General features: G+C 56.4%; 152 protein-coding genes and 1 other RNA gene. 68 read left to right on the top strand and 85 right to left on the bottom strand.

Annotated elements, in window-relative coordinates; genetic code table 11:
• The 8 genes from OUO13_RS08255 to OUO13_RS08290 all read right to left on the bottom strand — a co-directional run.
• A partial coding sequence (locus tag OUO13_RS08255) for a beta strand repeat-containing protein (RefSeq protein ID WP_283173396.1) occupies positions 1-5,720 on the bottom strand: 5,720 nt, incomplete at its 3' end.
• Positions 5,721-5,732: 12 nt separating this feature from the next.
• Entirely contained in the window at positions 5,733-6,899 is a 1,167-nt protein-coding gene (locus OUO13_RS08260; protein WP_283173397.1) for a TIGR03032 family protein, read from the bottom strand.
• A gap of 1 nt (position 6,900) precedes the next feature.
• Positions 6,901-8,127, bottom strand: a complete 1,227-nt coding sequence (locus OUO13_RS08265) for a S8 family peptidase (protein ID WP_283173398.1) — start codon at positions 8,125-8,127, stop codon at positions 6,901-6,903.
• Between the two features lie 558 nt (positions 8,128-8,685).
• Positions 8,686-9,204 (bottom strand): dihydrofolate reductase, encoded by a 519-nt coding sequence (locus OUO13_RS08270; RefSeq protein ID WP_283173399.1) that lies wholly within the window; start codon positions 9,202-9,204, stop codon positions 8,686-8,688.
• Positions 9,205-9,302: 98 nt separating this feature from the next.
• Positions 9,303-10,985: a putative bifunctional diguanylate cyclase/phosphodiesterase gene (locus tag OUO13_RS08275; protein WP_283173400.1), complete on the bottom strand. Its 1,683-nt coding sequence runs from the start codon at positions 10,983-10,985 to the stop codon at positions 9,303-9,305.
• Between the two features lie 483 nt (positions 10,986-11,468).
• Positions 11,469-12,263 carry a thymidylate synthase gene (gene thyA / locus OUO13_RS08280; protein WP_283173401.1) on the bottom strand — a complete coding sequence of 265 codons (795 nt, stop codon included), beginning with the start codon at positions 12,261-12,263 and terminating at the stop codon, positions 11,469-11,471.
• Positions 12,264-12,296: 33 nt separating this feature from the next.
• Positions 12,297-13,100, bottom strand: coding sequence for a prolipoprotein diacylglyceryl transferase (gene lgt, locus OUO13_RS08285; protein WP_283173402.1), 804 nt, complete (start codon positions 13,098-13,100; stop codon positions 12,297-12,299).
• Positions 13,101-13,195: 95 nt separating this feature from the next.
• The gene (locus OUO13_RS08290; RefSeq protein WP_283173403.1) at positions 13,196-13,984 is read right to left on the bottom strand and encodes a sulfite exporter TauE/SafE family protein; all 789 of its coding nucleotides are present in this window, start codon (positions 13,982-13,984) and stop codon (positions 13,196-13,198) included.
• 154 nt (positions 13,985-14,138) lie between these two features.
• On the opposite strand from OUO13_RS08290, the gene OUO13_RS08295 reads away from it, so the two are divergent.
• From OUO13_RS08295 to mepK, 3 genes are all read left to right on the top strand, one after another.
• Positions 14,139-14,927, top strand: a complete 789-nt coding sequence (locus OUO13_RS08295; protein ID WP_283173404.1) for an NRDE family protein — start codon at positions 14,139-14,141, stop codon at positions 14,925-14,927.
• Between the two features lie 57 nt (positions 14,928-14,984).
• Positions 14,985-16,823 (top strand): L,D-transpeptidase family protein, encoded by a 1,839-nt coding sequence (locus OUO13_RS08300; protein WP_283173405.1) that lies wholly within the window; start codon positions 14,985-14,987, stop codon positions 16,821-16,823.
• A 165-nt stretch (positions 16,824-16,988) separates the two neighbouring features.
• Positions 16,989-17,522 (top strand): peptidoglycan L,D-endopeptidase MepK, encoded by a 534-nt coding sequence (gene mepK / locus OUO13_RS08305; RefSeq protein WP_283173406.1) that lies wholly within the window; start codon positions 16,989-16,991, stop codon positions 17,520-17,522.
• Positions 17,523-17,578: 56 nt separating this feature from the next.
• Here mepK and ptsP read toward each other — a convergent pair whose 3' ends face one another.
• Both ptsP and rppH read right to left on the bottom strand, forming a co-directional pair.
• The gene (gene ptsP, locus OUO13_RS08310) at positions 17,579-19,864 is read right to left on the bottom strand and encodes a phosphoenolpyruvate--protein phosphotransferase (RefSeq protein ID WP_283173407.1); all 2,286 of its coding nucleotides are present in this window, start codon (positions 19,862-19,864) and stop codon (positions 17,579-17,581) included.
• A gap of 6 nt (positions 19,865-19,870) precedes the next feature.
• Entirely contained in the window at positions 19,871-20,365 is a 495-nt protein-coding gene (gene rppH / locus OUO13_RS08315) for an RNA pyrophosphohydrolase (RefSeq protein WP_283173408.1), read from the bottom strand.
• 202 nt (positions 20,366-20,567) lie between these two features.
• Between rppH and OUO13_RS08320 the strand changes: the two genes are divergently transcribed.
• Positions 20,568-21,224, top strand: a complete 657-nt coding sequence (locus tag OUO13_RS08320; RefSeq protein ID WP_283173409.1) for a histidinol-phosphatase — start codon at positions 20,568-20,570, stop codon at positions 21,222-21,224.
• Positions 21,225-21,235: 11 nt separating this feature from the next.
• The gene (locus tag OUO13_RS08325) at positions 21,236-22,567 is read left to right on the top strand and encodes an imelysin family protein (protein ID WP_283173410.1); all 1,332 of its coding nucleotides are present in this window, start codon (positions 21,236-21,238) and stop codon (positions 22,565-22,567) included.
• Here OUO13_RS08325 and OUO13_RS08330 read toward each other — a convergent pair.
• Positions 22,542-23,756, bottom strand: coding sequence for a class I SAM-dependent rRNA methyltransferase (locus tag OUO13_RS08330; protein ID WP_283173411.1), 1,215 nt, complete (start codon positions 23,754-23,756; stop codon positions 22,542-22,544). The two genes, OUO13_RS08325 and OUO13_RS08330, sit on opposite strands and share 26 nt — an antisense overlap.
• 204 nt (positions 23,757-23,960) lie before the next feature.
• On the opposite strand from OUO13_RS08330, the gene OUO13_RS08335 reads away from it, so the two are divergent.
• Positions 23,961-24,839 carry an HDOD domain-containing protein gene (locus tag OUO13_RS08335; RefSeq protein WP_283173412.1) on the top strand — a complete coding sequence of 293 codons (879 nt, stop codon included), beginning with the start codon at positions 23,961-23,963 and terminating at the stop codon, positions 24,837-24,839.
• A gap of 62 nt (positions 24,840-24,901) precedes the next feature.
• Here the strand turns inward: OUO13_RS08335 and OUO13_RS08340 are convergent, their stop codons facing one another.
• The 4 genes from OUO13_RS08340 to OUO13_RS08355 all read right to left on the bottom strand — a co-directional run bounded on the left by OUO13_RS08340 (position 24,902) and on the right by OUO13_RS08355 (position 29,348).
• Complete coding sequence (locus OUO13_RS08340; RefSeq protein ID WP_283173413.1) at positions 24,902-26,131, bottom strand: UbiH/UbiF/VisC/COQ6 family ubiquinone biosynthesis hydroxylase; 1,230 nt, start codon at positions 26,129-26,131, stop codon at positions 24,902-24,904.
• The gene (gene ubiH / locus OUO13_RS08345; RefSeq protein ID WP_283173414.1) at positions 26,131-27,381 is read right to left on the bottom strand and encodes a 2-octaprenyl-6-methoxyphenyl hydroxylase; all 1,251 of its coding nucleotides are present in this window, start codon (positions 27,379-27,381) and stop codon (positions 26,131-26,133) included. The genes OUO13_RS08340 and ubiH overlap by 1 nt, the downstream gene beginning before the upstream one ends.
• A gap of 77 nt (positions 27,382-27,458) precedes the next feature.
• Positions 27,459-28,775, bottom strand: coding sequence for a Xaa-Pro aminopeptidase (gene pepP, locus OUO13_RS08350; RefSeq protein WP_283173544.1), 1,317 nt, complete (start codon positions 28,773-28,775; stop codon positions 27,459-27,461).
• 15 nt (positions 28,776-28,790) lie between these two features.
• On the bottom strand, positions 28,791-29,348 hold the full coding sequence (locus OUO13_RS08355) for a UPF0149 family protein (RefSeq protein ID WP_283173415.1): 558 nt from the start codon (positions 29,346-29,348) through the stop codon (positions 28,791-28,793).
• A 154-nt stretch (positions 29,349-29,502) separates the two neighbouring features.
• Here OUO13_RS08355 and OUO13_RS08360 point away from each other — a divergent pair, with 154 nt between their 5' ends.
• The 4 genes from OUO13_RS08360 (at position 29,503) to OUO13_RS08375 (ending at position 30,943) form a co-directional block, all read left to right on the top strand.
• Positions 29,503-29,727 (top strand): DUF904 domain-containing protein, encoded by a 225-nt coding sequence (locus OUO13_RS08360; RefSeq protein WP_283173416.1) that lies wholly within the window; start codon positions 29,503-29,505, stop codon positions 29,725-29,727.
• The gene (locus OUO13_RS08365; protein ID WP_283173417.1) at positions 29,717-30,031 is read left to right on the top strand and encodes a cell division protein ZapA; all 315 of its coding nucleotides are present in this window, start codon (positions 29,717-29,719) and stop codon (positions 30,029-30,031) included. Before OUO13_RS08360 ends, OUO13_RS08365 begins: the two co-directional genes overlap by 11 nt.
• A gap of 45 nt (positions 30,032-30,076) precedes the next feature.
• Positions 30,077-30,253: non-coding RNA, 6S RNA (ssrS, locus tag OUO13_RS08370), on the top strand.
• 96 nt (positions 30,254-30,349) lie between these two features.
• Positions 30,350-30,943: a 5-formyltetrahydrofolate cyclo-ligase gene (locus OUO13_RS08375; RefSeq protein WP_283173418.1), complete on the top strand. Its 594-nt coding sequence runs from the start codon at positions 30,350-30,352 to the stop codon at positions 30,941-30,943.
• Positions 30,944-30,954: 11 nt separating this feature from the next.
• Here the strand turns inward: OUO13_RS08375 and OUO13_RS08380 are convergent, their stop codons facing one another.
• The 3 genes from OUO13_RS08380 to glnA form a co-directional block, all read right to left on the bottom strand.
• Complete coding sequence (locus tag OUO13_RS08380; RefSeq protein ID WP_283173419.1) at positions 30,955-31,080, bottom strand: hypothetical protein; 126 nt, start codon at positions 31,078-31,080, stop codon at positions 30,955-30,957.
• Positions 31,081-31,439: 359 nt separating this feature from the next.
• Positions 31,440-32,417 carry an alpha/beta hydrolase gene (locus OUO13_RS08385; RefSeq protein WP_283173420.1) on the bottom strand — a complete coding sequence of 326 codons (978 nt, stop codon included), beginning with the start codon at positions 32,415-32,417 and terminating at the stop codon, positions 31,440-31,442.
• A gap of 180 nt (positions 32,418-32,597) precedes the next feature.
• A complete protein-coding gene (gene glnA / locus OUO13_RS08390) occupies positions 32,598-34,004 on the bottom strand; it encodes a glutamate--ammonia ligase (RefSeq protein WP_283173421.1) in 1,407 nt (468 codons plus the stop codon).
• Positions 34,005-34,382: 378 nt separating this feature from the next.
• Between glnA and typA the strand changes: the two genes are divergently transcribed.
• A complete protein-coding gene (typA, locus tag OUO13_RS08395; protein WP_283173422.1) occupies positions 34,383-36,197 on the top strand; it encodes a translational GTPase TypA in 1,815 nt (604 codons plus the stop codon).
• 145 nt (positions 36,198-36,342) lie between these two features.
• Here typA and OUO13_RS08400 read toward each other — a convergent pair whose 3' ends face one another.
• From OUO13_RS08400 to OUO13_RS08415, 4 genes are all read right to left on the bottom strand, one after another.
• On the bottom strand, positions 36,343-37,221 hold the full coding sequence (locus OUO13_RS08400; RefSeq protein ID WP_283173423.1) for a DUF4382 domain-containing protein: 879 nt from the start codon (positions 37,219-37,221) through the stop codon (positions 36,343-36,345).
• 502 nt (positions 37,222-37,723) lie between these two features.
• Positions 37,724-38,017 (bottom strand): PA4642 family protein, encoded by a 294-nt coding sequence (locus tag OUO13_RS08405; protein ID WP_283173424.1) that lies wholly within the window; start codon positions 38,015-38,017, stop codon positions 37,724-37,726.
• A gap of 81 nt (positions 38,018-38,098) precedes the next feature.
• Positions 38,099-38,842: a tRNA (guanosine(46)-N7)-methyltransferase TrmB gene (gene trmB / locus OUO13_RS08410; RefSeq protein ID WP_428982328.1), complete on the bottom strand. Its 744-nt coding sequence runs from the start codon at positions 38,840-38,842 to the stop codon at positions 38,099-38,101.
• Between the two features lie 25 nt (positions 38,843-38,867).
• On the bottom strand, positions 38,868-39,269 hold the full coding sequence (locus OUO13_RS08415) for a DUF423 domain-containing protein (RefSeq protein WP_283173426.1): 402 nt from the start codon (positions 39,267-39,269) through the stop codon (positions 38,868-38,870).
• 131 nt (positions 39,270-39,400) lie between these two features.
• Here OUO13_RS08415 and ubiD point away from each other — a divergent pair, with 131 nt between their 5' ends.
• The 5 genes from ubiD to OUO13_RS08440 all read left to right on the top strand — a co-directional run bounded on the left by ubiD (position 39,401) and on the right by OUO13_RS08440 (position 45,633).
• Entirely contained in the window at positions 39,401-40,888 is a 1,488-nt protein-coding gene (ubiD, locus tag OUO13_RS08420; RefSeq protein ID WP_283173427.1) for a 4-hydroxy-3-polyprenylbenzoate decarboxylase, read from the top strand.
• On the top strand, positions 40,885-41,931 hold the full coding sequence (locus tag OUO13_RS08425; protein WP_283173428.1) for a 2Fe-2S iron-sulfur cluster-binding protein: 1,047 nt from the start codon (positions 40,885-40,887) through the stop codon (positions 41,929-41,931). Before ubiD ends, OUO13_RS08425 begins: the two co-directional genes overlap by 4 nt.
• Before the next feature lie 109 nt (positions 41,932-42,040).
• The gene (locus tag OUO13_RS08430; RefSeq protein ID WP_346429343.1) at positions 42,041-42,877 is read left to right on the top strand and encodes a mechanosensitive ion channel family protein; all 837 of its coding nucleotides are present in this window, start codon (positions 42,041-42,043) and stop codon (positions 42,875-42,877) included.
• An 86-nt stretch (positions 42,878-42,963) separates the two neighbouring features.
• Complete coding sequence (locus OUO13_RS08435) at positions 42,964-44,223, top strand: ABC transporter substrate-binding protein (protein ID WP_283173429.1); 1,260 nt, start codon at positions 42,964-42,966, stop codon at positions 44,221-44,223.
• A 141-nt stretch (positions 44,224-44,364) separates the two neighbouring features.
• Complete coding sequence (locus OUO13_RS08440) at positions 44,365-45,633, top strand: ABC transporter substrate-binding protein (RefSeq protein WP_283173430.1); 1,269 nt, start codon at positions 44,365-44,367, stop codon at positions 45,631-45,633.
• A gap of 128 nt (positions 45,634-45,761) precedes the next feature.
• Here the strand turns inward: OUO13_RS08440 and OUO13_RS08445 are convergent, their stop codons facing one another.
• The 6 genes from OUO13_RS08445 to OUO13_RS08470 all read right to left on the bottom strand — a co-directional run bounded on the left by OUO13_RS08445 (position 45,762) and on the right by OUO13_RS08470 (position 51,834).
• Complete coding sequence (locus OUO13_RS08445) at positions 45,762-46,961, bottom strand: heme biosynthesis HemY N-terminal domain-containing protein (protein WP_283173431.1); 1,200 nt, start codon at positions 46,959-46,961, stop codon at positions 45,762-45,764.
• Positions 46,958-48,091 carry a uroporphyrinogen-III C-methyltransferase gene (locus OUO13_RS08450; RefSeq protein ID WP_283173432.1) on the bottom strand — a complete coding sequence of 378 codons (1,134 nt, stop codon included), beginning with the start codon at positions 48,089-48,091 and terminating at the stop codon, positions 46,958-46,960. The genes OUO13_RS08445 and OUO13_RS08450 overlap by 4 nt, the downstream gene beginning before the upstream one ends.
• A gap of 85 nt (positions 48,092-48,176) precedes the next feature.
• The gene (locus tag OUO13_RS08455) at positions 48,177-48,938 is read right to left on the bottom strand and encodes a uroporphyrinogen-III synthase (protein ID WP_283173433.1); all 762 of its coding nucleotides are present in this window, start codon (positions 48,936-48,938) and stop codon (positions 48,177-48,179) included.
• A 3-nt stretch (positions 48,939-48,941) separates the two neighbouring features.
• Positions 48,942-49,883 (bottom strand): hydroxymethylbilane synthase, encoded by a 942-nt coding sequence (gene hemC / locus OUO13_RS08460; RefSeq protein ID WP_283173434.1) that lies wholly within the window; start codon positions 49,881-49,883, stop codon positions 48,942-48,944.
• 161 nt (positions 49,884-50,044) lie between these two features.
• Positions 50,045-50,788, bottom strand: a complete 744-nt coding sequence (locus OUO13_RS08465) for a LytR/AlgR family response regulator transcription factor (RefSeq protein WP_283173435.1) — start codon at positions 50,786-50,788, stop codon at positions 50,045-50,047.
• Complete coding sequence (locus OUO13_RS08470) at positions 50,785-51,834, bottom strand: sensor histidine kinase (protein ID WP_283173436.1); 1,050 nt, start codon at positions 51,832-51,834, stop codon at positions 50,785-50,787. Before OUO13_RS08470 ends, OUO13_RS08465 begins: the two co-directional genes overlap by 4 nt.
• A gap of 168 nt (positions 51,835-52,002) precedes the next feature.
• Here OUO13_RS08470 and argH point away from each other — a divergent pair, with 168 nt between their 5' ends.
• Positions 52,003-53,403 (top strand): argininosuccinate lyase, encoded by a 1,401-nt coding sequence (gene argH / locus OUO13_RS08475; protein WP_283173437.1) that lies wholly within the window; start codon positions 52,003-52,005, stop codon positions 53,401-53,403.
• Between the two features lie 56 nt (positions 53,404-53,459).
• Here the strand turns inward: argH and OUO13_RS08480 are convergent, their stop codons facing one another.
• On the bottom strand, positions 53,460-53,738 hold the full coding sequence (locus OUO13_RS08480) for a hypothetical protein (protein ID WP_283173438.1): 279 nt from the start codon (positions 53,736-53,738) through the stop codon (positions 53,460-53,462).
• A 185-nt stretch (positions 53,739-53,923) separates the two neighbouring features.
• Between OUO13_RS08480 and OUO13_RS08485 the strand changes: the two genes are divergently transcribed.
• From OUO13_RS08485 to OUO13_RS08495, 3 genes are read left to right on the top strand one after another with little or no spacing between them, the layout of a single operon-like run.
• Positions 53,924-54,877 carry an ABC transporter substrate-binding protein gene (locus tag OUO13_RS08485; RefSeq protein WP_283173439.1) on the top strand — a complete coding sequence of 318 codons (954 nt, stop codon included), beginning with the start codon at positions 53,924-53,926 and terminating at the stop codon, positions 54,875-54,877.
• Positions 54,874-57,279, top strand: a complete 2,406-nt coding sequence (locus tag OUO13_RS08490; RefSeq protein ID WP_283173440.1) for a putative bifunctional diguanylate cyclase/phosphodiesterase — start codon at positions 54,874-54,876, stop codon at positions 57,277-57,279. Before OUO13_RS08485 ends, OUO13_RS08490 begins: the two co-directional genes overlap by 4 nt.
• A 6-nt stretch (positions 57,280-57,285) precedes the next feature.
• Positions 57,286-58,200, top strand: coding sequence for a histone deacetylase family protein (locus OUO13_RS08495; RefSeq protein ID WP_283173441.1), 915 nt, complete (start codon positions 57,286-57,288; stop codon positions 58,198-58,200).
• A 37-nt stretch (positions 58,201-58,237) separates the two neighbouring features.
• Here the strand turns inward: OUO13_RS08495 and OUO13_RS08500 are convergent, their stop codons facing one another.
• The 13 genes from OUO13_RS08500 to rsmG form a co-directional block, all read right to left on the bottom strand.
• Complete coding sequence (locus OUO13_RS08500) at positions 58,238-58,837, bottom strand: outer membrane protein (RefSeq protein ID WP_283173442.1); 600 nt, start codon at positions 58,835-58,837, stop codon at positions 58,238-58,240.
• Positions 58,838-58,928: 91 nt separating this feature from the next.
• Entirely contained in the window at positions 58,929-59,357 is a 429-nt protein-coding gene (locus OUO13_RS08505; RefSeq protein WP_283173443.1) for a F0F1 ATP synthase subunit epsilon, read from the bottom strand.
• A 51-nt stretch (positions 59,358-59,408) separates the two neighbouring features.
• Complete coding sequence (gene atpD, locus OUO13_RS08510) at positions 59,409-60,803, bottom strand: F0F1 ATP synthase subunit beta (protein WP_283173444.1); 1,395 nt, start codon at positions 60,801-60,803, stop codon at positions 59,409-59,411.
• A gap of 40 nt (positions 60,804-60,843) precedes the next feature.
• Positions 60,844-61,704 (bottom strand): F0F1 ATP synthase subunit gamma, encoded by an 861-nt coding sequence (atpG, locus tag OUO13_RS08515; RefSeq protein WP_283173445.1) that lies wholly within the window; start codon positions 61,702-61,704, stop codon positions 60,844-60,846.
• 61 nt (positions 61,705-61,765) lie between these two features.
• Entirely contained in the window at positions 61,766-63,304 is a 1,539-nt protein-coding gene (gene atpA, locus OUO13_RS08520) for a F0F1 ATP synthase subunit alpha (RefSeq protein ID WP_283173446.1), read from the bottom strand.
• A 15-nt stretch (positions 63,305-63,319) separates the two neighbouring features.
• Positions 63,320-63,856, bottom strand: a complete 537-nt coding sequence (locus OUO13_RS08525) for a F0F1 ATP synthase subunit delta (protein WP_283173447.1) — start codon at positions 63,854-63,856, stop codon at positions 63,320-63,322.
• An 11-nt stretch (positions 63,857-63,867) separates the two neighbouring features.
• A complete protein-coding gene (locus OUO13_RS08530; protein WP_283173448.1) occupies positions 63,868-64,338 on the bottom strand; it encodes a F0F1 ATP synthase subunit B in 471 nt (156 codons plus the stop codon).
• Between the two features lie 58 nt (positions 64,339-64,396).
• The gene (gene atpE, locus OUO13_RS08535; RefSeq protein WP_283173449.1) at positions 64,397-64,624 is read right to left on the bottom strand and encodes a F0F1 ATP synthase subunit C; all 228 of its coding nucleotides are present in this window, start codon (positions 64,622-64,624) and stop codon (positions 64,397-64,399) included.
• Positions 64,625-64,675: 51 nt separating this feature from the next.
• A complete protein-coding gene (gene atpB / locus OUO13_RS08540; protein WP_283173450.1) occupies positions 64,676-65,587 on the bottom strand; it encodes a F0F1 ATP synthase subunit A in 912 nt (303 codons plus the stop codon).
• A gap of 25 nt (positions 65,588-65,612) precedes the next feature.
• Complete coding sequence (locus OUO13_RS08545) at positions 65,613-66,017, bottom strand: ATP synthase subunit I (RefSeq protein ID WP_283173451.1); 405 nt, start codon at positions 66,015-66,017, stop codon at positions 65,613-65,615.
• A gap of 230 nt (positions 66,018-66,247) precedes the next feature.
• On the bottom strand, positions 66,248-67,174 hold the full coding sequence (locus OUO13_RS08550; RefSeq protein WP_283173452.1) for a ParB/RepB/Spo0J family partition protein: 927 nt from the start codon (positions 67,172-67,174) through the stop codon (positions 66,248-66,250).
• A complete protein-coding gene (locus OUO13_RS08555; protein WP_283173453.1) occupies positions 67,171-67,971 on the bottom strand; it encodes a ParA family protein in 801 nt (266 codons plus the stop codon). Before OUO13_RS08555 ends, OUO13_RS08550 begins: the two co-directional genes overlap by 4 nt.
• A 46-nt stretch (positions 67,972-68,017) precedes the next feature.
• Entirely contained in the window at positions 68,018-68,671 is a 654-nt protein-coding gene (gene rsmG / locus OUO13_RS08560; protein ID WP_283173454.1) for a 16S rRNA (guanine(527)-N(7))-methyltransferase RsmG, read from the bottom strand.
• Positions 68,672-69,011: 340 nt separating this feature from the next.
• Between rsmG and OUO13_RS08565 the strand changes: the two genes are divergently transcribed.
• Genes OUO13_RS08565 through OUO13_RS08575 form a run of 3 tightly spaced genes read left to right on the top strand, consistent with a single transcriptional unit; the run spans position 69,012 to position 71,373 of the window.
• Entirely contained in the window at positions 69,012-69,371 is a 360-nt protein-coding gene (locus tag OUO13_RS08565; protein WP_283173455.1) for a PepSY domain-containing protein, read from the top strand.
• Positions 69,368-70,033, top strand: coding sequence for a response regulator transcription factor (locus OUO13_RS08570; RefSeq protein WP_283173456.1), 666 nt, complete (start codon positions 69,368-69,370; stop codon positions 70,031-70,033). The genes OUO13_RS08565 and OUO13_RS08570 overlap by 4 nt, the downstream gene beginning before the upstream one ends.
• On the top strand, positions 70,030-71,373 hold the full coding sequence (locus OUO13_RS08575; protein ID WP_283173457.1) for a sensor histidine kinase: 1,344 nt from the start codon (positions 70,030-70,032) through the stop codon (positions 71,371-71,373). Before OUO13_RS08570 ends, OUO13_RS08575 begins: the two co-directional genes overlap by 4 nt.
• 7 nt (positions 71,374-71,380) lie before the next feature.
• Here the strand turns inward: OUO13_RS08575 and OUO13_RS08580 are convergent, their stop codons facing one another.
• Together OUO13_RS08580 and mnmG are read right to left on the bottom strand one after the other, a co-directional pair.
• Positions 71,381-73,234, bottom strand: coding sequence for a lipoprotein N-acyltransferase Lnb domain-containing protein (locus OUO13_RS08580; RefSeq protein WP_283173458.1), 1,854 nt, complete (start codon positions 73,232-73,234; stop codon positions 71,381-71,383).
• Positions 73,235-73,349: 115 nt separating this feature from the next.
• A complete protein-coding gene (gene mnmG, locus OUO13_RS08585) occupies positions 73,350-75,248 on the bottom strand; it encodes a tRNA uridine-5-carboxymethylaminomethyl(34) synthesis enzyme MnmG (RefSeq protein WP_283173459.1) in 1,899 nt (632 codons plus the stop codon).
• A 77-nt stretch (positions 75,249-75,325) separates the two neighbouring features.
• Here mnmG and OUO13_RS08590 point away from each other — a divergent pair, with 77 nt between their 5' ends.
• Positions 75,326-75,769 carry a hypothetical protein gene (locus tag OUO13_RS08590; RefSeq protein WP_283173460.1) on the top strand — a complete coding sequence of 148 codons (444 nt, stop codon included), beginning with the start codon at positions 75,326-75,328 and terminating at the stop codon, positions 75,767-75,769.
• Between the two features lie 26 nt (positions 75,770-75,795).
• Here the strand turns inward: OUO13_RS08590 and OUO13_RS08595 are convergent, their stop codons facing one another.
• Together OUO13_RS08595 and OUO13_RS08600 are read right to left on the bottom strand one after the other, a co-directional pair.
• On the bottom strand, positions 75,796-76,545 hold the full coding sequence (locus OUO13_RS08595) for a hypothetical protein (RefSeq protein WP_283173461.1): 750 nt from the start codon (positions 76,543-76,545) through the stop codon (positions 75,796-75,798).
• Between the two features lie 170 nt (positions 76,546-76,715).
• The gene (locus OUO13_RS08600; RefSeq protein WP_283173462.1) at positions 76,716-77,531 is read right to left on the bottom strand and encodes a hypothetical protein; all 816 of its coding nucleotides are present in this window, start codon (positions 77,529-77,531) and stop codon (positions 76,716-76,718) included.
• 288 nt (positions 77,532-77,819) lie between these two features.
• On the opposite strand from OUO13_RS08600, the gene OUO13_RS08605 reads away from it, so the two are divergent.
• From OUO13_RS08605 to OUO13_RS08615, 3 genes are all read left to right on the top strand, one after another.
• On the top strand, positions 77,820-78,368 hold the full coding sequence (locus OUO13_RS08605) for a TetR/AcrR family transcriptional regulator (protein WP_283173463.1): 549 nt from the start codon (positions 77,820-77,822) through the stop codon (positions 78,366-78,368).
• 89 nt (positions 78,369-78,457) lie between these two features.
• Positions 78,458-79,135 carry a HupE/UreJ family protein gene (locus tag OUO13_RS08610; RefSeq protein WP_283173464.1) on the top strand — a complete coding sequence of 226 codons (678 nt, stop codon included), beginning with the start codon at positions 78,458-78,460 and terminating at the stop codon, positions 79,133-79,135.
• Between the two features lie 7 nt (positions 79,136-79,142).
• A complete protein-coding gene (locus OUO13_RS08615; RefSeq protein ID WP_283173465.1) occupies positions 79,143-79,673 on the top strand; it encodes a hypothetical protein in 531 nt (176 codons plus the stop codon).
• 84 nt (positions 79,674-79,757) lie between these two features.
• On the opposite strand, the gene mnmE is transcribed toward OUO13_RS08615, so the two are convergent.
• The 5 genes from mnmE to rpmH all read right to left on the bottom strand — a co-directional run bounded on the left by mnmE (position 79,758) and on the right by rpmH (position 83,750).
• Positions 79,758-81,152, bottom strand: coding sequence for a tRNA uridine-5-carboxymethylaminomethyl(34) synthesis GTPase MnmE (mnmE, locus tag OUO13_RS08620; RefSeq protein WP_283173466.1), 1,395 nt, complete (start codon positions 81,150-81,152; stop codon positions 79,758-79,760).
• A 125-nt stretch (positions 81,153-81,277) separates the two neighbouring features.
• Complete coding sequence (yidC, locus tag OUO13_RS08625) at positions 81,278-82,921, bottom strand: membrane protein insertase YidC (RefSeq protein ID WP_283173467.1); 1,644 nt, start codon at positions 82,919-82,921, stop codon at positions 81,278-81,280.
• Between the two features lie 2 nt (positions 82,922-82,923).
• On the bottom strand, positions 82,924-83,223 hold the full coding sequence (gene yidD, locus OUO13_RS08630) for a membrane protein insertion efficiency factor YidD (protein WP_283173468.1): 300 nt from the start codon (positions 83,221-83,223) through the stop codon (positions 82,924-82,926).
• Positions 83,183-83,575 (bottom strand): ribonuclease P protein component, encoded by a 393-nt coding sequence (gene rnpA / locus OUO13_RS08635; RefSeq protein ID WP_283173469.1) that lies wholly within the window; start codon positions 83,573-83,575, stop codon positions 83,183-83,185. Before rnpA ends, yidD begins: the two co-directional genes overlap by 41 nt.
• A 40-nt stretch (positions 83,576-83,615) precedes the next feature.
• Positions 83,616-83,750: a 50S ribosomal protein L34 gene (rpmH, locus tag OUO13_RS08640; protein WP_283173470.1), complete on the bottom strand. Its 135-nt coding sequence runs from the start codon at positions 83,748-83,750 to the stop codon at positions 83,616-83,618.
• Between the two features lie 653 nt (positions 83,751-84,403).
• Between rpmH and dnaA the strand changes: the two genes are divergently transcribed.
• The 6 genes from dnaA to OUO13_RS08670 all read left to right on the top strand — a co-directional run bounded on the left by dnaA (position 84,404) and on the right by OUO13_RS08670 (position 93,894).
• Positions 84,404-85,930 (top strand): chromosomal replication initiator protein DnaA, encoded by a 1,527-nt coding sequence (gene dnaA / locus OUO13_RS08645; RefSeq protein ID WP_283173471.1) that lies wholly within the window; start codon positions 84,404-84,406, stop codon positions 85,928-85,930.
• A gap of 16 nt (positions 85,931-85,946) precedes the next feature.
• Positions 85,947-87,047, top strand: a complete 1,101-nt coding sequence (gene dnaN / locus OUO13_RS08650) for a DNA polymerase III subunit beta (RefSeq protein WP_283173472.1) — start codon at positions 85,947-85,949, stop codon at positions 87,045-87,047.
• A 5-nt stretch (positions 87,048-87,052) separates the two neighbouring features.
• On the top strand, positions 87,053-88,144 hold the full coding sequence (gene recF / locus OUO13_RS08655; RefSeq protein WP_283173473.1) for a DNA replication/repair protein RecF: 1,092 nt from the start codon (positions 87,053-87,055) through the stop codon (positions 88,142-88,144).
• A gap of 53 nt (positions 88,145-88,197) precedes the next feature.
• Positions 88,198-90,618 carry a DNA topoisomerase (ATP-hydrolyzing) subunit B gene (gyrB, locus tag OUO13_RS08660; RefSeq protein WP_283173474.1) on the top strand — a complete coding sequence of 807 codons (2,421 nt, stop codon included), beginning with the start codon at positions 88,198-88,200 and terminating at the stop codon, positions 90,616-90,618.
• 321 nt (positions 90,619-90,939) lie between these two features.
• Positions 90,940-92,133: an enoyl-ACP reductase FabV gene (fabV, locus tag OUO13_RS08665; protein WP_283173475.1), complete on the top strand. Its 1,194-nt coding sequence runs from the start codon at positions 90,940-90,942 to the stop codon at positions 92,131-92,133.
• Between the two features lie 36 nt (positions 92,134-92,169).
• Positions 92,170-93,894, top strand: coding sequence for a KAP family P-loop NTPase fold protein (locus OUO13_RS08670; RefSeq protein ID WP_283173476.1), 1,725 nt, complete (start codon positions 92,170-92,172; stop codon positions 93,892-93,894).
• A 110-nt stretch (positions 93,895-94,004) separates the two neighbouring features.
• On the opposite strand, the gene OUO13_RS08675 is transcribed toward OUO13_RS08670, so the two are convergent.
• Positions 94,005-94,502, bottom strand: coding sequence for an MOSC domain-containing protein (locus OUO13_RS08675; protein ID WP_283173477.1), 498 nt, complete (start codon positions 94,500-94,502; stop codon positions 94,005-94,007).
• Between the two features lie 140 nt (positions 94,503-94,642).
• On the opposite strand from OUO13_RS08675, the gene OUO13_RS08680 reads away from it, so the two are divergent.
• A complete protein-coding gene (locus OUO13_RS08680; protein ID WP_283173478.1) occupies positions 94,643-95,962 on the top strand; it encodes a Na+/H+ antiporter family protein in 1,320 nt (439 codons plus the stop codon).
• Positions 95,963-96,324: 362 nt separating this feature from the next.
• Here the strand turns inward: OUO13_RS08680 and OUO13_RS08685 are convergent, their stop codons facing one another.
• The 5 genes from OUO13_RS08685 to norR all read right to left on the bottom strand — a co-directional run bounded on the left by OUO13_RS08685 (position 96,325) and on the right by norR (position 102,719).
• The gene (locus OUO13_RS08685; protein WP_283173479.1) at positions 96,325-97,146 is read right to left on the bottom strand and encodes a lysophospholipid acyltransferase family protein; all 822 of its coding nucleotides are present in this window, start codon (positions 97,144-97,146) and stop codon (positions 96,325-96,327) included.
• 132 nt (positions 97,147-97,278) lie between these two features.
• Positions 97,279-97,839, bottom strand: a complete 561-nt coding sequence (gene gmhB, locus OUO13_RS08690; RefSeq protein ID WP_283173480.1) for a D-glycero-beta-D-manno-heptose 1,7-bisphosphate 7-phosphatase — start codon at positions 97,837-97,839, stop codon at positions 97,279-97,281.
• Between the two features lie 78 nt (positions 97,840-97,917).
• The gene (gene glyS / locus OUO13_RS08695; RefSeq protein WP_283173481.1) at positions 97,918-100,005 is read right to left on the bottom strand and encodes a glycine--tRNA ligase subunit beta; all 2,088 of its coding nucleotides are present in this window, start codon (positions 100,003-100,005) and stop codon (positions 97,918-97,920) included.
• Positions 100,005-100,991 (bottom strand): glycine--tRNA ligase subunit alpha, encoded by a 987-nt coding sequence (gene glyQ, locus OUO13_RS08700; protein WP_283173482.1) that lies wholly within the window; start codon positions 100,989-100,991, stop codon positions 100,005-100,007. The genes glyS and glyQ overlap by 1 nt, the downstream gene beginning before the upstream one ends.
• Positions 100,992-101,141: 150 nt before the next feature.
• Positions 101,142-102,719, bottom strand: coding sequence for a nitric oxide reductase transcriptional regulator NorR (gene norR, locus OUO13_RS08705; RefSeq protein WP_283173483.1), 1,578 nt, complete (start codon positions 102,717-102,719; stop codon positions 101,142-101,144).
• Between the two features lie 260 nt (positions 102,720-102,979).
• On the opposite strand from norR, the gene OUO13_RS08710 reads away from it, so the two are divergent.
• The 3 genes from OUO13_RS08710 (at position 102,980) to hmpA (ending at position 105,606) form a co-directional block, all read left to right on the top strand.
• A complete protein-coding gene (locus tag OUO13_RS08710; RefSeq protein WP_283173484.1) occupies positions 102,980-103,168 on the top strand; it encodes a hypothetical protein in 189 nt (62 codons plus the stop codon).
• Positions 103,165-104,346 (top strand): NnrS family protein, encoded by a 1,182-nt coding sequence (locus tag OUO13_RS08715; RefSeq protein ID WP_283173485.1) that lies wholly within the window; start codon positions 103,165-103,167, stop codon positions 104,344-104,346. The genes OUO13_RS08710 and OUO13_RS08715 overlap by 4 nt, the downstream gene beginning before the upstream one ends.
• Before the next feature lie 81 nt (positions 104,347-104,427).
• Complete coding sequence (hmpA, locus tag OUO13_RS08720) at positions 104,428-105,606, top strand: NO-inducible flavohemoprotein (RefSeq protein ID WP_283173486.1); 1,179 nt, start codon at positions 104,428-104,430, stop codon at positions 105,604-105,606.
• 68 nt (positions 105,607-105,674) lie between these two features.
• Here hmpA and OUO13_RS08725 read toward each other — a convergent pair whose 3' ends face one another.
• Together OUO13_RS08725 and OUO13_RS08730 are read right to left on the bottom strand one after the other, a co-directional pair.
• Entirely contained in the window at positions 105,675-106,313 is a 639-nt protein-coding gene (locus OUO13_RS08725) for a sensor histidine kinase (RefSeq protein WP_283173487.1), read from the bottom strand.
• Complete coding sequence (locus OUO13_RS08730; RefSeq protein ID WP_283173488.1) at positions 106,310-107,935, bottom strand: tetratricopeptide repeat-containing response regulator; 1,626 nt, start codon at positions 107,933-107,935, stop codon at positions 106,310-106,312. The genes OUO13_RS08725 and OUO13_RS08730 overlap by 4 nt, the downstream gene beginning before the upstream one ends.
• Positions 107,936-108,065: 130 nt before the next feature.
• Between OUO13_RS08730 and OUO13_RS08735 the strand changes: the two genes are divergently transcribed.
• Entirely contained in the window at positions 108,066-108,971 is a 906-nt protein-coding gene (locus OUO13_RS08735) for a lysophospholipid acyltransferase family protein (protein ID WP_283173489.1), read from the top strand.
• A gap of 33 nt (positions 108,972-109,004) precedes the next feature.
• On the opposite strand, the gene OUO13_RS08740 is transcribed toward OUO13_RS08735, so the two are convergent.
• The 5 genes from OUO13_RS08740 to def are packed head-to-tail and all read right to left on the bottom strand — an operon-like array spanning position 109,005 to position 114,697.
• Entirely contained in the window at positions 109,005-110,453 is a 1,449-nt protein-coding gene (locus OUO13_RS08740; RefSeq protein ID WP_283173490.1) for a TrkH family potassium uptake protein, read from the bottom strand.
• An 18-nt stretch (positions 110,454-110,471) separates the two neighbouring features.
• Positions 110,472-111,845, bottom strand: a complete 1,374-nt coding sequence (trkA, locus tag OUO13_RS08745) for a Trk system potassium transporter TrkA (RefSeq protein WP_283173491.1) — start codon at positions 111,843-111,845, stop codon at positions 110,472-110,474.
• Positions 111,842-113,215: a 16S rRNA (cytosine(967)-C(5))-methyltransferase RsmB gene (gene rsmB, locus OUO13_RS08750; protein WP_283173492.1), complete on the bottom strand. Its 1,374-nt coding sequence runs from the start codon at positions 113,213-113,215 to the stop codon at positions 111,842-111,844. Before rsmB ends, trkA begins: the two co-directional genes overlap by 4 nt.
• A gap of 8 nt (positions 113,216-113,223) precedes the next feature.
• A complete protein-coding gene (fmt, locus tag OUO13_RS08755; protein WP_283173493.1) occupies positions 113,224-114,174 on the bottom strand; it encodes a methionyl-tRNA formyltransferase in 951 nt (316 codons plus the stop codon).
• Between the two features lies 1 nt (position 114,175).
• A complete protein-coding gene (gene def, locus OUO13_RS08760) occupies positions 114,176-114,697 on the bottom strand; it encodes a peptide deformylase (protein WP_283173494.1) in 522 nt (173 codons plus the stop codon).
• A 179-nt stretch (positions 114,698-114,876) separates the two neighbouring features.
• On the opposite strand from def, the gene OUO13_RS08765 reads away from it, so the two are divergent.
• Both OUO13_RS08765 and dprA read left to right on the top strand, forming a co-directional pair.
• A complete protein-coding gene (locus OUO13_RS08765; RefSeq protein WP_283173495.1) occupies positions 114,877-115,941 on the top strand; it encodes a LysM peptidoglycan-binding domain-containing protein in 1,065 nt (354 codons plus the stop codon).
• A 98-nt stretch (positions 115,942-116,039) separates the two neighbouring features.
• Positions 116,040-117,128: a DNA-processing protein DprA gene (gene dprA, locus OUO13_RS08770; protein ID WP_283173496.1), complete on the top strand. Its 1,089-nt coding sequence runs from the start codon at positions 116,040-116,042 to the stop codon at positions 117,126-117,128.
• 100 nt (positions 117,129-117,228) lie between these two features.
• On the opposite strand, the gene OUO13_RS08775 is transcribed toward dprA, so the two are convergent.
• A complete protein-coding gene (locus tag OUO13_RS08775; protein ID WP_283173497.1) occupies positions 117,229-118,545 on the bottom strand; it encodes an NAD(P)/FAD-dependent oxidoreductase in 1,317 nt (438 codons plus the stop codon).
• Positions 118,546-119,215: 670 nt separating this feature from the next.
• Between OUO13_RS08775 and tsaC the strand changes: the two genes are divergently transcribed.
• Genes tsaC through aroE form a run of 3 tightly spaced genes read left to right on the top strand, consistent with a single transcriptional unit; the run spans position 119,216 to position 121,585 of the window.
• Complete coding sequence (gene tsaC, locus OUO13_RS08780; protein WP_346429344.1) at positions 119,216-119,770, top strand: L-threonylcarbamoyladenylate synthase type 1 TsaC; 555 nt, start codon at positions 119,216-119,218, stop codon at positions 119,768-119,770.
• A gap of 9 nt (positions 119,771-119,779) precedes the next feature.
• Entirely contained in the window at positions 119,780-120,742 is a 963-nt protein-coding gene (gene hemF / locus OUO13_RS08785) for an oxygen-dependent coproporphyrinogen oxidase (RefSeq protein WP_283173498.1), read from the top strand.
• A 21-nt stretch (positions 120,743-120,763) separates the two neighbouring features.
• Complete coding sequence (gene aroE, locus OUO13_RS08790) at positions 120,764-121,585, top strand: shikimate dehydrogenase (protein ID WP_283173499.1); 822 nt, start codon at positions 120,764-120,766, stop codon at positions 121,583-121,585.
• A 420-nt stretch (positions 121,586-122,005) separates the two neighbouring features.
• Here aroE and OUO13_RS08795 read toward each other — a convergent pair whose 3' ends face one another.
• Positions 122,006-123,733: a choice-of-anchor I family protein gene (locus tag OUO13_RS08795; protein ID WP_283173500.1), complete on the bottom strand. Its 1,728-nt coding sequence runs from the start codon at positions 123,731-123,733 to the stop codon at positions 122,006-122,008.
• 356 nt (positions 123,734-124,089) lie between these two features.
• Between OUO13_RS08795 and OUO13_RS08800 the strand changes: the two genes are divergently transcribed.
• Positions 124,090-124,530, top strand: a complete 441-nt coding sequence (locus OUO13_RS08800; protein WP_283173501.1) for a J domain-containing protein — start codon at positions 124,090-124,092, stop codon at positions 124,528-124,530.
• A gap of 88 nt (positions 124,531-124,618) precedes the next feature.
• Here the strand turns inward: OUO13_RS08800 and OUO13_RS08805 are convergent, their stop codons facing one another.
• The 7 genes from OUO13_RS08805 to argE all read right to left on the bottom strand — a co-directional run bounded on the left by OUO13_RS08805 (position 124,619) and on the right by argE (position 130,275).
• On the bottom strand, positions 124,619-125,341 hold the full coding sequence (locus OUO13_RS08805) for a YebC/PmpR family DNA-binding transcriptional regulator (protein WP_283173502.1): 723 nt from the start codon (positions 125,339-125,341) through the stop codon (positions 124,619-124,621).
• A gap of 85 nt (positions 125,342-125,426) precedes the next feature.
• Positions 125,427-126,182, bottom strand: a complete 756-nt coding sequence (locus tag OUO13_RS08810) for a tRNA-uridine aminocarboxypropyltransferase (protein ID WP_283173503.1) — start codon at positions 126,180-126,182, stop codon at positions 125,427-125,429.
• Positions 126,183-126,300: 118 nt separating this feature from the next.
• Positions 126,301-126,597 (bottom strand): type II toxin-antitoxin system RelE family toxin, encoded by a 297-nt coding sequence (locus tag OUO13_RS08815; RefSeq protein ID WP_283173504.1) that lies wholly within the window; start codon positions 126,595-126,597, stop codon positions 126,301-126,303.
• Positions 126,587-126,835 (bottom strand): type II toxin-antitoxin system Phd/YefM family antitoxin, encoded by a 249-nt coding sequence (locus tag OUO13_RS08820; RefSeq protein WP_283173505.1) that lies wholly within the window; start codon positions 126,833-126,835, stop codon positions 126,587-126,589. Before OUO13_RS08820 ends, OUO13_RS08815 begins: the two co-directional genes overlap by 11 nt.
• 110 nt (positions 126,836-126,945) lie before the next feature.
• Positions 126,946-127,734 (bottom strand): spermidine synthase, encoded by a 789-nt coding sequence (locus OUO13_RS08825; RefSeq protein ID WP_283173506.1) that lies wholly within the window; start codon positions 127,732-127,734, stop codon positions 126,946-126,948.
• A 26-nt stretch (positions 127,735-127,760) separates the two neighbouring features.
• Positions 127,761-129,065 (bottom strand): amino-acid N-acetyltransferase, encoded by a 1,305-nt coding sequence (argA, locus tag OUO13_RS08830; RefSeq protein ID WP_283173507.1) that lies wholly within the window; start codon positions 129,063-129,065, stop codon positions 127,761-127,763.
• A 25-nt stretch (positions 129,066-129,090) separates the two neighbouring features.
• A complete protein-coding gene (argE, locus tag OUO13_RS08835) occupies positions 129,091-130,275 on the bottom strand; it encodes an acetylornithine deacetylase (protein WP_283173508.1) in 1,185 nt (394 codons plus the stop codon).
• Between the two features lie 53 nt (positions 130,276-130,328).
• Between argE and OUO13_RS08840 the strand changes: the two genes are divergently transcribed.
• The 4 genes from OUO13_RS08840 to OUO13_RS08855 all read left to right on the top strand — a co-directional run bounded on the left by OUO13_RS08840 (position 130,329) and on the right by OUO13_RS08855 (position 135,917).
• Entirely contained in the window at positions 130,329-131,681 is a 1,353-nt protein-coding gene (locus OUO13_RS08840; protein ID WP_283173509.1) for a CYTH domain-containing protein, read from the top strand.
• A 15-nt stretch (positions 131,682-131,696) separates the two neighbouring features.
• Complete coding sequence (tfpB, locus tag OUO13_RS08845) at positions 131,697-133,466, top strand: type IV pilus assembly ATPase TfpB (RefSeq protein ID WP_283173510.1); 1,770 nt, start codon at positions 131,697-131,699, stop codon at positions 133,464-133,466.
• 187 nt (positions 133,467-133,653) lie between these two features.
• Entirely contained in the window at positions 133,654-134,148 is a 495-nt protein-coding gene (locus OUO13_RS08850) for a 3'-5' exonuclease (RefSeq protein WP_283173511.1), read from the top strand.
• Positions 134,149-134,288: 140 nt separating this feature from the next.
• Positions 134,289-135,917 carry a coiled-coil domain-containing protein gene (locus OUO13_RS08855; RefSeq protein ID WP_283173512.1) on the top strand — a complete coding sequence of 543 codons (1,629 nt, stop codon included), beginning with the start codon at positions 134,289-134,291 and terminating at the stop codon, positions 135,915-135,917.
• A gap of 91 nt (positions 135,918-136,008) precedes the next feature.
• On the opposite strand, the gene lpxL is transcribed toward OUO13_RS08855, so the two are convergent.
• From lpxL to hldE, 3 genes are all read right to left on the bottom strand, one after another.
• Complete coding sequence (gene lpxL / locus OUO13_RS08860) at positions 136,009-136,926, bottom strand: LpxL/LpxP family Kdo(2)-lipid IV(A) lauroyl/palmitoleoyl acyltransferase (RefSeq protein WP_283173513.1); 918 nt, start codon at positions 136,924-136,926, stop codon at positions 136,009-136,011.
• Between the two features lie 64 nt (positions 136,927-136,990).
• Complete coding sequence (gene rfaD / locus OUO13_RS08865; protein WP_283173514.1) at positions 136,991-137,959, bottom strand: ADP-glyceromanno-heptose 6-epimerase; 969 nt, start codon at positions 137,957-137,959, stop codon at positions 136,991-136,993.
• Positions 137,956-139,404, bottom strand: coding sequence for a bifunctional D-glycero-beta-D-manno-heptose-7-phosphate kinase/D-glycero-beta-D-manno-heptose 1-phosphate adenylyltransferase HldE (gene hldE, locus OUO13_RS08870; RefSeq protein ID WP_283173515.1), 1,449 nt, complete (start codon positions 139,402-139,404; stop codon positions 137,956-137,958). The genes rfaD and hldE overlap by 4 nt, the downstream gene beginning before the upstream one ends.
• Positions 139,405-139,500: 96 nt before the next feature.
• On the opposite strand from hldE, the gene waaA reads away from it, so the two are divergent.
• A complete protein-coding gene (gene waaA / locus OUO13_RS08875) occupies positions 139,501-140,772 on the top strand; it encodes a lipid IV(A) 3-deoxy-D-manno-octulosonic acid transferase (RefSeq protein WP_283173516.1) in 1,272 nt (423 codons plus the stop codon).
• Between the two features lie 119 nt (positions 140,773-140,891).
• Here waaA and OUO13_RS08880 read toward each other — a convergent pair whose 3' ends face one another.
• Positions 140,892-142,205 carry a TolC family outer membrane protein gene (locus OUO13_RS08880; RefSeq protein WP_283173517.1) on the bottom strand — a complete coding sequence of 438 codons (1,314 nt, stop codon included), beginning with the start codon at positions 142,203-142,205 and terminating at the stop codon, positions 140,892-140,894.
• Positions 142,206-142,360: 155 nt separating this feature from the next.
• On the opposite strand from OUO13_RS08880, the gene OUO13_RS08885 reads away from it, so the two are divergent.
• The 7 genes from OUO13_RS08885 (at position 142,361) to hepT (ending at position 147,940) form a co-directional block, all read left to right on the top strand.
• Complete coding sequence (locus OUO13_RS08885; protein WP_283173518.1) at positions 142,361-142,984, top strand: NUDIX domain-containing protein; 624 nt, start codon at positions 142,361-142,363, stop codon at positions 142,982-142,984.
• Between the two features lie 109 nt (positions 142,985-143,093).
• The gene (locus OUO13_RS08890; RefSeq protein ID WP_283173547.1) at positions 143,094-143,507 is read left to right on the top strand and encodes a DUF1249 domain-containing protein; all 414 of its coding nucleotides are present in this window, start codon (positions 143,094-143,096) and stop codon (positions 143,505-143,507) included.
• Between the two features lie 46 nt (positions 143,508-143,553).
• Positions 143,554-144,360, top strand: a complete 807-nt coding sequence (gene cpdA, locus OUO13_RS08895; protein ID WP_283173519.1) for a 3',5'-cyclic-AMP phosphodiesterase — start codon at positions 143,554-143,556, stop codon at positions 144,358-144,360.
• 32 nt (positions 144,361-144,392) lie between these two features.
• Positions 144,393-144,986, top strand: a complete 594-nt coding sequence (locus tag OUO13_RS08900; RefSeq protein WP_283173520.1) for a YqiA/YcfP family alpha/beta fold hydrolase — start codon at positions 144,393-144,395, stop codon at positions 144,984-144,986.
• Between the two features lie 81 nt (positions 144,987-145,067).
• Entirely contained in the window at positions 145,068-147,095 is a 2,028-nt protein-coding gene (gene parE / locus OUO13_RS08905; RefSeq protein WP_283173521.1) for a DNA topoisomerase IV subunit B, read from the top strand.
• Between the two features lie 4 nt (positions 147,096-147,099).
• Complete coding sequence (mntA, locus tag OUO13_RS08910; RefSeq protein ID WP_283173522.1) at positions 147,100-147,522, top strand: type VII toxin-antitoxin system MntA family adenylyltransferase antitoxin; 423 nt, start codon at positions 147,100-147,102, stop codon at positions 147,520-147,522.
• Positions 147,512-147,940, top strand: a complete 429-nt coding sequence (gene hepT / locus OUO13_RS08915; protein WP_283173523.1) for a type VII toxin-antitoxin system HepT family RNase toxin — start codon at positions 147,512-147,514, stop codon at positions 147,938-147,940. Before mntA ends, hepT begins: the two co-directional genes overlap by 11 nt.
• Positions 147,941-148,018: 78 nt before the next feature.
• Here hepT and OUO13_RS08920 read toward each other — a convergent pair whose 3' ends face one another.
• Genes OUO13_RS08920 through rsxA form a run of 7 tightly spaced genes read right to left on the bottom strand, consistent with a single transcriptional unit; the run spans position 148,019 to position 153,484 of the window.
• A complete protein-coding gene (locus tag OUO13_RS08920) occupies positions 148,019-148,282 on the bottom strand; it encodes an RnfH family protein (RefSeq protein ID WP_283173524.1) in 264 nt (87 codons plus the stop codon).
• 12 nt (positions 148,283-148,294) lie between these two features.
• Positions 148,295-149,017, bottom strand: a complete 723-nt coding sequence (locus tag OUO13_RS08925; protein WP_283173525.1) for an electron transport complex subunit E — start codon at positions 149,015-149,017, stop codon at positions 148,295-148,297.
• A complete protein-coding gene (locus tag OUO13_RS08930; RefSeq protein WP_283173526.1) occupies positions 149,010-149,666 on the bottom strand; it encodes an RnfABCDGE type electron transport complex subunit G in 657 nt (218 codons plus the stop codon). Before OUO13_RS08930 ends, OUO13_RS08925 begins: the two co-directional genes overlap by 8 nt.
• An 8-nt stretch (positions 149,667-149,674) precedes the next feature.
• The gene (locus OUO13_RS08935; protein ID WP_283173527.1) at positions 149,675-150,799 is read right to left on the bottom strand and encodes an RnfABCDGE type electron transport complex subunit D; all 1,125 of its coding nucleotides are present in this window, start codon (positions 150,797-150,799) and stop codon (positions 149,675-149,677) included.
• Complete coding sequence (rsxC, locus tag OUO13_RS08940) at positions 150,796-152,370, bottom strand: electron transport complex subunit RsxC (protein WP_283173528.1); 1,575 nt, start codon at positions 152,368-152,370, stop codon at positions 150,796-150,798. Before rsxC ends, OUO13_RS08935 begins: the two co-directional genes overlap by 4 nt.
• Position 152,371: 1 nt before the next feature.
• Positions 152,372-152,899, bottom strand: a complete 528-nt coding sequence (locus OUO13_RS08945; protein ID WP_283173529.1) for an RnfABCDGE type electron transport complex subunit B — start codon at positions 152,897-152,899, stop codon at positions 152,372-152,374.
• Positions 152,900-152,911: 12 nt separating this feature from the next.
• Entirely contained in the window at positions 152,912-153,484 is a 573-nt protein-coding gene (gene rsxA, locus OUO13_RS08950; protein ID WP_283173530.1) for an electron transport complex subunit RsxA, read from the bottom strand.
• Positions 153,485-153,847: 363 nt separating this feature from the next.
• Here rsxA and nifL point away from each other — a divergent pair, with 363 nt between their 5' ends.
• The 12 genes from nifL (at position 153,848) to OUO13_RS09010 (ending at position 164,640) form a co-directional block, all read left to right on the top strand.
• Entirely contained in the window at positions 153,848-155,431 is a 1,584-nt protein-coding gene (gene nifL / locus OUO13_RS08955; protein WP_283173531.1) for a nitrogen fixation negative regulator NifL, read from the top strand.
• Positions 155,432-155,443: 12 nt separating this feature from the next.
• The gene (gene nifA / locus OUO13_RS08960) at positions 155,444-157,051 is read left to right on the top strand and encodes a nif-specific transcriptional activator NifA (RefSeq protein ID WP_283173532.1); all 1,608 of its coding nucleotides are present in this window, start codon (positions 155,444-155,446) and stop codon (positions 157,049-157,051) included.
• Positions 157,052-157,380: 329 nt separating this feature from the next.
• Positions 157,381-158,889 (top strand): nitrogenase cofactor biosynthesis protein NifB, encoded by a 1,509-nt coding sequence (gene nifB / locus OUO13_RS08965; protein ID WP_283173533.1) that lies wholly within the window; start codon positions 157,381-157,383, stop codon positions 158,887-158,889.
• 78 nt (positions 158,890-158,967) lie between these two features.
• Positions 158,968-159,246 carry a 4Fe-4S binding protein gene (locus tag OUO13_RS08970; protein WP_283173534.1) on the top strand — a complete coding sequence of 93 codons (279 nt, stop codon included), beginning with the start codon at positions 158,968-158,970 and terminating at the stop codon, positions 159,244-159,246.
• Positions 159,247-159,262: 16 nt separating this feature from the next.
• Positions 159,263-159,733, top strand: coding sequence for a thioredoxin domain-containing protein (locus OUO13_RS08975; RefSeq protein WP_283173535.1), 471 nt, complete (start codon positions 159,263-159,265; stop codon positions 159,731-159,733).
• Positions 159,730-160,392 (top strand): nitrogen fixation protein NifQ, encoded by a 663-nt coding sequence (locus OUO13_RS08980; RefSeq protein WP_283173536.1) that lies wholly within the window; start codon positions 159,730-159,732, stop codon positions 160,390-160,392. Before OUO13_RS08975 ends, OUO13_RS08980 begins: the two co-directional genes overlap by 4 nt.
• A gap of 11 nt (positions 160,393-160,403) precedes the next feature.
• Positions 160,404-161,201, top strand: coding sequence for an ankyrin repeat domain-containing protein (locus tag OUO13_RS08985; RefSeq protein ID WP_283173537.1), 798 nt, complete (start codon positions 160,404-160,406; stop codon positions 161,199-161,201).
• Between the two features lie 10 nt (positions 161,202-161,211).
• Positions 161,212-161,538: a Grx4 family monothiol glutaredoxin gene (gene grxD / locus OUO13_RS08990; RefSeq protein WP_283173538.1), complete on the top strand. Its 327-nt coding sequence runs from the start codon at positions 161,212-161,214 to the stop codon at positions 161,536-161,538.
• A gap of 9 nt (positions 161,539-161,547) precedes the next feature.
• Positions 161,548-161,808 (top strand): BolA family protein, encoded by a 261-nt coding sequence (locus OUO13_RS08995; RefSeq protein ID WP_283173539.1) that lies wholly within the window; start codon positions 161,548-161,550, stop codon positions 161,806-161,808.
• A 30-nt stretch (positions 161,809-161,838) separates the two neighbouring features.
• Positions 161,839-162,567: a dinitrogenase iron-molybdenum cofactor biosynthesis protein gene (locus OUO13_RS09000; protein WP_283173540.1), complete on the top strand. Its 729-nt coding sequence runs from the start codon at positions 161,839-161,841 to the stop codon at positions 162,565-162,567.
• A gap of 281 nt (positions 162,568-162,848) precedes the next feature.
• Positions 162,849-163,304, top strand: coding sequence for a YccF domain-containing protein (locus tag OUO13_RS09005; protein WP_283173541.1), 456 nt, complete (start codon positions 162,849-162,851; stop codon positions 163,302-163,304).
• Positions 163,305-163,512: 208 nt separating this feature from the next.
• Entirely contained in the window at positions 163,513-164,640 is a 1,128-nt protein-coding gene (locus OUO13_RS09010) for a Fic family protein (protein WP_283173542.1), read from the top strand.
• Positions 164,641-164,686: 46 nt separating this feature from the next.
• Here OUO13_RS09010 and OUO13_RS09015 read toward each other — a convergent pair whose 3' ends face one another.
• On the bottom strand, positions 164,687-165,334 hold the full coding sequence (locus OUO13_RS09015) for a deaminase (protein ID WP_283173543.1): 648 nt from the start codon (positions 165,332-165,334) through the stop codon (positions 164,687-164,689).
• Positions 165,335-165,470 lie beyond the last annotated feature (136 nt).

Consider the following 165,470-nt stretch of genomic DNA (forward strand, 5'->3'; position numbering starts at 1 on the left):
ACTGGCGTACCGCCACCAGAACTGCTGATGCTGTAACTGTAGGTCGCACCCACTTCGGCACCGGCCATGGTCAGGCTGATGGAGGAGGCTTCACTGCTGCTGATCAGGCTGTCATCAAAACTGATACTGTGGCCGGAAGCCGCTGTGGTATCCAGAGTGCTGGTGTTGGTAACGGCGGTCGCCGCATTACCAGCACTATCGGTCAGCACCAGCGACACAGTCAGAGTACCGTCGCTCAAGCCGGAGACATCCACACCACTGATCGGCTGACCAGCACTGCTGACAGTACCGGAACCAGTGACTGGTGTACCGCCACCGCTGGAGCTGATGCTGTAGCTGTAACTGGCACCGACCTCGGCAGCTGCCATGGTCAGGCTCACAGACGAGGCTTCGCTGGTATTAATGGCGGAGTCATCGAAGCTGATGCTGTGACCGCTCGGAGCATTGGCATCCAGCGTGGTGGTGTTGGTAACCGCAGTGGCGGCGTTACCAGCGCTGTCGGTCAGCACCAAGGATACGGTCAGAGTACCGTCACTCAAGCCGGAGACATCCACACCACTGAGCTGCTGACCAGCGCTGCTGATGGTGCCGGAACCAGTGACTGGTGTACCGCCGCCAGAACTACTGATGCTGTAGCTGTAAGTCGCACCCACTTCGGCACCCGCCATGGTCAGGCTGATGGAGGAGGCTTCGCTGCTGCTGATGTTACTGTCATCAAAACTGATGCTGTGGCCCGTCGGAACCGAGGTATCCAGAGTACTGCTGCCGGTGACCGCAGTCGCGGCGTTGCCAGCGCTGTCGGTGAGGATAAAGGTGATGGTCAACGTGCCATCACTCAGGCCAGACACATCAATACCGCTGAGCTGCTGACCAGCGCTGCTGATGGTGCCGGAACCAGTGACCGGCGTACCGCCACCGCTGGAGCTGATGCTGTAGCTGTAGGTCGCACCCACTTCAGCACCGACCATGGTCAGGCTGATGGAGGAGGCTTCACTGCTGCTGATCAGGCTGTCATCAAAACTGATGCTGTGGCCGGAAGCCGCTGTGGTATCCAGCGTGCTGGTGTTGGTGACCGCAGTGGCGGCGTTGCCAGCGCTGTCGGTCAGCACCAGGGATACGGTTAATGTGCCATCACTCAAGCCTGACACATCAATACCACTGAGCTGCTGACCAGCGCTGCTGATGGTGCCGGAACCGGTGACTGGTGTACCGCCACCGCTGGAGCTGATGCTGTAGCTGTAACTGGCACCGACCTCGGCAGCCGCCATGGTCAGGCTCACAGACGAGGCTTCGCTGGTATTAATGGCGGAGTCATCGAAGCTGATACTGTGACCACTCGGGGCATTGGCATCCAGCGTGGTGGTGTTGGTAACCGCAGTCGCCGCGTTACCAGCGCTGTCGGTCAGCACCAGGGATACGGTCAGAGTGCCGTCACTCAAGCCAGACACATCCACACCACTGATCGGCTGACCAGCACTGCTGATGGTGCCGGAGCCGGTGACAGGCGTACCGCCGCCGGAACTGCTGATGCTGTAGCTGTAGGTCGCACCCACTTCGGCACCGGCCATAGTCAAGCTGATGGAGGAGGCTTCGCTGCTGCTGATGTTGCTGTCATCAAAACTGATGCTGTGGCTGCCGGGTGCCAGGGTGTCAGCACTGGCGTTGGAGCTGTCGGCTGTGGTGACGGTATTACCAGCGTTGTCGGTTGCAGTGGCGCTGAAATTGAGATTGCTGCCGTTGGCAGCACCGGAAGTCAGAGTCCAGCTGGCGCTCCAGCTGTCACCGGAATTACTGGCGGCGACCGCCGAACCGCCTCCAAAGCTGCTGAAATTGACACTGACGGCACTGATGGTGTCGCTGTTGTTGTCACCACTGGCGCTGTTATTCCAGGTCGCGGTGACGGTATCACCGATGATAAAGACGCCACCCGTGCCACTGGCCCCACTGATCGACAGACGTGCATCACTCATCACCGGAAGCTGATTATCAACGGTGGCGTTACTGCTGTCGGCCGTACTGGTCTGGTTACCAGCATTGTCGGTGGCACGCATCGAAACGTTACGGTTACTGGCATCCAGCGCCCCACTGACGATTGTCCAGGTGGCGGTCCAGATACCGCCACTGTTGCTGGCCGATACCGAACTGCCACCACCAAAGGCCGAGAAATCGACCGTCACGGCACTGATGGTATCGCTGTTGTTGTCACCGCTGGCGCTGTTATTCCAGGTCGCGGTGACGGTATCACCGACAATGTAGGCTCCGCTGCTGCCACTACCGCCGCTGATGCTGATGCCGCCATCCGTCACGGTAGGAGCAATGTTGTCGACACTGGCGTTGCTGGTATCAGCAATAGTGGTGGTGCCGCTACTATTGGTGGCGCTGACAGCAACATTCCGTGCCGTGGCATCAATCGCACCAGCCACCAGCGTGTAGGTTGCGGTCCAGACATCACCACTGTTGCTGGCGGTCACGGCACTGCCGCCGCCGAACTGGCTGAAATCAAAGGTCACGGCGGTAACGCCGGCATTGTTGTCGCCGCTGCCGGTGTTATCCCAGGTCGCGGTCACGGTATCGCCGATAATATAGGTGCCAGCGCTACCACTGGCGCCGGAGATACTGATATGGCTGGCACTGACCACCGGACCGGCGCCGGAGGTCAGGGTGCTGCTGGTCGCGGTGGTCAGGCTGCCGGAGCTGGCCAGCAGGGCCAGACTGTCGGTCGCTCCACCATTGCTGTACTGCAGGCTCAGGCCGCTGAATGTGGCCACCCCGCCTGACGCTGCCAGCGTCACACTGGTGCCGGAACCGTCGAGATCGCCGCTACCGCTGAGACTGCTGACGCTCCCATCCACAACGCTGTCATTGGGGTCGGTGACGGTCAACACCACGTTGGTGCTGTAGCCACTGTCGAGGGTGCCACTGCCGTCCACGGCGCGCACGACCGGGACGGTGGTAAAGCTGGTCGCCACTCCGCTGACCAGCGTGGTTGGCGCTGGCTGGGTGCTGAACTCCAGGCTGGTAGCAACGACGTCAGCCGTGACGGCACTGGCGCTGCCATCGGTCAGGCCACTGGAACTGGCCGTGAGCGTGAAACTTTCCTGGTCTGCAGTGGCGGTGTAGCTCAGGCCACTAAAGGTCGCAACCCCCGCTGTTGCACTCAGGCTGGTAGTGCCGGACAGACTGCCCGCGCTGGCTTCGCTCAGCGCGATGGTGCCGGTGAAGTCGGTGTCGGTGTTGCCAAAAGCATCCTGGGCAGCCACCACCGGTTGGGTAGTGAGTGCCGCACCGGATACCGATCCGGCGGGTTCGGTGCTGAACACCAACCGGGTCGCGCCAATCTGGATAGTGCTGCCGGTACTGTTGGTGACTGCCGAAGTGCTGCCCATGGCAGTACCGGTGCCGGTAGTGACATCGGTGTCACCATCAATACTGAGCACCAGGGTGTGGCCATCAGTAAGGCTGCTGTTATCGTTGAAATAACCATTGATGGTGTAGGTTTCGTTGCCCGCATCGGCAACCGAAATCGACAGCCCGGAGAAGGTAATGGTGTCGCTGGCAGCGTTATAGGTCCCGGTAACGTTGCTGGCATCCGGACCATTGAGGCGCCAGGTGACGGCCGCCCGCTCAGCATCGGTGCTGGTACCGCTGACATGCACCACAATCTGGCTGATGTTCATGGCCTCACCATCGGCACTGCCGCCGTCGGAGAGGGTAAAGTCGAGGACATTCAGGGCTTCACCGACGGTGTCCACCGTGGATGGCAAAGCCACCGGCTCGGTCACGTTTGCGGCGGCGGTGAGATTACCGTCCGAATCATTGGCAACCGCCGGAGTAACGTAACCGGCAATGGTGCCGGAGTGGTAATAAATCGCCCAGGCAACACTGTCTTCCGACACCACCATGATGCGATCGATCAGGCTGCTGATAGCAAAACGGTCATTCATGTATCCCGTCAGACTGAAGTCAAAGCCATCAACAAAGGTGCTGCCATCCCAGGAGTTGATGAAATAGGTACTGCCTTCCCGACAGGCAAAGTAGTAGTTGCCATTGTCGAGCTGCATGTCCTGCACCAGCACACTGCTGTGAGAGGCATGGGTAATTTCGGTGCTGACCCAGCTGCCTGAGGCATTGGTCACATGCCAGGACTGGCCATCGGATTCGTTGCGCCAGGCGTAATGGATCTTGTTGTTGCTGTCCATCACCACCGACGCCATGCGGTAGATCTTGGCGGCCGTTTTACCATCCAGAATCTTGGTTTTGGTGGCAAAGGCGTCTGTAGAAGACGCCATGTAGTAGTTATCCTGAGCGTTGTTCTGCAGGTCTTCGCGGCGGTAGAACACAGTGGCATTACTGCTGCTGTCGGCAACCACGTAGGTATCGTGCAGCTCATCGGTGCCACCACCGGTGGAGGTCACGACATTGGTCATGACCCAGGAACCGGACTTGTTGGTGGCGTAGGCCATCACATAGTTACTGTTGCTGTAATAGGTAAACGAGGTATGCAGCTTGCCAGCACTGTCGATGAACAGATCCACTTCATCAATGGTGTAGCCGGTCTCGGCGATTTTGGTAAAGGTCCAGCTGCTGCCATTGTAGTAACCATAATAGGCATCGTAATCGACTGCCCATTGGCTGGTCCCGGCGCTGAAAACCACGTGGATATGACCAGCACTGTCGATCACATAATCAACCCGATCCGAGTTGCCCCAGCCGGTATTGGTACGACCGGAAATATCGGCAGCCGTGAACGAGGTGTAATTGCTGTAACCGGCACCGTTCCACTTCAGGAACTGCACGCCGCCACTGACGGCCTGGGCGACATAGATATTGCCACTGTCATCCACCCGGGTTTTCGGAAATTTCCAGTAACCGACATCGGAAATCAGGCCAGTTTCATAGGCTGGATTCACCTGGGTCACGCTGTTGCTGACTTCATTGCTGGTATCGCGGGCAGCCAGATACACCATGTAGTAGGTGCCGTCAGTCAACCCGGAAAATGACAGCGTGGTACTGTTGGCAGCCGAACCACTGACGGCCTGCACCGCCGCATTGCCCGCACCGTCAGTACCGGCGATGACCTGGGCTGGTGTCGGTGCCGGTTTGGAGCTTTCCACTACCACCCCGTACACCGTACTGCTTTCACTCATGGTCACCGAGACATCAAACGCCGTGGTGGTCTTGTTGAGAATACCGGTCTGCATTACCACCGGCGCAGTAGTGGCGGTGTGCCAGGTACCATTACCACTGGTAACGCAATTACCCGAGGTGAACCAGTTGGTGGTATTGGTGAAATAAGTTACCCCCCAACTGGCGTGACAGTGATTGTATGGGCTGTCGCTGGCAAAGCGTTTACGGCCGTCCAGTTCGCCGGACAACAACGCCGGTTGCAAGGCCGCCGGATCAGGCTGCCAGCCATTGTTACGCAGAAACTCGAGAATCCCCTGTTCATTCTGGAGAGGTACAGCCGGAGGCATACTGTCGGCACCCGAAAATGCTGCAAAAACCTGACTCGGCTGCGACGGTTCCAGCACCTCATGCTGATCGACATGGATCACCGTCTTGCGCGAACTACGGCGACTGCTGCTGACACTGCGCACACCTGCAGCAGTGATATTGCCAGCGATCATCAGGGGTAATGCCAGCCATACAGCACGACCCAAAGAAGTCTGGCGGCAAGGGGTCAGTTTCAGACCAGCCGGATCGAATACAGGTTTGTTCATGGCGATTCCTCTTCAGACCAGAGGTTGCAGTGACGGATGACTGAAATGGTTGCGCATGCGCGGATGCTCTGGGGTAATCAGCTCGGGAAAGCTGCAGCCCGGCAACACGGCAATGTCGTAAATCTGATCCACGTTGCCGGTAAACCGGATGCGGCCGATCTCACTCATGTCTTCCAGATTGTAAAAACGCAGACCGGATTCGGTGTCTGCGTAGCGTTCCAGCAATGGCATCGACATCGGCACATTGCCCTGACGGACCCGTGACAGTCCGAGAATCAATAAGGGGCCGTAAACGTCGATACCACGGGTAAAACCCGGCACCTCGGCCAGCACCCGGTTGGAGCCGGTCGCCGGGTCATAACAGCAAAGTTGTCCAAGGGCGGAATTGCAGTAGTACACACGCCCCTGATACCAGCGCGGCGAATGCGGCATTTGCAGGTTATCGAGGAGGATTTCGTTGCGCGGCACGTCCATCAGGGTGCCCGCCATCAGCGTTTGCTGACGCCAGCGGGCGGCAGTATCGGCGGTTGAAAAGGTGGTCACAAAACCGGGTTTGCCATCTTTCAGGCACATGCCGTTCAGGTGACAACGATCTTCTGCGGCCAGCCCGGAAATAAAATGCGGCTTCCAGCGGGGCACAAAGCTGTAATCCGGCTGCAGGGTTGCCAGGCAGGAAAAACTCGAATTCACCACCCACAGACCGGCATCTCCCCAGTCCAGATCATGGATATTGATCATGCCGGTAAAGTGGCTTGAGCGGGCAATCAGGCAGGCATCGGCGCGATGATCCAATGGCTGCAAAAGATCGTCATCAACGCCACGCTCATCAGGCACCGGGTCGTCACCAGTGATCTTGACACGGGGGGCGGTAATATCTGCTTCAATCGGTGCCAGCGGCTGTTTGATCTGCGCCAGCAAGCCGTCTTCGCGCTGAAAACGGATCACCTGATTGAAGGTTCCCAGAGTCAGATGGCCATCACGGCTGCTTAATCCCATCGGCCGGGGAAAACGATGAAAGTTGATATCCAGATGGTCGCCATCCGAACGGATCATCATCAGACGCGCAGCCTGGTACGAGGTAAAAACCGGCGCGATATTAAGCCGTTTCAGCAGCAAGGGCAGATTCGAACTGTATTCACAGCGAAAATCCGGCTCGGGCCGGGCAAGCACAGATGACATATCAATGTCCTCCAGAAAACGGCTGACTACCTGCCCCGGGAGCAATGCCTTCCAGGCTCAACAGCTGTTGTTGTAATTGGGAGAGGGAAAGGTCCGGTTGTTGTGCCAGCAGCAAGGCCGTCATCGCGGTCACCAGACCGGCTGCCAGCGAGGTACCGGAAAAATGGCGGAGTCCGGGCAGTGACACCGGCAGCTCACTACCGAGGGTGTAAAAATCAACGCTGCCGCCACGATTGCTGTGGGCCAGCAAATGACCACGGGAATCCGTCGCCCCCACCACCAGAGCATCGGCGAGGGCGGCCTCGCTCTGGCCGGGTTCGATTTCCTGGCCGTCATTACCGGCGGCAAAGACAATGGCAGTACCTTTACCGCCACGTCCGTGCAGGGCCAGATCCCGCACCACGTCGGCCACCGGCTCCAGCAACAGCGACGAGGTCCAGCTGCAATTGATGACATCGGCACCAGCCAGTGCGGCCAGCTGGAACGCCAGCAGGGTATGACTGGTCCAGGTGTCCGGCTGGCGGATGGCAATCAGTCCGGCCTCCGGTACCAGCCCGGCCAGATCACCAGGCTGCAACGCGGGCTGCCGGGCAAACCACAACAGCGCCAGTGCGGTACCGTGGCGGTCACGACCGGAGCGAGGGCTGGCATCGGCCTGCTGGCTGCCAACGTCGTACTGGAACAGCGTATCGGGATGGCCCAACGCCTCTGACCTGAAATCCACACCGTCATCAATCAGGGCAATGCGGATACCCTGGCCGCGGCTGCCCTGCCATAAACGGTCACGCAGTTGCTGCAACTGCTCAATCACGTCGATACGGGAATCTGAAAGAACAGCCTGCTGACTGTGATAACCCCGCCGCTCCAGTTGCAGCAGATCCGGCTGCACCAGTTCAACGCCTGGCTGACGCCGGACGGCATCCATAGCCGCGAACAAATCCGCACCATCGCGTAGTTGCAAAAGCCGATAGTCCAGAGTCGGGCTCTGATACAGAATCCGAGCCGGGCCAGTGATATCAGGAATCGGGATATCCGCCACAAAAGCCTGGTTAACCCGTACCAGCAGACGTGTGGACACACGCACCGGCTGGTTGGCCGCTGCGATCAGGTAATCCTGGTGATAGGGCTGTAACGCCAGAGAGTGAGAGAAATTAGTGAAGACCGGAGCGCTATCTGCCAGCAGTGGCAGCGCCCAGCACAACAACAGCACTCTCCATCCATAAGACACAACACAATTCCTTTCGCCTGAGGCGATAAATCAACCATCAGATATCAGACAAGCAAAGGAATAGTGATCCTGCAAACCGGCAGGTTGATTTATATATATGGCGCGCCACTGGCGGCCGCAGGAATATCTGCTACGGACACTCTGAATAACTCTGCACAGCTCTCGGCTCTGGCTCTGGCTCCTGCTTCGCCCTACCTCCTGCATCCATGCAGTCGTGCACGAGTGCTGCAGCGGGTGTGAGCAAGGCGATGATCACAGTGAAATGACGAACCAACCTGTCCGGGTCCTTTTCAAGATCGGCAACACCGCTCAAACGCGTTGCAGCCCGCCCTTCGGGGCTTTCGGGATGGTGATGACTCGGTGCAGCCGGTTTGATGGCGTAGCGGGCTACATCAAAAAACGGCAACAACGAGTCGACAGCAGTGCGAAGGGAGCTCGCACAGAGCTATGAAGGATTTTTCAGAGAGTTTTTAATACAAAAAAGATCGAGAGCCCTGTTTGGCCAGACTCAAAGCTCCCATCAAAACAGAAGCCGTAGTCACCAGAAGCATTTATATATTAATGCGGTTCAACCACTCGACGATCCAGAATCACAAAGCTGTACGGCACCGGATTATCACCACTGCCAGCGTGATCAACCCGCTGCACTTCTTCCCACTCACTGCGGTCGAATTGCGGGAAAAAAGCGTCACCGTCAAAGTCAGCGTGGACTTCGGTGAGGTACATACGATCCACCAGAGGCAACACCTGACGATAAATATCAGCGCCCCCCATAATAATGGCTTCACCAGCCTCTGCCTGCAGGGCCAGACGTGCCGCCAGTTGAATGGCAGGTTCAAGGCTTTCCACCACCGCGACACCGTCGGACTGATAACCCGACTGACGGCTGATCACAATGTTCGGACGCCCCGGTAACGGTCGGCCAATACTTTCATGGGTCTTGCGGCCCATCACCACCGGTTTGCCCATGGTGACGGCACGGAAATAACGCAGGTCTTCTGGCAGGTGCCAGGGTAACTGGTTGTTGAGGCCGATGCTGTGGTTACGGGCCAGCGCTACTATGAGTGCGAGTTTCATACGACTGCCTTGCCTGCCGGGAAAAACCGGATAATACGGATTCAGGCGCTCCGGCTCCAGCCCTGCACCAATATCGACCACCCAGACCTTGGTTCAGATCAGGCGCAGCGTGATACCAGCAGGGGAATTTCATCTGCACTCACCGGTCGGGCAAAGAAATAGCCCTGATACTGGTCGCAGCCAAAACCGGCCAGTCGCTCCAACATATCGGCGTCCTCTACCCCTTCCGCGACCACCTTGAGACCCAGGTTATGAGCCAGCGCAATAATGGAGTTGGCGATGGCGGCATCGTTATGGTCGGTGACAATGTCCTTGACGAAACTGCGGTCGATTTTCAGGTAATCAATCGGCAAATCCTTGAGGTACGCCAGCGATGAATAACCGGTGCCGAAGTCGTCGATGGCAACACTGATGCCCATCCGTCGCAGTTCGGTCAGCATCGACGCGCCCTGCTCAAGGTTGTACATCAGGGTACTTTCGGTGATTTCGAGGGTCAGATTGGCAGGCGGCAGCCCGGTTTCGGAAATGATGTCGCGAATGCGCTGGCCAAGGTCACGCTGGCGGAACTGACGGGGCGAAAGGTTCACCGAGATCTTGCTGTTCGGGCTGACCTCGCCACTATCCAGCCATTGCCGATACTGACGACAGGCCTGCCGTAATACCCACTCGCCGAAGGGTTCAATCAGCCCGGTATCTTCCAGCACCGGAATAAACACATTGGGCGCCACCATCCCCAGCACCGGATGTTGCCAGCGCAGCAGCACTTCCACCCCCACAAACTGCTGGCCAACCACCGAGACCTGCGGCTGATAGGCCAGCCGTAACTCATCACGCTCCATGGCATGGTGCAGCGCGCTTTCCAGGCCGACGCGAATCTTGTCGAGAGGAGCCACCTGGGCGGTATAAACCTGACAGGCATTCCGGCCGTCCCGTTTGGCCTGATGTAACGCCAGTTCGGTACGGCGCACCATCTGTGCCGGGTCGTAATTGGCCTCGCAAGACAGATCCACCCCAATACTGACGGTCAGGAAGATTTCATTGCCATCCACCCGAAAGGGTAACTTGAGAGCGTTGGTGAGTTTGGTGGCCACCGCCATCACCACGTTAACGGCGCGCACCCCATCGAGAATCACGGCAAAGCTGTTGCCACCCAACCGCGCCACGGTATCGGAACGGCGCAGGTTACCGAGCAAACGCTGGGCACATTCAATCAGGAGTTTGTCACCCAGCGAGTGGCCATACAGATCATTCACCACCCGGAAGCGGTCGACGTCGATAAACAGCAGTCCTACGTTGGTGCCATTACGACGGGCCTGCATCAGGCTTTGTTCGAGACGATCCTGGAACAGGCCACGATTGGCGAGCCCGGTTAACGGATCAAAGTGGGTAAGGCGGCGCAGGGTTTGCTCATACTGCATTCGCGCCACCGCTTCATCACAGTGACGCACCAGCGTGGCGGCATCAGATACCGGACAATAGCCCTGTATCCCCATTGGAATCAGGCGAATATCACGCTCACTCGGGCGCCTGACCACCACCAGTACCGGTGCCGACGGCAAACGTAAACGCAAGGCCGCCAGCGCATTCAGGGTGCGATCATCACAACAATCCACCAGCACGCAGACCACCTCGGCCAGGACGCGCCAGCGTTCCGTAATCTGTTCAGGTGCCAGGATTTCACACCGCAGCTTGATACCTTCCGGTAATACCACAGGTGCCGGATCAGGCAGGGTGCAACACAGAAGAGTTGTGCAGTAACTGGCCGGGAGCGTCGATTCCATAACTCAGCTTCGTCTGGACATGAACACTGAGTATAGACAGTTCAGAAAAAATGCAGCCCCACGACGTAATGCTGATCAATTAAGGACTTTTAAACAGCCTGATCATTGATTTCCAAATGTGCCCAGCGCAGCTGGCTGCCCAATGCCCATCTGGGCGAGCCGGGATTCACCGCAACGGCCGACCCGGCCGGGGTATGGATGCCCCGCCAGGCCAGTTGGCACAGGGATGTGCCATCTGGCCGGGGTCGAAAAGCCGTTGTCGGTGAAAACCGGAAGCACGAGCCCAGTCGGGCTAAGCAGGGGGAGGCCCGCCCGGCCGGGGGACAAGGTCCCCCATGAGGGCATACGGTAGAGCCAATTAACAAGCCGAGCAGATCGTGACCAACCGATGCGGTAACGGCGTTTGAGGCCGACGGGTGCTTAACTGATCGGCACTAGCCCCACGAAGGGGCTGATTCTGACAAGGCACTCACAAAGGGCAAATCAGATCGCCACAGGGGCCTTGATGTGCGGGTGGCTCTGATAACCTTCGATCTCGAAATCTTCAAAGCGATAGTCGAACAGGCTGGCCGGTTTGCGCAGGATTTTCAGGGTTGGCAGCGCCATTGGCTCGCGGCTCAATTGCAGCTCGGTCTGCTCCATATGGTTGGCGTACAGGTGTACGTCACCACCGGTCCAGACAAAATCCCCCACTTCCAGATCACACTGCTGTGCCACCATATGCACCAGCAAGGCATAGCTGGCGATGTTAAACGGCACACCGAGGAAAATATCGGCGCTGCGCTGGTACAGCTGGCACGACAGCTTGCCGTCGGCAACATAGAACTGGAAAAACGCATGGCATGGCGGCAGCGCCATATTGCTGATTTCACCCACGTTCCAGGCGCTGACGATCAGACGACGGGAATCCGGATTATTGCGAATCTGCTCGATGACCTGGGTGATCTGGTCGATATGACGGCCATCAGCGGTTGGCCATGAACGCCACTGGGAGCCATACACCGGCCCCAGATTGCCATTGTCATCGGCCCATTCGTCCCAGATGGTGACTCCGTTTTCCTTCAGATAACGGATGTTGGTATCACCACTGAGGAACCACAGCAGTTCGTGAATAATGGAACGCAGGTGCAGTTTCTTGGTGGTGACCAGCGGGAAACCGGCACTGAGGTCGAAGCGCATCTGGTATCCGAAACAGCTGTACGTGCCAGTGCCGGTACGATCTTCCTTGAAGACGCCGTTATCGCGCACGTGTCGCATCAGGTCCAGATACTGCTTCATAACAACCTCGGTTCAATCAAAACACGCATTTAATCACGCTTGCGCTTTTGGCGCACGACGATAGGCCCACACCAACAGCGCCAGACCTGCCACAATCATCGGGAAACTCAGCTCCTGACCACGGGTCATCCAGCCGAACATTTCCAGACCAATCTGGGCATCCGGTTCACGGAAGAACTCGGCAAAGCTGCGGAATACGCCATAGCCCAGCAGGAACAGGGCACTAACCGCCATACGCGGGCGAGAGCGGCTGGAGAAACTCCAGACCAGTATAAACAGCAGCAGACCTTCCATACCGGCCTGATACAACTGCGACGGGTGACGCGGCAGATCATCCGCACGCGGGAAAATCATCGCCCACGGCACAATCGACGGATCGGCCACCCGGCCCCAGAGTTCACCACCAATAAAGTTACCGAAACGGCCAAACATCAGGCCAATCGGCACCAGCGGCGCCACAAAGTCGGCCACATCAAAATAGTGTTTGCGATGACGCCATGAGAACCAGGCAATCGCCGCCATCACCCCCAGCAAGCCACCGTGGAACGACATGCCGCCTTCCCATACCCGGAACAGCCAGATCGGGTCCTTGAGGAACTGGTTAAAGTTGTAAAACAGCACGTAACCAAAACGGCCACCAATAATGACCCCCATGGCGCCGTAGAACACCAGATCAGACACCTGCTCCTCGGTCCAGCCGGAGTTGGGGCGACGAGCACGAAAACTGGCAAGGGCATACGCCGTACCAAACGCCGCCAGGTACATCAGACCGTACCAGTGAATCTGCAAAGGCCCGAGACTGATCGCAACCGGGTCAATGTGCGGGTAAGTCAACATAAACACATCCTCTCGTTATTCCGGACGGTACAACCGCAGACACCGTCCGGCGGCAGCCCGGATTGTACCGGGATGCCATAACCTGTTGCTGACGATTACAACAACAGGAATTTGATACCCACGGCCGCCAGCAAGGCAGCGAAGGCTTTTTTGAGCATTTTCTGATCAAGTTTGTGAGCCAGACTGGCCCCAACACGGGCAAACGGCACACTCGCAATACCAATACCAATCACCGCAGGCCAGTAGATAAAGCCCGTGCTCCATTCCGGCAGCAGCGGGTTACCCCAACCGGTGATGATGTTACTGATACTGCCGGTAAAGGCGATGGGGAAACCACAGGCTGCCGAAGTCGCCACCGCCCGGCGCATGTCTTCGCCGCGCCAGGTCAGATACGGCACCGTAAACGTACCACCACCAATACCAAACCAGGATGACGCAAAACCGATCACCCCACCGGCAAATACATCCTTGCCGGGTTTTACTGGCAGATCACCACGCGCCGGTTGCAGACCAAAAAACATCTGCACCGCCACCAGCATGGCAAACACACCAATAATCTTCTGCAGCACAGGGCCCGGAATATCCGCCACCACCACACTGCCCGCGGCGGTGCCAAGCACAATACCGGCCGCCATCAGCATCACCAGACGCCAGTCCACCGCACCTTTCTGATGGTGGGTACGAATGGAGCTGACCGAGGTAAATACAATGGTGGTCAGCGAGGTTGCCACCGCCATATGCGTCAACACTTCCGGGCTGACGCCCTGAGCGGCCAACGCAAAAATCACCACCGGAACAATGACCGTGCCGCCGCCAATACCAAATAATCCTGCCAGCGTCCCCGCTGCCGCCCCTACCGCCAGATACAGCAATAATGAGGTCATATCCCCGTCCCGTTTACGAAAAGCGGCCATTATGTACCGGGCATCGATTCTCGACCATTGGCAATGGCCGCAGGCGTGACCGGAACAGAGTATTCCGCCACAGCCAGCAGCACCGGAACCGGGTAAGCTGGCAGTTATCTGTCGGAGAACTCCCATGTGTCTGATTGTGTTCCAGTGGCAACCCCAACAACCGCAATGGCTGACCCTGGCCGCCAACCGCGACGAATTTTTCCAGCGTCCTACGGCCGTGTTACAACCGTGGGACAGTCACCCGCACATGATTGCCGGACGCGATCTCGAAGCCGGTGGCAGCTGGATGGGGATGGCCGCCGGATTACGCTTTGCCGCGGTTACCAATATTCGCCGCGGCCAGCCGGAAACTGCCCCACGCTCGCGAGGTAAACTGGTTGCCGCCTTTCTGCAAGGTCAGGACAGCCCTGCCACCTATATCGGACAACTGCAGCAACGCGCCCATGAATACGGGCGTTTTAACCTGATCTGTGGCGACCGGCAGCAACTCTGGTATCTGCGCAACTTTCCCGATATCCGGGTCGAACAACTGCCTGCCGGGCTATACAGCCTCAGCAACGCTGAGCTCAACAGCCCCTGGCCCAAAGCGGAACTGGCGCGCCAGCAACTACAGACCTGGCTGCAGGAAAACCGGACCAACAAGCTGTCACCCGCCGAGTCTGGCTGGCAACTGGCGCAGCTGCTTGATCACCAGCAACCATGGCCGGATGATCAGCTGCCCGATACCGGAGTGCCGCTGGAATGGGAGCGCTGGTTATCGGCGCAGTTTATCCGGGCGCCGGGTTACGGCACCCGCAGCGGAAGCAGCCTGCTCGGCATCCACCAGCAACTCGGTATCACCGAACTGGCCTTTGACGAACAGGCCGACATTCACAGTCGCCAACAATACTGGCAGCCCTCAACACCCGGATAACACCGTTTATCTGAACTTTGCAGTCACCGGACGTCAGAAAGGGTCCATACTCAGACTATGAATACTGCCAACGTGTTGTTACATGACCGGCGTATTACCGTGCGCCGAGCTCTCTCACCCGGCTTCCGGCTTCCACTGCTGGCCGCTCTGCTGTGGCTGAACAGTGCCAGCAGCCTGGCAGCCAGTGGCATGCCTGCTGCGATTGCAGACGAAGCACCCCTGCCTGTGGTCAGCACACTGGTCGCCAACCCGGAGGTTGCCGAGCAACCGGCGACCAACGCGGTCAGTCAGCTGATCCAGCGCTGGATGACCATCGACCAGACACCTGATCCCGCTAACGAGCTGTACCGCATTTACAGCACCAGCCAGTTCCAGCCGTTATGGCTCGATAACACCACACTGGGTGTTGATGGCCAGCGACTGCTGACGGCTCTCGACGAAACCGCCGCCGATGGTTGGCTAAACTACCCGTTCGAGCTGGAGCGAATTCACACCCTTCAGAAGCAACTGGCAGAACCACCGATGGAGTCCGGAGCTCAGCCCTCAGGTCTGGCCGCAGACGCAACCCAACATGCCGCCGAACTGGAGCTGTACCTCACCCGTGCGGCACTGGCTTACGCCCGTATGGTCGACCAGTACCAGTTATTGCCCGATATTCAGGAAACCGATCAGGGTGAAGCGGTACGCGCTGCCCTGCAGCGCCGTTCACCACCACGCGACAGCCTCGTTGCCCTGCTGGATGCCATTCGTTACGGCCAGCTGAGTGCCTGGCTACAGGAACTGACGCCAGAAACCCCGGCTTATCAGGCCCTGCGCGGCCAGTGGCAACATTACCGGCAGCTTGCCGAACGGGGCGACTGGACACCCATTCCTACCGACTGGAGCGCCGAACCTGGCAGCCAGCATCCGTTATTACCATTGGTACGTCAGCGTCTGCTCGATTACGGCGACCTCAGTGCCGACGACAATGCCAGCAGCGTCGACCCAACCCTGCTGGACGCCACGCTGGAAGCCGCCCTGCACCACTACCAGCAGCGCTACAAACTCAGCAGCACCGGTGGGGTTGGCCCTCGTACCCTGCAATACCTGAACGAGCCACCGGCCTATCTGGCCCGCAAGATTGCCTTCAACATGAAACGCCAGCGTTTTATGCCAGCCGTACCGGACGACCGTTTCATTCTGGTCAACGCCGCCGACTTTCGCCTGCAGCTGTTTGAATACGGCCTCGAAACCCTCAGCATGAAAGTGATTGTGGGCAAACCGGCACGCCGCACCCCGGTGATGACCCAGGCCCTGACCCAGCTCGAACTGGCACCGACCTGGACCGTCCCCGACCGGATCGCCCGTGAATATCTGCTGCCCAAATTCCGCAAGGACCCAACCCAGATCCAGCGCAACCAGTACCAGATCAGTGATCGTTACGACCCCGCTCTGGTGGTTGATCCAGCCACCATCGACTGGAACAGCGTCAAGAGCAAACCTTTCCCGTATCGCATCGTGCAGGCACCGGGCCGTATGAACGCACTCGGACAGGTGAAGTTCCTGTTCCCCAACACCCAGTCGATTTACCTGCACGATACCTCGCAGCCAGAGCTGTTCCGCAAAGACATGCGCGCCCTCAGTTTTGGCTGTATTCGTCTGGAAAAGCCGCTGGCCCTGACCGAACACCTGTTAGCAGGCACCCGTAACTGGGATATGGAGCGGGTGCAGAGCACCATCGCTGATCATCGCAAGACCCGGCTGAATCTGGCGGAACCCGTACCCCTGTACCTGATGTACTGGACTGCCTGGGTAGATGAAAAAGGCCAGCTGCAGCTGCGCGACGATATTTACCGCCGCGACCAGAACGCTGGTATTCGTGTACCTACGGGTTCAGAGCTGCACGCGGCGCTCTGAGCCTGTAAAAAATTTACAGAATTCCCGACGTCCAACCTGACTGTTGTGACGTCAATGTCGGCCAATCTGAACCGGAACGCACTTGTTGCTGTCTTTCTGGGGCATACTCCTGCGAGCGCGGGGGAAACCTTGTAACAAAATGACAGAGAACAGACCGGATTCAGAATGCAACGACGGGATTTTCTGCACCGCGGGGTGCAATGGGGAATGGCGCTGGCACTGGCGGCCAACAGTCCGCTCAGTGTCGCAGCGCGACGGGACACCACACTGACATTGATGAACACCCACACGGGAGAACAGGTAAAAGCCACCATTCTGAGCAACGGTCAGTTACAGGCCAGCGAGTTGGCCGCCCTTAACCGGGTGATGCGCGATCACCGCAACAACCAGCAAATGGCCATTGACCCGGACCTGTACCAACAAATGGCTGCCCTGCAGCAACTGTTTGGCAAATCAGCACCGATGGAAATCATCTCCGGTTATCGCTCACCGGAAAGTAACGCCATACTGCGCGCCACCACCTCAGGGGTTGCCCAGAAAAGTCTGCACATGGAAGGCAAAGCCGTGGATATCCGGATTCCGGGCGTATCAACCCGCCAGCTGCAACAGGCCGCTCTGGCCATGCACAAGGGTGGTGTTGGTTATTATCCGGACAGTGGTTTTGTACACATAGACACCGGCAAGGTGCGTCACTGGTAAACCACTGACGCCCGTGCGGTAAACAACAGGCAGGAATGAATCCGGCTGACGGGGTATCAACCCCGTCCGGATGCCGGGCCGATAATACGGCCGAAACCTTCTTTTTCGAGCGCCAGCTGCACCATCGCAGCAATCACCTGAGCGCTTTCGATTTGCAGTACCTGATCGAGCAGGCGTTTGGCCCACGCCATATTGATACCACGGATGATGGATTTTACTTTCGGCAAGTTGGTGGCGTTCATCGACAACATGTCGTAACCCATGGCCATCAACAGCACACACCCCAGCGGGTTACCCGCCAGCTCACCACACACACTTACCGGTTTGCCCACTTCATGAGCGCCTTCAGCAATCAGCTTGAGTGCGGTTAATACCGCCGGATGGAACGCCTGATAGAGATCAGCTACTCGCGGATTGTTACGGTCAACCGCCAGCAGGTACTGGGTCAGGTCGTTGGAACCAACCGACAGGAAATCCACCCGCAGGCCGAGATCACGAATCTGGAACACCGCAGACGGCACTTCAATCATCACGCCGACTTGTGGCATGTCGATATCAAAACCCTCTTCCAGAACCTCCGCGTGAGCGCGGTAAATCAGGTGCAGGGCTTCATCCACCTCGCTGACACTGCTGATCATCGGCAGCATGATGCGCAGGTTATTAAGCCCTTCACTGGCTTTCATCATGGCGCGAATCTGCACCAGGAAAATTTCCGGGTGATCAAGGGTCACACGGATGCCACGCCAGCCGAGGAACGGGTTGGCTTCGTTGATCGGGAAATAGGTCAGCGCCTTGTCCCCCCCCACGTCGAGGGTACGCATGGTCACCGGTGCCGGCGCAAAGGTTTCCAGCTGCTGACGGTAAATCTTCTGCTGCTCACTTTCGCTCGGGAAACGGTCGCGCATCATAAACGGCACTTCGGTGCGGTACAGGCCCACACCTTCAGCCCCCCGATCGAGACTGCGCAGGGCATCGGTGATCAGACCGGTGTTTACCCACAGCGGAATCCGGTGGCCATCAAGGGTTTCGGCCGGTTCGCTACGCAGCACCTCAAGGTCTTTCTGCAGCGCCCGTTCTTCTTCGTAGATGGCGCGGTAATGTTCACGCAGCTCATCGGTCGGCGTCGACAACAGCTGACCACGATAACCATCCACAATCAGTTCCAGACCGTTCACCTGGGTATATGGCAGGTCCACCACCCCCATCACGGTTGGAATACCCATGGCACGAGCGAGAATCGCCACGTGGGAGTTGGACGAACCTTTTACCGAGACCAGACCACGCAACTTGCTCGGTGGTACTTCACCCAGCATGCCAGGGGTCAGTTCTTCACTCACAAGAATGCAGTCGTCAGGGAAATCATCGGCCGTCAGCGACTTGCCAGACGCACCCTGCAGGTGCGCCAGAATACGAGCGCCCAGATCGAGAATATCGGTGGCACGTTCACGCAGGTACGGGTCTTCCATACGCTGGAAATGCCCGACGTACTCCATCACCACCTGACGCAAGGCACCCTGAGCCCAATGGCCTTCGCCAATACGGGCCTTGACCTCAGCGCCAAGGGCGTTGTCGTCGAGCATATTGAGATACACATCAAACAGCGCCAGTTCCTCCGGACGCAGTTCGCCGCTGAGCTGGGAACCCAGCTTGCGGATTTCGGCGCGGGCAGAATCCAGCGCCTGGTCAAAGAGGACAATTTCAGCATCCGGGTCATCGGTGCCACGATCCATCACCGAACCGAGGTCGGCAGCGGGCAGCATCACAAAACCGGTGCCCAGACCAACACCGGCTGCACCCGGCGCACCGTTAAAACGGGTGCTCTTGCGGGATTCGCGGGCAGTAGCGATTTCCAGAATGTTGCCAGTCGCTTCGGCATGGGCAATTACCCCGGCCAGCTGCGCCGACATGGTCACCAGGAAGGCTTCTTCACCCTCGTCAAACTGGCGGCTGTCACGCTGCTGAACGACCAGAACGCCCATCAGGCGTTTGTTGTGGATGATGGGAACACCCAGGAACGACTGGAACGGGTCTTCGCCGGTTTCCGACAGGAAGTGGAAACGTGGGTGTGAAGGCGCGTTATCAATGTTGAGGGGTTCTGCACGCGAACCCACCAGGCCCACCAGGCCCTGCGACGAACTGAGGCTGACGCGGCCAACCGCTTCCTGGTTCAGACCTTCGGTGGCCATCAGCACATAACGCTTGGCTTCCGGGTCGAACAGGTACACCGAACACACCTCGGTACGCATGGCTTCACGGATGCGGGCAACCACCACCCGGAGGGCATCCCTCAGGTCGGTTGCCGAGCTGACTTCCTGCACAATGCGACGAAGAATGTCGAGCATAAGGCCTCAGATGTTGGATTTGCGTTGCAGACGAGCGATCTTGGGTGCCAGTTCAGTCATGGCGCGACGGTAGACGTCTCTTTTGAAGGCTACCACTTCACCGAGCGGAAACCAGTAACTGACCCAGTTCCAGCCATCAAACTCCGGTTTGGCATTGGCTGACACATTGATGCTGGAGTCTTCGCTCAGCAGTTTCAGCAAATACCATTTCTGTTTCTGGCCCACACAGACCGGATGATTGCCTTGTCTTACCATGCGCCGTGGCAAACGGTAACGCAACCAGCCGCGTGTACAGCCGAGAATCTGGACGTCACCAGCGGTCAGACCAACTTCCTCTCCCAGTTCCCGGTACAGAGCATTTTCAGGCGTTTCGCCATGCTTGATCCCTCCCTGGGGGAACTGCCAGGCATTCTGACCGATGCGACGTGCCCAGAGCACCTGGCCCTGGTCGTTGCAAAGAATGATACCGACATTCGGGCGGTAACCCTGTTCATCTATCACAATGCCATCCGGGAAAATATTACAGAGTCTGAAAAGTTGCCGATTTCCACTCAAAGGTCAAGATGGAAAGTCAAGCCAGTGCTCCGTAACGAGTTCATTTTTATCATTATTGTGCAAAGGGCGAACCCGGAATTATAAGGAAACGACCTGCGATTGGCTTTAGAATACTGTGCATTTATGTAACCGTATTCGGAGAGTTTCCGTGGCTCTGGCAATTTTTGACCTTGATCACACCCTGCTGTCCGGCGACAGCGACCATGCCTGGGGGCAATATCTGGTGGATCAGGGCCTGGTGGACGCAGAAGTCCACAAGTTCCGTAATGATCACTTCTACGAGCAGTACAAGGCCGGCACTCTGGATATCCACGAGTATCTGGCGTTTGCCCTCAAACCTCTGCTGGATTACCCACTGGAGCAGATGCTGGCCGCTCGCGAAGCTTTCCTCAATGACCGCATCCTGCCGCTGATCACCCAAAAGAGCCGCGATCTGATTGCTCGCCACAAGGAACAGGGTGACGACCTGCTGATCATCACCGCCACCAACGGTTTTGTGACCTACCCGATTGCCAGTCTGCTCGGTATCGACCAGATCATTGCCCCGCATCCGGAAGTGATCGACGGCCAGTACACCGGCAAAACCGTCGGCATTCCAAGCTTCCAGCACGGCAAGGTAACCCGTCTGAATGACTGGCTGGCCGAACACGGCAAGTCGCTGGAGGGCGCCTGGTTCTACAGTGACTCCCACAACGATCTGCCTCTGCTGCGTCTGGTTGCCAATCCGGTAGCCGTTGACCCGGATGCCACCCTGCTGGCGGAAGCCAACAGCAAGGGCTGGCCAGTGATCAGCCTGCGCGACTGAAGGAGTCACGGGTGAAGCGTCAGTTTCGACTGCATTTGCAGCAATCTTCCCGGCGTTTGCGTACCCCGCTGTCCGGTATCGCCTTGGCCAGCCTGTTGCTGGTTGGATGTGATCAGGCCAAGGACAACAAACCGCTGGAATCGGTGCCCGCGCCACGCACCCAGAGTCTGTCGACCAGCATCAACGAGCAGCTGTCGCAGTCGGCGTTTGACGCGTTTACCCATGCCGACCAGCTGGCTGACCAGCTGGTTGACGATATCCACCAGTTTCTCGATTCTCCCAATGCCACCACGCTGGAGCAGGTGCGTAACCGCTGGCGTCAGGCTTACACCGCGTTTCTGCAGGCCCGTTTTTACGGCTTTCTGCCAATCAACGATCCACCGGAATGGCAAAAACAGCAGATCGGTAACCGTGTGACCATGGCGCTGCTGGATACCTGGCCAATCGAAGGTGGTTACATCGACTATCTGGCCGATTATCCCTACAGCGGTATCGTGAACGATCTGACCCTGGAACTGACGGCGGATAATCTGATCGCCCAGCACGGTCTGTCGGATGTGTCGTCGGCCAGCCTCGGCTTCCATCCGCTGGAGTTCCTGTTGTGGGGCGAAAACGGCCAGCGCAGTGCATCTGACTACCTGCCAAACGCCAATACTGTGGCCCTGCTGGCGCCAACAACGGCCAAACCGACAGCCGCCAACAGCGATCCGGACGATAGCAACACGAATCAGGAAGAAGGCGAAGGTGGAGGTGACGACACCAGCAGCTGGGATGATCGTCCGGTGATGGTGCAAAACAATACCCGCCGCCGCGATTACCTCAATCTGGTGAGTGCGCAGATTCAGGACAACGTCCATCGTCTGGAGCGTCGTTGGGAACCGGGTAACGGTTATTACGCCACCCTTATTGGCCGCAGCAAACCGGGTCAGGCGCTGTCAGCCGGATTGATAGCCGGTCAACGTCTGTTAAACGACGAGCTGATCAACAAACGTCTGGTGCTGGCCAGCAGTGAATTCAGCCAGACCAGTCGGGACGATCTGAAAGCTCTGGTGGAAGGTCTGGAAAGCTGGATCAACAGCGGCATCCTGCGTGAACTGCCGGGTGATACCAGCAGCCTGCAGCGCGACTGGCAGGAAGGCTTCCGTGATTATTACAGCAGCCTTGAGCAAGCAGGCTCCAGCGCCCATCCGGGTGATGAAGACAGCTTCAGTGATGAGGAAAACCAGAGTGGCCAACAGATCACGCCAATCAAGAGCGCGCGTCATCTGCTGGCCCTGTTGCGACGCACCGCCAGCCAGGCCGGTGTGTCATTGACCGTTAGCGGGTCGGCAACACACGGCTGAACACCGCCTTCAGGTAACGGGTTTCCGGAATCGCCGGAACCACCGGGTGGTCAGCCCCCTGACTGCCGACATGCTGGATCAGCACATCACGGTCGAGTTCACGGCCAATGGTGCGCAGCATGTCGGGCAGACGGTCATCGCCCAGATGCATGGAGCAGGAACCACTCACCAGCAGACCATCGCGGTTCAGCAAACGCATGGCTTGCTGGTTCAGACGGTAATAAGCCTGTTCACCGGCCTTGATGTCCTTGCGACGCGGAATAAACGCCGGTGGATCAACCACCACCACGTCAAAACGCTCGCCGTTTTCGCGCAGCTGACGCAGCACTTCAAAGGCATCCCCTTCCCAGCAGTGCAGACGCTCTTCCACACCATTGAGGGCGGCGTTCTGTTCAACCCAATCCAGCGCCTGTGCCGAAGCATCCACGCAGTGAACTTCCGATGCGCCATGACGAGCCGCCTGCACACCCCAGCCACCCACGTAGCTGAACACATCGAGAACACGTTTGCCTTTGACCAGCCGGTTCAGCACCGCACGGTTTTCACGGTGGTCGTAGAACCAGCCGGTTTTCTGACCGTCGATAACCGGCGCCATAAAGCGGGTATCGTTTTCGATCAGCGGCGCACAGTTGTCTTCCAGAGCCCCTTGTACCACTTCCACGTATTCCGGCAGACCCTCAACCGCACGTAACTTGCCATCGTTCTTGAGGACGATACAACGTGGGCTGGCCACCTTGTTCACCGCATCCACCACCGCCTGACGCAGGTTTTCCATCGCCACGCTGGAAATCTGGATCACCACCACATCACCAAAACGATCAATCACCAGACCCGGCAGACCATCACTGTCGCCGTAGACCCAACGGTAACACCCGTTGCTGTACCAGAGTTCACGGCTGCTCATGGCGACTTTCAGGCGGTGCACCAGCAGGGAAGCATCCAGCTGCTGACTGCTATCGCGGCTGATCAGACGGGCACAGATCAGTTGCTCCGGGCTCACCACGGCGGTGCCCAGTGCCTTGCCGTTGGCAGCCTCCACGACCACCTGGCTACCGGCCTGCATACCACGCAGCGGGGTGGCAGCAATATCAACTTCGTTACTGTAGATCCACAGGTGGCCGCCTTTCAGACGACGCTCGGCCTTGGGATTCAGGCGCAGGGTGGCAACAGGGGATGCGGAACTTGTCATGAAAACCTCGCTACCGGACACCAGGCGGTGATCGGCAAATGGTCGGTGAGCAGAAATGGGCCAGACTGGCCGGGCGGGCATTATACGCATCCCAACCAGCGCCAGCATCTCGCACCGGTCTTTTGTAGCAAATCACGATGGCACCCCAACGACTCACCCAAATCAGCCTAAGCTCACTACAGATTACTCTGCAGGTGGTGCGTCATGTCATCAAAGGACCTAAGTGAAGAACAAATTCAGCGCATTCTTCAAGGAATAAGGATTCCTCCCCAACCCCAGATTCTGGTCGACCTGCAAATGGAGCAAGTGATGCCAGATCCGGATATCAATAGGATCGCCAAACTGATCAAGCAGGATGTTGGCCTCGCCGGCACCATTCTGAAAGTTGTTAACTCACCGTTTTTCGGTTTGCGCAGCCGGATTGCTTCAATCAACCAGGCCGTAAACCTGATGGGCGTTAACAGCGTTATCAACATCATTAATGGCCTATCCATCAAGAGCCAGATGAGCGACGAAACCATCGTCAGCATGAACCGCTTCTGGGACACCACCAACGATATTGCCCAGGTATCAATGCAGATCGCCCGTCAGGTGGGATATCCCAATGCGGATATTGCCTATCTGCTGGGGCTGTTCCACAACTGCGGTATTCCGCTGCTGATGTGTCGATTCGATGGGTATCTGAAAGTGGTGGAACGTTCGTATGCCGATCCCGGCAGCCGGGTGGTGGATGTCGAAAACCGCGAGCTGAACACCAACCACGCGGTGATTGGTTATTACACCGCCAAGTCCTGGAATCTACCCAAGGTGTTGTGTGATGTGATTGCCGAACACCACAGCGCCTGCCGTTATTTCTGCGCCAACAATACCCAGGACAGTGAGATCAAGACATTAATGGCGATCCTCAAGATTGCCGAACACATCTGCGGCAATTTCCGGATTCTGGGCAAACAGGCTGAAGATCTGGAGTGGCAGGCGATTGGTACCGAGGTGTTGACCTATCTGGGGCTGGGCGAATACGACCTCGAACAGATGGAGGCCAACTTTGCCGAAATGGGGATTGGCTACTGCAACTACCGTTAGCTCTGACCCGGCAGGCGGGTCTTGTCCAAACGCCGAGCCGATACGAACAAAAGACGAGGGGCTTACAGCCCCATCGCCTTCATCATGGCGTGTTGCTTGAGAGGCAACAGACGGTCAAACCGGCGCATCCCTTCGTTACGTAACAACCGCACCCACGGCTGTTGCGATTCAAACAAACGCTTGAAGCCCTCCATCGCTGCCATGGTGGCCAGGTTGTCACCTTCACGACGACGCTGATAACGCCCCAGCGCCGCCGCACTACCCGGTGCCAGACCACGCTGAAAGGCACGGGTCAGCTCTTCTGCCAGCACTTCCACATCCTTGAAGCCGAGGTTAACCCCCTGACCAGCCAGTGGGTGAATGGTATGAGCAGCATCACCGGCCAGCACAATGCCATTGCTCCAGTAACAGCGGGCATGACGCTGACGCAGCGGGAACAGGGCACGCCGGGAAATCCCGACCACTTTGCCAAGACGATATTCAAACGCTTTCGACAGCTCTGCCAGAAAGGTCTCGTCATCCAGCGCCATCAGGCTGGCCGCATCGTCATGACCAATCGACCAGACAATTGACGCCAGCTTCGGGTTGGTCGGCATCGGCAGAAACGCCAGCGGTCCGGATGGCAGAAAACGCTGCCAGGCGGTTTGTTGCAGCGACTGTTCACACTCAATGGTGGCCACAATCGCGGAATGACCGTAATCCCACTCGCGGGTTGGCAGGCCAGCCCAGGCACGAATACGGGAGTGGGCACCATCAGCGCCCACCAGCAAACGGGTATGCAGCTCTTCACCGGTTTCCAGCAACACACTGGTCACACCATTGGCATCGGTCGAACCAATCGAACGCACCGCCGAGGTCACCACCTGCAGAGATTCACACGCCTTTAACTGCTGCCACAAGGCCGCCAGTGCCAGCCGGTTCTCAACGATATGACCCAGTGCCGGAACGTGCAGGTCAGCGGCATCAAACTGCACCGCTCCAGTACCTTCCGCATCCCAGACTTTCATACTGCGATACGGCTGCAGACGCGGAATGGCCGACCACGCGTCCAGACGCTCAAACAGACGACGGCTCTGGTCGGTCAGGGCACTGACGCGCAGGTCGAAATCATCCAGCCCGTCCTGTTCACAAGCCAGTGCTGGCTCACGCAGCAGTGCCGGATCCACCAGCGCCAGGCGAATACCGGGATTATCCTTCAGCAATGCCAGCGACAGCGCCTGCCCCACCAGGCCTGCACCCACCACCAGCACATCCAGCAGAGCCGGAACGGCCACTTCAGAAGTCGGGTTCATCAGGAGTCTCCGTAATCAAGACGGGCAGCACGATGGCCAAGGCCCATGGCGTGACGTGCCAGCAACCGACGGGCAACCGGAGCGGCCGACAACGCCAGCAGCCCAGCATCACGGGCAAACGCCACCAGCGTGCCCGGATGGGCAAATACCCGTGGCAACCAGTCACTGGCCAGAATGGTATTACGCTGGTCCTGTTGTTGCTGACGGGCATAAGCCTGCAACATGGTCAGATCACCAGGGTCGCCACGTTGTTGCCAGCATTGCAGCAGGTATTCTGCCAGCACTGCGGTATCACGCAGGGCGAGGTTAAAACCCTGGCCTGCAACCGGATGCAAACTGTGGGCGGCATTACCGAGCAACACCAGCGCACGACGCACCTGTTCCTGACTGCGCACCAGCGCCAGCGGATAGGTAGCGCGCTCACCAATGGCGAGAATATTGCCAACCTTCCAGCCAATAATGGCCTGCAGACGCTCAATCAGAACGCTGTCAGGCTGCGCCATCACCTCGGCAATCGCCTCGGCCGGAATGGTCCAGACCACGGCAAAGCTGCGCTCCTGCAATGGCAGGAACGCCACCGGGCCGGTGTCGTTAAAACGTTCATAGGCCCAATGGCCATGTGGACGGTCAGTCTGCACCTGGGTAACCAGAGCAACACTGTCGTAGTCTTCACGGTCATGGCGAATGCCCAGGCGGGCGGCGATACCGGAACGAGCACCATCGGCCAGCACCAGCAAGCGGGTATCCAGCTGTTCGCCGTTATCGAGCGTCAGGCTGGCACCGTCAGCGGTCATCTGTACATTGGTGACGCTGGTCTGGTCGAGCAGGGTCAGGCCCGGCAGCTCACGAATGTCTTTTAACAGGGCATGGCCCAGCACAGTGTTTTCAACGATATAACCCAGCGCTTCGGCGTTCTGTTCGTGCGCGTGCAGGTGCGTCTGGCCAAAGCGGCCACGATCAGAAACCTGGATATGCTCAATGGCGCAGGCACGACCGGCAACCGCTTGCCAGCAGCCCATCTGTTCCAGCAGCAGGCGTGTTCCCCACGACAAGGCAGTGGCACGACCATCAAAACTCGGGGGGCGTTGTAATACATCGGCATCGGCACGGATCTGCTGGCGATCCAGCAAAACAACCCGCATCCCATCGCGCATGGCAGGCGCCAGCAGATGGGCCAGGCTGGCACCGGTCATACCGGCACCGGCGATCACAAGATCGGCCTGGCGGTGTGTCAGGGAGGTGTCTGTCATCGGATTCCCGAACCCAAACTTCAATCAGAAAACGGACGACAGATTACCGCAAGAATAATCTGTCGCGGTGACCCGCGTCAGTGTGACGCCATCAGAGCTTCAATATCGGCGATTTCTTTTGGCACACCGGACGTCAGAATCTCACAGCCGTCAGCGGTGACCACCACATCGTCCTCGATACGAATACCGATACCACGCCAGCAGGCGTCAACGGTGGTGTCATCCGGAGCGACGTAGAGGCCCGGCTCAACGGTCAGCACCATACCCGGCTCCAGCAGACGCGACTGGCCATCAACGCGGTATTCACCCACATCGTGAACATCCATGCCCAGCCAGTGGCCGGTCTTGTGCATGTAGAAACGACGGAATTCCTGGTTTTCGATGTTCTCGTCGACACCACCACAGAGCAGCCCCAGATCAATCAGACCAGCGACCAGCACCCGCACCGCGGCATCGTGTGGATCAGCCCAGTTATTACCGGCTTTTACCGCCGCGATAGCAGCATGCTGGGCGTTCAGCACCAGCTGGTACAGTTTGGCCTGTGGCTCGCTGAAACGACCGTTGGCCGGGAAGGTACGGGTAATGTCAGAGGCGTAATAATCCAGCTCACATCCAGCGTCGATCAGGATCAGATCACCATCGGCAATCACGGCATCGTTACGGGTATAGTGCAGGATGCAGGCGTTTTCACCAGTACCCACAATCGACGGATAGGCCGGCCAGCGGCTGCCAGCCGCCATAAAGGTACGCATGATTTCAGCTTCGAGCTGATATTCGTACATGCCCGGCTTGACCATCTGCATGGCACGCACGTGGGCATCAGCACTGATTTCACCGGCACGGCGCATCACATCCACTTCGGCTGCCGACTTGAACAGACGCATTTCGTGCAGCAGGTGATCGAGGTTGCTGAACTCACGCGGAGGACGTGAGCCGTTACGCACCTGAGCCTTGATATGATTGATCCAGCTCCACAGCTGACGATCAAAATCCGGGCTCACACCCAGATTGGTGTACACCTTGTCCTTGCCTTCGAGCAGGCCCGGCAGAATGTCGTCAATATCGGCGATCGGGAAAGCATCGTCTACACCCAGCACATCCGGTGCCGCCTCCGGACCCACCCGACGGCCAGTCCAGATTTCCTGCTCCTTGATTTTTTCCTGACAGAACAGCACATATTCACCGTGTTCACGGCCCGGAATCAGCACCAGCACCGCGTGTTCTTCGGCAAAACCGGTCAGGTAATAGAAGTCGCTGTCCTGACGGTACGGGTGCTCCACATCGCGGTTGCGAATAGTGACCGGTGCCGACGGCACAATGGCAATACTGTTAGGTGCCATCTGCGCCATCAGACGCTGACGACGGCGTGGATATTCACGAGCATCCAGTTTCATCACAGGGACTCCTGATCAGTGCAGGGTAGCGGGAGACGGTTGGCTGTCTCGACGATTCATGTGGTAGAACACGGTGAGGGCAGCAACCCGCGCATGTTCAGCCAGATCGAGGTACAGGCTTTCATTATCAGGATCGTTGACGTCATCAACTTCGGCCTGGGAAAACGCGTCCAGGTCACGCAGGACCTCAACCACGTCATCCGGCAGTTTGCCAACAGCACGGCCAGACGCACCAAAACCGTCGAGGAACCCCTTGCTCCATTCGGCCAGACACTCAACCTGTTCGGGAATGTCAGCATCTTCATCGGCAGGCAGCAGCGGCGCAAACGCCATTTCTTCAGCGCTGATGGTGGTCAGAACCCAGCCGTAAAAGGCAACCAGCAGGTCACGCATCGGACCTTCTGCGTCATTTTCCAGTTCCAGGTAGTCACGGGCCTCAATCAGCCAGGTCTCCTTGTCGAGACGAGCACCACTGGCCAGATAACCACTGAGCCAGCCATGCAGCGCGGATGGCGACTGGTAACAACGCGCTTCCAGCCAGGCATCTGCGGTTGAAGCAAAATCTATTTTCATAACAACCCCGAACTTTACCAATGCACTATTCTAACACTGGCCAGCGCTTGCTGGCGCGTTGCATTCACTGCCGACCTGTATTGACGCGGTAACGTTGACCTGCTTGCAAGCCGCCACTTATAGTAGCCGCTCCTTGTTTGCTTCTGGACCTTGGATGGCCAACATGCCGGGCAATACTATCGACAGCCTCCAGCAACGCATTCTGAAGATGCTAACCCTTCACGAAGAGCTGATGCAGGAGAACCGCCGGATGCGGGCCGCAGAGTCAGCCTGGCAGGCCGAACGCATACGGCTTCTCAAACAAAATGAAGAAGCACGTCTGAAGGTCAACGAAATGATACAACGACTGCAAACCCTGGAGCGCAACTGTGGGCAATGATTCTCGCACCCTGTCACTGAACATTATGGAACGTGATTATCGGGTGAACTGTCCCGAAGGTGCCGAGCAGAAACTGCGCGATGCCGCGCGCTTTCTCGATCAGAAAATGTCTGAAATCCGCGATGCCAGTGCCGGTTCCGGCAAGGTGCCTGGTATCGACCGCATTGCTGTGATTGCGGCACTCAACATCAGCCACCAGTTGCTGGAAGTGCAAGCACTGCTGCACGAACAGGATGCCGCCATTGAGCGCCTGACCCTGATGCTCGACGAAACCCTGCAGAAGACCCCTTCGCCAGACCTCTGATTGCAAGGATTGCCAACCGACGGGGGAACTCTGATATACTGGCAACACTCCCTGCTGCATTTGCCAGTCGATAAAGACCTCGAGCCGATGTTATATACCCAGGAGGGTTCCTACGTTGTTGTGCGCATGTCCACTTCCGGAAAGCCTTATACCGCGTATAGCCCGCCACCTTGAACCATTGGGTTCAAGGGCTTTCTCCGATAGCGGTGCAGCGGGGCTCCGCTTCTCTTCCTGCTTCGTTAATCCCGTCCCTGGCTCCAAACCTGACCGGAATCCCCCAGCCGCAGTCCGTTCAGGGACCCTGACAAGGTGTTTTTCATGGACAAAGCCAGTCTGCGTCGCGAAATGCGTCGTCGCCGTCGTGCAGTATCCCGTTCCGAAAGTCGTCAGGCCGGTATCCGGCTTGCCAGCAGCCTGCACAGCAATCCTGCGTTCTGCCGCTCGCCGCGTGTTGCCGTTTACCTGCGCAACGATGGCGAAATTGATACCAGCCATCTGATACAGCGTCTGCGCCAGCGTGGTGTAGAAGTCTTCCTACCGGTATTGCATCCGCTCAAGAAGGGGCATTTGGCGTTTATCCGTTATGACAACAACACACCAATGCGGCGTAACTGTTACGGCATTTCTGAGCCCGATTTCCGTTACGGTCAGAAGGTGCCTGCACGCTTTTTAAGCACGATTTGTCTGCCACTGGTAGCGTTTGATGAATCCGGTAACCGGATTGGCATGGGGGGGGGCTATTACGATCGCACACTGGCGTTCTGTCGCCGTCCTGGTGTCCGGCCACGCCTGATTGGCTGTGCTTATGAATTTCAGAAGTTGCCGGCATTACCGGCTGATGGCTGGGACATTCCCTTGTCCGCGATTGCTACCAACGTACGTTTGCGAACCGTTCGTAACAACCCTGACTGAGCAAATCCAGCTCAGCGAATCGTATGTTCAGAGACCAGCAGGGTCGGCTTCTGGGTGTTGTCTACCGTCATACCGGTTACAGCAGCACCCAGCAAAATAATCATTCCCAGAAACACCAGTAAATCCGGTTTTTTCATCAGCGACTCCCCACGCGTACTCTGAACAAAAGGTTAAATACAAAAACAGGACGGGCTTTACCAACATCCGCGTCAGACCAAGCAATAAATTGGCCAGTATCAATCAGATTTATGACGGCGAGATGACTAGCAATATTGGGCACAACAAAATACTCACGAAATCTTACGAAGCAGCTGACGAGGGTCAATACAGGATTAATTCACGACTGTTTTCTGGTCCATTTTGCTACACAAGGCGCGTGATGGAGCGGAAATCGAGCAAGTTGTGGCGGCAATTGAAGACAGGATTTTCGCATCCAGGTTCCACGTGCACCAGAATATTTCAGAAATATTTACGATGCCCTTACACAAGGCATTGTTCAGGCCGATTTCGGCAGATTGTCATCCAGCCAAACCTGCAGCCATTGCCATAATTGTTCACGTCGATGGGCGGTTTCGTTGACCAGATGATGATGACCTCCACTCAGGTTATGAATCTGAATTTGAGGAAACAAACGCTGATAGACTGGCAGGTTATAACGAAAATCGACCGTCTGGTCGGCATCCCCCTGCACCAGGGTTAACGGAAACGGCAGCGGAGACTGTTGCTCGACCCAGCCCATCCACTGCTTCATGGCCGTCACCCAGGCCACACTCAGATAATGCGACTGCAGCGGATCATCCTCGGCCAAAAAGCGTGAGAACTCGGGGTTGTTTCCCCCACGCGAAAACTGCCGTTTCAAACGGGTCAGCACTGGACTGAGCAGCCGATGCAACAAGCGGCCATGACTCCAGCCAGCAGGCCGTAACAGCGGCGCCAGCAACAGCATCGCCAATGGTGCATCCACACCCGCCTGCAAACGGGCATGTAACAACCAGCTGGCCAGAATCGCCCCCCCCGTACTCTGGCCGATCGCCAGCCAGTGGCCCGGCAGCTGTGTTTGCGCCTGTCGGAACAACTGCGCCGTAATCGCCACATATTCATCAAAACTGCCAATGGTCGCCTGCGCCCCGTCCGACAGCCCATGTCCCGGCAAATCGAAGGTCAGGACGTTCAACCCCAGCTGCAAACAGCGGCGGATCAACGGCCCATACAAACCACTGTGGTCGTAGTAACCATGCACCACCAGCACCGAACCACGCGGGTTCTGCGCCGCCCAGAACTGGGTATACAGACGATAACCACCCAATTCACTCCAGCCAGCCTGATGAGCGCCACAGACAGCTTCCGGCAAACCATAAAACTGCCGATAAGCCGCCAGATCCGCAAAGTCGGAGGCCTTCAGGCTCCAGTCAAACTCGGTGAGGGCAGCACGCAGGGATACCGCACTCCAGCGGCGAGAATTCAAGGTTGGCATCAGCAGTCCTGTTGACGAAAACAACGGCGGTCATGCTGGCACAAGGCAGGAAATCGATAAAGCGGCAGCACGACTTCTGGGCACAGACGAAGCGAGTGGAGACAGGAAGACAAATCCAGCGCAATAAAAAAGGGCTGCCGAAGCAGCCCCTTTGCACGATTACGTATGCGTAACGCCGTATTACACGGAGTAGTACATATCGTATTCAACCGGGTGAGTGGTGTGCTCAACGCGGTAAACTTCTTCCATCTTCAGATCGATGTAAGCTTCGATCATGTCCTTGCTGAATACGCCGCCAGCCAGCAGGTATTCGTGGTCAGCTTTCAGGCTGTCCATCGCTTCACGCAGGGAACCACATACTTGTGGGATCAGAGCGGCTTCTTCTGGCTCCAGATCGTACAGGTCCTTGTCAGCGGCATCGCCAGGGTGGATCTTGTTCTTAACGCCGTCCAGACCAGCCATCAGCAGAGCTGCGAAAGCCAGGTATGGGTTAGCGATTGGATCCGGGAAGCGAGCTTCGATACGCTTGCCTTTTGGAGAAGACACGTAAGGAATACGGATAGAAGCAGAACGGTTACGGGCAGAGTAAGCCAGCATTACCGGGGCTTCGAAACCAGGGATCAGACGCTTGTAAGAGTTGGTACCTGGGTTGGTGAAAGCGTTCAGAGACTTGGCGTGCTTGATGATACCGCCGATGTAGTACAGAGCGGTTTCAGACAGGCCAGCGTAGCCGTCACCAGCGAACTGGTTAACGCCGTCTTTCCAGTAAGACATGTGAACGTGCATACCAGAGCCGTTGTCGCCACAGATTGGCTTAGGCATGAAGGTAGCAGTCTTGCCGTAGGCAGCAGCAACGTTATGAATAACGTATTTCAGCATCTGCACTTCGTCAGCTTTCTTGACCAGAGTGTTGAACTTAACGCCGATTTCGTTCTGGCCAGCGTTAGCAACTTCGTGGTGGTGAACTTCTACGTCCAGACCGATGGCTTCCAGCTGGTTACACATTTCAGCACGGATGTCGTGGTGAGAATCCACTGGTGGTACTGGGAAGTAACCGCCTTTAACGCGTGGACGGTGACCCAGGTTGCCGCCTTCCATCACGGTTTCGGTGTTCCAGGCAGCTTCTGAAGAGTTGATCTTGCAGAAAGAGCCGGACATGTCGGCGCCCCAGCGAACGTCGTCGAACATGAAGAATTCTGGTTCAGGACCGAAGAAAGCGGTATCACCCAGACCAGTAGACTTCAGGTATTCTTCAGCGCGCCGAGCAACGGAACGTGGGTCACGATCGTAACCTTGCATGGTAGCAGGCTCGATAACGTCACAGCGCAGAACCAGAGTCGTGTCTTGAGGGAACGGATCGATGAACGAAGTGGTGTCATCCGGCTTCAGAATCATGTCGGATTCGTTGATGCCTTTCCAGCCAGCGATGGAAGAGCCATCGAACATCTGACCATTTTCGAAGAAGTCTTCGTCTACATAGCGAGCAGGGATAGTAACGTGCTGTTCTTTGCCCTTGAAATCGGTAAAGCGCAGATCAACCCACTTTACATCGTTTTCTTTGATCAAATTCAGAGTGTTCTCTGACATTTTCTTGTCTCCAGATGCTGGTTCATATCCGATAATGGGGTTCTGCCCCGGCTTACCATGCCCGAAATAAGAGCAAATCGCGTGCCAGCATGCAAGCGCCGGAAAGGCGCATGAATACTGGGATGATGCGGGCACACACTTCCACAAACGCACCAATATTGGGCATATAGGAGTCTGAAGCACTAAAATGGTGCCGTTAGCATCCACCAATCGGGGTCGCTTAAAAAGCGTGCCCATTATAGGTTCATCCCACTTCCGGCCGATAGTGACAAGCACAAAAATGGCGCTGGAATATCTTTTTAATTTGACATGCAGCAGCCGGACGAACTCTGTATAATCGCGCGTCGTTTTGTACAAACTTTAACCAAGGCTACTCTTGTGATCGACAATCTACGTAACATCGCCATCATCGCGCACGTTGACCATGGCAAAACCACCCTGGTTGACAAGCTGCTCGAGCAATCCGGCACGCTGGATCGCCGCGACCAGGGCGGCGAACGGGTCATGGACTCCAACGACCAGGAAAAAGAGCGTGGTATTACCATTCTGGCGAAAAACACCGCCATCAAATGGAACGACTACCGCATCAACATCGTGGATACCCCAGGACACGCTGACTTCGGTGGTGAAGTAGAACGCGTTATGTCCATGGTGGACTCCGTGTGTCTGCTGGTAGACGCCGTTGACGGCCCAATGCCACAGACCCGTTTCGTAACCCAGAAAGCGTTCCAGCGCGGTCTGCGTCCGATTGTTGTTATCAACAAGATTGACCGTCCAGGCGCTCGTCCTGACTGGGTAATGGACGAGATCTTCGATCTGTTCGACCGTCTGGGTGCTACTGAAGAACAGCTGGACTTCCCGGTTGTATACGCTTCTGCACTGAACGGTATCGCTGGTCTGGATCCGGACAACATGGCTGACGACATGAGCCCGCTGTTCCAGATGATCATCGACCACGTACAACCACCAGCGGTTGACGTTGATGGTCCATTCCAGATGCAAATCTCCGCTCTGGACTACGACAGCTTCGTAGGTGTTATCGGTGTTGGCCGTATCACCCGTGGCAAACTGAAAGCCGGTACTGACGTTCAGATCATCGATCGTGAAGGCAAGACCCGTAAAGGTCGTGTACTGGAAGTAAAAGGTTTCCACGGTCTGAACCGTGTACCGGTTGAAGAATCCAGCGCTGGCGACATCGTGTGTATCTCCGGTATCGAAGGCCTGAAGATCTCCGACACCCTGTGCGCCATGGGTGCTGTTGAAGCCCTGCCACCACTGTCGGTAGACGAACCAACTGTATCCATGACCTTCCAGGTGAACGACTCTCCGTTCGCTGGCCGCGAAGGCAAGTACGTCACCAGCCGTAACATCAAGGATCGTCTGGAAAAAGAACTGATCCACAACGTGGCACTGCGTGTTGAGCCAGGCGACAGCCCGGAAAAATTCAAGGTGTCTGGTCGTGGTGAGCTGCACCTGTCCGTTCTGATCGAATCCATGCGTCGCGAAGGCTTCGAAATGGCGATCGGCAAGCCTGAAGTGGTTCAGAAAGTCGTTGATGGCGAACTGATGGAACCGTACGAACAGGTTGTTATCGACGTTGAAGAACAGCACCAGGGTTCCATCATGGAAGAGATGGGTAACCGTCGCGCCGAGATGACCAACATGGTTCCGGATGGCAAAGGCCGTGTACGTCTGGAGTTCATGGCTCCGGCTCGTGGTCTGATCGGTTTCCGTGGCCTGTTCCTGACCCTGACCTCCGGTTCCGGCATCCTGACCAACGTATTCGACCACTACGGTCCAATCCAGAGCAGCCTGGGCTCCACTCGCCACAACGGCGTACTGGTTTCCATGGTAGCGGGCAAGATCCTGGGCTACGCCCTGTTCACCCTGCAGGAACGCGGTCGTCTGTTCGTATCTCCAGGTGCTGAAGTATACGAAGGCATGATCGTTGGTCTGCACAGCCGCGATAACGACCTGGTGGTTAACCCTACCAAGGCCAAGCAGCTGACCAACGTACGTGCTTCCGGTACTGACGAAGCCATCGTTCTGACTCCACCAGTGAAACACACTCTGGAACAGGCGCTGGAATTCATCGAAGACGACGAACTGGTTGAAGTAACTCCAACCAGCATCCGTCTGCGCAAGAAACTGTTGACTGAAAACGAGCGTAAGCGCTCCAACAAGAAGTCCTGATTTCTGCCGGGTCACAGGAGTGGTCAACGACCATTCCCATGACCAATAAAAATGCCCGCCGGGAGCAATCCCGGCGGGCATTTTTTATGTCCGGATGATCAGCCTGTCGCAAACAGGCAGCTCCAGTAACCGGCAAACAGCGCCCTTACAGAGCGTCGTCCGCCACGATGTTGGCAACTTCCAGACCATTATCAACCGCACCGTTAACCGTAGCGGTAGTTGCGGCAACCGGTTCAATACCATCATCGGCTTCCGGATCATCGGCATCACACACCAGATACAACTGGTAGTCACCATTCAGCAAGAAGCCCAGTGTATAGGTGTAATCACCGGTCGCTTCGTCCAGCTTCACCAACGCTGAAGTTTCCGGCCCCACATCGCTATCCAGCTCGGCAAAAGCGGTATTGGCACCACTGAAAGCATACACCACCGGCACCTCACAGCTCTCCAGCAGGGAACTGGCCACCGTGCCGGTGATATGGCCAGCGTCATCGCCATCGATCAGGCGCAGGGTCGGGCGCAATTTGTAACCGTTGGCAGACAAGGTCAGCGACTTGGAAACATCAAAGTCGATAATAAAGGTCGGGCTGGAGTTCACCGGCAAGGTGAATGGCGTATTCACTTTCAGACCGGTATTGCTGTTACTCGGAATCGTGATGTCATGTACACCACCATCGTTGGTGGTCAGGCTGCTCTGGTCAGTATCGATATACAGACGCATCCACTCGTATTCACCAGCCGGGACTTCTTCATCCGCAAACAGGTCAGCCGAGTTGGAGCCTTGCAGCTGCAGCAGGTCAAAACGCTTGTTGATGGTATAACTCAGGGTCTGGGAGCCATTTTTTAATTCCAGCTTCTCAACAAACAGTTCCAGTGAGGTGGCATTGGATACCGGTGCGTCAGTCAACTTCATACTCAGGCTGGCATTACCCGAACCGGAGGACGAACTGCCGCCACCACCGCCACAGGCAACGAAGCCCAGACCAGTCGTGACGGCGATGGCTAATGCGGAAATCTTGTTCATGCGGTTACTCCTCTGTTTCGCACAGGATACCTCTGGCCAGTCTCCAGACTTGCAGACGGGGTCAGTCAGAATCCCACATTTGTTGACATTTGCGAGGGCGGGCACAAATACGTAACCACTCAATAAAGAACAACTGATCTGTAATCAGAACTGGTCTCTGAAGCACCCGATAGAAATCACTAACTTACTGATTAGTATCCAGATTTATCACTCAACAAGATGATGGTGAGCACTACGGGAAACGCCCCAACACCGGCAAGCAACGGGCGGGCAAGCGTCAGGAAAGAACCTCAAAAACGCCAGAGAAAAGAGAGATAGAACACCGGAGAAGGGCGAGAGAAAACGCCAGAGAAAGGCGAGAAAAACGCCAGGACTGAGAACGAACACAGTCCGGAATGCACGAGAACAATGTCAGAAAACCATGCCGGGAAAAACACCACCGCAGCCCACAACAGGCAAGCGACAGATACAAAGCCAGCCCGAAGGCTGGCCTTGGCAACAATCAGCAGGCGCCAGCGTCGCGCAGGATTTCCGCGTAGGACTCACGACGAGCGTGGCTGCCAACGGTGCCCATAATGCTCACGCCATCCAGATTAACGGCGTTGAGGTTACGGCCTTCGGCTTTGAACAGCTCCACAAAACGGGCAAAGGTCGGCGCTTCCATATGACGGTAAGCACGGATCACCGCCAGGTAATCCGGATCAGTGCCATCAAAACTCTCAACGCTCAGGAACTCGCGCAGCTGCTGCTCGCTCCACTCACCACCGAATACTTTCTCTTTGTCTTTCTTTAACATGGTTATTTCCTGATCTTGGTCTGACGCCGGGCGCCAGAAGCGGTTAGTCAGGCCACGGCGGCGTTGGCCGCCGGGCAGGAATCAGTCTGCGAGTTTGCGGTACATCATGTCCCACACACCATGACCACGGGTATGGCCACGGTTTTCGAATTTGGTCAGCGGGCGGTGATCCGGACGTGGCACACAGTTGCCGTTGCCAGCAATGTTTTCATAGCCAGGCTGCACATCCATCACTTCCAGCATGTGTTCCATATAGTTTTCCCAGTCAGTGGCCATGTGGAAAATGCCACCCACTTTTAATACACGGCGTACGCTGGCGGCGAATTCCGGCTGCACAATACGGCGCTTGTGGTGTTTTTTCTTCTGCCACGGGTCCGGGAAAAACAGCTGCAGGGTGTCGACGCTGTTGGCCGGCAGCAGCTTCAGCACTTCAATGGCGTCTTCACGGTAGGTGCGCAGGTTGGTGCAACCAGCCTGATCGGCCAGGTTCAGCAACGAACCCACACCTGGCAGGTGCACTTCGATACCGATGAAGTTTTTCTCCGGTGCGGCGGCCGCCATCTGCACCAGTGACTGGCCCATGCCGTAACCGATTTCGACCACCAGTGGCGCTTCGCGGCCAAATACGTCAGCCGGTACAACCGCGCCCTGATTGAGGCTCAGGCCCCACTTTGGCCAGCAGCGTTCCAGTGCCAGATCCTGCCCCTTGGTCAGACGACCGGCGCGAATCACAAAGCTGCGGATCGCCCGCGGATGTGCCACGTCAGCCGGTACACCCTCGCTGCCTGGTTCAACCGCCTGGTTATCGTCTGGCAGTTCCGCCATGTCGTTCAGGTCCTGGGAATGGGTTTTATCGGTCACTCTGAATGCCTGTCTGTGAAGTTGTCTTGAGTCCCGCCACCATCAGCATCGACCAGCCAATCAGCCAGCTGACACCTCCGAGCGGTGTAATCATGCCGAGTATACGCACTCCGGTCAGCGCCATCAGATACAGGGAACCACTGAACAGCAGGGTTCCGACCAGCAACATCAGGGCCGCGCGCGCCAGCCATACCGACGGTTGCTGCAGATGCCAGATACCGACAGCCAGCAAGGCCACACTGTGTACCAGGTGATACAACACGGCGGTTTGCCAGACCTGCATCATGGCAGGCTCCAGCACGGATTTCAGACCGTGGGCGCCAAACGCTCCCAGCGCTACGGCAAAAAATCCGAGCAGGGCTGCGGCCACCAGGGAAATACGTGCGCTCATGGCAATCTCCGGAAAACGGGGCGGGCATTATAAAGGATGCCCGGCAGGGCGTCACAATTCCTCGCACTTCGCCATTGGCCCAGACCTGTCAGAGGTTGTTATGATGAACAGCATTAACCAAGGGGTGGTGAGTGAAATACAACGACCTGCGTGATTTTATCAAGGGCCTGGAACAGCGTGGTGAGCTCAAGCGCATCAGCTACCCGGTTGACCCACATCTGGAAATGACCGAAATCGCTGATCGCGTGTTACGCGCTGGCGGTCCGGCTCTGTTGTTCGAAAACCCGAAAGGCTACTCCATGCCGGTACTGGCCAACCTGTTCGGCACCCCGAAACGGGTGGCGCTGGGCATGGGCGAAGAGTCGGTTGAAGCCTTGCGGGAAGTCGGCCGTTTGCTGGCGTTCCTGAAAGAACCTGAACCGCCAAAAGGCATGAAAGACGCCTGGGAAAAACTGCCGATCTTCAAGAAAGTGCTGACCATGGCACCCAAGGAAGTCCGCAGCGCCGCCTGTCAGGAGGTAGTGCTGGAAGGTGATCAGGTTGATCTCACCCGTATCCCGATCCAGCATTGCTGGCCCGGCGACGTGGCGCCGCTGGTAACCTGGCCACTGGTGATCACCAAGGGTCCACACAAGGATCGCCACAACCTCGGTATTTATCGCCAGCAGCTGATCGGCAAGAACAAACTCATCATGCGCTGGCTCAGCCATCGTGGTGGTGCGCTGGATTTCCGCGAATGGCAGCAAGCCCATCCGGGCAAACCCTTCCCGGTCAGTGTGGCGTTGGGTGCCGACCCGGCCACCATTCTGGGTGCGGTAACACCGGTGCCGGATACCCTCAGCGAATACGCCTTTGCCGGTCTGCTGCGCGACAGCAAGACCGAAGTGGTCAAGAGTATCGGTAACGATCTGCTGGTGCCTGCCAGCGCCGAAATCATTCTTGAAGGGGTGATTCACCCGAATGAAATGGCACCGGAAGGCCCATACGGCGACCACACCGGTTATTACAACGAGGTGGATCACTTCCCGGTGTTTACCGTGGAACGCATCACCCATCGTAAAAACCCGATCTACCACAGCACCTACACCGGCCGTCCACCGGATGAACCGGCTATTCTGGGGGTAGCCCTCAACGAAGTGTTTGTGCCGATCCTGCAGAAGCAGTTTCCGGAAATTGTCGATTTCTACCTGCCACCGGAAGGTTGTTCCTACCGCATGGCGGTGGTGAGTATGAAGAAACAGTACCCAGGCCACGCCAAACGCGTGATGCTGGGCGTGTGGTCGTTCCTGCGTCAGTTCATGTACACCAAGTTTGTGATTGTGGTGGATGACGATGTAAACGCCCGCAGCTGGGAAGACGTAATCTGGGCCATTACCACCCGTATGGACCCGGCGCGGGATACCACCCTGATTGAAAACACTCCGATCGATTACCTCGACTTTGCCTCGCCGGTATCCGGCCTGGGTTCCAAAATGGGGATGGACGCCACCAACAAGTGGCCAGGTGAAACCACTCGCGAATGGGGTACGCCGATTGTCCGTGATCCAAAAGTGGTTGCCCATGTGGATGAAATCTGGAGTCAACTCGGTCTCGATAACCTGCCAGGCCGCTCGTTATGAGCGTCCGGCAGGTAACCGTTACCTTCCTGCCGAACCAGGTACAGGTGCCCTGTCGAACTGACCAGACCCTGATGGAAGCGGTCAAGGAACAGGGCATCCGCATGAAAATCGCCTGCAAGAACGGCATTTGCCTGATTTGTGGCGGAGACTACCGGAACGGTGAGTTTCAATTCAGCAATCCCCAGGGCCAGACAGTACTTGAGCAAAACAATCGGGTATTATGTTGTCTGGCCAAGCCACAAACTGATGCCGAGATTTATATGCCCAGCGTCCAGCACCCGGATTACAAAGAACAGCAAACCCTGACCTTTCAGGTGCAGGGCGTTACGGCCCTGAACGACGAAGTGTATCGGGTCGAACTGCTGGCTCCGGCCGGCAAAACCGCCGACTTCTGGCCCGGCCAGTACCTGATGCTGCATCTGCTGCAGGAAAACGGTGAGCCGAAGCAGGTTCCCTACTCGATCGCCAGCGCGCCGGGCAGCATGACATCGGCCAACAGCCGCGCACTGGAACTGCACATTGCCGCCACCGGTGATACCGCCAATGCCGTGATTGCGCAGTTACAGAAAGACCCGCTGGTGAAAGTCACCCTGCCCGCTGGCGACTGTTTTATCAGCCCGACCTTCCTGCGTCAGCATCCACAACAGCCACTGGTTCTGATTGCCTCCGGCACCGGCTTTGCCCAGATCAAAAGCCTGGCTGAAGCGGTACTGGCACTGGAACCCCAGCGGGAAATTCACCTGTACTGGTCCAACCGCAGCTCTGACGGTTTTTATCTGAAAGACTTGCCGCTGCAATGGGCCCATCAATATTCGAATCTGCATTATCACCCGATTCTGGAACAGCATTCGGAAGGCTGGCATGGCCGTGCTGGCTGGATATATCAGGTCATCCAGCATGACTTTGATGATCTGACGAATGTTCAGGTATTCGCCTGCGGTTCACCGAATATGGTGTATGGCACTCTCGATCAGCTGCAATCTCTCGGGCTGAGTCAGGCCAATATGCATTCGGATGTATTCGCCTACGCACCTCGCAATTGAATAAGCAGGGAACTTTCCGTTCCCTGACAGTTCGTTCTATATAGTGATATAACACTCACCATAATATGAATGACAATCTAATCAATAATGGACAATTCAAGGAGCCCTCGTGAACTGGCCTAATGACTGGAAACTCCCGTTTACCATGGACGAGCTGTGGACGAACTATTTGCTGCCCTGGGGTGGTCATGTTCTGACCGCAATCGCAATTTTCTATATCGGCCGCATCATCGCCGGAGTGGTCATTGGTGGCGCCAGCCGCGTCATGACCCGCACCAATATTGATCCGATCCTGACCAGCTTCCTGCTGACCGTACTGAATGCGGCCTTGCTGGCGCTGGTAACAGTCGCGGCCTTGTCGCAGCTGGGCCTCGATACCACCTCACTGGTTGCCTTGCTGGGTGCCGCTGGCCTTGCCATTGGTCTGGCCCTCAAGGATTCGCTGTCGCATTTTGCAGCGGGCGTAATGCTGATCCTGTTCCGCCCTCTGCGGGTTGGCGACTATGTCGAAGTAGATGGCGTCGCCGGTTCGGTTGATCGCATCACGATCTTCAGCACCCGTCTGAAAACCCCGGATAACCGCGTGGTGACCGTGCCCAACGGCAATGTATTCGGCAATACCATGGTCAACTATTCCGAAGAACCGACCCGTCGTATAGACCTGATTATTGGTATTTCATATGGCAGTGATTTGCTGAAAGCCAAACAGATCCTGATTGATATGGTCGAGAATCATCCGCTGATTCTGCAAGATCCGGCCTGGCGTGTGGCGGTATCCGAACTGGCGGATTCATCTGTCAATTTCGTGGTGCGTCCATGGGTAAAGGCCGAAGATTACTGGACTGTCCGTTTTGAACTGATCGAATCCATCAAACTGAAATTTGACGAGGAAGGTATTGAGATCCCATTCCCGCAAATGACCGTTCATCTGGATAAGGCAGAATAATACCGATATGCGACCAATGGCTGAGCGCATTGGTCGCCAAAACAGCACAAGATGTAACCACAATAATAAAAAGAAGGTTACGTCTTATGCTCAGATCAAGTCTCGTTGCATTGTCCTTCGCGCTGTCAGTCGGCAGCTTTTCACCCCTCGCACTCAGTGCCGACACCATCAAACTCGGCATGACCTATCCATCGTCGGGCCGTTACAAGGAACAGGGTATTGATGAAGCTCGTGGCGCCATGCTGGCAGTCGAGGAAATCAATGCCAGCGGTGGTGTATTAGGAAAACAACTCGAATTACAACTCGAAAACAGTGCTGCAGCCCCGGAAAAGGCCGTTGAGAACGTCCAGAAACTGGCCGCAGATGGCGCTGCCATGCTGTTTGGTGGTGTATCCAGTGCGGAAGCCATCGCGGCTGGCAAGGAAGCCGCCAAACAGAAACTGATCTACTTCGGCACCCTCACCTACGCCAACGAAACCACCGACGAGGAAGGTCATCGCTATATGTTTCGCGAGACCTATAACGCCTGGATGGCCGCCAAGGCACTGGCGTTTTATCTGAACCAGAGCCTGGCCGGTAAAAGAGTGTTCTACATTACCGCTGACTACAGCTGGGGTAATTCTACTGAAGCATCGCTGCGAACCTTCACCAACACCACCGATACCACCCAGCATCAGGTTGTAAAGGTTCCATTCCCGAAACCGAAGAATACCGATCTGGAGAATGCCCTGGTCGCGGCCGAACGTTCTGGTGCCGATGTGCTGATGCTGATCCAGTTTGGTGAAGACATGGCCACCGCCCTCAACATGGCCAACCAGATGGGCCTCAAAAACAAGATGACCATTGTGGTACCGAATCTGACCCTGGGCATGGCCAAATCGGCCGGTGCCAGCGCCATGGAAAACGTAATTGGTGCCGTGCCATGGTGCTGGCAGGTGCCGTACATGTACGGTTATGAAAAAGGCAAACAATTCGTCGAAAAATTCACCAGCCGCTTTGATCAGCATCCATCCAGCGCGGCAGCCTCTGCATACAATATCGTGTATGAATTCCGCGACGCCGCCGAACGGGCAGGCACGACCAGTACCGACAAGCTGATTACGGCACTGGAAGGCCATACCTATACCGGCCTCAAGGACCCACAAACCTGGCGAGATTTTGATCACCAGAGCGTGCAATCGGTTTACGTCGTAAAAGGCAAAAAGCGGGCGGAAGTGCTGGCCGACAAGTACAACGAGGACTTCTTTGAAATCCTCCTGAACATCCCCGGAACAGTGGCCGCCAAAACCCGAGAGGAATGGGCAGCGACCCGCAAGCAGGCGGGCAAACTGGCTCAGCTGCAATAAATTTGAGGCCCCTCTTTTCCCGGCTTTTATCGGATGCCTGCATCCGGTGAAGTCGGCTTTTTGCATTACGACGACCACTGTCCGGCCTGACGTTTATAACGCCCGGGCTTGAGTTCACTGTATCAGGGAGAGAACGTCGTTATGCCTCAATTCAATCCAGCCCCTCGCAAGCGCCACTGGTGGCTTGTTGCAGCCCTCGCCGCCGTCCAGCTGACCGCCATGGCAGAGCCGATCCGGCTGGGTCTTAACTACCCGTCCACCGGTCGCTACAAGGAACAGGGGATTGCCCAGGCCCAGGGTGCCATGCTGGCAGTCGATGAGATCAATGCCAAAGGAGGCGTGCTTGGTCGTCCGCTGGAGCTGGTCACCGCCAATACTGCGTCCGATCCGGTCAAGGCCGTTGCCAACGTCAACAACATGGCTGATCAGGGGGTTGCCATGTTATTCGGGGGGGCCAGCAGTGATGTAGCCATCGCCGCTGGCAAGGAAGCCGCTCGTCATAACCTGATCTACTTTGGCACCCTCACCTATGCCAACGAAACCACCGGCAGCGAAGGACATCGTTACATGTTCCGCGAGCCCTACAGCGCCTGGATGGCCGCCAAGGCGATTGCCAGCTGGATGAACGAACGGCTGGCCAACAAGAAAATCTACTACGTCACCGCCGACTACAGCTGGGGTAACTCCACCGAAGCCTCGCTGCGCCACTTCACCCATACCGAAGACACCAGCAAACACGGCGTCACCAAAACCCCGTTCCCGAAACCACGCCAGACCGATCTGGAACAAGGCATTAACCAAGCCGTCAAAGCCAATGCCGATGTGCTGGTGCTGGTGCAATTTGGTGAAGATCTCGCTACCGCCCTGCATATGGTGCAAAGCCGTGGCCTGAATCAGAAAATGACCATTATTGCGCCGAGCCTGACGCTCGATATCGCCCGCTCAGCCGGTGCAGTCAGTATGGAAGGAGTGATTGGTGCCATTCCGTGGAGCTGGAACGTGCCGTTTGAGTTCAACTACGACAAGGGCAAACAGTTTGTTGAAGCCTACGAAGGTCGTTATGGCAACTACCCGTCCAGCTCAGCGGCATCCGCCTACAGCATCGTTTACCAGTTCAGTTCTGCGGTTGAGCGCGCTGGCGGTACCGACAGCAACAAGCTGATTCAGGCGCTGGAAAACTACAGTTACACCGGCCTCAAAGACACCCAGACCTGGCGCGCGTTTGACCACCAGAACGTCCAGACCGTTTACGTAGTACGCGGGCGTGAACGCAGCAAGGTGATGGCGGATAAACACAAGGAAAACTTCTTCGAGATTCTTAGCAGCCTTCCAGGTGATCAGGCCGCCCCCAGCCTGGAGGAATGGAAAGAGCAGCGTCAGGCCGCTGGCAAACCGCTGACGCTGCAATAAACGCATGATCCGGTCGCGGCCCGGCCAGACGCCAGACGCCAGACGCCAGACGCCAGACGCCAGACGCCAGACGCCAGACGCCAGACGCCAGACGCCAGACAGGGTACAGGGATGTACCCTGTCCTCTGTCAGGGATTTACCCCGCCCTGCAACGCCAGACGATATAGCTCACACGCCTCTTCGTGGCGACCATCTTCCATCAGCAGACCTGCCAGCTCAGACTGCAATTCCGGCATGGATTTCATACGCAAACCGGTTTGCAGATAGTTTCGAGCACGCTCACGTTTACCGGCACGCACTGACAGTCGTGCCAGCACCAGCAGCAACACCGGATCATTCGGGCGTGCCGTCAGTTGTTGTTCCGCAAACAGCAGCTGTTGGCTGACATCCGGCAATTGCAGGCTGCCGTACAGCAGAATCAGATCATCGTGCCAGACGTTCTTGAGACCATGACGCAGTTCGGCTTCCGCCAGTTCATCGTCCTGATGCTGGTGCAGCAAACGGCTGTACTGCAGCAGAATGGCCTGACTGTAACGGCAGTGACGCGGCATGGAGTGATAGAGTTTCTTCAGCGCAGCGGCGGTGTCCTTGCCAAGGCTTGAACGAGCGGCGCGCTCCAGCAATTGCAGATACACCTTTTCTTCCAACTCACGCAAACGATCCTGCGGCACCTTGCCAGCACGGGTCAGAATCGGCAGCATTTCGTGCAGGGCGACCCAGTCTTGCAGGTCCTGATACAAGCGCACCAGCAGCTTCAGCAAGTAGGTATGGCGTGGATAACGATCACGCAGACTGACCAGCACCGCCAGTGCCTGTTCTTTCTGGCCACGGGAAATCAGCAACTGGGCATGGGAAATCCCCACCGCCAGTTCGGCCCCGCGGGTACTCTTGTTGGCCGCTTTTAACAGCTCGTCGGTGGTATCGTGTTTGCCTTGTTCGTAGGCGGCACGGGCAGCTGCCAGATAGTTGATCAGCGGCATATCGGTGGCTTCGGCACTGCGGGTCAGCAGGCGTTCGGCCTTGGCCCACTGGCCCTGGGCCAGACACAGAAGACCACGGGTGGTCTGCTTGCGCGCCATCCCGGTACGACGGGAACGCCGCCACTCGTTAAAGCGCCAGTCAGAACCCAGCATCACCAGACTCAGACGCATCAGCAGATACAACAGGAACACCATGACGCCCAGCAACAGCACAAAAAACCAGACACTGGTTTCGAGGCTGTAATTACGCCAGCTCAACAGCACGTATCCGGAGTCCTGACCGGCCAGCGAGCCAATGCCGAGGCCAAGCAGCAGGGTGATAACAAAGAAGAGTAACCAGCGTTTCATTGTGCTGTCTCCCCGACCACTCCGCGACGCTGCTGATCGAGCAGGTGACGCAGGCTGAGCAGAGAGCCGGAGATATCTGGCAGCGTCGGAGCCACTTGCCAGCCAGCCACTTCCTTGAGGCCATTACGTACCGCCGTGCTGGCGTCGTTTTCACCACTGAGATAATCGTCGAGCCAGTCGTTCACGCGCAGCAGGCTGTGTTCATACAGCTGCTGATCGCCACGCAGGAAGGCCACCTGTGCCTGTTCCAGCATCAGACGCATGCTTTGCTGAAGCTGCCATGCCTGTTCCTGACTCATCGGGGTATCCATCGGCTGGTCGTTGCGACGAATACGGATCACCTGACCAACCCCTTCACGCAGGGCAGTCCAGAGTTGCAGATACCAGGCCGGATTGCTGACACCTGCTTCCGACGGTGGTGCTGGCACCAGTTCAAACTCATGGCGTGGCAGCCACGGCAGATTGTCCACCGCATCCTGCAAGGCCTGCAGACGCAGTACCACACCAGTACGATCAAGGGACGGTACCTGACGCAGAGCCATCAGTTCGTTGGCAATGTGCTGACGCACGGAAGACAAGGCCGGGTTATCCAGCTCCACCAGCACCGTATCGGCCGCGTCGAGCATACCAATTGCGCCTTTGACATCACGCTCCAGCTGCAAACGCTGGCTGGCCAGTCGCAGCAGGTATTCCACTTCCGCCAGCAACCAGTCCTGACGCTCTGCACCCGGCAAACGTTGCAGGGCTTCGGTGTTATGAGCGAGTTGACGCTGTACCGCGCTCATTTCGCCTTCGAGTTTTTCACTGAAACCGAGGGCGCCCTGAGAGCGTTCATTCAGATATTCAAGGCGACGGCCCTGTTCCAGCAGCTGGCCTTCAAGGCTGTTTTGCTGGGTCGTGGCTGTCTGCAAGTCACGAGCAGTCTGCTGCCATTGGGTATACAACCAGCCACTGGCACCTGCCAGCAACAACAGGTTGATACCGGCCAATACCCACGGCAGGGCCGCACGGTTGGCAGGACGATCGGCTTGCGGTTCAGCGGTCTCTTTTTCTTTGCTCGCTGTCGGGGCTGAGGACTCTGCAGCCACCGCAGATTCGTCCTGAACTTCAGGCTTGTCGAGTTCGTTCACGTCCTTTTCCTTCTTCAGGTCGCCATTACAGCGCCAGCGTTAAAGCACCGGCGCTGGTCATGCCGGTGAATCGTTGGTTGGCCGCTCAGCAGGCCATTTCCCGTACACATGCCAGGGTATCGGCATCACCGGCGCTGGCTGGCACCAGCACCACCTCAAAGCCCTGACTGCGTGCCTGTTCTGCCACCCGGGCACTGGGTAACAGCAGCCCGGCGACACGCTGCGGCAGGTCACTGACCTGCTGCTGCACTATATCCAGTGCCTGACCGCTGCTCAGCAACAGCCATGGTTTTGCTCCGTCGACCGGCGCTAATGCCTGTTGCCACTGGGCAAAGCTGTAATCACACGGCTGGCGGTGATACAGCTCGGCATAATCAACCCTCGCGCCGCGTTGCCGCAGTTCTTCCGCGAGGGTTTCACGCCCGCCAACACCGCGCCAGATCAGGATTTTCTGATCCGCGACGGCAGCCAGTTGTGGTAGCGCCAGCAGGCCTTCGCTGTCAAAACGTTCGGGAGGACAGATGCCATCCAGACCGGCATCACGCAGCGGCGCCAGACTCGCCGGGCCGACCGCCAGCCACTGGATTCCCAGTGGTGGTTGCGGCCAGTAGTTATCCATCCACTCCAGGCCGAGCCGACTGGAGTTGGCACTGATGGTGATAACAGAGTGATAATAATCGAGATCGAGGAAACAGCGACGGGCTGAGTGCGCCAGATCTGTGTCTGCATCCGCAATCGGCAGAATGGTCATGAGTGGCATCGGCACCACTTCGTGGCCCAATGCCTGCAGACCGGCGATCAGCCCTTCGGCCTGATCGGCCGGACGGGTAACAATCAGGCGCGCCAAAACTCAGCGCACCTCGTGTCCGTAAACAGCAGCCAGAATTTCACCGGCGCCCTGTTGCAGCAGATGTTCAGCACCTTCAATACCAATGGCTTCGGCATTGGCCACAGAACCACGCAGTTCAGTGCGCAGCATACGGCTGCCATCCACTGAACCTACCAGACCACGCAGCCACAGCTCGTCGCCCTGTTGTTCGGCGTACGCAGCAATTGGCACCTGACAGCCGCCTTGCAAACGACGGTTCAGCGCACGTTCGGCCAGAACACAAGCGGTTGTAGTGGCGTCGGACAGTGGTTTGATCAGCGCCTGTACGGCGTCATCACCACAACGCCATTCGATACCCAGAGCACCCTGGCCACCGGCTGGCAGGGAAACCTCGGATGGAATAAAGGCGGTAATACGATCGTGCATTTCCATCCGCAGCAGACCGGCAGAGGCCAGAATGATGGCATCAAACTCACCGGCATCGAGCTTGGACAGACGGGTCTGAACGTTGCCACGCAGACTGCGGATCTGCAGATCCGGACGCAGTTGCTGCAGCTGGCACTGACGACGCAGGCTGGAAGTTCCTACCACAGCACCTTGTGGCAGCTCATCAATGCTTTTGTACTGGTTGGAAACGAAGGCATCCAGCGGGTTTTCACGCGCGCAGATCACGCCCAGCTCCAGACCTTCCGGAAATTCCATCGGTACGTCTTTCATGGAGTGCACAGCGATATCGGCATCACCGGCCAGCAGCGCCACTTCGAGTTCTTTTACGAACAGGCCCTTGCCACCAATCTTGGCCAGCGGGGTGTCGAGGATCTTGTCGCCCTGGGTGGAAAAGGTCACCAGCTCAACCGTCAGACCAGCATGCATGGCTTGCAGACGGGCCTTGATATGTTCGGCCTGCCAGAGAGCAAGCGGGCTTTTACGAGTGGCAATACGGAGCGTGGTTACGGCTGACATGACATTCCCTACACAGGTCAGGCAGCGGCCTGACGGATGGATTCAGACAAATGTTCAGCCATCATACCAGCGGGGGCGGTATGGGGGTAATGATCCGGATGGCTATATCCGCCATCCAACCGGCGCATTTGCGTCCGGGCCAATGGCCCGGAATGCAGGACTTACAGGCTTTTCATGACCTTGCGGACATCCGCCAGGTGGCGACGGCTGACACTGATGCCATCGTCGAGACCACGCAGGAACACCTTGTGGCCACCACCGTTCTGGGCATCCAGACGCACAATACGCTGACGGGATACCAGCGCACTGCGGTGCACACGCACAAACTGCGGACCAAACTCGTCTTCCAGCTGGCGCAGGGAGTCATCAATCAGGGTTTCACCACGACTGTGGACCACGTTGACGTATTTCTGGTCGGCTACAAAGTAGAACACTTCCTCGACCGGAATCAGCACCAGCCCCTGGTGGGTACGAGCACTGAGATGGGTACGGGCAGCGGCGCCATCGGCGGCGGTCACCACATCCAGATTCTCAAGCTCGGGCAGACGCTGGGAAGCACGCCCCAGAGCCCGCGCCAGATCTTCACGACGTACCGGCTTCAGCAGGTAATCAATGGCGTTTACCCCGAAAGCCTCCAGTGCATGTTCGTCGTAAGCGGTGCAGAAAATCACCAGTGGTGGGTTGGGCAGCTCCTGGATTCTGGCTGCCGTCGCCAGACCATCAAGGCCAGGCATCTGGATATCCAGCAGCACCACATCGGCTTCATGATGCTGGAGCCAATCGAGGGCAGACTGACCGTCCCCCTGCTCTCCTGCCAGGCGAAAATCCTGGTGTTCGTCCAGCATACGTTTCAGACGCTCACGCGCCAGCGGTTCATCATCAACCAGCAACAACCGGTAACTCATGTGCGTTCCCCTCCTGTGGAATCCGGAAGCATGAGCTGGGCCTGATAACGATCAGGCTGCTCGGTTACATCCAGACGCGCTGTCTCACCAAATAATGCTCCCAGGCGAGCGCGAATGTTGACCTGGGCAACTCCATTTCCTTTCCCGCCGGCACCGGCCTGACGGGCATTACTGACTGACAAAATCCAATAGCGACCACGACGCTCCAGACTGACCTGTATATCACCGCCTTGTGGCAATGGCTGGATACCGTGATAAACGGCATTTTCCAGCAAGGGCTGTAACAACAGCGCTGGCACCTGCAAATCCGGCAATTGCTCTGGCAAATGCCAATGCACCTGCATACGATCCCCGAGACGAATCTGTTCAATACCCAGATAACGACGTCCCAGTTCAATCTCAGCGGCCAGACTGGCTGGCTGATGCTCTGCTTTTAATACCACCCGAAACAGCTGGGCGAGATCAAGCAGAATGGTTTCGGCCTTGTCCGGATCAATCGGAATCAGGGCCGCCACCGTATTCAGCGTATTAAAGAAAAAATGTGGACGGATATTGGCTTGTAACGCCGACAGCCGTGACCGCAACTCCGCCTGTGACTGCAAACGCCACTGGCTCTGTACATAAAAATAACGCAACGCCAGGGCTGTAATCAGCGCACTGACCAGCGCATTACGCCCGAGCCAGTACCAGTCGGGAAGAAAAAAACCTCCCGCGGCAAAATAGTCAGCCAAAACTCCAACCACCAGGTTCACCAGCTGCACCAGCAGCATCGCCGCACCAACCGAATGCAGCAGTGGCCATTGAGATAATGGCCGCCGTAACCGGCACAAAAGTGCGACCGATACCAATGCCACCCACTGTACAAACAGGGACACCAGACCAAAGCGCTGCCAGGAAAAATGCGCAAGCCCCGACTCCATAAGAGTCAGCGTGACCACAAGACCCTCGCTCACAATTAACAAATAGACTACCGCGAGCGGGTTACAAAGATCCGGCAGGAAGAATCCTTCCGGGACTCCCGCGTCCTGCGGCTTGCGAACATTCATGCTGCTGCGCTTCCGTAATTGTAACAGTGTGTATCCTAGGTGGTGAATTGCTGATCAGCAAGTGTCTGATTAGCATTCCTGCACAAAGACAGCAGAAGACCATGCCGTTATAATTCGCCACCCGAATTCGGCTCTTTCTGCCAGACTTTTTGATCCCGGAGCAATCTCATGACCGATCAATCCACCAACGCCTCCTGGGGCGGACGTTTTTCCGAACCAACTGACGCCTTTGTTGCGCGTTACACCGCCTCAGTGGATTTCGACCAGCGTATGTACCGTCAGGACATCCAGGGTTCTATCGCCCACGCCCGCATGCTGGCCAAGGTCGGAGTTCTGACCGCACAGGAGCGTGATGACATCATCCGTGGTCTGGAAGAAGTACGTATCGAGATTGAACGGGGTGAGTTCCAGTGGTCCGTTGCACTGGAAGACGTTCACATGAACATCGAATCGGCCCTGACCCGCAAAATCGGCATCACTGGTAAAAAACTGCATACCGGCCGTTCCCGTAACGACCAGGTGGCCACCGATATCCGTCTGTACCTGCGTGACGAGTGTGATGTGATTGCGGCCGAGCTGACCCGTCTGCAACAGGGTCTGGTGGAACTGGCTGAAAAAGAAGCCGACACCATCATGCCGGGGTTCACCCACCTGCAAACCGCCCAGCCAGTGACCTTTGGTCACCACCTGCTGGCCTGGAATGCCATGCTGGAACGTGACTACAGCCGTCTGGTCGACTGCCGCAAGCGTATCAACCAGCTGCCGCTGGGAGCTGCCGCACTGGCCGGTACCACTTACCCGATCGACCGTTTCTACACCGCTGAGCTGCTGGGCTTTGACGCCCCTACCGAAAACAGCCTCGACTCGGTTTCCGATCGTGACTTCGCCATCGAATTTACCAGCGTTGCATCCCTGATCATGATGCACCTGTCACGCTTCTCTGAAGAGCTGGTGCTATGGGCTTCGGCCCAGTTCCGCTTTGTTGACCTCCCTGACCGCTTCTGCACCGGTTCTTCCATCATGCCGCAGAAGAAAAACCCGGACGTTCCGGAACTGGTACGTGGCAAGACTGGCCGTGTCTATGGCCATCTGATGGCACTGCTGACCCTGATGAAGTCCCAGCCACTGGCGTACAACAAGGACAACCAGGAAGACAAGGAACCGCTGTTTGACACCGTCGACACCATCCGTGACAGTCTGCGTGCTTTCGCTGACATGGTGCCACACCTGATGGCTCGCAAGGCCGATATGCGTGAAGCCGCCAAACGTGGTTTCTCCACCGCGACCGACCTTGCCGACTATCTGGTTCGTAAGGGCATTGCTTTCCGTGATGCGCACGAAATCGTTGGCAAATCCGTTGCTTACGGTGTACAGACCAGCAAGGATCTGAGTGAAATGACACTGGCCGAACTGCAACAGTTCTCTGACCAGATCGAAAACGATGTGTTTGAAGTACTGACGCTGGAAGGTTCTGTAGCTGCCCGTAACCACATTGGTGGCACCGCACCAGACCAGGTGCGCGCTGCAGCCGGTCGCGCCCGTGCCGCTCTGGAAGCACGTCCGCAGTAATCGCACGACAATGGCACTAAGGCAGGCGTCAGCCTGCCACAACGGTCGTTGCAAGTTTACTGCGACGACCGCACCTTCTTGCCAAACCAGCTTTGTGGGCTCACCACCTGCACAAAACGAAACACCAGAATCGCGTGCATCAAACCAATCAGACCACCGCTGACCATATCTCCCGACGCCATCATTTCCCATACCAATGCTGGTAACACCAGAATCGGAAACCAGGCAATAAAGCGGTAGAAGAAGTTTTCAAAGCTGGTAATCGCCTTGTTTTCAGGCTTGGCCACCACCACTGCTTCACCGGCACCCGTACTGTTCTTTTTATTCTGTTTCACATGAGCCTCTCTTGTGCGGATTCAGAGTCCGTATGTTCAGATAGCTGAACACAACTGGCTCACCACTACCACCCGCCCTTGGTCGAATCCGTCAGACAGCTTCAGACATCCCCCATCTGAATCAGTGTTGGATTTGCCGGGCAATGTTAGAATCCAAATGTCGAAAGAAACCCGGAGCAGTCAGTGTGTTACTGCGTTTATTGTTAATTTTCAACGTAGTAAGCCTGCTGTCCGGATGCCTCTCCGAGCCTCCCACGCTGCTGCGAATCGGCACCAATATCTGGCCAGGTTACGAACCTTTTTATCTGGCCCGTGAATACCAGTGGTTTCAAAGTGAGCAGATTCGTCTGGTCGAGTTTGGCAGTGCCGTCGATGTAATGGACGCCCTGCGTCAGGGCCGTCTCGAAGGGGGTGGCCTCACCCTTGATGAAGCCCTGATGTTAACGGCCGAAGGTATCGACCTTACTGTAGTGCTGGTCTGCGACCAGTCCGAAGGTGCTGATGTGGTCATGGCCAAACCCGAGATCCAGCAGCTGAAAGACCTGCAGGGCAAACGCATTGCCGCTGAAACCAGCGCTGTAGGGGCACTGATGCTGGAATCCACCCTGCAAGCGGCGGGTATGACCATGGACGACATCCAGTTGGTCAGTCTTGAACCACGCGAACAGCTACAAGCGTTTGAACACAACCAGCTGGATGCGGCAGTTACCTTTGAACCCTACAAAAGCCGGCTGGCGCGTATGGGTGCCCACGTCCTGTTCTCCAGCAAGGAACTGCCAGGCCAGATTCTCGATGTTCTGGTAGTGCGTACCGATGCACTGGAACGTCATCAGCAAGCCCTGCGATACCTGATCGGCGCCTACTTCCAGGCTCGTGAGGAAATCTTGCAAGCGAACAATAATGTCCTCGATATCCTCAACCGTCGTCTGCACCTCACCAGACCGGAGCTGCTCAATGCCTATGACGGGCTGATATTGCCCACTCTGGAAGAAAACCGTTCCTGGCTTGATACCCCTCCAGGTCGCTTGCATGGCCGCGCCGTTGCCCTCGCCGACCTGATGTACCGCCAGGGGCTGGCATCCAGCCCTGATGCCAATATTCGAACCACAGCCGAGCTGTTACCGGTGCCGCGTTCATGACCCGCCACTACCGTGTCCGCACCGCACTGCTGTTATGGACAGCGCTGGCATTGGGCATCACCAGCCTGCTGATGGGCTATTTCCTGTATCAGGCCAGCACCAGCGAATTCCGCCACAGCTGGGAAGCACGCGTGCACAACGAAATGACCCAGCTGTCCCGCCAGTTGCAGTACAACCTCGCATCCGGCGAGTGGCGGCTGGCCGACAAAAACATCGCGTTTATCGCCACCACCCCCTACATCCTCAGTGCCGAGCTGCAGCTGGATGGCACTATTCGCCTTTCGACCCGTCGTGAGCGTATTGGCAGCAAGGCAACCGAGTTGCCACCCACGCCGGATGCCAGCGAGTTTGATGGTCGCCAGCCAATCCTGGTGCCTCAGGTGGTGACCTTCACCATCGAAGGTCAACGCCACAGCCACGACGCCTGGCTGGTTGTTGAATACAACATCCAGAACGAACGCAAGGCCATGCTGGTCAACGTGTCGTTGCGCTTTGCCATGATTCTGCTGTTGATGCTGTTGTTTGCAGTTGGTCTCAGCCAGCTCATTCGCCAGCAGGTGCTGGCACCGCTGAACCAGCTGCAGGGATTTGCTCGGCGCTGGCGGCGCGACGGTGCAGGTCAGCGGGTCAGCCTGGATGGCAGTCAGGAATTCTGTGAGCTGGCCGCCACCTTTTCGGAGCTGAGCCAACACTTGCTCAAGACCTCAGAACAGATTCGCCAGCAGCACGCCGTTGACACCGCCTTTGCCCGCGCTTTTCCCGACAGTGCGGTACTGATCGACGAATCCGGCCGTATCGGTGCTTCAATTGGTAAACCGCAGACCCTGCTGTGGTTGAGTGGCAACTCCTATCCCGGACAGCTGCCACTCTGGAGCTGGATTAGTGATCCTTTACAACAGGAACAACTCAAACAGAACTGGCAACAGGCACTGAATACCGATGGCGTGGTGCAATCCGAATTGAACCAGAGTGGTTATGTACTCGATTCGCGTATGAGCCGCATCACCTCGGTTGATGGTAAACGGCACTCCAGTGGCCAGGTGTTATGGTTGTTACGCGACATCACCGAATTGCGCCGCCAGCAGCAGGAACTGGAATATCAGGCCCGTTACGACAGCCTCACCGGACTCGCCAACCGCAGCACCGCAATGGCGGCTATCCATACATTACTGGAGCAGTCCGAACGCGATCAGCTCGGCGCCATCCTGTTTATCGACCTGGATCACTTCAAAGCGATTAACGACTCGTTGGGGCATGCCGTTGGCGATACCCTGCTGGTTGAAGCATCCAACCGCCTGAGCCAGCTCAGTCGCGAATGTCACTGGCTGCCGGCCCGTCTGGGCGGTGACGAATTTGTGCTGGTTTCGCTGCAAGTGTTCCAGCAAGCCGAGGCGGCCCAAGCGGCCGTCCAATGCATGGCCGAACGCCTGCTGCAAGAGATGATCGATCCGTTTGTAACGGGCGTTCATCGGTTTTATCTGTCCGCCAGCATTGGCGCCTCGATTTACAACAGCTATGACAACAGTGCGGCCGACATCCTGCGCGAAGCTGATACCGCCATGTACTTCGCCAAAACCGCAGGACGTAACACCTGGCGCCTGTACGATGCCTCCATGCAGGAGGAAACCCACGCCCGCTTGCGAATTCTCAACGACCTGCATGATGCCCTGTTAAACCAGCAATTCAGCCTCATGTTCCAGCCGCAGATTGATCCCGATGGTGCCATTGGCGGTCTGGAGGTGCTGTGTCGCTGGAACCGTGAAGGTGAGTTGATCAGCCCAGAGCGTTTTATCCCGGCAGCCGAAGAGCTCAACCTGATTGCCCCGCTGGGGGAATGGGTGTTACGTAATGCCTGTCGCCAGTTACAACACTGGCAGCAACAGGGATTGCTGCCCGCCAGCTTCCGTCGTATGGCCGTTAACGTCAGCCCGAACCAGTTACATGATCCCGGCTTTGCCCGACATGTCCTTACCATTCTGGAAGAAAACAGGATTCGGCCAGATCAGCTGGAAGTGGAAATTACCGAAAGTGTTTTTATGGACAAACGCGCCGGGGTCATCCATCAGTTGCAAGAACTGATCGAACAGGGGGTCAGCATTGCTCTGGATGACTTTGGCACTGGCTATTCATCATTGGGTTATCTACGCGACCTGCCGATCCGCAAACTCAAGATTGACCGCGCCTTTGTTGCTGCCATTCAGAGCCCGCCACAACACCAGCCATCCGGCATCATCGACAGTATTATCCAGCTGGGCCACAATCTGTCGCTGACACTGGTGGCCGAGGGAGTGGAAACCGCCGAACAACATGCCTATCTGCAAGCACGTCAGTGCGATCTATATCAGGGCTATCTGTTCAGCCATCCACTGACCGCCACCGAATTCGAGCACTATCTGCGGTAAGCCGCCATGACTTTGCCTCTGGTATACCATCCGAACTATTCCTGCCCGTTCCCCGAGCAGCACCGCTTCGTGATGTCAAAATTCGTACGCCTGTTCGGTATTGCCGAACGTAACGGCTGGATTGGTAATAACCTGTTTCAGCCCCAACCGGCCAGCCCGGAAACCCTGGCAATTGCCCACGATCCGGTCTATCTGCACGAACTGATTCATAATCAGGTAGAAGCGCGAGCATGGCGTCGACTGGGCTTACCCTGGAGTCAGGGCCTGGTCGATCGAACCCTCACATCCCCTAACGGCACCCTGCTGACTGCCCGTCTGGCCCTGCAATACGGCATGGCCAGCCACCTCGCCGGCGGTACTCATCATGCACACCGCGATTTTGCATCAGGTTTCTGCCTGCTGAATGATCTGGCCTTTACTGCCCTCAGCCTGCTGGCCAGTGGTGAAGTAAAAAAGGTACTGATATTTGATCTCGACGTGCATCAGGGTGACGGCACCGCTGCCATTCTTGAGCACGAGCCACGTGCCTTTACCTGCTCCATCCACTGCGAAAAAAACTTTCCGTTTCGTAAAAGCCGCAGTGATCTGGATGTTGGTCTTGATCCGGGCATGACCGATCAGGCCTATCTGGATGTCGTCGAAACCACACTGGTGCAATTGCTCGACGAGCAACAACCGGATCTGGTGCTGTATGACGCCGGAGTGGATGTCTGGAGTGGAGATGTGCTGGGGTTGCTGGAAATCAGCCTGTTTGGCATCCAGCAGCGGGATGAACTGGTATTAACGGAATGTCTGAAGCGCCATATTCCGGTACTGACCGTGATTGGTGGCGGTTACGATGCCGATCATCAACGGCTGGCCGAGCGCCATGCCAGCATCGTCAACACCGCCTGGGATCTGTTCCCACGTTATCTGGGATAACCGGCAGCAAGCACCCGCTTGCTGCCGTATTGCTGCATCAGAAGTAATAACGCAAACCAGCACCAATAATGGAAACGCTGGTATTCAGATCCAGATCGTAATAACCGAGGTTGGAGTTGTAACGCTGGATGGTTTCCCAGGCAATCGCGCGGTACTTCCAGGTAGCGTCCAGCATCAGATGGTCTGCCACTTCAAATTGCAGGCCTGCCAGCAGGTTCAGGGAAATACCACTCAGGTCGCTGCCGTCGTCATCCTGTACGCTGTCATTGTTATAAAGACCCAGACCAGCCCCCAGGAACGGGGTGAATTGGCCGCGCTTGATCAGCCAATGGGCATCCAGATCAAAGCCGTTGTAGTTTTCACTGCTGTAATGGTCGTAATCCGCCTTGATCACCGAACGGGTCAGCTCCACACGAGCATTATGACGGAACTGGTAACCAACCTTCAGACCAAAAGAACTGGCGGTCAAACCCTCATCGTCATAAGCGCGACGACCATCGTACCAGGCCGTGGCTTCTGCTTCTTTGTTACCCGCTCCCAGCAAGCCGAGATCCCCCCCCACATACCAGTCACCGGCATGACTGAACGGTGCCGCAATCACCAGAGCCAGCGGCAACAGCGCATTTTTGATGAACATACTGGAATTTCCTTGCATAGATTTACATTCCCCCAGGCAAAAAAAAACCTGTCCATAGGACAGGTTTTTTCGGCGATCTGCTGCAACAAACTTAGTGTTTGCCCAGTTTCTCACGAATTTGCTGAATGGTACGCAGTTGGGCTGCGGCTTCAGCCAGCTGAGACAGAGCGCGAGAGTAATCAAAGTCTGCACCTTGATTCAGAATCGCCTGTTCAGCGTGTTTCTTGGCTTCCAGAGCTGCTGCTTCATCCAGATCGTTTGCACGAACTGCAGTGTCAGCCAGCACAGTAACCGCATTGGGCTGTACTTCCAGATAGCCGCCAGAGACGTAAATGATCTCTTCAGAACCGCCTTGTTTAACAATGCGGACTGGACCTGGCTTCAGCGGGGTCAGCAGTGCAGCATGGCCAGGTTCAACACCCAGGTCACCGATTGCACCAGACGCTACAACGCGCTCAACCAGACCGGAGAAGAGATTTTCTTCGGCACTGACGATATCGCAATGGACGGTAATCGCCATAATCTATCCCTCAGTTGAGGAGGCACGGGTTATTACCCGTGCCAGCCCGAATTACATGTTTTTGGCTTTTTCGACGGCTTCGTCGATAGTACCAACCATGTAGAACGCCTGTTCTGGCAGATCGTCGTAGTCACCGCCCAGAATGCCCTTGAAGCCACGGATGGTTTCTTTCAGGGACACGTACTTGCCTGGAGCGCCAGTGAACACTTCGGCTACGTGGAACGGCTGGGACAGGAAACGTTCGATCTTACGAGCACGAGCAACCAGCTGCTTGTCTTCGTCTGACAGTTCGTCCATACCCAGAATCGCGATGATGTCTTTCAGCTCTTTGTAGCGCTGCAGAACACCCTGAACGCCACGAGCGATGTCGTAGTGTTCGTTACCGATTACCAGTGGATCCAGCTGACGAGAGGTGGAATCCAGTGGGTCGATCGCTGGGTAAATACCTTTGGCCGCGATGTCACGGGACAGTACTACAGTAGAGTCCAAGTGCGCGAAGGTGGTAGCTGGAGACGGGTCAGTCAAGTCGTCCGCAGGTACGTAAACGGCCTGGATAGAAGTAATGGAGCCAGTCTTGGTGGAGGTAATACGCTCCTGCAGAACACCCATTTCTTCAGCCAGAGTCGGCTGGTAACCTACTGCAGAAGGCATACGGCCCAGCAGTGCGGATACTTCAGTTCCCGCCAGGGTGTAACGGTAGATGTTGTCAACGAACAACAGTACGTCACGACCTTCGTCACGGAACTTCTCGGCCATGGTCAGACCGGTCAGAGCTACACGCAGACGGTTGCCTGGTGGCTCGTTCATCTGGCCGTAAACCATCGCTACTTTGGACTGAGCCTTGTCGTCCAGACGAACAACGCCGGATTCAGCCATTTCGTAGTAGAAGTCGTTACCTTCACGGGTACGCTCACCAACACCAGCGAATACAGACAAACCGGAGTGTGCCTTCGCGATGTTGTTGATCAGTTCCATCATGTTTACGGTTTTACCTACACCGGCACCACCGAACAGACCTACTTTACCACCCTTGGCGAACGGGCATACCAGGTCGATAACCTTGATACCGGTTTCCAGCAGGGCAGTGGAACTTGCTTGTTCGTCGAAAGTTGGCGCAGGACGGTGAATGGCATAACGCTCTTTCTCACCGATTGGGCCACATTCGTCGATTGGACGACCCAGTACGTCCATGATACGACCCAGAGTTTCAGTACCAACTGGTACAGAAATAGGGGCGCCAGAGTTAGTCACATTCAGGCCGCGTTTCAGACCTTCAGTGGAGCCCATCGCAATGGTACGTACCACGCCGTCGCCCAGCTGCTGCTGAACTTCGAGGGTTGTAGCAGTACCATCTACGCTCAGGGCGTCGTAGACCTTAGGCACCACGTCGCGTGGGAATTCCACGTCGATAACGGCGCCGATGATCTGTACGATACGTCCGCTCATATTCGGTTCCTCTTAACTTAAAAACCTTTCGTTACCCGGCTTATACAGCCGCGGCACCGCTAACGATTTCGGAAATTTCCTGGGTGATCGCAGCCTGACGAGCCTTGTTGTACAACAAATTCAGCTCTTTGATCATGGTGCCGGCGTTATCGGTGGCGTTTTTCATTGCCAGCATACGCGCGGCCTGCTCACAGGCGTTGTTTTCGACCACACCCTGATATACCTGAGACTCTACGTAACGAACGAGCAGACCTTCGAGGATTTCCTTCGCATCCGGCTCGTAAATGTAGTCCCAGTGACCTTTCAGAGAATCGTCCTGTTCTGCCTTCAGCGGCAACAATTGTTCCGCAACAGGCTGTTGGGTCATGGTGTTCACAAAGCGGTTGTGCATGATGTACAGACGGTCGATTTTTCCGGAATCGAACGCATCCAGCATCACTTTCACCGATCCGATCAGGCTGGCCAGTTCTGGCGCATCACCCAGGTGGGTTTTGGATGCAACCAGGTTGCCGCCGAAAGAGCTGAAGAACAGGCGCGCTTTGGCACCCACAGCACAGAAGTCAACTTCCACGCCTTTTTCTTTCCACTCTTTGGCTTGCAGTGCAACACGTTTGAACAGGTTGTTGTTCAAACCGCCACACAGGCCACGGTCGGAAGACACCACGATGTAGCCAACACGCTTGACGTCGCGGTCTTGCAGATAACGATGGCGATATTCAGATGTCGCATTAGCCAGATGGCCGATCACAGCGCGGATTTTATCCGCGTAAGGACGGCTGTGCTCCATGCGCAGCTGAGCGCGACGCATCTTACTTACAGCAACTTTTTCCATTGCTGAAGTAATTTTCTGCGTGCTTTTCACACTCGCAATCTGCTCTTTAATCTCTTTTCCGACTGCCATAATGAAGCTGCCTTAACGTTGAGTGAATCCACGCCGGTACCCGTGGGCACCGGCACCGGACTTACCAGGTCTGGGAGGCCTTGAACTTCTCAATGCACTCTTTCAGACCGGCTTCGATCTCGCCATTGTAGTCACCCTTGACGTTGATCTTGGCCATCAGCTCAGAGTACTGGCTGTTGGCGAAGCTCAGCAGAGCGGCTTCAAATGGACGGATCTTGCTCACTTCAACGCCTTTCAGGTAGCCTTCGTTAGCAGCGAAGATCACCAGACCCATTTCAGCGGTAGACATCGGAGCGTACTGACCTTGCTTCATCAGCTCGGTTACTGCACGGCCGTGTTCCAGCTGGTTACGGGTAGCTTCATCCAGGTCAGAAGCAAACTGGGCGAACGCTGCCAGTTCACGGTACTGAGCCAGAGCCAGACGGATACCACCGCCCAGTTTCTTGATGATCTTGGTCTGCGCTGCACCACCTACACGGGATACAGAGATACCGGCGTTCATCGCTGGACGTACGCCAGAGTTGAACAGACTGGTTTCCAGGAAGATCTGACCGTCAGTAATGGAAATTACGTTGGTCGGAACGAACGCAGAAACGTCACCACCCTGGGTTTCGATGATTGGCAGAGCGGTCAGAGAACCGGTCTTGCCTTCTACACCGCTTACAGACTTCACGTAGTCAGCGTTTACGCGGCAAGCGCGTTCCAGCAGACGTGAGTGCAGGTAGAATACGTCACCTGGGTAAGCTTCACGGCCTGGTGGACGCTTCAGCAGCAGGGAGATCTGACGGTAAGCCCAAGCTTGCTTGGTCAGGTCGTCATAAATGATCAGGGCGTCTTCACCGTTATCCAGGAAGTATTCACCCATGGCACAACCGGAGTACGGAGCCAGGAACTGCATCGCAGCTGGGTCGGCAGCGCCGGCAGCAACGATGATGGTGTGTTCCATTGCACCGTGTTCTTCCAGCTTGCGCACTACGTTAGCGATAGAAGATTGCTTCTGACCGATAGCAACGTAGATACACTTGATGCCAGAACCTTTCTGGTTGATGATCGCGTCAACAGCCAGAGCAGTTTTACCAGTCTGACGGTCACCGATGATCAGCTCACGCTGACCACGACCAACTGGAACCATGGAGTCAACGGCCTTGTAACCGGTTGGCAGAGGCTGGTCTACAGACTTACGAGCAATTACGCCAGGAGCTACGCGCTCAACAGGTGCAAAAGTGTTGGTCTCGATTGGGCCTTTGCCGTCGATCGGGTTACCCAGAGCGTCAACTACACGACCCAGCAGAGCCTTGCCAGTTGGAACTTCCAGAATGCGGCTGGTGCACTTGGCGGTTTGACCTTCGGCCAGACCCTTGTAGTCACCCAGAATTACCGCACCAACGGAGTCACGTTCCAGGTTCATCGCCAGACCGTAAACGCCGCCTTCAAATTCAATCATTTCACCGTACATGGCATCAGCCAGACCGTGAATACGAACGATACCATCGGATACGGATACGATGGTGCCCTCGTTCTGGGCTTGTGAAGTCACATCAAGATTTTCGATGCGTTTTTTGATGACTTCACTGATCTCGGATGGATTCAGTTGCTGCATGCATCGTCCCTCAAATTAGGATTTCATCGCTTCGGCTAACTTGGACAGCTTGCCAGTGATAGAGCCATCAATTACCAGGTCACCAGCACGGATGATTGCGCCGCCGATGAGAGACTCATCAACTTCGCTGGTCATGCGTACTTCGCAGTTCAGTTTGGCTTGGAGAGCTTTTGCCAGTTTCGCAGTCTGATCCTCGCTCAGTGCAAACGCGGACGTTACAACAACGTCAACGGTGTTTTGCATCTGGGCTTTGAGGTCTTCATACAGAGCTGCAATTTCAGGCAACAGCGGCAGGCGCTTGTTCTCAGCCAGAATGCTTACCAGGTTTTTGGCTGCTTCGTTCAGCTTGTCGCCACATACGTCAATCAGGGCACGTGCTTGCTGGGCGCTGCTCAGGGAAGGGTGCACCAGCACCTTTGCCATGCTGGCATCAGCCGAAACGGCTGCCAGAGTGGCCAGGCTGGATGACCATGCATCCAGACTGTTCTGTTCCTGAGCATCAGCAAACACTGCCTTTGCGTATGGCCGAGCGAGAGTAGTTAATTCAGCCATGGCAACCCCGCTTAAAGCTCGTCAGCAAGTTTATTCAGAAGTTCAGCGTGTGCTGCTGCGTCCACTGACTTGCCGAGGATTTTCGCTGCACCGGTAACGGCCAGCTCAGAAACCTGCTTGCGCAGGGCTTCTTTAGCGCGGTTAACCTCTTGCTCAATCTCGGATTGAGCAGCGGCTTTCAGGCGTTCACCTTCAGCGCGAGCGGTTTCTTTCGCTTCGTCGATGATTTGGTTAGCACGCTTGTTAGCCTGTTCGATGATTTCGGCAGCTTTTTCCTTGCTTTCACGCAGTTGGGAAGCGGCTTTTTCTTTAGCCAGTTCCAGGTCGCGTTCGGCACGGTTGGCTGCGTCCAGACCATCGGCAATCTTCTTTTCACGCTCGTGCATGGCACCCAGCAGGTGGGGCCATACGAATTTCATGCAGAACCACACGAAAATCGCGAAAGTGATGATTTGGCCGATAAGAGTCGCGTTAATGTTCACGCCAGGGCCCTCGTGTTCGTTGGTAAAGGAAGTTCGTTAAAAAAGGAACTAACCCTTATTAGGCAGCGAACATCAGGTACAGACCCAGACCAACACCGATCATTGGAACGGCGTCGAGCAGACCAGCGATCAGGAACATTTTACCCTGCAGCATTGGGCCCAGCTCTGGTTGACGAGCAGTACCTTCCAGCAGACGACCACCCAGCAGACCGAAGCCAACAGCAGTACCCAGAGCACCCAGACCGATCATCAGAGCAGCAGCCAGGAATACCAGACCTTGTTCCATAGTATTTCTCCAAATAGTAGTTAAGTGAGTTAGTGAGTTAATGGTTAAAAATTAATGATCTTCGTGAGCCATGCTCAGATACACGATGGTCAACATCATGAAAATGAAGGCTTGCAGAGTGATCACCAGAATGTGGAAGACAGCCCATGCCCATTGCAGAACGCCACCCAGCAGACCCAGTACGGCGCCAGCGGAGAACATCAGGGCAATCAGGATGAAGATCATTTCGCCGGCGTACATGTTACCGAACAGTCGCAGAGCCAGAGAGATTGGCTTGGCGATCAGGGCAACAGACTCGAGGAACAGGTTGATCGGTACAAAAATCGCCTGCAGAACAGGGTTTTTGACCTTGAACGGCTGCAGACACAGCTCACCAGCGAAACCACCGATACCTTTTACCTTGATGGAGTAGAAAATCATCATGGCGAATACGGTCAGGGACATGCCCAGAGTGATGTTTACGTCGGTGGATGGTACGACTTTCATGTAGTGAACGCCGAACAGACCGAAGATTGAAGGCAGTACGTCTACCGGGATCAAGTCCATGAAGTTCATCATGAAAACCCAGCAGAAAATAGTCAGGGACAGCGGAGCAACCAGTGGGTTACGGCCGTGGAATGCTTCTTTAACGGTGTTGTCGATGAACTCAACGATCATCTCAACGAAGTTTTGCATACCGGTAGGAACGCCAGTGGTGGCGCGCTTGGCAGCAGAACGGAAGATCCACATGATCAGCAGACCCAGACCGATAGACCAGCCCAGAGAGTCAACGTGAACAGCTGAGAAGCCCATATCGGCGGCTTCTGCCTTGCTGTGTGCCATTGTCCAGGTGTCAGTAGTGAGTTCTTTTTCTACCACCGCGCCATCATGGCCAACTTCGTGACGAACATAACCGGCAGGCAGTTTGCCGAAGGTAAGGTTGGTCAGGTGGTGCGAGATATACTCTTGGGAGTTTCCAGCCATCGTTTACTCTCAATCCGTAGGTGTTTTATAAATTAACGACTTTTGCTGACGCCACGTGGCTCAGCTGCACTGTTATAAATCCGGCAAACAATGCAAGTACATTCAGGGGCTCCACGCGCTGGAAGATGGCTATGAAACACAGCGCTGTGAGCACAAATTTCCAGGATTCACCCTGGTAGAAGGACTGGACCACAAGATGTGCGGAACGGGCGCCTGAGTAGCGGAATGCACGCCAAATGAAGTAGGCATTGGGTACAGCGCACGTAAGGCCTCCCAGAAATGCCGATTTGGCGGCTACATCGCTGTGTAACCAGGCGACCAGTGCAGAAATCAGTGTCAGTGCCAGCTGCATGATGACAATTCGATAAGCTGGAGGGCGCGGAACAGTAGACAACCCGACCTCGATATATTCGATTTCTGCTTTGGCCAATCCAAAAGCGCCGTGATTATATGGGCAAGGTATCAGGTGTTCAACTCATAACGGTTCCAATTCGTCATAAATTGGTCGTAGTGCTTTCGGGGAACGCAAGTCGCTTGACAGGGATCAGTTTTTTGCGATTTTGGCGACTAATCGGCTGAGAAACCGCATGAAGTCAGAAGATTCGTCGGCCTGCACCATTTTGGACACAGGCCTTCGGGAGTAGAAAGGTTAATTCCGGCTTATTGAATGTGGCCCAGAATGCCGTCCAGTTCGTCCAGGCTGGAATAATTGATGACGAGTTTTCCTTTACCACCACTGCCGTGCTGGATTGCAACTTTCGCTCCCAGACGATCACCCAACACCCGCTCAAGACGCTGGATATCCGGATCAACCGGTGTTTTTACCGGCTTGGTTTCATCCTGTTTCTGCTCGTGTTGACGCACCAGTGCTTCGGTCTGGCGTACGGTCATGCCTTTGGCGACAACCTGTACCGCAGCGTCACTCTGGGCCTGACCGTCGAGGCCGAGCAGGGCGCGGGCATGGCCCATTTCGATATCGCCGTTCTCGAGCAGGCGTTTGACATCGCCATTAAGATTCATCAGACGCAGCAGGTTGGCCACGGTTGTCCGGTTTTTGCCAACCGCAGCGGCAACTTCCTGCTGGGTCAGTTCAAACTCGGTCTGCAGTCGGTGCAGGGCAATCGCCTCTTCCATCGGATTAAGGTCTTCGCGCTGGATGTTCTCGATCAGCGCCATGGCAATTGCGGCTTCGTCAGCGACGTTACGGATCAATACCGGAATCGGATCAAGACCCGCCAGACGTGATGCGCGCCAGCGGCGTTCACCAGCGATGATTTCGTAACGATCTTCTGAACCCGCCAGCAAACGCACCACAATCGGCTGCATCAGTCCCTGGACACGAATCGACTCAGCCAGTTCCTCCAGCGCTTCCGGCTGAATATCACGACGCGGCTGATATTGGCCTGGCTGAATGTGATCCAGCGGCAAACGGGTCAGATCACGCTCAGCCGCCGGTGTCGCACCCAGCGCTGCAGGCTCGTCACTGCGTTCGCTGTCGAATTCTTCACCTTCGGCCATGGCAGCCTGGGAAGCTGCCAGCAGGGCATCAAGTCCGCGGCCCAGTCCGCGTTTACGTTTCGTGTTCAAACCTGTTCTCTCACTTTGTCTGCACCACGACGGCTGCGATGGCGACGATTCATTTCACCGGCCAGAGCCAGATACGCCAGCGCACCACGGGAAGTGCGGTCATATACCAGTGCCGGAACGCCGTGACTTGGCGCTTCAGCAAGGCGAATATTGCGTGGAATGACGGTGTCGTAGAGCTTGTCACCAAAGTGTTCGGTGAGCTGGGCTGAGACGTCATTGGTCAGGCCGGCGCGCGGGTCATACATGGTGCGCAGCAGGCCTTCGATTTGCAGATCCGGATTATAGGCTTCACGGATCGATTCGACGGTTTCCATCAGGGCACTCAGGCCTTCCAGCGCAAAGTATTCACATTGCATCGGGATGAACACCGCTTCCGATGCCACCATGGCATTGACGGTGAGCATGCTCAGTGATGGTGGGCAGTCGATCAGAATATAGTCATACCGGTCGGATACTTCCGCCAGCGCACGCTTGAGGCGCAACTCGCGGCCAATCACATTGATCAGCTCAACTTCGGCAGCGGTCAGGTCGGCATTGGCAGGCAGCAGGTCATAACCCGCTTCCGGACATTTGACGATGGCTTCTTCAGTACTGCACTTGCGAGTCAGCACCTCGTAAAGGGATTTTTCGAGGTGGTACTTGTCGACACCACTGCCGGTGGTGGCGTTGCCTTGCGGATCAAGGTCCAGCAGCAACACCTTGCGGCGGGTAGCAGCCAGCGATGCGGCCAGGTTTACTGCGGTGGTGGTTTTGCCCACCCCGCCTTTCTGATTGGTGATCGCCAGTATCATCGTCATGACGGTTACTCGAATCGGATTACGGAAAAAACAGGGTATCGGCTCATCATGAGCCAATCACCAGTCGCAGCAGGTGGCGTTGCCCCTCAACACCCGGAACTTCCAGTTCCAGACTGCTTTGCAGCTGGATATCCGCTGGCAGGGCATCCAGCTCATCCTGCGGAAACTGGCCTTTCATGGCGAGAAAACAACCACCATCTGCCAGCAGGTGACGGCACCACTGCACCATGTCCTGCAACGAGGCAAAAGCACGGCTGGTGATCATGTCAAACGGCTGGGGAGGCTCATATGCCTCAACCCGGCCATTCACAATGGTCACGTTGTCCAGCTTCAGGGCTGTTTTGGCCTGAAACAGGAAACGGGTTTTCTTGCCATTACTGTCGAGCAGGGTGAACTTCCGCTCAGGGTGCATGATCGCCAGTACCACCCCCGGCAGTCCCGGGCCTGTGCCCACATCAATGATGTGCTGGGCAGTGCCGAGATGTTGGCTGATCGCCAGACTGTCGAGCAGGTGCAGGTTGACCATCTCGTCGGTATTACGGATGGCGGTCAGATTATAGGCACGGTTCCACTTGGCCAGCAGGCCCAGATACAGCATCAGATTACGCAGCTGTTCGCTGGTCAGGGTCAGGCCAAGGCGTTCGGCGCCCTGTTGCAATTTGCCCGTCAGGCGGGCATCTCCGGCAACGGCTTCCGGCATGTCGCTTCAGACCTCATATGAGTCGGATTCAATAGGGCGGCGGATACTAGCACATTTCCAACCAACCACAGGCAGGCTGTCCGTATTCTTGCCCTCTGGCAAGCCGCTTTCAACCTTTGATGCGGCAAAAAGCCGGTTGTTCGGCGCCTCTGTGCGCTGAATCCGGGGTTTAAGGCAGAATTAAGACAGTCCCGACCATACTGGTTGCCACATCCCGTCACAGAATTCGCAAGACCCTGCCATACTGGCCGGGCCTGAACCGGAATGGCCACCACTCATGGGGATTCTGACCAGAGCCTGTCCGGGTGGTCCCGGCATTCCGTACTGAGGAGGTATTCGTATGAACATCCGTCGGTTATTGGCAGTCGTGCTCACTGCCCTGATGACCATTTCCAGCGTGTCGGTGCAGGCATCAGAAACTCCCGATCCACGTCAGATCAAACGCTGGGTCGACGATGGCACCATCCTGCCGCTCGACGAAGTCCTGCGCCGCCAGAAACTGCCGGGGCGAGTACTGGACGTGGATCTTGAATATGAAGATGACGTGCTGGTGTACGAAGTCAAATGGCTGGATGACAGCGGCCATCGTCACAAACTGTTTCTGGATGCCCGCACCGGCCAGCGCATCGACTGGCGTCACCGCGAGCATGATCACGAACATAAACGCGACAACAACGGCGAGAGGCGCCCACAACCATGAAATTGCTGCTGGTAGAAGACAATCTGTTACTGGCAGATCAGCTCAAACCCTTGTTGACCAAAGCCGGTTATGCGGTTGAACACGCTGATAATGGCATTGATGCCCAATTTATGGGTGAACAGGAAAATTTTGACCTGATCGTGCTGGATCTGGGTCTGCCCGGTCGTAATGGTCTGGAGGTGCTGCGCAACTGGCGCCAGCAAGGGCGTCGGATGCCGGTACTGATCCTGACCGCCCGTGACGCCTGGCATGAACGGGTGGATGGCCTCAAGGCCGGTGCTGACGACTATCTCGGCAAACCCTTCCACAGCGAGGAATTGCTGGCGCGCCTGCAAGCCATCAGCCGGCGCAGCGCTGGTCAGGCCAATAACCAGTTGCAATGGCAGGGCGTCACCCTTGATATCGACAGCCAGACAGCCACCACCAGCAATGGCGACAGCATCAGTCTGACTGCCATTGAATACCGCCTGCTGCATTGCCTGATGCAGGAACCGGCACGTATTCACTCCAAAACCAGCCTCAGCGAGCGTATGTACGAAGAAGACCAGCTGCGCGACAGCAACGTCATCGAGGTATACATCAATCGCCTGCGCCAGTACTTCGGCAAGGACTTTATTGAAACCCGTCGTGGCCAGGGTTATCGGCTGCGGCCTGCGCCATGAGTTCAATCCAGCGCCAACTGCGCCAACAACTGTTGTTAACGCTGATTCTGGTACTCGGCGGTACGCTGGTATTGCTCGATTACGGCGTCCGCCAGCTGACCGAACACTACATCATGACCCGTCTGGAGCATGACACCGACAGCCTGCTGACCGCTCTGGAAATTGAAAACGGCAAACCGGTATTACCAATCGAACGCCAGGCCTCTATTTACCAGCGCGCCTACTCTGGCCATTACTTCATGATTCTCAGTGATGCCGGCAACCTGTTCAGCCGCTCCCTATGGGATCTGGATATTCAGGCCCCACCATTGCCACCCGGCCTGGATTTGCATGGCCAGATGCCGGGCCCCGATAACCAGAGCTGGTTATGGCACGCCCTCGGGGTCGAACTGGACGATGACAACGGCAACAACATCAAACTGACGATCTGGGTTGCCGAAGACATCAGCCCGCTACGCGGTGAAATGCGCACCTTCCGGATGGCTGCGCTGGGATTACTGGTGTTGGCGTTACTGGTGCTGTTATACGGCCAGCGCAGGGCACTGATCACAGCCTTTACACGCCTCGATCCGTTACAACAACAGCTGCGCGCCATGCGTTATGGCGAACTCAACCTGGATATTGAACAGGTTCCGGATGAAGTACGGCCTCTGGTCGAAGAAATCCGCCATTTGCTGGGCCTGCTGGAGCAACGGGTCAGTCGCTCCCGCAATGCCCTTGGCAATCTGGCTCATGACATGAAACGGCCTCTGCAACAGCTCAACCTGCTGGCACCGGAGTTACCGGACCAGACCGGCAAACAGTTTCAGCATGCCATTAATGAACTGCAACGAATGGTTGAACGAGAATTGCGGCGAGCGCGTATTGTCGGGGTTTCGTCACCGGGCCGTCAGACCCGCCTGAGTGAGGAATTACCACCCCTGCTGGACGTATTGAGCCGGATTTATCCGCAACACTCGCTCAAGGCCGATTACCCGGCGGACAGCAGTTTGCCGCAAGACCGCGACGATATGCTGGAGTTACTGGGCAACCTGCTCGATAACGCCTGTAAATACGGTCACCAGCAGGTGCAGCTGAGCGTCAGCCGGGAGCAAGCCGACAGCTGGACGATCCGGGTTGAAGATGATGGCCCCGGCATTCCAGCAGAGCAGACCCAACATCTGTTACAACGAGGAACCCGTCTCGATGAATCCGGCAGCGGCTCCGGCCTTGGCCTCGCCATCTGCCAGGATATCGTCAACAGCTATGGCGGCCGCCTGCAGTTATATCCAGCCAGCCGTGGCCAGGGATTGATGGTCGAGGTCTGGCTACCCGACCAGCCCACCGTCAGCCACTCATAACAGGGCCTTAGTAATACCAGCGCCATTGCAGCTGCACATCGGTGCGCTGCAACTCGGCCGAACGCCACTGATCAGCCTCCAGCAGCAGCGCATGTTGCGGGCTGAAGGTCAGGGTCTGGCTGAAACCGGTCTGTTGCAGCAGCTCCTGCTGCAAACGCCAGCGCGGCTTCCAGAACAGGCGGGTCTTGAGTCCTTCAGCCCAGTAAAAGTAAGTACCTACTTCGGGTGCAACCCAGCCATAACGCTCTGCCGGGCGCAAATCCGTGCCCACGCCAAGCAGACCATAAGCCGTCCAGGAGTCGTTCAGAGCCAGCCCCAGACCACCCGCTGTTTGCAGCTGGAAAGCGCTGTGGGTGTCGAGTTTTTCATCCACCACCGGTTCAATCCCCAGCGCCAGACGGCCCGACCAGCCTCCGGTCAGGGACTCATACGGCGTCATGCCAGCGGCGGAGAAAATCTGCAAACGATGCAGGCGCACTTCACCGGTGTCACTGACCTTGAGAGTCGGTGCCATCACTTGCAGCTCATATTCGGTGAAGTTGTGGCGGTAATCGTCGGTCAGCTGATGGCCGGCCGGAACCCAGTTCAGCAGCATCCAGGAACGCTGATCTTCCTGACGGACACCAAAACTCATCTGGGCATCCAGCGGATTCAGCATCGGGCGGCGATAAGCAGCATCGGCTTCCGGGTCGGCCAAGTCAGCGCGCTCCGGCAAACGCTGCAGGCCTTGCTGCCATTCCACTTCCGAGATCAGGCCGGTTTCATAACGCCAGTCCTGATAATGCAGCGCCAGCTGCTGTATCTTGCGCTGTTGCTCATCGTCGGCCAGCGTTACAGGTTCCGTCGGCACCGGTGTTTCCGGATCAAGCAGTGCCAGTGCCGCCTCACGACCATCCGAACCCAGCTCATACGAGAGTCGACGGGTCTGCCAGCGGGATGCCAGATCAATCCGAGTACCACTGACAATGCCGCGCTGCTCAACAATCCGGGCTACATCCAGCGGGCTGACCCAACCCACATCCTGATTGATATCCGGGTAGGCCAGCGCCAGCAGGTCCAGCGCCATGGTGGCGCAATTGAGGGTATCGAACTGGTAAAGGATGTCGAACTGCTTCAGTTCCCAGACATGCGCCTGCAGCAGCTGACGCTGGTCGGCGTCCATACGAATATCGTAACGCCATACCGGACGCTGGTATTCCAGCAGGTAGTAGCGATAGTGAGCACTCAGTGACTGCACAATAAAGAAACCATCCTTGCCAGCAATGATGGTCTGATAGAACAGTGACACCGGGTTATAGGTATCAATTTCAGTGAAGAAGGTAACGGCGTAAGCGGCCGGGTTGCCGTCGCCATTGGTGCCCGACAGCGCCAGCATGCCGTGCCCCATCATACTGGTGGTTTCCGTCAGGTATTCGGTGGCGTACACCACACTGACGGTATCGGCCGGAATCTTGCGGGTAAAGGCCTCAAAATCGGCACACGCAGGGCGTGCCGGTACCCGCACACCGGCTTGCTGCAGGAACAGATGACGGGCCGGAAAGCGGCAGATGTTGTTGGCATCCCGTTCAAACAGGGTTCGGGTCAGTGCCATTTCCCGCTCCGGTGAATAATCCGGTAACGACAGCAGGAATTGCGGATTTTCGATCTGCAAACGCCCTTGCTGGATATGCAACAACGCCAGCCAGCGCGCCCGCACATCGGCATCGGCCAACAGCTCCTGCGCCTCCGCCTGATAGGCATCCGCCAATGGCGGCATAACCGCCGGTTCATCGGCACGCACTTGCAATACCAGCAGCCAGCCCATAACAACCAGCACCAGGCCAGCACTCCAGCGTTGTGCCCGGTTACCCTGTGAACGCATAAAACTCCACCACATCAGAACTGTTTTCTTCGAGCGCATCAGAAATGCATAAAAAAGGAAGCCCGCAGGCTTCCTGTTATTCGATGTCCACGGCGAACCGTGATCAGTCACTGGCTCAGCTGGTTACCCGTGCCGCCATTTTGTGTTTTTTCAGGTGAATCAGAATCTGGCTGATCGCCGCCGGGGTAATACCGGAAATACGCGATGCCACACCCAACGTTTCCGGCTTGAGGGTACGCAGTTTCTGTTTCACCTCGTTGGACAGACCACCCAGCGCGTCGTAGTCGAGATCTTCCGGCAGCGGCGTATTTTCATAACGACGCAGCTGTTCGATTTCTTCCAGCTGACGAGCAATGTAACCGTCGTATTTGGCCTGGATTTCAACCTGCTCCGCGACCTGTTCGTCCACAACCGCTTCGCCCTTCAAACCAGCCACCTGCTGGTAATTCAGACCCGGACGCTTGAGCAGGTCCATCAGGCTGTATTCACGTACCGGAGCGGTTTCACCCAGCGCTTCCACAATAGCGGCCTCGGCAGAACCCGGCTGGATCCAGGTGCTCTTCAGACGCTGCGCTTCTGCCTCAATGGCTTCACGCTTGGCGGAGAACGCCGCCCAACGCTCGTCATCAACAATACCCAGCTGACGACCGATTTCGGTCAGACGCAGGTCGGCGTTGTCCTCACGCAGAACAAGACGGTATTCCGCACGGCTGGTGAACATCCGGTACGGCTCCTTGGTGCCCATGGTGATCAGGTCGTCGACCAGCACACCGATGTAGGACTGGTCACGACGCGGAGTCCAGATGTCCTTGTCCTGAGCACGCAGGGCGGCGTTCAGACCGGCCAGCAGCCCCTGGGCACCGGCTTCTTCATAACCGGTAGTGCCGTTGATCTGGCCTGCAAAGAACAGGTTGTTGATCACCCGGGTTTCGAGGCTGTGTTTCAGCTGCTGCGGGTTGAAGTAGTCGTATTCGATGGCGTAACCCGGACGGGTGATGTGCGCCTTTTCAAAACCGGCAATCGACTGGATGTACTGCAGCTGCACATCAAACGGCAGACTGGTGGAAATCCCGTTCGGATACAGCTCGTTGCTGGTCAGGCCTTCCGGTTCCACAAACACCTGGTGGCTGGTCTTGTCGGCAAAACGGGTCACCTTGTCTTCGATCGACGGGCAATAACGCGGGCCAATACCTTCAATCACACCGGCAAACATCGGTGAACGGTGCAGGTTGGCGCGAATAATATCGTGGGTACGTTCGCTGGTATGGGTCATGTAGCAGCTTACCTGCTGCGGATGTTCACTCACGGAGCCCAGGAATGACATCACCGGCAGCGGGGTATCACCCGGCTGCTCCTGCATCACCGAAAAATCCACACTGCGACGGTCGATACGCGCCGGAGTACCGGTTTTCAGACGGCCCACATCAAACGGCATTTCACGCAGACGCTGGGACAGACGAATGGACGGTGGATCACCGGCACGACCACCGCTGTGGTTTTCCATACCAATGTGAATCAGGCCATTCAGGAAAGTACCAGCGGTCAGCACCACACAGGTGGCATGAATACGCATGTTGGTGTTGGTCACCACACCACACACAGTACTGCCCACACCATCACCCTGCATGATCAGGTCATCACAGGCGGCCTGGAAAATATCGAGGTTGGGCTGATTTTCAACGATGTTGCGAATCGCCGCCCGGTACAACTGACGGTCAGCCTGAGCGCGGGTTGCACGCACCGCCGGGCCTTTGCGGCTGTTGAGGACACGGAACTGGATACCGGCGCGGTCAGTGGCACGCGCCATGGCTCCGCCCAGAGCATCAATCTCCTTCACCAGATGGCTTTTACCAATACCACCAATGGCCGGATTACAGGACATCACGCCGACGGTGTCAGTGTTATGCGTCAGCAGCAGGGTCTTGCAACCGGTACGGGCCGCTGCCAGCGCAGCTTCGGTTCCGGCATGACCACCACCTACCACAATCACGTCATAACGAACGGGATAATCCACAGCTCACCTCAAGGCTTACCAAACAGAAAAGGGCGCGAAGTATATCAGCAGTTATCGGGCGGGTGCAGTGCCTCTGGGTGTTTTTTGTACAGGCATTTTATCAACAGAGGTTTTCAACAGCAGAATGCCTGTGGAAAATGTTTTCCACACGCACCACAAAACTCAAAAAAATCCTTTATCTTCATAAAGATAAATCACAAAAAAGACTGTTGAAAAGTTTTTATGAAAACTTTTTCCACAATCATGAGCGCAAGGTTTTCCGAGGTCACCGACAAAAACAATACACAGATATCAGAGGTTTTCGACAGTCTTATCCACAACAGGGATATGAATTTGACGAGCTATTACCGCGCTTGAGTAACAAACGTTCAGTCAGAAGGGGGTTCAAAAGTCGTGTGCAGAATCAAAACAGGCAGGAGAACGGCAATTCGCAGGAAGCCGTTAACGATCACAGGCAGCAAGCCGCCGCGATGTCAGCAAAAGGAATAATGGGGGTAAAACAAGGACGAAGGCAGAAGTAACACCCCGCTTGCGGGGTGTTGGGGAATTAACGACTGAAATTCATAATCAGCATGCTGGTGCCATTCAACAAATACATTTCCAGAGTACCGGCCTGGTTCATGGCAGCAAACCCACTGACCGTGGCACTGATATCAAAACCGCTGCAATTGCTGCGTTCGTAGAGGTTGGCTTTCATCAGCGGATAAGCGCTGTTGAGCAAAAACAGCTCACCCTTGAAGGTACAGCCGGAAGGGCCAGAACCCACAAAACTGTTTTTGCCATCCAGTTGGCTGACATACAAACTGTAATTGCCCGCTTTCCAGGTACCAACCAGATTCCACAGATTGGATTCATTATCCCAGCTGCCATCAGCATTCAAGACCAGGCTGCCAGCCGTGCTGGTACCCAGACGATAGTCGCCAGCGATGGTGCCGGTAGTCGCCGTTTGCTCCACCAGCAAACCATTCACTTCGTAATGTCCGGAAACACTACCACCCGAGGCGTAGTGTTTTGCCGTGGCATTGGCCCAGGTAATCGGATAACTGTCGAACACCATCCCGACCGAGCGTTCGGAACTGATATAGGACACAGTGCCGACATAACCGCGACTGCCGTCAGTACCGTAGAGCTTGCCCTCGTACACCAGGAAACGGAGTTTACCGTTCTGGTCGAACTGGCCATCCCAGAAACCATTCAGTGCGATAGCACGATCATAAGAAGATTCAATAGGTGCGTTATTGTCAACGGCGACGCAGGAGGCCAGCACGGTTGAAAAAAGAATGGGCAAGGCGCGCATGACTTGTCCTTCTGTGTGAACCACAGGGATTACAGCTCGTTATTATCAGTTATCGTTTGTGACTTTATATGTCAATTAATGACGTTTCGCGTCACAAAAGTATGCCGAGGAGGCTTGTTACAAATTTCTATGAAAAAGTCAACAGCATGTCCGTCAGATTTCTGGTTTTGTCACGAACCGGAAGAAGATACGGGAGAGAACAACAAAAACAGCTGTTCGGAGTCCTTGCGCAGATAGAACTCAAGTTCACCATTGTTATTCAGAGTGGCAAAGCCGGAGACGTCGGTTTTATTAAAAACATCACAGTTTTTGCGCTCGGAAAGGGTAACGGCATACAAATTCTGGCTGCCATTGATCACGCTGAGCGTGCCGTTAAAAGCACACCCACCGGTGGTCGCCGCAATGCCTTTTAACGAACCACTGCTGCCATTGGTCGTGACATACAACTCGTAATCCCCTGTACTCCACTGACCCGCCACCTTGCTCAGACTGGCGCTGGTTGACCAACTGCCATCATCGGACAAGGTAAAACTGCCTGTCGCCGTTGTGCTGCTGTAATCACCCACCAGCGTGTCGTTACTGCTGGTGACCGTAAACAATAGACCGTCCAGATCGTAGGTTACCGCTGTACCGCTGGCGTAATACCAGCCATTGGCCTCGTCACTGGAGCTGATGCTGCGTGCCGCCAGGCTTAACACCGCCCGGCTTTCGGAATTGTTGTACTCGATGGTGCCGTAGTACCCATAAGTTTCATCCTTGCCGAATACATTGCCCTGCCAGATCAGCAGTCGCAGAGTGGAAGCCTGGTCAAACTGGCCATCCCACAGGCCATTCAGCATCAGGGTCGTCGTGGTAACCGGGTCACCCTGATCATTGCTGACGGAGTTGTCGGTCGCAGGATCCGATGACACCGAAATACAGGCTGTCAGCAGCAATGACAGCAACCCAGACAACAGTAACGGCACACAGACGGACATCCGGTTCATAAATACAGGCCTCCAATGAACACTCGCTCAGTCACGGGCCGCTGCAACCGCATGGAAATACACGCAACCACCCTGTTTTAACCCTAGCAGGCAGACAAAAAGCTGCCGAACCCTGCTGATGAGTGGCGCAAATGGCTGAATTGCCCATCGCTATCGAACGTTAGTGTGGTTTTTTGGGCCCGAATGGTGGTTTTCTGACCTGTAACATTCTTTTTTGAACTAACAGCCGATAGTGTTTCGGTTAATTTCAGATCAACTTTGACAACAACCAGGTTAGGGAGAGACATGATGAGTGAGACGAGAGATCAGCTGAAACAGATTGCCGCGACGCAAATCCGTCAGAAGAACCTGGCGGCTGCCAGTTTCCGTGAGATGGGCAAGGCCGCGGGCATCAAATCCAGCTCCGTGCATTACCATTTCAAAAGCCGCGACGCCCTGCTGCTGGAAGTTCTGCAGGATTATATCGTCCAGTTCAGCGCTGAACTGGATAGCCGTACGGAAGATATCAGCAGTCCACGTCAGCGGATGTTATGCCTGTTCGATCTGTGTTCTGAAGAAGTCATCGAAGGCCAGCAATCGCTGTTACTGGCCTACATCGCTGGTCGCCATGAACTGACAGACGCCAGCCGCGAAGCCTTGTCCGGTTTCCTCGAATACCTCTACCAGTGGCTGCTGGAAAGTCTGACATCTGCCCGCTTCCTGCCAGTGCCACGGGAATCGCTGGCGCGCGTCATTGTGGCCGCCATTGAGGGGGCCGCACTGGCCGACTGTGGCCGTGGTGGTAATGATCACCTCACAACCGTACGTGAATGGATCACTTCCCTGACTCGCCTCTAAGCCAGGTGTAGTAACCAGCCGCCACCAATAGCCTATTGGTCATTCACAACCGGGCCAGCACACTCAGGGTTTTACTCTGGTGATAGTGCATGGCCCGGCTTGTTCTTGTTCTGCTGCTTGGCAGCCTGAGCCCCTTGTTATGGGCACATGGCGTCGATGACAACACCCGCACGTTCCTGCAACAGCTCGATGGCAGCCGTATCGGAGCACTGTTTTATATCGGTGCCAAACATATGGTCACCGGTTACGACCACCTGCTGTTCCTCGCCGGTGTGGTGTTTTTCCTGCGCCGTCGCAGCGACATTCTGGTGTACGTCAGCCTGTTCACGCTCGGCCACAGCCTGACCCTGCTGGGCGGAGTCTTGGGTGGCATCCGCGTAAACGCCTGGCTGATCGACGCCATTATCGGCCTGTCGGTCGCCTGGAAAGCCTTTGATAACCTCGGTGGCTTTCGCCATCTGCTGGGTTTTCAGCCAGACAACCGCCCGATCACCCTGATTTTCGGGCTGTTCCACGGCCTTGGTCTGGCCACCAAACTGCAGGAATTCGAACTGCCCGCCAACGGTCTGCTGAGCAATCTGGTGGCGTTCAACATTGGCGTCGAAGCAGGACAGTGTCTGGCCCTGTTGCTGATTTTGCTGGCCCTGAACTGGTTGCGCCTGCTGCGTCTGCCGGGTCTGGTGGTAACGTTTAACGCGCTGCTGATGCTGGCCGGTTTTGTACTCACCGGTTATCAGCTCTGTGGTTTCTGGCTTAGCCAGTCGTGAGGTTTTTATGAATCATTCAGCCCATTCACCGCTGTCGGCGGCAGCCCTCTGGCGTACCACCCTGATCACCCTGCTGCTGGCAGCCTTGGTGGTTGTGTGTCTGGTGTTACCCGCCGAATTTGGTCGTGATCCAAGTGGTATTGGTGCCCGTCTTGGTCTGCTCGACCTGTCTGCTGAACCAGCCGCCAGCGCACAGGAAAACGTCGCTGCCAACGATCAGCAACGCCATTTCAGCATTACCCTCGGGCCCGGTATGGGGCAGGAATTCAAGGTGGTGATGCCGGCCAATGCCTTGATGGAATTTGAGTGGCATACCGATGGTGCACCGATCTATTTTGACCAGCATGGCGACCCTCTGGGGGATAGCAGCGGTTATTTCATGAGTTACAGCGAAAGCAGCGCCAGCAGTGTCAAAGGCCGCCTGTTGACGGTATTTGCAGGCAACCATGGCTGGTACTGGGAAAATCGCAGCGGCAATCCCGTCACCATCAGCCTCAGCATTGGTGGCGATTTTCCGCTGATGGAAGCCAAACACTGATTTCATCACCCAGCGGTACCGCATAAAAAAACGGGCACTGCTGAACAACAGTGCCCGTTTTGTTATGGCCAGCCGATTCTGTGGTTATTTGCCAATACAGAAACTGCCGAAGATCTTGCCGAGCAGATCATCAGCGCTGAATTCGCCGGTGATCTCACCCAAAGCCTTCTGGGCGGCACGCAGATCCTCCGCCAGCAATTCCCCTGCAGCCATTCCGTGAAGCTGCTCCAAACCGCTCTCAAGCGCTTTGCGGGCCTGTTGCAGGGCCTCCAGATGACGACGACGCGCCAGGAAACCCCCTTCACCACCGGCATCAAAGCCCATGACGGCTTTCAGGTGTTCGCGCAGGGGTTCGATACCAATCTGCTCACGGGCCGACAGACGCAGCACCGGAAAACGGCCTTCGCGATCCAGCCCCGGTACTTCCGCCGACAGGTCAATCTTGTTTCGAATCACGGTAATACGGCCGCTTTCAATGAGCTGATCAGTAAGTGAGTGCTCACCTCGCTCATCGTACAAACGATGCAACAAGGCCTCCGGATCGGTTTCATCACTGCTGGAGTCAATCATCAGCAGGATACGGTCAGCCTTGCTGATTTCATCCCAGGCACGCTGGATACCAATCCGTTCAACCGCGTCCGGAGCGTCACGCAGACCGGCGGTGTCGATGATGTGTAACGGCATACCGTCGATATGGATGTGTTCACGCAGCACGTCACGGGTAGTACCGGCAATGTCGGTCACAATCGCGCGTTCGTGGCCAGCGAGGGCATTCAACAACGATGACTTGCCAGCATTCGGACGACCCGCAATCACCACACTCATGCCTTCCCGCAGTAGGCTACCCTGATTGGCTTCGCGCTGTACGCCCTGCAAACGCTCAAACACCGCCTGCAGCATACCCGCGACCTTGCCATCCGACAGGAAGTCGATTTCTTCTTCGGGGAAATCAATGGCGGCTTCCACGTACATACGCAGCTCAATCAGGCTGCTGACCAGATCGTGGATGCGATTGGAAAACTCGCCCTGCAGGGAGCGCAGGGCACAACGTGCCGCCTGTTCCGACGCACAATCAATCAGGTCAGCAATGGCTTCGGCCTGAGCGAGGTCCATCTTGTCGTTGAGAAACGCCCGCTCGGAAAACTCGCCGGGCCGTGCCAGCCGACAACCGCGGGCGGTCAGGCTGCGCAGCAGCAAGTCGAGTACCACCGGGCCACCATGGCCCTGCAGTTCCAGAACGTCTTCTCCCGTAAAGGAGTTGGGGCCTGGGAAATACAGGGCAATGCCCTGATCCAGCACTTCGCCTTCAAGGCCATAGAACGGCCCATAGTACGCATAACGAGGCGCAGGCAGACGACCCAGCACCTGCTCGCCCAAAGTGGCTGCCAGCGGCCCGGAAACGCGCACAATGCCAACCCCGCCACGGCCAGGGGCGGTCGCAATGGCAACGATGGTATCGGTATGAACACTGGACGACATGACAACAACTCCTCGAAACACAAACAGGGCTCTGGTGACGGGCTTCAGTGTACCCGCAAGCCACGCATAACAAACGCACATAACAAAAAAGGCGCCGAAGCGCCTTTAGTGGATCAAAAGCGGGATCAGGCCCCTTTTTCGATCTGTTTGGTGATCACGTACTGCTGGGCAATGGACAGGATGTTGTTACACACCCAGTACAGTACCAGACCAGCCGGGAACCACAGGAAGAACACGGTGAACATGATTGGCATCAGCTGCATCACACGTGCTTGCATCGGATCTGGTGGAGCCGGGTTCAGCTTCATCTGGATAAACATGGAAGCACCCATGATCAGCGGCAGAATGAAATAAGGGTCCATGACCGACATGTCCTTGATCCACAGCGCAAATGGCGCCTGACGCAGTTCCACGGATTCCATCAGTACCCAGTACAGGGAGATGAATACCGGCATCTGGATCAGCATTGGCAGACAGCCACCGAGCGGATTGATCTTCTCGCGCTTGTACAGCGCCATCATTTCCTGGCCCAGTTTCTCACGGTTATCAGCATACTTTTCCTTCAGTTCCTGCATCTTCGGACCAACCTTGCGCATGTTGGCCATAGAGCGGTAGCTCATTGCAGACGGGTAGAAGAACAGCAGCTTCACACAGACAGTCAGCAGGATGATTGCAACACCCCAGTTGCCAACCAGACCATGGAAGAAAATCAGACCAGCAAACAGCGGCTGGGCAATCCACCACAACCAGCCGTAATCCACGGTCAGATCCAGGTGTTCAGCCACTTCGGCCAGACGATCCTGGGATTTTGGGCCCATATACAGGCTGGCACCGGTCTCAGCAGTAGCACCAGCAGCGACGGTCATTGGCTGATCGTAGAAACCGAAGATGTAGTTACCATTCACAAAACGGCCGTTGAACGTGTGGCTGGCGCTCTGGTCAGGTACCCAGGCGCTGACGAAGTAGTGTTGCAGCATGGCTGCCCAACCACCTTCGTGCTGGTTCTTGTACGGCTGTTCTTCCAGATCCTTGAAGGTCACCTTTTCGTAACGGTTTTCCTTGCTGGTAGTCGCCGCCCCCAGGTAAGCGTTCATACCCATGGAGCTGGACTTGGATGGATCTGCAGAACCGTCACGCTTCAGCTGGGCAAAGAACACACCCTGCCAGTCTTCAGACGAGGTGTTGTGGATACGGTAAGTCACGTCCACCAGGTAATCACCACGACGGAAAGTGAACACTTTTTCGACCAGACCTTTGGCAGTCTCAGCTTTCAGAACCACTGACAGAGAGTCAGCACCGTCTTTCAGCTCGTAGGAAGTGGCATCAACAACAAAACGGGCAGCGCCGTTGTTATCAACACCGTCACGACCAATCAGACCACTCTGGGCCACATAGGTACGACGCTCGTTCTGCTCCAGCAGCACAAACGGAGTGTCTTTCTGATCCACTGCAACCGGGTAAGCCGGCAGCAGGGCCTGAACAATTTCACCGCCCCGTGGATCGATGGTGATATCCAGCACGTCAGTGCGCACACGTACAGGTTCAGTAGAACCAGTAACCGCAGCAACGACAGGCTGACCATCAAGGGTAGGGTGTTCAGAGTTGGCGGATGCCACGCTGGCAACCGGCGCTTCGCTCTCGGTATTGAGAACAACATCCATCGGAGCAGTACTGCCAGGCTTCTGACCGTAGTCATCGTTCCAGGCAAGAATCATCAAATAACTGCTGATGGCAAGACCAATAAAAATAACCGTACGGCGGATATCCATCTTCAGGGTTTCCGTTGACAACAGTTGGAAGAATGGTGATCAGCGAGGTCGGGAACCATATCGACTCCGTGCTGACCCCAGGGATGGCAGCGAGACAGGCGCTTCAGTGTGAGCCAGCCTCCGGTCCAGGCGCCGTAGCGCTGGATGGCTTCGAGCCCATAGGCAGAGCAGGAAGGATAAAAACGGCAACGATTCGGCAGCATCGGGCTGATGGCATACCGATACACCCGGATTAACAACAAAAACAAACGAGCCAGAAGACTAGCGCCGCTTTTTTCGCTGGCTGTTATCGGGTTTGGCATGGCTGGGGCGCCTCAATCTGAACCAAAGGGCGTCAATCATCTCACGCAGCTGCTGGTTATCCAGTTCAGTACAGCCAGAGCGGGCGAGGATGACAAAGTCCTGTGCTTCGAGCTTTGCCTGATTCAGGCGGAACGATTCACGGACAATACGTTTGATGCGATTGCGGTCAACAGCGTGACGAACCTGTTTTTTCGCAATCACGAAGCCCAGTCGTGCCTGAGCCTGTTGATTGGCGCTTGCCAGGATCAACAGGCACGGCGTGCTCCCGCGCCATTCGGTGTTATCAAATACCCGCTTGAATTCAGCCGGTCGGAGCAGTCGCGCGTTACGGCTGAAATCGAATGCAGACATTTGAAACTGGAAACTGGTTACAGGAGCCTGGTAGTTACGCTCAGGCGCACAGACGAGCACGGCCCTTGGCGCGACGACGAGCCAGAACCTGACGACCGTTCTTGGTAGCCATGCGTGCACGGAAGCCGTGGGTACGCTTGCGCTTCAGTACGCTTGGTTGAAATGTACGTTTCATATGACTTTCACCCGGGTTGATGTTTAGGGTCGGTTTTTAAAGGGCGGCAATTGTAGGTTAAAGCAGGTGCCAAGGCAATGATTATTCCATGAACACTTTTGCTGACCGTAAATCCCCTTCGAGGCGCAACAAGTTACGGATTTTTCAGCACTTTTTCCAGTGCAATCGCTTACGGTCAGCAAATCTTTCCAAACGTTCGCGCAATTTTTTGACCGATCAGATTTTAGCCCGCCTTGGCAAAACTGCTCAAAATCCGACCTGTCCGACCCCAAATCGGTCAGCAAAATTAGTCTGTGAATGGAAATCTGGTCTGAAGGTAAGGGGAAGGGGTTTGATGTTATGGTTTTTACTGTTGGCAATTTCTGTGGATAACAATTATTTCTCTTTCTGAAACAATGGTTTGCGCGATGAATAACCGCATAGAAAAGACGTTGGTGAGCTGGGATTTAGCTGACCGGAAGAGGTGCATAAGATAGCCGGTTATACAGTCCGGCGAAAGTCGTCGATTTGTGCTGTGGAGCATCCTCAGGGTTATCGTCGGGTTATCCACAGAAAGTATCACACGCCGATTTGCTGACCGGAAGAATATCCTGTGGATAAGTTGAGCGGCTTTGATTAGAATGCTCGTCCCGTTTTTTTCCTAGCCGTTTGAGGTGTCAGTGACCGCCCTGTGGGAAGAGTGTCTGCGTAGCCTGGAGCACGAGTTGCCAACGCAGCAATACAACACCTGGATTCGTCCATTGATTGCGTCATCGCGTAATCAGCAGCTGATTCTGAGCGCCCCGAACCGCTTTGTGCGCGACTGGGTTAAAGACAAGTATCTGCAGCGCATACAGGAAATCCTCTCCGACCTGAATGGTGGGCGGATTACGCATGTCGATCTGGTCGTGGGGGAGTCACAACCCATGTTCCGGCCGCCTGAGCCTTCCCGTGTGGTCACTCCACCACCAACGGCACCGGTCAGTGCGCCGAGTTTTGCGGCGACCCGTGCCCGTGCCGAAGACAATCTGCCCGAAGATGATGATTTTGGTGCACCAGTGCCGTCACAACCGGCCAGCTCCATTATTATTCCGGCCAGTGCTGCTGCTCCGGCGGTTGCTGCTGCCGCTGCGAAAAACAGTAACCGTCGTGAAGTGCAGGTAGAAGGTGGCGTCAAACACCGCAGCTTCCTGAACCCGGCGTTTACGTTCAAAACCTTCGTGGAAGGTAAGTCGAACCAGCTGGCCCATGCGGCAGCACGTCAGGTGGCGGAAAACGCCGGTGGTTCCTACAACCCCCTCTTTATATATGGCGGCGTAGGTCTGGGTAAGACGCACCTGATGCACGCGGTGGGTAACTACCTGCAAAGCAAGAATCCGAATGCCAAGGTGCTGTATGTGCATTCCGAGCGTTTTGTGCAGGACATGGTAAAAGCCCTGCAGCTCAACGCCATCAACGAATTCAAACGTTTCTACCGTGGCCTGGACGCGTTGTTAATCGACGATATCCAGTTCTTTGCGGGCAAGGAACGTTCCCAGGAAGAGTTCTTCCACACCTTCAACGCCCTGTTGGAAGGTGGTCAGCAGATGATTCTGACCTGTGACCGTTATCCGAAAGAGATCCACGGTCTGGAAGAGCGTCTGAAATCCCGCTTCGGTTGGGGTCTGACGGTGGGTGTAGAACCTCCGGAACTGGAAACCCGGGTTGCGATCCTGATGAAAAAGGCCGAGCAGAGTAATATTCATCTGCCGGACGACGCTGCATTCTTTGTGGCGCAACGGATTCGCTCCAACGTGCGTGAACTGGAAGGCGCCCTCAAGCGGGTTATTGCCAGCGCCCAGTTCACCGGCAGTGAAATCACCCTGCCGTTTATCAAGGAATCCCTGAAAGACCTGCTGGCTCTGCAAGAGCGGCAGGTCAGTATTGATAACATCCAGCGCATTGTTGCCGACTATTACAAAATCAAGATCTCTGATTTATCATCTAAGCGCCGTACCAGATCGGTAGCCAGACCGCGCCAGGTCGCGATGGCTCTGAGCAAGGAGCTTACCAATCACAGTCTTCCAGAGATTGGTGAGGCTTTCGGAGGGCGCGACCATACCACCGTGTTGCACGCGTGTCGTAAAGTCAAAGAGCTGCAACAAACAAGCGCAGATGTTGCGGAAGATTACAAAAATCTGCTGCGTTCACTGACAACCTGAACCTGAGTGGAGAACCATGAAATTCGTCATCTCAAGGGAAGCCCTGCTTCGCCCCCTGCAACTGGTTGCCGGGGTCGTGGAAAAGCGGCAAACCCTGCCTGTACTCTCGAATGTGCTGCTGCAAGTACGCGGTCAGCAACTGTCTCTGACTGGTACAGACCTCGAGGTTGAACTGATTGGCCGCGTTACCCTGGACGAGGTTGGGATTGAAGGTGAAATAACGGTTCCCGGCAAAAAGCTGATGGACATCTGCCGCTCCCTGCCAGATGGTGCCCAGCTGGAAATCGCCCTGGAAGACCAGCGTGTTAACGTACGCTCCGGTCGTTCCCGTTTCACCCTGTCGACCCTGCCAGCCACAGAATTCCCGAATGTTGATTCCGTGGGTGAAGAAAAAACCTTCGCCATGAGTCAGCAGGTACTGCGTCGCGCCATCGATCGCACCAGCTTCGCCATGGCCCAGCAGGACGTACGTTATTACCTGAACGGTATGCTGTTTGAAGTCGGGCAGGACAGCCTGCGCACGGTTGCTACCGACGGTCACCGTCTGGCGACCTGCCGTGTTGATATCAGCGGTCCGGATGAAGCCCGTCAGATCATTCTACCACGCAAGGGCGTGCTGGAACTGGCCAAGCTGCTGACGGACGCTGACGTCAGTGTGACCCTGGCGTTCAGCGCCAATCACCTGCGTGCCCATACTGAAAACTTCAGCTTCACTTCCAAACTGGTGGACGGCAAGTTCCCGGATTACACCCGTGTGATTCCGAAGAACGGCACCAACGTGCTGATTGCCAACCGTCAGGAGCTGCGTCAGGTTTTTGCGCGTACCGCGATTCTGTCCAACGAAAAATACCGTGGTGTACGTCTGTTGCTGAGCACCGACATACTGCAGGTATTTGCCAATAACCCGGAACAGGAAGAAGCCGAAGAATCCGTAGGAGTGCACTATAATGGTGCATCCCTGGAGATGGGCTTTAACGTGTCCTACCTGCAAGATGTGATGTCCGTGATTGCCACGGAAAACGTCAAGATGACCCTGTCTGATGCCAACAGCAGTGCGCTGCTGGAAGAACCAGAGGGTGGGGATTCCGTCTACGTTGTTATGCCGATGCGTTTGTAATATCTATGCCCATTCGGCAACTCGATATTCAGGGGGTAAGGAATCTTGCCCCGCTGGATATTACTCCATCACCTCTGGTGAACTTCATTTATGGCGACAACGGCAGTGGTAAAACCAGTGTCCTCGAAGCCATACACCTGTTAGCAGCCGGTAAATCCTTTCGCAGCACCCAGGTGCGGCAGGTGCTCAGTCATGAGCGTGACCGCTGTGAAATCCGCCTGCGTTTTCAACGCGACGATGAGACTCCCGAACGCGAGTTATATCACCTGCGTCTGAAAAACGGCGACCACCTGTTCCGGCTGGATGAATCCCTGCTGAGTGCACAATCGCAGGTGGCAGCCCTGTTGCCGGTACAGGTCATTGAACCCAATACCTTTCGTTTGTTGTCGGGCACACCGGAAGACCGCCGCCAGTTTCTCGACTGGGGTGTGTTCCACGTGGAACCTGCCTTTATTGAAGAGTGGCGGATGTTTCGCCAGACCCTCAAACAACGCAACAGCGCATTAAAACAGGATCAGGGTGATTGGCTGGATGTGTGGAACAGCGGTTTTATTGAATCTGCCGCCCGCATCGACCAGTTCCGCAAAGCTTACCTGACCCTTCTGGTCGCGGAGTTCCGCAAGACGTTGGCCAGTCTGGATGACAGCCTCGACGTTAACCTGAATTATTACCCTGGCTGGGACCGTGAATCGGACCTCGCCAGTGTGCTGGAGCGGCAAAAAGACCGCGATATCCAGCTCGGTTTTACCCAGTCCGGCCCGCACCGGGCTGAGCTGCGTATTACCGTCAACCGCGTACCCGCCGCCGAGGTATTGTCACGCGGACAACAGAAAACCGTGGTTTCGGCGCTGAAGCTGGCACAGGGAATTGTGTTCAAGCAACAGACCGGCACTGCGCCGATATATCTGGTGGATGATCTGGCATCAGAACTCGATGCCAGGCACCGTCTGGCTTTATGCCAGGTGCTGGAAGATTTAAAATGTCAGGTCTTCATCACCAGTATTGAAAAGAACCAATTGATGGATGGCTGGGCCCCCGCCGATTTCAAAGTGTTTCACGTGGAACACGGCCAGCTTCAGGAAGAAACACTTGCCTGAACCCCACCACCAGAACCCTTTGGGTTGCCCTATTCGAACAAGAGGAACACCGAATGAGTGAGCAGGTTTACGATTCATCCAGCATCAAGGTGCTGAAGGGCCTGGACGCAGTCCGCAAACGGCCCGGAATGTACATCGGTGACACGGATGACGGCACTGGTCTGCACCACATGGTGTTCGAAGTCGTAGATAACTCCATCGACGAAGCACTCGCCGGTCACTGTGACCGCGTGGACGTTGTGATTCACAACGACAACTCCGTCAGCGTGTCCGATAACGGCCGTGGTATTCCAACCGACCTGCACCCGGAAGAAGGTGTATCCGCCGCTGAAGTGATTCTCACCGTATTACACGCCGGTGGTAAATTCGACGATAACAGCTACAAGGTATCCGGTGGTCTGCACGGGGTAGGTGTGTCGGTTGTTAACGCCCTGTCTGAAAAACTGAAGCTGGTGATCCGTCGTGCCGGCAAGCTGTTTGAGCAGGAATACACCCACGGTGTACCGGATTACCCGCTGCGCGAAGTGGGCGTGAGTGATTACACCGGTACCACCGTGACCTTCCTGCCGTCCAAGCTGACCTTTACCAACAAGACCGAATTCAGCTATGACTACCTGGCCAAGCGCCTACGCGAACTGTCGTTCCTGAACTCTGGCGTGCGCATTCATCTGAAAGACGAACGTACCGACAAGGAAGACCTGTTCGAATTCGAAGGTGGTCTAGCCTCATTTGTGCGTTATCTGAACGATGGCAAAACCGCGATCAACGACGTCTTCCACTTCAACGCCCAGCGTGAAGACGGTATTGGTGTTGAGGTTGCCCTGCAGTGGAACGACAGCTTCCAGGAAAACATTTTCTGCTACACCAACAACATTCCGCAGCGTGACGGTGGTACTCACCTGGCCGGCTTCCGTGCCGCTCTGACCCGTACCCTGAACACCTATATCGAAAAAGAAGGTCTGGCCAAAAAAGCCAAAATCGCCACCACCGGTGACGACGCCCGTGAAGGCCTGACCGCCATTATTTCGGTAAAAGTGCCAGACCCGAAATTCAGCTCCCAGACCAAAGACAAGCTGGTTTCCAGTGAAGTCAAAACGGCGGTTGAGCAGGAGATGGCGCGTCTGTTCAGCGACTATCTGCTGGAAAAACCACAACAGGCCAAAGACCTGGTGGGCAAGATGATCGACGCCGCGCGTGCCCGTGAAGCCGCTCGTCGTGCGCGTGAAATGACCCGCCGTAAAGGTGCTCTCGACATCGCTGGCCTGCCTGGCAAGCTGGCTGACTGTCAGGAAAAAGACCCGGCGCTGTCCGAAGTGTACCTGGTGGAGGGTGACTCCGCCGGTGGTTCGGCCAAGCAGGGCCGTGACCGTCGTACCCAGGCGATCCTGCCGCTGAAGGGTAAAATCCTGAACGTGGAAAAGGCACGCTTCGACAAGATGCTGTCTTCTGCGGAAGTGGGCACCCTGATCACCGCGCTGGGCTGTGGTATTGGTCGTGAAGAGTTCAACCCGGACAAACTGCGTTACCACCGCATCATCATCATGACCGACGCCGACGTCGACGGTGCGCACATCCGTACGCTGCTGTTGACCTTCTTCTTCCGTCAGATGCCAGAAATCATCGAACGTGGTCACGTCTACATTGCCCAGCCGCCGCTCTACAAGATCAAGCGTGGCAAGCAGGAGCAGTACATCAAGGATGAAGACGCGATGGAGCAGTACCTGACCCACATCGCGCTGGAAAAAGCCGCCCTGCACCCGTCTGTGGACGCTCCGTCCATTTCTGACGAGGCGTTTGCCAAACTGGTAGCGGATTACCGTTCAGCCCAGGAAACCATCCAGCGTCTGGTGACGCTGGCACCACAAGCGGTTCTGCACCAGATGCTGACCCTGCCACGCCTCAACGCTGCCGACCTCAAGGACGAAGCGCTGGTGAAAGGCTGGGCAGCCCAGATGCTGGCCAAGCTGCCGGACGCTGGTCGCAGTGGCAACCATTTCCACGTGGAACACATCCACGACAAGGAACGCGAAGGTGAATACAACGTGCTGGTGAACGTGATCACCCACGGTATTCCGAAGCAGTACGTGCTCGACCACGACTTCTTCACCGGTTCCGGTTACCGCAAGCTGGCCAACATGAGTGAAGTGCTGACCTCCACCCTGGAAGACAGCGCCTACATTCAGCGTGGTGAGCGTCAGTTCCCGATTACCGACTTCTGGGATGCCATCCAGTGGCTGCTGGCCGAAGCCCGTAAAGGCTTCAACATCCAGCGCTATAAAGGTCTGGGCGAGATGAACCCGGAGCAGCTGTGGGAAACCACCATGGACCCGACAACCCGTCGTATGCTGCGTGTGACCATCGAAGACGCCATTGGCGCCGACAAGATGTTCACAACCCTGATGGGTGACGAAGTAGAGCCGCGTCGTGCTTTTATTGAAGCCAACGCACTCAACGTAGCCAACCTCGATTTCTGATAAAACCCAGTAATCATGCGGGCCCCGGCGAACATAAGTTCTCCGGGGCTTTTTTATTGCGTCACGTTTGTGACCGGTCACGACGGGTTATGCATAGCCCTGCGCACAAGATTATCCACGAAGTTATCCACAGGCTGGGTGAAGTTCCGCTGTGGAAACAGCCGCCGCCTGATGTTGATCATTGTCGACCTGCAGGCAAGGCTGTTATCCGCTCGTCAGGTGGTATAATCCCAGCCTGTTTTTGCCGGGGTTCTATCCGCACAGTCTTGATTGCAAGGCTCTGGCCGCTTTATCCGCAATCACCATCAACAGGAATGATTCATGATTATCAAACCCAAAGTCCGCGGTTTTATGTGTGTGACCACCCATCCGGTCGGTTGCGAAGCCAACGTAAAAGAGCAGATTGATTTCATCAAGGCTCAGGCTCCAATCTCCGCCATGCCAAAACGCGTTCTGGTGATTGGCGCTTCCACCGGTTATGGTCTGGCTGCCCGTATCGCTGCGGCGTTTGGTGGTGGTGCTGCCACTCTGGGTCTGTTCTTCGAAAAAGAAGGCTCCGAGAAGAAACCGGGTACCGCTGGCTGGTACAACTCGGCAGCGTTCCACAAGTTCGCTGAAGCCGAAGGCCTGTACGCCAAGAGCATTAACGGTGACGCGTTCACCGACGAGATCAAACAGAAAACCATCGACACCATCAAAGCTGACCTCGGTCAGGTTGACCTGGTGATCTACAGCCTGGCGGCTCCACGTCGTACCCACCCGAAAACCGGCGTGGTACACAGCTCTACCCTGAAGCCAATCGGTAAAGATGTAACCCTGCTGGGTATCAACACCGACAAGGAAGAAATCCAGGAATTCACCCTGCCAGCCGCTTCTGAAGAAGACATCGCCAACACCGTAGCGGTGATGGGTGGTGAAGACTGGCAGATGTGGATCGACGCGTTGGACGAAGCCGGTGTGCTGGCCGATGGCGCCAAGACCTCTGCGTTCACCTACCTGGGTGAAAAAGTGACCCGCGACATTTACTGGGGCGGCACCATCGGTCAGGCCAAACAGGACCTCGACAAGAAGGTGATTGGCATCCGTGAAAAGCTGGCAGCCAAAGGCGGTGACGCTCGTGTTGCTGTTCTGAAAGCGGTGGTAACCCAGGCTTCTTCTGCGATTCCAATCATGCCGCTGTACCTGGCACTGCTGTTCAAAACCATGAAGGCCGCCGGTACTCACGAAGGCTGTATTGAACAGCTCTATCGCCTGTACGCCGAGTGTCTGTATAGCGATAGCCCACGTCTGGACGAAGAAGGCCGTGCTCGTGTTGACGAGCTGGAACTGCAACCGGAAATCCAGAAAGCCGTGGAAGATGCGTGGGACAAGATCTCCACCGAAACCATCGCCACCGAAACCGACTTCGTCGGTTACAAGGCTGACTTCCTGCGTCTGTTCGGTTTTGGTATCGACGGTGTGGATTACGAAGCTGACGTAAACCCGGTAGTGGATATCAAAGACCTGGTGGTCTGATCTGTGGTGACAGGGTTAGCCGTGTGACTGTTCCACGTGGAACGCCTGCGGCGACCCCCAAAAACAAAAAAGCCAGCGCGAAGCGCTGGCTTTTTTGTTTTTGATCTCTCTGAAAGAATGGCAGTGGTCATTGGCTGGTACCGATTCAACCGGGCAGGGGAGCTGTTTCACGTGGAACATTCCTCGAATCAATACGAGCAACACTGCATCAGTACCGCCCAAACGCCGCTTTGTATGAGCGACAGAACTCAAGGGAGTGACGATCAAATGACGGACAACACACCCGCCTACGAATGGGCCAGCTGGAGCGAGCCAGGCGAACTCCATAACGAACCACTCAGCCCCGACCGCCTTGGACGGGCCGCGTATGCCGAGTTCCTGACCCATTACCTCAACCATGTTGGTCAGCGAGACGGCGGTTACGTGATCAACCTCAATGCTGAATGGGGAGCGGGCAAAACCTGGTTTCTCAAACGCTGGTGCGCCACCCTCAAACCCCATCATCCGGTAGCCTATATCGACGCCTGGAAAAACGACTTCTCAGATGATCCGCTGCTAACCGTAGTCAGTGGAGTGCTGGAAGCGTTAAAGCAGAATCCGCATGTGCGCTGGATCGAACGCGAACAGAAGCTGTTCAGCAAACTTGGGCAGTTCGCAAAACGGGGTGTGGATGTCACTGACGTCGTTTTAAAAGCAAATGGCATTAATGGGCTGGGAGAAGCCTTCGGCGTGCTGTTGTCCTCCCACCAGAAGAAGTCGGAAGGAATCGATGCACTGCGCAGCGAGATCAGGAACTGGCTCAGGGATGTGACGGAAAGCCCTCACAGCCATAACATCCAAAACCCCATGTACGTTTTTATCGACGAGCTGGACCGTTGCCGTCCAACCTATGCCATCGAGCTGCTGGAAACGGTGAAGCATCTGTTCGAGATCGAAGGCATCGTTTTTGTGATTGCCACCAATACCGACCAGCTCCAGCACTCCATCCGCGCGGTGTATGGCGAAGGGTTTGATGCCAACCGATATCTGTACCGGTTTTTTAACAGAAGTGCTGCCTTGCCCATACCTGATTCCCTTACGGCATTCATCAGCACTTCAGATATTGGGCAACGGCTCATAGACAGGCTGGCAGTAACTGGAGATGGGGATGTCGTGATTGCGCCAGACAACCTCATTGAAGTGCTTGGAAGTCTCGCTGATGGTTTTGGCTTTGATCTGCGTACCTGCAATCAATGGCTGGAGCAGTTGTTTGCTGTATATAGCAATGATGAAGCCTGTAGAAAATTCTTCTGGCTTGTTACCGCGATAATGCTTGGTCTGCGGTTAGGCAATCCGGAAATATATGCAAAGTATGTTAAATCACTTTGGTATGCCGAAGATGGATCTATTCCGTCTAACCAACCTGCCCACCATCCAATTTTACGAGGGAAGACAAAAGCCTGCCTGCAGCTGAATCTGAAGAGTGAGCACTTGAAGAGAAAGCCTTACAACCTACCGGAACGAGCTACGGGTTATGTTCCTCCAGGTTTGCCGCTAGAGGTAAAGATTACGGATAAGGTCTGTGATGAGTGGATATGGAATATTGTTGATGTATTCCAGTCCAACCGAGGAAATGAAACTCACTTGGTCACCTTTTGGGATGATGGTGATAAAGGCTATTCCCACGGCTATTTCATCGCAGGCAATTATTTCGTTGTTAAACACAAGGCTACCCGTGAGGGTTATGTCGCGTTGGTGGAACAAGCCGGGCTGCTGCTGTAAATGTACCTCCTGTGATGTATTACGCCTTCGGCTAATACATCCTACATTTCAGTCCCCGACACCCGACACCCGACGCCCGACCCGACGCCCAAACGTTCCACGTGAAACATTCAGCCAATCACTGGCACGACCGCATCGCCCACGTTCAGCTCCCCACCTTCGAGAATCTTCGCACACAGGCCACCGTGACCCAGCATGGCGGCGGTGCCACCGTTGCCGAGCATTTCATCCATCCGGCTGCACGGATGACAAAGGGCGGTGGCTTCCAGCAGGACGTCACCAATCCGGAATTGCTGATGGCGCAGGGCCAGCAGGTTGATGCCACTGACCACCAGATTGCGGCGCAACAGGCCGGGATCGATGCTGGTCAGGCCGAGCAGGCTGGCGACCACCTGGATGTGTTCGGCATTAATCAGCGTGACCTGGCGGGCGGATAACGGGCTGCCAGCGCAGCGATGATCACCTTCCAGCCCGAGGCCGGGCAGGGCGATGGCGCGCTCAACCACCAGCAGGTTTTCGCGGCGTGCCGGGCGCACGCCAATCCAGTCCAGGCGGCCGGGTTTGATGGATGGCAAATAGCGGGAAAACAGTTGCTGGCGAGCGGTCATGGTTAGCCTCTTGTGATGTCAAGGGGGATGATTCAAACCAAAGGTTGGCATAGCAGGGTTGCGCTAACCAGTCCGATTTTCTACTGTCCGCGCCTTTTTGTTTTGCCCTTATGGGCGTTCAGCAGGAGTGAGTAAGTCGTATGAACGCAGTGGTGGTTGCCGTCGTGCTGATGCTGATTCTCAGCGTCGCACGTATGCACGTGATGTTATCCATGATGATCGCCGCGCTGGTCGGTGGTTGGGTTGGTGGTCTGGATCTGAAACAGACGCTGGATGCCTTTAACGAGGGTATTGGTGGTGGTGCCGGTATCGCTCTGAGTTACGCCATGCTGGGTGCGTTTGCGGTGGCGATTTCGCTGTCGGGCCTGCCACAGCTGCTGGCCAAAAATCTGCTCAAGCGGGTAGGCCATGAGTCCGACGTGAACCAGGGCCACGTCAGCACCGCAATTATTGTGCTGATGCTGGTTGCGGCGATGATGTCGCAGAATCTGATTCCGATCCACATTGCCTTTATTCCGATTCTGGTACCGCCGCTGCTGATGCTGATGGCGCGTCTGAAACTGGACCGTCGTCTGATCGCCTGCGTGCTGACCTTTGGTCTGATCACTCCTTATATGTTCCTGCCAGTAGGTTTTGGTGCGATTTATCTGGATGAAATCCTGCTGGGCCAGATTGCATCGGCGGGTGTGAATACCGAAGGTTTGTCGGTGGTAAAAGCCATGGCGATTCCAGCGGCAGGTATGCTGGTTGGTCTGCTGATTGCGGTGTTCTTCAGTTACCGTCGCCCACGTGAGTACGATCTGAAAGTGGTGGAAGCGGGCAGTCACAGCGAGCGTGAAGTGACTGGTCGTGGTCTGGTGGTGGCGGTTGCTGCCATTGTGGCGGCCTTTGTGGTGCAGCTGGCGACCGATTCCATGGTGCTGGGTGCGATGGTTGGTTTCCTGATTTTCTCGGTGACCGGTGTGGTGCGCTGGAACGAGTCTGAGAGTGTGATTCTCGACGGTATCCGGATGATGGCGTCCATCGGTTTTATCATGATTGCCGCCAACGGTTTCTCCGAGGTTCTGAAGGCCACTGGCCATATCGATACCCTGGTGAGTGCTTCTGCCGAGTGGCTGGGTAACAGCAAGGCGCTGACCTCGTTTGTGCTGCTGGTTGTGGGTCTGTTGCTGACCATGGGTATTGGTTCGTCGTTCTCGACTGTGCCGATTATTGCCGCCATTTACGTGCCGCTGTGTGTGCAGCTGGGCTTCAGCCCGCTGGCGATTGTGGCGCTGATTGGTACTGCGGGTGCGCTCGGTGATGCCGGTTCTCCGGCGTCGGATTCGACTCTGGGCCCAAGTGCTGGTCTGAATGCGGATGGTCAGCACAACCACATGAAAGACACTGTGATTCCAACCTTCCTGCACTTCAACCTGCCGCTGCTGGCGGCCGGTTGGGTAGCGACGATGGTTCTGTAAGCGGCGCGTTCGGCTGATCGGGTGTGTGGGCATCAATGCCCACATTCCACGCTAGCATCTGGTGTCTGGTGTCTGGTGTCTGGTGTCTGGTGTCTGGTGTCTGGTGTCTGGTGTCTGGTGTCTGGTGTCTGGTGTCTGGTGTCTGGTGTCTGGTGTCTGGTGTCTGGTGTCTGGTGTCTGGTGTCTGGCCGGGCCGCGATCGGATCTGGCGTTTGGCTGGATCAGACACCCGGCAGACAGGGCGCTATCACCTGTGTGGTCGGCGCGGGCTGTTGTTGGTGGCGATGAGGTCAGACGACGGCCATAAAAAAGGCACCCATCGGGTGCCTTTTGTTTTTACGCTGAGAGGCTCTATATCGCGCTCAGAAGCGTTTTCCGCTGGTAGCCGCCTCTACGTACTCGCCAGTGAATGGAACGGCTGAGATACGGTCTACCTGTTCGTTGATCCATTGTTCGGTCATGTCGTTCAGTTCGGCGGTGCTCATGCCTTCGGTCTGGATCGCCTTGCCGACCACAATACGGATAACACCAGGAGATTTTACCCAGCTGGTGTTCGGCCACAGGTCGCCGGAGTTGTGGGCAATCGGGATCACCGGTGCAGCGGTTTTGGTGGCCAGCATGGCGCCGCCCTTGGAGAACACCTTGCGTTTACCGGACGGGATACGGCTGCCTTCCGGGAACACCAGTACGTGAATACCGTCTTTCAGACGTTCTTCACCGCCCTGGATGACCTGTTTGAGAGCGTTGGCCTTTTTGCTGCGATCAATAAAGATCGGTTTGATCAGGCTCAGGCCCCAGCCAAAAAATGGCAGGTACGAGAGTTCTTTCTTCACTACCTGCACGTGCGGGTAGATCAGGGTTGGCAGCATGAAGGTTTCCCAGGTGCTCTGGTGTTTGCTGATCAGCACATGGCCTACGCCATTGTGCGGGATGTTTTCAGCACCTTCGACTTCACAGCGGATACCGGCCAACCAGCGCAGACCAAAAATCACCAGACGGCAATGAATGCCCATAATCCAGTAGTTGCGGGTTTTTAATGGCAGGAACGGGCCGATCAGCAGACTGGGAATAAACCAGAATACGGTGGCGATACTGAGCCAGATGTAAAACAGTGCTGTACGCAGCTTGTGGCTGAGTGGTTTAGTGGCCGGACCGTGGGTATCGGCATGACGGCTGGTATTCATGAGCTTGGCGAGCCTTATTGTTAAGCGGTCATAATCGGGTGCTGTGTTATACCACCACCCGGTTAACTATCTTTTAACCAATATTCCTATGACTGTTGCCAAAATGGCACCATAAAATGTCCGGATACCGGATTATTTGACACTTTCCAGCAGCTGGTCGACCCAGCTGGCGAGGTCGTTGTACACCTCGGCCGTGGCTAGCTGCGGATAACGCGCCAGTTTGGCGACCGATGCTTCACCCTTGCCGGTGCGTACCAGCACGGGTTTGCAACCGGCGGCGACACCGGCTTCGAGGTCGCGGATGGAGTCTCCGACCATCCAGCCACCGGCGGCGCTAACGCCTAACACACGTTCAATCTGATGAATCAGGCCGGGCAAGGGTTTGCGGCAATCACAGCTGTCATCCGGGCCGTGTGGACACCAGGCAATATGGGCGAACTCGCCACCGGCTGCGTTGACCAGCGCCGTCATTTTGGTGTGCATGGCATCAAGATCGGCCTGGCTGAAGTAGCCACGGGCGAGGCCGGACTGGTTGGTAGCCACCGCCACCTGATAACCGGCCTTGCACAGGCGGGCAACGGCTTCGGCGCTGCCGGGAATGGGGATCCATTCGTCTACGGATTTGACGTAGGCGTCGGAGTCGAGATTCAGAACACCATCGCGGTCCAGAATGATCAGTGGCCGGCTGTCCATGATATTTCCCTGTGTTGGTAAAACGGGCTTGCAGAAAAAAGGGAAGCCGGAGCTTCCCTTATTGGCGTCGGCCGTGGCTTACGCCTGCAGCAGACTGATGTCGGCGATTGCCATGAACATACCACCCAGCTGCTTCAGCAGTGCCAGACGGTTGTTCTTGATGGCTTCGTCGTCGGCCATCACCATCACCTTGTCGAAGAAGGCATCCACCACACTGCGCAGGGTCGACAGGGCGGTCAGAGCGCCGTTGTAGTCACCTTTTTGCAGGGATGGCACGATGAGGTCGGTGAGGCCGGTCATTTCTTCAAACAGGGCGCGTTCTTCATCCTGTTGCAGCAGCGCGGCGTTAACCGTGGCAACTACGGCATCACCACCGTTCTTGGCGAGGATGTTGGATACACGCTTGTTGGCAGACGCCAGTGCCTGGGCGGCTTCCAGCTGGTAGAACGCGTGTACGGCTTTCACACGACGGTCGATGTCCAGCGGGTTGGTAACCCCCAGGGCACGCACAGACTGGAATACTTCAGCCGGGATGTTGGCGTCCTGGTACCAGGCGCTGAAACGATCCAGCATGTATTCCGTCAGGGTGGCTGCGGTTTCGCCTTTCAGGTCGGCTGGCCAGTTGTTGTTGATGGCCCAGCTGATCAGGTCTTTCAGATCGATGTTCAGCTGTTTCTCAACCAGGATACGCAGCACGCCCAGAGAGGCACGACGCAGGGCAAACGGGTCCTTGGAACCGGTTGGCAGTTGGCCAATACCAAACAGACCCACCAGAGAATCCAGACGGTCGGCCAGGGCGATGGCAGTACCGGTGGCGGTGGCTGGCAGGGCATCACCGGCAAAGGCTGGCATGTACTGTTCGATCATGGCGGCGGCAACGTCTGCGTGTTCACCGTCGTTTTCAGCGTAATACTTGCCAGCCAGACCTTGCAGCTCGGTGAACTCGTTCACCATGTTGGAGACCAGGTCGTTCTTGCACAGCTGGGCGGCACGTTGAACGTGGGCCACTTCTGCACCAGTGAAGGTCGCAATCTGGCTGGCCAGGTTGCCAATGCGGCGCGCCTTGTCAGCAACAGAACCCAGACCATTCACCCAGACCACGTTTTCCAGCTTGGCAAAACGGCTTTCCAGTGGCTGTTTGCGGTCGGTTTCCCAGAAGAAAGCGGCGTCGGACAGACGTGGACGGATCACCTTTTCGTTACCGGAAATCACCTGTGACGGGTCTTTGGACTCGATGTTGGCGATGGTAATGAAGTTCGGCAGCAGCTTGCCGTCGCGGGTCACGTGGAAGTACTTCTGGTGTTCCTTCATGGAGGAAATCAGGGCTTCCTGTGGCACGCTCAGGAAACGCTCTTCGAAGGAGCCGGACAGCGCCACTGGCCATTCGTTAAGAGCGGTTACTTCGTTCAGCAGGTCGGCATCAATCTGGGCAACACCGCCCAGTTTTTCGCCTTCGGCTTTTACCTGACGCTCGATCAGTTCAGCACGTTCGGCGAAGCTGGCCATCACGTAGGCCGCGCGCAGTTTGCTTTCGTATTCGGACGGGTCGGCAAACACCACGGCTTCCGGAGCGTGGAAACGGTGACCACGGCTGCTGTTGCCGGAGCTGATGCCCAGCACTTCGGTGTTCACCACGTCGGTGCCAAACAGCATCACCAGCCACTGGGCTGGACGTACGAATTCAACGCGGGAAGCACCCCAGCGCATACGCTTCGGAATTGGCAGCTTGTCGAGGCTGGCTTGCACAATGGCACCCAGCAGCTCGGCGGTTGGTTTGCCAGCGATGGTACGACGTACCATCAGCTTGCCAGCGTTTTTGCCTTCGGATTCCGGGGCAGTTTGCAGCTCGGCTGCGGTAACACCGGCGCGGCTGGCAAAACCTTCGGCGGCTTTGGTCAGTTTGCCTTCGGCATCAAAGGCGATGTTGGCCGGTGGGCCAAACAGGGTTTCCTGCTGGTCGTCCTGTTTGACGGGCAGTTCGGCAATACGTACGGCCAGACGACGTGGGGCGGCAAACAGTTCAACCTGGCCAAACGCCAGACCGGCGTCTTTCAGGCCTTGTTCAATACCGGCACCAAAGGCTTCGGACAGGGTTCTCAGGGCTTTTGGTGGCAGTTCTTCAGTGCCCAGCTCAACCAGAAAGCTCTTGGTTTCAACGTTGCTCATTATTTGTTCTCCTGCTGGGCTTTCTGGGCCTGTTCTTCTTTCTGGGCCTTGTAACGGGCCAGCACATCGGCGCGGTTGGCTTCATCCGCCAGAGGGAAGCCTTTTTCAGCGCGGCTGTCGAAGTAGGAGTGCGCAACGGCACGGGCCAGGGTGCGGACGCGCAGGATATAACCCTGACGTTCAGTCACGGAGATAGCACCACGGGCATCCAGCAGGTTGAAGGTGTGGGAAGCCTTCAGGGTCTGTTCGTAAGCTGGCAGCGGCAGGCCGGCAGCAATCAGACGGTTACAGTCTTTTTCGTACTGGTTAAATGCCTGGAACAGGAAATCAACGTCAGCGTATTCGAAGTTGTAAGTGGACTGTTCCACTTCGTTCTGGTGGAACACGTCGCCGTAGGTAACGGCCTTGCCGTCCGGGCCGTAGGTCCATACCAGGTCGTAAACCGAGTTCACTTCCTGCAGGTACATGGCGATACGTTCCAGACCGTAGGTGATTTCACCGGTAACCGGGAAACATTCGAGGCCGCCCGCTTGCTGGAAGTAGGTGAACTGGGTCACTTCCATACCGTTCAGCCATACTTCCCAACCCAGACCCCAGGCGCCCAGAGTTGGCGATTCCCAGTTGTCTTCCACGAAACGGATGTCGTGAACCAGTGGGTCGATGCCCAGTGCTTTCAGGGAGCCCAGGTATTTTTCCTGGAAGTCTGCCGGGTTCGGCTTCATCACCACCTGGAACTGGTAGTAGTGCTGCAGACGGTTCGGGTTTTCACCGTAACGACCGTCGGTTGGACGACGGCTTGGCTGAACGTAGGCAGAGTTCCAGTTTTCCGGGCCAACCGCACGCAGGAAGGTGTGGACGTGGAACGTACCGGCACCGACTTCCAGATCGAGTGGTTGATTGATGACACAGCCCTGTTCGGACCAGTATTCCTGCAGGGTGGCGATCAGACCCTGGAAGGTTTTGACGTTATGGCGACTCTGACTCACGGCACAATTCCTGTTGTCAGCAAGGCAAAACTTGCAATTGGCGACGTTTAAAGAGGCCGGATTATAGCAGTGATGATTGCTGAAGACAGAGGCAATCCGGTTATGGAATATCCATCGTTGGGTGGATGTTGGTGTCCGCTGACAGGATTGTTATGCCCCCGTGGTGATCTGTTTGTGAATCTGTATACCGAGACGGCGCGCCAGACGTCCAAAGTTGGCACGGTCGATCTGCAGACGGCGGGCTGCTTCGGCCTGATTACCATTACAGAGGTTCAATGTTTCCAGTAATAACTGACGTTGAAACTGATCGGTGGCGTCACGAAGATTAACGACGGGCATTGGAGTTGATGAGAGTGGAAAAACGTCTGCAGCAGCCTGTGTTGTGCTTGCCTGGTTTATCAGATCAGCAATATCGGCGGCTTCAATGGTGATGATACCGGTATTGGGTTGACGGCTGCGCGCTCGTAGGGCGGCACGGTCAATACCATGTTCCAGCTCCCGGATATTGCCGGGCCAATCGCTGGTGGTCAGTTGTTGCACTGCTGATTGACTAAGGCGTAACTGGTTTATACCGAGTTTGCGGCGGGCACGTTCGCTAAAATAACCTGCCAATAACGGTATATCTTCAGCTCGGTCACGTAAAGCTGGCACATGGATCGGAAAAACGCTGAGGCGGTGGTAGAGATCAGCGCGGAACTGGCCATTGCTGACTTCGCCGGCCAGGTCTCGATTGGTTGCCGCAATGACTCGCACATTAACCAGTCTTGGCTGATCTTCACCGACAGTCTGGATTTCACGGTTTTGCAAGGCACGTAGCAATTTACTCTGGAGATGAAGTGGTAGTTCGCCAACTTCATCCAGAAACAGGGTGCCGCCATCGGCCAGGGCGAACTTGCCGGTGCGGTTGTGATCCGCACCGGTAAAGGCCCCACGAATATGGCCAAACAATTCACTTTCAATCAGGTTTTCGGGTAACGCAGCACAGTTCAGATACACCAGCGGGCCATGCGCGCGGTTTGATTGCTGATGTATGGCATTGGCTACCAACTCCTTGCCGGTACCGGTTTCACCACTGATCAGGACGGTCAGATCGGAAGGAGCAACGGTATGAATACTGGCCTGTAGCTGCTGTAGGGCAGGGCTGTTGCCAATCATATCGACGCCATGAGATGGCGCATGGGTCAGTTCCTGCACAAGCTGTTCGGCACGGGCCGAGTTACGTTCGAGCAGCTCCAGAGTCAGAGCGGTATTCAAGCTCGCTGCTGCCATGGCTGAAATGATTTCCAGGGTGCGTTCGGCAATATCGTCGAATTCGCCGGGTTGCAGGCTATCGAGACTCAGCACACCGATCAGACGATTTTCAAATAACAATGGCAGGCCCATACAGGCATGAATGGGCAGGTTACCTTCCGATGCCAGGAGTAGGCCATCGTATGGGTCCGGTAGCGGGTATCCGCTCGGAAAGCGAACGGGTGTCAATGAATCGCAGATGGTTTGAAAGCGCGGATGTTCGCTGATGACAAAACGGCGGCCGAGGCTGTCGGTGCTGAGTCCCTGTTGCGCCAGAGGTTTGAGGGTATCCCCCTGACGTACCAGCAAAACGACTGCGTCGCAGCGAATTGTTCGGCGGACCGTTCCCAGCAGGCGCTGGAAGCGATCCTGACTGGTCAGGCCTCTGCTGAGGTCTAGGGCCAGTTCAATCAGCGATGCAAGCGGGATGTTTGTCATTATGACTACTCATTGTTTTTTTGACTCTTTAATAAGTAGTCATATTGACATCAAAAGTCCAGAAGATTTTTTAAGTTGTTGATTTTAATATAAAAATATTTTTGGCATGTAATTGGCTAAAGAACTTCCAGCAGATTGTTATTGCAGGAGTTCCAATCATGCCCGGTTTGTCTTTCTCTCGTTCGGCAAGTATTTACGATCCTATCGTCCCGGCATCAGCAGTGTCATGGCAGCGTCTTCTATCTTGGGGGAATCGGTTGATGGCCTTGGGGGGGCTGATGACGCTGGCGTCGGTGTGGTCTGGTTATGTGCTGGCTGACCATTTGTCGTTGCTGTTGCAGGGGCTCAGCCATGTCAGTGCCTTGTTGTGGGCCGTCCTGATCAAGTTTGGTTTTATCATGCGTTTGTCGGCCCTTAACCGGAAGCAGTTAGGGAGTTCTCAGCCATGAAGACTAGCGCCGTTTTACACCCGGATGCACCGCTCTGGGAGTTGGCTTTTCGTCCTTTATTCCTGCTTGCTGCGATTCTGGCGGTGGTTGCCATTCTGGTATGGCTGGGCTGGCTTGATGCCTTCTGGAATGGTGCCGGGCTGCGCTGGTCGCCACTGTACTGGCATGTTCATGAAATGCTGTTCGGTTTTGGTTTTACCGTAGCTGCCGGTTTTTTGCTGACGGCTGCGCAGAGCTGGACAGGCCAGCGCAGCTTGCATGGTTATGGTTTGCAGACACTGGTGCTGCTGTGGATTTTGCTAAGGATGCTGTTGTGGAGTTCGCTGCCTCTGCTGGTGTTGGTGGTGTTGCAAAGCAGCTGGTGGTTGCTGGTCATCTGCGCGATGGCGCGCATGCTGATTGTGGCACGTAGTAAACGCAACTATCTGTTTTTGCCAATTCTGGCTGTGATTGCACTGTTGCAACTGGCCTTTATCGTTCTGGCTGAGCATCAATCCGGTTTGGCATTGCATGTGGCTCGTACGGCGATACTGGTGTTCTGTCTGATCATCGGAGTGGTGGCCGGACGTGTGGTACCCATGTTTACCCGTAATGCAGTTGCCTCCGAACGAGTACAGTCAACTCCTGTTGCCGATCGTGTACTTCTCCTCTTGTCGGCGTTGGCAGCCATTTGTTATCTGCTCTCTGCGTTGTATCAAATGCCAATAAACCCGGGTTTCTCAATGATAGTGATTGCTCACATTCACTTGTACCGTCTGGGACATTGGGGTGGTTGGTACAGCCGCAATGAGGCCTTGTTATGGTCTCTGCATCTGGCTTATTTGGCGTTGGCAATTGGTCTGGCACTGACTGGTATGGCACTACTGACCGGCTGGATTGCAGTTGCTGATGCATTACATCTGCTTACGGTTGGTGCGATCGGTTTTCTGATCATGAGCATGATGGCACGGGTATCCCTCGGGCACACTGGCCGCCCGTTAAGGGCTCATCGTTTGATTCAGCTGGCGTTGTGTCTGCTGCTGTTTGCGGCAGCCGTTCGCCTGTTGCTGCCGATATTGTCGTGGCCCCAGCTGGGCTGGAATCTGTCTGGATTACTTTGGGCCACGGCATTTCTTCTGTTTCTACGGGTGTATGTCCCGATTCTGGTAGCTCCCCGTAGAGGGTTAGGCCACTCCTGACGGGTTGGGAGTGGTTAACCCACTCTTGCTCGTTTCCATATCCCTGGCAAGGGGAACACGACTGTTAAAGAGGAAACTCGCATGTTGTCACAACAGCACATTGAAATTGTCAAAAGTACCATTCCATTGCTGGAGCAGGCTGGACCTGCTCTGACTGAGCACTTTTACAAGCGTATGTTCAGCCACAATCCGGAGTTGTTAAACGTATTTAACCGCGCCAATCAGCGTTCTGGACGTCAGGCACTGGCCCTGTTCGAGGCGGTTGCTGCCTGGGCTCGTTATCTGGATACACCAGAGGTGCTGGTGGATGCTGTGGAACGTATCGCTAATAAACACGCGAGCCTGGATATCCAGCCGCATCAATACGCAATTGTTGGTGGGCATTTGCTGGCAACCCTTAGGGAGTTGGCTGCCGAACAATTTACCAGTGAAGTTGAAGCCGCATGGACGGCTGCCTACGATCTGCTTGCTGATATTCTGATTCGTCGTGAAGAGGCGATTTACCAGCAAAATGAGCAACAAAATGGTGGCTGGCGTGGTCGTCGTCGTTTCCGTCTGCTGGCTCGGGAGACAGAGTCTGCCTTGGTGAGCAGCCTGTGGCTTACACCGGTTGATGGTGGTGTCTTGCCTACTTACCAGCCCGGTCAATATCTGGGGTTGGAGCTGCAACCGGAGCCGCATGGATATCGTGCTATGCGCCAGTATTCACTGTCGACTTGCTGGCAGCCGGATCGTTACCGGATTTCGGTAAAGCGTGAAGCGCATGGGCTGGTGTCTGGTTATTTACATGATGTTCTGCAGATTGGTGATGAACTGGATGTGCTTGCTCCAGTGGGAGACTTCGTGAAGCCGGTTGGTCAGGCGCCGCTGGTGTTGATTTCGGCTGGTGTTGGGGTGACACCGCTAATGGCCATGCTGGAATCGGAGGCGTCTGAAAACAACGGTCGTCAGCTGTGGTGGCTGCATGCCTGTGCCAATGCCGGGCAACACAGCTTTCGCGAGCGAGTGGAGCAGCTGGCCGGTGAATTGCCGTTACAGACTGTTTGTTGGTACGAGGAGGCTGAATCTGGTTCTGCACAACAGCGAGCTGGGCGCATGAATCTGAGCCTTATGGCTGGCGATTTGCCATTACTGGATGGTGAATTCTGTCTCTGCGGGCCTGTTGCATTTATGCAGGTCATTCATCAGGAACTGATTCAGTTGGGTGTTGATGCAGGACGTATTCATTATGAGGTTTTTGGTCCGCATGCCCGTATGTAATGGTTATAACACCAACAAAAACGGCGCTGTAAATAGCGCCGTTTCCGTTGTTCTTGTCTGATGAGTGCTCAGAGCACTGGCAGGAACAGGCAGACTTCAGCACCACCTTTTGGCAGGTTGCTGCAGCGCACCTTGCCAGCGGTGTCGGAGCTGGAGTGGTGTTCGGCAATCTGGCGGATCAGATACAGGCCGAGGCCGCTGCCACCGTTTTTGGTGGTGATCTGTTCGCCGTTGAGCACGCTCTGGTCAAAACCGTGGCCGTTGTCTTCGAGACGAATGGTCAGGCCGTTGTCTTGTACGGCGCTCAGGCGAATGCGGGTGGCACCGGCCTGGGCACTGTTGGTGATGAGGGTGACCAGCGCCAGATGGATCAGGTCTTCGCTGTAAAACGCCTGGATCTCTTCGGGAATATCGTTCACAAAACGGATATTCGGAAACTGCAGCTGAGTCGATTCAATGGCATCCAGTGCCGTGTCGTGTGGCCAGGCGTCGTCCATCGGGAAGTCGCGCTCTTTTTCCATGCGGAACAGGGTCATCATCTGCATGGTGTCGTTCTGCAGGCGATTGGTGTTCTGCAAAATCGGCTTGAGCAGGTCGTGGTACTGTTCGGGTATGTGCGACAGGGCTTCCTGTTCGCAGGCCAGTAAGGTTTGCAGCTGGTTTTTGAGGTCGTGAATAACGGCCCCGACCATGTATTCAAATTTCATTGGGCTGCCTCCTGAAGCAACCGGGTAAAACTGGCGCGCAATCGATGGTAACGATCGTAACGCTCGTCTGTGCTGGCAATGGCTCCAATACGCTGGAACAGCGGGCGACATTGCACGATAAGACTCTGGCGAAGCTGTGGATCACACTGCTTGCCCTGGGCAATGCTGACTCGTACCTGAATGGCGTTGAGCAGCACACTGATACCGGCTTCCTGATGGGAGATGGCATCATCAAACGCTCTCATGGCGGCGAACAGGTCGCCAGCCTCATACAGACTTACCCCGCGAGCATTGGTTTCATCACTGTGCTGGCGGATGACGGCTTCATCCAGTTCCTGCATCAGCTGATCCCGCTCGTCGATGGCCTCCATGGCTTGCAGCAGTTCCTTGGCCTTGACGTGATTACCAGACTGCACCAGCGCTGCTGAGAGCGCAATGGTGTCACCGGCGGCCGGGTGTTCCATCTTGTGGTAAAGCTGTTCGGCCATCAGCAGAGCGTGTCTGGCCTTGTCAGGCTGGGCACAACTCTTGAATAAACGGCCTTGCGCCAGCCAGCTGCGCAGCTGGATAGCGGGTTGTTGACTGAAGTCGTTGAGGACCTCATTGAGAGCGCGCGCCACTTTATCGCTCAAACGTTTGTATGTCACCCGATCTGACTCAATCAGCTGATTGGCGGCATCGGCAAAGCGAAAATAGGATTCGGCGTTTTTGTAACAGGAATGACGACCGAGCCGCACCACCTGTTCCCAGGCATTGGCGGCCACTTCCCAGTTCTGCTGACGATCCGCCAGTTGGCCCAGTTCACTCTGACGTAACACGGCCTTGGGAGAAATAGAGGCGGCTTTTTGTAACAACTGCAGGGCGTAATCGGCGTCGCCCATACTCAGATAAATACGTGCCATCCAGTCGTAACACTGCACGTAGCGGGGATGGCTGCGCAGAATATCCTTGAGCAGGGCAATTGCACTTAACGAGTCACCGAGATGATGCAGGCAAATGGCTTGCCCAAGGCGCGCCCACGACACCTTGTGTTCGTTGAGCAGGCTGGAATAAACCCGGATGGCGTTGTTGTACTCCTCCTTGTGCATGTACAGGGGGCCAAGAATGCGGGTAATCGGCCCCAGCATACGTGGCATTTCGAGCAGCAGGCTGTTGGCCAGTTCGATGGCCTTGTCCTGCTGGCGGCGATTCATGGCCTGATACAGCGGCGACAGCTGGCGCCGGATTTCGAAAATCCGCCACAGGCGTTGTCCTAACATACCCATGGTGATGGGTTTGGTGAGATAGGCATCGGGTTCGTATTCGAGGGCGCCCATCACCATATCGGCGGCGTTTTCACCGGTGATCATGACAAACACCGAGTCGTAGCGCAGGCGGCCGCTGTAACGGGCTTCTTCCAGTACCTGCTGGCCGTCACGGCCTTTGCCGAGGTTGTAGTCGGACAGGATCAGGTCGTAGTCATTATTGCGGATCAGCTCGGTGGCCTGATCACCATCCATGGCGGTATCAATCCGTTTGGCACCGAGTTCGGTGGCCATCCGTTTGATCGAGCTACGAGCTTCCACCATGTCATCAATGACCAGCAGGCGCAGGTTATCCAGTGACGGTTTTGATGGAGGCATTGGCAACATTCCCGGATGAATTCCGAAAGTGTAGCAAAGCTGTTTACCCGACAATGGCGCATAGCACTCTTGTCAGGCTCGGCGTAGGCCGTACACTGCGAGGCTTTCAGGTTATGGTGAGGATAGGGTTGTGACACAACTGTCCGGATGGCTGATGATCGCCGTTATTCGAATGCTGGGCATGATCCCGCTGGGGCAGGCCCAGGCCATTGGTCGGCTGCTGGGGCGTTACCTGTATGCACGCCGTACCCGCGCCCGTGAAGTGGCCCGGGTCAATCTGGCGGCGGTGTATCCCGACAAGACTGAACCGGAACGTGAAGCCCTGCTGCGTACTACTTTGCTGCATAACGGTATGGCTGGTGCCGAGATGGGAACCTTCTGGGGCCGTAGCAATGACGAGCTGCTGGGTCTGGTGCGTCAGGTACATAACGTTGAGCTGTTTCAGGCCGCGCTGGCCGATACCCGTGGTTTGCTGGTGATGGCGCCCCATATCGGTAACTGGGAATTGCTGAACACCTACGTGGCGGCGCATTGTGAAATTGCCATCATGTACAAACCGGCACGTAACCCGGTATTCAGTGAGTGGATGAAAAAACGTCGTGAGAACTCCGGGGCGGTGATGGTACCAACCACTCCGACCGGTGTTCGTACCCTGTTCAAGACCCTGCAAAAAGGCGGCAACGCCGGTTTTCTGCCAGATCAGGAGCCGGAGGAACGCAGTGGTTTGCTGGTGCCGTTTATGGGAATGCCGGCGTTAACCGCCCGTATGCCGTTTGAACTGTTCCAGCGTACCGGCGCGCGCGCGATTATTGCCGCCTGTATTCGTCGTCCGGATGCTGATGGTTTTGATCTGCATTTTATGGAGCCAGACGCACGCCTGTACTCCGACGATGCCGAAGTGGCCTGTACTGAACTGAACCGTTGTGTGGAACGGGTAGTGGCACTGGCACCTGAGCAGTACCAGTGGACCTACAAACGCTTCAAGCGTCAGGGCGAAGGCAAGCCGAACCCGTACAAGGCGGCCGGAGTGCCATAAAAATATGGGTGGTCGGGCGGTTTCTGGCGCGTATCAGGCGCGCCAGAAGGCCGGGCTGATCAGTACCAGCAGGGTAAAAATCTCCAGTCGCCCGAGCAACATGGTGAACGACAGAATCCACTTGGCGGCATCACCAATATCACCGTAGTGAGTGGCCACTGCACCGAGACCCGGACCGAGGTTGTTGAGGCAGGCACCAACCGCTGAAAACGCCGTGACGTGATCAATACCGGTGGCCAGCAACAGCAGCATCATCACCATATAGGTCATGATGTAGAGCGCAAAAAATCCCCATACCGCTTCCAGCACCCGTTCATTCACCGCCTGCCGTCCGACCTTCACCGGAATCACAGCATTGGGGTGAATCAGGCGTTTGATCTCGCGATAGCCCTGGCGAAAAATCAGCAGGATACGAATGGCTTTCATGCCACCTCCCGTGGAACCGGCACAGCCTCCCACAAACGCCATCATGAATAACAGCACCGGCAGGAAAATCGGCCATGATGAGAAGTCGGCGGTGCCAAAACCTGTGGTGGTGGCCACCGATACCACTTCAAAAATACCGTAGCGGATGGAGTCGCTGAGGTCGTAGGTTTCGGTCAGCCACAACGCTGGAATGGTCAGGAAAATCCCGCCAAAAATCACAAAGAAGAAAAACTTCACTTCGGAATCGCGCAGGTAATGGCTGATGGAGTGATAACGCCAGGCGAAGAAGTGCAGGGCAAAGTTGATCGACGAGATCAGCATAAAAAACACGGCAATCATCTCTATCACCGGGCTGTCGAAATAGCCGAGAGATGCATCATGGGTGGAGAATCCACCAATCGCCACGGTGGCAAAACTGTGGCCAACCGCATCAAACAGGGTCATCCCTGCCGCCCAGTAACCAAGGGCACAGAGGATGGTCAGGATCATGTAGATGTACCACAGCGCCTTGGCGGTTTCGGTGATTCGCGGCGTCAGTTTCGAGTCTTTCAGCGGCCCTGGAATCTCGGCGCGGAACAGCTGCATACCGCCAATCCCCAGCATCGGCAGAATCGCTACCGCCAGCACAATCAACCCCATACCGCCCAGCCACTGCAGCTGCTGGCGATACCAGAGAATACTCTGCGGCAGGTCATCAAGGCCGGTCATGATGGTGGCACCGGTGGTGGTCCAGCCGGACAGGGATTCAAAAAAGGCGTCGGTGAAACTCAGGCCGGGGCTTTGCGCCAGCATAAACGGGAATGACCCCGACAGTGCCAGCACCAGCCAGAACAGCACGGTGATGACAAAACCGTCACGGGTACGCAGGTCGTTATGAACGTTGTAGACCGGCGCCCAGCACATAAAACCGAGACCAAAGGTGGCCAGCAGAGCGGTTGTGAACGCCACGATGGCTCCGTCCTGGTAATACCAGGACACCATTATGGGGGGCAGCATGGTGAGGCTGAAGAGCATCAGAAAGATACCCAGCACCCTCGAAATAACTGAAAAATTCATTAACGCGAACGTCCCTGATCAGAAGAAGCCGAGACCTACCTGGAACAGACGCTCCACATCGGCAATGTGACGTTTGTCCATCACGAACAGGATCACGTGGTCATCCGATTCCACGACCACATCCGAGGTTGCCATGATCACGGTTTCACCTCGCACGATGGCACCAATGGTGGTGCCAGGTGGCAGGCGGATTTCACGGATGGAACGGCCGACTACCTTGGAGGAGTTCTTGTCACCGTGGGCGATGGCTTCGATGGCCTCGGCCGCGCCACGGCGCAGTGAGTGAACATTAACTACGTCGCCACGGCGCACGTGAGTGAGCAGGCTGCCGATGGTGGCCTGTTGTGGCGAAATCGCCACGTCGATGGTGCCACCCTGAACCAGATCCACGTAAGCGGCCTTGTTGATCAGGGTCATCACCTTGCGGGCACCCAGACGTTTGGCCAGCAGCGACGACATGATGTTGACCTCGTCGTCGTTGGTGAGGGCGCAGAACACGTCGGTGCTTTCGATGTTTTCTTCTTCCAGCAACGCCTTGTCGGTTGCGCTGCCGAGCAGCACCACGGCGCGGTTGAGGTTTTCACTCAGATAACGGGCACGCAGTTTGTTGTGCTCGAGAATCTTGATGTTGTATTCCTTCTCCAGCGTCTTGGCGAGGCGATAACCAATGTTACCGCCACCGGCGATCATGATGCGTTTGTAGGAATCTTCGGTGCGGCGCAGCTCGGCCATTACCAGGCTGATGTGCTCCTTGGCGGCGACAAAGAACACTTCGTCATCGGCTTCAATAACGGTATCACCGGTAGGCTCAATGGCCTTGCCACGACGGAATACCGCGGCCACGCGGCTGTCGACATCGGGCAAGTGGTGTTTGAGCTGGTTGATGGCCTGACCCACCAGTGGGCCGCCGTAGTAGGCTTTTACCGCCACCAGCTGCACACGTTCATCGGCGAAGTCGAGTACCTGCAGGGCACCCGGGTATTCCAGCAAGCGGCGGATGTAGTTAGTAACCACTTGCTCCGGGGAAATCAGCACGTCGATCGGAAAGGCATCATTACGGAACAGCTCGGGCTGTTTCAGATAGAAGTTGGAGCGAATACGGCTGATCTTGGTGGGGGTGCGGAACAGGGTATAAGCGACCTGGCACGCCACCATGTTGGTTTCGTCGGAGTTGGTCACCGCCACCAGCATGTCGGCATCGTCGGCTCCGGCATCGCGCAGTACCTGCGGGTAGGAACCGTGACCGGAAACGGTCTTGATGTCGATACGGTCCTGCAGTTCGCGTAGACGTACCTGGTCGGTGTCGACCACGGTGATGTCGTTGTGTTCTACCGCGAGGTTTTCGGCCAGTGTGCCGCCTACCTGGCCAGCTCCGAGAATAATGATTTTCATACAGGCTGTTCTCCGGGAACAACGTTATCTGCTGCCGACTTCACCAGCAGGGCATAAAAGAATCCATCCGGCCCGGCCAATGTCGGGAACAGTTGTCGCCCGGCATTACAGGACCATCCCCAGGGCTTGTCCAGTGATATTAAGGTCGCATCATTATGCCGATTCAGGAATGCCCCGATCTGTTCACTGTTCTCTTGTGGCAGAACCGAGCAGGTGGCGTACAGCAGGCGGCCGCCCGGTTTCAGCAGCGACCAGTTACTGTCGAGAATATGTGCCTGAATGGCCTGCAGCTGGTCGATGTCTTCACGGCGACGCAGCATCTTGATGTCCGGATGGCGGCGGATTACGCCGGTCGCTGAGCATGGTGCATCCAGCAGGATGGCGTCAAAGGCCTCGCCGTTCCACCAGCGGGATGGTTCTGCCGCATCGTCGCATACCACGGTGGCACTCAGTCCCAGACGGGCGAGGTTCTCGTGAATACGCGGTACCCGGCTTTCTTCCAGTTCAACCGCGGTCAGATCAATGTCAGCGGATTCCAGCAGGTGGCAGCTTTTGCCGCCCGGTGCGGCACAGGCATCGAGAATGCGTTCCCCGGCCTGGGGTGCCAGCAGTTCGGCGGCGAGCTGGGCGGCTTCGTCCTGCACGCTGACAGCACCGTCGGCGAATCCGGGCAGGCTGGTGACGTCACAGCCTTGCTCCAGATAAATACTGTGGCGGGTGAATTCACCGGCGCGGGCTTCAATCCCGGCTTGCGTCAGCAGCTGCAGGTATTGCTCGCGGCTGTAACGGCGCTGGTTAACCCGCAGGCACAGCGGTGCGCGCTCGTTGTTGGCAGCCAGAATGGTATTCGCCTGTTCGCCCCAGGCCTTGTCGAGCAGCTTCACCAGCCATTTCGGGTGGCTGGTGGCGGTGACCGGGTTGTCAGCCAGACTTTCCACCAGGCTGTCCCGCTCACGCAGGAAGCGGCGCAGGCAGGCGTTGATGACCGCCCGCGCCTGCCCCTGACGCAGATCGTCGCAGGCGCTCACCGTGGCATGCACCGCCGCGTGCTCGGCGCGATTCTGGCCATCCAGCTGGTAGAGGCCAACAATCAGCAGGGCGTGTAACACCTCGGCGCTGTCGGCAAAGGGTTTGCTCAACAGCATCTTGGCAATGGCGTTGAGGCGCTGGTAATAACGGCAGCTGCCGAGCAGCAGGTCACGCAGGAAACCCCGGTCTTCTGGCCGCACGGCACGATCGAGCAGCGGCAGTACCTGATTCAGGGAGTGACCGTGCATAACCTGCAGCAGGCCTGCGGCGGCCAGCGCCCGTGGATTGTCAGTGGCTGGCAAACGCCAGTCGTGGGTCTGCTCGGCAGAAGACGGTTTCAATCAGGACCTCAGTGCTGTGATGACAGCAGATAGTTGGGCTGGAACAGATGGGGTTGGCCATTAATGACATCGGCAACCTGCATGGCTTTTTTACCGGCCAGCTGGATCTGTTGCAGACGCAGCACACCATCACCACAGGCAACGTCGATGCCTTGCGGGCTGACGGCGACAATGGTGCCGGGCAGGGCGCGGCTGTGCTCATCACTGATAGTAGCGTTCAGAACCCGGACACGCTCATCACCCAGCAGGGTGTAGGCCACCGGGAACGGGTTAAAGGCACGAATGCGACGTTCCAGCACCGCGGCGTCGTCAGCCCAGTTGATCAGGGCTTCTTCCTTGCTGAGCTTGTGAGCGTAGTTAGCCAAGGCATCGTTCTGGACTTCCGGCTGCAGTTGGCCCGCTTCCAGCTGTTTCAGAGTGTCGAGCAGGGCGGCCGGGCCCATGCTGGCCAGACGGTCGTGCAGAGTGCCGCCGTTGTCGTCGGCCATGATGCCGGTGGTGACCTTGCTCAGCATGTCACCGGTATCCAGACCAGCATTCATCTGCATGATGGTAATACCGGTAACCTTGTCACCGGCTTCGATACAGCGCTGGATCGGCGCTGCACCACGCCAGCGTGGCAGCAACGAGCCATGCACGTTCAGACAGCCAAATTTTGGCGTGTCCAGCACCCGCTGCGGCAGGATCAGGCCGTAGGCCACCACAATCATGACGTCAGCGTTGAGGCTGGCGAGGGTGGCAACATCCTCGTCATTGCGGAAATTCAGTGGCTGGAATACTGGCAGATTATGAGCCAGTGCCACTTCCTTGACCGGGCTGGCCTGCAGTTTTTTGCCACGATTGGCCGGGCGATCCGGCTGGCTGTAAACGCCCACAATCTCGTGTTCGCTGTTAACCAGCGCCTGCAGGTGAATGGCCGCGAACTCGGGAGTTCCGGCAAAGACGATTCTCAGCGCCATATCAGCGTTTACCCCCACGGGCTTCCGCCTTGTGTTTTTTCTCGAGCTTGTCCTTGATACGGTTGCGCTTCAGCGGCGAAATGTAATCCACCATCAGCTTGCCGTTCAGGTGATCAACCTCGTGCTGGATACACACCGCCAGCAGGCCGGTGCATTCCATTTCGAAGGCGTTACCATCCTTGTCGATGGCTTTTACCAGGCAGTGCTCAATGCGGGTTACGTCTTCGTAGAAGCCCGGAACCGACAGGCAACCTTCCTGCATGGTCTGCTCTTCCCCAGGCAAGACCTGGATCTCAGGATTGATAAAGACCAGCGGTTCAGACTTGTCTTCACTGACATCAATGGTAATGATGCGCTCATGGATGTTGACCTGCGTGGCCGCCAGGCCGATGCCCGGAGCCTTGTACATGGTTTCAAACATGTCAGCGAGGATGGCGCGAACGCGATCGTCAACAACGGTGACCGGCGCGGCGACAGTGCGCAGGCGTTGGTCGGGATATTCCAGAATTTCCAGTATGGCCATAGATCTGCTGTGCTTATAGAACTTGTGGGTGGTGGCTTGCTAAACTTGCCGCGTTCTGACCTTGCATGCCGGTCGCCGGTAAAGCGCCTGTTACGTTGTCACAGACGCGGGCGCGAGCGCAGTCGCCACGGTTGTTGATTAGTATCCGGTTATTGCCGGAATAATAAAGGGAATACAGGATGAGCAAAACCATCAAGCGTTTGCTGGCAGTCATGCTGGTCGGTTTGACCAGTCAGGTCTCGGCTCTTGAGCTGCTGCCAAACGCTCCACAGGAATACGTGGTGGTACCGGGAGATACCCTCTGGGACATTTCTGAACGATTCACCAACGATCCGTGGAAATGGCCGGAAATCTGGCACCAGAACACCCAGATCGAAAACCCGCACCTGATTTTCCCGGGCGACCGTATTGGTCTGATCAACGTGAACGGCGAGACCCGTGTGGGTGTGCTGGAGCGTGGAGATTCCAGCCGTACCGTCAAACTGACCCCGGGTGGCGACAAAAACCGCCTGCAGCCAACGGCTCGTGTTGAGCCGATTGAGTCCGCTATTCCGGCTATTCCGGCAGAATCTATCCGTGGTTATCTGAAAGAACACCGCGTGGTACGTGAAGAAGATCTGGTCAATGCTCCCCGTATTATCGCGGGTGAAGATAACCACGTTGTATTGGGGGCCGGTTCCAACGCCTATGCACGTGGCAACTTTAACCAGCAAAATATAGAAGCGTTTAGTATCTACCGTCGTGGTCAGGTCTATCGTGATCCGGAAACCGGCGAAGTGCTGGGGCTTGAGGCGCTGGGCATTGGTCTGGCCCGTCAGATTGGAGTGCAGGGTGACATTGCTACTGTAGAACTGGATCGCACCAGTGAACAGGTTCGTATTGGTGACGTACTGCTGCCAACCGAAGACCGTACCCTGGTAACCCGATTCTTCCCGAAAGCGCCGGAACGTGATGTGCACGGCCAGATCCTGGCGGTATCCGGTGGTGTCTCCCAGGTTGGCCAGTACAACGTGGTGGTTCTGAACCGCGGTGAGCGTGATGGCCTGGCGGTTGGTGACGTGCTGCTGGTGAAAAAAGCCGGTGCCGTGGTGGTTGACCGTGTGCAGGGCGACAAGGTGCGTCTGCCGGAAGAACGTGCGGGCAGCATGATGGTGTTCCGTACCTTCGACAAGATGTCCTATGCGCTGATCATGAAAGCCACCCGTCCACTGCGTGTGGGTGATACCTTCTCTTCTCCGGATTGATTCGGATTGGCGGGTGAGCCTGTTGTGTTCACCCTGCCTCTACCTGTGGGGCCAGCTATTCGGCCCCTCGCTACCCCAATAGCAACAGGAGTCTGCTCATGGATGAGCGTACCCAATCTCTTTACCGCGCCTGGTGGCGTCTGGCCCGATTGCCTGGTGTTGGTACGGTCACACTGAGCGAGTTACGCCAGAATCTTCAATCTCCTTACGATTTGCCCGATCAGGGTGTGGATTTGCTGGCCGCTGCTGGCCTGAATCCGGCTGCCTGTGAACGCTGGCTGCACGATGCGTCACTGGACCAGGGCTTTGATGTGCTCTTGAACTGGTGCCTGCAACCCGGTCAGGGAGTGCTGCTGGCTGGTATGGATCATTACCCGGAAGCACTGGCCGCTCTCAGCGATGCACCCACCTTCCTGTACTGGCGTGGCCAGTTGGCACTGCTGGATATGCCTTGTGTGGCGATTGTCGGCAGCCGTAACCCGACGCCTTATGCCCGTGACTGGGCGTTCCAGTGTGGCCGTGATCTGGCTGCTGCTGGCGTATGTGTAGTCAGTGGGCTGGCGCTGGGCATTGACGGTGCGGCGCACGAAGGAGCGTTGAGCACCGGTACAACCATTGCGGTGCTGGGATGTGGGGCTGATGTGGCGTACCCGAAACGCCATAACAATCTGATGCAACGGATTGCTCATCAGGGTTTGTTGTTGTCTGAATTTGCACCGGGTACCCAGCCGTTGGCGGCGCATTTTCCGGCGCGTAACCGCATTGTCAGTGGTCTTTGTCAGGCCGTTGTGGTGGCCGAGGCTGCCGTCAAATCGGGATCACTGATCACCGCCCGGCTGGCGGCCAGCCAGGGCCGCGATGTCATGGCCTTGCCTGGTGCGGTGACCAACCCGCTCAGTCATGGCTGTCATCAGCTGATTCGCGACGGTGCCTTGCTGGTACAAAACGCTTCAGAGGTGCTGGAAGGGGTGGGGATTTTCCAGCTCAGTGTCACCCATGCGCCAGACAGTGTGGTTTGTATGCCGGTACCAGAACTGGTGACCCTGGTAGATTATCAGGGCACCAGTGTTGATGTGCTGGCGATCCGTTCCGGACTGGCGATTGCCCAGTTGTTGCCGCGTCTGATGGAGTACGAACTGGATGGCTGGCTGCAGAAACAGGCCGGTGGTTATCGGCGTTTGCGCTGAGTCGATGCCTGTATCCTGCCTCAGAAAATTCGCATAAAAAAACCGGCTGCGCCGGTTTTTTTATGCTTCGCTGTAGGTGAACAGGCGCGATCGGCCTGAATCAGTGGAGTTTCATTTTCGGTTTTACCGCCTTGCTCAGCCAGTCGGCGGCGACAATCAGAGCGCCACGGACCTTGCCGTGAATCGCCAGCTGGTGCATGCGATACAGCGAGATGTAGAACAGGCGAGCCATATTGCCTTCCACAAACATCGACTTGCGGGTCAGGTTGCCCATCAGAGTGCCGACCGCGCTGTAGCTGCTGAGGCTCACCAGCGAGCCGTGGTCATGATACTCAAAGCCCTTGAGTGGCTTGCCGTTACGCAGGTTCATGATGTTGGCGTAGACGTTGCTGGCCATCTGGTGGGCAGACTGGGCGCGTGGTGGTACCTGACGGCCATCGGCACCGGTGAAGGCGGCGCAGTCGCCAATGATCCACAAATCCTTGATCACATAACCTTCCGGGCTGGTGGCCTGCAGGTAATCGTTGACGCGAATCTGGTTGCTGCGGGTCAGGTCGAGGCCCTTGATGTTGCGCACCACGTCGGGCGCTTTGACACCGGCCGCCCAGACCATCAGGTCGGCATCAATACGTTCGCCTTCCTTGGTTTGCAGACCTTTTTCATCGGCGGCTACGACGGCAACCGAGGTACGGATATTCACACCCAGTTCCCGCAACTCATGGCTGACGGTAGTGGAAATACGCTCTGGCAGTGCTGGCAGTACCCGTGGGCCCGCTTCGATCAGATTCACTTCCAGCTGACGCTGCGACATACCGGCCATGCCGTATACCGTCAGCAGTTCGGTCACCTTGTAGAGTTCAGCGGACAGCTCCACACCGGTAGCGCCAGCGCCAACAATGGCAATACGCAGACGCTCGCCAGAATGGTCCTGGTGAATCTCGGTGAAACGATCAATCAGGGTGGTGTGGAAACGTTCAGCTTGCTTGAGTGAGTCGAGCATAAAGCAGTGCTGCTGGATGCCCGGAACGCCGAAGTCGTTGCTGATCGAGCCAATGCCCAGAATCAGCTGATCGTATTCCACCACGCGGGTAGAACGTGGTGAGTCCGGATTGGAGTTGTGGCGTGAGGCAAGGGTAATCGTCTTGTTGACCACGTCCACGTCCATGAGCTGCCCCAGCTCAAACTGGTAGCCGTGACGGGCGCCATGGGCAAAGTAGGAAACGCTCTGAGTGCCGGTATCGAGGGTGCCACTGGCCACTTCGTGCAACAGTGGTTTCCAGATATGAGTGCGGTTACGGTCGATCAGCTTGATGCTGGCCTTGCCCTTGCGGCCCAGCTTGTGGCCCAGACAGGTCGCCAGCTCCAGACCGCCGGCACCGCCGCCGACAATCACGATACGTTGCTGGTCTTTGCTCATGAGGGGGTCACTCCTGTCAGTATTATAAATTCGGTTCGACGGCCGTGCTGTAAAGGGTCTGACGCACTCGTAGTGATCCGGTCGTGACGGACCTGAAAACAGTGTGGCAAGGGAATTGTAAATACTCGAATAGCCGTCAGCGGATCCTGCCGGGTTGTCCGGTATAGCCACAAGACAGGAATGGATGGTTATCAGCATACCTGCCTGTGCAGCGATACCAGGCTAATCCGGTTGTTATCCAATCTGCTTTTTCTGACGGCGAAGCATAAACAAATTCCGGTCTGACCAATAATTCAATTTCCTTGCGGACGTATCAAAAGGCCTGCAACGGCTGGCACGATCAAGACGTTGTCCGTAGCGAGCAATAGCGGCCAGCAGTTCTACGTTTGTCGTTGTTTTACGGCGCTGGCCAGCAGAAGGAAATTGTTAATCAGAACAGCGTTGCGGCAAAAATATGGGCACAAAGTAGTAAGTGGCATATCTGATGACGGCGCTGGTGTTTTTTTTGGCCATTCAGGGGCTTCAGAAAGACGTCTCGGCTTGGTGCTTGTGCCATAACTGCTCATCAGTATCCGCATCACCGGCTGGGGCGGCCGCTTGTTATGCACCGAGTGATGGGGTAGGGTGCGCAAAATCGCTATTTGCAAATCGTTATCAGGAAGCACCCAGATTGTTACCTATCAACTCCTGGCATCTGACCCAGGCGGTGAACTGTGTTCGCGCCGGTGGTGTCCTTGCGTATCCAACCGAGGCCGTTTGGGGGCTGGGTTGTGACCCTGCCAATGAAGCCGCGATCCAGCGGATTCTCGATCTGAAAGCTCGCCCATGGCAAAAGGGCCTGGTGCTGGTGGCGGCATCGCTGCAGCAGCTGGAGCCCTGGTTGTTACCACTGTCAGAAGCCGATGAAGCGACCGTTCAGGCCACCTGGCCGGGGCCGGTTTCGTGGGTGCTGCCGTGCCGTGAGTCGGTGACCCCACTGCTGCGTGGCACCCATACCTCGCTGGCGGTACGGATTCCGGATCATCCGCTGGTGCGGGCCCTGTGTGAACAGGTCGGGCCGCTGGTATCAACCTCTGCCAATCCGGCTGGCCGTGAACCGGCACGTACCTCCCTGCGGGTGCGTCAATATTTCGGAACGGCGCTTGATGGTATCCTCCCGGGCCAGCTCGGAGGGCGCAAAAACCCTTCAGAAATTCGCACGCTCAGCGGTGAGCGCTTACGTTAAGGAGTCATGATGACTGGTCAGTCCCGCTGCGATGTGGCAGCCGTAAAGGCATACCTGCTGGATCTGCAGGATCGTATCTGTGCTGCTCTGGAAGCCGAAGATGGCAGTGCCTGTTTTGCTGAAGACAGCTGGGAACGCGAACAACCGGAAGGCCCGCTGGGCCTGATGGGTGGTGGTCGTACCCGGGTGATTGCCAGCGGCGCGGTGATTGAAAAAGGCGGCGTTAACTTTTCCCATGTAAAAGGCGATGCCCTGCCTGCTTCTGCCACGGCATCCCGTCCGGAACTGGCTGGTCGCAGTTTTCAGGCCATGGGGGTGTCGCTGGTGATTCACCCGCACAACCCGTACGTACCAACTTCCCACGCTAACGTCCGTCTGTTTGTGGCGGAAAAAGAAGGTGAAGAACCGGTATGGTGGTTTGGTGGTGGCTTCGACCTGACTCCGTTTTACCCGTTTGAAGAAGACGTGGTGCATTGGCACCAGACCGCCAAGGATCTGTGTGAGCCGTTCGGCGCTGAGACTTTCCCGCGTTACAAAAAATGGTGTGACGAGTACTTCTTCCTGAAACACCGGGGTGAAAGCCGTGGTGTGGGTGGCTTGTTCTTCGATGACCTCAACCGCTGGCCGGATGCTCCGGATGTGGGTGCTGATTTCGACCGCAGCTTTGCATTTATGCAGGCCGTGGGTAACGGTTATATCGACGCGTATGTGCCGATTGTGGCGGCGCGCAAGGCCCATGAATACGGCGAACGCGAGCGCAAGTTCCAGTGTTACCGTCGCGGCCGTTATGTCGAGTTCAACCTGGTGTTCGACCGTGGCACCATTTTTGGTCTGCAGACCGGTGGTCGCACCGAATCCATCCTGATGTCATTGCCGCCGGTGGTGCACTGGGATTATGACTGGCAGCCGGAAGCTGGCTCGCCGGAAGAACGTTTGTACAAGGATTTTCTGCCACACCGCGAGTGGGTGTAAGCAGGTTTATAGGAGCGCAATATGACCGATCGTTACGCAGTCGTCGGCAACCCTGTCGGCCATAGCAAGTCCCCGCGTATTCACACCGCGTTTGCCCAGCAAACCGGTGAGGATATTCTCTACACGGCCATTCTGGTGCCACTGGGCCAGTTTGATGAGGAAGCCCGCAAGTTTTTCAGCTCGGGGGGCAAGGGACTGAACGTGACGGTGCCATTCAAGGAAGATGCGTTCCGTTTTGCGGATGAACACACTGAACGCGCTCAGCGCGCCGGTGCGGTGAATACCCTGAAACGCCTGGAAGACGGCCGTATTCTGGCCGACAACACCGATGGTGCCGGTATGGTCGGAGACCTGCTGGATCATGGTGTCACCATGGCTGGCAAACGCATTCTGGTGCTGGGGGCTGGTGGTGCCGTGCGTGGCATCCTGCAACCACTGCTGGGTCAACAGCCAGCGCAGGTGGTGCTGGCCAACCGCACCGTCGCCCGTGCCGAAGAACTGGCTCGTCTGTTTGCCGATGTGGCAACGCTGGACGTGTGTGCGTTTGAAGACGTCAGCGGTGAGTTTGATCTGATCATCAACGGCACTTCGGCCAGTCTGGGTGGTGATCTGCCACCGATTCCGGCCAGCTGTGTGGCGGCTCATACCGTCTGTTACGACATGATGTACGGTGCTGGTCTGACGGTGTTTAACCAGTGGGCGCAGGATCAGGGTGCCGCCCGTGTGATTGATGGTCTGGGGATGCTGGTGGGCCAGGCGGCAGAGTCATTCCTGCTGTGGCGTGGTGTGCGTCCGGAAGCCCAGACCGTGCTGAACAGCCTGCGCAACGATCGTCGCAGCTGATTTTCCTTGCAGTAACTTTCTAAAAAAACTCCTCAGCTTAATGCCGATCGGTTAAGTCCCGATCGGCATTGCTCAGTCTCGTCAGAGAGCTGCCCAACTGGCGCAGCTTGTTAATTGTCGACGCTGCTTGCCCTCGTGGGGGACCTTGTCCCCCGGCCGGGCGGGCCTCCCCCTGCTTAGCCCGACTGGGCTCGTATCTCCGGTATTCCCCCGACAACGGCGTTTCGACCCCGGCCCGATGGCACATCCCTGTGCCAACGGGCCTAGCGGGGCATCCATGCCCCGGCCGGGTCGGCCGTTGCGGTGAATCCCGGCTCGCCCAGATGGGCAATTAACGGAGGCCAGCTACGCTGGGCAAAAGCGGCGATCAGCCGCTTTCCCGTTAGCCGCTTTTCGTCTGGCAGGGGTCTCGCGCCTGAATCAGTTACCAAAACCCAGACGGTAAACACTGGTGGTACCACTCACTTCGTTACCCACGGCAATAAAGTGCTCGCCGTTGGTGCTGAAGTAATCAATGGATTCAGGGCCCAGGTCACCGGCGGCGCTGTTGTAGGTGCCGTTGCTGCATTCACCGTCTTCGTTCACTTCTGTGCAGACTGGCTGGCTGAAATCACGGTTGTTGAGCATGCTCTGGAATACCGGTGCCGTCGGGTCGGTTACTTCGTACACCAGCACACCACTCTGACGCTCCAGACCCACAAACGCGAAGGTACGGTTGCCAATGGTGGCAGCTTCGATGGCTTCCGGTTCGGTACCTTTGTCATCCGAACGGCTGTCAGCGGAGTCGTTACTCTCGTGGTCGGAGTTGAAGTGATCCGGATCGGCGGCGTAGACACGCTGAGCGATATCATCACCGCTATCGAACACCAATTCGGCAGAGCTGTTCCAGATCGAGAAGGAACGGGCACCGAAGGCATACAGGGTGTCGGTGGCGGCGATGCTGTCGCGGTCATCCACAAACTTCAGACGCTTGAGCTGGTTGTTATCGTTGAGTGCGGCTTTCAGCGGGTGGGCAGCATCCACCTTGTCATACAGATCACCACCACGCGCCTCGTCGAGGTAATCACCGTATTCACGGCCGTCACCTTCGTTGGCGGACAGGATGTAGGTGGCACCGTTCACTTCAAAGCTGGCCAGGGTGTCTGGCATGTACAGACCGGCCAGTTGTTCGTAGCTGGCGAATTCACCAGGGCCCGCATCCTTGTTGGAAGCATCCAGCTGGTTGCCGGAAGCGCTGTTCCAGGATTTTTCGCCCAGCGCCTTGATAGCGCTGACGCTGGCGTTTTTCACGTCAATGATGGCGATAGCGTTGTTTTCCTGCAGCGATACCCAGGCGGTTTTACCGTCCTTGCTGAGGGTCATGTATTCCGGTTCGAGATCCTGCGCCACTGTGGTACCGGCCGGGCCGGTAATACGTACGGCGGCTGGCAGTTCGCTGGCACGGCTGGCACCAGTGTTGAAGTCGGTGAAACCAACCTGATGTACCACGGCCTTGTCGGCAGCAAAACCGGCGCTGATATCAACGATGGTCACGGAACCCTGAGGGTCTACGCTGTAATCGCTGGAAGGCTCACCTTCGTTGGCGCTGAGGATGTATTGACCATCGGCCGACAGGGTCACCATGTCTGGCAGCGAACCGGCGCTGTAAGTACCCAGCAGTTCGAGGGTGTCAGAACGGTAAAGAGCGATCAGACCCGCATCCTGCTTGTTGGCGGCTTCAATGGCCACGGCAACCAGACCCTGTTTGGCAGACACGCTGTTGGCGGCGCCAATCTCGATACCGGCGGCTTCGGAAGCGGTGTTGAGGTTGATGGTGCCGGTATGGGATGGCACTCCGCTGCTGGACAGGCTCAACACGTCGACGGTGGCTTGCTGGGCATTCACAACGTACAGCTTGCCGGAGCAGCTGTCGTAACTGACGATTTCCGCCGCACCGCTGGCGAATTCACTGTCGGACGCATAGGTGCCGACCAGTTCCATACTCAGGGTGCCGGTTGGGGTGCTGGTGGCGGCTGTGGATGCCTGGCAGCTGATCCCCAGCGCTTCGATGGCGCTGGTTTTGTCGTTGTTGTCGTCACCACCACAGGCTGCAAGGGTGGAGGTAATGGCGATGGTCAGCAGGGACTGACGGAACAGAGCCGGAGACATGAGAAACTTCCTGTTGGGAAATGAGAATTTCTCCATACTGGCTATGCAAAATGACAAAATAATGACGTTTTGTTACGTGATGTTACGTGTTGAGTTGGTATTACAACAAATAACGGAGTGCCAACGATGGCACACAAAGCTGGCAGAACATCTTTTTGCCAATTTTGCGATTACTTGAGGGAGTGTGTCGTAAAAGTCATGTTGTTCGAAAAGCAGATTGTACGACTAAGCTGTCATGTCTGTTTTTTAATCAATAAAATAGCTCTGTCGCTGGATACACAACGTAACGATTGATTACATAATAATCAACAACCTCCACAACGCCCGACGGCCACTACTTCAGGAGCTGTTTTGCCATGAACCTGCAACCACATCTTGCTGTATTGGGACTGGATGCCGATGCCAGCCGCCAGCAAGTTCGGGAGCGTTACCGCAAGCTGGTGATGTTCTATCACCCGGATCGTAATCCCGCCGGTATTGAGCAGTTCCGGGCCATTCGTCAGGCGTATGAATTCCTGCTGGCCGCAGGTATTCCGGATCGCGAGGAAGAAGCCGTTGAGCGCGCCCATGCGCAGGCAGCGTCCCTGTCCGGGGTACAGCAGCAAGCCACTCAATCAACGCCAGAATCGCAGCAAGAACAGCAGCAGGCCAAACCTGAGGCAGAACCTGCGGGCAACCTGTATCAGCTTAACTCTGAGCGTCGTCGTAACCGCCGTCGTGGCACTCCCGGCGATCGTCGTTTTGAATTTATTATGGAAGACCAGTACAAGGGCACCCAGGTGCGTATTCTGGTCTGAGAGCTGTCTTCTGACGCGATAAAAATCCATAAAAAAAGCCGGCATCAGCCGGCTCTTTTTATGGGTACCGTTAAAGGTACAACTACACTCAGCCTTCGAATTCGCCGTTGTGGAAGATCTGCTGTACGTCTTCCAGGTCGTTGATCAGACCGGCAAAACGTTCGAACTGCGCAACGTCATCACCGCTGATCGGGTGTGGCATCTGTGGCAGGTAGGTGATTTCTTCCATTTCAAAATCAATGTCGGCTTTCCAGTCGGTCAGCGCAGTTTTGGTTTTGAAGAATTCGGTAGGCGGAACCAGCACGGTCACCATGCCGTCTTCACATTCGATGTCGGTTACATCCACATCGGCTTCCAGCAGCACTTCCATCGCTTCATCTTCGGTTTCACCGGCGAACACAAACATGGCGCGGTGATCGAACATGTGGGAGACAGAACCCTGGGTGCCCAGCTTGGCCTTGCACTTGGAGAACACACCACGGATTTCACCGAAGGTGCGGTTCGGGTTGTCGGTCAGGGCGCTGATCAGCACCATGGCGCCGCCAGGACCAATACCTTCATACAGAGCTGCCTGGTAGTCTTCGCCTACGCCGCCCTTGGCCTTGTCGATAGCCTTTTCGATAACGTGGCTTGGAACCTGGTCCTTCTTGGCGCGATCGATGATGCTGCGCAGGGACAGGTTGCCACTTGGGTCTACACCGCCAGCCTTGGCGACCATGTAGATTTCACGGCCGTACCGGGAGTAGACCTTGGTTTTTGCCGCGGCCGTTTTGGCCATGGATTCTTTACGGTTTTGATACGCTCTGCCCATGGTTCACTGTCTTGTATGCAAAAAGTGGAGTGAAAAAACAGCAGAATTGTACCCCTCAGGGCGCTTAAAGTCTTGCGCTGTGGGGTTATTCGCTATCGTCGTCGCTGTTTGTAGCACCCTGACCATGCAACCAGGGTTTGCCTGCCAGATATCTGACCTTGAACAGCTCAAAATACTGCGCCAGCACATCGGCGCGTTCTGGGTCGCCCAGCAACCGCAAAATATCGACCGTCACTTCCGCCGTCCCCAGCTGGTGCGGGTGATACGACTCTCGCAGGCGGTAATCACGCTCGGCTACCGGCTCAATCCCCAGCACCGGCAGCTGATTCAGCCAGGTACTGCGGAACATCTTGCGCGCCTCGCGCCAGGTTCCATCCAGAATCACCATCAGCGGAATACGACGCTCGCCACTGGCTTGTGGGGTATCGAGATACGCCTGCAGGCGTTCCGGGCTATTCAGCTGGCGCTCGGCTTCAGCGTACTGGAACGGAAACACAATCACCGGAGCGTAGGCCGGGTTCGCCAGTAATGCCAGCAACTCGGCCTGTGGTTCGGTACGGTGCCAGCGATAGGCATGGTTATCGGTCAGAATATCCGCCACCAGACGCCCGCTGTTGCTCGGTTTGAACACCTCGCCATGGAAATACAGCAGGCACACCGCCACCTGACCCGCCGGTGCCGGGCGTTCATTGCAGATACATTGCGCCGGTGTCAGCAGACATTCCTGGCAACGCTGAACACGACCACCACGGGCCAGAAATTCGCGGCGGGATTCGGCTTTTTCAGCCGCCCGCAAACGGGTAACGGAGTTGTCGAGCATGATGGCGTGGTGTCGCAGCAAAGGGGCGCGGATTATCCAACGCCAGCACCGGCAAGGCCAGTGTGGAGGCAGTTTTATTCCGGAGGCTGAGTCGCCTCTTGATGTGGCCGTTTTAGCACCGTAAGGCAGGCCGGATTGATCAGTCGTCCTTGTTGAGTCTCGACAAGGCGATGTCATAGACCTCATTGCGGTTGCGTTTGCCGACGGCAATGACGGTTACCGTGATCACATCATCCTGTACCGAATATACCAGGCGGTAGCCCAGCTGGCGCAGTTTGATCTTGTAGAGATTAGTGGCACCGGACATTGCCGCAGAGGGGACGTGCGGGTTGGCCAGCCGTTCGTGGAGTTTGTTCTTGAACTGTTCGCGGACGGTATGACCCAGCTTGTTCCACTCCTTGAGCGCCGATTTCTTGAACTCAAGGCTATAAGTCATCCAGTGACACCTTCACGGACTCCTCGTTTGTTCGTTCCTTGACCAGCTTCAACAGCTCGGCATCGTCGATCAGCTCCATCAGCGCTTCATAGGCTTGAGCCGGGACGCAATAAAATGCCGGTTCGTTGCGATTCAGTACGGCAATCGGCATACCGTCACCACTGGCGACAACCTTCATCGGGTTGGCTTTTAACTCGGAAATACTGGCAGCGATCTCGGTCAGAATCTGGTGTGTCATCAAATAACCCTCAAAAGACCTGTTAACAGGTCTTAGTTTAGATCTTCTGATAGCGTGAGGCGAGTGTAAAGATGGAGCGTTGGGCAGTGAGTTAAAAGGGTTTAATCCGCTCACCCGCCGTAATGTTTGAGAAACGGCCGTGCGACTTGCCAGAGGTTAAACCCGGCGCGTTCGCTCCAGAGCTGGGCCTGTTCACGAATGGTACGGGAGTCGGCTAACGGTCGTTCGCCTGGGGCGGGTTTACGCGCCCAGATGATCCAGTTGCCGTCTTTGGTGGTGTTGTGGAGCAGGGTCGGGAAGCGCACCTTGAGCTGGTTGAGCCAGTCGCCGTGTTCGCGATGTTCGCGCCACAGGTTCAGCACCAGCCAGCCGCCGGGGGCGAGGTGGCGATGACAGCGGTCGAGGAACTGTTCGTGTAACTGTTGCTGGTCGAGTCCGGTAGACAGGTACAGGTCGCTGATCAGCCATTGGCATTGGCGGTCGGCGTGGGTTTCCAGATACAGCCCGGCATCCATAAAGGTCAGTTGCAGGCGTGGGTCGCGTGGCAGGCCAAAATACTGGCGGGCAACGCGGCCAACCGCTTCGCGCAGATCAACGGCGTTGATCTGCGCTTGTGGTAACCAGTCGAGCAGCGAGCGCGCCATGCTGCCGCCACCGAGGCCGAGCAGGGTGATCTGCTGCGGTGCCTGTTCCACGTGGAACAGGGTCAGCAGGGCGGCCATTGCACGGCTGTAGTCGTGTTGCAGCTGCGCCGGTTTGCTTTTCAGCAGGCAGCTTTGTTCGTCCGTGGTGCCAAAACTCAGGTAACGCTTGTTGCCGTCATCAAAGACCTGAATCAGGCCCCAGGAGTCGTAACAGCGGTGAATTTCATTTGCGGGGACAAACCAGTCGGCCGCCATACTCTGTTTCCTTGCCGGGCTATGGGTTACAGGCCTTTAAAAAAGACCTTGGAGTTTCGCTGGTAGTTATACAGCTTCTGGCGTTCTTCCGGCAGGTCGGTGACTTCGCCAGCCACAAAGCCCTGTTCGATAAACCAGTGCGCGGTACGGGTGGTCAGAACAAACAGCTGTTTGTAGTGGCGACGCCGGGCTTCCTGTTCGATCTGCTCCAGCAGCATGGTGCCACGATGGCCACGACGGTAATCCGGGTGTACAGCAACGCAGGCCAGTTCGGCGCGGTCGTCGGAGTACGGATACAGCGCCGCACAGGCGGTGATCATGCCGTCGCGCTCAATCACGTTAAAGCGGTGGATTTCGTTTTCCAGCAGCTCTCGCGAACGACGCACCAGAATGCCTTCGTCTTCCAGCGGTTTGAGCAGGGCCAGAATGCCGGAAACGTCGTCGATACGGGCCGGACGCAACTGGTCGTACGGGTCCTGGGTCACCAGGGTGCCAGTACCTTCGCGGGTGAAGAGTTCTTCCAGCAGGGCGCCGTCCTGGGCGTAACTGACCAGATGCACACGGGACACACCGGATTTCACGGCTCTCAGCGCCAGCTCGGCGTGGCAACGGGCTTCGCCTTCCATACGCTGGATGTCCTGGGCCAACATGCCGCAGGTGACTTCGTGTTCGGTATGGCCGTCTTCATCGAGAATGCCGCCGTTCTGACCCAGCAGGATCAGTTTGTCGGCCTTGAGGCTGAGGGCGGTTTGCAGCGCCACATCTTCAACCGCGAGGTTAAAGACTTCCCCTGAAGGTGAATAACCCAGACATGACAACAGCACGGTGTTGCCACTCTGCAGCAGGTCGGCAATCACCTGATGGTCGATACGACGCACTTCACCGGTGTGCTGGAAGTCGATGCCGTCGATCACACCCAGCGGTTTGGCGGTAATGAAGTTGCCGCTCAGTACGCGCAGACGGGCACCGTGCATCGGGGAGTTTGGCAAACCGACCGACATGCGTGATTCGATATCGGCTTTGACGTAACCCACAGCGGCTTTTACGGCGGTCAGGGCATTGCTGTCGGTGATGCGCAGGTCGTTATGAAAACGGCTGCGTACACCGAGGGTGCGCAGGGCGGCATCAATTTGTGGACGTGCGCCATGCACCAGCACCAGGCGTACACCGAGGCTGTTGAGCAGGGCGATGTCCTGCACCACGTTGTTGAAGTTGTCATCGCTGATGGCGTCGCCATCAAACATCAACACGAAGGTTTTGCCCCGGTGAGCATTAATGTAGGGGGATGACTGGCGGAACCATTGCACGTAGGCGGTGGTGTCGGTGGTCAATGAGTGATCCTCGTCTGGACGCTCGTTAGGCGCTCGGGGTTACACAAAAACGGTCAATCAGGTTACAGAGCAGTTCGATGCAGGGCTCGATCTGATCATGGGCCAGGTATTCGTCGACCTGGTGGGCCTGGTCAATACTGCCAGGGCCCAACACCAGGGTTTCCATTCCCAGTTGCTGCAGGAACGGTGCTTCGGTGGCAAACGCCACGGCTTCACTGCTGAAGCCGGTCAGGCGCTCGGCGACCTGCACCAGATCACTGCTGGCCGGCGTTTCAAATGGGTCGATACCGGGGAAGTGGCTGTACATCTCGAAGCCCACTTCGTTCTGGGCGGCAATGGGATTAACACGACGGCGGATTTCGTCGCGCAGCTCGTCGTTGCTCATGCCCGGCAGTGGGCGCAGGTCGAACGCCAGTTCACAGGAACCACAAATGCGGTTGGGGTTGTCACCACCGTGGATGCAGCCGAAGTTCATGGTAGGCACCGATACCGAGAACAGTGGGTTCTGGTATTTGGCCGCCAGTTCACGCCGCAGGTTTTTCAGCTCGCCCAACACGTCATGCATCGCATCGAGACTGTTGATGCCCAGCGCCGGGTTGGAAGAGTGCCCGGCCTTGCCGGTCAGGCGTATGCTTTCCATGATGATGCCCTTGTGCATACGAATCGGCCGCAGGCTGGTCGGTTCGCCGACCACGGCGTAACGACCGCGAGGTTTGCCCATCGCTGCCAGCGCACGGGCGCCACTCATGGAGCTTTCTTCGTCGGCGGTGGCCAGCACCATGATCGGCTGTTGCAGATCACTGGCTTCGTAACGCGCTACGGCCTGTAACACGAGGGCAAAAAAGCCTTTCATGTCGCAGGTGCCAAGGCCGTAAAAGCGGTTATCGCGGTTGCTGAGGGTGAACGGGTCGGAGCTCCAGCGTTCCGGATTACAGGGCACGGTGTCGGTGTGACCACTGAGCACCAGGCCGCCGCTGCCGCGGCCAAGGGTGGCCAGCAGGTTGGCTTTGCCGGGATGTCCGACAACAGGCAGAATCTCGACAGCAAAACCGAGGTCGCCGAACCAGTTGGCGAGCAGCTCGATAACGGCCAGATTGCTCTGGTCGTATTCGGGTAAAACCGAGCTGATACTGTTGCGGCTGATAAGGGCCGCGAGGGCTTCTTCTACAGAAGGCACAAAGCCCCCAACTTTCTTGACAGAACTGGACATGATTCAAAGACCTTGTGCTTGCGCAACCCAACGGGGCTTATGAGAATACCGCCATGACTTATGAAATCGAACTGAAGCTGCGTTTTGATCCCGCCCAGGCCGACATTCTGGCCGCTGCTATCGGGGCTCGGGCTCAGGCCGTCCGTCAGTCGCGACTCAACAATACCTATTATGATACACCGGACGGCCGCCTTTCGGCCGCTGGCTGTGCCCTGCGGATTCGCCAGAAAGGCCCTAACAGCTGGGAACAGACGCTCAAAACCCGTGGCCAGAGCCTCGGCGGTTTGCAACAGCGTCGCGAATGGAACTGGCCATTACAGCGCAACGCGCTGGATTTCGGATTACTCAACTCCCCGGAAGTTCAGGAACACTGGCCAGTCAGTGTGGATACCAGCGCGCTGGTGCCACTGTTCAGCACCGGCTTCCAGCGTCATGCCTGGATCTGGGAAATGGGCAGCAGCAAGGCCGAAGTGGTGATGGACCGGGGGGTGGTGCGCGCCGGTGATCTGACCACGCCGTTGTGTGAAGTGGAACTGGAGCTGCTGGAAGGTGATGCCGAAGTCCTGTGGTGGATGGCGTCGTCGCTGTGCAGTTCGGTGCCGCTGTGGCTGAGTGATATTTCCAAGGCCGAACGCGGTTTCCGTCTGGTCGGGCTTGGCAAACGCTGGCAGCCGTCCCTGAGTGCGCTCTTGGGGCCAAAAGCCGAGCAGGACATGCAGAAGCATGGTTTTGGCTCACCTCTGGCGCTGGCCGAAAGTTTCCGTTTTATGAAGCGGGCGTTAGAAGACAGTCTGTGGGAACAGCAATTTGCGGATGCCGGGCTGGCACTGGAATACATTCTGGCCTTCTTCACGCTGGCAACGGCGAACCCGGCTAACGTCAGCAGTTTGCCACGGGTGGCGCTGATGCAGCCGCTGTTAACCCTGTCCTGTGCCTGCGCGGTGGCGGCGGCCAGTCCGGGTAACGAGCAGGCGCGCCGTAACGCTGAACAACAGATCCACGAATTACGCTCCCAGGCCGCTCTGGCCCAGCAACTGCTGGCACTGGCGGAATGGATGTGGCAACAGGCGGTCGCGGCTGCTCCGGCTACTGTGATCGCGGTTGAGCAGATGCTCGAACGTATGCGTCCGGAAATCCGTCGTCTGGGTGAAAACGCCTGGCTGGATGGCCCGCAGAATCTGGTGTTCCTGGCGTTACTGGCACCGTGGCTGGACGACAGTCTGCATGGCCCGGCACGTGATGCCCGTGAGCAGTTTGCGGCGCAGTTGCTGCAAACCGGTCTGCGTCAGGCCGGTATGCCGCTCAACGATGCCCAGCAGCATCAACAGGCTTTAATGGAACGTCACCAGCGTCTGGTGGCAGCGGTTGAAAACCTGCTCGCCAGCGATTCTTTTTCTGATACCTGATCAAGGGATGTAAGTATGCAGGCCGTAGCTGATCGTCATCTGACCCTGTCCTCGTTGCTGGAAGAACTGCGCAAGGGCGGGTTGTTATCGGAAGCTGAATATCAGCAAGGCCTTAATATTCGCCGCCAGCAATCGGAAGTGAACCTGCATCCGATTGCAATTCTGGCGCGTCAGAATTTTCACGATGCCCGTGACCCGGTGCGTCTGCTCAGTGAAGACCAGATCTGTGAGTGGCTGGCGCAGCAGCACCAGCTGCGCAGTTATGTGATGGACCCGCTGGAAATCGACGTACCTGCCATCACCGAAGTGATGTCATACCAGTTTGCCGAACGTCATCGTATTCTGGCGGTAAAAGTCACCAAGGACGAAGTGCTGGTCGCCACTGCTGAACCCTGGGTAACCGGCTGGGTCGCCGACCTATCCCATGTCACACGCCGTATCATCAAACGGGTACTGATGTCGCCCACCGACATTGAACGTTACCGGGTTGAGTTTTATCAGCTGGCGACTTCGGTCAGTCGTGCCAGCTCGCGTCACAATGGCAATACCTCGGTGCAGAACCTGGAAGCCATGGTGGAGCTGGGCAAGGCACGAGCGCCGGATGCCAACGATGAACACATCGTTAATATCGTCGACTGGCTGCTGCAGTACGCCTTCGACCAGCGCGCCAGTGATATTCACATCGAACCTCGGCGTGAACACTCCCATGTGCGTTTCCGTATCGACGGCGTGTTGCACAACGTCTACGAATTACCGGCGCAGGTCGGTCTGGCAGTGGTTGCGCGTCTGAAGTCACTCGGGCGTATGAACGTTGCTGAGAAACGTCGGCCGCAGGACAGTCGTCTGAAAACCAAATCGCCGTCCGGCCAGGAAGTGGAATTACGTCTTTCCACCATGCCAACCGCATTTGGTGAAAAGATGGTGATGCGTATTTTTGACCCGCAGGTACTGGTACGGACCTTCACCGAACTGGGATTCAGCAAGGAAGATCAGCGTCGTTGGCAACAGATGACCCGTAACAATCACGGTATCATCTTTGTGACGGGCCCGACTGGTTCCGGTAAAACCACTACCCTGTATTCCACCCTCAAGCTGCTGGCGACCCCTGAGGTGAACGTTTCGACCATCGAAGACCCGATCGAGATGGTCGAGGCATCGTTTAACCAGATGCAGGTGAACCCGGCGATTGAGCTGTCGTTTGCATCCGGTGTGCGTTCGTTACTGCGTCAGGACCCGGACATCATCATGGTGGGTGAGGTACGTGACCTCGAAACCGCAGAAATCGCCGTGCAGGCAGCCCTTACCGGCCACCTGGTGTTATCAACCTTGCATACCAACGATGCACCGTCGGCTTTTACCCGTCTGCAAGAGCTGGGGCTGCCAGCCTATCTGATCCGTTCCAGTGTGTTGGGGGTAATGGCCCAGCGTCTGGTGCGAACTCTGTGCCCACACTGCAAGAAGAAAGAAAAAACCGATGAACATGCCTGGAAACAGCTGACGGCGCCGTGGCTGGTGAAAACACCGGAGCATGTATTCAACGCGGTCGGTTGTCTGGAGTGCCGTGGCACCGGTTACATGGGCCGTATGGGGATCTATGAAGTGATGCCGATGAGTGAAAGCCTGGAGCCTCTGATTCACGAACAGACCGACCACACCCGCCTGCGTCAGGCCGCCATGAAAGAAGGCATGCACAGTCTGCGTCTGAGTGGTGCCCACAAGGTGGCGGCTGGTATGACCACGCTGGAGGAGGTTATGCGAGTAGCGCCAATGATCCGCACCAACTGACACATTTCTGTAACACCCGGCAGTTAAACAGCAGGCGAGAAATTCGGGAACCTTTTTGGCCTGCTGCTGTCAATTCCACCTCTGTGGCATATTGGCCGCATTGCTTACAATGATCATGGAGCGAGCAGGCAACACCCGCTACAATGTCAGGCTTAATCATGAATGGCCATTCCACAGGAGTGCCTGCGTGCACAAACCCGTTCCACCCATCATCGATCTTGAAGCATCCGGATTCGGATCAGGCAGTTATCCTATCGAAATCGGATATGCCCTCGAAGACCGCGTGGTGTATTCATGCCTGGTAAAGCCAGCACAACGCTGGACCCACTGGAGTGATGAGGCGGAATCCATTCATGGTATTTCTCGGGACATGCTGGCACGGGATGGTCTGACCGTGCGTGAAGTCGCGTTGCGTCTGAATGAAGCCCTGCGTGGTAAAACCCTGTTTTCGGATGCCTGGAGTTTCGACAGCTCATGGCTCGGACGTCTGTTCGATGAAGCGGAACTGGTTCAGCGTTTTCGCCTCGATACCATCAATCGTTTGCTGACTCCTGAACAGATGGAGATCTGGCACGACACCAAAAAAAGTCTGTGGCAAGAGCTGGATATCACCCGTCATCGCGCTGCCAATGACGTACGTGTGTTGCAGGAAACCTATCTGCGTGTGACACGTAACACCTGATCTCTGCCTACCGGTTAGCGTTCTTTTCAGCCGTTTATGCCGTCTGCCCTGCGTCTACTGGCCTTGACTATTAAAGGCAGATACAGTGTAAGGCTTCCGCTACAGTGCCTTTGATACGAGTGTAAATGGAGTAACTACTAATGGAAGTGGTCACGCTGGTTGGACTGATCGTGCAGTTGGTCACCCTCGGGTTGCTGTATACCCTTATGTCACGGATGAAAAAGCAACAGCCAGAGATTGAAGCGCAGCAACAGCAAGCATTGGAAGCCCTGTTCAAACGTATCGACGAGCAACTTGAGAACGTTGCCATCGACGTCAAGGACCACGCCGAAGTAGCGTTTGGTCAGCTTAATCGCGAAACTGAATCCCTGCAGGAAACCCTCGCCGATGTTGCCGAATCTTCAGGCAAGGCACTGGCGCTACAGGAGCTGGCTTTCAGCGAAGCCACTACTGGTAATACTCGTATTCAGGATATGTTGTCTGATAACTCCCGTCGTCAGCAAAAACTGACCCAGGATTTGATCAGCAGTACTGAACAAACCTTCCGTGATACCAGCGCAGGTGTTGAAAGCAGCATTCGTGGCTTGCTGGAAAAACACGACAAGGCTCTGGTCAGCCTTGGCGAATCTTCTCAACGCATGCTGAGCAGCGTCACTGCTCACTTCAATAACCTGGGGAACGACACCGCTGCCCTCAAGAAAGCGGCAGCGGCTCTGCTGAACCATAACAAGGGTGTTGAAGAACAGCTGCGCAGCAAGCTGGAAGGCGCATTGGAACCGATAAAAGCAGAATTGCAGACCGCCAATGAGTTGTCACAGGCGATTCTCGACAACAGCAAACACATTGAACCTCTGACAGAATCGGTTTACGCCCAGCAGCGTCATCTGCAGGTGATTCGTGATAACACCAGTGGCCTGATCGAAGCTCATGTGTCGCTGCAAAACCACACCGAGCGCCTGCAAGCCCTGCAGGAACTGACCACCGCTATCCAGCAGCATCTGGAAGAGCTGGGTGCGCGTCAGTTGACGGCGGCTGATTTTGAAGCTCAGCAACATGCTCTCAGTGAGTCTCTGGATGATATTGCTGCCATCATGCAGCCACTCCTGAGCATCGACAGTATGGAGCCTGCAGGCGGTGTAAGCCTTGACGGACAGGCATTGGTTGCTGACTTTGAATCCCGTTACAACAGTCTGCTGGACGACCTTAATGAACGTTATCAGACCTTGCTGATTCAGGGCCAGGCACTGGAAGCCAGCCTTGATGCCGCCCAGACCACGCTCTATACCGAGCTGGATTCCGTACGCGCAGCACAGGTCAAAGCGAACCAGCAAAACCAGGATCTACAACGTTTGCTGGGCCTGCTGCGTCTGCAGCAAACCGCTCTGATGTCAGCTCCTGCTACTCTGGCGCGTCAGCTGGAGGATCAGAATGGTCAGCTGCGTATCGAAACCGATGATCAGGTGCAGTACCTGAGTGGCTACCGTCTGGATGCTGTAGAGAACCGCCATACTGGTGAATTTATCCGTTTCAGTTATGGCCAGGATGGTCGTCGTTTACAGGCCGAAACCCTCTACAACGGCCAGCTGCGTTATCGTATGCAGCTGAATCCGCAAGGTGGCCCGCTGATGGCCAGCGAGTTTGATCACAACGGCCGCGAGCTGGTGCAGTACCAGTACGACAGCGCCGGTAATGTGACCAGCAAGCGTGAGCTGTTGTACGATGCCAGTGGTATGCCGGTGGGCTCCACCGATACCAGCATGGTGTCGTAAGGCTCCTCCATCCAAATACAAAGAATAAAAAAGGCCTGCATCTGCAGGCCTTTTTTATTCTTTCTTATTGCCGGTTGGTGATCTGCGCCGCTTATTTGCGGCGATAGATACTGCCACTTTTCTGGGTGGCGTCCGGGCTGGTTTTGAAGCGTTTGTGCAACCACAGGTACTGGGTTGGATGCTGACGCAACTGGCTTTCGATAAAGGCGTTGGCCATACGGGCATCTTCCACATCGTCACCGCTCGGAATTGGCAGCGGTTCGTGGATGGTGATGTCGTAACCTGAGTTGTCGTCCCGGCGGAAGTAGGTCATTGGCATCACCAGCGCATCACCGGCTTTGGCAATCCGCGAGGTGGCGGTAATGGTCGCCGCGGGCACTCCGAAGAAATCCACAAACACACTGTTTTTGCGGCCGAGATCCTGATCCTGGGCGTACCAGAGGATTTCGCCATTTTTCAGGCAGCGGATAAACGACCGGATGTCCTTACGGGAGAAACAGGCGGTGTAGAGCTTTTCACGGCCGGTTTGCATAAACCAGTTCATCACCGGGTTGTCCTGTGGACGGTAACTGATATTGGCTGGCATTTTTGTCACAAACAGCGCTCCGGCCAGATCCAGCATCGAGTAGTGCGCACCCAGCAGCAACACCCCTTTGCCCTGACGACGGGCTTCTTCCAGCCGTTCAAAGCCGTAGAAGCGGGTCTTGTTCACCAGCCAGTGTGGGTCGCGGAACCAGCCAATCAGGGTTTCCATCAGGCCGATACCGTTGTCGATAAAGGTCTGACGCACCATGGCTTCACGTTCAGCGGGCGATTTTTCCGGGAAGCAGAGTTCAAAGTTCACCTGGGCGACATGACGACGGCTTTTGCCCAGACGATACAGAACCAGTCCCAGTACCTTGCCGATGGCCAGTTGCAGGCGCCATGGCAGGCGGGTGATCAGTAACAGGAATCCCAGTCCGAGCCAGGTTGGCCAGTGTTTGGGATGAAGTAGTGCTTTTGGTGGCATTGCGATTGGTCTTTGCTAATTGTCGGAAGTCAGCCGTTACCCTGGCGGGTAACGGCGATGGCAATCAGGCGTTCAGCACGTCCAGATACAGGCTGACACCGGTGGCCACATCGGCAAATGGCTGGTCATAACCGGCTGCACGCAGTTTGCTGATATCGGCTTCGGTAAAGCTCTGGTAAGCGCCTTTCAGGTGCTGCGGGAACGGCACGTATTCCTTGCTGGCGGCGGTGCCGCGGCTGGAATGCCAGGCCAGAACGGCATCGGCAACGTCGTTGAAGCTCTGGCAACGACCAGTACCGAGGTTAAAAATGCCACTCTGGTCCGGGTTGGCCCAGAACCACAGGTTAACCTTCACCACGTCACCAACGTACACGAAGTCACGGCGCTGTTCGCCGTCGGCGTAACCATCACAACCACCGAACAGTTTGCAGATGCCACCGTCCTTGATCTGGTTGTTGAAGTGGAACGCTACCGATGCCATGGAGCCTTTGTGCTGCTCGCGTGGGCCGTAAACGTTGAAATAACGGAAACCCACGACCTGACTCTGGAACAGGTGTGGCTGGCGTTCCTGCAGCTGGCGCACGTACTGGTCAAACTGCCACTTGGAGTAGCCGTATACGTTCAGAGGCTTTTCGTGGGAGCGCTCTTCCTTGAACACCGCACTGCCACCGTAGGTTGCAGCGCTGGAGGCGTACAGGAACGGAATCTGTTCGGTCAGGCAGGCGTGCAGCAGGATCTTGGAGTATTCGTAGTTGTTTTCCATCATGTACTTGCCGTCCCACTCGGTGGTGGAGGAACAAGCGCCTTCGTGGAAAATCACTTCAACGTCGTCGAGGATGCCATCGTCCAGCTGCACCCGGCGGATGAAGTCATCCTTGTCGAGGTAGTCGGCGATGTCACAGTCGGACAGGTTGTAGAACTTCTTACCGTCGGTCAGATCATCAACCACGAGGATGTCGGTACGACCCTGGGCATTGAGGGCCTTGACGATGTTGCTGCCGATAAAGCCGGCACCGCCGGTCACAATGATCATGCATTTTCTCCTGTCGCGCTGTCGCTTTGCAGAATCTTTTTCACAATGGCACTGGTGGAACAGTTGTCCTTGAAGCTGAGGACAATCACCTGGCCGCCCGCGGCCTGCACACACTGGCCGCCAGCAATCTGGTCGATACGGTAATCACCACCTTTCACCAGAATATCCGGCAGCAGGCGGCAGATCAGACGTTCCGGGGTGTCTTCCACAAACGGCACCACCCAGTCGACGCTTTCCAGACCGGCCAGCACCGCCATACGGTGATCCAGCGGGTTGATCGGACGGGTTGGGCCTTTCAGGCGCGACACTGACTCATCGGAGTTCACGGCCACCAGCAAACGGTCACCGAGTGCCTTGGCTTCTTTCAGATATTGCACATGGCCCGGGTGGATAATGTCGAAACAGCCGTTGGTCATCACCAGGGTTTCACCACGGGCACGGGCTTCCTGCACCAGCAGGTAAAGGCTGTCTTCATCAAATACACCGGCGCCGGAATGACTGCCGATCCGCAGTTCGGAGCGCAGCTCTTCGGTAGTAACGGTGGCGGTACCCAGTTTGCCCACCACAATACCGGCGGCGGTGTTGGCCAGCACGGTCGCCTGTTGCAGGCTGGTGCCTGCGGCCAGGGCGGCAGCCAGTACCGAAATCACGGTATCGCCAGCACCGGTCACGTCGTAAACCTCACGGGCACGGGTCGGCAGGTGGAAGGCATCCTTGTCGCGTTCGATCAGGGTCATGCCTTTTTCGCTGCGGGTGACCAGTACGGCGTCGAGGTCGTAGTCCTGAATCAGGGTACGGCCTTTGGCCACCAGGGTTTCGTCATCACCACAGGCGCCGACCACGGCTTCAAATTCACCCAGGTTCGGGGTCAGCAGGGTAGCGCCACGGTAACGTTCAAAATCGGTGCCTTTCGGATCAATCAGAACCGGCACGTTGTGGCGACGGGCACTGCTGATCAGGCGTTGCGGATTGCTGAGCGCACCCTTGCCGTAGTCCGACAGAATCACCACCCCGGTGCCAGCCAGCTGCTCGTCGTACTGCTGGTACAGCGAGGTCATATCGGTGCTGTGAAAGGCTTCTTCGAAATCGAGGCGAATCAGCTGTTGCTGACGGCTGATGATGCGCAGTTTGGTGATAGTCGGGTGCTGCGGGTGTTGCAGAAAATGACAGTTGACGCCGGTATCCTGCAGCAGGGAATTCAGCTGGCGGCCGTTGTCGTCGTTGCCGGTAATACCAAACAGACGGACAGCTGCGCCCAGGGTAGCGATGTTCAGAGCCACGTTACCGGCACCACCGGCGCGTGTTTCGTCATCCTGGATTCGGACCACCGGCACCGGCGCTTCCGGAGAAATACGGGAGGTCGGTCCTTGCCAGTAGCGGTCGAGCATCACATCGCCAAAAACCAGCACATTGGCACGGTGAAAATCGGGGAGAGTTACATCCATCGTTGGTCTGTAAATAGTGGCCAAAAAGAGCGCAGAGTCTAGCACAGGGGCCATTGTGCTACTATGCGACCCATGTCAGACCCGGGGCCTGTTCAAGTGGTTCGATTTTTCTATTCGCTGTTATTAACCCTGTTATTGCCGGTTTTCCTGCTGCGTATGTGGTGGCGTGGTCGAGTGAATCCCGCCTATCGCCAGCGTCTGGGCGAGCGTTTCGGGCTGCTCAGGCAACGACCAGCGAGCGGTGGCATCTGGATTCATGCGGTATCGGTGGGTGAAACCCTGGCGGCACTGCCGCTGATTCGTGCCCTGCAGCGCCAGCATCCGGAATTGCCATTACTGATCACCACGACCACGCCAACCGGTTCCGAACAGGTTCGGCGTCTGTTGGGTGACAGCGTCTGGCACCAGTATTTACCCTGGGATCTGCCCTGGCTGCTGGGGCCATTTCTGCGCAAGCTGCAACCGTCGTTACTGGTGATTATGGAAACCGAGCTGTGGCCCAATCTGATTGCAGGCTGCCAGCAACGAGGCATTCCGGTGATGTTGGCCAATGCCCGCCTGTCGGCCCGTTCCGCTCGTGGTTATCAGAAATTTGCCGCCCTGACGGCACCGATGCTGGCTGGGCTGGACTGTGTGGCCTGTCAGAACAGTACCGATGGCCAGCGTTTTCGTCAGCTGGGTCTGACACAGCAGCAATTACACATCACCGGCAGCATCAAGTTTGATGTGGCGGTCAGCCCGGACTTGCCTGCCGAAGCGGCAGCCCTGCGCCAGCAGTGGGGCCGTGAGCGGCGGGTATTAACCCTCGCTTCCAGTCATGCCGGTGAAGATGAAGCCTTGCTGGAGCGTTTGCCGGCCTGGCAACAGCAGTTTCCGGACCTGTTACTGATGCTGGTGCCGCGCCATCCTGAACGCTTTGAGGTGGTGGTGAATACAGCGCGTTCGGCTGGTTTCCGGGTAGAGCGCCGCACCACTGCCAATCCGGCCAGCCTGCCACAGGCAGAGGTGTACGTGGCCGATACTATGGGTGAAATGATGCGCCTGTTAGCCGCCAGTGATCTGGTGGTGATGGGGGGCAGCCTGTTTGAGATTGGTGGCCATAATCCGATTGAGCCAGCGGCGCTGGGCAAACCCGTGCTGATGGGCCCGTATGGCTTTAACTTCGCCGATATCGTCCGCGATTTGCAGGCGGATGGTGCCTTGCAGCTCACTGCTCTCGACAGTCTGGCCGCGGATGTTGGCCGTTTGCTGGCGGATGCAGGGGCGCGCGAACAGATGGGAGAATGTGGACAGCAAGCCGTGGATCGCAGTCGTGGTGCTGTTGACCGTATGCTGGCGCTGGCCATGGGGCTGCGTAAGGCACGTTAATCGCGGTGTTCTGCGCTGTTCTTCTATGAAAATGGCAGCGGCGTAATACATCAAAAACAACAAGGCCGGTAAAAACCGGCCTTGTTGTGTGTGACAGAGAGGGTTCCGGAAGTGCCGGATTAACCCGCTAGCCAGGCGTTGAGCGCGTCGATATCGGTCTCGTTCAGAGTACCGGCATAGAACTTCAGGCTCAGCAGATTGATGATGTAGTCATAACGGGCGTTGGCGTAGTCACGCTCGGCGCTGTAGACGTTTTTCTGGGCGTTCAGCACTTCCACAATGTTACGGGTACCCACCTGATAACCGGTTTCGGTAGCGTCCATGGCACTGCGCGCGGAGGTGATGGCCTGTTTGCGGGCATCAATGTTTTGTACTGAGGTTTGCAGCTGACGGTACAGGCTGCGAATGCTCTGGCGCACCTGACGACGGTTGGATTCCAGCTGGTAATCCGCAGTGGCGTAATTCACCGCGGCCTGCTTGCTCTGGGCATAAATCGAACCACCGGCCAGCAGCGGAACGGATACGTTCACGCCAACAGTGGTGACTTCAGCATCGTAGACATTCGGGTAGCTGGAGGTCGGAGCGTTGTCACCGGTGGTGTAACTGGCCCCCAGACTGACGGTCGGCAGGTGACGGGCACGGGCGGCATCACGCTGTTGGCCAACGGTCTGCTTCTGGATCATGGCCATTTGCACGCCAGGGTATTTCTCCAGGCCAGTGTTAACCCAGTCATCCACATTGGCAGGTTCCGGCATCAGCATTGGCAGGTTTTCGCGCAGGCTCGACAGGTTGTCGTAACGCTGGCCCGTCAGGGTTTCCAGCGCTTCGTAACTGATGTCCAGAGCGGCTTGCAGGGACAGCAGGTTAACCTTGGTGAGGTCGTAACTGGCCTGGGCTTCCTGCACTTCGGTAATGGCGATCAGGCCCACATCAAAACGCTGTTTGGTCTGTTCCAGAGAGCGTTTTACCGCCTTTTCTTCGGCTTCGGCGGTGGTCAGGTTTTCCTGGGCTCGCAGCACATTAAAGTAGGCCTGGGCGGTGCTCAGCAGCAGTTGCTGTTCGGACAGTTGCAGTTGCAGGTCGTAACCCTGATCGGCGGTTTTGGCAGCTTGCCAGGTGTACCAGCTGTTCAGATTGAACAGGGTCTGGGAAGCACTCAGTTGCAGGCTGCCCAGTTCGTAATTGTTGTTAACATCGGTACTGCCGAAGTGGGCATCCGCATTGATGCTGGTATAGCTGTACTGGGCCTGAGCCTGTGGCAACAGGGCACTGCGGGCAATATCGGTATTGTAACGAGTGGATTCACGAGTGCTGCGAGCGGCGGCAATATCGGCATCGTTACTGGCTGCCTGACGATAGATGGTGCTAAGGTCGGTGGCGAATGAGCTGGAGGAGGCCAGGGCAATGGCGGTAAGCAAAAGCAGTTTCTTCATGGCTTGACCTGTGCTGCGTTTCTGAAAGTGTCGTTGTCACGGAGTCTATCAGAAAAGACCGGACCTCCCGTGGCGGCATTGTACGCACGGTGTGAACAGTGAGTACATGATGTGAACAATCAATATTCTTATTCAGTAATATAGATGGGTCAAGCATGGAACAGGACAACCTGACTTTCGGCCAGAACGATGTGATTGTGGAAAACCGCGAAACCCTGTTTCAGGGCTTCTTCCGGATTGATCGCATTACCCTGCGCCACCGTACCTTTGCGGGTGACTGGACCGGCAGTTTTACCCGCGAGTTGTTCGAGCGTGGTGAAGCGGTCTGTGTCATGCTGTATGACCCGGCGCTGGACGATCTGATTTTCACTGAGCAATTTCGTATAGGGGTTGCAGGATCGGAACAATCACCGTGGCTGACCGAGCTGGTCGCTGGATGTGTCGAGGAAGGTGAAAGTTACGAAGACGTTGCCCATCGGGAAACCCTTGAGGAAGCGGGGTGCAGCGTTCAGGAGCTGGTACCGATTTGCCGTTATTGGGTGTCCCCGGGTGGCACCAGTGAACGGGTACAGCTTTACTGTGGCTTGCTGGATAGCCGCGGTGTTGAAGGACTTCATGGCCTCGCCGAGGAAAACGAGGATATTCGCCTGCGTCGAATGGGCTTTGATAGCGCCTGGCAGGCTCTTGAGGAGGGATCCATTAACAACGCAGCCACCATCATTGCCTTGCAGTGGCTGAAAATTAACCGAGATAACCTGAGGTCACGTTGGCAGGCCTGAGGCTGCTCACTGACCGATGAGCTGCAATACCATGCTGATCCGTCGCAAACTGCACGTTCCCGACCTGTCATTGCTGGCATCCCTGAGTGCCGCGAATTATGCTCGTCTGATGAAACTGACCCGCAACCAGGAAACCGGGAGTCTCCGGGTTTTCAGGGTGAGGAATGGCTCGCAACCGGGGCAGACAATCTCGGTTAGAATTGAGGCAGATCATAAATACACCACTATGCTGAAATTATGTCATGAGCACGACCAGCCAGGCTGGTTGGGGCGACACGAGCTGCAGGTACGCATGTACCATGATGCTCGTATGGCAGAGGTGGTGGGGTACCAGAACGTAAGGGTAGTGGACGGACGATTCCCGTATCCGAACCCGTCGATGTTACAGCCGGATGAGAAAACCCAGCTCAACCGCTTCTTATCCGATTGGCTGGAACATTGTTTGCGTTTTGGTCATATTGACAAGGAAGTCAATTTGCAGACCGATATTGCTGGTGCTGGAGAACCTCCAGCGAGCCTTTAAGCGGCGTGAGGAACCGGGTGTATCCCGACGAGAACAGGGGTGTTTTTTGTACAGTCTTGATACCGATACAACACTGAGACTGATCCAGATAACAGACACTCACCTGAGTGAGCTGGAAGGTGGTCATTTACTGGGCATGCAGACCCTGCATAGTCTGGTATGTGTGCTGGATCTGGTGCAGAAAAATCATGCCATTGTTGATGCCATGCTGGTTACAGGTGACCTGTCCCAGGATGGCAGTATCGAGTCCTATAAACGTTTGCAAGATGCGCTGGGCACGCTGCCGTATCCATCATTCTGGTTGCCGGGCAACCACGACGAACCTGATGCCATGGCCGTTGTAACCAGCGGAACCCGCCTTGAAGAACGCGTACTGCGCAGCCAGCACTGGCAAGTTGTGCTGCTGAACAGCCGTGTGGCAGGCAAGGTTTATGGTTTCCTCGAAGATTCCGAATTGCAGATCCTGCGTGATGCCCTCGCATCAGCCGATGGCCGTTATTCACTGATCTGTTTCCATCACCATCCGGTCGATATGCAATCACGCTGGATCGACCAGATTGGTATTCGTAATGCTGACGCCCTGATGGCCGTAGTGCAGCAGTATCCGCATGTGCGGGTGTTGTTGTGGGGCCATGTACATCAGGAAAGTGACCAGCTGCAAAACGGCATTCGTCTGCTGTCGACACCCTCTACCTGCGTGCAGTTTGAACCCCATACTGAGAATTTCAGTGTGGATTCAGTGGCTCCGGGTTATCGCTGGATTGACCTCCATAACGACGGCTCGATCAGCACCGGTGTAAATCGTGTGTGTGATATCGAGTTTGAAGTCGATTATTCGGTTAAGGGATACTGACAGCCCGATTCCCATCGTAGCTGGAGTATTCCGTGAGTTCCCAACCGATAGCCTGCCTTTATCTGCATGGTTTTCTGAGTTCACCTCTGTCCGGAAAAGCACAGGAAGTGCTGGCTTATTACCGTGAACAGGGCGCTGAAGACCGCATTCGTATCCCGGCGTTGCCGTTTGAACCCGAAACTGCCATTGCTTTGGCCGCGACCCAGCTGCAGGAACTGCAGCAGCAGTTTGGTGATGTATTGGTGATTGGCAGTTCCCTCGGTGGTTTTTACGCCACCTGGTTGGCTGACCAGTTTGCGATCAAGGCGGTGCTGGTCAATCCGGCTGTGCGCCCACACGAGCTGTTCCGTCATTACCTGGGCCCGGTAACTCACTATTACACCAATGACGTTCATCTGCTCGAAGAGCGTCATCTGCAACAGCTGTCAGCTATTGCTGTTACCAGCATCCGTTACCCGCAAAACCTGCTGGTGATGTTGCAAACCGGCGATGAAACCCTCGACTACCGTCATGCAGAAGAGCTGTATCAGGGTTGTGCGCTGGTGCTGGAAGAGGGTGGCAGCCACACCTTCGACGGGTTTATTGATCATATGGCCGCCATTCAGGCATTTGCGACCCGCGCTTGATCGCGGGTTAACGGATACCCCTCACACGGCTATACTCCGGCCAGAATGGCGAATTCCGAATACACAGTCTTTGAGGTCTACATGTCTGACACCAGCAAACCCGGTCAATACACAGCTTCGTCCATCGAGGTTCTGAGCGGGCTTGATCCGGTCCGCAAACGTCCGGGCATGTATACCGACACCACGCGCCCGAACCACCTGGCCCAGGAAGTGATCGACAACTCCGTCGACGAAGCGCTGGCGGGTCATGCCAGTCGTATCGACATCACCCTCCATGAAGACGGCTCCATGTCGGTGCTGGACGACGGTCGTGGTATGCCAACCGACGTACACCCGGTGCATGGTGTCAGCGGTGTGGAACTGATCCTGACCCAGCTGCACGCGGGCGGAAAATTCAACAACGACAACTACCAGTTCTCCGGCGGCCTGCACGGTGTGGGTGTGTCGGTGGTGAACGCCCTGTCGTTGTGGGTGGAAGTGACCATCTGGCGCGACGGCCAGGTGCAGCAGATCCGTTTCCGTGACGGTTATAAAGACAGCGAACTGACGGTGATCGACAGCTGTGCCAAGAAGAAGACCGGTACTCGTGTGCACTTTATGGCCGACCCGAAATACTTCGACTCACCACGTTATTCGGTGGTGCGCCTCAAGCACCTGCTACGGGCCAAAGCCGTTCTGTGTCCGGGCCTGCGGATTACCTTTACCGCGCCTGATCCGGCCGATAACGGCGAATGGTACTTTGAAGATGGCCTCAAGGATTACCTGACCAGCCACGCGGTTGACCTCGAAACCATCCCAGCCAGCCCGTTCTGCGGTGCCGTGGTGGGGAAAACCGAAGGTGTGGACTGGGCCGTGCACTGGCTGCCGGATGGCGGCGAGTTACTGCAGGAAAGTTACGTCAACCTGATTCCTACCGCCCAAGGCGGCACCCACGTTAACGGTTTCCGTTCCGGCCTGCTGGATGCCCTGCGTGAGTTCTGTGAGTTCCGCAACCTGTTACCCCGTGGCCTCAAGCTGACCCCGGAAGACCTGTGGGAGCGGTGCGCCTATGTGCTGTCGGCGAAACTGGCCGACCCGCAGTTTGCCGGTCAGACCAAGGAGCGTCTGTCGTCCCGCGAAGCCTCGGCGTTTATTTCCGGTATCGTTAAAGACGCCTTTGCCCTGTGGCTCAACGACAACGTTCAGGAAGCCGAAAAACTGGCCGAGATGGCCATCGCCAGCGCCCAGAACCGTCTGCGTCAGTCGAAAAAAGTCGCCCGTAAGAAGATTACCCAGGGCCCGGCACTGCCTGGCAAACTGGCTGACTGTACCAGTCAGGATAACCAGCGCACCGAGCTGTTCCTGGTGGAAGGTGACTCTGCCGGTGGTTCTGCCAAACAGGCCCGTGACCGCGAATTCCAGGCCATCATGCCGCTGCGTGGCAAGATTCTGAACACCTGGGAGGTGGATTCCGACCAGATTCTGGCCTCCCAGGAAGTCCACGACATTGCCATTGCGCTGGGCATCGATCCCGGTGCTACCGATCTCTCCGGTCTGCGTTACGGCAAGGTCTGTATCCTCGCCGACGCCGACTCCGACGGTCTGCACATCGCCACCCTGCTGTGTGCCTTGTTCCTGCGTCACTTCCCGGCGCTGGTGGAGCAGGGCCACGTCTATGTGGCGATGCCACCGTTGTACCGCATCGACCTTGGCAAGGAAGTGTATTACGCCCTCGATGAAGCCGAACGCATTGGCATTCTCGAACGTCTGGAAGCCGAGAAAAAACGCGGCAAGCCGAACGTTCAGCGCTTTAAGGGTCTGGGTGAAATGAACCCGCTGCAACTGCGCGAAACCACCATGGACCCCAACACCCGTCGTCTGGTGCAGCTGGTCATTGAATACCAGCAGGAAGTCGAGAATACGCTGGACGACGAACCCGAGTTGGTCGCTTCTGAACAGTTGTCAGAGGGTGAAAACGCCGCGCCTGTTGAAACCGGCGACAGCCTGGCGGCATCGCTGTCGGGCCATCAGCAGACCATGGAATTGATGGACATGCTGCTCGCCAAAAAACGCTCCGGCGACCGCAAGAACTGGCTCGAAAATCGCGGCAACGAAGCCGAACTGGTGTAAGTGTATGGGGATCAAGCACCTGACGGCATCGTTGCTGGCGACTGATCTGGTGGCGTTTCTGCGTCAGCAGTTATCCGGCTGCCTTGCCGTTTATGTGTTTGGCAGCCGGGCCACTGGTGAGGCCGGTTTGCACAGCGACCTGGATATTGCGGTGCTGGTTGAAGGTTATGCCGAGCCGTTACAACTCTGGAATCTGGCTTCGGATCTGGCAATCAAGGCAGGCTGTGACGTGGATTTGCTGGATCTGCGAGCGGCCACTACGGTCATGCAATTTCAGGTTCTCCAGACCGGTATCTGCCTGTGGTCGCAACAACCAGCAGCCGGAATATACGAAGCGTTTGTTCTCAGTGAGAAGACCAGCCTGAATGAGCTGCGGGCGGATTTACTGAAGGATATCCAGCAGCGGGGAAGTATTTATGGCCGATGATGTATTGCTGAATAAAGCCGCGACCATTGAGCGTTGTATCCTGCGCGCGCGCGAGGAATACGAGGCTGATCCGGCGACGTTTGCAACCAATTATTCCCGTCAGGATGCCGCGATCCTGAATATCCAGCGAGCCTGTGAAGCCGCTCTCGATATGGGCCAGTATCTGATTCGTCGGGAGCGTTTGGGTATCACCCAGAGTTCACGTGACGTTTTCCGGTTATTGGCTGAGAGTGGCTGGATTTCAGCCGAGTTGGCTGCCGCCATGCAGCGTATGGTGGGGTTCCGCAACATCGCCGTACATGATTATCAGAAGCTGTCGATTCCGATTACCGTGCAGGTTATTACCCATCATCTGCATGAGTTTGCCGACTACTCCTCCGTGATTCTGAAGCAGGATGCCGGTACGGTCAGCGGATGACGGCCAGCCGTCATCCGTTATCTGTCATTCAACATCCATCGGCGCTCAACACCTTCGCTGGTCCTTGTTTATCGTTATTTATTCATCGTCATCATCGTCGTCGTCATCCAGAGATCGGATGACGGGGCGATAGATTTCTACCCGGTCGCCGGCTTTTAACGGGCTGTCGAGTTCGGTGAACTTGCCATAAATCCCCAGCCGCATGCGTTCCAGATCAATCTCCGGGAACTGTTGTAACAGCCCGGACTTACGAATGGCGGTTTCCACATCCGAGTCATCGTCGACGTCCACCTTGACCCAGGATTGCCGCTGGGCACCGGCAAAAACCACACTTACCTGCATGATGATGTCTCCTCAGGATGCCAGCACAGCTTGCATGGCTTTTTGCTGGGCGCGATGGGCACGGCGGCGGTCGATCAGGCGCTTGCCAGCAATCAGGAACCCCAGTGCCATAAAGGCACCGGGAGGCAGGATGGCCAGTAGTACCCCGGAATAGTGCGGAATCACCGTCGTTTCAAGCCAGGCAAACCCGCTGCCAAGCAGGAGTGAAGCATTGGCGAACAGGGTGCCGGAACCAATCACCTCGCGAATGCCCCCAACCACCACCAACACCCAGGTAAAACCGGCTCCCATGGCAATGGCGTCGGCGATGGCCAGTGGCACCGGATTCTTGCTGGCAAAACTTTCAGCACGACCAAAAATCGCACAGTTGGTGACGATCAGGGCAATAAACAGGCCCAGCACCTTGTAGAGATCGTGCAGGAAGGCGTTGATCGTCATATCCACCAGCGTCACCACGGTGGCGATCAACACAATCAACACCGGAATCCGTACCTGGGGGCTGATGATATTGCGCACGGCGGAAATGATGCCGTTGGTCATGATCAGCACTGCCAGGGTCGCCAGCCCCATACCAAGGCCATTGGTGGCGCTGGTGGTGACTGCCAGTAGCGGGCACAACGCCAGCATCTGGCCCATGGCAACGTTGTTATCCCACAGACCATCACGAAAGATACGGGCGTACGCTGAGCCACTGCTGGTAGTGGACGGGGTATCGGAATGACAAAACTCAGTCATGGCTGGATGCTCCTGTCGGGGGTTGTGATGTGGATGGCTGGCCTTTTTGTTGCCATTGCTGCTGAATCAGCAAGCCTTCGTGAACACCTCGCACCACCGCTCGTGGTGTGATGGTGGCACCGGTGAACTGGTCGAACTCACCGCCATCCTTTTTGACCTTCCATTGCTGGGCGCTGGTGTTGGCCAGCGAATGGCCTTCAAAGCCGGTAATCCAGTCGCTTTTGGCGCGTTCGATCTTGTCGGCCAGACCGGGGGTTTCCTTGTGGCTGATCACCCGTACCCCGAGTACCTCTCCGGCCGGGTTTACCGCCATGATCATATTCAGTGGGCCACCCCAGCCCGGCACAATCAGCTGCAGGATATTGGCCTGTAGCTGCTCGTCACGCGTGGCCTGCATCAGCACAACAGGTTCAGCCAGTTGTGGGCTGGCTTGTTCTTCGCTGTGTTCCAGCGGGTTGTTGTTGTAGGCACTGGCCGGTAATACCTGCGCCAGCATGGCCAGTTTATCGGCAACCAGATGGTCACCAATGCGCGGCAGGGTCAGTTCATTACCCGCCACCAGTAACAGGCTGACCAGCGCGCAGGCACCGCCCAGCAGCAGAATCTGGTAACTCAGGCGATCACGGTAGGCAGAAAGCTGGAAACTCATAGTGGGCCTCACACAATCTTGCGCATGTCGGAGTGTTTGAGGGTTTTGCCGCCAAGGGTGCGGCCATACGCCCGGGGTTTGATAAATCGGTCAATCAGAGGGGTGAGGGCGTTCATAAACAGCACCGCAAAGGCGACCCCCTCGGGGAAACTGCCCCAGCTGCGAATGGTGAACAGCAGCAGTCCACAACCGGCACCAAACAGCAGTTTGCCGGTGGCCGAAGCAGGGCTGGTGACATAGTCGGTGGCGATAAAAAACGCTCCCAACATGGCGGCACCGGTGGTCAGCTGGAACAGTGGGCCGGGAAACAGGTGGCCGTTAAAGTGCGATGCCAGCCAGGCGCACAGGCTCAACATGCCCAGCATACTGGCCGGAATATGCCAGCTGATCACCCGTGCCCAGATCAGCCACAGGCCTCCGACCAGAATCAGCAAGGCTGAGGTTTCGCCGAGGCTGCCACGAATATGGCCGGAAAAGGCCGCCGTGAGCGGGAAGTCCGCCGCTAGCCACTGGCCCACGTCCGTGCCAGCACCAACGGCGACCTTGCTGGCCCCCAGCCAGCTGGCACCGGTCATGGCATCCACTCCGCTGGGAGCAGCGCTCAGATGCGCTGCGTAATCGGCATTGGCGAAAATAATCGCCAGCGCATCCACAAAACCGGGTGCCAGCTCACTGCCCAATGGCATCGGGTTCACCCAGGTGGTGAGCTGTACCGGGAACGAAATCAGCACCGCCACACGGGCCAGCATGGCCGGGTTAAACAGGTTCTGACCAATGCCACCATACAGGTGTTTACCAACGATCAGGCCAAACGCCACACCACCGGCACCAATCCACCAGGGTGCCCACGGCGGCAAGGTGGCGGCGTACAACCAGCCGGTCAGCAGGGCGGAGCCATCCAGCAAACGTTGCAATGGCAGGCCTGCCAGGCGCAGACACAGGGCTTCGGTGGCAACCGCTGCCAGCAGGGTTACCACAAACAGGATGATGGCTGGCCAGCCAAACAGATACAGTCCATAAGCCGTGGCCGGACTCAGGGCCAGGCAGACCTTGAGCATGATGCGATCCACCGAGGAGCGATCATGAGCGTGGGGTGCCGCTCGTAGCGGCAGTTCATGAGTGATGCTGTTCATGGCTGTTCCTCGCGGACACAGTTGTCGGCCGGGCTGGTGGTCGTACTCTCGGGGTGTTGTGTTTTGGCCTGCGCCGCTTCTTTTTCGGCTTTGGCAGCAGCCCTGGCGGCGTCTTTGGCGGCTTTGGCCGCCTCTTTTGCAGCCTTGGCGGCTTCTTTGGCCAGGCGTTCCTGTTCGAGACGCTCCTTGCGGGCGTCGATCAGGCCCTTGGTGTATTCCTGCTTCTGTTGGCTGCTGCGGCGATCGGCCAGCTCGCCCTTGGCGTATTCAAAGTACTGCACCAGCGGGATATGCGACGGGCAAACGTAAGCGCAGGAACCGCAGAGAATGCAGTCGCGCAGGCCAAATTCCTGAGCGGCATCGAGCTTGTCGGCGCGGGAGTTGCGGGCCATTTCCAGCGGTACCAGCCCCATCGGGCAGGCATCCACACAGCGGGCACAGCGGATACAGGGAGAACTGGTGTGAGCGTTGACCTCGGCTTTGCTGAGTGCCAGCACACCAGAGCTGCCCTTGATGATCGGTACATCCAGAGAGGGCAGAATCTGGCCCATCATTGGCCCCCCCATCAGCAGGCGGGCGGGAACCCCGGTCAGGCCACCGCAGACTTTGAACACATGTTCGATAGGGGTGCCGAATAACACCTCAACGTTCTGAGGTTGGGCCACACAGGCACCCGCCACCGTGGTGACCCGCGACAGCAGTGGTTTGCCATACACCAGTGCCTGCTGAATCGCCCAGGCGGTGGCGACGTTATGCACCAGCACACCAATATCGTTACTGCGTTTGCCAGCCGGTACTTCCAGACCCGTTACCGCCTGAATCAGCTGTTTGGCTGAACCCATCGGGTAGTGGGCGGGCACCACCATCACCTCGATGGCTCCGACCTTGTTAGCGGCGGCCTGAATCGCGGCGATGGCGGCGGGTTTGTTGTCCTCAATGGCAATCACTGCACGGTAGGCCTCGATGATCTTGCGGATCAGGCGGGTGCCTTCAACGATCTCGTCGGCACGCTCCTGCATCAGACGATCGTCAGTGGTCAGGAAGGGTTCACATTCACTGCCGTTGATAATCAGGGTCTGGATTTCGAAGCGCCGCCCCTGGCGCAACTTGATGGCGGCCGGGAAAATCGCACCGCCCATACCCACCACACCGGCTTCTTCGACCTTGCTGGCCAGTACGTCGGGATCAAGGCTGAACGGGTCGGGCGGGGTTGGAATCTCAATCCAGCGATCGTCACCGTCGGGTTCAATAATCACCGCCATGGCTGGCAGGCCGGATGGATGTGGCATCGTGACCGCTTCAATGGCCAGTACGGTGCCGGAGGTTGGGGCATGGATCGACGCCGATACCCGCCCGCTGGCCTTGCCTATCAGCTGGCCTTTTAATACCCGATCACCGGGGCGTACCAGTGGCAGCGCGTCATCACCGGAGTGCTGATTCAGCGGCACGTACAGGCGCGATGGCAGCGGCAGGTTGGTCAGAATCGGACGGTCGGAGGTGGCGTCCTTACGGCCGTCCGGGTGCACACCACCACGGATCTTGCCGGAGCCAAATAAACGGGGTGCGAACATATCAGGCTGCCTCCGGTTTGTGCCAATGCCAGGTCGTCAGCGACAGGGTTTCCGCCTGCAGGCTGATGCAGTCTTCCGGACAGGCCGCTACACACTGGCTACAACCGGTGCAGGCGGCGCTGATCACGCTGTGTAACTGTTTGCTGGCGCCAACGATGGCGTCGGTTGGGCAAGCCTTGTAACAGCGGGTGCAACCGGTGCATTGTTCGGCGTTGATCACCGCCAGTTGTGGTACGGCAGCGGCACCGAGGGTGCTGATATCGATATCGAGCTTTTTGGCCAGAGACTCCGCCAGGGCGCGGCCACCGGGTGGGCAGCAGGTAACGGCGGCAGTACCGTTGACAATGGCTTCCGCCGCCGGGCCACAGCCGGGCAGGCCACACTGGCCGCACTGGCTGCCGGGTAACATGGACTCCACTTCTTTCACCAGCGGGTTGTCGTCATTACTGGCGAACGCCCGCGAGGCCAGCCCCAGCAGGCCGCCCAGAATCAGACCCATGAGGGTCAGTACCAGAGTTGCAGTTAACATGGCTGTGCCTCCTCAGATCATGCCGCCAAAGCCCATAAACACCAGTGACAACACACCTGCCGTCACCAGACTGATTGGTGCGCCACTGAACAGCGCCGGTACGGTAGCCAGTGCCAGCCGTTCGCGCAGACCGGCAAACATCACCATCACTACCGAAAAACCCACCGCCGAGCCAAAGCCGTACACCAGGCTTTCCGACAGATTGTGCTCCTGGGTGATGTTGAGCAGGGCGACGCCCAGTACCGCGCAGTTGGTGGTGATCAGCGGCAGGTAAATCCCCAGCGACTTGTGCAACGCCGGGCTGGCCTTGCGCACCAGCCCTTCGGTGAACTGCACAGTGGCGGCAATCACCAGAATGAACGACAGGATGCGCAGGAATTCGATGTGTAGCGGCACCAGTAGCCAGTGTTCAATCAGCCAGCTGGCGAGGGCTGACAGGGTCAGCACAAAGGTGGTGGCGAGGCTCATACCCCAGGCAGCGGACAGGTTTGATGACACTCCCATCAGCGGACACAAACCCAGAAATTTCACCAGAACAATGTTGTTGACCAGCGTGGTGCTGATCAGGATAAGCACGTACTCCACAGGAACCCCCAACGGCCTGAGTGGCCAGCCTGTGGCCGGAACATCCGGCCTCTGAGGGGCAAAATTGCATTTCCTGTGCCAGCGATTTTGGGCCGTTTTGCGGCCCCGGGGCCGACAAAATCCTCCACTTTGTGGCAATGCCCACGGTGCATATCCAACAAAAGCCAAACAACCCGACAGCCCGTGTAAGACATCCGACAAGCCTTCCATAAGCCACCGGAAGCTTTGTAGGAAACCCGACAAAAACGGCAGGAATGCCAAAGAAAACAAGGCTTTGTCGCGATTTGTCACGCGGCATGCTCTTTGCTGAACCTCTGAATCGGCGTAGTTTCACTAATCCAGCAACACTGTAGGGGTATTGCGATGCGCAAGGTTCGGATGACGTCAGAACAAGCGGAATTGTTCGCTCATGTAAGCGACACCAGCATCAGCGCGGCTCACCCCGAGGGTGTGCTGTTGTCGGAAGAAGTTTTCTTCCAGGCCGTAGAGCACTGCCCTGTGGCGGTTTCGATTACTGACCTCAAGGCCAATATCCTCTATGTGAACCGTGCCTTTACCCAGGTCACCGGGTATTCCGAAGACGAGGTGCTGGGCAAAAACGAATCCATCCTGTCTAACCACACCACCCCGCGCATTGTGTATCAGGCCTTGTGGGGCCGCCTGGCCCAACAGAAATCCTGGACCGGCATGTTGTTGAACCGCCGCAAGGACAAACGCCTGTATCTGGCTGAACTGACCGTCGCACCAGTGATTAACGAAGACGGCGAAGCTCTGTATTACCTTGGTATGCATCGGGACGGCTCGGATGTGCATGAGCTGGAACAGAAGGTGCTGAACCAGAAGTTGATGATTGAAGCGGTGGTGAATTCGGCACCGGTCGCTGTGGTGGTGCTGGATGAGTTCAATCGGATTGTGTCCAGCAACCCCAGCTATCGCCGTCTGGCCACTGAGCTGGCACCACAACAACCGCAGGAAGCTGGCGTGCAGGTGATTCGGGAGGCGCTGGGGGATCACTTCCAGCAGTTACTGGACGAGCGTAAAGGCTTTTCCGACCATGAAATATCACTGGCGAGCGGCGGTGGCCGTAACCGCTGGTTCACCTGTTTTGGCACCACTATCGCCATCAAGGGCGAAAAAGCCGATGGCTTCTTTGATCAGGATATCCGCGATTATGTGCTGCTGATGATCAACGACATCACCGATGTCCGTAAGCGTCAGGAAGAAGTCCACCTGAATGCTCTCAAGGCGCTGATGGCCGAAGAGGATCTGGTGCAAGGTATGCGCGAAACCGTCAACGCCGCCATTCACCAGCTGCAAGGCCCGGTCAACATGATGGAAACGGCCGTGAATATTCTCCAGCGTCGTACCGACAGCCGTGACAGCAACCTGCTGGCAGCACTGGAAGATGCCCTCAGTGCCGGTCGTGATGCGCTCTCCAACATGACAGCCTCCATGCCTGCGCCTCTGGAGGAAAGCCGCAAGCCGGTGAACATCAACGAATTGTTGCGTGAGGCCATGAGTCTCAGCACTGCCAGCCTGTTGGCCAACGGCATCACGGTGGAATGGCAACCGGCACTGCATTTGCCAGCGGTGATTGGTCGCGAACGCCGCCTGCGTAGCATGTTCCGCCAGCTGATTGATAACGCCATTGAAGCCATGAGTGAGCGCAGCGTGCGCGTGCGTGATCTGGTGATTGTCACCAGCGCCGAAAAAGACTGTGTGACCTGTGAAATCCGCGACAGCGGCCCCGGCATTGCAGCCGAATTACGGGTGAAAGTGTTCGAACCATTCTTCAGCACCAAAAGTGGTGGTCAGGGTTGCCGTGGTATGGGCTTGCCGATGGTGCAGGATATTGTGACTGATCATGCTGGAACCGTTCATATCGACAGTAACTGGACCAGCGGCTGCCGGATGATTGTCCAGCTACCGATTGGCAATCACCGTTAACCAGGAGGGAGCATGGTTATGACCACTGCACGTTTTGCCCGTAACGGAATGCGCGTAAACAACCGTGGCGAAATCCTGGAACGGCAGTTTCGAGCGCTCTGCCAGATCTCTGGCATTCTGTCGAAAGCCTCCAATATTGAAGAAACCCTGAGCGGTATTCTGGCCGTGTTGCACCATGAAGTTGGTCTGCAGCATGGCATTGTCACCCTCTGTAACCCTGAACATACCAGCCTTCAGGTTGGAGCGATTCACACCGACTCAGACATGGTCAACAAGGCCTCCGGACATGTGCGTTATCAGGCTGGTGAAGGGATTGTGGGACGGGTGTTACAGCAGAACCAGCCGATCGTACTGGGGCGGATTGCCTCGGAACCGCGTTTTCTGGATCGTCTTGAAGTCTACGATCTGGAACTGCCTTTTATTGGCGTGCCAATTCGGGATGGCGATGGCTCTGCCATCGGTGTGCTGGCGGCGCAGCCGGATGTACCAGCGGATGATTATCTGGCCGATCGTAACCAGTTCATGATGGCCGTAGCCGACCTGTTGTCCCAGACCGTACGCCTGTTGGTCAATGTCGAAGAAGGCCAGACCATTGCCACGGAGCGAGATGAGTTGCGGCGGGAAGTACGCGCCAAATACGGCTTCGACAACATGGTTGTGGGCCATTCCGAAGGCATGAGACGGGTGTTCGATCAGGTGCGGCGGGTCGCCAAATGGGACAGCACCGTGCTGATTCTGGGGGAGTCGGGTACTGGCAAAGAGCTGATTGCCAACGCCATCCACTATAACTCTCCACGTGCCCACAACCGCTTTGTTTGTCTGAACTGCGCCTCCCTGCCGGAAAATCTGCTGGAATCTGAACTGTTCGGCCATGAAAAAGGTGCCTTTACCAACGCTGTCAAACAGCGCAAGGGCCGTTTCGAAATGGCCGACGGTGGCACCCTGTTTCTCGACGAGATTGGCGAGATTTCACCGCTGTTCCAGGCCAAGTTACTGCGGGTATTGCAGGAAGGAGAGCTGGAACGGGTAGGTGGTGGCCAGACCATCAAGGTGAACGTACGGATTGTCGCCGCCACCAACCGTAACCTCGAATCGGAGGTCGAAAAAGGCCGCTTCCGGGAAGACCTGTATTACCGCCTGAACGTGATGGCCATTCGCATTCCACCGCTGCGTGAACGGCTGGTGGATGTGCCGGAGCTGTCGCAATTCCTGCTAGCCAAGATCGCCAAACAACAGGGGCGGCCGTTACGCCTCACCGACAGCGCCATGCGGATGCTGATGAGTTATGAATGGCCGGGTAACGTGCGTCAGCTCGAAAACTCACTGGAGCGAGCTGCCGTCATGAGTGAAGAAGGGGTGATCGACAGTGATGTGATTGCCCTGCCAGACCAGTACCGGACACCGGTGCTAACCAGCAGCCATCCTCCTGCCGCAGCTGCCAGTATCGCGGTACCGGAAGTTGATCTTGGTAATCCGGAACTGGACGAACGTGAACGCCTGATCGCCGCGCTCGAACAGGCCGGTTGGGTACAGGCCAAAGCTGCACGCCTGTTAGGTATGACCCCTCGCCAGATTGCCTACCGCATCCAGATTATGAAAATTAACGTTCGCAAGATCTGACACTCAGCAACACCCACTCAACGCCGGGATCTTCCCGGCGTTTTTTATGGCGGATGGGGAGTCCATACCAGCCAGTACACCAGCCAGCACACCCGACACAAATGTCCCCAACCCCACAAAACCCGCTGTCAGTGTCTTGTTCCAAACCCTACAAAACTGCTGTTCTGAAAATAAAAAACCTTTAAAAACAACAGGTTGGTAATCGGCATTGGCATTGCAACCGGTTTATATACAACCGCCTGACAAGCTCACCCCGCAGAGGGTGACCACCGGTTCTGACCGGACGGTTTTCAAGAACAACCCAGGGTACTGATCGTAGGAGCTGAACCATGGAACTGACCGTGCTTGGACAAGATTCCGGCGCTGCTGCCAGCAGCTGCGCTTCCGGCTCTTGTGGCAGCAGTAATGACCAGATGGGTCATCTGCCAGAAGAGATTCGCAATAAAGTCAAAAACCACCCCTGCTACTCGGAAGAGGCGCATCACTACTTTGCCCGTATGCACGTGGCGGTTGCACCGGCTTGCAACATCCAGTGCCACTACTGCAATCGCAAGTATGACTGCGCCAACGAGTCGCGTCCGGGTGTGGTGTCGGAAGTGCTGACACCCGATCAGGCAGTGAAAAAAACCAAAGCGGTGGCCGCGGCGATTCCGCAGATGAGTGTGCTGGGGATTGCAGGCCCCGGTGACCCGCTGGCCAACCCGCAGCGTACGTTTGAAACCTTCCGGATGCTCAGCGAACAGGCGCCGGACATCAAACTCTGCGTGTCCACCAACGGTCTGGCGCTGCCGGACTGCGTCGACGAGCTGGCCAAACACAATATTGATCACGTCACCATCACCATCAACTGTGTTGATCCCGATGTCGGCGCGCGCATTTATCCCTGGATCTACTGGAACAACAAACGGGTGTTCGGTCGCAAGGCCGCAAAGATCCTGATTGAACAGCAGCAGAAGGGCCTCGAAATGCTGGTCGCGCGCGGCATTCTGGTGAAGGTCAACTCGGTGATGATTCCCGGTGTGAACGATGAACATCTCAAGGAAGTGAGCCGTATCGTCAAGGAGAAAGGTGCTTTCCTGCACAACGTGATGCCACTGATCTCCGAAGCGGAACACGGCACGTTTTACGGAATTATGGGCCAGCGCGGCCCTGAGCCTGAAGAACTGCAGGACCTCCAGGACGCCTGTGCCGGTGATATGAACATGATGCGTCACTGCCGTCAGTGCCGTGCCGATGCGGTTGGTCTGCTGGGTGAAGATCGTGGCGAGGAATTTACCCTCGACAAGATTGATGCCATGGATGTCGACTACGAAGCCGCCATGCAGGTTCGGGCCGCCGTTCACGAAGGCATTCTGGAAGAGCTGGCGGAAAAAGAAGCCAAACGTGCTCGTCTGGCGGCGGTCACTGTTCCTCAAAGCGAGGATCAGCTCGCCCCGACGTTACGCCCGGCCATGATTGCGGTCGCGACCAGTGGTGGCGGCCTGATCAACCAGCACTTCGGCCACGCCACCGAGTTCCTGATTTACGAAGCCTCACCGCGTGGAGTGCGTTTTATTGGCCACCGCAAGGTCGACCAGTACTGCATCGGTGGTGACACCTGTGGCGAAAAAGACAGTGCCCTGGCGGGTTCCATCCGTTCCCTCAAAGGTTGTGAAGCGGTGTTGTGTTCCAAGATTGGTTACGAACCCTGGTCGCTGCTGGAAAGCGCCGGCATCGTGCCGAACGGTGAACATGCCATGGAGCCCATCGAGGAAGCTGTGATGGCGGTCTACCGCGAGATGGCCAGCGCCGGAAAACTGGTCGACGCCGCACCACTGGCTGCCAGCCTCAGTGCCTGAACCGGCCAATCGTAACGGGTGGCCAGTGGCCACCCGGATTATCCAATCTGACGGATGTTCGAACAGGGAGAAAAATCTATGGCACTGACAATTGTCGATTCCTGTGTGAATTGCTGGGCCTGTTACGACGTATGCCCGAGTGAGGCGATTTACCAGAGCAGCCCGCACTTCAAAATCAACGCCCGCAAATGCACCGAATGTGACGGCGACTTTGCCGACCCGCAATGCGCCAGCATTTGCCCGATTGAAGAAGCCATTCTTGATAGCAGTGGTATGCCGATCAATCCGATTGGCAGCCTTACCGGTATCCCACCGGAAAAAATGGCCGAGGCCATGCGCGAAATCCAGGCACGCTGACAGGGAGGTAGCCGTTATGGCCATGCAGGTGCAGTTCTATCAGAAGACCGGATGTGGTGGTAACCGCAAGCAGCTGAACTGGCTGCGCGAAGCGGGTATCGACCCTGAAGTACTCGACCTTGCCAGTACTCGCTGGACCGCGGAGCAATTAACGCCGTTTCTGGCGGGTATGAAGGTTGCCGACTGGTTTAACGGCAGCGCACCGGCGGTACGTGATGGCCTGGTCAAACCCGATCAACTCAGTGCTGAAGAAGCCCTGGCACTGATTATCGAACGGCCGTTACTGGTGAAGCGCCCCCTGATCCGGGCCGAGGCCGACCACCAGAGTGAACCCCTGTACCTGTGCGGTTTTGATCTGCCACGCCTGCTGGCCTGGCTCAATCTTGATAACGGCATCATTGAACGTATGCCGGAAAATCCCGGCAGCTGCCAGAAAGGCGCTGGCCATATGGGCTGTTCCGGCCACCACGCGGAGGCTGACGTATGAATCTGGGCATGTCACTGAGCACCTTCTGGCCACAGCTGCCAACCTTCGCCGGACGTTTTGGTCTGGACTGGCAGGCGGAGCAACAACGAATGCAAGAGCGCGCACACCAACAGCAGCAAAACCGTGAATGGCTGATCCGTATTGTTGGCAGCCAGCGTCAGGGCCGCACCTGCTTGCCGGTTTGCCTGGGGCTGCAACCAGCCGATTTTGCCTGGCTGACCAGTAATGTGCTGCCCATGTATGGCCGTTATCAGCCCCTGAAACCTGGCCGTCTGGCACAGGTACAACAGCAGTCGGGCGAAGACCTGCGTCAGCAACTGCTGGAAATGCGCGAAGACGAATGGCTGGAAATCCGTAACCTGCTGCGTCGTTTCCGGCGTGGTATGGATGATCTCGAACTGGTGTTAGCCGATGTGCTGGCGGCCGGTTGCCTGGGGGGAGACCACCTCTGGCGTGATCTTGGCCTTGCCGATCGTGGCCAGCTGTCGGAGCTGATGCGCACCAATTTCCCTGATCTGTTCGAGCGCAATAACGCCAACATGAAATGGAAAAAGTTCTTCTACAAACAGCTGTGTGAAGAGGGTGGTGGTTATGTGTGCCGAGCCCCCAGCTGTCAGGAATGCACCGCCTACCGCGACTGTTTTGGCCCAGAAGCCTGAGGAGAGACATCATGTTCCAGCAAACCTGTGTATCCGTCGCCGAAGCCGAACGCATGATCGATGATGCCGACATCCTGTTGCTCGATATGCGTGATTTCCGGGCCTACCTGAGCGGCCATCATCCGCGCGCCATTCACCTGAATGACCAGAACCTGCGCGCCCTGCTCAAACACAGCAACCGCAGTATTCCGGTGCTGATCTGTTGTGAACATGGCCATCGCAGTCAGGATATGGTGCAGCTGTTCCGCGATTTTGGTTTTACCAGTTGCTACAGCCTTGATGGCGGTTATGAAGCCTGGTTCCCGCAACAACGCTCACCCCAACAAACGCTGAGCCTGAGCCTGCAGGGCTGGCTGCTGGCGCGGGGATTTGATCCCCACAATCTCGATGCTCGTACGCACAACAACGAAACTGCCCTGATGCAGGCTGCCCGCGAAGCCCGGCTGCCATTCTGCCGCGAACTGGTGTTGGCCGGTGCCAGCCCGGATCTGGTGAATTGTGATGGCAACAACGCCCTGTGGATGGCCTGTATGGGCGGTGATCTGGCGATTGTGCGCTTCCTGCTGGCCAACGATATCGACTTCGACAACCAGAACGATCACGGCGCGACGGTCCTGATGTATGCCGCCTCGCTTGGGCGCAGCGATATGGTCGAACTTCTGGTGCAGGCCGGTGCTGATGTCAGCCTGCGTACCCGTGATGATTTTACTGCCCTGGAAGTGGCGGCCAGCCGCCAGATCCTGCTGCTACTGGCACGTGCCAGTGGTTATGTCCTGTCTGTGATGCCACCGCGTCGCCACGTCGCCTGAGGAGCCCATTATGTCGTCACCCGTTATTGAACAGATTCAGAAACAGATCGCTGAAAATCCGGTGATTCTTTACATGAAAGGTGTACCGGACGCCCCGGAGTGCGGTTTTTCGGCGGCGGCTGTGGCTGCCCTGAAAAGCACTGGCCACGAGTTTGCCTACGTAAATGTTTTAAAAGCTCCGATGATTCGCGAACGCCTGCCATCGGTATCACGCTGGCCAACCTTCCCGCAGCTGTTTATCAAAGGTGAGCTGATTGGTGGTTCCGACATCGTGGTGGCCATGGTCAAGGATGGTTCGTTATTACCGCTGCTGGCTGCCGCCAGTCAGCCAGCCTGAGGGCTGCATATGGAAATCAGTGAGGTGATCAGCCGTATCCAGAGCGGCTTGCCGGATGCGTTGGTAACGGTCGAGGGTGCGGACTGTAATTTCACCTGCAAGGTGGTCAGCCCGGCGTTTGCTGGCCAGCGTCTGGTCTTGCGACAGCAGCAGGTACTGGCCTGCTTCAGTGAGGAACTGGCCGACGGTCGTCTGCACGCACTCACCGTACTGGCCTTTACTCCGGAAGAACAACGCAGCGCCAGCAGCCTGGTGCAACTGTCTATCTAACCTGTGTTCGAAAACCGCTGGAGAATCAACATGAGTGATTTGCCTCCTATCAGCCGCGGTGCGGCACTGCGTATCGCCATGGCCGCCCGGGTGTTGCCTGGCATCGATGTCGGTCAACTGCTGGAAATCCTGACTCGTCGTCTCGACGGTGAAATCAACGAAGAAAGCCTCGCGACCATTACCGTTACCCAGTTAAAAACCGGTTTTGGTTCCGCCGATGGCGAAGAGGATGGTGAAGACATCAGCCTCGGCCTGCCCAATATCAAGGAAGCCGTGCGTATCCTCTGGGGTGAGGCGGATACTGAACAGCTGCCCGCTGTGGTGGCCAGCGCAGGCAGTATGCCGGGTTCGATCAAGGTGGCGATTGCCTCCAACTCCGGCGAGCTGCTGAACGGCCACTTTGGTTCCTGCCTGCGGTTTCTGGTGTACCAGCTCAATGCCGAGCAATGTGAACTGGTGGATATCCGCTCGGCGCTGGAAGCCGACCTCGCTGAAGACCGTAATGCCTACCGCGCCAACCTGATTGCGGATTGCCAGGTTATGTATGTGCAGTCGATTGGTGGCCCGGCAGCCGCCAAGGTGGTGCGTGCCGGGGTTTACCCGATCAAGAACGAACAGGGTGGCGAAGCGCGCGACGTGCTCGTGCGCCTGCAACAGGTGATGGAAAACTCACCACCTCCCTGGTTATCCAAGATTCTCGGCGTTAAAGCCGAAGACCGTGTCCGTTTTGCCCAGGACGAGGCGGAAGCCGAAGCCTGAGCGAGCGTACGTTCCCTCGTAGCAAAGTTTTGACGCAGCATGGCTGCGTCTTTTTTTGCCTGTGGATTTGGCGGTGGTTGGGCACTTTTATATATAACAGTCGTTAGTGTGTATTGATATGAGTGCAGGTGTGATGTGGCACTGGGCGAGTACGACGGTATACCGATTAAACGGCGAACACAGGGAATTGTAGAGCCTGCCTTTACTCAAACCACAAAGCACGGCAGTCTGCCCGCCAATCTGGAGCGGACGGCTCCGCACAACTCATACTGAGGGATCTTATGCGCACCATCGGCAACATCTTGTGGTTTATTCTCGGCGGCTTTCTGATGGGGCTGGCCTGGTGGTTCTTTGGCTTGCTGGCCTTTATTTCCATCATCGGCATTCCGTGGGGGCGCGCCTGTTTTATGATCGGCACCTTCACCATGCTGCCGTTTGGCCGTGAAACCATCAACCGCGCCGAACTCAGCGGCCAGCAAGACCTCGGCACCGGAGCGCTGGGGCTGCTCGGCAACGTTATCTGGTTTGTACTGGCCGGTGTCTGGCTTGCCATTGGCCATATCCTGATCGCCATCTCACAAGCCATCACCATTATTGGTATCCCGTTCGCCTGGCAACACATCAAACTCGCCGCCGCCTCGCTGGCCCCGGTAGGCAAAACCGTGGTCAGTTGTGAAGTCGCCGAAGCCGCCCGTATGACCAATGCCCACCAACAGGTCAACGCCATACGCCGTTAATAAAGCGAAGCGCAAGCCGAATCCCGCATGCTCACGCACCTGCACCTCTCGTACCCACGCTCCTGCGTGGGTACGCCAGCTGCTTATACGAACAGGAAAACAGAAGTCAGCGCAGGCTGCGTGAGCCGAATACATTGGCTATTCGGCTCGACATGTGAGCCGAATAGCGTCCATAATCGGCTCATTGATCATTCTTTCGGCACCTTTCATGAGCAACGACTGGATCTGGCAACAGGCCGACTGGCCGCAATTCCACTGGGATCACCGCCGGGTGGCGGGGCCATTACGGCAAGCAACCCTGCTGCTGGGCGTTTTACTGGGCAAAACCGGTGCGCATCCCGATGAATTGCAGCCACTGGATACCTTGCTGGCCAATATCCTGTCGTCATCCGCAATTGAAGGTGAACAACTCAACGTTCATTCCGTGCGTTCATCACTGGCACGCAGGCTGGGCGTGGACGAGGAAAAGCCTTACCCCGTCACCGACCAGTCCGAAGGCGTTGCCCTCATCATGCTCGATGCCATTGAGCACACCCGGCAACCGCTCAGCCTCGAACGCCTGTGCCAATGGCATGTATGGTTATTCCCGGCACCGGAAAGCCTGCTGGTTTCCCGCCCTCAATCTATTGGCAGCCTGCGCGGTGACGCCACGATGCAAGTGGTATCTGGCCGTGAAGATCGCCCCAATGTGCACTTTGAAGCCCCCGGCCGTGGCATTCTGGATGCCGAAGTCGAGCGTTTTATAAACTGGTTTAATCACAGCCAGAATGACCCGACCCTCGACCCGCTGATCCGGGCGGCACTGGTGCACCTGTGGTTTGTCACCTTGCACCCGTTTGATGATGGCAATGGCCGTATCACCCGCGCCTTAACCGATATGGCATTGGCCCAGGCCGATGAACACAGCATCCGCCTGTATGCCATGTCGGTTTCTATCCTCAAACACCGCAAGCAGTATTACGATATCCTCGAAGCGACTCAGCGCGGCGAGCTGGATGTAACCGCCTGGCTGTTGTGGTTTATCGAAACACTGCAAGAAACCCTCCAGCAATCCCTCGACCAGATCGACCGCCTGCTGGCCAAAACCCGCTTCTGGCGGCAATACCAGAGCGCCGGACTCAGCAGCGAACAGATCAAGGTCATCAACTGCCTGTTAGATGGCGGTGACAAGGGATTTGAAGACGGTATCAGCGCCAGCCAATACCAGAAGGTCGCGCAGGTCAGCAAAGCCACCGCCACCCGTCATCTGACGGAATTACTGACGCTTGGCTGTATCGAAAAACTGCCCGGCGGGGGCAGGAGTACGAGGTACAGGATTCAGGGAGTGAAGCTATGAAGAGGACAGCATTACTGGAGCGCTGCTAGGCGCCCCTCGTAATAAATCATTGATTATTACTAGAACTATCTTGATCATCTTGTTCTAGAGATTGTGTTATTTTATCCTCGTAAGCGTGATAACTATCAAGAAATTGAGGGTCGATTTGTTTTGATTGGGATATGTCAATTAGATTTGCAGATCCATCAGAGCGTTTCCTTGGCTCATGGATTTTGAAAAATGAATTATACTTAGAAGGGCTTACCCCTTCATATGGTACAAAGACTACTTTCCCATGTTCACTCGAATCAGTGATTGAGTCGTCATGAAGCTTTAGAGCTAAACTCTTTTCATATGGCTCAATATAGACAACCCTTATTATACCTGCTGCTACAATGTGGCGCGCACAGTTATGGCAGGGATAGGTAGTACAATAAATTGTTTTACCTTTAGTGTTACTACTTTGCAATCGTGCTAATGTTGTAATAGCATCCATTTCTGCATGAATGGCCCTTGAATATTCGATCAAGTCTCCTGCTTTCGTCTCGCTGAAAATATCAGCAACTAATTTTCCTGCAAAATCTGAATCAATATTTCGCTTTATCAATAGATCTTTTATTTCTTCACCTAATCGGTTTTTATAAAAGTCGTTATAGCATTTGCGGCCTTTGTGAACGCAACGGAAATCATGACCCTCAGATTCGTACGAATACAAGCCGCCACCATACCGGTATTTTTCAACATAGTTGTCCGATAAACCATTAATCAGGCCGCCATCGTCGCGGCTTGTATTTCTTCCTTCCTCACCGGATTCAGCGTCACCGTTTCCTGCCAGCTCAGATTACGGATTC

Source organism: Parathalassolituus penaei (genome assembly GCF_026626885.1).
Lineage (GTDB): Bacteria > Pseudomonadota > Gammaproteobacteria > Pseudomonadales > Oceanobacteraceae > Oceanobacter > Oceanobacter penaei.

Excerpts from the sequence above, each read along its gene's own strand:
- OUO13_RS08260 (WP_283173397.1), bottom strand. The coding sequence starts at position 6,899 with ATGTCATCTGTGCTTGCCCGGCCCGAGCCGGATTTTCGCTGTGAATAC.
- OUO13_RS08270 (WP_283173399.1), bottom strand. The coding sequence starts at position 9,204 with ATGAAACTCGCACTCATAGTAGCGCTGGCCCGTAACCACAGCATCGGC.
- OUO13_RS08275 (WP_283173400.1), bottom strand. The coding sequence starts at position 10,985 with ATGGAATCGACGCTCCCGGCCAGTTACTGCACAACTCTTCTGTGTTGC.
- thyA (WP_283173401.1), bottom strand. The coding sequence starts at position 12,263 with ATGAAGCAGTATCTGGACCTGATGCGACACGTGCGCGATAACGGCGTC.
- lgt (WP_283173402.1), bottom strand. The coding sequence starts at position 13,100 with ATGTTGACTTACCCGCACATTGACCCGGTTGCGATCAGTCTCGGGCCT.
- OUO13_RS08290 (WP_283173403.1), bottom strand. The coding sequence starts at position 13,984 with ATGACCTCATTATTGCTGTATCTGGCGGTAGGGGCGGCAGCGGGGACG.
- OUO13_RS08295 (WP_283173404.1), top strand. The coding sequence starts at position 14,139 with ATGTGTCTGATTGTGTTCCAGTGGCAACCCCAACAACCGCAATGGCTG.
- OUO13_RS08300 (WP_283173405.1), top strand. The coding sequence starts at position 14,985 with ATGAATACTGCCAACGTGTTGTTACATGACCGGCGTATTACCGTGCGC.
- mepK (WP_283173406.1), top strand. The coding sequence starts at position 16,989 with ATGCAACGACGGGATTTTCTGCACCGCGGGGTGCAATGGGGAATGGCG.
- ptsP (WP_283173407.1), bottom strand. The coding sequence starts at position 19,864 with ATGCTCGACATTCTTCGTCGCATTGTGCAGGAAGTCAGCTCGGCAACC.
- OUO13_RS08330 (WP_283173411.1), bottom strand. The coding sequence starts at position 23,756 with ATGACAAGTTCCGCATCCCCTGTTGCCACCCTGCGCCTGAATCCCAAG.
- OUO13_RS08335 (WP_283173412.1), top strand. The coding sequence starts at position 23,961 with ATGTCATCAAAGGACCTAAGTGAAGAACAAATTCAGCGCATTCTTCAA.
- OUO13_RS08340 (WP_283173413.1), bottom strand. The coding sequence starts at position 26,131 with ATGAACCCGACTTCTGAAGTGGCCGTTCCGGCTCTGCTGGATGTGCTG.
- ubiH (WP_283173414.1), bottom strand. The coding sequence starts at position 27,381 with ATGACAGACACCTCCCTGACACACCGCCAGGCCGATCTTGTGATCGCC.
- pepP (WP_283173544.1), bottom strand. The coding sequence starts at position 28,775 with ATGAAACTGGATGCTCGTGAATATCCACGCCGTCGTCAGCGTCTGATG.
- OUO13_RS08355 (WP_283173415.1), bottom strand. The coding sequence starts at position 29,348 with ATGAAAATAGATTTTGCTTCAACCGCAGATGCCTGGCTGGAAGCGCGT.
- OUO13_RS08360 (WP_283173416.1), top strand. The coding sequence starts at position 29,503 with ATGGCCAACATGCCGGGCAATACTATCGACAGCCTCCAGCAACGCATT.
- OUO13_RS08375 (WP_283173418.1), top strand. The coding sequence starts at position 30,350 with ATGGACAAAGCCAGTCTGCGTCGCGAAATGCGTCGTCGCCGTCGTGCA.
- OUO13_RS08380 (WP_283173419.1), bottom strand. The coding sequence starts at position 31,080 with ATGAAAAAACCGGATTTACTGGTGTTTCTGGGAATGATTATTTTGCTG.
- OUO13_RS08385 (WP_283173420.1), bottom strand. The coding sequence starts at position 32,417 with ATGCCAACCTTGAATTCTCGCCGCTGGAGTGCGGTATCCCTGCGTGCT.
- glnA (WP_283173421.1), bottom strand. The coding sequence starts at position 34,004 with ATGTCAGAGAACACTCTGAATTTGATCAAAGAAAACGATGTAAAGTGG.
- OUO13_RS08400 (WP_283173423.1), bottom strand. The coding sequence starts at position 37,221 with ATGAACAAGATTTCCGCATTAGCCATCGCCGTCACGACTGGTCTGGGC.
- OUO13_RS08405 (WP_283173424.1), bottom strand. The coding sequence starts at position 38,017 with ATGTTAAAGAAAGACAAAGAGAAAGTATTCGGTGGTGAGTGGAGCGAG.
- trmB (WP_428982328.1), bottom strand. The coding sequence starts at position 38,842 with ATGGCGGAACTGCCAGACGATAACCAGGCGGTTGAACCAGGCAGCGAG.
- OUO13_RS08415 (WP_283173426.1), bottom strand. The coding sequence starts at position 39,269 with ATGAGCGCACGTATTTCCCTGGTGGCCGCAGCCCTGCTCGGATTTTTT.
- OUO13_RS08425 (WP_283173428.1), top strand. The coding sequence starts at position 40,885 with ATGAGCGTCCGGCAGGTAACCGTTACCTTCCTGCCGAACCAGGTACAG.
- OUO13_RS08435 (WP_283173429.1), top strand. The coding sequence starts at position 42,964 with ATGCTCAGATCAAGTCTCGTTGCATTGTCCTTCGCGCTGTCAGTCGGC.
- OUO13_RS08440 (WP_283173430.1), top strand. The coding sequence starts at position 44,365 with ATGCCTCAATTCAATCCAGCCCCTCGCAAGCGCCACTGGTGGCTTGTT.
- OUO13_RS08445 (WP_283173431.1), bottom strand. The coding sequence starts at position 46,961 with ATGAAACGCTGGTTACTCTTCTTTGTTATCACCCTGCTGCTTGGCCTC.
- hemC (WP_283173434.1), bottom strand. The coding sequence starts at position 49,883 with ATGTCAGCCGTAACCACGCTCCGTATTGCCACTCGTAAAAGCCCGCTT.
- OUO13_RS08465 (WP_283173435.1), bottom strand. The coding sequence starts at position 50,788 with ATGAGTTACCGGTTGTTGCTGGTTGATGATGAACCGCTGGCGCGTGAG.
- OUO13_RS08470 (WP_283173436.1), bottom strand. The coding sequence starts at position 51,834 with ATGAATGTTCGCAAGCCGCAGGACGCGGGAGTCCCGGAAGGATTCTTC.
- argH (WP_283173437.1), top strand. The coding sequence starts at position 52,003 with ATGACCGATCAATCCACCAACGCCTCCTGGGGCGGACGTTTTTCCGAA.
- OUO13_RS08490 (WP_283173440.1), top strand. The coding sequence starts at position 54,874 with ATGACCCGCCACTACCGTGTCCGCACCGCACTGCTGTTATGGACAGCG.
- OUO13_RS08495 (WP_283173441.1), top strand. The coding sequence starts at position 57,286 with ATGACTTTGCCTCTGGTATACCATCCGAACTATTCCTGCCCGTTCCCC.
- OUO13_RS08500 (WP_283173442.1), bottom strand. The coding sequence starts at position 58,837 with ATGTTCATCAAAAATGCGCTGTTGCCGCTGGCTCTGGTGATTGCGGCA.
- OUO13_RS08505 (WP_283173443.1), bottom strand. The coding sequence starts at position 59,357 with ATGGCGATTACCGTCCATTGCGATATCGTCAGTGCCGAAGAAAATCTC.
- atpD (WP_283173444.1), bottom strand. The coding sequence starts at position 60,803 with ATGAGCGGACGTATCGTACAGATCATCGGCGCCGTTATCGACGTGGAA.
- atpG (WP_283173445.1), bottom strand. The coding sequence starts at position 61,704 with ATGGCAGTCGGAAAAGAGATTAAAGAGCAGATTGCGAGTGTGAAAAGC.
- atpA (WP_283173446.1), bottom strand. The coding sequence starts at position 63,304 with ATGCAGCAACTGAATCCATCCGAGATCAGTGAAGTCATCAAAAAACGC.
- OUO13_RS08525 (WP_283173447.1), bottom strand. The coding sequence starts at position 63,856 with ATGGCTGAATTAACTACTCTCGCTCGGCCATACGCAAAGGCAGTGTTT.
- atpE (WP_283173449.1), bottom strand. The coding sequence starts at position 64,624 with ATGGAACAAGGTCTGGTATTCCTGGCTGCTGCTCTGATGATCGGTCTG.
- atpB (WP_283173450.1), bottom strand. The coding sequence starts at position 65,587 with ATGGCTGGAAACTCCCAAGAGTATATCTCGCACCACCTGACCAACCTT.
- OUO13_RS08555 (WP_283173453.1), bottom strand. The coding sequence starts at position 67,971 with ATGACGATGATACTGGCGATCACCAATCAGAAAGGCGGGGTGGGCAAA.
- rsmG (WP_283173454.1), bottom strand. The coding sequence starts at position 68,671 with ATGCCGGAAGCCGTTGCCGGAGATGCCCGCCTGACGGGCAAATTGCAA.
- OUO13_RS08565 (WP_283173455.1), top strand. The coding sequence starts at position 69,012 with ATGAACATCCGTCGGTTATTGGCAGTCGTGCTCACTGCCCTGATGACC.
- OUO13_RS08570 (WP_283173456.1), top strand. The coding sequence starts at position 69,368 with ATGAAATTGCTGCTGGTAGAAGACAATCTGTTACTGGCAGATCAGCTC.
- OUO13_RS08575 (WP_283173457.1), top strand. The coding sequence starts at position 70,030 with ATGAGTTCAATCCAGCGCCAACTGCGCCAACAACTGTTGTTAACGCTG.
- OUO13_RS08580 (WP_283173458.1), bottom strand. The coding sequence starts at position 73,234 with ATGCGTTCACAGGGTAACCGGGCACAACGCTGGAGTGCTGGCCTGGTG.
- OUO13_RS08595 (WP_283173461.1), bottom strand. The coding sequence starts at position 76,545 with ATGCGCGCCTTGCCCATTCTTTTTTCAACCGTGCTGGCCTCCTGCGTC.
- OUO13_RS08600 (WP_283173462.1), bottom strand. The coding sequence starts at position 77,531 with ATGAACCGGATGTCCGTCTGTGTGCCGTTACTGTTGTCTGGGTTGCTG.
- OUO13_RS08605 (WP_283173463.1), top strand. The coding sequence starts at position 77,820 with ATGAGTGAGACGAGAGATCAGCTGAAACAGATTGCCGCGACGCAAATC.
- OUO13_RS08610 (WP_283173464.1), top strand. The coding sequence starts at position 78,458 with ATGGCCCGGCTTGTTCTTGTTCTGCTGCTTGGCAGCCTGAGCCCCTTG.
- OUO13_RS08615 (WP_283173465.1), top strand. The coding sequence starts at position 79,143 with ATGAATCATTCAGCCCATTCACCGCTGTCGGCGGCAGCCCTCTGGCGT.
- mnmE (WP_283173466.1), bottom strand. The coding sequence starts at position 81,152 with ATGTCGTCCAGTGTTCATACCGATACCATCGTTGCCATTGCGACCGCC.
- yidC (WP_283173467.1), bottom strand. The coding sequence starts at position 82,921 with ATGGATATCCGCCGTACGGTTATTTTTATTGGTCTTGCCATCAGCAGT.
- yidD (WP_283173468.1), bottom strand. The coding sequence starts at position 83,223 with ATGCCAAACCCGATAACAGCCAGCGAAAAAAGCGGCGCTAGTCTTCTG.
- rnpA (WP_283173469.1), bottom strand. The coding sequence starts at position 83,575 with ATGTCTGCATTCGATTTCAGCCGTAACGCGCGACTGCTCCGACCGGCT.
- rpmH (WP_283173470.1), bottom strand. The coding sequence starts at position 83,750 with ATGAAACGTACATTTCAACCAAGCGTACTGAAGCGCAAGCGTACCCAC.
- dnaN (WP_283173472.1), top strand. The coding sequence starts at position 85,947 with ATGAAATTCGTCATCTCAAGGGAAGCCCTGCTTCGCCCCCTGCAACTG.
- recF (WP_283173473.1), top strand. The coding sequence starts at position 87,053 with ATGCCCATTCGGCAACTCGATATTCAGGGGGTAAGGAATCTTGCCCCG.
- gyrB (WP_283173474.1), top strand. The coding sequence starts at position 88,198 with ATGAGTGAGCAGGTTTACGATTCATCCAGCATCAAGGTGCTGAAGGGC.
- fabV (WP_283173475.1), top strand. The coding sequence starts at position 90,940 with ATGATTATCAAACCCAAAGTCCGCGGTTTTATGTGTGTGACCACCCAT.
- OUO13_RS08675 (WP_283173477.1), bottom strand. The coding sequence starts at position 94,502 with ATGACCGCTCGCCAGCAACTGTTTTCCCGCTATTTGCCATCCATCAAA.
- OUO13_RS08680 (WP_283173478.1), top strand. The coding sequence starts at position 94,643 with ATGAACGCAGTGGTGGTTGCCGTCGTGCTGATGCTGATTCTCAGCGTC.
- OUO13_RS08685 (WP_283173479.1), bottom strand. The coding sequence starts at position 97,146 with ATGAATACCAGCCGTCATGCCGATACCCACGGTCCGGCCACTAAACCA.
- gmhB (WP_283173480.1), bottom strand. The coding sequence starts at position 97,839 with ATGGACAGCCGGCCACTGATCATTCTGGACCGCGATGGTGTTCTGAAT.
- glyS (WP_283173481.1), bottom strand. The coding sequence starts at position 100,005 with ATGAGCAACGTTGAAACCAAGAGCTTTCTGGTTGAGCTGGGCACTGAA.
- norR (WP_283173483.1), bottom strand. The coding sequence starts at position 102,719 with ATGACAAACATCCCGCTTGCATCGCTGATTGAACTGGCCCTAGACCTC.
- OUO13_RS08710 (WP_283173484.1), top strand. The coding sequence starts at position 102,980 with ATGGCCTTGGGGGGGCTGATGACGCTGGCGTCGGTGTGGTCTGGTTAT.
- OUO13_RS08715 (WP_283173485.1), top strand. The coding sequence starts at position 103,165 with ATGAAGACTAGCGCCGTTTTACACCCGGATGCACCGCTCTGGGAGTTG.
- hmpA (WP_283173486.1), top strand. The coding sequence starts at position 104,428 with ATGTTGTCACAACAGCACATTGAAATTGTCAAAAGTACCATTCCATTG.
- OUO13_RS08725 (WP_283173487.1), bottom strand. The coding sequence starts at position 106,313 with ATGAAATTTGAATACATGGTCGGGGCCGTTATTCACGACCTCAAAAAC.
- OUO13_RS08730 (WP_283173488.1), bottom strand. The coding sequence starts at position 107,935 with ATGCCTCCATCAAAACCGTCACTGGATAACCTGCGCCTGCTGGTCATT.
- OUO13_RS08740 (WP_283173490.1), bottom strand. The coding sequence starts at position 110,453 with ATGAATTTTTCAGTTATTTCGAGGGTGCTGGGTATCTTTCTGATGCTC.
- trkA (WP_283173491.1), bottom strand. The coding sequence starts at position 111,845 with ATGAAAATCATTATTCTCGGAGCTGGCCAGGTAGGCGGCACACTGGCC.
- fmt (WP_283173493.1), bottom strand. The coding sequence starts at position 114,174 with ATGGCGCTGAGAATCGTCTTTGCCGGAACTCCCGAGTTCGCGGCCATT.
- def (WP_283173494.1), bottom strand. The coding sequence starts at position 114,697 with ATGGCCATACTGGAAATTCTGGAATATCCCGACCAACGCCTGCGCACT.
- OUO13_RS08765 (WP_283173495.1), top strand. The coding sequence starts at position 114,877 with ATGAGCAAAACCATCAAGCGTTTGCTGGCAGTCATGCTGGTCGGTTTG.
- dprA (WP_283173496.1), top strand. The coding sequence starts at position 116,040 with ATGGATGAGCGTACCCAATCTCTTTACCGCGCCTGGTGGCGTCTGGCC.
- OUO13_RS08775 (WP_283173497.1), bottom strand. The coding sequence starts at position 118,545 with ATGAGCAAAGACCAGCAACGTATCGTGATTGTCGGCGGCGGTGCCGGC.
- hemF (WP_283173498.1), top strand. The coding sequence starts at position 119,780 with ATGACTGGTCAGTCCCGCTGCGATGTGGCAGCCGTAAAGGCATACCTG.
- aroE (WP_283173499.1), top strand. The coding sequence starts at position 120,764 with ATGACCGATCGTTACGCAGTCGTCGGCAACCCTGTCGGCCATAGCAAG.
- OUO13_RS08795 (WP_283173500.1), bottom strand. The coding sequence starts at position 123,733 with ATGTCTCCGGCTCTGTTCCGTCAGTCCCTGCTGACCATCGCCATTACC.
- OUO13_RS08800 (WP_283173501.1), top strand. The coding sequence starts at position 124,090 with ATGAACCTGCAACCACATCTTGCTGTATTGGGACTGGATGCCGATGCC.
- OUO13_RS08805 (WP_283173502.1), bottom strand. The coding sequence starts at position 125,341 with ATGGGCAGAGCGTATCAAAACCGTAAAGAATCCATGGCCAAAACGGCC.
- OUO13_RS08815 (WP_283173504.1), bottom strand. The coding sequence starts at position 126,597 with ATGACTTATAGCCTTGAGTTCAAGAAATCGGCGCTCAAGGAGTGGAAC.
- OUO13_RS08820 (WP_283173505.1), bottom strand. The coding sequence starts at position 126,835 with ATGACACACCAGATTCTGACCGAGATCGCTGCCAGTATTTCCGAGTTA.
- OUO13_RS08825 (WP_283173506.1), bottom strand. The coding sequence starts at position 127,734 with ATGGCGGCCGACTGGTTTGTCCCCGCAAATGAAATTCACCGCTGTTAC.
- argE (WP_283173508.1), bottom strand. The coding sequence starts at position 130,275 with ATGTCCAGTTCTGTCAAGAAAGTTGGGGGCTTTGTGCCTTCTGTAGAA.
- OUO13_RS08840 (WP_283173509.1), top strand. The coding sequence starts at position 130,329 with ATGACTTATGAAATCGAACTGAAGCTGCGTTTTGATCCCGCCCAGGCC.
- tfpB (WP_283173510.1), top strand. The coding sequence starts at position 131,697 with ATGCAGGCCGTAGCTGATCGTCATCTGACCCTGTCCTCGTTGCTGGAA.
- OUO13_RS08855 (WP_283173512.1), top strand. The coding sequence starts at position 134,289 with ATGGAAGTGGTCACGCTGGTTGGACTGATCGTGCAGTTGGTCACCCTC.
- lpxL (WP_283173513.1), bottom strand. The coding sequence starts at position 136,926 with ATGCCACCAAAAGCACTACTTCATCCCAAACACTGGCCAACCTGGCTC.
- rfaD (WP_283173514.1), bottom strand. The coding sequence starts at position 137,959 with ATGATCATTGTGACCGGCGGTGCCGGCTTTATCGGCAGCAACATCGTC.
- hldE (WP_283173515.1), bottom strand. The coding sequence starts at position 139,404 with ATGGATGTAACTCTCCCCGATTTTCACCGTGCCAATGTGCTGGTTTTT.
- OUO13_RS08880 (WP_283173517.1), bottom strand. The coding sequence starts at position 142,205 with ATGAAGAAACTGCTTTTGCTTACCGCCATTGCCCTGGCCTCCTCCAGC.
- OUO13_RS08885 (WP_283173518.1), top strand. The coding sequence starts at position 142,361 with ATGGAACAGGACAACCTGACTTTCGGCCAGAACGATGTGATTGTGGAA.
- OUO13_RS08890 (WP_283173547.1), top strand. The coding sequence starts at position 143,094 with ATGAAACTGACCCGCAACCAGGAAACCGGGAGTCTCCGGGTTTTCAGG.
- parE (WP_283173521.1), top strand. The coding sequence starts at position 145,068 with ATGTCTGACACCAGCAAACCCGGTCAATACACAGCTTCGTCCATCGAG.
- mntA (WP_283173522.1), top strand. The coding sequence starts at position 147,100 with ATGGGGATCAAGCACCTGACGGCATCGTTGCTGGCGACTGATCTGGTG.
- hepT (WP_283173523.1), top strand. The coding sequence starts at position 147,512 with ATGGCCGATGATGTATTGCTGAATAAAGCCGCGACCATTGAGCGTTGT.
- OUO13_RS08920 (WP_283173524.1), bottom strand. The coding sequence starts at position 148,282 with ATGCAGGTAAGTGTGGTTTTTGCCGGTGCCCAGCGGCAATCCTGGGTC.
- OUO13_RS08925 (WP_283173525.1), bottom strand. The coding sequence starts at position 149,017 with ATGACTGAGTTTTGTCATTCCGATACCCCGTCCACTACCAGCAGTGGC.
- OUO13_RS08930 (WP_283173526.1), bottom strand. The coding sequence starts at position 149,666 with ATGAGTTTCCAGCTTTCTGCCTACCGTGATCGCCTGAGTTACCAGATT.
- OUO13_RS08935 (WP_283173527.1), bottom strand. The coding sequence starts at position 150,799 with ATGAACAGCATCACTCATGAACTGCCGCTACGAGCGGCACCCCACGCT.
- rsxC (WP_283173528.1), bottom strand. The coding sequence starts at position 152,370 with ATGTTCGCACCCCGTTTATTTGGCTCCGGCAAGATCCGTGGTGGTGTG.
- OUO13_RS08945 (WP_283173529.1), bottom strand. The coding sequence starts at position 152,899 with ATGTTAACTGCAACTCTGGTACTGACCCTCATGGGTCTGATTCTGGGC.
- nifL (WP_283173531.1), top strand. The coding sequence starts at position 153,848 with ATGCGCAAGGTTCGGATGACGTCAGAACAAGCGGAATTGTTCGCTCAT.
- nifA (WP_283173532.1), top strand. The coding sequence starts at position 155,444 with ATGGTTATGACCACTGCACGTTTTGCCCGTAACGGAATGCGCGTAAAC.
- nifB (WP_283173533.1), top strand. The coding sequence starts at position 157,381 with ATGGAACTGACCGTGCTTGGACAAGATTCCGGCGCTGCTGCCAGCAGC.
- OUO13_RS08970 (WP_283173534.1), top strand. The coding sequence starts at position 158,968 with ATGGCACTGACAATTGTCGATTCCTGTGTGAATTGCTGGGCCTGTTAC.
- OUO13_RS08975 (WP_283173535.1), top strand. The coding sequence starts at position 159,263 with ATGGCCATGCAGGTGCAGTTCTATCAGAAGACCGGATGTGGTGGTAAC.
- OUO13_RS08980 (WP_283173536.1), top strand. The coding sequence starts at position 159,730 with ATGAATCTGGGCATGTCACTGAGCACCTTCTGGCCACAGCTGCCAACC.
- OUO13_RS08985 (WP_283173537.1), top strand. The coding sequence starts at position 160,404 with ATGTTCCAGCAAACCTGTGTATCCGTCGCCGAAGCCGAACGCATGATC.
- grxD (WP_283173538.1), top strand. The coding sequence starts at position 161,212 with ATGTCGTCACCCGTTATTGAACAGATTCAGAAACAGATCGCTGAAAAT.
- OUO13_RS08995 (WP_283173539.1), top strand. The coding sequence starts at position 161,548 with ATGGAAATCAGTGAGGTGATCAGCCGTATCCAGAGCGGCTTGCCGGAT.
- OUO13_RS09000 (WP_283173540.1), top strand. The coding sequence starts at position 161,839 with ATGAGTGATTTGCCTCCTATCAGCCGCGGTGCGGCACTGCGTATCGCC.
- OUO13_RS09005 (WP_283173541.1), top strand. The coding sequence starts at position 162,849 with ATGCGCACCATCGGCAACATCTTGTGGTTTATTCTCGGCGGCTTTCTG.
- OUO13_RS09010 (WP_283173542.1), top strand. The coding sequence starts at position 163,513 with ATGAGCAACGACTGGATCTGGCAACAGGCCGACTGGCCGCAATTCCAC.